Origin of the sequence: Pantoea leporis (assembly GCF_028048155.1) — a bacterium.
In the GTDB taxonomy this organism is placed as follows: domain Bacteria; phylum Pseudomonadota; class Gammaproteobacteria; order Enterobacterales; family Enterobacteriaceae; genus Pantoea; species Pantoea leporis.
The window spans coordinates 57,517-288,202 of record NZ_JALMEU010000001.1 but is presented as its reverse complement, the minus strand read 5'-3'; the positions used below and the strand labels follow the sequence as shown (position 1 = coordinate 288,202).

General features: G+C 54.7%; 214 protein-coding genes, 2 tRNA genes, 1 pseudogene and 1 other annotated feature (2 of these 218 running past the window's edge). Of the genes and pseudogenes, 104 read left to right on the top strand and 113 right to left on the bottom strand.

What is annotated here, in order from left to right:
• Positions 1-1,077, top strand: the final stretch of a protein-coding gene (gene nifJ / locus MWH02_RS01380) for a pyruvate:ferredoxin (flavodoxin) oxidoreductase (protein WP_271459724.1). The gene continues 2,451 nt to the left of window position 1, outside the view; 1,077 of the gene's 3,528 nt are visible here — the last part of the coding sequence; its start codon lies beyond the left edge, outside the window; it ends in the stop codon at positions 1,075-1,077.
• 56 nt (positions 1,078-1,133) lie between these two features.
• Here nifJ and MWH02_RS01375 read toward each other — a convergent pair whose 3' ends face one another.
• Positions 1,134-1,334, bottom strand: a complete 201-nt coding sequence (locus MWH02_RS01375) for a DUF2767 family protein (protein ID WP_008106442.1) — start codon at positions 1,332-1,334, stop codon at positions 1,134-1,136.
• A gap of 282 nt (positions 1,335-1,616) precedes the next feature.
• Here MWH02_RS01375 and ttcA point away from each other — a divergent pair, with 282 nt between their 5' ends.
• The gene (gene ttcA, locus MWH02_RS01370; RefSeq protein WP_101764303.1) at positions 1,617-2,552 is read left to right on the top strand and encodes a tRNA 2-thiocytidine(32) synthetase TtcA; all 936 of its coding nucleotides are present in this window, start codon (positions 1,617-1,619) and stop codon (positions 2,550-2,552) included.
• 50 nt (positions 2,553-2,602) lie between these two features.
• Here ttcA and MWH02_RS01365 read toward each other — a convergent pair whose 3' ends face one another.
• From MWH02_RS01365 to MWH02_RS01355, 3 genes are all read right to left on the bottom strand, one after another.
• Positions 2,603-2,749: a hypothetical protein gene (locus MWH02_RS01365; protein ID WP_167391210.1), complete on the bottom strand. Its 147-nt coding sequence runs from the start codon at positions 2,747-2,749 to the stop codon at positions 2,603-2,605.
• Between the two features lie 255 nt (positions 2,750-3,004).
• On the bottom strand, positions 3,005-3,988 hold the full coding sequence (gene zntB / locus MWH02_RS01360) for a zinc transporter ZntB (protein WP_137385861.1): 984 nt from the start codon (positions 3,986-3,988) through the stop codon (positions 3,005-3,007).
• A gap of 121 nt (positions 3,989-4,109) precedes the next feature.
• Positions 4,110-5,729 (bottom strand): peptide ABC transporter substrate-binding protein, encoded by a 1,620-nt coding sequence (locus MWH02_RS01355; protein ID WP_271459723.1) that lies wholly within the window; start codon positions 5,727-5,729, stop codon positions 4,110-4,112.
• Between the two features lie 209 nt (positions 5,730-5,938).
• On the opposite strand from MWH02_RS01355, the gene mpaA reads away from it, so the two are divergent.
• On the top strand, positions 5,939-6,652 hold the full coding sequence (mpaA, locus tag MWH02_RS01350; RefSeq protein ID WP_101764300.1) for a murein tripeptide amidase MpaA: 714 nt from the start codon (positions 5,939-5,941) through the stop codon (positions 6,650-6,652).
• On the opposite strand, the gene ycjG is transcribed toward mpaA, so the two are convergent.
• Positions 6,621-7,607, bottom strand: a complete 987-nt coding sequence (gene ycjG / locus MWH02_RS01345; RefSeq protein WP_271459722.1) for an L-Ala-D/L-Glu epimerase — start codon at positions 7,605-7,607, stop codon at positions 6,621-6,623. The two genes, mpaA and ycjG, sit on opposite strands and share 32 nt — an antisense overlap.
• A 154-nt stretch (positions 7,608-7,761) precedes the next feature.
• Here ycjG and tpx point away from each other — a divergent pair, with 154 nt between their 5' ends.
• The 3 genes from tpx (at position 7,762) to MWH02_RS01330 (ending at position 11,964) form a co-directional block, all read left to right on the top strand.
• On the top strand, positions 7,762-8,265 hold the full coding sequence (gene tpx, locus MWH02_RS01340; protein ID WP_101764298.1) for a thiol peroxidase: 504 nt from the start codon (positions 7,762-7,764) through the stop codon (positions 8,263-8,265).
• Positions 8,266-8,551: 286 nt separating this feature from the next.
• Positions 8,552-9,931: a glycoside-pentoside-hexuronide (GPH):cation symporter gene (locus MWH02_RS01335; RefSeq protein ID WP_271459721.1), complete on the top strand. Its 1,380-nt coding sequence runs from the start codon at positions 8,552-8,554 to the stop codon at positions 9,929-9,931.
• Positions 9,928-11,964 (top strand): glycoside hydrolase family 31 protein, encoded by a 2,037-nt coding sequence (locus MWH02_RS01330; protein WP_271459720.1) that lies wholly within the window; start codon positions 9,928-9,930, stop codon positions 11,962-11,964. Before MWH02_RS01335 ends, MWH02_RS01330 begins: the two co-directional genes overlap by 4 nt.
• 406 nt (positions 11,965-12,370) lie before the next feature.
• Here MWH02_RS01330 and tyrR read toward each other — a convergent pair whose 3' ends face one another.
• From tyrR to pspA, 7 genes are all read right to left on the bottom strand, one after another.
• Positions 12,371-13,936, bottom strand: a complete 1,566-nt coding sequence (gene tyrR, locus MWH02_RS01325) for a transcriptional regulator TyrR (protein WP_101764295.1) — start codon at positions 13,934-13,936, stop codon at positions 12,371-12,373.
• Between the two features lie 213 nt (positions 13,937-14,149).
• Positions 14,150-15,223, bottom strand: coding sequence for a YcjF family protein (locus MWH02_RS01320; protein WP_110866230.1), 1,074 nt, complete (start codon positions 15,221-15,223; stop codon positions 14,150-14,152).
• Positions 15,220-16,617 (bottom strand): YcjX family GTP-binding protein, encoded by a 1,398-nt coding sequence (locus MWH02_RS01315; protein WP_271459719.1) that lies wholly within the window; start codon positions 16,615-16,617, stop codon positions 15,220-15,222. Before MWH02_RS01315 ends, MWH02_RS01320 begins: the two co-directional genes overlap by 4 nt.
• Entirely contained in the window at positions 16,598-16,846 is a 249-nt protein-coding gene (pspD, locus tag MWH02_RS01310) for a phage shock protein PspD (protein WP_007888070.1), read from the bottom strand. Before pspD ends, MWH02_RS01315 begins: the two co-directional genes overlap by 20 nt.
• 47 nt (positions 16,847-16,893) lie before the next feature.
• A complete protein-coding gene (pspC, locus tag MWH02_RS01305; protein ID WP_271459718.1) occupies positions 16,894-17,241 on the bottom strand; it encodes an envelope stress response membrane protein PspC in 348 nt (115 codons plus the stop codon).
• The gene (gene pspB, locus MWH02_RS01300) at positions 17,238-17,465 is read right to left on the bottom strand and encodes an envelope stress response membrane protein PspB (protein WP_007888081.1); all 228 of its coding nucleotides are present in this window, start codon (positions 17,463-17,465) and stop codon (positions 17,238-17,240) included. The genes pspC and pspB overlap by 4 nt, the downstream gene beginning before the upstream one ends.
• A 60-nt stretch (positions 17,466-17,525) precedes the next feature.
• Positions 17,526-18,191, bottom strand: a complete 666-nt coding sequence (gene pspA, locus MWH02_RS01295; protein WP_008106471.1) for a phage shock protein PspA — start codon at positions 18,189-18,191, stop codon at positions 17,526-17,528.
• Between the two features lie 164 nt (positions 18,192-18,355).
• Between pspA and pspF the strand changes: the two genes are divergently transcribed.
• From pspF to MWH02_RS01255, 8 genes are all read left to right on the top strand, one after another.
• Positions 18,356-19,354: a phage shock protein operon transcriptional activator gene (gene pspF, locus MWH02_RS01290; RefSeq protein ID WP_137385865.1), complete on the top strand. Its 999-nt coding sequence runs from the start codon at positions 18,356-18,358 to the stop codon at positions 19,352-19,354.
• 464 nt (positions 19,355-19,818) lie between these two features.
• Positions 19,819-21,441 (top strand): ABC transporter substrate-binding protein SapA, encoded by a 1,623-nt coding sequence (gene sapA / locus MWH02_RS01285; protein ID WP_110866234.1) that lies wholly within the window; start codon positions 19,819-19,821, stop codon positions 21,439-21,441.
• A gap of 2 nt (positions 21,442-21,443) precedes the next feature.
• Positions 21,444-22,409, top strand: coding sequence for a putrescine export ABC transporter permease SapB (gene sapB, locus MWH02_RS01280; RefSeq protein WP_101764290.1), 966 nt, complete (start codon positions 21,444-21,446; stop codon positions 22,407-22,409).
• Positions 22,396-23,286 (top strand): putrescine export ABC transporter permease SapC, encoded by an 891-nt coding sequence (sapC, locus tag MWH02_RS01275; RefSeq protein ID WP_101764289.1) that lies wholly within the window; start codon positions 22,396-22,398, stop codon positions 23,284-23,286. Before sapB ends, sapC begins: the two co-directional genes overlap by 14 nt.
• On the top strand, positions 23,286-24,281 hold the full coding sequence (sapD, locus tag MWH02_RS01270; RefSeq protein WP_101764288.1) for a putrescine export ABC transporter ATP-binding protein SapD: 996 nt from the start codon (positions 23,286-23,288) through the stop codon (positions 24,279-24,281). The genes sapC and sapD overlap by 1 nt, the downstream gene beginning before the upstream one ends.
• A gap of 2 nt (positions 24,282-24,283) precedes the next feature.
• Entirely contained in the window at positions 24,284-25,087 is an 804-nt protein-coding gene (gene sapF, locus MWH02_RS01265) for a putrescine export ABC transporter ATP-binding protein SapF (RefSeq protein ID WP_110866235.1), read from the top strand.
• A gap of 128 nt (positions 25,088-25,215) precedes the next feature.
• Positions 25,216-26,004: an enoyl-ACP reductase FabI gene (gene fabI, locus MWH02_RS01260; RefSeq protein ID WP_007892455.1), complete on the top strand. Its 789-nt coding sequence runs from the start codon at positions 25,216-25,218 to the stop codon at positions 26,002-26,004.
• Positions 26,005-26,201: 197 nt separating this feature from the next.
• Complete coding sequence (locus MWH02_RS01255) at positions 26,202-27,323, top strand: CMD domain-containing protein (RefSeq protein ID WP_271459717.1); 1,122 nt, start codon at positions 26,202-26,204, stop codon at positions 27,321-27,323.
• Here MWH02_RS01255 and MWH02_RS01250 read toward each other — a convergent pair.
• Together MWH02_RS01250 and MWH02_RS01245 are read right to left on the bottom strand one after the other, a co-directional pair.
• Positions 27,320-28,216, bottom strand: coding sequence for a LysR family transcriptional regulator (locus MWH02_RS01250; RefSeq protein ID WP_110866237.1), 897 nt, complete (start codon positions 28,214-28,216; stop codon positions 27,320-27,322). The genes MWH02_RS01255 and MWH02_RS01250 overlap by 4 nt on opposite strands.
• Positions 28,217-28,296: 80 nt before the next feature.
• Positions 28,297-29,886 (bottom strand): PTS transporter subunit EIIC, encoded by a 1,590-nt coding sequence (locus MWH02_RS01245; protein ID WP_271459716.1) that lies wholly within the window; start codon positions 29,884-29,886, stop codon positions 28,297-28,299.
• A 244-nt stretch (positions 29,887-30,130) separates the two neighbouring features.
• On the opposite strand from MWH02_RS01245, the gene MWH02_RS01240 reads away from it, so the two are divergent.
• From MWH02_RS01240 to pdeR, 5 genes are all read left to right on the top strand, one after another.
• Positions 30,131-32,437, top strand: a complete 2,307-nt coding sequence (locus MWH02_RS01240; RefSeq protein WP_271459715.1) for an FdhF/YdeP family oxidoreductase — start codon at positions 30,131-30,133, stop codon at positions 32,435-32,437.
• A gap of 124 nt (positions 32,438-32,561) precedes the next feature.
• Entirely contained in the window at positions 32,562-34,496 is a 1,935-nt protein-coding gene (locus MWH02_RS01235) for an exoribonuclease II (RefSeq protein WP_271459714.1), read from the top strand.
• 184 nt (positions 34,497-34,680) lie between these two features.
• Positions 34,681-36,747: a carbon starvation CstA family protein gene (locus tag MWH02_RS01230; protein WP_110866240.1), complete on the top strand. Its 2,067-nt coding sequence runs from the start codon at positions 34,681-34,683 to the stop codon at positions 36,745-36,747.
• A complete protein-coding gene (locus MWH02_RS01225; protein ID WP_271459713.1) occupies positions 36,740-37,036 on the top strand; it encodes a YbdD/YjiX family protein in 297 nt (98 codons plus the stop codon). The genes MWH02_RS01230 and MWH02_RS01225 overlap by 8 nt, the downstream gene beginning before the upstream one ends.
• Before the next feature lie 156 nt (positions 37,037-37,192).
• Complete coding sequence (pdeR, locus tag MWH02_RS01220; RefSeq protein ID WP_101764279.1) at positions 37,193-39,178, top strand: cyclic di-GMP phosphodiesterase; 1,986 nt, start codon at positions 37,193-37,195, stop codon at positions 39,176-39,178.
• Between the two features lie 15 nt (positions 39,179-39,193).
• Here the strand turns inward: pdeR and MWH02_RS01215 are convergent, their stop codons facing one another.
• The 3 genes from MWH02_RS01215 to araD all read right to left on the bottom strand — a co-directional run bounded on the left by MWH02_RS01215 (position 39,194) and on the right by araD (position 42,441).
• Positions 39,194-40,060, bottom strand: a complete 867-nt coding sequence (locus MWH02_RS01215) for a crotonase/enoyl-CoA hydratase family protein (protein WP_271459712.1) — start codon at positions 40,058-40,060, stop codon at positions 39,194-39,196.
• A 145-nt stretch (positions 40,061-40,205) separates the two neighbouring features.
• Positions 40,206-41,189, bottom strand: a complete 984-nt coding sequence (gene kdgT / locus MWH02_RS01210; RefSeq protein ID WP_007892437.1) for a 2-keto-3-deoxygluconate transporter — start codon at positions 41,187-41,189, stop codon at positions 40,206-40,208.
• Positions 41,190-41,742: 553 nt separating this feature from the next.
• On the bottom strand, positions 41,743-42,441 hold the full coding sequence (gene araD, locus MWH02_RS01205) for an L-ribulose-5-phosphate 4-epimerase (RefSeq protein WP_271459711.1): 699 nt from the start codon (positions 42,439-42,441) through the stop codon (positions 41,743-41,745).
• Between the two features lie 246 nt (positions 42,442-42,687).
• Between araD and osmB the strand changes: the two genes are divergently transcribed.
• Positions 42,688-42,906: an osmotically-inducible lipoprotein OsmB gene (osmB, locus tag MWH02_RS01200; protein WP_008106509.1), complete on the top strand. Its 219-nt coding sequence runs from the start codon at positions 42,688-42,690 to the stop codon at positions 42,904-42,906.
• 68 nt (positions 42,907-42,974) lie between these two features.
• Here osmB and yciH read toward each other — a convergent pair whose 3' ends face one another.
• The 5 genes from yciH to pgpB form a co-directional block, all read right to left on the bottom strand.
• A complete protein-coding gene (gene yciH / locus MWH02_RS01195) occupies positions 42,975-43,298 on the bottom strand; it encodes a stress response translation initiation inhibitor YciH (protein WP_110866244.1) in 324 nt (107 codons plus the stop codon).
• A complete protein-coding gene (gene pyrF / locus MWH02_RS01190; RefSeq protein WP_101764275.1) occupies positions 43,298-44,005 on the bottom strand; it encodes an orotidine-5'-phosphate decarboxylase in 708 nt (235 codons plus the stop codon). Before pyrF ends, yciH begins: the two co-directional genes overlap by 1 nt.
• A 202-nt stretch (positions 44,006-44,207) precedes the next feature.
• The gene (lapB, locus tag MWH02_RS01185) at positions 44,208-45,377 is read right to left on the bottom strand and encodes a lipopolysaccharide assembly protein LapB (protein WP_271459710.1); all 1,170 of its coding nucleotides are present in this window, start codon (positions 45,375-45,377) and stop codon (positions 44,208-44,210) included.
• Between the two features lie 6 nt (positions 45,378-45,383).
• On the bottom strand, positions 45,384-45,689 hold the full coding sequence (locus tag MWH02_RS01180) for a LapA family protein (protein ID WP_137385878.1): 306 nt from the start codon (positions 45,687-45,689) through the stop codon (positions 45,384-45,386).
• A gap of 128 nt (positions 45,690-45,817) precedes the next feature.
• Entirely contained in the window at positions 45,818-46,582 is a 765-nt protein-coding gene (gene pgpB, locus MWH02_RS01175) for a phosphatidylglycerophosphatase B (protein WP_101764272.1), read from the bottom strand.
• Positions 46,583-46,810: 228 nt separating this feature from the next.
• Between pgpB and ribA the strand changes: the two genes are divergently transcribed.
• The gene (gene ribA, locus MWH02_RS01170; RefSeq protein ID WP_097097212.1) at positions 46,811-47,404 is read left to right on the top strand and encodes a GTP cyclohydrolase II; all 594 of its coding nucleotides are present in this window, start codon (positions 46,811-46,813) and stop codon (positions 47,402-47,404) included.
• A 49-nt stretch (positions 47,405-47,453) separates the two neighbouring features.
• On the opposite strand, the gene acnA is transcribed toward ribA, so the two are convergent.
• The 5 genes from acnA to topA all read right to left on the bottom strand — a co-directional run bounded on the left by acnA (position 47,454) and on the right by topA (position 55,178).
• Complete coding sequence (acnA, locus tag MWH02_RS01165) at positions 47,454-50,135, bottom strand: aconitate hydratase AcnA (RefSeq protein ID WP_222233358.1); 2,682 nt, start codon at positions 50,133-50,135, stop codon at positions 47,454-47,456.
• Between the two features lie 442 nt (positions 50,136-50,577).
• Positions 50,578-50,757: a YciX family protein gene (locus MWH02_RS01160; RefSeq protein ID WP_064738813.1), complete on the bottom strand. Its 180-nt coding sequence runs from the start codon at positions 50,755-50,757 to the stop codon at positions 50,578-50,580.
• A gap of 3 nt (positions 50,758-50,760) precedes the next feature.
• Positions 50,761-50,919, bottom strand: a complete 159-nt coding sequence (locus MWH02_RS01155) for a YmiA family putative membrane protein (protein WP_071531660.1) — start codon at positions 50,917-50,919, stop codon at positions 50,761-50,763.
• Positions 50,920-51,412: 493 nt separating this feature from the next.
• A complete protein-coding gene (gene cysB, locus MWH02_RS01150; RefSeq protein WP_064738814.1) occupies positions 51,413-52,387 on the bottom strand; it encodes an HTH-type transcriptional regulator CysB in 975 nt (324 codons plus the stop codon).
• Positions 52,388-52,580: 193 nt separating this feature from the next.
• A complete protein-coding gene (gene topA, locus MWH02_RS01145) occupies positions 52,581-55,178 on the bottom strand; it encodes a type I DNA topoisomerase (RefSeq protein ID WP_271459709.1) in 2,598 nt (865 codons plus the stop codon).
• A 370-nt stretch (positions 55,179-55,548) separates the two neighbouring features.
• Between topA and MWH02_RS01140 the strand changes: the two genes are divergently transcribed.
• On the top strand, positions 55,549-55,797 hold the full coding sequence (locus MWH02_RS01140) for a DUF2498 family protein (protein ID WP_101764269.1): 249 nt from the start codon (positions 55,549-55,551) through the stop codon (positions 55,795-55,797).
• Between the two features lie 26 nt (positions 55,798-55,823).
• Here MWH02_RS01140 and sohB read toward each other — a convergent pair whose 3' ends face one another.
• On the bottom strand, positions 55,824-56,870 hold the full coding sequence (gene sohB / locus MWH02_RS01135) for a protease SohB (protein WP_110866249.1): 1,047 nt from the start codon (positions 56,868-56,870) through the stop codon (positions 55,824-55,826).
• A gap of 173 nt (positions 56,871-57,043) precedes the next feature.
• Between sohB and MWH02_RS01130 the strand changes: the two genes are divergently transcribed.
• Both MWH02_RS01130 and cobO read left to right on the top strand, forming a co-directional pair.
• Complete coding sequence (locus MWH02_RS01130) at positions 57,044-57,808, top strand: YciK family oxidoreductase (protein WP_192234009.1); 765 nt, start codon at positions 57,044-57,046, stop codon at positions 57,806-57,808.
• Positions 57,805-58,392 (top strand): cob(I)yrinic acid a,c-diamide adenosyltransferase, encoded by a 588-nt coding sequence (gene cobO, locus MWH02_RS01125; protein ID WP_110866250.1) that lies wholly within the window; start codon positions 57,805-57,807, stop codon positions 58,390-58,392. Before MWH02_RS01130 ends, cobO begins: the two co-directional genes overlap by 4 nt.
• A gap of 37 nt (positions 58,393-58,429) precedes the next feature.
• On the opposite strand, the gene rluB is transcribed toward cobO, so the two are convergent.
• On the bottom strand, positions 58,430-59,305 hold the full coding sequence (rluB, locus tag MWH02_RS01120) for a 23S rRNA pseudouridine(2605) synthase RluB (protein ID WP_101764266.1): 876 nt from the start codon (positions 59,303-59,305) through the stop codon (positions 58,430-58,432).
• An 818-nt stretch (positions 59,306-60,123) separates the two neighbouring features.
• Here rluB and MWH02_RS01115 point away from each other — a divergent pair.
• Positions 60,124-60,780, top strand: a complete 657-nt coding sequence (locus MWH02_RS01115; RefSeq protein ID WP_137385887.1) for a serine protease — start codon at positions 60,124-60,126, stop codon at positions 60,778-60,780.
• Here MWH02_RS01115 and MWH02_RS01110 read toward each other — a convergent pair whose 3' ends face one another.
• Positions 60,781-61,401 (bottom strand): L-threonylcarbamoyladenylate synthase, encoded by a 621-nt coding sequence (locus MWH02_RS01110; protein ID WP_110866253.1) that lies wholly within the window; start codon positions 61,399-61,401, stop codon positions 60,781-60,783.
• 12 nt (positions 61,402-61,413) lie between these two features.
• Positions 61,414-62,298, bottom strand: a complete 885-nt coding sequence (gene rnm, locus MWH02_RS01105; protein WP_271459708.1) for an RNase RNM — start codon at positions 62,296-62,298, stop codon at positions 61,414-61,416.
• Between the two features lie 154 nt (positions 62,299-62,452).
• Positions 62,453-62,561: a sequence feature (Trp leader region), on the top strand.
• Positions 62,562-62,584: 23 nt separating this feature from the next.
• Here rnm and MWH02_RS01100 point away from each other — a divergent pair.
• From MWH02_RS01100 to MWH02_RS01075, 6 genes and pseudogenes are all read left to right on the top strand, one after another.
• Positions 62,585-64,147 (top strand): anthranilate synthase component 1, encoded by a 1,563-nt coding sequence (locus MWH02_RS01100; protein ID WP_271459707.1) that lies wholly within the window; start codon positions 62,585-62,587, stop codon positions 64,145-64,147.
• Positions 64,147-65,740: pseudogene (gene trpD, locus MWH02_RS01095) on the top strand (bifunctional anthranilate synthase glutamate amidotransferase component TrpG/anthranilate phosphoribosyltransferase TrpD). The gene MWH02_RS01100 and the pseudogene trpD overlap by 1 nt, the downstream one beginning before the upstream one ends.
• A 7-nt stretch (positions 65,741-65,747) precedes the next feature.
• The gene (trpCF, locus tag MWH02_RS01090) at positions 65,748-67,109 is read left to right on the top strand and encodes a bifunctional indole-3-glycerol-phosphate synthase TrpC/phosphoribosylanthranilate isomerase TrpF (protein ID WP_439652356.1); all 1,362 of its coding nucleotides are present in this window, start codon (positions 65,748-65,750) and stop codon (positions 67,107-67,109) included.
• 45 nt (positions 67,110-67,154) lie between these two features.
• A complete protein-coding gene (gene trpB, locus MWH02_RS01085; RefSeq protein WP_101764259.1) occupies positions 67,155-68,348 on the top strand; it encodes a tryptophan synthase subunit beta in 1,194 nt (397 codons plus the stop codon).
• Positions 68,348-69,151, top strand: coding sequence for a tryptophan synthase subunit alpha (trpA, locus tag MWH02_RS01080; protein ID WP_101764258.1), 804 nt, complete (start codon positions 68,348-68,350; stop codon positions 69,149-69,151). The genes trpB and trpA overlap by 1 nt, the downstream gene beginning before the upstream one ends.
• 250 nt (positions 69,152-69,401) lie before the next feature.
• Entirely contained in the window at positions 69,402-69,716 is a 315-nt protein-coding gene (locus MWH02_RS01075) for a BON domain-containing protein (protein ID WP_101764257.1), read from the top strand.
• Between the two features lie 46 nt (positions 69,717-69,762).
• Here MWH02_RS01075 and ompW read toward each other — a convergent pair whose 3' ends face one another.
• Positions 69,763-70,395 (bottom strand): outer membrane protein OmpW, encoded by a 633-nt coding sequence (gene ompW, locus MWH02_RS01070; RefSeq protein ID WP_271459705.1) that lies wholly within the window; start codon positions 70,393-70,395, stop codon positions 69,763-69,765.
• A gap of 246 nt (positions 70,396-70,641) precedes the next feature.
• Here ompW and MWH02_RS01065 point away from each other — a divergent pair, with 246 nt between their 5' ends.
• From MWH02_RS01065 to yciA, 4 genes are read left to right on the top strand one after another with little or no spacing between them, the layout of a single operon-like run.
• Positions 70,642-71,058, top strand: coding sequence for a YkgJ family cysteine cluster protein (locus MWH02_RS01065; protein WP_101764256.1), 417 nt, complete (start codon positions 70,642-70,644; stop codon positions 71,056-71,058).
• Positions 71,059-71,085: 27 nt separating this feature from the next.
• Positions 71,086-71,820 (top strand): YciC family protein, encoded by a 735-nt coding sequence (locus tag MWH02_RS01060; RefSeq protein ID WP_271459704.1) that lies wholly within the window; start codon positions 71,086-71,088, stop codon positions 71,818-71,820.
• A 58-nt stretch (positions 71,821-71,878) separates the two neighbouring features.
• The gene (locus MWH02_RS01055; RefSeq protein WP_008106564.1) at positions 71,879-72,418 is read left to right on the top strand and encodes a septation protein A; all 540 of its coding nucleotides are present in this window, start codon (positions 71,879-71,881) and stop codon (positions 72,416-72,418) included.
• A 54-nt stretch (positions 72,419-72,472) separates the two neighbouring features.
• Positions 72,473-72,892: an acyl-CoA thioester hydrolase YciA gene (gene yciA / locus MWH02_RS01050; RefSeq protein WP_007892397.1), complete on the top strand. Its 420-nt coding sequence runs from the start codon at positions 72,473-72,475 to the stop codon at positions 72,890-72,892.
• Positions 72,893-72,946: 54 nt separating this feature from the next.
• Here the strand turns inward: yciA and tonB are convergent, their stop codons facing one another.
• Positions 72,947-73,675, bottom strand: a complete 729-nt coding sequence (gene tonB / locus MWH02_RS01045) for a TonB system transport protein TonB (RefSeq protein WP_192411714.1) — start codon at positions 73,673-73,675, stop codon at positions 72,947-72,949.
• A gap of 205 nt (positions 73,676-73,880) precedes the next feature.
• Between tonB and MWH02_RS01040 the strand changes: the two genes are divergently transcribed.
• Positions 73,881-74,177 carry a YciI family protein gene (locus MWH02_RS01040; protein WP_101764253.1) on the top strand — a complete coding sequence of 99 codons (297 nt, stop codon included), beginning with the start codon at positions 73,881-73,883 and terminating at the stop codon, positions 74,175-74,177.
• 190 nt (positions 74,178-74,367) lie between these two features.
• On the opposite strand, the gene MWH02_RS01035 is transcribed toward MWH02_RS01040, so the two are convergent.
• On the bottom strand, positions 74,368-74,541 hold the full coding sequence (locus tag MWH02_RS01035; protein ID WP_137385893.1) for a YciY family protein: 174 nt from the start codon (positions 74,539-74,541) through the stop codon (positions 74,368-74,370).
• Between the two features lie 162 nt (positions 74,542-74,703).
• On the opposite strand from MWH02_RS01035, the gene cls reads away from it, so the two are divergent.
• The gene (gene cls / locus MWH02_RS01030; RefSeq protein WP_101764252.1) at positions 74,704-76,164 is read left to right on the top strand and encodes a cardiolipin synthase; all 1,461 of its coding nucleotides are present in this window, start codon (positions 74,704-74,706) and stop codon (positions 76,162-76,164) included.
• A gap of 37 nt (positions 76,165-76,201) precedes the next feature.
• Positions 76,202-76,531, top strand: coding sequence for an HI1450 family dsDNA-mimic protein (locus MWH02_RS01025; protein WP_271459703.1), 330 nt, complete (start codon positions 76,202-76,204; stop codon positions 76,529-76,531).
• Positions 76,532-76,574: 43 nt separating this feature from the next.
• Here MWH02_RS01025 and oppF read toward each other — a convergent pair whose 3' ends face one another.
• The 7 genes from oppF to MWH02_RS00990 form a co-directional block, all read right to left on the bottom strand.
• Positions 76,575-77,579 carry a murein tripeptide/oligopeptide ABC transporter ATP binding protein OppF gene (oppF, locus tag MWH02_RS01020; protein ID WP_101764250.1) on the bottom strand — a complete coding sequence of 335 codons (1,005 nt, stop codon included), beginning with the start codon at positions 77,577-77,579 and terminating at the stop codon, positions 76,575-76,577.
• Positions 77,576-78,595 (bottom strand): ABC transporter ATP-binding protein, encoded by a 1,020-nt coding sequence (locus MWH02_RS01015; protein WP_271459702.1) that lies wholly within the window; start codon positions 78,593-78,595, stop codon positions 77,576-77,578. Before MWH02_RS01015 ends, oppF begins: the two co-directional genes overlap by 4 nt.
• A gap of 11 nt (positions 78,596-78,606) precedes the next feature.
• Entirely contained in the window at positions 78,607-79,515 is a 909-nt protein-coding gene (gene oppC, locus MWH02_RS01010) for an oligopeptide ABC transporter permease OppC (RefSeq protein WP_008106577.1), read from the bottom strand.
• Between the two features lie 15 nt (positions 79,516-79,530).
• The gene (gene oppB, locus MWH02_RS01005; RefSeq protein ID WP_222233351.1) at positions 79,531-80,451 is read right to left on the bottom strand and encodes an oligopeptide ABC transporter permease OppB; all 921 of its coding nucleotides are present in this window, start codon (positions 80,449-80,451) and stop codon (positions 79,531-79,533) included.
• A gap of 80 nt (positions 80,452-80,531) precedes the next feature.
• Complete coding sequence (gene oppA / locus MWH02_RS01000) at positions 80,532-82,172, bottom strand: oligopeptide ABC transporter substrate-binding protein OppA (protein ID WP_110866261.1); 1,641 nt, start codon at positions 82,170-82,172, stop codon at positions 80,532-80,534.
• A 159-nt stretch (positions 82,173-82,331) separates the two neighbouring features.
• Positions 82,332-83,966, bottom strand: a complete 1,635-nt coding sequence (locus MWH02_RS00995; RefSeq protein WP_271459701.1) for an ABC transporter substrate-binding protein — start codon at positions 83,964-83,966, stop codon at positions 82,332-82,334.
• A 573-nt stretch (positions 83,967-84,539) separates the two neighbouring features.
• A complete protein-coding gene (locus MWH02_RS00990) occupies positions 84,540-85,187 on the bottom strand; it encodes a YchE family NAAT transporter (protein WP_008106584.1) in 648 nt (215 codons plus the stop codon).
• Positions 85,188-85,633: 446 nt separating this feature from the next.
• Here MWH02_RS00990 and adhE point away from each other — a divergent pair, with 446 nt between their 5' ends.
• Positions 85,634-88,309, top strand: coding sequence for a bifunctional acetaldehyde-CoA/alcohol dehydrogenase (gene adhE, locus MWH02_RS00985; protein ID WP_271459700.1), 2,676 nt, complete (start codon positions 85,634-85,636; stop codon positions 88,307-88,309).
• A 55-nt stretch (positions 88,310-88,364) separates the two neighbouring features.
• On the opposite strand, the gene tdk is transcribed toward adhE, so the two are convergent.
• On the bottom strand, positions 88,365-88,985 hold the full coding sequence (gene tdk, locus MWH02_RS00980) for a thymidine kinase (RefSeq protein WP_101764244.1): 621 nt from the start codon (positions 88,983-88,985) through the stop codon (positions 88,365-88,367).
• A 402-nt stretch (positions 88,986-89,387) separates the two neighbouring features.
• On the opposite strand from tdk, the gene hns reads away from it, so the two are divergent.
• A complete protein-coding gene (hns, locus tag MWH02_RS00975) occupies positions 89,388-89,795 on the top strand; it encodes a histone-like nucleoid-structuring protein H-NS (protein WP_101764243.1) in 408 nt (135 codons plus the stop codon).
• Positions 89,796-89,890: 95 nt separating this feature from the next.
• Here the strand turns inward: hns and MWH02_RS00970 are convergent, their stop codons facing one another.
• The 5 genes from MWH02_RS00970 to rssA form a co-directional block, all read right to left on the bottom strand.
• Complete coding sequence (locus MWH02_RS00970) at positions 89,891-90,898, bottom strand: NAD-dependent epimerase (RefSeq protein ID WP_101764242.1); 1,008 nt, start codon at positions 90,896-90,898, stop codon at positions 89,891-89,893.
• 10 nt (positions 90,899-90,908) lie between these two features.
• Positions 90,909-92,252, bottom strand: coding sequence for a UDP-glucose dehydrogenase family protein (locus tag MWH02_RS00965; protein ID WP_137385896.1), 1,344 nt, complete (start codon positions 92,250-92,252; stop codon positions 90,909-90,911).
• A 23-nt stretch (positions 92,253-92,275) separates the two neighbouring features.
• On the bottom strand, positions 92,276-93,184 hold the full coding sequence (gene galU / locus MWH02_RS00960; protein WP_101764240.1) for a UTP--glucose-1-phosphate uridylyltransferase GalU: 909 nt from the start codon (positions 93,182-93,184) through the stop codon (positions 92,276-92,278).
• 194 nt (positions 93,185-93,378) lie between these two features.
• Positions 93,379-94,395 carry a two-component system response regulator RssB gene (gene rssB / locus MWH02_RS00955; protein WP_101764239.1) on the bottom strand — a complete coding sequence of 339 codons (1,017 nt, stop codon included), beginning with the start codon at positions 94,393-94,395 and terminating at the stop codon, positions 93,379-93,381.
• 102 nt (positions 94,396-94,497) lie between these two features.
• A complete protein-coding gene (gene rssA, locus MWH02_RS00950) occupies positions 94,498-95,403 on the bottom strand; it encodes a patatin-like phospholipase RssA (protein WP_101764238.1) in 906 nt (301 codons plus the stop codon).
• 96 nt (positions 95,404-95,499) lie between these two features.
• Between rssA and MWH02_RS00945 the strand changes: the two genes are divergently transcribed.
• The 5 genes from MWH02_RS00945 to xthA all read left to right on the top strand — a co-directional run bounded on the left by MWH02_RS00945 (position 95,500) and on the right by xthA (position 98,149).
• Positions 95,500-95,955: a YchJ family metal-binding protein gene (locus tag MWH02_RS00945; protein WP_101764237.1), complete on the top strand. Its 456-nt coding sequence runs from the start codon at positions 95,500-95,502 to the stop codon at positions 95,953-95,955.
• Positions 95,956-96,012: 57 nt separating this feature from the next.
• On the top strand, positions 96,013-96,861 hold the full coding sequence (purU, locus tag MWH02_RS00940) for a formyltetrahydrofolate deformylase (RefSeq protein ID WP_101764236.1): 849 nt from the start codon (positions 96,013-96,015) through the stop codon (positions 96,859-96,861).
• Between the two features lie 144 nt (positions 96,862-97,005).
• Positions 97,006-97,090, top strand: a tRNA-Tyr gene (locus tag MWH02_RS00935).
• A gap of 42 nt (positions 97,091-97,132) precedes the next feature.
• Positions 97,133-97,217: transfer RNA gene (locus MWH02_RS00930), tRNA-Tyr, on the top strand.
• A 125-nt stretch (positions 97,218-97,342) separates the two neighbouring features.
• Entirely contained in the window at positions 97,343-98,149 is an 807-nt protein-coding gene (gene xthA / locus MWH02_RS00925) for an exodeoxyribonuclease III (protein WP_271459699.1), read from the top strand.
• A 32-nt stretch (positions 98,150-98,181) separates the two neighbouring features.
• Here the strand turns inward: xthA and MWH02_RS00920 are convergent, their stop codons facing one another.
• From MWH02_RS00920 to MWH02_RS00905, 4 genes are all read right to left on the bottom strand, one after another.
• On the bottom strand, positions 98,182-98,478 hold the full coding sequence (locus MWH02_RS00920; protein WP_271460165.1) for a YnjH family protein: 297 nt from the start codon (positions 98,476-98,478) through the stop codon (positions 98,182-98,184).
• Positions 98,478-100,400, bottom strand: coding sequence for a DNA topoisomerase III (locus MWH02_RS00915; protein WP_271459698.1), 1,923 nt, complete (start codon positions 100,398-100,400; stop codon positions 98,478-98,480). The genes MWH02_RS00920 and MWH02_RS00915 overlap by 1 nt, the downstream gene beginning before the upstream one ends.
• A gap of 21 nt (positions 100,401-100,421) precedes the next feature.
• Positions 100,422-101,465, bottom strand: coding sequence for a selenide, water dikinase SelD (gene selD / locus MWH02_RS00910; protein WP_271459697.1), 1,044 nt, complete (start codon positions 101,463-101,465; stop codon positions 100,422-100,424).
• 153 nt (positions 101,466-101,618) lie between these two features.
• Positions 101,619-102,170: an NAD(P)H nitroreductase gene (locus MWH02_RS00905; RefSeq protein WP_110866269.1), complete on the bottom strand. Its 552-nt coding sequence runs from the start codon at positions 102,168-102,170 to the stop codon at positions 101,619-101,621.
• A gap of 169 nt (positions 102,171-102,339) precedes the next feature.
• On the opposite strand from MWH02_RS00905, the gene sppA reads away from it, so the two are divergent.
• The 3 genes from sppA to pncA all read left to right on the top strand — a co-directional run bounded on the left by sppA (position 102,340) and on the right by pncA (position 105,922).
• On the top strand, positions 102,340-104,199 hold the full coding sequence (gene sppA / locus MWH02_RS00900) for a signal peptide peptidase SppA (RefSeq protein WP_222233348.1): 1,860 nt from the start codon (positions 102,340-102,342) through the stop codon (positions 104,197-104,199).
• 85 nt (positions 104,200-104,284) lie between these two features.
• Positions 104,285-105,298: an asparaginase gene (ansA, locus tag MWH02_RS00895; protein WP_101764219.1), complete on the top strand. Its 1,014-nt coding sequence runs from the start codon at positions 104,285-104,287 to the stop codon at positions 105,296-105,298.
• 15 nt (positions 105,299-105,313) lie between these two features.
• Positions 105,314-105,922 (top strand): bifunctional nicotinamidase/pyrazinamidase, encoded by a 609-nt coding sequence (gene pncA, locus MWH02_RS00890; RefSeq protein ID WP_271459696.1) that lies wholly within the window; start codon positions 105,314-105,316, stop codon positions 105,920-105,922.
• 36 nt (positions 105,923-105,958) lie between these two features.
• Here the strand turns inward: pncA and MWH02_RS00885 are convergent, their stop codons facing one another.
• On the bottom strand, positions 105,959-106,240 hold the full coding sequence (locus tag MWH02_RS00885) for a YeaC family protein (protein WP_101764217.1): 282 nt from the start codon (positions 106,238-106,240) through the stop codon (positions 105,959-105,961).
• 2 nt (positions 106,241-106,242) lie between these two features.
• A complete protein-coding gene (msrB, locus tag MWH02_RS00880) occupies positions 106,243-106,653 on the bottom strand; it encodes a peptide-methionine (R)-S-oxide reductase MsrB (protein WP_101764216.1) in 411 nt (136 codons plus the stop codon).
• Positions 106,654-106,991: 338 nt separating this feature from the next.
• On the opposite strand from msrB, the gene gapA reads away from it, so the two are divergent.
• Entirely contained in the window at positions 106,992-107,990 is a 999-nt protein-coding gene (gapA, locus tag MWH02_RS00875; protein ID WP_007889697.1) for a glyceraldehyde-3-phosphate dehydrogenase, read from the top strand.
• Between the two features lie 75 nt (positions 107,991-108,065).
• Complete coding sequence (locus MWH02_RS00870; protein WP_271459695.1) at positions 108,066-108,938, top strand: D-hexose-6-phosphate mutarotase; 873 nt, start codon at positions 108,066-108,068, stop codon at positions 108,936-108,938.
• A gap of 23 nt (positions 108,939-108,961) precedes the next feature.
• Here MWH02_RS00870 and MWH02_RS00865 read toward each other — a convergent pair whose 3' ends face one another.
• Positions 108,962-109,813 (bottom strand): aldo/keto reductase, encoded by an 852-nt coding sequence (locus MWH02_RS00865; protein WP_271459694.1) that lies wholly within the window; start codon positions 109,811-109,813, stop codon positions 108,962-108,964.
• An 80-nt stretch (positions 109,814-109,893) separates the two neighbouring features.
• Positions 109,894-110,643: a MipA/OmpV family protein gene (locus MWH02_RS00860; protein ID WP_110866275.1), complete on the bottom strand. Its 750-nt coding sequence runs from the start codon at positions 110,641-110,643 to the stop codon at positions 109,894-109,896.
• A 408-nt stretch (positions 110,644-111,051) separates the two neighbouring features.
• On the opposite strand from MWH02_RS00860, the gene yeaG reads away from it, so the two are divergent.
• The 6 genes from yeaG (at position 111,052) to MWH02_RS00830 (ending at position 119,775) form a co-directional block, all read left to right on the top strand.
• Entirely contained in the window at positions 111,052-112,986 is a 1,935-nt protein-coding gene (yeaG, locus tag MWH02_RS00855; protein WP_008110364.1) for a protein kinase YeaG, read from the top strand.
• A gap of 91 nt (positions 112,987-113,077) precedes the next feature.
• Complete coding sequence (locus tag MWH02_RS00850; protein ID WP_101764212.1) at positions 113,078-114,355, top strand: YeaH/YhbH family protein; 1,278 nt, start codon at positions 113,078-113,080, stop codon at positions 114,353-114,355.
• Between the two features lie 230 nt (positions 114,356-114,585).
• Positions 114,586-116,313 (top strand): potassium/proton antiporter, encoded by a 1,728-nt coding sequence (locus tag MWH02_RS00845; RefSeq protein ID WP_101764211.1) that lies wholly within the window; start codon positions 114,586-114,588, stop codon positions 116,311-116,313.
• Positions 116,314-116,390: 77 nt separating this feature from the next.
• Positions 116,391-116,624 (top strand): DUF1480 family protein, encoded by a 234-nt coding sequence (locus MWH02_RS00840; RefSeq protein ID WP_110866277.1) that lies wholly within the window; start codon positions 116,391-116,393, stop codon positions 116,622-116,624.
• A gap of 377 nt (positions 116,625-117,001) precedes the next feature.
• Positions 117,002-118,468 (top strand): undecaprenyl-phosphate galactose phosphotransferase WbaP, encoded by a 1,467-nt coding sequence (gene wbaP / locus MWH02_RS00835; RefSeq protein WP_008110368.1) that lies wholly within the window; start codon positions 117,002-117,004, stop codon positions 118,466-118,468.
• Positions 118,469-118,581: 113 nt separating this feature from the next.
• On the top strand, positions 118,582-119,775 hold the full coding sequence (locus tag MWH02_RS00830; protein ID WP_101764208.1) for a multidrug effflux MFS transporter: 1,194 nt from the start codon (positions 118,582-118,584) through the stop codon (positions 119,773-119,775).
• Here the strand turns inward: MWH02_RS00830 and dadX are convergent.
• Positions 119,768-120,838: a catabolic alanine racemase DadX gene (gene dadX / locus MWH02_RS00825; protein ID WP_271459693.1), complete on the bottom strand. Its 1,071-nt coding sequence runs from the start codon at positions 120,836-120,838 to the stop codon at positions 119,768-119,770. The two genes, MWH02_RS00830 and dadX, sit on opposite strands and share 8 nt — an antisense overlap.
• A gap of 21 nt (positions 120,839-120,859) precedes the next feature.
• Positions 120,860-122,161, bottom strand: coding sequence for a D-amino acid dehydrogenase (locus tag MWH02_RS00820; RefSeq protein ID WP_271459692.1), 1,302 nt, complete (start codon positions 122,159-122,161; stop codon positions 120,860-120,862).
• A 493-nt stretch (positions 122,162-122,654) separates the two neighbouring features.
• Between MWH02_RS00820 and MWH02_RS00815 the strand changes: the two genes are divergently transcribed.
• Complete coding sequence (locus MWH02_RS00815) at positions 122,655-124,190, top strand: SpoVR family protein (protein ID WP_101764205.1); 1,536 nt, start codon at positions 122,655-122,657, stop codon at positions 124,188-124,190.
• 38 nt (positions 124,191-124,228) lie between these two features.
• Here the strand turns inward: MWH02_RS00815 and fadR are convergent, their stop codons facing one another.
• Entirely contained in the window at positions 124,229-124,948 is a 720-nt protein-coding gene (gene fadR / locus MWH02_RS00810; RefSeq protein WP_101764204.1) for a fatty acid metabolism transcriptional regulator FadR, read from the bottom strand.
• A gap of 320 nt (positions 124,949-125,268) precedes the next feature.
• Between fadR and dsbB the strand changes: the two genes are divergently transcribed.
• Positions 125,269-125,799, top strand: coding sequence for a disulfide bond formation protein DsbB (dsbB, locus tag MWH02_RS00805; protein ID WP_101764203.1), 531 nt, complete (start codon positions 125,269-125,271; stop codon positions 125,797-125,799).
• Between the two features lie 39 nt (positions 125,800-125,838).
• On the opposite strand, the gene ycgN is transcribed toward dsbB, so the two are convergent.
• From ycgN to MWH02_RS00790, 3 genes are all read right to left on the bottom strand, one after another.
• Entirely contained in the window at positions 125,839-126,285 is a 447-nt protein-coding gene (gene ycgN / locus MWH02_RS00800) for a cysteine cluster protein YcgN (RefSeq protein WP_008110381.1), read from the bottom strand.
• A 64-nt stretch (positions 126,286-126,349) separates the two neighbouring features.
• Complete coding sequence (locus tag MWH02_RS00795; RefSeq protein ID WP_101764202.1) at positions 126,350-127,009, bottom strand: fumarylacetoacetate hydrolase family protein; 660 nt, start codon at positions 127,007-127,009, stop codon at positions 126,350-126,352.
• Between the two features lie 267 nt (positions 127,010-127,276).
• Positions 127,277-127,552, bottom strand: coding sequence for a YcgL domain-containing protein (locus tag MWH02_RS00790; protein ID WP_110866280.1), 276 nt, complete (start codon positions 127,550-127,552; stop codon positions 127,277-127,279).
• 153 nt (positions 127,553-127,705) lie between these two features.
• Between MWH02_RS00790 and minC the strand changes: the two genes are divergently transcribed.
• The 3 genes from minC to minE are packed head-to-tail and all read left to right on the top strand — an operon-like array spanning position 127,706 to position 129,535.
• Complete coding sequence (gene minC, locus MWH02_RS00785; protein WP_271459691.1) at positions 127,706-128,416, top strand: septum site-determining protein MinC; 711 nt, start codon at positions 127,706-127,708, stop codon at positions 128,414-128,416.
• Between the two features lie 33 nt (positions 128,417-128,449).
• Positions 128,450-129,262: a septum site-determining protein MinD gene (gene minD, locus MWH02_RS00780; RefSeq protein ID WP_007889662.1), complete on the top strand. Its 813-nt coding sequence runs from the start codon at positions 128,450-128,452 to the stop codon at positions 129,260-129,262.
• A 3-nt stretch (positions 129,263-129,265) separates the two neighbouring features.
• Positions 129,266-129,535 (top strand): cell division topological specificity factor MinE, encoded by a 270-nt coding sequence (gene minE, locus MWH02_RS00775; protein WP_007889661.1) that lies wholly within the window; start codon positions 129,266-129,268, stop codon positions 129,533-129,535.
• A 55-nt stretch (positions 129,536-129,590) separates the two neighbouring features.
• On the opposite strand, the gene rnd is transcribed toward minE, so the two are convergent.
• From rnd to yoaA, 5 genes are all read right to left on the bottom strand, one after another.
• Positions 129,591-130,712, bottom strand: a complete 1,122-nt coding sequence (gene rnd, locus MWH02_RS00770; protein ID WP_101764199.1) for a ribonuclease D — start codon at positions 130,710-130,712, stop codon at positions 129,591-129,593.
• A 98-nt stretch (positions 130,713-130,810) separates the two neighbouring features.
• Positions 130,811-132,487 carry a long-chain-fatty-acid--CoA ligase FadD gene (gene fadD / locus MWH02_RS00765; protein WP_146001316.1) on the bottom strand — a complete coding sequence of 559 codons (1,677 nt, stop codon included), beginning with the start codon at positions 132,485-132,487 and terminating at the stop codon, positions 130,811-130,813.
• Positions 132,488-132,696: 209 nt separating this feature from the next.
• On the bottom strand, positions 132,697-133,290 hold the full coding sequence (locus MWH02_RS00760; RefSeq protein WP_101764197.1) for a Slp family lipoprotein: 594 nt from the start codon (positions 133,288-133,290) through the stop codon (positions 132,697-132,699).
• Between the two features lie 60 nt (positions 133,291-133,350).
• Positions 133,351-134,049: a tRNA (adenosine(37)-N6)-threonylcarbamoyltransferase complex dimerization subunit type 1 TsaB gene (gene tsaB, locus MWH02_RS00755; protein ID WP_101764196.1), complete on the bottom strand. Its 699-nt coding sequence runs from the start codon at positions 134,047-134,049 to the stop codon at positions 133,351-133,353.
• A 51-nt stretch (positions 134,050-134,100) separates the two neighbouring features.
• Positions 134,101-136,011, bottom strand: coding sequence for a DNA repair helicase YoaA (gene yoaA, locus MWH02_RS00750; RefSeq protein ID WP_271459690.1), 1,911 nt, complete (start codon positions 136,009-136,011; stop codon positions 134,101-134,103).
• Positions 136,012-136,135: 124 nt separating this feature from the next.
• On the opposite strand from yoaA, the gene MWH02_RS00745 reads away from it, so the two are divergent.
• The gene (locus MWH02_RS00745) at positions 136,136-136,480 is read left to right on the top strand and encodes a RidA family protein (protein ID WP_271459689.1); all 345 of its coding nucleotides are present in this window, start codon (positions 136,136-136,138) and stop codon (positions 136,478-136,480) included.
• A 14-nt stretch (positions 136,481-136,494) separates the two neighbouring features.
• On the opposite strand, the gene MWH02_RS00740 is transcribed toward MWH02_RS00745, so the two are convergent.
• Positions 136,495-136,692 (bottom strand): YoaH family protein, encoded by a 198-nt coding sequence (locus MWH02_RS00740; protein ID WP_271459688.1) that lies wholly within the window; start codon positions 136,690-136,692, stop codon positions 136,495-136,497.
• 110 nt (positions 136,693-136,802) lie between these two features.
• Between MWH02_RS00740 and pabB the strand changes: the two genes are divergently transcribed.
• The 4 genes from pabB to pdeD all read left to right on the top strand — a co-directional run bounded on the left by pabB (position 136,803) and on the right by pdeD (position 142,616).
• Complete coding sequence (gene pabB, locus MWH02_RS00735; protein ID WP_271459687.1) at positions 136,803-138,161, top strand: aminodeoxychorismate synthase component 1; 1,359 nt, start codon at positions 136,803-136,805, stop codon at positions 138,159-138,161.
• Between the two features lies 1 nt (position 138,162).
• Positions 138,163-138,732, top strand: a complete 570-nt coding sequence (locus MWH02_RS00730) for a CoA pyrophosphatase (RefSeq protein ID WP_101764192.1) — start codon at positions 138,163-138,165, stop codon at positions 138,730-138,732.
• 737 nt (positions 138,733-139,469) lie between these two features.
• Entirely contained in the window at positions 139,470-140,834 is a 1,365-nt protein-coding gene (locus MWH02_RS00725) for an L-serine ammonia-lyase (RefSeq protein ID WP_101764191.1), read from the top strand.
• Between the two features lie 219 nt (positions 140,835-141,053).
• Positions 141,054-142,616: a cyclic di-3',5'-guanosine monophosphate phosphodiesterase PdeD gene (gene pdeD, locus MWH02_RS00720; protein WP_192234061.1), complete on the top strand. Its 1,563-nt coding sequence runs from the start codon at positions 141,054-141,056 to the stop codon at positions 142,614-142,616.
• A gap of 54 nt (positions 142,617-142,670) precedes the next feature.
• Here the strand turns inward: pdeD and MWH02_RS00715 are convergent, their stop codons facing one another.
• Positions 142,671-144,236 (bottom strand): TerC family protein, encoded by a 1,566-nt coding sequence (locus MWH02_RS00715; RefSeq protein ID WP_101764189.1) that lies wholly within the window; start codon positions 144,234-144,236, stop codon positions 142,671-142,673.
• 511 nt (positions 144,237-144,747) lie between these two features.
• Between MWH02_RS00715 and manX the strand changes: the two genes are divergently transcribed.
• The 4 genes from manX to MWH02_RS00695 all read left to right on the top strand — a co-directional run bounded on the left by manX (position 144,748) and on the right by MWH02_RS00695 (position 147,989).
• Positions 144,748-145,719 carry a PTS mannose transporter subunit IIAB gene (gene manX / locus MWH02_RS00710; RefSeq protein ID WP_101764188.1) on the top strand — a complete coding sequence of 324 codons (972 nt, stop codon included), beginning with the start codon at positions 144,748-144,750 and terminating at the stop codon, positions 145,717-145,719.
• A gap of 58 nt (positions 145,720-145,777) precedes the next feature.
• Entirely contained in the window at positions 145,778-146,578 is an 801-nt protein-coding gene (locus tag MWH02_RS00705) for a PTS mannose/fructose/sorbose transporter subunit IIC (RefSeq protein ID WP_064738889.1), read from the top strand.
• 14 nt (positions 146,579-146,592) lie between these two features.
• Positions 146,593-147,438, top strand: coding sequence for a PTS mannose transporter subunit IID (locus tag MWH02_RS00700; RefSeq protein ID WP_008110411.1), 846 nt, complete (start codon positions 146,593-146,595; stop codon positions 147,436-147,438).
• A 92-nt stretch (positions 147,439-147,530) separates the two neighbouring features.
• Entirely contained in the window at positions 147,531-147,989 is a 459-nt protein-coding gene (locus MWH02_RS00695) for a DUF986 family protein (protein WP_110866290.1), read from the top strand.
• On the opposite strand, the gene rlmA is transcribed toward MWH02_RS00695, so the two are convergent.
• The 4 genes from rlmA to MWH02_RS00675 form a co-directional block, all read right to left on the bottom strand.
• Entirely contained in the window at positions 147,986-148,792 is an 807-nt protein-coding gene (gene rlmA / locus MWH02_RS00690; protein WP_271459686.1) for a 23S rRNA (guanine(745)-N(1))-methyltransferase, read from the bottom strand. The two genes, MWH02_RS00695 and rlmA, sit on opposite strands and share 4 nt — an antisense overlap.
• A gap of 141 nt (positions 148,793-148,933) precedes the next feature.
• Positions 148,934-149,143, bottom strand: a complete 210-nt coding sequence (gene cspE / locus MWH02_RS00685) for a transcription antiterminator/RNA stability regulator CspE (RefSeq protein ID WP_008110414.1) — start codon at positions 149,141-149,143, stop codon at positions 148,934-148,936.
• An 83-nt stretch (positions 149,144-149,226) separates the two neighbouring features.
• Positions 149,227-149,301: a DUF2627 domain-containing protein gene (locus MWH02_RS00680; protein WP_110866451.1), complete on the bottom strand. Its 75-nt coding sequence runs from the start codon at positions 149,299-149,301 to the stop codon at positions 149,227-149,229.
• 683 nt (positions 149,302-149,984) lie between these two features.
• Positions 149,985-150,260: a YebO family protein gene (locus tag MWH02_RS00675; protein ID WP_137385919.1), complete on the bottom strand. Its 276-nt coding sequence runs from the start codon at positions 150,258-150,260 to the stop codon at positions 149,985-149,987.
• 216 nt (positions 150,261-150,476) lie between these two features.
• Between MWH02_RS00675 and MWH02_RS00670 the strand changes: the two genes are divergently transcribed.
• Positions 150,477-150,713 (top strand): YobH family protein, encoded by a 237-nt coding sequence (locus MWH02_RS00670; protein WP_008110416.1) that lies wholly within the window; start codon positions 150,477-150,479, stop codon positions 150,711-150,713.
• Between the two features lie 36 nt (positions 150,714-150,749).
• On the opposite strand, the gene kdgR is transcribed toward MWH02_RS00670, so the two are convergent.
• A complete protein-coding gene (kdgR, locus tag MWH02_RS00665; protein ID WP_137385921.1) occupies positions 150,750-151,541 on the bottom strand; it encodes a DNA-binding transcriptional regulator KdgR in 792 nt (263 codons plus the stop codon).
• Positions 151,542-151,733: 192 nt separating this feature from the next.
• Here kdgR and MWH02_RS00660 point away from each other — a divergent pair, with 192 nt between their 5' ends.
• On the top strand, positions 151,734-153,116 hold the full coding sequence (locus MWH02_RS00660) for an MFS transporter (RefSeq protein ID WP_271459685.1): 1,383 nt from the start codon (positions 151,734-151,736) through the stop codon (positions 153,114-153,116).
• Positions 153,117-153,163: 47 nt separating this feature from the next.
• Here MWH02_RS00660 and htpX read toward each other — a convergent pair whose 3' ends face one another.
• The 4 genes from htpX to MWH02_RS00640 all read right to left on the bottom strand — a co-directional run bounded on the left by htpX (position 153,164) and on the right by MWH02_RS00640 (position 157,602).
• Positions 153,164-154,045 (bottom strand): protease HtpX, encoded by an 882-nt coding sequence (gene htpX, locus MWH02_RS00655; RefSeq protein WP_271459684.1) that lies wholly within the window; start codon positions 154,043-154,045, stop codon positions 153,164-153,166.
• 220 nt (positions 154,046-154,265) lie between these two features.
• On the bottom strand, positions 154,266-156,305 hold the full coding sequence (prc, locus tag MWH02_RS00650) for a carboxy terminal-processing peptidase (protein ID WP_110866293.1): 2,040 nt from the start codon (positions 156,303-156,305) through the stop codon (positions 154,266-154,268).
• Between the two features lie 19 nt (positions 156,306-156,324).
• Positions 156,325-157,005: an RNA chaperone ProQ gene (proQ, locus tag MWH02_RS00645; RefSeq protein WP_137385924.1), complete on the bottom strand. Its 681-nt coding sequence runs from the start codon at positions 157,003-157,005 to the stop codon at positions 156,325-156,327.
• A 96-nt stretch (positions 157,006-157,101) separates the two neighbouring features.
• Positions 157,102-157,602, bottom strand: a complete 501-nt coding sequence (locus MWH02_RS00640) for a free L-methionine (R)-S-oxide reductase MsrC (RefSeq protein ID WP_271459683.1) — start codon at positions 157,600-157,602, stop codon at positions 157,102-157,104.
• A gap of 217 nt (positions 157,603-157,819) precedes the next feature.
• Here MWH02_RS00640 and yebS point away from each other — a divergent pair, with 217 nt between their 5' ends.
• The 3 genes from yebS (at position 157,820) to rsmF (ending at position 163,169) form a co-directional block, all read left to right on the top strand.
• Entirely contained in the window at positions 157,820-159,064 is a 1,245-nt protein-coding gene (gene yebS, locus MWH02_RS00635) for a membrane integrity lipid transport subunit YebS (protein WP_137385925.1), read from the top strand.
• Positions 159,033-161,666: a PqiB family protein gene (locus tag MWH02_RS00630; protein WP_192234080.1), complete on the top strand. Its 2,634-nt coding sequence runs from the start codon at positions 159,033-159,035 to the stop codon at positions 161,664-161,666. The genes yebS and MWH02_RS00630 overlap by 32 nt, the downstream gene beginning before the upstream one ends.
• Positions 161,667-161,744: 78 nt before the next feature.
• Positions 161,745-163,169 (top strand): 16S rRNA (cytosine(1407)-C(5))-methyltransferase RsmF, encoded by a 1,425-nt coding sequence (gene rsmF / locus MWH02_RS00625; protein ID WP_271459682.1) that lies wholly within the window; start codon positions 161,745-161,747, stop codon positions 163,167-163,169.
• Between the two features lie 3 nt (positions 163,170-163,172).
• Here rsmF and MWH02_RS00620 read toward each other — a convergent pair whose 3' ends face one another.
• Positions 163,173-163,820: a metallophosphoesterase gene (locus MWH02_RS00620; protein WP_271459681.1), complete on the bottom strand. Its 648-nt coding sequence runs from the start codon at positions 163,818-163,820 to the stop codon at positions 163,173-163,175.
• Between the two features lie 255 nt (positions 163,821-164,075).
• Here MWH02_RS00620 and MWH02_RS00615 point away from each other — a divergent pair, with 255 nt between their 5' ends.
• Both MWH02_RS00615 and MWH02_RS00610 read left to right on the top strand, forming a co-directional pair.
• Complete coding sequence (locus MWH02_RS00615; protein ID WP_101764176.1) at positions 164,076-164,807, top strand: class I SAM-dependent methyltransferase; 732 nt, start codon at positions 164,076-164,078, stop codon at positions 164,805-164,807.
• 114 nt (positions 164,808-164,921) lie between these two features.
• Positions 164,922-165,695: a hypothetical protein gene (locus MWH02_RS00610; protein WP_271459680.1), complete on the top strand. Its 774-nt coding sequence runs from the start codon at positions 164,922-164,924 to the stop codon at positions 165,693-165,695.
• A 36-nt stretch (positions 165,696-165,731) separates the two neighbouring features.
• Here the strand turns inward: MWH02_RS00610 and MWH02_RS00605 are convergent, their stop codons facing one another.
• The 7 genes from MWH02_RS00605 to copC all read right to left on the bottom strand — a co-directional run bounded on the left by MWH02_RS00605 (position 165,732) and on the right by copC (position 169,264).
• Positions 165,732-165,899: a hypothetical protein gene (locus MWH02_RS00605; RefSeq protein ID WP_167391209.1), complete on the bottom strand. Its 168-nt coding sequence runs from the start codon at positions 165,897-165,899 to the stop codon at positions 165,732-165,734.
• Between the two features lie 120 nt (positions 165,900-166,019).
• The gene (locus MWH02_RS00600) at positions 166,020-166,340 is read right to left on the bottom strand and encodes a hypothetical protein (protein ID WP_271459679.1); all 321 of its coding nucleotides are present in this window, start codon (positions 166,338-166,340) and stop codon (positions 166,020-166,022) included.
• Positions 166,341-166,542: 202 nt separating this feature from the next.
• A complete protein-coding gene (gene ymcF, locus MWH02_RS00595) occupies positions 166,543-166,686 on the bottom strand; it encodes a cold shock small protein YmcF (RefSeq protein WP_101764610.1) in 144 nt (47 codons plus the stop codon).
• A 2-nt stretch (positions 166,687-166,688) separates the two neighbouring features.
• Positions 166,689-166,901 (bottom strand): transcription antiterminator/RNA stability regulator CspE, encoded by a 213-nt coding sequence (gene cspE / locus MWH02_RS00590; protein ID WP_007889586.1) that lies wholly within the window; start codon positions 166,899-166,901, stop codon positions 166,689-166,691.
• A 719-nt stretch (positions 166,902-167,620) separates the two neighbouring features.
• Complete coding sequence (locus MWH02_RS00585; RefSeq protein WP_061718597.1) at positions 167,621-167,968, bottom strand: YebY family protein; 348 nt, start codon at positions 167,966-167,968, stop codon at positions 167,621-167,623.
• 33 nt (positions 167,969-168,001) lie between these two features.
• On the bottom strand, positions 168,002-168,883 hold the full coding sequence (gene copD / locus MWH02_RS00580; protein WP_271459678.1) for a copper homeostasis membrane protein CopD: 882 nt from the start codon (positions 168,881-168,883) through the stop codon (positions 168,002-168,004).
• A 3-nt stretch (positions 168,884-168,886) separates the two neighbouring features.
• Positions 168,887-169,264 carry a copper homeostasis periplasmic binding protein CopC gene (gene copC, locus MWH02_RS00575; RefSeq protein WP_271459677.1) on the bottom strand — a complete coding sequence of 126 codons (378 nt, stop codon included), beginning with the start codon at positions 169,262-169,264 and terminating at the stop codon, positions 168,887-168,889.
• 153 nt (positions 169,265-169,417) lie between these two features.
• On the opposite strand from copC, the gene MWH02_RS00570 reads away from it, so the two are divergent.
• Positions 169,418-169,648 (top strand): DNA polymerase III subunit theta, encoded by a 231-nt coding sequence (locus MWH02_RS00570; RefSeq protein ID WP_008110458.1) that lies wholly within the window; start codon positions 169,418-169,420, stop codon positions 169,646-169,648.
• Positions 169,649-169,651: 3 nt separating this feature from the next.
• Positions 169,652-170,320 carry an exodeoxyribonuclease X gene (gene exoX / locus MWH02_RS00565; protein ID WP_271459676.1) on the top strand — a complete coding sequence of 223 codons (669 nt, stop codon included), beginning with the start codon at positions 169,652-169,654 and terminating at the stop codon, positions 170,318-170,320.
• Here exoX and MWH02_RS00560 read toward each other — a convergent pair.
• Both MWH02_RS00560 and MWH02_RS00555 read right to left on the bottom strand, forming a co-directional pair.
• Entirely contained in the window at positions 170,314-172,377 is a 2,064-nt protein-coding gene (locus MWH02_RS00560) for a S9 family peptidase (RefSeq protein ID WP_271459675.1), read from the bottom strand. The genes exoX and MWH02_RS00560 overlap by 7 nt on opposite strands.
• Positions 172,378-172,516: 139 nt before the next feature.
• On the bottom strand, positions 172,517-173,158 hold the full coding sequence (locus MWH02_RS00555) for a tellurite resistance TerB family protein (RefSeq protein ID WP_137385935.1): 642 nt from the start codon (positions 173,156-173,158) through the stop codon (positions 172,517-172,519).
• A gap of 161 nt (positions 173,159-173,319) precedes the next feature.
• On the opposite strand from MWH02_RS00555, the gene purT reads away from it, so the two are divergent.
• Entirely contained in the window at positions 173,320-174,498 is a 1,179-nt protein-coding gene (gene purT / locus MWH02_RS00550; protein WP_271459674.1) for a formate-dependent phosphoribosylglycinamide formyltransferase, read from the top strand.
• 43 nt (positions 174,499-174,541) lie between these two features.
• Here the strand turns inward: purT and MWH02_RS00545 are convergent, their stop codons facing one another.
• Together MWH02_RS00545 and zwf are read right to left on the bottom strand one after the other, a co-directional pair.
• Positions 174,542-175,183: a bifunctional 4-hydroxy-2-oxoglutarate aldolase/2-dehydro-3-deoxy-phosphogluconate aldolase gene (locus MWH02_RS00545; RefSeq protein ID WP_008110463.1), complete on the bottom strand. Its 642-nt coding sequence runs from the start codon at positions 175,181-175,183 to the stop codon at positions 174,542-174,544.
• A gap of 187 nt (positions 175,184-175,370) precedes the next feature.
• Positions 175,371-176,846: a glucose-6-phosphate dehydrogenase gene (gene zwf, locus MWH02_RS00540; RefSeq protein ID WP_064738913.1), complete on the bottom strand. Its 1,476-nt coding sequence runs from the start codon at positions 176,844-176,846 to the stop codon at positions 175,371-175,373.
• Between the two features lie 372 nt (positions 176,847-177,218).
• On the opposite strand from zwf, the gene MWH02_RS00535 reads away from it, so the two are divergent.
• The 3 genes from MWH02_RS00535 (at position 177,219) to MWH02_RS00525 (ending at position 180,945) form a co-directional block, all read left to right on the top strand.
• Complete coding sequence (locus tag MWH02_RS00535) at positions 177,219-178,073, top strand: MurR/RpiR family transcriptional regulator (RefSeq protein ID WP_271459673.1); 855 nt, start codon at positions 177,219-177,221, stop codon at positions 178,071-178,073.
• A gap of 107 nt (positions 178,074-178,180) precedes the next feature.
• Positions 178,181-179,623, top strand: a complete 1,443-nt coding sequence (gene pyk, locus MWH02_RS00530; protein ID WP_101764163.1) for a pyruvate kinase — start codon at positions 178,181-178,183, stop codon at positions 179,621-179,623.
• A gap of 86 nt (positions 179,624-179,709) precedes the next feature.
• Positions 179,710-180,945 (top strand): MFS transporter, encoded by a 1,236-nt coding sequence (locus MWH02_RS00525; protein ID WP_271459672.1) that lies wholly within the window; start codon positions 179,710-179,712, stop codon positions 180,943-180,945.
• 24 nt (positions 180,946-180,969) lie between these two features.
• On the opposite strand, the gene lpxM is transcribed toward MWH02_RS00525, so the two are convergent.
• The 3 genes from lpxM to znuA all read right to left on the bottom strand — a co-directional run bounded on the left by lpxM (position 180,970) and on the right by znuA (position 184,387).
• Positions 180,970-181,947, bottom strand: a complete 978-nt coding sequence (gene lpxM, locus MWH02_RS00520) for a lauroyl-Kdo(2)-lipid IV(A) myristoyltransferase (protein ID WP_271459671.1) — start codon at positions 181,945-181,947, stop codon at positions 180,970-180,972.
• A 126-nt stretch (positions 181,948-182,073) separates the two neighbouring features.
• On the bottom strand, positions 182,074-183,402 hold the full coding sequence (gene mepM / locus MWH02_RS00515; RefSeq protein WP_271459670.1) for a murein DD-endopeptidase MepM: 1,329 nt from the start codon (positions 183,400-183,402) through the stop codon (positions 182,074-182,076).
• Between the two features lie 13 nt (positions 183,403-183,415).
• Positions 183,416-184,387 (bottom strand): zinc ABC transporter substrate-binding protein ZnuA, encoded by a 972-nt coding sequence (znuA, locus tag MWH02_RS00510; RefSeq protein ID WP_137385939.1) that lies wholly within the window; start codon positions 184,385-184,387, stop codon positions 183,416-183,418.
• Positions 184,388-184,464: 77 nt separating this feature from the next.
• Here znuA and znuC point away from each other — a divergent pair, with 77 nt between their 5' ends.
• Together znuC and znuB are read left to right on the top strand one after the other, a co-directional pair.
• Positions 184,465-185,220, top strand: a complete 756-nt coding sequence (znuC, locus tag MWH02_RS00505) for a zinc ABC transporter ATP-binding protein ZnuC (RefSeq protein WP_271459669.1) — start codon at positions 184,465-184,467, stop codon at positions 185,218-185,220.
• Positions 185,217-186,002: a zinc ABC transporter permease subunit ZnuB gene (znuB, locus tag MWH02_RS00500; protein WP_101764158.1), complete on the top strand. Its 786-nt coding sequence runs from the start codon at positions 185,217-185,219 to the stop codon at positions 186,000-186,002. The genes znuC and znuB overlap by 4 nt, the downstream gene beginning before the upstream one ends.
• Positions 186,003-186,009: 7 nt before the next feature.
• Here znuB and ruvB read toward each other — a convergent pair whose 3' ends face one another.
• The 6 genes from ruvB to aspS all read right to left on the bottom strand — a co-directional run bounded on the left by ruvB (position 186,010) and on the right by aspS (position 191,522).
• On the bottom strand, positions 186,010-187,014 hold the full coding sequence (gene ruvB / locus MWH02_RS00495; RefSeq protein WP_007889560.1) for a Holliday junction branch migration DNA helicase RuvB: 1,005 nt from the start codon (positions 187,012-187,014) through the stop codon (positions 186,010-186,012).
• 8 nt (positions 187,015-187,022) lie between these two features.
• On the bottom strand, positions 187,023-187,637 hold the full coding sequence (gene ruvA, locus MWH02_RS00490; protein ID WP_007889559.1) for a Holliday junction branch migration protein RuvA: 615 nt from the start codon (positions 187,635-187,637) through the stop codon (positions 187,023-187,025).
• A 92-nt stretch (positions 187,638-187,729) separates the two neighbouring features.
• Positions 187,730-188,257, bottom strand: coding sequence for a crossover junction endodeoxyribonuclease RuvC (gene ruvC, locus MWH02_RS00485; protein WP_008110486.1), 528 nt, complete (start codon positions 188,255-188,257; stop codon positions 187,730-187,732).
• A gap of 37 nt (positions 188,258-188,294) precedes the next feature.
• Positions 188,295-189,038 carry a YebC/PmpR family DNA-binding transcriptional regulator gene (locus tag MWH02_RS00480; protein WP_271459668.1) on the bottom strand — a complete coding sequence of 248 codons (744 nt, stop codon included), beginning with the start codon at positions 189,036-189,038 and terminating at the stop codon, positions 188,295-188,297.
• A gap of 271 nt (positions 189,039-189,309) precedes the next feature.
• A complete protein-coding gene (nudB, locus tag MWH02_RS00475) occupies positions 189,310-189,741 on the bottom strand; it encodes a dihydroneopterin triphosphate diphosphatase (RefSeq protein ID WP_008110490.1) in 432 nt (143 codons plus the stop codon).
• Positions 189,741-191,522 carry an aspartate--tRNA ligase gene (gene aspS / locus MWH02_RS00470; protein WP_271459667.1) on the bottom strand — a complete coding sequence of 594 codons (1,782 nt, stop codon included), beginning with the start codon at positions 191,520-191,522 and terminating at the stop codon, positions 189,741-189,743. Before aspS ends, nudB begins: the two co-directional genes overlap by 1 nt.
• A gap of 231 nt (positions 191,523-191,753) precedes the next feature.
• Between aspS and MWH02_RS00465 the strand changes: the two genes are divergently transcribed.
• The 3 genes from MWH02_RS00465 (at position 191,754) to cmoB (ending at position 194,348) form a co-directional block, all read left to right on the top strand.
• Positions 191,754-192,575 carry a DUF72 domain-containing protein gene (locus MWH02_RS00465; RefSeq protein ID WP_271459666.1) on the top strand — a complete coding sequence of 274 codons (822 nt, stop codon included), beginning with the start codon at positions 191,754-191,756 and terminating at the stop codon, positions 192,573-192,575.
• 79 nt (positions 192,576-192,654) lie between these two features.
• Entirely contained in the window at positions 192,655-193,383 is a 729-nt protein-coding gene (cmoA, locus tag MWH02_RS00460; protein WP_271459665.1) for a carboxy-S-adenosyl-L-methionine synthase CmoA, read from the top strand.
• On the top strand, positions 193,380-194,348 hold the full coding sequence (gene cmoB / locus MWH02_RS00455; RefSeq protein ID WP_192411683.1) for a tRNA 5-methoxyuridine(34)/uridine 5-oxyacetic acid(34) synthase CmoB: 969 nt from the start codon (positions 193,380-193,382) through the stop codon (positions 194,346-194,348). Before cmoA ends, cmoB begins: the two co-directional genes overlap by 4 nt.
• A gap of 3 nt (positions 194,349-194,351) precedes the next feature.
• Here cmoB and MWH02_RS00450 read toward each other — a convergent pair whose 3' ends face one another.
• From MWH02_RS00450 to cutC, 3 genes are all read right to left on the bottom strand, one after another.
• Positions 194,352-194,972 (bottom strand): LysE family translocator, encoded by a 621-nt coding sequence (locus MWH02_RS00450; protein WP_271459664.1) that lies wholly within the window; start codon positions 194,970-194,972, stop codon positions 194,352-194,354.
• Between the two features lie 174 nt (positions 194,973-195,146).
• Positions 195,147-195,977 (bottom strand): hypothetical protein, encoded by an 831-nt coding sequence (locus tag MWH02_RS00445; RefSeq protein WP_271460164.1) that lies wholly within the window; start codon positions 195,975-195,977, stop codon positions 195,147-195,149.
• Between the two features lie 196 nt (positions 195,978-196,173).
• Positions 196,174-196,926, bottom strand: coding sequence for a copper homeostasis protein CutC (gene cutC / locus MWH02_RS00440; RefSeq protein WP_101764150.1), 753 nt, complete (start codon positions 196,924-196,926; stop codon positions 196,174-196,176).
• Positions 196,927-197,011: 85 nt separating this feature from the next.
• Between cutC and MWH02_RS00435 the strand changes: the two genes are divergently transcribed.
• Positions 197,012-198,151 (top strand): MalY/PatB family protein, encoded by a 1,140-nt coding sequence (locus MWH02_RS00435; RefSeq protein WP_271459663.1) that lies wholly within the window; start codon positions 197,012-197,014, stop codon positions 198,149-198,151.
• Here MWH02_RS00435 and MWH02_RS00430 read toward each other — a convergent pair.
• Positions 198,148-198,708, bottom strand: a complete 561-nt coding sequence (locus MWH02_RS00430) for a VOC family protein (RefSeq protein WP_137386881.1) — start codon at positions 198,706-198,708, stop codon at positions 198,148-198,150. The two genes, MWH02_RS00435 and MWH02_RS00430, sit on opposite strands and share 4 nt — an antisense overlap.
• 311 nt (positions 198,709-199,019) lie before the next feature.
• Here MWH02_RS00430 and MWH02_RS00425 point away from each other — a divergent pair, with 311 nt between their 5' ends.
• The 6 genes from MWH02_RS00425 (at position 199,020) to aroQ (ending at position 205,370) form a co-directional block, all read left to right on the top strand.
• Entirely contained in the window at positions 199,020-199,142 is a 123-nt protein-coding gene (locus MWH02_RS00425) for a hypothetical protein (protein WP_007889544.1), read from the top strand.
• A 170-nt stretch (positions 199,143-199,312) separates the two neighbouring features.
• Positions 199,313-201,043, top strand: a complete 1,731-nt coding sequence (gene argS, locus MWH02_RS00420; RefSeq protein WP_271459662.1) for an arginine--tRNA ligase — start codon at positions 199,313-199,315, stop codon at positions 201,041-201,043.
• 402 nt (positions 201,044-201,445) lie between these two features.
• Positions 201,446-202,825, top strand: a complete 1,380-nt coding sequence (locus tag MWH02_RS00415; RefSeq protein ID WP_271459661.1) for an MFS transporter — start codon at positions 201,446-201,448, stop codon at positions 202,823-202,825.
• 18 nt (positions 202,826-202,843) lie between these two features.
• Complete coding sequence (locus MWH02_RS00410; RefSeq protein ID WP_271459660.1) at positions 202,844-204,103, top strand: gallate dioxygenase; 1,260 nt, start codon at positions 202,844-202,846, stop codon at positions 204,101-204,103.
• Complete coding sequence (locus MWH02_RS00405; protein ID WP_271459659.1) at positions 204,103-204,942, top strand: amidohydrolase family protein; 840 nt, start codon at positions 204,103-204,105, stop codon at positions 204,940-204,942. Before MWH02_RS00410 ends, MWH02_RS00405 begins: the two co-directional genes overlap by 1 nt.
• Positions 204,939-205,370 carry a type II 3-dehydroquinate dehydratase gene (aroQ, locus tag MWH02_RS00400; protein ID WP_101764144.1) on the top strand — a complete coding sequence of 144 codons (432 nt, stop codon included), beginning with the start codon at positions 204,939-204,941 and terminating at the stop codon, positions 205,368-205,370. The genes MWH02_RS00405 and aroQ overlap by 4 nt, the downstream gene beginning before the upstream one ends.
• Here aroQ and MWH02_RS00395 read toward each other — a convergent pair whose 3' ends face one another.
• A complete protein-coding gene (locus tag MWH02_RS00395) occupies positions 205,371-206,597 on the bottom strand; it encodes a LysR family transcriptional regulator (RefSeq protein WP_137385954.1) in 1,227 nt (408 codons plus the stop codon).
• A gap of 130 nt (positions 206,598-206,727) precedes the next feature.
• Between MWH02_RS00395 and galB the strand changes: the two genes are divergently transcribed.
• The 8 genes from galB to MWH02_RS00355 all read left to right on the top strand — a co-directional run bounded on the left by galB (position 206,728) and on the right by MWH02_RS00355 (position 214,190).
• Positions 206,728-207,468 (top strand): 4-oxalmesaconate hydratase, encoded by a 741-nt coding sequence (galB, locus tag MWH02_RS00390; RefSeq protein ID WP_271459658.1) that lies wholly within the window; start codon positions 206,728-206,730, stop codon positions 207,466-207,468.
• On the top strand, positions 207,465-208,178 hold the full coding sequence (locus tag MWH02_RS00385; RefSeq protein WP_271459657.1) for a 4-carboxy-4-hydroxy-2-oxoadipate aldolase/oxaloacetate decarboxylase: 714 nt from the start codon (positions 207,465-207,467) through the stop codon (positions 208,176-208,178). Before galB ends, MWH02_RS00385 begins: the two co-directional genes overlap by 4 nt.
• Before the next feature lie 3 nt (positions 208,179-208,181).
• Positions 208,182-209,273: a 4-oxalomesaconate tautomerase gene (locus tag MWH02_RS00380; protein ID WP_110866326.1), complete on the top strand. Its 1,092-nt coding sequence runs from the start codon at positions 208,182-208,184 to the stop codon at positions 209,271-209,273.
• Positions 209,273-210,157: an NAD(P)-dependent oxidoreductase gene (locus MWH02_RS00375; RefSeq protein WP_271459656.1), complete on the top strand. Its 885-nt coding sequence runs from the start codon at positions 209,273-209,275 to the stop codon at positions 210,155-210,157. The genes MWH02_RS00380 and MWH02_RS00375 overlap by 1 nt, the downstream gene beginning before the upstream one ends.
• Before the next feature lie 116 nt (positions 210,158-210,273).
• Positions 210,274-210,729, top strand: coding sequence for a GlcG/HbpS family heme-binding protein (locus MWH02_RS00370; protein ID WP_271459655.1), 456 nt, complete (start codon positions 210,274-210,276; stop codon positions 210,727-210,729).
• A gap of 15 nt (positions 210,730-210,744) precedes the next feature.
• Positions 210,745-211,272 (top strand): sugar dehydrogenase complex small subunit, encoded by a 528-nt coding sequence (locus MWH02_RS00365; RefSeq protein WP_271459654.1) that lies wholly within the window; start codon positions 210,745-210,747, stop codon positions 211,270-211,272.
• Positions 211,265-212,866, top strand: coding sequence for a GMC family oxidoreductase (locus tag MWH02_RS00360; RefSeq protein WP_192234142.1), 1,602 nt, complete (start codon positions 211,265-211,267; stop codon positions 212,864-212,866). Before MWH02_RS00365 ends, MWH02_RS00360 begins: the two co-directional genes overlap by 8 nt.
• A 10-nt stretch (positions 212,867-212,876) precedes the next feature.
• Positions 212,877-214,190: a cytochrome c gene (locus MWH02_RS00355; RefSeq protein WP_271459653.1), complete on the top strand. Its 1,314-nt coding sequence runs from the start codon at positions 212,877-212,879 to the stop codon at positions 214,188-214,190.
• Positions 214,191-214,235: 45 nt separating this feature from the next.
• On the opposite strand, the gene flhE is transcribed toward MWH02_RS00355, so the two are convergent.
• From flhE to MWH02_RS00305, 10 genes are all read right to left on the bottom strand, one after another.
• Positions 214,236-214,643 carry a flagellar protein FlhE gene (flhE, locus tag MWH02_RS00350; RefSeq protein ID WP_271459652.1) on the bottom strand — a complete coding sequence of 136 codons (408 nt, stop codon included), beginning with the start codon at positions 214,641-214,643 and terminating at the stop codon, positions 214,236-214,238.
• The gene (flhA, locus tag MWH02_RS00345) at positions 214,643-216,730 is read right to left on the bottom strand and encodes a flagellar biosynthesis protein FlhA (protein ID WP_101764133.1); all 2,088 of its coding nucleotides are present in this window, start codon (positions 216,728-216,730) and stop codon (positions 214,643-214,645) included. Before flhA ends, flhE begins: the two co-directional genes overlap by 1 nt.
• Positions 216,723-217,874 (bottom strand): flagellar biosynthesis protein FlhB, encoded by a 1,152-nt coding sequence (gene flhB / locus MWH02_RS00340; protein ID WP_101764132.1) that lies wholly within the window; start codon positions 217,872-217,874, stop codon positions 216,723-216,725. The genes flhA and flhB overlap by 8 nt, the downstream gene beginning before the upstream one ends.
• Positions 217,875-217,961: 87 nt before the next feature.
• Complete coding sequence (gene cobA, locus MWH02_RS00335; protein ID WP_137385963.1) at positions 217,962-218,825, bottom strand: uroporphyrinogen-III C-methyltransferase; 864 nt, start codon at positions 218,823-218,825, stop codon at positions 217,962-217,964.
• Positions 218,826-218,836: 11 nt separating this feature from the next.
• The gene (locus tag MWH02_RS00330; RefSeq protein ID WP_101764130.1) at positions 218,837-221,440 is read right to left on the bottom strand and encodes a nitrate reductase; all 2,604 of its coding nucleotides are present in this window, start codon (positions 221,438-221,440) and stop codon (positions 218,837-218,839) included.
• A complete protein-coding gene (gene nirB, locus MWH02_RS00325; RefSeq protein WP_271459651.1) occupies positions 221,437-225,504 on the bottom strand; it encodes a nitrite reductase large subunit NirB in 4,068 nt (1,355 codons plus the stop codon). Before nirB ends, MWH02_RS00330 begins: the two co-directional genes overlap by 4 nt.
• 10 nt (positions 225,505-225,514) lie before the next feature.
• Positions 225,515-226,303, bottom strand: coding sequence for an ABC transporter ATP-binding protein (locus MWH02_RS00320; RefSeq protein WP_101764128.1), 789 nt, complete (start codon positions 226,301-226,303; stop codon positions 225,515-225,517).
• A gap of 10 nt (positions 226,304-226,313) precedes the next feature.
• Positions 226,314-227,186, bottom strand: a complete 873-nt coding sequence (gene ntrB / locus MWH02_RS00315; protein WP_101764127.1) for a nitrate ABC transporter permease — start codon at positions 227,184-227,186, stop codon at positions 226,314-226,316.
• Positions 227,187-227,197: 11 nt separating this feature from the next.
• On the bottom strand, positions 227,198-228,451 hold the full coding sequence (locus tag MWH02_RS00310) for a CmpA/NrtA family ABC transporter substrate-binding protein (protein ID WP_271460163.1): 1,254 nt from the start codon (positions 228,449-228,451) through the stop codon (positions 227,198-227,200).
• Between the two features lie 264 nt (positions 228,452-228,715).
• Positions 228,716-229,936, bottom strand: a complete 1,221-nt coding sequence (locus MWH02_RS00305) for a nitrate regulatory protein (protein WP_101764125.1) — start codon at positions 229,934-229,936, stop codon at positions 228,716-228,718.
• Between the two features lie 484 nt (positions 229,937-230,420).
• Here MWH02_RS00305 and MWH02_RS00300 point away from each other — a divergent pair, with 484 nt between their 5' ends.
• Positions 230,421-230,686, top strand: the 5' portion of a protein-coding gene (locus MWH02_RS00300; protein WP_192234148.1) for an SH3 domain-containing protein. It continues 229 nt past the right edge of the window; 266 of the gene's 495 nt are visible here — the first part of the coding sequence; it begins with the start codon at positions 230,421-230,423; its stop codon lies beyond the right edge, outside the window.

Sequence of the window (230,686 nt, the reverse complement as noted above, 5' to 3'; positions counted from 1 at the left end):
GCCTGCTCGGGCTGCGGGGAAACGCCCTATATCAAACTACTGACGCAGCTGTATGGCGATCGCCTGCTGATTGCCAATGCCACCGGCTGCTCCTCCATTTATGGCGGTAATCTGCCTTCCACGCCTTACACCACCAATGCTGAAGGTCGCGGTCCGGCGTGGGCGAATTCGCTGTTTGAAGATAATGCCGAATTTGGTCTGGGCTTCCGCTTGAGCGTCGACCAGCAGAAACAGCGCGCGCTCAGACTACTTGATCAATGCGCTGCGCAGCTACCGGCGGCATTGGTTGACGCATTAAAAGGTGACAGCGTCACCATTTCCCAACGACGGGAGCAGATTATACAGCTGCGCGCCCTGCTCGCGGCTTCACCGCAGCCTGAAGCCAAAGCCCTAAACGACACAGCGGATGCGCTAGTGGCGAAATCGGTCTGGCTGATTGGTGGCGATGGTTGGGCGTACGACATTGGCTACGGCGGCCTCGATCACGTGATGAGCCTGAGCGAAAACGTCAACGTGCTGGTGCTGGATACGCAGTGTTACTCCAATACCGGTGGCCAGGCATCAAAAGCGACGCCGCTCGGCGCGGTGACCAAGTTTGGCGAACAGGGGAAACGCAAGGCGCGCAAGGATCTCGGCATGTCGACGCTGCTGTATGGGCATGTGTATGTGGCGCAGATTTCGCTGGGCGCGCAGCTCAATCAAACCGTGAAAGCGATTCAGGAAGCGGAAGCCTGGCCGGGACCCTCGCTGATCATCGCTTACAGCCCGTGTGAAGAGCATGGCTACGATCTGGCTTATAGCCACGAACAGATGCGCCTGCTGACCACCAGCGGTTTCTGGCCGCTTTATCGTTTTGATCCTCGACGCGCCGAGCAAGGTAAAGCCGCGCTGGCGCTGGATTCGCGTCCGCCGACCTCGGAACTCGAACAAGCATTAATGAACGAGCAGCGTTTCCGCCAATTGCAAACTCAGCGGCCAGAAGAAGCGTCGCAGCTGTGGCGTGATGCAACGGAAGCCGCCAGTCAGCGTTATCAGCGGCTGGCCGAGTTAGCCGGGAAAACCGAGAAAAGCGAGTAGATGAAAAAGCCCGGCGCGATGGCCGGGCGTTTCTTTGCTGGGTTAATGTTGATGGATTAACAAGGCTTGAGCTGAACGATGGCCATCTCTACCGCCCGATTCGGTGAGCCGGTGAGTTCACGATAGCGCAACTGTAGATTGCGCAACTCGCTGGCTAGCACCTCTTTTTCGGTTGCTGCGCCTCGCTGTGCCAGCTCCAGATAACATTGCCCCACCAGCCGACACGCCTCTTCAAAAACCATATCGTACGTTTGCATTTGCCGCTCCTCACCTAAAGAAAGTAAAAAAAGCACTTCGGCCATCCTGTCAGGCCCAGATGAGGTAAATATTTGCCCAGATCAATAAATAGCCAGATTGTTCTGACAAAGTGTGCGCCTTTGTCTCAAGCGCATTGAGTTATCATCAGAAAAGAGATCACTTCAGGCTAGCATTCGCGCCCGCAATCCGTACCATACGCAGTCATGTTTACAGGGTTTATTGCCGTTGAAGATTGCTTCAGCCGCTAACGGCCCTCGCCTTCACTCTCAAGCGTGAAAATAATGTCAGAAAATCAAGAAGTAACAAAAAAAGAGCAGTACAACCTCAACAAACTGCAGAAGCGTTTGCGTCGCAACGTTGGCGAAGCCATTGCTGACTTCAACATGATTGAAGAAGGCGATCGCATCATGGTTTGTCTGTCTGGTGGTAAAGACAGCTACACCATGCTGGAGATCCTGCGTAATTTGCAGCAGAGCGCGCCGGTGAATTTCTCGCTGGTAGCAGTGAATCTCGACCAGAAACAGCCCGGTTTCCCGGAGCATATTCTGCCAGCCTATCTGGAACAACAGGGCGTTGAGTATCACATCGTTAACGAAGACACTTATTCCATCGTTAAAGATAAGATTCCTGAAGGCAAAACTACCTGCTCGCTCTGTTCGCGTTTGCGCCGCGGTATTCTGTATCGCACCGCCACCGAGTTGGGTTGTAGCAAAATCGCCTTAGGTCATCATCGCGACGATATTCTGCAGACCATGTTCCTCAACATGTTCTACGGCGGCAAGATGAAAGGCATGCCACCAAAACTGATGAGCGATGACGGTAAACATATTGTGATTCGTCCGCTGGCATACTGCCGCGAGAAAGACATCATTCGTTTTGCGGAAGCGCGCCAGTTCCCGATCATTCCGTGCAACTTGTGCGGTTCGCAGCCGAATCTGCAACGTCAGGTGGTTGCCGACATGCTGCGTGACTGGGATAAACGTTATCCGGGCCGTATCGAAACCATGTTTACCGCGATGCAGAATGTGGTGCCATCACACATGGCCGACATTAATCTGTTCGATTTTAAAGGCATCAAACACGGTGATGCCGTGGTGGATGGCGGTGATTTGGCGTTTGATCGCGAAAGCTTGCCGGTGCAGCCCGCGGGCTGGCAGCCAGAAGAGGATGATGCGCCGAATCTCAGCGTACGTCTTGATGTGCTGGAAATTAAGTAATAGGTTTTGCTGGAAAAAAGGCGCGTCGCTTCGGCTACGCGCCTTTTTTATTAACGGTGCGGCGGTGGATCCTGAATCGGTGGGAATTCGGGATCGTGCGGTGGCTGTGCGGGTGGTATCGGCTGCGGTTGTGGAATCGGTTCGGGAATCGGTGGTGGATCGGTAGGAATCGGTTCGCTGGCAATGATCTCTTGCATGCCCTTCTCCTTGTCGCTGAATGTCCTTTAAGCATAGGAAAGGTTGGCCGAGCAAGCCAGGCGGGCAAAAAAAAGCCGGCGGATAAGCCGGCGTCGTACGAATCAAATGTGCTATGCAGTAATTCAAAAAAGGAAGTAAGACAATATGGAGCGCAACGCCCATCGCTTGACGTTGCATTCACCTGCGGGAAAGAGTTTGCCCCGATTGCGCTGGCGGGATATTGATATCGATCAGGTTTAATCCGCTTTTCTGCCTTACAACCATTTCCGCCGTTTCAGCCATATTGCCACGCCGCCAACCATTACCAATAGCAGCACGCAGAACGCGGTAAAGCCCAGCGCCCAATTGCCGCCCGGAATACCGCCGAGGTTGACGCCGAATAAGCCGGTAAGGAACGTGGCCGGTAAAAAAATCATCGCCATCAACGACATGGTATAAGTGCGGCGGTTCATCGATTCCGCAAGGATTGACGCCACTTCATCCGCCAGAATCGAAGTACGCGCCACGCCCGCATTAAGATCGTCCAATCCGCGACCTAAGCGATCGGCAACTTCTTGCATCCGGCGACGATCGTCGTCGTTCATCCACGCCATCTTCTCGATAGCCAGCCGCGCATACACATCGCGCTGTGGTGCCATATAACGACGCATCACAATCAGCTGCTTACGCAGCAGCGCCAAATCGCCGCGCGCTGGTACTTCCTGATTCATCAGCGCATCTTCCAGCTCGATAATTTTATCGTGCATCTCTTCGATAAATTCGCTGGCGTGATCGGTTAACGCATCGCACACATCCACCAGCCAGCTGCCGCCGTCAACCGGACCGTTACCTTGTTGTAGATCTGTCAGCACGGCATCAATGGCGTACACTTTGCGACGGCGCGTCGAGACAATCAGCTTGTCGTTGATAAATACGCGCATCGCCACCAGCTGATCGGGACGTGAATCGGCGTTATGGTTCACGCTGCGCAGCACAATCATGAAGCCGTCACCGAGCCGCGTCACGCGCGGACGCATGCTGTCACCCGCCAGCGCATCACGCACCGAATCGGGGATCAGCGGCGTGTTTTGCAGCCATTCCGCACTTTGCCGTTGGGTGTAATTGAGGTGCAACCAGCAGGGACGTTCGCAGTTGATGACGTCTTTATCTTCGATGGGAATCATGCCGCCTGCGCCATCCAACTGACAGGACACAATGGCATCGGATACTTGTAACGCTTTTCCTTCAATGACGTTCACGAACTCGCCTCACTATCAAAATCAATACGATACAGTCTAGCGTGGCGCAGACCAGTTGCAATCATCAGGCTGTGAGCAAAGATGACAGGCGGTGACAATCACCGCCTGCGGATGTGCGGGGTTAATGCTTCTCAATCCAAAGCTCGCGGCTGTACGCCACGTCTTCAGGATTGGTGATCGGATAACCTTTCACCCACGGCTTGATTAAGCGGCCGTTGGTGTATTGGTAGATCGGCGCGATCGGCGCCTGATCGGCGATGATCTGCTCGGCTTTGTTGTAATCGGTGTTACGCGCCGCCACGCTGGTTTCAGTGCTGGCTTTATTAATCACCGCATCGTAATCGGCACTGCGGAAGCGCGCGATATTGCCGGTGTGGGTCGAGGTCAGCAGACTGAGGAAGGTTGAAGGCTCATTATAATCGCCTATCCATGAAGCGCGGATCACATCGAAATTGCCGCTGTTACGGCTGTCGATATAGGTTTTCCACTCCTGATTTTGCAAGGTGGCATCCACGCCAAGATTCTTCTTCCACATTGAAGCCACCGCGATAGCAATTTTCTGATGGCTTTCCGAGGTGTTGTAGAGCAGCGTCAAATGCAACGGTTTGCCCGGTCCATAACCTGCCGCTGTCAGCAATGCTTTGGCCTGCGCGTTCAGCTCCTGCTGGCTATGTTGCTGCAGATAGCTCTTCATCGGGGTGAAACCGGCGGTAACGTCCGGCGTGAAGTGCCAGGCCGGTTTCTCGCCGGTGCCCAATACTTTCTCCGCAATGATGCGACGATCGATGCTCCACGACAGCGCCTTGCGCACGCGTACATCAGCGGTTGGCCCTTTCTCGGTATTGAACGCGTAGTAATAGGTGCCAAGCTGATCCGGCGTATACACCTGACCAGGCAACTCTTTTTTCAGCAGCGCGTACATGTTTTTCGGGAAGGATTCGGTGATATCGATATCGTTGGCACGATAGCGTTTGGTAGCACTGGATTCTTCATTAATCGGAATAAACGTGACTTTCGTCAGCACCGATTTTTGGTCATCCCAATAGTTAGCGTTGCGCACCAATACAATTTTTTCGTTCACCACGCGATCCTGCAGCTGATAAGCGCCATTGCCCACCAGCTTGCCCGGTGACGTCCAGCTATCGCCGTCTTTTTCAATTACTTGCTTCGATACCGGATACATCGCGGCGTTGGCGACCATGCTCGGGAACCACGGCACAGGACGTGACAATGTCACCTTAAGGTGAGTCGCATCGGTTGCCGTCACGCCCAGCTTATCGGCGCTCATCTGTCCTTTGGTGATTGCTTCGGCGTTTTCAATGCCGCTCAAGGCGGCGAACCAGGCAAACGGCGAACTGTTCTTCGGCTCAACTAAACGTTGCCAGCTGTAGACAAAATCCTGCGCGGTAACCGGCTCACCATTTGACCAGCGCGCATCTTTGCGCAGGGTAAACATCCAGGTTTTGTTGTCGTTGCTGCTCCAGCTTAGCGCCACGCCCGGCACGATTTTTCCGTGGGCGTCCTGATTGGTCAGCCCTTCAAACAGATCGCGCATCACCTGAATTTCTGGCAAGCCAACCGCCTTCATCGGATCGAGTGAAGCGGGTTCATCTTTAATATGGCGAACAATTTCCTGGGTGCTGGCCAGCTGTGCGCCCGACGGCACGTTGGCGGCGAATGCGGGTGAGACAGCACTGGCTACAATTAAGGCAGTCAGCGTTTTGCGGAACGTTAGTTTCATCACCACTCCTTTACGCGAAAAAAATGGCGACCGCGAAGAGATTGTGTCGCCAGCAACTTTTGGCACTTTATCGCAAATTGCTGATTGATATATAGCTATTTCCCCGCAGGCTATTTACCGTTATGTTGAGGCTGGATTCCCGGTCACATTTTTACCTTGAGCGCCAGAAGGCTTTTGGCGGTGTTGGAAGCATTTCATAGAGGAACGTCATGTCGTCATACCATCCACGTCCGCTGCGCGGCAAGCTGGACGCTGTCTGGCAACAATACGGGCAATCGGTGCTGGGTGCACCGCTGCTGTGGTTTCCGGCACCCGCCGCCGATGCCGAAAGCGGGCTGATTATTGCAGGCACGCACGGCGACGAGAATGCCGCGATTGCCACCTTATCGGGCGCGATGCGCACCTTGCCGGACGCGCTGCGGCGTCATCACGTTGTTCTGGCGGTCAATCCCGATGGTTGTCAGTTGGGGCTGCGCGCCAACGCCAACGGCGTCGATCTTAACCGTAATTTCCCCGCCGCTAACTGGCAGCATGGCGACACGGTGTATCGCTGGAACAGCGAAGCGGATGAGCGTGATGTGGTGCTTTCAACCGGATCAGCGCCCTCTTCCGAACCAGAAACCCGCGCGCTGTGCCAGCTGATTCATCAGATCAAACCGCGTTGGGTGGTTTCGTGGCATGAACCGCTGGCCTGCATTGACGATCCGCACCACAGCGAATTAGCGCAGTGGCTGGCGCAGCAGACCGCGCTGCCGGTGGTGAGCAGCGTGGGTTATGCTACGCCGGGTTCGTTTGGCAGCTGGTGCGACGACCTCGGCCTGTTATGCATTACCGCCGAGATGCCGCCGATTTCGGTGGACGAAGCCACCGAAGTCTATCTGGAAGCGATGATCAATCTGCTGCGCTGGCAGCCAGCGGCTTGAGTACGCCGTGAGAAAAATGCAGCGACGGTTCAACATCGGCCGCAAGCCAGGTTGGACCGTCGAGATCCGCGAAGGTCGCGCGCGCCGTAAGCGGTAATGCCGCACGAATCGCCCGCGACGTGCAGAGCATGCAGCCGAGCATAATCGCGAATCCCTGCTGCTGCGCCGCCTCTGCCAGCGCCAGCGCTTCCGTTAATCCGCCGGTTTTATCCAGCTTGATATTCACCATCTCATAGCGCCCTTTCAGCTGCGGCAGGCTTTCACGCGTATGGCAGCTTTCATCGGCGCAGATTGGCAGCGGATGGATAAAGTTGCCCAGCGCGCTGTCTTCTGCGGCCGGTAGCGGCTGTTCCAGCATCGCGACATTGAGGTCGGCCAGCAGCTGACAGCGTGCCGCCAGGCCTTCGGCATGCCAGGATTCGTTGGCATCGACAATCAAAGTCGCGTCAGGTACCGCGCTGCGTATCGCCACCAAACGTTCGCTGATCAGGTGATCGTCCATTTTAATCTTCAATAAACGCGCGCCATGTTGCCACAGCGCCTGCGCGCTGCTGGCCATCGCATCTGGCGTATCGATGCTGATGGTATGTGCGGTGACAATCTCTTCAGCCAGTGGCACCGCGCACAATTGCACCAGACTTTCGCCCTGCTGCTGTCGTGCCAGATCCCACATTGCGCAGTCAATCGCGTTGCGTGCCGCGCCCGCCGGTAACGCCTGTTGCAGCGCTTCTCGCGTCATGCCGCTTTGCAACGCGCTTAGCTGCGAGGCGATCTGCTTGAGCACCGACTCCTCACTTTCACCGTAGCGCGCGTAAGGCGTCGCTTCGCCAACACCTTTAACGCCATCCTGCTCGATTTCCACTACCACAACATGCGCCTTGGTGCGGCTGCCGCGCGAAATAACAAACGGCGAATGTAACGGCCAGGCTTCCGGATAACTCTTCACTGTTCTCATTATTTCTCCTTAAATCCGTCGCTTAAATGCGAGCCGGCTCGATTATCGCCAGGAAATGCGCTCGTAAACCCTTAAAAATTATGTCATAAACAAGCGCTATACCTGTTCTGACGTTCCAAAAGTCAGATATTTCATCGTTAAAAAAGGAAATCGCATGTCTCAGACTGTTCACTTTCAGGGCAATCCGGTGCCGGTTGCAGGCCAGTTCCCACAAGTTGGCGAGCAAGCTAAACCTTTCAACCTGGTCGCAAAAGATCTTACTGACGTATCCCTGGCTAATTATGCAGGCAAACGCAAAGTTCTGAACATTTTCCCAAGCATTGATACTGGCGTGTGTGCGGCATCGGTGCGTAAGTTTAACGAGCGTTCAGGTGAAGCGAACAACACGGTTGTGCTGTGCATCTCTTCCGACCTGCCTTTCGCTCAGTCACGCTTCTGTGGCGCAGAGAACGTCAGCAACGTGATCACGCTCTCTTCCCTGCGTGGCGCTGAGTTTAAAGAAAACTATGGCGTGGCGATTGCTGATGGCCCGCTGAAAGGCCTGACCGCACGTGCGGTTGTGGTGCTGGATGAAAACGATAAAGTGATTTACAGCGAGCTGGTGAATGAAATCACCGAAGAGCCAAACTACGATGCCGCGCTGGCTGCGCTGAAGTAAATCTCTCGCCTGCCAGGCGAAACAAAAAGCACCGAATGATTAACGCGTCGGTGCTTTTTTTTATGCTCACCTTCAGGATGGCTCAATTTTCAACCTGTTGATTTATCGCGATACGTAGCACTTCTTCCCGCCAAGTTGCATTTTTACTGTGATTCTTGTTACCCGTATCACATTAATTAAAAAACATAAAACCCGTAACAAATCCCGCAATTGTTCCCATCAGCATCGCTACCTATAACTAACCGTCAATTGCACTTAAGCGATTCAAAGACAGGCGGGAATCTTTATGCAAGCAAGCTTATCCATTAAAGAAAAGTTCAGTTACGGCCTCGGTGATATGGCCAGCCATATCGCCATCGATAACGTCATTATTTTTCTCACCTTTTACTACACCGATGTGGTGGGTTTGCCCGCAATCTTTGTTGGCACGCTGTTTTTACTGGCGCGCGTCGCCGATGCGGTGATCGACCCGGCGATGGGAATGGTGGCTGACCGAACCCGTTCACGCTGGGGCAAATTCCGTCCCTGGCTATTGATGCTCGCGGTACCGTTCGGCGTCAGCTGTATGTTGATTTATGCGGTGCCGGAAAGCCTGTCGCTGACTGGCAAGATGATTTACGCCGCCGTGACCTACAGCCTGATGATGCTGATGTACACCGCCATCAATATTCCTTACTGCTCGATGGGGGCGATTATCACCGCCGATGATAATCAGCGCATCTCCCTGCAATCATGGCGCTTCTTCCTCGCCACGCTGGGCGGCGCGATGTCCACTTTCCTGATGATCCCGCTCGCCACCTGGCTGGGCGGCGGTAACAAACTGGACGGTTACTTCGCAGCAATGTCGATAATGGCGACGCTGGCAACCCTGCTGTTTTTTATCTGTTTTCTCAATACACGCGAACGCATCAATGCTCCCGCTAACCACGGCAACTTTCTTGCCGATCTGCGCGATTTGCTGCGTAACGATCAGTGGCGCGTGGTCGCGTTGCTGGTGTTCTGCAATATCTCATTCGGCGTGGTGCGGCTCGGCGCGATGATGTACTACGTCACCTATTTTCTGGGTGATGCCAGCCTCTTCATGTGGCTGCTGGCCGCGCATATTGTCGGCAAAAGCGTCGGTAGCGTGCTGGCGAAACTGCTGACGCGCCGCCTGAACAAAATCACCGCCTTTACGCTCAGCGCCATTACTGCTGGCGTGCTAAGCATCAGCATCGTGTTCCTGCCCGGCTCGCTGGCGCTGTTGGTTGGCATGACATTCATCGTCTCCAGCTTCTATCAGGTCACTACCACGCTGATGTGGGTGATGATGGCCGATGTGGTGGATTACGGTGAATATCGTCAGGGAAAACGCCTCGATGGCACCGTCTTCTCGACTCTGCTCGCCGTACTAAAAATGGGCATGGCCATCAGCGGTGCGATTGTCGGCTGGACGCTTGGCCTGAGCGGTTACGTCGCTCAGGCACCGCATCAGCAACCCGCCGCCATGATGGCCATCGTGGCGCTGTTTTCGGTGGTTCCCGGCCTGCTGTCGCTGTTAAGCGCGCTGGCGATGCGCGGCTACAAACTTAACGATGCCACCATGCGCACCATCAATCAGCACAAAGTGTCAGCCCAACCGGCTGCCACTGCTTCCCCCCTTTTACAACCACAGGAGTTGTCATGAGTGAATTACGCGCCGAATCCCAGCGTATTATCTGGACATTTGACCGTCAGACGCTGGTTATCGAACCCTGGGGCGCGCATAGCCTGCGAGTACGAGCCACCTGTCAGCCCGAACTGATCGACCATGACTGGGCGTTGTTATCGCCTGCGGCTTGTGAGGTGGAGATCCAGCGCGAGCATGAATCTCTCAGCCTGCGTAACGGCAATATCACCGCCACACTGAATATTCGCGGCCAGCTGGCTTTCTATAATCAGCACGGCGAATTGCTGCTCGAGGAGTTCTGGCGTCAGCGCAGCACCGTGGGCATCGGTGCCAGCGAAATGAGCCAGGACAAATACATCAGCGCCCTGAAGCTGGATGCGCGCGCCTTTCGACCGATTCCGGGAGGGAAATATCAGCTGAGCGTGCGCTTTGAAGCGCGTGCCGAAGAGAAAATCTATGGCATGGGCCAGTATCAGCAGGATTGTCTCGATCTGAAAGGCTGCACGCTTGAGCTGGCGCAGCGCAACTCGCAGGCCAGCGTGCCGTTTATGGTATCCAATCTGGGCTACGGCTTGCTGTGGCATAATCCGGCCATCGGCGAAGTGACCTTTGGTAAAAACGGCACGCGCTGGCAAGCCGAAGTAACCGATCAGATGGATTACTGGATCACCGCAGGCGACACACCCGCTGAGATCGTGCGTCAGTATAGCCGCGCCACTGGCACAGCACCGATGATGCCCAGCTTCGCGACCGGTTTCTGGCAATGCAAACTGCGCTATCGCACTCAGCAGGAAGTGCTGGAGGTCGCGCGCGAATATCGCCGCCTGCAGCTACCGCTCTCGGTGATCGTCATCGACTTTTTCCACTGGCCAAATCAGGGAACCTGGTGTTTCGATGCGCGCGACTGGCCGGATCCGCGTGCCATGGTGCAGGAGCTGAAAGAGATGGGCATCGAAACCATGGTGTCGGTGTGGCCCACGGTGGATAGCCGCAGTGATAACTATCGTCTGATGAAATCCAAAGGCTTGCTGGTTAACAGCGAGCGCGGCGTATCGGTGAACCTTGATTTTATGGGCAATACCACCTTTTTTGACGCCACGCATCCCGCCGCACGCGAGTTCGTCTGGCAGGAAGTTAAGCGCAACTATTATGACCACGGCATCCGCACTTTTTGGCTCGACGAAGCAGAGCCGGAATACCGCGCCTACGATTTTGATAATTACCGCTATCATCTCGGCCCGGTACAGGAAGTGGGCAATATCTATCCGCAGCTGTTTGCCCGCGGATTTTATGAAGGTCTGCAACAACAGGGCGAGAGCGAGATCGTCAATCTGGTGCGCTGCGCCTGGGCGGGCAGCCAGCGTTACGGCGTGCTTGCCTGGTCGGGCGACGTTCACTCCTCGTTCCATGCCTTACGTAATCAGTTCACTGCCGGGCTGAATATGGCGATGGCAGGTATTCCATGGTGGACCACCGACATCGGCGGTTTTCAGGGCGGGAATATTCATGATCCGGCGTTTCATGAACTGTTGATCCGTTGGTTCCAATGGGCGGTATTCTGTCCGGTGATGCGTTTGCATGGTTACCGCGAGCCACAAATTGCACCTGAAGAAGCCTGGCGCGACGGCATTGCGCAGTGCAACAGCGGCTCACCCAATGAGGTATGGAGTTACGGTGAGGAGAATTACGCGCTGATGAAAAGTTGCCTGCTGCAACGTGAGCAGATTCGCCCCTATATTGATGGCCTGATGCGCGAAGCCCATGAGCTTGGTGATCCGGTGATGCGCCCGCTGTTCTATCACTACCCGCAGCAGCCAGAGAGCTGGCAAGTGGAAGATCAGTATCTGCTGGGCCGCGACCTTCTGGTCGCGCCGGTACTGCACGCCGGGCAGTTTGAACGTGAAGTGTGGTTACCTGCTGGTGAACAATGGATTACCCGCAATGGTGAGTGCTATCAAGGCGGCCAACGCATCAGCGTCGCCGCGCCACTGAGTGAAATTCCGGTGTTTACGAGAGCAGGAAGTCAGGTAGACATCCGCGTGCCAGAGTAGATGCAGATTTACGAAAGGTCGCCATGAATGGCGTAATGCTTGTCAGTTAAGCCCACGATGAATCTTCAGTGCGTGCTGCTGAAAAGGGCTCATTTGCCAGAGGCGCTGGCGCGTCTGCTGCGGCAAAAGGGCCATTCGCAGCGCTGAGGCTTTTACGTTGGGCCAGGAGCCTCGCGCATGGATGCGCGAGGCAGTTCGGGGCCGGCCAGGACGGCCGATCCGCGAACGGTCCGTTGGCACAACGTAGAAGCCGAAGGCACCGCGCTAGCGGCGCGAGGACGGCCCGTGACGCAGCAGATGTGTCAGAGCCCGCACCGAATTTAAAGCAAAATGCTTTCTTAACTGACAGGCTACGCCATAAATGGCGACCGCAGGCAGAATGGCGTTGCGGGATGCACGCGCTCTATTACTCGCTCTCGTTGCGCTTCTGCCCTAACCCATATTCACGCAGCTTATTGGCAATCGCGGTATGCGACACGCCGAGGCGTTTCGCCAGTTTGCGCGTGCTGGGATAAGAGAGATAGAGACGCGTCAGCACCGAACGTTCGAAACGGCTGGTGATATCGTCCAGCGAACCTTCCATCGCCTCTTCGCCCAATGACACATCCAGCGCCTGCTCTGGCAACACAATATCTTGTGGTCCCAGCTCGTAACCTTCCAGCTGCGTCAGCGCGCGGTACAGCGCATTCTTTAACTGGCGTACGTTACCGGGCCAGTTATAACGCGTCAGGAATGGCGTTAGCTGCGATGAGAGGCGCGGACGCGGCAAGCCTTGTTCATCGGCGAAACGCGCGACAAACATTTCGGTGAGCGGCAGAATATCCAGCGGACGTTCACGCAGCGGCGGCAGATTGAGCGTCAGCACATTCAAGCGATAAAACAGATCTTCGCGGAACTCACCACGCTGCACCAGCTCAATCAGATTCTTCTGCGTGGCGCAAATCACGCGCACATCAACGTGCACTTCATGCTCTTCGCCCACGCGGCGGAACGTGCCGTCGTTAAGGAAACGCAGCAGTTTGGTCTGCATGCGTGGCGACATTTCGCCAATCTCATCCAGCAATACCGAACCGCCGTTAGCCTGCTCGAAGAAGCCTTTCTTGCCTTCCAGCGCATTGGGATAAGCACCGGCAGCGTGACCAAATAGCTCACTCTCCGCCACATCATCCGGCAATGAGGCGCAGTTCAGCGCCAGGAACGGTTTTTTGCCACGCGCGCTACGCAAATGACAGGCGCGTGCCAGCATATCTTTGCCGGTGCCGGTATCACCGACGATCAACAGCGGCGCATCGTGCATCGCCAGTTTGCGCGCCTGATCAATCACCTGACGCATTTTTGGCGTAACCGCCACGATATGATCGAACTCCGATTCATCGGTAACGGTAAGATTCTGCAGCTGTCGGCCCATACGCGCCGTCGATTTCAGGGTGATCATCGCGCCGACCGGCAGATCGCTCTGGCCCTCTTCTTCTGCCAGATAAATCGGTCGCGCTTCCATCAGGAAATCGCGCCCCTGAATCACCACATGCTGCGCCTGTGCGTCAACGCGATCATTCTCCAGCCAGCGCTGAAAATTGAAGCCGGTGATTAAAGTGCCAACGTTTTGATTGCGCAGCTTCTGCTCATCAAGGGTGAACAGATTCTGTGCTGCCGGATTGGCCAGCTCGACTTTGCATTTCAGATCGATGGATAACACCGGTTCTGGCATCGCCACCAGCAGCGCGCTCAATGCGCGATGCTCGCGTTCAGAGGGCATAAACGAAACGGTACGCACATCTGTCACGCCAGGTGTACGGCGGATTTCCGCCATCAGATTGCTGAAGGGTTCAAACTCCAGTGCGGTAAAATTGAGATAAATGCGACCGAGTGGCGCAATTTCGATGCCACGCAGGTCGATATTGCGGGCAACCAGCAGGTCGAGCAACTCGCGCGCCAGACCGATTCGGTCCTGGCAGAAAACTTCCAAACGCATTGCGATGAGCCTTAGTCAGGTTTTGATTTTAGTGATAATACGCTAACTTGCAGCGCCTCAGAAGAGGCCTGTCAGGAAAAGTTGACAGCCAGAGGCAGGTGATAAAGGGAAGTGTAACGGAGCGACCAACAAAAATCCCGCCGAATATGAGTGGTAACACAGATAATTTTACCTTTCACGCCAGTTGCAGCGTGAAAGGTACGCAAGTGCTGATTATTTAGCAGCCTGCCCTGCTTTATCCCCACTTTTTACCAGGGATTCTTTCAGCTGACCGATTAACTCGCGACGGAAATCGCCCAGACGCGGCTTATCATCTTCCAGCCACGGTAATGGGCGACACAGCTCCATGGCTTTAATGCCGAGACGTGCGGTGAGCAAACCAGCACCGATCCCTTGCGCAGCGCGGGTTGACAGGCGCGCGGCAAGATCCTGTGACATCCAATCCATCCCGACTTCGCGCACCAGTTCGGAAGCCCCGGCAAACGCCATATTGAGCAGCACTAAGCGGAACAGGCGGATGCGGCTAAAGTAACCCAGCTCAATGCCATAGATCGCCGCGATGCGATTGACCAGCCGCAGATTGCGCCAGGCGATAAACGCCATGTCTACCAAAGCCAGCGGGCTAACGGCGATCATTAACGTCGATTCGGCGGCGTGACGGCTTATTTCCCGGCGCGCCTGCCGATCCAGCACTGGCTGCACCAGTTGGGCATATAAGGTGACGATTTCACGATCGTTGTGGGTTTCATGCAGCGCCGCATGCCAGCGCTGCAGTGCAGGATGCGCCTGATCAAGCTGCGCCTGTTGCGCCAGCTTTTCACAGAACGCACGACCTTTGCCGACGCCGTGACTGTGCAGCAATTCGCGGCCAATATCGCGCTCTTCGGCCCGCTGACGTAGACGATACAAACGCCGCCATTCGCCAATCAGCGCACCCGCCCCCGCAGCGACAATCAATGTACCCGCCACGCCGGTGCCGAGGGTAAACCAGTCGCGCACCAGCCACGCATCGTGGAGCGTTTGCGCGCCCTGCGCCACCACGCTGACGCCGAAAATTGCCAGGCCAACGCCCACCATTTTACGCCACAGGCTGCGCTTCGGCCGCAGCGCGGCTTCCACCACTTTTTCGCCTTCGCCCTCTTCCAACGGCTCGGCTTCCGCCGTGGCGAGAAAGGCTTTCTCGCTGTCCGCGCTAAAGGTTTGTGCGGCGCGCAGCGGTTTTTCCGCTTCCACCGTCAGCGGACGGGCAAAATCAATGCGTCCTTTCAAAGGTGTTTCGTCGCTCATCGCAATTTATCTCCCAGTAAAAATTCCAGCGCGGCATCCATGCGAATGTGCGGCAGCGGGCGATCGACATCCAGCTGCTGCGGCCGGAACTGTTCAAACTGAAATCCCTGCTGCTGCCAGAAATTGTGGCCCGGCAAGCATGGCGGCACTTCGCCGGGATAAAACGTCAGCGCTTCATTATCGGCTAAACGATGACCGCGCAACGCCGGTAATTTCTCGCCACGATGATCAACCAGCCCACTTTCTGTGGCCTGCACCGAGGCTAAACCGAGGCAATCCATATTGATGCCTTCGAACGCCGCATTCTGCCACGCGTCCTGCACCAGTTGCTGCAGCAGCGACACCATATTGGCGTGCTGATCCGAAGTCACATGATCGGCTTTGGTGGCGGCAAACAGCAGCTTATCGATCACCGGAGAGAACAGACGGCGGAACAGCGTGCGCTGACCGTAGTGGAAACTTTGCATCAGTTGCGTCAAGGCGAGGCGCATATCGTTGAACGCTTGCGGCCCGCTGTTAAGCGGTTGCAGGCAATCGACCAGCACGATTTGGCGATCGAAGCGCAGGAAATGATTTTTATAGAATCCTTTCACCACGTGCTGGCAGTAATAGTTGAAACGCTGCTGCAGCATGGCGAAGTTGCTGCCTGCTGGCGCTTGCGCCAGCTTGCTAACCTGCATCTCGTCGACCTGCGGCCACGGGAAGAACTGCAGCGCGGGCGCGCCGGCCATATCGCCCGGCAATACAAAGCGGCCCGGCTGGATAAAGTGCAAGCCTTCGCTTTTGCATTGGTGCAGATAGTCGGTCCAGGCAGCGGAAATCGCTGCCAGACGATTTTCATCGGCGGGCGCAAAAGGATCGAGATCGGCGCACAAGCTGCGCCAGTGCGCTGACCAGCCCGCGCGATCGCCCTGCAGCAAGCCCACCATCTGACGTGACCAGCTGAGATAATCCTGCGCCAGCATCGGCAGATCCAGCAGCCATTCGCCGGGATAATCGACAATTTCAAGGTAGAGCGTGGCGGTATCTTTGAAATGGCGCAGCAGCGATTCATCCGGACGATAGCGCAGCGCCAGACGCATTTCGCTCACGCCGCGAGTCGGCGTCGGCCACATCGGCGGCGTGCCGTACAGCTGCGCCAGACCTTCGTCGTAGGTGAAACGCGGCGTGCCGAGTTCACGCTGCGGCACGCGCTTGGCGCCCAGCAGGCGATCTTCGCGCACCACGGAAAACAGCGGCAAACGTGCGCCGCTGTGGACATTGAGAAGCTGGTTAACCAGCGAAGTGATAAACGCGGTTTTACCGCTACGGCTTAAACCGGTTACAGCCAGGCGCAGATGGCGGTCAACACCGCGGTTCATCAACGCCACAAATTCATTTTGCAGTCTTTTCATCGTTCTCCCTGATGAATCGTGCCGATAAGCGTTTAAACGCTTTGCTCAGCAACGGTTCCAGGGCGGCCGCCAGCAACAGGCGCAGCGGACGGCGCGCCACCGATTTCACCGCCCAGCCAGCGATACCGCCGGGCCCGTAAGTTACTGCACTAATGATGATAAATTTCCCCGCCGACATCAACGCAGGTGTCGCGCGACGGCGCAGAGCAGTAAAACGTTGAGTTTGCATAGAGCCTCTTATCACAATAGAAGAAGTGGGCCCGAAAGCCCGGGAATTTAGATCTGGCGGAAGCGGCTGCGCACGCTAAACGTCTCTGAAGTGACGTAGCGTTCTACTTCACGCACTTTTCGCTCATCGCTTTGCAGCGTTGTTTCCAGCTCGTCGAGCAGTTCACGTGCGCTGGGTGCCCGTTCAGATGCAGCATCAACGGGTTTCTCGTCCAGCACAAAGCCCAAAATAAAATAGGCGACGATGGTGAACATAAACAGCCCAAGGAACAGCGACAGCACCACAATCACACGCAGCAAGCGCACCGGAATGTCGAGGTACTCGGCGATACCCGCGCAAACACCGCGTACTTTGCCCTGCTGCGGAATGCGCCACAGTTTACGGCCATTCATCATGGTTGCCTCCAGTTTGGATGTTCGGCATCCAAAATGGCTTCCAGTGCTTCAACACGCTCACGCATGCGGCGCGCATCCTGGGTAATTTGTTGCAAACGCTGCAGGTCACTCGACGATAGATCGGCGCCGCCGTTGCGTTTGTTGCTGTAATGCAGCCATAACCAAATTGGTGCGACAAACAGCACGAAAATCGTTAAAGGTATGGCTAAAAAAAGTGCGCTCATTGACTCTCCTTAATCACTAACACCATTTTTAACTCGGGCCCGCAATCAGGCCCGTGGCGATCACTCAGGGCGGTTCATTTTAGCTTTCAGCGCGGCCAGCTGCTGGCTGATTTCATCATCGGCTTTCAGCTCGGCGAACTCCTGATCCAAACCTTTTGGTTTACCAAAACGCTGGCTTTCTGCTTCTGCTTCCATGTGATCGATGCGACGTTCAAAGGATTCGAAACGTGCCATCGCATCATCAATCTTGCCGCTGTCGAGTTGACGACGCACATCACGTGATGACGATGCTGCCTGATGGCGCAGCGTTAACGCCTGCTGACGCGCACGGGTTTCAGTGAGTTTTTTCTCCAGCTCACCGATCTCGCCTTTCATGCGGTCCAGCGTCTCTTCAACCTGAGTCGATTCCTGCTGCAGCGCAGCAATCAAATCGGTCAGCTTCTGCTTCTCAATTAAAGCAGCACGCGCCAGATCTTCTTTACCTTTATTAATCGCCAGCTCCGCTTTTTCCTGCCATTCGGCCTGCTGAATTTCAGCCTGCTCGCTGCGGCGCAGCAGCTGTTTCTTTTCGGCCAGCGCACGGGCTGAGGTTGAACGGACTTCTACCAGCGTGTCTTCCATTTCCTGAATCATCAGGCGTACCAGTTTCTGCGGATCTTCGGCGCGCTCCAGCAGAGAGTTGATGTTAGCGTTCACGATGTCGGCGAAACGAGAAAAAATACCCATAATGATGTTCCTCAAATTTTGTGTGTAGGTGCGCGAGGCGCTCTTCACTAATACAATTCGCGTGCCAACTTTTAATTTATTGATTTTACGCTATTTGTTTATTTTACATCCGCCAGAACATCGCTTAAGGTAGTGAAATTGATTAATCAGTGGCGAATTTCATCATGGCGAACAGTTCAGACAACCTGTTAGGCGAATCGAATAACTTTCTGGAGGTACTGGAACAGGTTTCGCGCTTAGCGCCGCTGGAAAAACCGGTGCTGGTGATTGGCGAGCGCGGCACCGGCAAAGAGCTGATTGCCAGCCGCCTGCATTATTTGTCAAACCGCTGGGAAGGTCCGTTTGTTTCGCTGAACTGCGCCGCGCTAAATGAAAACCTGCTCGACTCCGAACTCTTCGGTCATGAAGCTGGCGCGTTTACCGGGGCGCAAAAACGTCATCTGGGACGCTTCGAACGCGCTGATGGCGGCACGCTGTTTCTGGATGAACTCGCCACCGCGCCGATGCTGGTGCAGGAGAAATTGCTGCGCGTGATTGAATACGGACAGCTGGAACGCGTTGGCGGTAATCAATCTTTGCAGGTGAATGTGCGTTTGGTGTGCGCCACCAATGAAGATCTGCCGGCGCTTGCCGCCGCCGGTAAATTCCGCGCCGACCTGCTCGATCGCCTCGCCTTTGATGTGGTGCAACTGCCGCCGCTGCGTGAACGCCGCAGCGACATACTGGTGATGGCCAACCATTTCGCCATTCAGATGTGCCGTGAGCTGGGCTTGCCGCTGTTCCCTGGCTTCAGCGATCGCGCTCAGCTGACGTTGCTGAATCACAGCTGGCCCGGCAACGTGCGTGAACTGAAGAACGTGGTCGAGCGTTCGGTTTATCGCCATCACAGCGCCGACGATGAGCTGGATAACATTATCATTAACCCGTTCGCCCCCCGCACGCCGCCCGCCGACGTCATTGCCCAGGCGGACGTATCTGCCTTGCCTTCCCTGCCGCTGGATTTGCGTCAGTGGCAAAATCAACAGGAACGCGAGTTGGTTGAAGCGAGTTTACAGCAAGCCAAATACAACCAGCGCCGCGCCGCCGAGTTATTGCGTGTGACATATCACCAATTACGCGCCATGATGAAAAAGCACGGTATTCAGGCACGCGACGAGGATTAACTAGGTCGCCATAAATGGCGTGTATTAATTTGATTTTATTTTTTTTAAGCAAATCGCACGGAGTTTTTTTCTAACTGTTTCGAGTGGATGCAAGGCGGCAAGCGAGGACATCCCTGGGAGCATACATAAGTATGTGACCAGGGTGGACGAGCGCAGCCAACGCAGCAGCCGCTCGAAACAGGACGAAAAAAGGCCCGCGGGTTAACGCGGGCAACTAATACTGGAAGCAATGTGAGCAATGTCGTGCTCTTCTTCGGTAGAGCCACCGTCGAAGCGCAGAAGAATAATAATCATTCTTATTATCATCTGTAAACCCCTAATTGAGAATTTTTCTCATCTCCACACAGAGATTGTGATTACCCCATCGCCAGTTTGGCGAAAAACACAGCAGAAGCGTCGCGAATTTGGGGAGTACGTGGCGTTTAAGATACACTCACGCTATTGCCTCAGAATCGTTGAGTTCTATGCCAAAATTATTCCCCTCTCTGCTGCTGGGTCTCAGCATGATGAGCGCGTCAGCGTGGGCCGCGCCAACGGACAACATCCGCAACAGCGGTTTTGTCTATTGCGTTAACGGCACGGTTAATACCTTCAATCCACAAATGGTTAGCAGCGGCTTAGTCGTTGATACGCTGGCGGCGCAGCTGTATGACCGGCTGCTGGACGTGGATCCTTATACTTATCGGCTGATTCCCGACCTCGCCCAGAGCTGGGAAGTGCGTGATAACGGCGCAACCTACCGTTTTCACCTGCGTAAAGATGTCGCCTTCCAGCACACCAACTGGTTTAAACCGACGCGGAAAATGAACGCCGATGATGTGGTGTTCAGCTTTGCACGCATGTTTGATCGCAAGCATCCGTGGCACAACGTCAACGGCGGCAGCTATCCCTATTTTGATAGCCTGCAGTTTGCCGATTCAGTGCAGAGTGTGAAAAAGCTGGATAGCGATACCGTTGAAATCCGCCTGAACAGCCCGGACGCCTCATTCTTGTGGCATATCGCGACGCATTACGCGCCGATTTTGTCGCAGGAGTACGCCAATAAACTCAGCGCTAAAGGCCAGCAGGAACAGCTGGACCGCGAACCGGTCGGCACCGGCCCGTTCCAGTTGAGCGAATACCGTACCGGGCAATATCTCCGCCTGGCGCGTAATCCGCAGTACTGGAAAGGCGTGCCGCGTCTGCAGCAGGTGGTGATCGATTTGGGCGTCGGCGGCACCGGAAGGTTATCCAAACTGCTGACCGGCGAATGCGATGTGCTGGCCTATCCCGCCGCCAGCCAGCTGAGCATTTTGCGTGACGATCCGCGCCTGCGCATGACGCTGCGTCCCGGCATGAACATCGCCTATCTGGCGTTCAACACGCGCAAACCGCCACTGGATCGCCCGGAAGTGCGTCACGCGCTGGCGCTGGCGATCAATAACGAACGCCTGATGGAGTCGATCTATTACGGCACCGCCGAAACTGCCGCCTCCATTTTGCCGCGTGCATCCTGGGCGTATGACAACGATGCGCGCGTCACCGAATACAATCCGGCTAAAGCGCGTGAAGAGTTGAAAGCGCTGGGGCTGGAAGATTTGCATTTACGTTTAGTGGTGCCCTCTTCCTCGCAGTCGTGGAATCCCAGCCCGCTAAAAACCGCTGAATTGTTGCAAGCGGATTTGGCTCAGGTTGGCGTGCGCGTCACTATCGCGCCGGTGGAAGGCCGCTTCCAGGAAGCGCAGTTGATGGAGATGAACCATGACCTCACGCTCACCGGCTGGGCAACCGACAGTAACGATCCCGACAGTTTCTTCCGTCCGCTGTTAAGCTGCGCGGCGATCCGTTCGCAAACCAACTACGCACACTGGTGCTCGCCCGCCTTTGATGAAGCGTTGCAGCACGCGCTGCTGTCCCAGCAGCTATCGGCGCGCATTGACAGCTATGACAAGGCGCAGCAGATTTTGGCGCAGGAGTTGCCGGTGCTGCCGCTGGCGTCATCGCTGCGTTTGCAAGCCTATCGGCATGATATCAAAGGCCTGGTGTTGAGCCCGTTTGGTAACGCTTCGTTCGCTGGCGTTTACCGCGATGAGAGCAGCGAGGAGTAAGCATGATTATCTATATTCTGCGTCGCGTGGTGCTGCTGCTCATCACCCTGTTTTTGCTGTCGCTGGTGAGCTTCAGTCTGAGCTACTTCACACCAAATGCCCCGCTCGAAGGCGCATCGCTGTTTGATGCGTGGTGGTTCTGGTTCAAGGGCTTGCTGCAGTTCGATTTTGGCGTCTCCAGCACCAACGGCCAGCCGATTGATCTTCAGCTGCGCGAAGTGTTTCCCGCCACGCTGGAGCTGTGCGTAATGGCATTTATTCTGGCGCTACTGGTGGGGATTCCGCTGGGAATTTGCGCCGGCGTGATGCGCAAAAAATGGCAGGATAAAGCCATTAGCGCGCTGGCGCTGCTTGGCTTCTCGATGCCGGTATTCTGGCTAGCGCTGCTGTTTACGCTGTTCTTCTCGTTAACGCTCGGCTGGTTGCCGGTGTCCGGACGTTTCGACCTGCTCTATCCGGTGCAAAACGTTACCGGCTTTGCGCTGATTGATGCATGGCTGAGCCCGTCGCCGTGGCGTCATGAAATGCTGGTCAGCGCCTTAACGCACATGATTCTGCCGGTGGTCGTTCTCGCCGTTGCGCCTGCTACCGAGATGATCCGCTTACTGCGCAGCAGCACCAGCGATGTGATGGACAAAAACTACGTCAAAGCCGCCGCCACGCGCGGCCTGTCGCGCTTCACGGTGATCCGCCGCCACGTGCTGCACAATGCGCTGCCGCCGGTGATTCCGCGCCTTGGGCTGCAATTTTCCACCATGCTGACGTTGGCGATGATCACCGAGGTGGTGTTCAACTGGCCGGGCCTCGGCCGCTGGCTGATTAACGCCATTCGCCAGCAGGATTACGCGGCGATTTCCGCTGGCGTGATGGTGGTGGGCGGTCTGGTGATTCTGGTCAGCGTGTTATCCGATATTCTGGGTGCGGCGCTTAACCCGCTGAAACATAAGGAATGGTATGCCCTTAGATAATGTCTACGACGAGAAGCGGCTGCCCAGCACGCTGCGTCGCAGCTGGCAGCGCTTGTATCGCGATACCAGCGGCATGGTCGGCTTGTACGGCTTTGGCCTGCTGCTGTTCCTGTGCCTGTTTGGCGGTCTGCTGGCGCCGTATGGTATCGATCAGCAATTTCTCGGTTATCAGCTGCTGCCGCCATCGTGGTCGCGCTACGGCGATGTCTCCTTCTTCCTCGGCACCGACGATTTAGGCCGCGATGTGCTGAGCCGCCTGCTAAGCGGCGTAGCGCCGACCGTCGGCTCGGCGATTCTGGTGACGGTGCTGGCGGCAATTTGTGCGCTGGTGCTTGGCGTGTTTGCCGGTATCACGCACGGCATGCGCTCGGCGGTGATGAATCACGTGCTGGATACCTTATTGTCGATTCCCTCGCTGCTGCTGGCGATTATCGTGGTGGCATTTCTCGGCCCGCGCCTGGAACACGCGATGCTGGCGGTGTTTCTCGCGCTGATCCCACGTCTGGTGCGCGAGATCTATACTGCTGTGCATGATGAGATGGAAAAAGAGTATGTGGTGGCGCTGCGTCTCGATGGCGCGCGCAACCTGAATATCTTGTGGAATGCGGTGCTGCCTAACGTGCTGCCGCTGCTGGTGAGCGAATTTACCCGCTCGCTGTCGATGGCGATTCTGGACATCGCAGCACTCGGTTTCCTCGATCTTGGCGCGCAGCTGCCCTCACCCGAATGGGGGGCGATGCTGGGTGACGCGCTGGAGCTGATCTACGTTGCGCCGTGGACGGTCATGCTGCCGGGCGTGGCGCTGATGGTCAGCGTGTTGATCGTTAACCTGCTGGGCGATGGCATTCGTCGCGCTGTAGAAGCGGGAGTTGAATAATGCCGCTACTGGATATCCGTAACCTGACCATCGAATTTATGACCGCTGACGGTCCGGTCAAAGCGGTTGATCGCATCAACCTGACGCTAAGCGAAGGCGAAATTCGCGGTTTGGTGGGTGAATCGGGTTCAGGCAAAAGTCTGATCGCCAAAGCAATTTGCGGCGTCACCAAAGATAACTGGCGCGTCACCGCCGATCGCATGGTGTTTGATGATATTGATCTGCTGCGCCTGTCACCGCGCGAACGCCGTCGGATCGTCGGCCATAACGTGTCGATGATTTTTCAGGAGCCGCAATCCTGTCTTGATCCGTCAGAAAGTATTGGTCGCCAGCTGATGCAGGCGATTCCGCGTTGGACGCACAAAGGCCGCTGGTATAAACGGCTGTGGTTCTGGCGCAAAGTGCGCGCCATTGAGCTGCTGCATCGTGTCGGCATCAAAGATCATAAAGACATCATGCGCAGTTTCCCGTATGAACTCACCGACGGCGAATGCCAAAAGGTGATGATCGCCATCGCGCTGGCCAATCAGCCGCGTTTGCTGATCGCCGATGAACCAACCAATGCGATGGAGCCGACCACGCAGGCGCAAATTTTCCGCCTGCTGAGCCGCCTCAATCAGAATAACAACACCACCATTTTGCTGATCAGCCACGATCTGCGCACCATGAGCCATTGGGCCGACCGCATTAATGTGATGTATTGCGGCCAGACGGTGGAGATCGCGCAAAGCGAAGAGTTAATGGAGTCACCGCATCATCCTTACACGCAGGCGCTGATCCGGGCGATGCCCGATTTCGGTAGCGCGCTGCCGCACAAAAGCCGCCTCAACACGCTTTCTGGCGCTATTCCTTCACTGGAACATCTGCCAATTGGCTGTCGTCTGGGGCCGCGCTGCCCGTATGCGCAGCGTAAGTGCATCGAAACACCGCGCCTGACCGGCAATAAAGCGCATCTGTTTGCTTGTCACTTCCCGCTGAATATGGAGAGCCAGTAAACATGGAAACGCTGCTGGAAGTGCGCAACCTGAGTAAAACCTACCGCTATCGCACCGGTTTGTTTCGTCGTCAGCACGTTGAGGCGGTGAAAGGCGTCAGTTTTACCCTGCGTGAAAAACAGACGCTGGCGGTGATTGGTGAAAACGGTTCGGGAAAATCGACGCTGGCAAAAATGCTCAGCGGCATGGTCGAGCCGAGCGAGGGCGAGATGCTGATTGACGATCATCCGCTGGAGTACGGTGATTATGGTTATCGCAGCCAGCGCATTCGCATGATTTTTCAGGATCCCTCAACCTCGCTGAATCCGCGCCAGCGCATCAGCCAGATACTCGATTTCCCGCTGCGCCTGAATACCGAGCTGGATGATGACGCGCGTGAAAAACGCATTATCGCCACGCTGCGTCAGGTCGGTTTGCTGCGCGACCACGCCGGATACTATCCGCACATGCTGGCGCCGGGCCAGAAGCAGCGCCTGGCGCTGGCGCGAGCGCTGATTCTGCAGCCAAAAGTGATCGTCGCCGATGAAGCCCTCGCCTCGCTGGATATGACCATGCGTTCACAGCTGGTGAACCTGATGCTGGAACTGCAGGAGAAGCACGGCATCGCCTATATTTATGTCACGCAGCATCTCGGCATGATGAAGCACATCAGCGATCAGGTACTGGTGATGCATCAGGGCGAAGTGGTCGAGCGCGGCGGCACCGCCGATGTATTGGCCTCGCCGCTGCACGATCTCACCAAGCGCCTGATCACCAGCCACTTTGGTGAAGCCTTAACCGCTGAAGCCTGGCGCCGCGAGCGTTAAGGCGCCGAAAACGCGGTGCGATTTACCGCATTTATAGAGACGTGCTAGACTTCGCACGAGATTAACGTCGGTCGCCTGTTTTTCAACCATCGCGACCGCCAACAACAATGACCAAAAGGATTACAGCTATGGGTTTTCTTTCCGGTAAGCGCATTCTGATTACTGGCGTTGCCAGTAAACTCTCAATCGCCTACGGTATTGCGCAGGCGATGCACAAACAGGGCGCAGAACTGGCTTTCACCTACCAGAACGACAAACTGAAAAGTCGTGTGGAAGAGTTTGCTAAAGATCTGGGTTCAGACATTGTTCTGCCATGCGATGTGGCTGAAGACGAGAGCATCACTGCGCTGTTCACCGAACTGGCAAAAACCTGGCCGAAATTTGACGGTTTCGTTCACTCCATCGGTTTCGCACCTGGCGATCAGCTGGATGGCGACTACGTGAATGCTGTTACCCGTGAAGGCTTCAAGATCGCTCACGACATCAGCGCGTACAGCTTTGTTGCGATGGCGAAAGAGTGCCGTGCGATGCTGAACCCGAATTCCGCCCTGCTGACCCTGTCTTACCTGGGTGCAGAGCGCGCCATCCCGAACTACAACGTGATGGGTCTGGCGAAAGCGTCTCTGGAAGCTAACGTACGCTACATGGCGAACGCAATGGGTCCAGAAGGCACACGTGTTAACGCCGTTTCTGCCGGTCCAATCCGTACGCTGGCTGCATCAGGCATCAAAGATTTCCGTAAAATGCTGGCGCACTGCGAAGCGGTTACCCCGATTCGTCGTACCGTTACCATCGAAGACGTGGGTAACTCAGCTGCATTCCTGTGCTCTGATTTGGCGGGTGGTATCACCGGTGAAGTGGTACACGTTGATGGCGGCTTCAGCATTGCCGCAATGAACGAGCTGGAACTGAAATAAGATTTCCCCAGGGTCGCCATTCATGGCGACCTCTCTTTCAAAAAATCCCCCCTTATACTCGTAAGCTATTAATTATTCCCCATCATTCTTTTGCCGTGGACAGCCGTTCAGCGACGATAAGCTAGCCCTTTGTTGCATGCCTGCTTTTCAGATTCGCACGCTGTGCAGCAAGTCCGTTTTTAGCGCAAGGAATGACCATGGAACAACGCCGTTCTCCCGGCCATGACCACTGGTTTTATGAAAGCCAGACTCGCCCGAATAGCACCGCCACTGCGCCACTGGTGCCCGAAGCCGCCTATATCGACGATCGTTTCTTACTTGGTTTGCAACAGGAAGCGACCGCGTTACAGCCGCTGCTGTCGCGTTTTCAGCCTGCGTTATTGGCCGCGCGCGATCTCAGCCAGATTCTGTTTCCCGATACGCTTGCCACCAGTTTGACCCACACCTTAACGCTGTACGATCGCCTCAGCACCGCGCTAACGGTGGCGCAGGTCGCCGGCGTGCAGCGCCTGTGCAATCACTACTCAGCCCGGCTCAATCCGTTGCCGGGTCCGGACTCATCACGTGAAAGCAATAATCGCCTGACGCAAATTACCCAATATGCGCGTCAGCTGGCGATGCAGCCGGAACTGATCACCACCAGCAGCATCAGCGCGCTGGACGCGGTGGGCTTAACCGAGCCCGATATCGTCACGCTGAATCAACTGGTGGGATATGTCAGCTATCAGTCACGCGTGGTGGCATCGCTGCAGGCGATGATGGGCTTGCCGGTGCGCTGGATTCCGGGCGTAACACCGCCGCCGGACGCCAGCGCAGCGCTGTTTACCGGCAACGACGGCTGGCAGCACGCGTTGAAACCGGTTGAACTGCGCTATGCCAGCGCCGATCAACTGGCGGCGGTTACTTTCTGTCAGGGTATGGAGGGATTAGATGATGCCATTTGGCTGCTGGTGCACGATGCGCAAGTGCTGTATGGCTTCGCCACGCTAAAACAGCGGCTGAGTGAACATTTTGCCGGGGATGAAGCGCTGGCGCAGGCGGTTAGCGCACGCGTGCTGGGTTGTCGACGTCAGTTTGATTTTGTTACCGATGAATGGCGTGACGCACTGCTGCAGGATGTCGAAAGCGCTGGCGCAGCATCGCCAGTGATTTCACTCAGCGCCCAGCTCACTCGCCTGCCCGACCGCTTCAGCGCTGCACATTTGCAGCCGCTGCTGAACGCGGGCTGGGGCAGCGAACGCATCTTCACGCTGTTGCAAGCGGTGGCTTTTGCCAGCTGGCAGGATCGCCTGCTGATGGCGCTCGGCGAAACCCGTTAATCGGGCAGATGCCGCCGCGCTTCATCAAAGAAATGCTGAGCCAGCGGCGATGCTCTGCCCGGCTCGGCAATCACTAATGCCGCCTGCCGGCCCATCGGCGCCATCTCAATCGGCCGCCGCGCCAGATTCTGCATCAGCTCCGGCAACAGATGTCCGCATGGCGACACCATCACGCCTAAACCAACCTGCGCACTTTGCAGCAGTTGCATGATCGACGCGCTCTCAACAATCACACGTGGAATCAAGCCGGTTTCCCTCAGTTGCCCATCAAGATAGCGTCGAAAATAGCGCGTGGGCTCTGCCAGACACAGCGGCTGGCAGGCAAGCGTGGCGAGCGAGATGTTCTCTTGCTCGAGCAGCGCCGGAAAGTGCGCCGGATTGAACAGCGCCTCGACACCCGGATCTTTCAACAGCGCAGTTTGAAAATGCAGCTCGCGCAGTGACGTCAGTTCAAAAAAGCCGATACCGCCATCCACGGTGTGGCTGTTAAGCGCTTCCAGCAGCTGATCGGCGCTCATCGCGGCCACGCGATAATCCAGCTGTGGATAACGCGCTTCAACCGCTTTCAACAACGCAGGCAGCGCCACGCTGCACTGCGGCATAACACCCAGCCGCAAGGTGCCGTTGACGCCATGCTTGAGCGACTCCACTTCCAGCTTCAATCCCTGATACACCGAAACAATTTCCCGCGCCCAGGTCAGTACGCGCTCGCCTTCTGGCGTAAAGCCATCGAAATTATTACTGCGGTTGATCAGCGACAGCCCTAATTCGCGTTCGAGGTTTTTCAGGCGCATCGATAGCGTCGGCTGGCTGACAAAGCTGACCTCTGCCGCGCGGCCAAAGTGGCGTTCGCGTTCAAGATTTGTCAGATAGATTAATTGTTTGATGTCCATGGAAAGCAGAATTGGCTGGAAAACAGCAGTGTATCATGGCGGTTGCCGCTGCGCTGCGTCCACGCGCAGCGGCCATTGTGTTACGCCACACCCAAGGCACTTTTTACGTCGTTGGCGATCTTCTCGACATGCGGGCCGTAAATCACCTGGATATCGTGTTCGCTGACGCGATTGATGCCATTCGCGCCGGTGGTCAGTAACGTTTGATCGACCACCTCATTCATCTGTTTGACCCGCACGCGCAGCCGGGTGAAGCAGCAATCGACGTCCTCTATATTGGCTTCGCCGCCCAGCCCGCTGATGATCACTTTGGTGCGCTCATCCGCCGCCACCTGTTCGGGTTTGTGTTCTTCATCGGATTCCCGTCCCGGCGTTTCAACCCGCATCCGCGTGATGACAAAACGGAAGCCGTAGTAGTAAATCGGCACGTAAATCACGCCGAGCACAATCGTCCACCACCAATGCGTTTTGCTGCCACCGAGAATGCCAAACACCACCAGATCGATGGCGCCGCCCTGCACGTTGCCAATCATCAAATGCAGCATCGACATCAACATAAATGACAGGCCGGTTAATAGCGCATGCAGGATATAGAGCACCGGCGACACGAAGATGAAACAGAACTCCAGCGGCTCGGTGATGCCGGTGGTAAAGGAAGTCAGTGCACCGGCCAGCACCAGCGCTTTAACGCGCTGCTTATGCTCAGGGCGCGCAGTGTGGTAGATCGCCAGCGCGGCGGCTGGTAAGCCAAACATCATTACCGGAATTTTGCCCTGCGCGAGGAACTGCGTCGCGCCGCGCACCGTATCGTCCGGGATGGCGCCGGGATGCGTTAGCGAGGTGTTGAAGATGTTCAGCGCGCCAACGATGCTTTGTCCATCAACCGTTGCCATGCCGCCAATCGGTGTGAAGCGCACGGTTTCGTTGAGGATATGGTGCAAACCGGTGGGAATCAGTAAGCGTTCGCTGGTGCCAAGCAGGAAGGCGCCGTATTGCCCGCTTTTACCAATCATCAAACCCACCCACGCGATGCCTTCGCCGATGGTCGGCCAAATCAACGCCAGCAGCACGCCCACCAGCGGCAGCACCACCACGGTCACGATCGGCACAAAGCGGCGTCCACCAAAGAAGCTGATCGCCGTCGGCAGTTGCTGAGTGTAAAAACGGTTATGCAGCAGCACGGTAATCAATCCAGCAATCACGCCGCCCAGCACGCTCATGTTGTAAGTAAAGATGCCGAGCATGTCGAGGTATTCGGCCGACGTCATCATCGCCGCAGTTTGATCCATACCCGCTTTCTGCAGCGCTTCTGGCGTGGTGGTAGCGGCCGTCAAACCTTTGGACGCCAGCGTGGAGCTGATTCCGACATTCATGGCGATATAGCCAATTACGGCGGCAAAGGCGGCGGTCGGTTTCTCCGCTTTCGCCAGCCCGATGGCGCTAGCCACCGCAAAGAACAGCGGCAAATTGGCGAACAGCGCGCCCGCCACCTTGCGGATAAACCCGATAATCAGCTGTGGCACCTGCAGACTGGCGAAGGCATCGCCGGTGATGGCCGGATTTTGCATTGCGGCGGCCAGGCCAAGAAAGATCCCTGCGGCAGCAATCACCGAGATGGGCATCATTAAGGCTTTACCGAAGGCGTGAATTTGGCTTGCCAGATTCTTCATGCTGCGTGCCCTTTTCAAAATGGAAAGAGCAATTATTAGTCAGTTATCTCAGCAGCACGTAACTGCCGCCCCTTAACAGCCGGGGAAGTTTGACTTAGGTCACGCTTTGCGTGCGTTTCACGATAAACGGCGCCTATCGCACCATTAAACCAATCAATTAGACAACTTTTAAGGAGAGTCGCACACTTCCCGCTAACAGAAGACATATTCTGATAACAACTCATAAACAAATAAGCCTGCAACTATGAAATTTAAACGTAAGATTCAACCCTATCGCGCTGCTGCGGGCGGCTGGGGTTCATTGGAAGCCACCACCCGTTTCGTCCTTGATAGTAAAGCTGCCCTGAAGAACATGCGAAACCTGATGCGCATGAATAAAGCGCGCGGTTTCGACTGCCCAGGTTGCGCATGGGGCGATGACAACAAAAGCACCTTCAGCTTCTGTGAAAACGGAGCAAAAGCGGTAACGTGGGAAGCCACGCGTCGTGTGGTTGCGCCGGAATTTTTTGCCCAGCACAGCGTCAGCACTCTTTATCAGCAGAGCGATTACTTCCTTGAGTACCAGGGACGCTTAACCCATCCGATGCGCTACAACAGCGCGACCGACCACTACGAACCCATCAGCTGGGACGATGCGTTAGCCCTGATTGCTCGCCATTTGAAGGCGATGGATCATCCAAATCAAATGGAGCTTTACACCTCCGGCCGCGCCAGCAATGAAGCATCCTGGCTTTATCAGCTGTTTGGCCGTGTGATGGGCACCAACAACTTCCCCGACTGCTCGAACATGTGCCACGAAGCCAGCGGCACCGGCCTGAAACGCAGCATCGGCGTGGGTAAAGGCACCATTCGTCTGGACGATTTTGATCACGCCGACGCGATTTTCGTGTTGGGTCAGAATCCGGGCACCAACCATCCGCGCATGCTGCACAGCCTGCGGCACGCGGCCGATCACGGCGCGAAAATCGTCACCTTTAATACGCTGCGCGAGCGCGGCCTCGAGCGTTTTGCCGATCCGCAAAAGCCGCTGGAGATTGTCACGTCGATGGCGGGCACCATCAGTTCCGCCTATTACCAACCTAATCTGGGCGGCGATATGGCAGCGGTGCGCGGCATGGTGAAAGCCCTGCTTGAGCTACAGCGTGCACGTTTGGCTGCCGGTGAAGAAGGCCTTTTCGATCAGGCGTTTATCGATGCCAACACTCATGGCATTGATGCGTATCTTGCCGCCGTTGATAACACCCGCTGGGACGATATCGTGCGCCAATCCGGTCTCAGCGAAGTGCAGATTCGTGAGGCGGCGGCGATCTATCAAAGTGCTGAACGCGTGATTGTCACTTGGGCGATGGGCATTACTCAGCATAAACACTCGGTGGATACCGTTCGCGAGATCACCAACCTGCAGCTGCTGTTTGGTCAGTTGGGCAAGAAAGGCGCAGGCCTGTGTCCGGTACGCGGCCACAGTAATGTGCAGGGCAACCGCACCATGGGCATCGATGAGAAACCGGGCAAGCCGTTCCTCGATGCACTCGGCGCGCACTTTGATTTCGAACCACCGCGTGAGCATGGTCACAACACCGTTGAGGCGCTGAACGCGATGCTGCGTGACGAAGTGAAAGTGCTGATTGCGCTGGGCGGCAACCTCGCGGCGGCCGCACCGGATTCACCGGTCACCGAAGAAGCGTTGCAGCATTGCGGTTTGACCGTGCACATCAGCACCAAACTCAATCGCAGCCATTTGGTGCCGGGCCGCGAAGGGCTGATTCTGCCAACGCTGGGCCGTACCGAACGCGATCGTCAGGCAAGCGGTAATCAGTACATCACCGTGGAAGACTCGTTCAGCATGGTGCACGCCTCAGAAGGCGTCGGCATTCCCCTGGCAGAGACGCAGCGTTCTGAAACCGCGATTGTGGCTGGCATAGCCCATGCGACATTAGGCAGCGATAAAATCGACTGGCTGGCGATGGCAGGCAATTACGATCTGATTCGCGATCACATCGCCGCCACGATTCCCGGCTTTGCTGATTTCAATAACAAGTGCGACATTCCGGGCGGTTTCTACCTGGGTAGCGCTGCCGCCGAGCTGCGCTTCAATACGCCAAGCAAACGTGCTGAGTTCAGCGCCGCCGCCCTGCCAACGTCGCTGTTCCCGCAGTTAGGCGATGTCGCGGCGCCGTTCACGCTGCAAACCCTGCGTTCACACGATCAGTACAACACCACGATTTACGGCCTCGATGACCGTTATCGTGGCGTGTACGGTCAGCGCGAAGTGGTGTTTATCCATCCGGATGATATGACGTCGCTGGGCTTCACTGAAGGCCAGTTGGTGGATATCGAGACGCTGTGGAATGACGGTTTAACCCGTCGCGTCAGCGGTTTCAAGCTGGTGCCGTATAACATTCCGCGCGGTAACCTCGCGGCGTATTATCCGGAAACCAACCCGCTGGTGCCGCTCTCGAGTTTTGGCGACGGCAGCGGCACACCGACCTCAAAATCGGTGCCGGTGAAGCTGGCATTAAGCGCCGCCACACCGTCACAACGTATCGCCTGACCAAAGCGTTATCAGAAGGTAAAAAGCCGCGTAAAGCGGCTTTTTAGCCTGTTTTGGCCTTGCCGCGCGGACCCGATTCGCGTAAAACTGTCAGCCGCTCTTAGGCCACGAAACTATATAAATTATGTTCCAGGATAATCCGCTGCTCGCGCAGCTTAAAGAGAAGCTTCACGCGCAGACTCCGCGCGTCGAAGGTGTTGTTAAAGGTACGGAAAAAGGCTTTGGCTTCCTCGAAGTTGATGCCCAGAAAAGCTACTTCATTCCGCCACCGCAGATGAAGAAAGTGATGCACGGCGACCGTATTTCGGCCGTGATCCACACCGATAAAGACCGCGAGAGTGCCGAGCCGGAAACCCTGGTTGAGCCGTTCCTGACCCGCTTTGTCGGCCGCGTGCAGAAGAAAGACGATCGCCTGTCAATTGTGCCGGATCATCCGCTGCTGAAAGAGGCGATTCAGTGCCGCGCCGAACGTGGCGTGACCCACGATTTCCAGAACGGCGATTGGGCGGTAGCAGAGATGCGTCGTCACCCGCTGAAAGGCGATCGCGGTTTCTATGCTGAACTGACCGAATTCATTGTCACTGCGGACGATCACCTCGCGCCGTGGTGGGTAACGTTGTCGCGCCATAACCTCGAACGTCAGGCTCCGGACGTCGGTTTTGGTGAGATGCTCGACGAAAATCTGCAGCGTGAAGATTTGACCGCACTGAACTTCGTCACCATCGACAGCGCCAGCACCCAGGATATGGATGATGCGCTGTACGTGGAAGAGGCTGCCGACGGCAATCTGATCCTGACCATCGCTATCGCTGATCCAACCGCTTACGTGGCAGAAGGCAGCGAGCTGGATGAGCTGGCGTCGAAACGCGCGTTCACCAACTATCTGCCGGGCTTCAACATACCGATGCTGCCGCGCGAACTCTCTGACGACGTCTGTTCCCTGCGTCCGGACGAGCGTCGTCCCGCGCTGGCATGCCGCGTTACCGTGCTGAAAGATGGCAGCCTGGCTGATGACGTGCATTTCTTTGCTGCGTGGATTGAGTCGAAAGCCAAGCTGGTTTATGACGAAGTTTCCGATTGGCTGGAAAACAGCGGCAGCTGGCAGCCTGAAAACGACGCCATTGCTCAGCAGATTCGCCTACTGCATCAGGTTTGCCTGGCGCGCAGCGAATGGCGTCAAACCCACGCGCTGGTGTTTAAAGATCGTCCGGACTACCGCTTTGTGTTGGGCGAAAAAGGCGAAGTACTGGATATCATCTCTGAGCCACGTCGCATCGCGAACCGCATCGTGGAAGAGTCAATGATTCTGGCTAACGTCTGTGCCGCGAAAGTGCTGCAGGAGAAGCTGGGCTTCGGTATCTATAACCTGCACACCGGTTTCGATCTGGCCAATGCTGAGCAGGCCGCTGGCGTGCTGGCGGGTCATGGCATCACCGTAGATCCGCAGGCGATTACCACGCTGGAAGGCTTCCGCCAGCTGCGTCGTCAACTCGATGCGCAGCCAACCCAGTATCTGGATAGCCGCATTCGTCGCTTCCAGTCGTTTGCAGAAGTCGGCACCGAGCCGGGCCCGCACTTTGGTCTTGGCCTCGAAGCCTACGCGACCTGGACTTCGCCGATTCGTAAGTTCGGCGACATGATCAACCATCGCTTGCTGAAGGCGATCGTGCGCGGTGAAAGCACTGGCCGTCCGCAGGATGAGCTGACCACCATCATGAGCGAACGTCGTCGCCTGAACCGCATGGCCGAGCGCGATGTTGGGGACTGGTTGTATGCACGTTTCCTCGCACCGTTTGCCGCTACCGATCGCAAGTTCAGCGCCGAGATCATCGACGTGTCTCGCGGCGGCATGCGCGTTCGTCTGCTGGAGAATGGCGCGGTAGCCTTCATTCCTGCGCCGTTCATCCACGCGGTGCGTGATGAGCTGGTGTGCTCGCAGGAAAGCGGCACCGTGCAGATAAAAGGTGAAGTCGCTTACCGTGTCACTGACATCATCGACGTGACCATCGCCGAAGTGCGTATGGAAACCCGCAGCGTGGTCGCGCGTCCTGCCGCCTGAGCATGAAAACTCGCGGGATAACAGCCGTTATCCCGCATTTCTCTCCGCCCGCTTTAGCAAATTTTAAATTTGCTTTCCGCTTCACATTTCTAATGCCTTTGTCTGTCGTTAACAATTCATTACATTACTTTTAACTTGTTGTATTCGATCGTCTCTTTTCCCGGTCCCTACAAGGAGTTAACTCATGAACAACGTCAAAACCAGTCTCATCTGGTTAGCGGTGGCGTTAATTGGCGCGGGCGCATTTGCCATGCTGGCCCTCAGCCGTGGCGAACACGTCAACGCGGTGTGGCTGGTGATTGCCTCCGTCGCCTGCTACAGCATTGCCTATCGCTTTTACAGCCTGTTTATCGCCAAGCGTATTTTCGAACTGGACGATCGCCGTCGCACGCCGGCGGAGCGCTTAAGTGATGGCCTCGATTATGTGCCGACCAATAAATGGGTGCTGTTCGGCCACCATTTTGCGGCGATTGCCGGTGCGGGCCCGCTGGTTGGTCCGATCCTCGCGGCGCAGATGGGCTTCCTGCCGGGCACCATCTGGATTCTGGTTGGCGTAATGTTTGCCGGTGCGGTGCAGGATTTCCTGATCCTGTTTATCTCAACGCGTCGTGATGGCCGCTCATTGGGTGAGATGGCGCGTCAGGAGCTCGGCTCATTCGCTGGCGTGGTCACCATGCTCGGCGCGCTGGGTGTGATGATCATCATCCTCTCCGCGCTGGCGCTGGTGGTGGTGAAGGCGCTGGCCAACAGTCCATGGGGTTTGTTCACCATTGCCGCAACCATTCCGATTGCGCTGTTTATGGGCGTGTATATGCGCTTCCTGCGTCCGGGAAAAATCGCGGAAGTGTCGATCATTGGCTTCGTGCTGATGATGGCGGCGATTATTTACGGCGGCAATGTAGCAGCCGATCCCTATTGGGGCCCGCTGTTCACGCTGAAAGGCACGGAGCTGACGTGGGTGCTGGTGATCTACGGTTTTGTCGCCTCTTCGCTGCCGGTGTGGCTGCTGCTGGCACCACGCGATTATCTCTCCACCTTCCTGAAAATTGGCGTGATCATCGGTCTGGCCATCGGCATCGTGTTTGCCATGCCCGAGATGAAGATGCCCGCAGTGACCAAATTTATTGATGGCACCGGGCCGGTCTTCTCCGGTGCGCTGTTCCCGTTCCTGTTTATCACCATCGCCTGTGGCGCCATTTCAGGTTTCCATGCGCTGGTTTCGAGCGGCACCACGCCGAAATTGGTGGAGCGCGAAAGTCATATCCGCTTTATCGGCTACGGCGCGATGCTGATGGAATCCTTTGTGGCGATCATGGCGCTGATTTGCGCATCGGTGCTTGATCCGGGCGTCTACTTTGCCATGAACTCCCCTGCCGCGCTGATTGGCACCACGGTGGAAAATGCGTCGCAGGTGATAAACGGCTGGGGCTTCGTGGTGACGCCAGAGATGCTGAGCGGCATTGCGCGCGACGTCGGCGAAAGCACCATTCTTTCGCGTGCCGGTGGTGCACCAACCTTTGCGGTCGGCATGGCGCATATCATTACCGAAGTGTTTAACAGCCGGGCCATGATGGCGTTCTGGTATCACTTCGCCATCTTGTTTGAAGCGCTGTTTATCCTGACCGCTGTGGATGCCGGCACCCGCGCCTGCCGCTTTATGGTGCAGGATCTGGTGGGCACCGTGGTTCCGTCGATGGCGAATAACCGTTCATGGTTGGGCAACATGGCGGGAACCACCGTCGCGGTGGCGGGCTGGGGCTTCTTCGTGTATCAGGGCGTGGTCGATCCGCTCGGCGGTATCAATACGCTGTGGCCGCTGTTTGGTATCGGCAACCAGATGCTGGCGTCAATGGCGCTGATTCTCGGCACCGTGGTGCTGTTCAAAATGAAGAAGCAGCGTTATGCGTGGGTGACGATTGTTCCAACCGCCTGGCTGTTCATTACCTCGATGACCGCAGGCTGGCAGAAGATTTTCCACGAAAAACCTTCGATTGGTTTCCTGGCGCAGGCCAACAAGTTCCGCAAAGGCATTGATGACGGCATCGTCATCGCCCCGGCGAAGAGTGTGGCTGACATGCAAACCATCGTCTTCAGCAATCAAATTAACGCGGCCCTGTGCGCCTTCTTCATGCTGGTGGCGGTGACCATGCTGGTGGCGGCCTTCTTCGTGATTCGTCGGGCGCTCAACAGCACGGTGCCAACCACCCATGAATCTGAGATCTCACTGCGCAAAGAGGTGCGAAATGTCTGAGTCCATTTATCACTGGAGAAAACCCAACGGGCCGTGGCACATTCAGCAGTTCTTACCAATCGCCCCCGCCACGGCTGGGCAAAATCTTACGCGCTGGCAGCGCATCTGGCGGGGATTGCAGCAAAGTTTTCGTTTAATGGTCGGCGTTCATGACTATCAAACTTATCTGAAGCATATGCGCGAACATCATCCAACGATCGCCCCCATGGATGAGCGCGCTTTTCACCGTCACTGCCTCGATGCCCGCTTTCCCAGCCAGGCCGGAAAACTCGGTAAGTGCCCTTGCTAACAGAGATTAGCCCCGCTTGTCGGGGCTTTTTCGTGCCATTCTTTAATAAAAACAAAAATATATTTGGATTGCATCTTGTGCTGACGCAGGAGGTTGAATACTGTTGCTAAAATAATGAGATACCGCCCGCTGAGCATTCCCCCGGAGGAAGTTTCCATGACCGATGAACAAGGGCAAACATTGCTATATACCTTGTTTGGCACCACCAGCCCTCATTGGCGTTTAACTTCAGATAGTGATGCTCTGCATTTTGCCGAAGATGAGAACGCAAACACCAATATGGCGGTGCCGCTGACTCCCGCACAAGCCAGTTTATTACGTGCGATGACGGTCATTACCTCAAGTATTAACCTCACGCTGTCGCTGCATGGCGAACCTGTTCCGATGCATTTTGTCGGCCGTAAAGTCAATCAATCTACCTGGGCAGGCACCTCGTCAGCCTGGGGCGATACGTCGTCTGTCGCGCGTGATTTGACGCTGGGTTTATCCTTCGCCGAGCAAGTGGTTTCTGAGGCGAATTCCGTCATCGTGATCCTCGATCAACGCGGCAATATCCAGCGTTTCAACCGTTTGAGTGAAGAGTACACCGGGCTGAAAGAGCAGGAAGTGATTGGCCGCAACGTATTCCAGCTGTTTATGACCAAGCAGGAAGCGCAGGCATCACGCCGTAATATCGCCGGTTTCTTCCGTGAAGGCAGTTCTTACGAAGTTGAACGCTGGATAAAAACCCGTAAAGGTCAGCGACTGTTTCTGTTTCGTAATAAGTTCGTTCACAGCGGTAGCGGAAAAAATGAAATTTTCCTCATCTGTTCCGGAACCGACATAACCGAAGAGCGCCGCGCTCAGGAACGTCTGCGCGTGCTGGCCAATACCGATACCGTCACCGGCTTACCCAATCGCAACGCGATCCATCAGCAGATTAGTCTGGCACTGGAGCTGGCGAATGGCAGTCAAACCGGCGTGGTGTACCTCGATTTAGACAATTTTAAGAAGGTGAACGACGCTTACGGCCATATGTTTGGCGATCAGCTGTTGCAAGCGGTGTCGCTGGCCATCCTCAGCTGTCTTGGCAAAGACCAGACGCTGGCGCGCCTTGGCGGCGATGAGTTCGTGGTGCTGGCGGAACACACCAGCCAGGCAGCGCTGGAAGCGATGGCGTCGCGTATTCTTGAGCGGCTGCGTCAGCCATTCCGCATTGGCCTGATTGAGGTTTACAGCGGCTGCTCGCTGGGTATCGCCCTCGCCCCGCTGCATGGCGAAGATCGTGAAAGCCTGATTCGTAACGCCGATACCGCGATGTATCACGCCAAAGAAAACGGCCGCGGCAAGTTTTGCGTGTTCGCTAATGAGATGAATCAGCGCGTGTTTGAGTATTTGTGGCTCGATACCAACCTGCGCAAAGCGCTCGAGCTGGATCATCTGGTGGTGCACTACCAGCCAAAACTCAATGCCGAAGGCGAAGTGCTGAGCGCCGAAGCGCTGGTGCGCTGGAATTCTCCAGAGCGTGGTCTGGTGCCGCCGGGCGATTTTATCTCCTACGCCGAAGAGTCCGGTTTGATTGTGCCCCTGGGCCGCTGGGTGATGCTCAACGTGCTGCAGCAGATCATTAAGTGGCGCAGCGAAGGCATCTTTCTGCGCGTCGCGGTTAACGTCTCGGCTAAGCAGCTGATCGACCAGAGCATTTACACCGATCTGAAACAGGCATTGAATGAAGCCGGTTTGACCGATTGTCCGATTGATATCGAACTGACGGAAAGCTGTCTGATTGAGAATGAAGCCGGTGCGCTGATGCTGATGAAACAGTTCCAGGAGCTGGGTGCGCAAGTGCATCTCGATGACTTTGGTACCGGTTACTCCTCACTTTCTCAGTTGGCACGCGTTCCGATTGATGCCATTAAGCTGGATCAGAGCTTTGTACGTAATATCAACAAACAACCCGTGGCGCAGTCGCTGGTGCGTGCGATTGTCGCGGTGGCCAAAGCCCTGAAGCTGCAGGTGATTGCCGAGGGCATTGAAACCAAAGCCGAAGAGAAGTTTGTTATGGCCAACGGTGTTGATGGGCGTCAAGGTTATTATTATGCAAAACCAATGCCCGCAGAACAGCTCGGGCATTGGCTGGCTAAGCATCCTGCCCGCGTTTAACGCTGGTCTGCGAGATTAGCCGGCTTTGCGCAAGGATGCGCTATGACGGTTCTGCAGTTGTACCAGTCGTTCCATGTAAGCAATGTCTTTAGGTTCCAGTGTGAAGGCATAATCGACCCAGTCCTCCGTGATATCCATCAGCTCAGCGCGTGATAACTGCAATACGCGTTGACGCGCTTTCAGCATTGCCCGCACGCCGTTCAGTTTTGGACGTAACGTATCGATGAAGGTGCGTGTGGTGCGATAACCATCGCCCGGCTGGAACACCTTGTCGACCAGACCACGCGTTTCATACCATTCCGCGCTGTGTGACTCACCTTCCATAATCAGCTCTTCGGCCAGCTTCATGCCAGACCGACGCGACACTAACGAGTAGCCGCCCATACCGGGGAACAGGTTGAATGCGATCTCCGGGAAACCCATGCGCGCGCTGTTCTGCGCCAGAATGAAGTGATGTGCCAGCGCCGCTTCAAAGCCGCCGCCGAGCGCACTGCCCTCAATCATTGCCAGCGTAACCGCACCGGTATCGAAACCCCGCGCTGCGGAGTGGATGCAGTCGACACAGGCACGCGCATAAGCGCGCAGTGCTTCACGACGGTTGTTGCGAATGCATTCCACAAAGAAACGCAAATCGCCTCCGGCGTTAAACATCTGTGGCACTAACGAACCCGTCACCCAGAAATCAATCGGCAAACCGGAACGTTGAGCGGAATAGCTCAGGTTCATGATCTCCTCAATTAATTCGTGGCTAAAACTCGGACGGGGTTGCGCACGCAGCATCATCCACATGGTGCGGCGACCCTCTTCATAGTAGGCCGCAAGCTGTGTGGTTTGTCCAACTTCGGTGAACAGTCTGCATGTTGGTTGGTTAATTACTGTCATTGTCTCATCCTCTGTTTATGTTTATGTAGTGCGTTAAACGCCACATCAGCGTAATCCAGAGTGAGGCCAGACCAAATGAGAGATTGATTTATAAAGCAAAATCCAGAGATATCCCCGACCAGCGGCCGGGGAAGCATTAGCGGGCTTACTTGATGGCAGCGCGTTGCCCCACAGCAACATGAGAACGCTTAACGCGTCGTGAATAAACCGCGGTGATGATGGGGACAATGACGGAGGTGACAATGACCGAAGTAGCAACTAATGCCGTTGCGGCGGGTGCGACCGGTTTAAACTGTGGCAGCATCTCGGCGATCAACACTGGCGTGGCTACGGCAGCGCCTGCGGTGCTGGATGCCGCAATCCCCGCTGTCCCATCGCCACCGCCAATAAGGCGATCGGCAATAATCAGCGGAATGCCGGTGACAATGATCACTGCGACACCCAGCATAATGCCCAGCAGGCCAGTTTGCGCGATGACGGTCAAATCAATGGTATTACCCAACGCGAAAGCAAAGAACGGAATCAGCGTGTGAACCGCTTTGCCAAAGAACTCGCGCAGTTCGGGATCGAGATTACCCAACGCGAACCCGACGATAAACGGCAGTACCGCGCCAACGAAGACATGTGGCTCAAACGACGCAATGCCTGCGGTGCCGAGAATCACCATCGTCATCAGCGGCCCGGACTCCAGCGACATCAAGACAAACGCACCGGCCTCTTCTTTCGAACCGTATTGCTGCATGATGGATGCGTATAAACCGCCATTGGTCATATCCATCGCCGCCACTAACGCCAGCGTCGAGAGACCGGCAAACATACCCACTTCCACGCCATTTTCCGGCATCACACGTGAAGCAATCGCCGCGACCACCCACGCCACCGCAATCTTGGTGAGCACGAGCGTGCCCGATTTACGCAGTACTGTGCCGGTGGCGCTGAGTTTGATGGATGCGCCCATGCAGAAGAACCACACTGCAAGAATCGGGACGGTGCCGGTCATCAACCCATTGGTGAACGAACCAAAGTATTTACCTGCGCCCGGAGAGAACGTATGGCACAGCGCGCCCAAAAACAGCGGAATCAGCATCATGCCGCCAGGAATTTTATCGATTGCACGTTTGATATGCATAAAGGTGTCACCTTAACTGAGCCAGAGGGAGGTGTTTTTATGAATTGCCAGATGGCATGGCGAGCAAGATAACGATTGGCAGAAAGGAAAAAAGTGATCGCAAATGCATTTATGAAACGCTGTTTTATTTTTATTGATTGGTCATTTTGTATTTATGACGTGAATCGCCATACCAGATGATTGGAAGTTAAAAGAGAGGAGCCGGGAGGCGTTTTTGCTCAAAGGATGGATTATCTTTGCGGGCGCTGACACATCTGCCCTTTTCAACAACTCGCACTGAAGCTTATGAGCAGGCCGGGGGCGCTTTTGTGCCGGCAATCCGCAGCGCTGAACGAAGCGAGGAGGCCAGGAGAGCCCGCAGGACGCGGGCGAAAGGCGGAGCCGGGACAAGGACGTCCCGTCTCCGCCGGTCCGTCAGGCAGACGAACGAAGTGAAGGTACCGCGTAAGCGGCGCGAGGACCGCCGGACCAAAAGTGCCCCCGGCCTGCGCGCTCACCATTAGCTTAATTAACTGGCATTACGCCAGCAGGCGTATATGTTTCAGAATTGACTTTAATTCTGCCCATACCACGCATTTTTACCGTGCTTACGCAGATAGTGCAGATCAAGCAGTGTTTGCGATATCGGCGGTAACTCAGTGCGCAGCTGCTCGGTATGCAGTGCCATATAAGCCACCTCTTCAAGTACCACCGCGCTGTGTACTGCAGCATGCGCGTCTTTACCCCAGGCAAACGGGCCGTGGGAGTTCACCAGCACGGCGGGGATTGCCGTTGGTTCAATTCCGCGCTGCGCAAAAGTTTCAATGATCACCTGGCCGGTATTCCACTCGTATTTCTGCTCAATCTCTTCGCGCTTCATCTGCCGCGTGCAGGGAATGGTGCCGTAAAAATCATCGGCGTGCGTGGTGCCTAACGCGATGATTTCACGTCCAGCCTGAGCCCAAATGGTGGCATGGCGCGAGTGCGTATGCACGATGCCGCCGATCTCTGGCCAGGCGAGATAGAGCGCGCGGTGGGTGGCGGTATCCGAGGATGGGCGCATTTTCCCTTCTATTACCTCGCCGCTGGCGAGATCGACGACAACCATATCGTCGCGCTGCATCTGCTCGTACTTCACGCCCGACGGCTTGATCACCAGTAAACCCTGATCGCGATCCACCGCACTGACATTGCCCCAGGTAAAGGTGACCAGGTTGTAACGGGGTAAATCGAGATTGGCTTCCAGCACCTGCTGCTTTAACGCTTCCAGCATCTTTTTTCTCCTGCGAACTGTGATAGCTGAATTGTGCGGAGCAGGGAGAAAAAGCGTTATGGATGGAACGGCTGTAAAAGCTGCGGAAAGTGGCTAATGGGTTAAATGTGTGGCGCGGGTTGGTTTTGATGATTAAACAAGAAGTGGCTTGCAAACTCGCATTTTAGGACCGTTTTACCCTGCCGAGTGCGGTGTAACATCTATACTTATATGGTTACCACGGTGTTAACAATCAAGGAGAAGTTAATGACTACTACAATGAAACGTCTTACTGCTGCCGTATTGGCAACAACACTAGTTGTCGCGCTGAGCGGCTGTTCGAATTGGTCTAAACGCGACCGTAATACCGCAATCGGTGCGGGTGCGGGTGCCATTGGTGGTTCAGTACTGACCAACGGTAGCGGACTTGGTACCGTTGGTGGCGCAGCTGTCGGCGGCATCATCGGTCACCAGATCAGCAAATAAATTATAATTATCAGGCTACGCAGCGCATCTACTTAACAACGGGCCACCTCAAAAGTGGCCCGAACTCCTTAACCACCCGCCAGCTTGACTTTCATGCCTTTGGCTTCCAGCAGCGTTTTTATCAAATCGCGTTTATCACCCTGAATCTCAATAACGCCCTCTTTCACTGCTCCACCGCAACCACACTTTTTCTTCAGTTCAGCAGCCAGTTTTTCGAGAGCGCTATCATCCAGATCGACACCGGTAATCAGACACACGCCCTTACCTTTACGTCCGCTGGTTTGGCGTTGAATACGCACGATGCCATCGCCTTTAGGTCGTGGCGCTTTCTCTTCTTCATGGGTGATACGACCGCTATCGGTCGAATACACCAATCGATTGTCCTGAGCCATTAAGCCTCCTGTAAACTTTGCAGGATTTGCTGCAGCGTGGCGGCCGGATCGGCGGATTGGGTGATCGGACGCCCGATGACCATATAATCCACGCCCGCGAGTTTTGCCTGCTGCGGCGTCATAATACGGCGCTGATCGCCCGCATCGCTGCCGGCCGGACGAATGCCTGGCGTAACCAGCGCGAAATCCTGACCTATCACCTGCTTAAAATGCGCGGCTTCCTGCGCCGAACAAACCACGCCGTGCAGGCCGCAATCGCGGGTCAAACGTGCCAGCCGCTCAGCCTGCGCGGCTGGAGATAAGGTAATGCCCAAACCTTTGAGGTCGTCTTCATCCATGCTGGTCAATACGGTGACGGCAATCAGCAGCGGCGCATCGTTGCCGAATGGCACCAGCGCTTCACGAGCCGCGTTCATCATGCGAGCGCCTCCGCTGGCATGCACGTTGACCATCCACACGCCAAGATCGGCTGCGGCCGCGACTGCATGTGCGGTGGTGTTTGGGATGTCATGAAACTTGAGATCGAGGAACACTTCAAAACCCCGTTCCTGCAGCGTTTTCACCAGCGATGGACCAAACAGTGTGAACATCTCTTTGCCCACTTTCAGGCGACACTGGCCTGGATCGATGCGGTCTACAAACTGCAGCGCGCTGTTGAGATCATGATAGTCGAGTGCCACCAGAATAGGTGAAGTGGTTACAGGCATAACGTTTCCTCAGTAACTGGCACCCGCAGGCGCGATGGACAAACGGCAAGCATTCTACCTGCGCAGGCCGGTGCCGACAATCACGCTACCGCCAGAACTTGCCTGTTTGACTGCTAGCTGCACGATGCCAAGGCAGTTTCTTAATCAAACTCACAAGTATGTTGTAACTAAATAGATGTAACCAGACGCGTGATGCGGCCATTTATTGGCCGTCGAGTCCACGGATGGGTTTAACTGAAGACCAGGCGCGACAAGATGGGCAATGCCAGTACAGAGCATGGGCAGTGAAGCCACATTTCTGGCAGCGATATCGCGGCTTAGTGCGGATCTGCTCGCCGACCATATCGCGCAGCACCATCAAGCTCTCTTTCGCACGTCCGTCTTCCGCTTCGTGTAAGTGGAAATCCATCAAACGATGAAACACACGCATCGTCGGATGACGCTGAAGCTGACGATTGATATACAGCTGTGCCGCTTCCGGTCCCTGCTGTTGCTCAAGAATATCAGAGAGATAAAGCTCTGCTGCGGCGCCAGTATTCTCGTCGACACAACGCTGTAAAAATTGCGCCCAGTTTTCGGGTTGGTTCAGGCGCTGGTAGCAGGTTTCCAGCATGGGTAACGTTTCACTCACCAGCTCTTTGTCCTGCTCCAGCACGCGCTGCATTCGGCTGGCGGCTTTGGCGTACTCGCCCTGCTCCATCAAAATGCGGCCCATCATGATTGAGACGCGCGCACTTTGATGATCGGCTGACTCGCCCTTCTTCAGCAAGCTCATCGCCCGATCAAGGTCATCACTGCTTAATGCCTGCAACGCCAGCTCACAGTAAAAATGGGCAATTTCCCCTTTCTGCTTGTCTTTGCCGAGCTTAACCAGCTTTTCCGCCACGTCGATGGCTTTTTGCCAGTCGCTGGTTGCCTGATGAATCAACAATAACTGCTGCAACGCGCCAATACGGAAATCGGTCTCTTCAACCAGTTGCCCAAACATATCTTCGGCACGATCGTACAATCCGGCTGCCATGTAATCGCGGCCGAGTTGCTGGATCGCCAGCAAGCGCTGCTCGTAGCTGAGCGACGCACTTTCCATTAGGGATTGGTGAATGCGAATGGCGCGATCAACTTCACCACGCGAACGGAACAGATTGCCAAGCGTCAGATGCGCCTCAACCGTGCCGCTGTCCTCTTTCAACATGTCGAGAAAGAGATCAACCGCTTTGTCCTGTTGATTGGAGAGCAGGAAGTTTACGCCGGTCACATAATCGCGCGACAGGCGGTTCGCTTCCTGTTGCTTATCCTGATGTGCACTGCGGCGGCCCATATACCAGCCATACGCCGCAGCAACAGGAAGAAGCAGAAACAGCAATTCAAGCATCGAAAATTAATCCCGACGACTGGCAGTTGGTGATGGGGTCACTGCAGTAGATTGTTCATTCTGTGCCTGCATACGTTTAAGCTTACGCTGTGCATTTGCCAGAGAAACACGTAAGCGTAACCAGAACAGACCGCAAATCGCCCATCCCAGCAGGAATCCAGCGCCAAACAAGCTGGCGAGCAGTGTTGAAATGCGGAATTCGCCCTGCGCTAGCAGATAGTTAAAGGTGATGATTTGGTCGTTATGCGCTCCGAGCGTGACGGAGATGATGAAAATGACCAATACCACGAGAAAAATAAGCAAATATTTCACAATGCGTCCTGTCGAGAGGTTATCCAATAGAAGTATGCCAAAAAACCGCCGTCGATGCTGCTTATCCCCACATCAGTTAGCGCTTTTTTCTACAAGCACAATCAATCATATGGGGATGAATAGGCTGATTACAATCCATCATCACGTTGCGCGATCTCACGATGTTCCTCTGGTGGAATGGTGAGCGGGCCGCAGAAACGCTGGGCCAGCAGCGTAGCTACGGTCACCAATAACCAGGATATCAGCGTTGCCATCACTAAATCACGCGGCCAGTGCATACCCAGCACTAAACGGCTGCCCATCACCGCGGTCGCCCAAACGAATAATACGGCAACGGTGGCAAAATGACGGCGCGGCCATAACAGGCCGATGGCTAAAAGCGCCCAGCTGGCGGCAAACATGGTATGCCCGGAAGGAAACGCATAACCGGTTTCAAATGCCCAATGATTCTTCAGCCATTGCGGCAGCTGAGTGTCATTGGCCAGCAAAGTTGAGACCATTTCGCCGCGCTGCTGGCGATGAAGCTGATAAAACTCATCACCGTTAATGCCATGACTTTTTTCCAGCCAGATGACGTAGGGGCGCGGTTCCTGCACATGCTCTTTGATTGAGGATTTGGTGTACTGACCAGCAAGAATCGCACCATTCATGATAAGAATGAGCAGAATCGCGGGTTTGAGCCGAAAGCGTAAACACCACAACACCCAGGCGCTGAGGATGATACTGGTGAGGATACCCCACGGACTGGTAACGGTTTCCGTCATCCAAAACAGCACGCGAAGTAGATTGCCGCTTTCCCCGGGTTGCCATTGCCAGTTTGATATCCACACGCCCAACGGCATCAACAACAATAAAAACGCCCCTAAGGTGGTGCGCTGAATGATTTTTAACATTCGCTTCCTTTTAGATCCGGATTAACAGGTGCGTTAAGCATAACTTTAGCTGAAAAAAGAATAACATACCTGTTGCGGCTTGGATAATTGTGCTTTATCACTACAATCACTCTGACCGATTAACGGCAGCCGTTCGGGTTGTGGCACAATAGCGTAAGTTTCATCGGGCCACATGGCCCGTGCGTTATCATGATGATAGCGCATCCTCTGAAGGTTCTGGAGAGTCACATGCAGCTTAAACGGGTAGCAGAAGCCAAACTGCCCACGCCATGGGGAGATTTCCTGATGGTTGGTTTTGAAGAACTGGCAACCGGCCACGACCATGTCGCGCTGGTTTATGGTGATATTAGCGATCACAATCCGGTGCTGGCGCGCGTCCATTCCGAATGTCTCACCGGCGATGCCCTGTTCAGCTTACGCTGTGACTGCGGTTTCCAGTTGGAAGCGGCGTTAACGGCGATTGCGGAAGAAGGTCGTGGCATTCTGATGTATCACCGTCAGGAAGGTCGTAACATCGGTTTGCTGAATAAAATTCGTGCTTATGCATTGCAGGATAAAGGCTACGACACGGTCGAAGCCAACCATCAGCTCGGTTTCGCCGCTGATGAGCGTGACTTCACGCTATGTGCAGATATGTTCAAACTGTTGGGCGTCAATGAAGTGCGCTTGCTGACAAACAATCCGCGCAAAGTTGAGATCCTGAGTGAAGCCGGTATCAATATCGTCGAACGCGTGCCGTTGGTTGTCGGGCGTAACCCGAAAAACGCGCACTATCTCGATACGAAAGCCGAAAAAATGGGTCATCTGTTGCCAAAGTCGTAAGCGGTCTTTATAGCAGATAAAAAAAGCCGGGAAATCCCGGCTTTTTCTTTTAGTTCAGCATATTGCGTATCACATAATGCAAAATGCCGTCGTTCTGGTAATAGGTTAGCTCGTTACCCGTATCGATACGGCAGCGCGTTTCCAGCGTCTCCTGGCTGCCATCCGCACGCGTCAGAATTACGGTTACCGTGCCACCCGGCTTAAGCTGCGACAGATTTGCCACATCTATAAACTCTTCACCCGTAAGCTGCAGCGTTTTACGCGTCACGCCAGCCGGAAACTCGAGCGGCAGAATCCCCATACCGATCAGGTTAGAGCGGTGAATACGCTCGAAGGATTCGGAGATAACCACGCGCACGCCCTGTAAGCGCGGCCCTTTTGCTGCCCAGTCACGACTTGAGCCTGAACCGTACTCTTTACCAGCAATCACCGCTAACGGCACACCTTCCTGCTGATACTTCATCGCCGCATCGTAAATCGCCAACTGCTCGTTAGTCGGGAAGTGTTTGGTATAACCGCCCTCTACACCCGGCACCATTTCGTTACGAATACGGATATTAGCGAAGGTGCCGCGCATCATCACTTCGTGGTTACCACGACGCGAACCGTAAGAGTTGAAATCGGTGCGCTCAACGCCATGCGACAGCAAATAGCGTCCGGCTGGACTTTCGGCTTTGATGCTTCCCGCAGGAGAAATGTGGTCGGTGGTGACGGAGTCACCCAGCATCGCCAGAATGCGCGCGCCTTTGATATCCTGCACCGGCTTCGGCGTTTTCTCCATGTCGTCAAAGAATGGCGATAAACGAATGTAGGTGGAATCGCCATCCCAATCGTAGGTTGCCGCTTCGCTGACTTTGATCTGCTGCCACTCAGGCGTGCCGTTAAACACCTCGGCATACTCTTTGTGGAACATATCGCTGGTGACTTTCTGCACCGCTTCAGCAATCTCTTCCGGCGAAGGCCAGATGTCCTTGAGGAAAACATCGTTGCCTAGGCGATCCTGACCGAGCGGATCGGATTGCAGATTGAGCTTCATATTACCCGCTAAGGCATATGCAACCACCAGCGGCGGCGAAGCCAGCCAGTTGGTTTTAATTAACGGATGAATTCGGCCTTCGAAGTTGCGGTTACCCGAAAGCACCGCGGCAACCGTGAGGTCACCCTCTTTAATCGCGCTTTCTATCGCGTCCGGTAACGGGCCGGAATTACCGATACAAGTAGTACAACCGTAACCGACCAGATTGAATCCTAACTCGTCCAGATATGGCGTAAGCTGGGCCACAGCAAGGTAGTCAGAAACCACTTTGGAACCGGGTGCCAGTGAGGCCTTAACCCAGGGCTTGCGCATCAGACCGCGTTCAACGGCTTTCTTCGCCAGTAAACCGGCAGCCATCAGCACGCTAGGGTTTGAGGTATTAGTACAAGAGGTAATCGCCGAGATCACGACCGCACCGTCATCCAGTTGATAGCTTTCTCCAGTTTCGCTATCGCGGTAGCTCACGGTTTTATGCGGTTTTTGCGCCTGATTCACTTCCAGTTCGTTGCTGGCATCAAAGGCAGTAGGAACATCACCGAGTGATACACGATCCTGCGGACGTTTTGGACCGGCCAGGCTGGACTCGACGTCGCCCATATCCAGCGCTAGAGAGCTGGTGAACACCGGCTCATCACCCGCGTTACGCCACATACCTTGTTGCTTAGCATAAGCCTCAACCAGTTCAACCTGCTCCGCATCGCGGCCGGTGAGCGTCATATAACTCAGGGTGACATCATCGACAGGGAAAAAGCCGCAGGTCGCACCATACTCAGGCGCCATGTTGGCGATGGTGGCGCGATCGGCAAGCGGCAGGTCGGCTAAGCCGTCGCCGTAAAATTCTACGAATTTACCCACAACACCATGTTTGCGCAGCATTTGCGTTACGGTTAACACCAGATCCGTTGCGGTGATGCCCGGACGCAATTTACCAGTGAGTTTGAAACCGACTACGTCAGGAATCAGCATTGAGACCGGCTGACCAAGCATCGCCGCTTCAGCCTCAATCCCGCCAACGCCCCAACCCAATACGCCGAGCGCATTGATCATGGTGGTGTGCGAATCGGTGCCCACCAGCGTATCGGGATAGGCGATCTCTTGCCCATTCAGCGTCTCATGCCAGACAGATTTACCGAGGTATTCCAGATTGACCTGATGACAAATCCCGGTGCCTGGGGGAACTACGCGGAATCGATTGAAAGCTTTTTGCCCCCAGCGCAGGAAAACGTAGCGCTCATGGTTGCGCTCCATTTCCAGGTGCACATTTTCATCAAAGGCTTTGTCATCACCGAAATGGTCCACGGTGACAGAGTGGTCGATAACCAAATCTACCGGGGATAAGGGATTGACTTTGGCGACGTCGCCGCCAAGGCGTTTCACCGCTTCGCGCATGGCAGCCAAATCTACCACCGCCGGTACGCCGGTAAAATCTTGCATTAATACACGCGCGGGACGATAGGCAATCTCACGATCGGCGTGAGCATCTTTTTGCCAGGCGACCAGCGCTTCAATATCTTCAAGCGTGACAGAATCACCATCCTGCCAGCGTAAAAGGTTTTCCAGCAGGACTTTCATCGACTTGGGCAAGCGATCGATATTGCCCAGTTGCTGAGCTGCTTTGGGCAAGCTGTAGTAATGATATTTTTTTGCCCGAACATCCAGCGTGTCCTGACTCTGCTCGCGTAACGTTAACGACATAGCGCCTCCATGTAAGTGAATCTTTTTTAAACCTCAGTGACTGCAAGGTTTAACTTAAAGATAGACTACATTGCCGTTAACGTTTTGATAACAACACGAATAGACACATTAAAACACAATGAAAAATGCCCCGACGTTTGTCAGGGCATTTATAAATTCCGTGTAATTTGAGTTAGGGCTTAAATCATCGCCCAGAAGGCAGCGGCCCAAAAAGCCAGGGAAAAGGTATATACGCTCACCCAGGATAATGTTGTTGTATTGATGCTCATAATTCACTCCCTCCCGGATTCCGGGCAAAAAAAGTCCACCGTCTTCAGCGTTGTACTGATGACACCGTTTTTTTAATGCTGAGTGTTAAAGGACGGGCTTTTAACTTGCCCACCGGATAATCCGGCAAAAAGAGGGACTAAACGACTAAATATAGTACGGAACGCATGCTGCGTTATTTCGACTTCATATCCATGAAGGATTCAATAAAGTTGCGCTGATTCTCGCTGAGTTCCCACGAAGTCGGAATGGTGACCTGAGGTTCAGTGGATACAACGTCTTTAACTTTGCACGCAGGCGTTTGCGGCTGACGTGCAGAAACCGGATGCTTACGACTGAGTGTATTTGCCCACATGGCTTAACCCCACATACGCCAAATCATTAACGCCACCACTACCCAGAACAGTGCTGAAGCAGCGAAGACAGTCATCCAAGCTTTGCGACGGGTGTTACCAGTACGCTCAACTTTGGTGCTTTTAGTCCGGAAGCCCGGCTGTACAGTTATTCTCGTATTCATAGTTTTTGATAATCACTCTCAATAAAACGATTGATGACAACGATTAAGATTTAGGACGAATCCTAAACTTGTTAAGACCGAAAATCCAGTTATTTTTATTGAGCACAACGATTAACGCTATTTATCAAAACGCCAAAAATTGATGAGATAAATTTAATTACCAACACAACTATTAATTAAATCGTTACATTGTAAATTTGGGTTAACAGCAAATTAGATCCAATCTAAATTTGAGTTTAATTTACCATGCCAGTTAAAAAGCCCTTCTTCATCAACTCTTAACTAGAGTATGGGAATATTCCTGGCGAGCTGCAAAGCAGCATCGTAAAAATTGTGTACTGATTCGCATTTAATAGATAACAATGAAAAAACATGTGACCCATGTTTCATTTACAAAAAAATAATGATTTTTTTTGAAGTACTCGTGGCGCTAAGCGCTAAGGGATTCCGAAGGTGCCCACTGGACACCTTGGCAAAAGAATGAGTTAGGAATTTACTTGAAGGGTAACTTGATGTCGCGGAACATGGCTTCGATGTCTTCATTGGAGCGCAATGCGACCGCCGCATCCACCACATCACGCGTCAGGTGTGGTGCGAAACGTTGAATGAAATCATACATATAGCTGCGGAGGAAAGTGCTACGTCTAAAGCCAATTTTGGTCGTACTATTCGTAAAGATTTCTGAAGCTTCTATACGCACCAAATCGGGGTCTGCAACCGGATCAACCGCCATACTGGCAATTACGCCAACGCCAAGGCCTAAACGCACATACGTCTTAATGACGTCAGCATCCGTCGCGGTGAAGACGATGCGTGGCGTTAATCCGGCGCGATTAAACGCGGTGTCCAATTCTGAACGGCCTGTAAAGCCAAATGTGTAAGTCACTAACGGGAAATCCGCCAGCTCTTCTATCGTCACATTTGATTTACCCGCCAACGGATGATCTGGCGTTACCACAATGGCGCGGTTCCAGTGATAGCACGGCAGCATAATCAAATCGTCATACAGATGCAGCGCTTCTGTGGCAATGGCAAAGTCTGCATTGCCCTTTGAAACCGCCTCAGCTATTTGCGTCGGCGATCCCTGATGCATATGCAAAGAGACGCGAGGATAGCGCTCAATAAAGCCTTTTATCACGCCTGGCAGCGCATAACGTGCCTGCGTATGGGTAGTTGCTACATACAGCGAGCCTTTATCTGGCCAGGTGTGTTCACCAGCAACAGATTTAATCGCGTCAACTTTGGACAGCACTTCGCGCGCAATCCGGATAATCTCTTCACCTGCAGGCGTTACTTGCGTCAGATGCTTACCACTGCGCGCAAATATCTGCACGCCCAGCTCATCTTCTAACATACGGACTTGCTTACTGATGCCTGGCTGCGAGGTATATAAGCCTTCGGCGGTCGATGAGACATTAAGATTGTGATTAACCACTTCGACGATGTAACGCAACTGCTGCAATTTCATAGTTATATCTTCCTGGTAGCGACAGAGGTGCATTCCCGGCAGGCGTGTTTCCGCTTTTATTGCGGTGAGGGAGGGAAAGCGAATCAGCGAAACGAAAAGAGTTCTATAACTACTATATCAGTTAAAGGAAGAATGTAGAACGATTAGCTATAAGGATAAGAGAAAGGCCAGCGAATGCTGGCCTTGCGGGGAATTACTTTTTCGCTTCCTGCCATTTGCCGTCAACATAGAACATTGACCAGCCAGTGGCTTTGCCATCCTTTTCGGAAGAGACGTATTGCTGTTTGGTCTTGCGACTGAAACGCACCATCGTCTTATTCCCTTCTGGATCGGCGGCTGGCGCTTCTGACAGATATTTCAGCTTTTCTGGCAGGCGGTCGGCAAAGCGTTGCAGCTCTTCCACCAGCGGCGCGCGCGTTTCACGTGATTTCGGGAAGGTATTAGCGGCAAGGAACACGCCCGCTGCACCATCACGCAACACAAAGTAAGCATCCGACTTTTCACACTGCAATTCTGGCAGCGGCACCGGATCTTCTTTTGGCGGCGCGACGTCACCGTTACGCAGAATCTTACGGGTGTTTTTGCACTCGTCGTTGGTACACGCCATGTACTTACCGAAACGCCCCATTTTCAGATGCATTTCAGAACCACACTTCTCGCACTCAACAATCGGACCGTCGTAGCCCTTGATGCGGAATTCGCCCTGCTCAATCTCGTAGCCGTCGCACTCTGGGTTATTACCGCAGACGTGTAACTTGCGCTGGTTATCGATCAGATAGCTGTCCATCGCGGTGCCACACTTCTGGCAACGACGACGAGCGCGCAACGCATTGGTTTCAGCATCATCGCCTTCCAGCACGTTGAGCACTTCATTTTCCGGGATCAGGTTGATGGTCTGCTTGCAGCGCTCTTTCGGCGGCAAAGCATAACCCGAGCAACCCAGGAACACGCCGGTACTGGCGGTGCGAATCCCCATAGGGCGGCTACAGGTTGGACAATCAATTGACGTCAACACCATCTGGTTCGGCTGCATGCCGCCCTCTTCCGGATCTTTCTCAGCATCATCTAGCTGCTGACTGAAATCACTGAAGAAGGAGTCGAGTACCGCTTTCCATTCGGCTTCATTATTCGCCACCTGATCGAGGCTATTTTCCATGCGCGCGGTGAAGTCATAGTTCATCAGCTCGCGGAAATTAGACTCCAGACGGTCGGTAACAATTTCACCCATTTTTTCAGCGTAGAAACGGCGGTTCTCAACACGCACGTAACCACGATCCTGAATGGTGGAGATAATCGAGGCGTACGTTGATGGACGACCAATGCCACGTTTTTCCAGCTCACGCACCAGGGATGCTTCACTGAAGCGCGCCGGCGGTTTGGTGAAGTGCTGGCTTGGCATCAGCTCTTTAAGATCCAGCATGTCGCCAACGTCTACCGGCGGCAGCGTCAGATCTTCATCATTTTTACGCAGCGCAGGCATCACGCGCGTCCAGCCATCGAAACGCAGCGTGCGGCCTTTGGCTTTCAATTTAAATTCAGCCGCGCCCACGGTCAGCGTGGTGGAGTCGTACTGAGCCGGAACCATCTGACAGGCAACAAACTGGCGCCAAATCAGCTGATAGAGTTTCTGCGCATCAGCTTCCATATCTTTCAGCTGCTCAGCCACGATATTCACGTCAGAAGGACGAATCGCTTCGTGCGCTTCCTGTGAGTTCTCTTTGCTGGCATAGGTATTCGGCGCTTCTGGCAGATACTTTTTACCAAAGCTGCTCTCAACATAACCGCGCGCCATCGCCACGGCATCCTGGCTCAGGTTGGTGGAGTCGGTACGCATATAGGTGATGTGGCCCGCTTCATACAGACGCTGCGCCATCATCATGGTCTTCTTCACGCCGAAGCCCAAACGCGTACTCGCCGCCTGTTGCAGCGTTGAGGTAATAAAAGGTGCAGAAGGCTTGCTGCTGGTTGGCTTGTCTTCACGATCCAGCACTTCATAACGCGCTTTCTGCAAAATCGCTACCGCCGCGTGAGTTTGCTCACGATTAACCGGACGGAACGCTTTGTCATTCTGATGCGTCACCTGCATGGCCAGATCGGCGCCTTTCGGCGTGGCGAAATCAGCATCGATTTCCCAATACTCTTCTGGCACGAAAGCTTTGATTTCGTGCTCGCGCTCAACAACCAGACGCACCGCAACCGACTGAACGCGACCGGCAGACAGACCGCGGGCAATTTTCTTCCACAGCAGGGGCGACACCATGTAACCCACCACGCGATCCATAAAGCGGCGCGCTTGCTGTGCGTTGACACGTTCAATATTAAGCTCGCCAGGCTTGTCAAACGCCTGACGAATCGCATTCTTGGTAATTTCGTTAAATACTACGCGGCTAAAGCGCTTATCGTCCCCACCGATCACTTCCCGCAGGTGCCAGGCAATGGCTTCCCCTTCGCGGTCAAGGTCGGTTGCGAGATAGATGTGGTCTGCATCGGCAGCCAGGTTTTTCAGCTCAGCGACAACTTTTTCTTTGCCCGGCAGAATTTGATAATCCGCTTTCCAACCATGCCAGGGATCCACACCCATGCGGTTTACGAGTGCGGCTTTCTCATCCTTTTTAACCTTTTTTCCAGGTTTCGCTTTTTCCCCGTCGGCACTTTTACGGGCAGTTGAACCGCTGGTCGGCAAATCACGGATATGACCGACACTGGATTTCACCACGTAGTCATTACCGAGGTATTTATTGATTGTTTTGGCCTTTGCCGGGGACTCAACGATTACGAGTGATTTACCCATATGTACCTTTACCTAAATGAAACGTCCTGATAAACGGGAGAGAATTGGAGGTCCCAAAACCCAATGGGTTCAATATTGCTGCCGGCATTTCGCATTTCAAGGCAGCAGGGATAATCTCAGGTCAGATTGCGTCGACTTCTGCAACTTTATGATTAGGAGCGAGTTTTCCATCTGACAGAACCACACATCCGGGTGTGATCTCCCTGAAAGCTGAATCGCCCACACTCTACCTGATAAAATCCGTTACGCAACTTAATTAGCATTCTGCCTAATTTTGCGTCAGTTTTACGACGCCATGCTGATTTGCTGAACGCGATAGCTCGCAAGTAATATAGAAGGAGAAAAATGGCTGTCAAAAAAGAGGTGAAAAATGTCAGTGCCAACGGAAGCTATTTCACGCCACGCGTTACTGGAAATAGCCAATCAGATAATCACGCAGCACGACGATTATTTTGTCGGATTAGAAGCCAATGATGTGATTCAGCAAGGTGATGTTTTGGTGTTTCGCGGTCCCTATTTTCTCGATGATGAAGGCTTGCCCACCGCCAAAACCACCACGGTATTTAACGTGTTTAAACACCTCGCGGTCGAACTCTCCTCTCAATATCATCTGGCATAAAAAAGCCCGGCAGTTGCCGGGCTCGGTTACAACAGCGGCTTCTCGCCGCGCTGCCATATTTTCAGAATCAACCGCTCTGCCGCCAGACTGGCGCTGTTGGTGAAGCGATCCATCATTTTACGCTTACGTGCGTAATGGACGCCCAGCACGGTGAAGCGATCCATATGCTTGATAATCAACGCATCGCTGGTGCCGATTTCATCAATCAAACCCAAATCCAGCGCCTGACGGCCATACCAATGCTCGCCGGTCGCCACTTTGTTCAGATCAAGCGACGGACGCATCTGCTGTACAAAATCTTTAAACAGCTGATGCGTTTCATTGAGATCTTCCTGGAATTTCTCGCGCCCTTCTTCCGTATTTTCACCAAATAGCGTCAAAGTCCGTTTGTACTGACCGGCGGTATGCAGCTCGACGTCAATATCGTTGCGCTTTAACAGGCGGTTGAAGTTGGGAATCTGCGCGACCACGCCAATTGAACCAATAATAGAAAACGGTGCGGCCACAATGCGATCCGCCACGCAAGCCATCATGTAACCGCCGCTGGCAGCGACTTTATCCACCACCGCCGTCAATTGCAGACCGGCATCGCGCAGGCGTTGCAGCTGCGAAGCCGCCAAACCGTAGCCGTGTACTACGCCGCCGGGGCTTTCCAGGCGAAGTAGCACTTCATCGCCCGGCACCGCAACTGCCAGCACCGCGGAGATCTCTTCACGCAATGAGGTGACCTCACTCGCGTCCATGCTGCCTTTGAACTCCAGCACATACAGCGTGGGCTTCAGCGTCTCGCTCACGCCCGCTTTAGCATTGCGTTTATCGGCTTTCGCCTTTTGCTTCTCTTCTTTCTTATGCTGCTTGAGCCACACTTTTTGCGCCTGTGGCTTCATTTTGGCGAGCTGCAGATCTTCCTTCATCTCACGATAATCATCATCGAGATGCGTCAAACGCAGCTGACCGCTGCTGTGACGTTTACGCAGCGCGGCATTTAGCACAATCAGAACAATAGCTGCGATCGCCACCACCACGGTAACGGCCTTAGCCAGAAATAATCCATAACTGGAGAAAAAATCCATTCTGCCGCCTTATTAAACAGTAAATTACAACAGCTGTAAGTTTACCCGCTTTACGCGCTGTCGTCGCCTGAAATGCCCGCAGGCGGCACAGAATGCGAGGCTCAAGCGTTGCACCGCGCGGCAAATTCAGGCATAAAGCCAAAAACCTTCTGACCCGAGCAAAGGACATCGCTGTGCATTATCAACCGAAAAGCGATCTGCTGGAAAATCGCATCATCCTCGTCACCGGCGCTTCCGATGGCATCGGCCGTGAAGCGGCGCTGACCTATGCGCGCTACGGCGCGCGCGTCATCCTGTTGGGCCGCAACGCCGACACCCTGCAGAAAACGGAGCAGGCCATTAACCAGTTAAACAAGCAGCCAGCCGCTTCTTTATTACTGGATTTGGCCGAAGCTACGCCAGAAAGCTGCCAGCAGTTAGCCGACCAGGTTACTGCGCTGGTGCCGCGTCTGGATGGCGTGCTGCACAACGCTGGCATTCTGGGCGAAATCGTACCGTTGGAGGAGCTCGATCCACAGATCTGGCGTGACGTGATGCAGATTAACCTTGATGCCACCTTCTATTTAACCCGGGCATTACTGCCGCTGCTGCTGAAATCAGATGCCGGATCGCTGGTGTTTACCACGTCCAGCGTGGGCCGTACCGGCCGTGCAGGCTGGGGCGCGTATGCGGTTTCGAAGTTTGCCACCGAAGGTATGATGCAGGTGCTGGCCGACGAGTATAAAAACCGTCACTTGCGGGTGAACTGCATCAATCCTGGCGGTACGCGCACCAAAATGCGCGCCAGCGCTTTCCCGGATGAGGATGCCAATTTACTCAAAACCCCCGCGGATTTGATGCCGCTCTACCTCTATTTGATGGGCGATGACAGCCGACGTAAAACCGGTACCAGCTTTGATGCGCAGCCGGGACGCAAAGCGGGTCCGGCAACCGCATGAACGATCGCCATCAGCAACGCCAGCAGCGACTAAAAGAGCAAGTTGATGCCCGAATCGCCGCCGCCACCGAGACGCGCGGCATCTTGATGGTGTTCACCGGTAACGGCAAAGGGAAAACCACCGCGGCTTTTGGCACTGCGTTGCGCGCATGCGGACACGGTAAAAAAGTGGCGGCGGTACAGTTCATTAAAGGCGAATGGCCCAACGGTGAACGTAACTTGCTGGAACAGCACGGCGTCGAATTTCAGGTGATGTCCACCGGTTTTACCTGGGATACGCAGAACCGCGAGACCGACACTGCCGCCTGCCAGTTAGTGTGGCAGCAGGCGCGTCGTATGTTGGCCGATAGCCGCGTCGATCTGGTGATCCTGGATGAAATCACGTACATGGTGAGCATGGATTATCTGGATTTAGCGGAGCTGGTCGATGCGCTGCAACAGCGCCCTGCTCAGCAAAGCGTGATCATTACCGGTCGCGGCTGTCATCGTACGTTACTGGATTTGGCAGATACCGTAACGGAAATGCGTCCGGTGAAACATGCGTTTGATGCGGGAATTCAGGCACAGCAAGGAATAGATTGGTAACACGCTGACGCCGCAGAGCACGGCGTCAGGCTTAGGATCAGGAACCGCGTTTAGTGTTATTCCGACGCGGATTGTTGCTCACCACACCGTGACGTTTTACCGCACGACGAATTTGGTTAGCCTTGGTGCGACGACGATCCTTTTCAACGGCCACTTTCGTTACCGTCTCTTCCGGCATACTGACTAACGTACGCAGATAGTTGACTGCCGGTAATTCCATCTCGATCCAGCCGCCGCGTGGCAACCCTTTTGGCAACTGGATATCACCGTAACGCACACGCATCAGTCGGCTAACCTGCACGCCAACCGCTTCCCACAGACGGCGCACTTCGCGGTTACGACCTTCGGTCAGCGTCACGTTGTACCATTGGTTAATGCCTTCGCCGCCGGCAAACTTAATGGTTTTGAACGATGCCGGGCCATCTTCCAGCTGCACGCCTTTGCTCAGCTGACGGATTTTATCGTCATCCACTTCGCCAAACACGCGAACCGCATATTCACGCTCCACTTCACGGCTTGGGTGCATCAAACGGTTAGCCAGTTCACCATCGGTGGTGAACAGCATCAAACCGCAGGTATTCACATCCAGACGACCGACGGCAATCCAGCGTGAACCACGCAGACGCGGCAGACGATCAAATACGGTTGGACGCCCTTCCGGATCGTTACGCGTGCAGAGTTCACCTTCTGGTTTGTAGTACGCCAATACGCGACACACTTCGGTCGCCGACTCAGCGATGGAAACCAGATGGCCATCGATACGAATTTTCAGGGATTTATCACTTTCGATGCGATCGCCAAGCGTCGCCAGTTTGCCGTCAACGCTGACGCGTCCGGCTGAAATCATGGTTTCGATTTCGCGACGCGAACCGTGACCGGCGCGCGCTAATACTTTCTGTAATTTTTCGCTCATGGAGCCTCGTTGTCGCCTTCCCAGGCGTCGTGGTAAGAAGAGGTGCGATACAGGGATTACCAATTCCCATATCAGAATCTGTTACCGCTCTGCATCGCTGCTGCAATCTCAGACGGCCCGCGATTTTACACTAACGCAAGTTTTGTTAACACCTTTTCCTTTGCTGCCGATAACAGAGGGTCTGGTAAAAACGTAGCCATTAAGACCATGACGATAAACATTCAGCTGGCTGATAGATCGATCTTATTTGCATCCGCAGCAACCACGCCAAGTGACTGAATTATTATCACTTGCCCCTAACCTTTCCCGCCTGAGCCTGTTATCAACTTAAGACAACTGATACATTAGCGCTTTGCAAGACTGCTTAACCGCTATTGCTCGCCACGCTTAAGGATAATCACAAACTTTAAATCTAAGTAAAAACAATAAAACAGCATAAAAAACTATTTAACAGCATTAAATAAGGCCCATTACCGTAATAAATGCAAACTGATAGTTTATTGGCACTACAGGTTGGATTAAGTCTGTATTTTTGTATTATTTGATTAATATTAAATTTGATGAATTGTTCTGCAGAAAAAACTGTGTAAAATTTAAGCCTGAAATCCAGTGCGTCGTCATAATAACATAGCTTTCATTTACTATTTATATTCGTTCAACTTACAAATCATTAACGAACCACTGTGTAATTTCACTGATATTACAAACCGGCGCGCGCGGGATTAGACGCGTTTATTCATTTACGGAATGAATTTAATTTGCATGTCGAAAGTCTTCACCAGGGATTTTACGGACATGCTTTAAAGAAGATCACAGCCATGAAAACCTCTCTGCTTTGGCCTGCGCTCGCTGCGCTGGCACTGAGCGGTTGTTCCGTGGGCCACACTGAGTACAGTCGTACTGCGATGCAACACGTTGATATGAGCGTGACAGGCATCCCGACCGTGCTGGGTTTGGGCATTCTCGGTACAACCATTCCTTTGACGCCAGAATACAGCCTGACGGCGGCGCACGTGGCAAAAACGGCCGTGCAGCGTGTCAAGGCCTATCATCCTTATTGCGACGTCGCGATTATTTATCATAAAAACAGTCCAGAAACGCTGGCGAAATTCCGCAACGGTGCTATTGGCGAACCGATTAAAATGTACGGTTACAGCTTTATTTCCGCTATGCCGGTGGAATCGAGCGGCGTTAATTTAGCGCGTACCGCCATTACCAATAAATGGAATAAAAAGCCCTGCATGGCAATGGCATCAAATGCTGGCGTGGTGCAAGGGATGTCGGGCGGCGCGGTATATAATGCGGACCAAACTATTGGCGGGGTGATTGTCGGTTACAGCCATGAAATATCTAACGTTCGCAGCAAGAAAGTCATCTTAAAAGATGTCTCGCTATATATTCCGTACGGGGATTTCAAAACCTGGCTGGAATCCAATATTGGTCAGACGCAGAAAGCCACGCCTGACCATGCATGATTACTGGAACGGGCGCGTGTCACCGACACCTTCGCGCACCACCACCGGCGCATCGCTGGTGAGATCGATCACCGTGGTCGGCTGCTGTCCCAGCGTGCCGCCATCGATGATCAGATCCACCAGCTTGCCAATGCTGTACTGAATCTCTTCCGGATCGGACTCGGTGAAATCATTGCCGGGCAACATCAGCGAAGTCGACATCATCGGCTCGTTGAGGCGCTCCAATAGCGCCAGCGCCACCGGATTGGACGGCACGCGTAGCCCGATGGTTTTACGTTTGTCATTCATCAGACGGCGCGGCACTTCTTTCGTCGCCTTCAAAATGAAGGTGTAGTTGCCCGGCGTGTTGTTTTTCAGGAGGCGAAACGCGGAGTTATCCACCTGCGCGTAAGTCGACAGCTCCGACAGATCGCGGCACATCAGCGTAAAGTTGTGATTGCCATCCAACTGGCGAATGCGACAAATGCGTTCCATGGCATTTTTCTCTTCCAGACGACACCCCAGCGCATAGCCAGAGTCGGTTGGATAAACAATCACGCTGCCTTTATTGAGATAATCAACGGCCTGATTTACCAGGCGCGGCTGCGGATTGTCGGGATGAATGTGAAAATATTGACTCATAAAAACCTCATATCACCTGTCTGTAACAGCACTGCTGGGCGCCAATGCGGGGAAGCGTTCCCAAACCGGCTCCACGCCGCCCGGTAGCCATAACTTGCGTCCCAGTTCTATCCACGGACAAGGTTGGTGGAAATCTGATCCCTGCGACCCGACTAACTGATGGTCACGCGCATAGGTTGCCAGCTGCGTGCGCTCGTTGGGCGCTTGCTGGCACTGCGCGACCTCCATGGCATCGCCACCCACGTCGGCAAAATGCGCAATCAGCCGCTTTAACCATTTAGCCGACAAACCATAACGACCGGGATGCGCCAAAACGGCATAGCCGCCAGAATGATGAATAGCATCAATGGCTTGTTTAATTGTACACCATTGCGGCGGCACGTAGCCGGTTTTCCCGCGCGCCAGATAATTCTTGAATACCTGCGCCATATTGTCGGCTTTGCCAATCTCCACCAGATAACGCGCAAAGTGGCCACGCGTGATCAAGCCGCCCTGCGCCAGTCGCTGCGCACCGGCTAGCGCATCAGGAATGCGAGCGCGCTCGAGGCGTTCGGCAATCTGCTGCGCACGATCAAGGCGTGTCTGATACTGCTGCGCAAGGAATTCAGTCAGCGCGGGATGCTGGCAATCGACATTCAGCCCCACAATGTGGATTTCGTGATTTTCCCATAAGGTTGATGCTTCTAAACCGGCTAGCACGCGGATCGGTAGATCCTGTTGCATCACTGCCGCCTGCGCTTCTGCCACGCCCGCCACCGTGTCGTGATCGGTAATCGCCAGCACACCGACTTTCATCTCAACCGCGCGCTGCACCAGCGCGGTCGGCGTCAATAAGCCGTCAGAAGCCAGCGTATGGCTGTGTAAATCGTAAAGGGGAAAACGAGCGATGTCCGACAAAATAACTCCAGCAACTACATAAACCGGCAGGCATGATAACGATTTTGCCCCTGGCTGAAAAAGAGTATTGACATTTTTCGCCCGAACCAGTTAACTAGTACACAAGTTCACACGTAACGGGTATTTAATCATGACTATTTTTGGTACGCATCTAAATGGTTGGTGGCGCGAAGATCCCTTTATCGGGCGACGTCGTCGTGCACAATTTGCGTAACCGCAGTGCAGATTGATACCTAAGCCCGCCGCCGAGCGGGCTTTTTTTTGAGCGAAATTCAGAGAATCCATTATGGCTATTGCGAAACCTACATTGAAGTTGATAACCGGTACCGCGCCCTACCGCGAAGATCCGGCCGCAGTGTTTCATCAGTTATGCGGCGCACGTCCAGCAACTCTGCTGCTTGAATCCGCAGATATCGACAGCAAACAAAACCTGAAAAGCCTGTTAATCGTCGATAGCGCGCTGCGCGTCAGTGCGCTGGGCAACATCGTCACCATCAAAGCGCTGTCGGAAAATGGTCGCGCCATCTTGCCGCTGTTGGACGAGGCGCTGCCCTCTGAGGTGCGTATCGAGGTGCGCCCTGATGGCCGCGAGCTGCATTTCACCCAGCCGCAAGGCATGCAGGACGAAGATTCCCGCCTGAAGGCCCTTTCCGTATTTGATGCGCTGCGCCTGATCCCGCAGCTGGTGAACAGCCCGGAAGAGGAGCGTGAAGCGATGCTACTTGGCGGCTTATTCGCTTATGACTTAGTGGCCGGTTTCGAAGATCTGCCGCAACTGCGCAACGAACAGCGTTGCCCGGATTACTGCTTCTATCTGGCCGAAACCTTACTGGTGATCGACCACCAGCAGCGCACTGCTCGCCTGCAGGCCAGCTTGTTCTGTCCATCGACCAGCGAGTTCCAGCGTCTGCAAGGCCGCATCGAACAACTGCGCGGCCAGATGACGCAAGCAGCGCCCGCATTGCCGGTCCAGCGCGTCGAGCACATGACGCTGAGCACCAGTCAGAGCGATGAAGAGTACTGCAGCGTCGTTCGTGAGATGCAGGAAGCGATTCGCATTGGCGAAATCTTCCAGGTTGTCCCTTCACGTCGCTTCTCGCTGCCGTGCCCTTCTCCACTGGCCGCTTACGACACGTTGAAAAACAGCAATCCAAGTCCTTACATGTTCTTTATGCAGGATCAGGATTTCGCGCTGTTTGGTGCCTCGCCAGAAAGCTCACTGAAATATGACGCGACGTCGCGTCAGATTGAGATCTACCCGATTGCCGGTACGCGTCCACGTGGCCGCCATGCCGATGGCTCGCTGGATCGCGATCTCGACAGCCGCATCGAACTGGAAATGCGCACCGACCATAAAGAGATGGCTGAGCACCTGATGCTGGTGGATTTAGCACGTAACGATTTGGCGCGTATCTGCGTGCCGGGCAGCCGTTACGTGGCAGACCTGACTAAAGTTGACCGCTACTCATTCGTGATGCATCTGGTGTCACGCGTGGTCGGCACGCTACGCGCAGATCTCGACGTGCTGCACGCCTACCGCGCCTGCATGAACATGGGCACGCTGAGCGGCGCACCGAAAGTGCGTGCGATGCAACTGATTGCCGGGAAAGAAGGCACACGTCGCGGCAGCTACGGCGGCGCAGTCGGCTATTTCACCGCTAACGGCGATCTTGATACCTGCATCGTTATCCGTTCCGCGTGGGTTGAAGACGGCGTAGCCACCGTGCAAGCCGGTGCCGGCGTGGTGCTGGATTCCCAGCCTCAGGCAGAAGCGGACGAGAGCCGCAATAAAGCGCGCGCGGTATTGCGTGCCATCGCAACAGCCCATCACTGCAAGGAGATTTTCTGATGGCCGATATCCTGCTGCTCGATAACATCGACTCTTTTACTTACAACCTCGTTGATCAGCTGCGTACCTTTGGCCATAACGTGGTGATTTACCGCAACAACGTGCCCGCTGAGGTGCTGATTGAACGCCTGCAGCAGATGGAAAATCCGATTCTGATGCTGTCGCCGGGTCCGGGCGCGCCGAAAGATGCCGGATGCATGCCAGATTTGCTGCAAGCGCTGCGCGGTCGTCTGCCGATTATCGGCATCTGTCTCGGTCATCAGGCGATTGTTGAAGCCTACGGCGGCCATGTCGGCCAGGCCGGCGAGATCCTGCACGGCAAAGCCTCTTCTATTACCCATGATGGCGAAGGCATGTTCGCTGGCCTGAGCAATCCGCTGCCGGTGGCGCGCTATCACTCGCTGGTCGGTAGCAATACGCCAGCCGAATTGACCGTTAACGCCAGCTACAACGGCATGGTGATGGCCGTGCGCCACGATGCCGACCGGGTGTGTGGCTTCCAGTTCCACCCCGAATCCATTCTCACCACTCAGGGCGCGCGCTTATTAGAACAGACGTTGGCCTGGGCGCTGGCGAAGTAATAGGGAGATTATGATGCAAACTATTTTGGAAAAACTTTATCAGTCTGAGACGCTGAGCCAGGGCGAAAGCCACCAGCTATTTAGCGCTATTATTACCGGTCAGCTGGAGCCGACGCAGTTAGCCGCCGCGCTGATTGCCATGAAAGTCCGTGGCGAGCGTCCGGAAGAGATCGCCGGTGCCGCTTCCGCGCTGCTGGCCGATGCAAAACCGTTCCCGCGCCCGGATTACACCTTTGCCGATATCGTCGGTACCGGCGGTGACGGCAGCAACAGCATCAACATCTCGACCGCCAGCGCCTTTGTTGCGGCAACCTGCGGCCTGAAAGTGGCAAAGCACGGTAATCGCAGCGTCTCCAGCAAATCGGGTTCTTCCGATCTGCTGGCGGCATTTGGCATCAATCTGGATATGCCTGCGGAACAAGCACGTGAGGCGCTGGACGACCTCAACGTCTGCTTCCTGTTTGCTCCGCAGTATCACAGCGGTTTTCGTCACGCAATGCCGGTACGTCAGCAGTTGAAAACCCGTACCATCTTTAACGTGTTGGGTCCGCTGATTAACCCTGCGCGTCCACCGCTGGCGGTGATTGGCGTGTATAGCCCGGAGCTGGTACTGCCAATCGCCCAAACGCTAAAAGTGCTCGGCTATCAACGTGCGGCTGTGGTTCACGGCGGTGGCATGGATGAAGTGGCGCTGCATAGCCCAACGCAGGTCGCCGAGCTGCGTGATGGCGAAATCACTGGCTATCAGCTGACGCCAGAAGACTTCGGTTTTGGCTTCCATGATAAAGACGCGTTGGCAGGCGGCACGCCGGAAGAAAACCGTGACATTCTGACCCGTTTACTCCAGGGTAAAGGCCAGCCCGCCCATGAGCAGGCGGTGGCGGTGAACGTCGCAATGTTACTGAAAGTGTTCGGAAATGAAGATTTGCGCGACAACGCACAGCGCGCCATCGCTGCCATTCGCAGCGGACAGGCCTACGAGCGCGTTGTCGCTCTGGCAGCGAGAGGATGAGATGAGTATTAAGGGCACTGTTTTAGAGAAAATCGTACAAGATAAAGCCGTCTGGGTTGAAGCACGCAAAGCACAGCAGCCGCTGGCCACCTTCCAGAACGATTTGCAGCCTGCGGAACGTCATTTTTACGATGCACTGCGTGGCTCACGCACCGTATTCATCCTGGAATGCAAAAAAGCATCGCCCTCCAAAGGGCTGATTCGCGAGGATTTCGATCCCGCCACCATCGCTGGCGTATATCGTCATTACGCTTCTGCGGTGTCGGTGTTAACCGATGAGAAATACTTCCAGGGCGATTTTGCGTTCCTGCCGATTGTTAGCGCCGCCATCACGCAACCGGTGTTGTGCAAAGACTTCATCATCGATCCGTATCAGATCTATCTGGCACGACATTATCAGGCCGACGCCATTTTGCTGATGTTGTCGGTGCTGGATGATGAGCAATATCGTCAGCTCGCCGCCGTGGCGCACAGCCTGAAAATGGGCGTGCTGACCGAAGTCAGTAATGAAGAAGAGATGGAACGCGCGATTGCGCTGGAAGCCAAAGTCGTCGGCATTAATAACCGCGACCTGCGCGACCTGTCCATCGACCTGAATCGCACGCGTCAGTTAGCCCCGCGCCTCGGACATGGCGTCACCGTCATCAGCGAATCTGGCATTCACAATTATGCGCAGGTTCGTGAGCTGAGCCACTTCGCTAACGGCTTCCTGATTGGCTCCGCGCTGATGGAAGAAGCCGATCTCACCGCTGGCGTGCGACGCGTATTGCTCGGTGATAATAAAGTCTGCGGCCTGACCCGCGCCGAAGATGCACGCGCAGCGCAGGAAGCCGGCGCCATTTACGGTGGCTTGATCTTCGCTGAAGGCTCACCGCGTAAAATCAGCCGCGAGCAGGCGCAGATTGTGCAGGCGGCTGCCCCGCTGAAGTATGTTGGCGTGTTCCGCAACAATGCGGCAAGTGACATTGTCACGCTAGCGGAAAGTTTAAAACTTTATGCAGTGCAGCTGCACGGCGATGAAGATCAAGCGTTTGTCGCACAATTGCGTCATGCGCTGCCAGCAGACACCAAAATCTGGAAAGCGCTGAGCATTAAAGAGCAGTTACCTGCGCGCGACTGGCCGCACGTCGATCGTTACGTGTTTGATAATGGCCAGGGCGGCACCGGCCAGCGTTTCGATTGGTCACTGCTGCAAGGCCAGGATCTCAGCAATGTGCTGCTGGCCGGTGGCCTAAGCGCGGACAACTGCGTAGAGGCCGCGCAGCTGGGCTGTGCCGGCCTCGATTTCAACTCCGGCGTAGAATCTGCGCCAGGCATTAAAGATGCCAGCAAAGTCGCGGCGGTATTCCGCACGCTGCGCGCCTATTAATTTCGCTTGCCCGCCATGGTGCGGGCCGAATAAGGAAGATGAAAAATGACCACGTTATTGAATCCCTATTTTGGCGAGTTTGGCGGCCAGTACGTACCACAAATCCTGATGCCAGCCTTGCGCCAGTTGGAAAATGCGTTTGTTGAAGCGCAGCGCGATCCCGAGTTTCAGGCCGAGTTTACTGACCTGCTGAAAAACTACGCTGGACGCCCAACGGCTTTGACGCTGTGCAGCAACCTGACTAAAGGCAGCAAAACCCGCCTTTATCTAAAGCGTGAAGATTTGCTGCACGGTGGTGCGCATAAAACCAACCAGGTGCTGGGTCAGGCGCTGTTGGCTAAGCGCATGGGCAAAAACGAGATCATCGCGGAAACCGGCGCCGGTCAGCACGGTGTCGCGTCAGCGTTAGCCTGTGCCCTGCTGGGTATGAAGTGCCGCATCTACATGGGCGCCAAGGACGTTGAGCGTCAGTCGCCAAACGTATTCCGTATGCGTCTGATGGGCGCGGAAGTGATTCCGGTGCATAGCGGCTCAGCCACGCTGAAAGATGCCTGTAACGAGGCGCTGCGCGACTGGTCTGGCAGCTATGAAACCGCGCACTACATGCTCGGCACCGCCGCTGGCCCGCATCCGTTCCCGACTATCGTGCGTGAATTCCAGCGCATGATTGGTGAAGAGACCAAAGCCCAGATTCTGGAGCGCGAAGGTCGCCTGCCGGATGCGGTGTTAGCCTGCGTGGGCGGTGGTTCGAACGCTATCGGCATGTTCGCTGATTTTATCGAAGAAGAAAGTGTTGGCCTGATCGGCGTAGAGCCGGCCGGTCACGGGATCGAAACCGGAGAACACGGTGCGCCGCTCAAGCACGGTCGCGTGGGTATCTATTTCGGTATGAAAGCGCCGATGATGCAGACCGAAGAGGGGCAGATTGAAGAATCCTACTCAATCTCTGCAGGTCTGGACTTCCCGTCAGTGGGTCCTCAGCATGCGCATCTGAACAGTATCGGCCGCGCGGAATATGTTTCGATCACCGATGACGAAGCGCTCAGCGCCTTTAAAGAGCTGTGCCGTGCTGAAGGGATTATTCCTGCGCTCGAATCCTCACACGCGCTGGCACATGCACTGAAAATGATCCGCGAAAATCCGGAAAAAGAGCAGCTGCTGGTGGTTAACCTTTCTGGTCGCGGCGATAAAGACATCTTCACCGTTCACGATATTTTGAAAGCCAAGGGAGAGATCTGATGGAACGTTACAATCAGCTGTTTCAACGTCTGTCGGCGCAGCAAGAAGGCGCGTTTGTCCCCTTCGTTACTCTCGGCGATCCGTCACCTGAACTGTCGCTAAAAATTATCGATACCCTGGTGGAAGGCGGTGCGGATGCGCTAGAGCTCGGTATTCCGTTCTCGGATCCGCTGGCCGACGGCCCAACCATACAGGGCGCGACGCTGCGTGCCTTTGCTTCCGGCACCACCGTGGCGCAGTGCTTTGAAATTCTGGCGACCGTGCGTCAGAAATATCCCGAGCTGCCGATTGGCTTGCTGATGTACGCCAATCTGGTGTTCAGCAAAGGTATTGACAACTTTTATGCGCAGTGTGAAGCGGTGGGCGTCGATTCCGTGCTGGTTGCGGATGTGCCGCTGGAAGAGTCTGCGCCCTTCCGTCAGGCTGCGCTGCGCCACAATGTGGCGCCGATCTTTATCTGTCCACCAAATGCTGACGATGAACTGCTGCGTGAGATCGCTGCGCACGGTCGCGGTTATACCTATTTGCTGTCACGCGCAGGCGTCACCGGTTCGGAAAATCGTGCCAGCCTGCCGCTGCATCACCTGATCGAAAAGCTGCGTGAGTTTAACGCTGCGCCGCCGCTGCAGGGCTTTGGTATCTCTGAACCCGGCCAGGTGAAAGAAGCCATCGCCGCCGGTGCGGCGGGTGCCATTTCCGGGTCGGCAATTGTGAAAATTATTGAGCGTAACCAGAACGATCCGGCAACGCTGCTCAGCGAGCTGAAAGCCTTTGTGAGCAGTCTGAAAGCAGCCACCCGCTAAAATCTTCAGGGCCTTATTCGCAGGTGCGGATAAGGCCTTTTTATTGCCACAAACATCCCCAAACTCAAATTCCCGTCTACTCTCAGATTTTCATGCCCAGCGAAAACTACGATTGGATCATTAAGTGGTAAAAAACTCCCTATTTCTGACTTTTTCACGCGCGCCGATTTGCTGATTTCGCATCTCCAGACCACAATTAATTGCGCCGCCCCATTGCGGCGAAACATCATCTAAGACAGGGAGATAACCAATGAAATTTTTCAAAGTCGTTGCAGGATTTATGATGGCTGCGGTAATGGCGCTGGCACTTAGCGCGTGTGCACCCACAGCAACCAAAGAAGGCACTGGCGGTTACATCGACGATACCGTGGTAACCACCAAAGTTAAGGCTCAGCTGTTGAATGACGAGTCGCTGAAATCGACCGAAATTAACGTTGAAACCTTCAAGGGTAAAGTTCAGCTGAGCGGTTTTGTCAGCTCACCGCAGATGGCAAATCGCGCGGTGGCCGTAACCCGTAGCGTGGCGGGCGTGAAATCTGTGGTTAACAATATGCAGATCAAATAACACAACGGGCGACCTTCTGGTCGCCCGCTTCATTTCTGGTTGCCGATTAGAATCGATATCCCGCACCAAAGAAGAACACCCACGGATCGATACGCGTGTTGATGTTTTGCTGCTCACCGCCAGCTTTAAATTTCACTTCGGTATCAATATCCATGTACCACAGCGATGCGTTCAGCATCCAGTCGCGGTTGATTTGATAATCCAGACCAACCTGGCCCGCCATGCCCCACGAGTCTTTGACGCTCAGGTCGCTTAAACCGGCATCCTCACCCGTTTGGTTGAATTTGGCATCGTAAAAGGTGGTGTAGTTGATACCGACGCCAACGTACGGGCGGACTTTACTTTTGCTATCAAAGAAATAGTACTGCGCCATTAAGGTTGGCGGCAGCTGACGAACGGTGGCCAGATTACCGGTGGCGCCCAGTCCAACCTTATGACGGAACGGGGTTGCAGCCAGCAGCTCAACGCCGATGTTATCCGTAACCATATAGGTGAAGGTCAAGCCCAGCTGCGTATCGTTGCTAACGTTAAAGCCGCCCATACCCAGCACATTGTCAGAGCCTTCGGTCGGACGAACGGTGGCGCTACCTGCACGCATAAAGAAATCACCGGCTTCATGAGCCAGAGCCAGTTGCGGAATTGCAAGCGCCATCAGCAGTGCGCATTTTGCCAGTTTCATAATCACTCCTTTGCCAAATAAAGATGGGTCACAATGTTGAATGCGGCACAACATTTACCCCTTTTTTGGTAAAAGATCATCTGCATCAATCTAAATTAATCACTTAAAAAACAATGAATTGATTCAGATCAATTTTGGCTTTACAGCGCGTAATAAAAGTCCGCTTGCGAAAATTTTTCGCCGTGACTATTTTAACTTTCCCCTGTGTGATTTTGGTTCGATACCTTAAAGGTGGCGGGCGATCAGATGAGCGATTCACTAAATCCTTGCGTGACCTGTGGCGCATGCTGCGCGCACTTCCGTGTCTCATTTTACTGGGCCGAAGCCGATGATGGCGCCGGTGCTGTTCCCGTTGAATTAACCGAACCGTTAACCCCGTTTATGCGCAATATGCGCGGCACCAACCAACGCCAGCCGCGCTGTATTGCGCTGCAGGGCGACGTCGGCGGCTGCGTCTCCTGCGGTATTTATCAGCAGCGCCCTTCGCCATGTCGGGAGTTTTCGATGTCCGGCGAGAACGGTGAACAGAACGAAGCTTGCGATCGCGCCCGTGCTCGCTACGGTCTTCCTGCGCTTTTTCACCCTTCTTTACCTGTTATGACAGAAAGTTATCCCAATGCGGGTGCCAGCACGCCAGTAGAACATGTACAATCGCCGGGTTAATTAATCCGGTTCTTTCAAGGAGTTTACATGTCTATCACGGCAAGCTCGTTATACCGTGACACAGGAAATTTTTTGCGCCATCAGCTGGTTACTATTTTACTGCTGGCGCTGCTGACCTCGTTCATTACTGTGATCGTCGGCCACGCGTTAACGCCAGGTGAAGACCAGCTCTCGTTGTTGAGCCAGTCCAATGACAGCGCATCGTCGCTGTTTGAGCTGGTACAAAATATGTCTCCGGATCAGCAGCGTATTTTGCTGCGCGCTTCCGCTGCAGGCACGTTCGCTGCGTTGATTGGCAACACGCTGCTGCTGGGTGGCATGCTGCTTCTAATCCCAATGGTATCGGGCGGACAACGCGTCAGCGCGCTGCGCGCTATTGGTGCATCTGCGCCCATCCTGCCAAAGCTGCTGCTGCAGACCTTCCTGATTACCCTGCTGGTTCAATTGGGCTTTATGGTGCTGATGGTACCGGGCGTGATTCTGGCGATCCTGTTTTCACTGGCACCGGTGATTCTCGCCAATGAGAAGCTCGGCGTGATTGGCGCGATGCGTGCCAGCATGCGTCTCGCCTGGAAGAATATTAAGGTTATCGCACCGGCTATTGTGCTGTGGCTGCTGGCCAAAATTGTGCTGATGTTCTTCTTCTCATCGCTGACCGTGCTGCCCGCCAATATCGCCTCCGTGGTGTTGAACGCGCTGGGTAACCTGGTCTCCGCAGTGCTGATTATCTACCTGTACCGGCTGTATATGCTGTTACGTTAATCGTTATGGCGCTCACCCGGGCGCCATAACTGTACGCTCCTGCCTACTTGGAAACGCTATGAAGCAGTTACTCGATTTTCTTCCCCTGGTGGTTTTCTTCATCTTCTACAAGCTGTACGACATCTTTGTTGCTTCTGGCGCACTGATCGTTGCCACCGGTCTGGCACTGGTCGTCAGTTGGGTGCTCTACCGCAAGCTGGAAAAGATGACCATTTTTACCTTTGTGCTGGTCGCGGTATTCGGCACGCTGACGCTGGTATTCCATAACGATGAATTCATCAAATGGAAAGTCACGGTGATCTATTCGCTGTTTGCCGTCGCGCTGCTCTACAGCCAGTGGTTTATGAAGCAACCGCTGATCCAAACCATGCTGGGTAAAGAGTTACAACTGCCTTCAGGCGTGTGGCGCAATCTCAACATTGCCTGGGCAATCTTCTTCCTCGCCTGCGGCTTAGCGAATATTTATGTTGCGTTTTGGTTATCGCAGGAATTTTGGGTTAACTTTAAGGTGTTCGGTCTGACCGGCCTGACCCTACTCTTTACTCTGTTAAGCGGCGTGTATATCTGGCGACAGATGCCGCAACAAGAACAAAAATAATGCCACTCCGCCCGACAGCGTCGGGCTTCTCTTCACCTGCAGAAGAACTGAGCAATGGACGAAAAACATAAGTCGCCGCAAGGCGAGATGGTGTTGCGTACCCTGGCCATGCCAGCGGATACCAATGCTAACGGAGATATATTTGGTGGCTGGTTGATGTCGCAGATGGACATGGGCGGCGCAATTAAGGCGAAAGAGATTGCCGAAGGACGTGTCGTCACCGTGCGCGTGGACGGAATGACGTTCCTTAAACCGGTGGCGGTTGGCGATGTGGTGAGCTGCTACGCACGCTGCATCCGCACCGGCAACAGTTCCATGACCATAAACGTCGAAGTGTGGATAAAGAAAGTGTCGTCCGAACCGATTGGACAGACCTACTGCGCAACCGAAGCGGTGTTTGTCTACGTCGCTGTCGACAATACCGGTCAATCTCGCCCGTTGCCGCCCGGCAGAAGCAATTTAAGCGATCTGTAACATTAAAAAAGCGGTCATCTGACCGCTTTCTTATTGCCTCTCAGCCACGAGTGCTTATTCGATATTGGCGCCACCATTGATGCGGAATACGATGTTCATGGTGAGATTCTTGCCCGGACGACCTGGCTGATAACGCCACTTCTTCATCGCCTGCTTCACTTCGCGCTCGAACATGTTGCGCGGTTCTGCCGACAAAATCTGGACGTTATCCACACGACCGTCGCTATCAACGTCAAACTGCACCCGCACACGTCCCTCAACACGCAGCGCGAACGCACGTGCCGGATAGGCAGGCTTGCTGACGCTCATCGCTTTCGGACCATCTGAAATGCTCGGCGTTGCGGTCGGATTGGCTTTGGGCGCGGTTGTTGGACGCGTCTGCGTGGTTGCCGCTTCCTGCTTAAACGGATTTTCCTGCGGCTTCACTTGCTGACGCGGTTTCGGCTCAACCTTCTTTTCAACCTTTGGCTTCGGTTTAGGTTTTGGCTTCGGCTTAGGCTCCGGCTTAGGAATCGGTACAGGCTCAACCTTCGGCGGCTCTGGCGCCACTTCAGGCTCCGGCTCAGGTTCAGGTGGCGGCGGCGTGACCTGAGCAGGCGCAGGTTCGGGTTGCACTTCCGGAGCCACCAGCGAAACGCTGATAGGCTGGGACGCTTTTGGAACTTCAATCACCTGATGAAAAGATGCATAGAGAATGCCAGCGATCAACGAACCGTGAAGTACCACGGATAAAATTACAGCAATGGGGGTACGTGAAGGTAAAGGCGTAGTCAACGTGGTCATATCATTCATGTTCATTGAGTGAAGCGCAGATTTTAAATGCAAATAGCAATCAGTTTCAATAAGCGATGTGCAAGCGCCCCGCAGAAAGGTCTTTTTTAACCCTGATTGCGCTGAATGACAGCGTATTTATCTTTCGTTTGCACTCTGATTAACGATCACTTAACGTGTCACGCAATTTCGGCAAGTCTAACGGGAGTATCCCATCGTGCTTTACGTCATTTATGCGGAAGATACCGCTGATTCACTGGAAAAACGCAACTCGGTACGTCCCGCGCATCTTGCTCGTTTGAAGCTGTTGCAAGATGAAGGTCGACTGATTGCTGCGGGTCCGCTGCCAGCAGTTGACAGCAACGATCCAGGCCCGGCCGGTTTCAGCGGTTCCGTGATCATCGCCGAATTCTCTTCGCTGGAAGTCGCGGAATCATGGGCCAAGGATGATCCCTACATTGCCGCAGGCGTGTATGAGAAAGTCGCGGTCAAACCGTTCAAACGCGTTTTCTAATCTATGTGGTTGTCAGTTTTACTGCTGGTGATAGCATTCGGTCTCATCGGCAGAGCACTTTGGCTATGGCGTCAGCAAGGTTGGCGCAACGCTCGTCAGCACATTGTGATGTTAATTGTGCTGGCAGCGGCAGTAGAGATGGTCAATGTCATCCGGGTGCTACGCGGCGCATGATGGCCGCGTAAACCCATCAGTCCATTTGCGAGATAAACAGGATGGAGCGGCGATGTTGCTGCGCCACCTGATGACGAATGGTATGGATGCGCTTATAACGACGCGACTGCCCTTCCAGCCAGCGAGAACGACGACGGTGTACCTGACGTAACATTCTCCAGCGCGCCACTTCATTTTTGCTGCGTCTCATCACATCCTCTCAGACAGGCTAAACTCGGCAGGCATTATAAAGATCTGCCAGGAAATGCCAAATCGAAAGCTTCATCGAAACGTCATTCACGATTAAAGGTTTCACTCCCTGTGATCAGCACGTAAACTTTGCACAACAAAGCGCGAACAGGACGTCCACTTAATGACCACATTTTATACCCTAATCAGTTGGTTGCTGCTGTTTGGTTACTGGCTGCTGATTGCGGGTGTCACGCTACGTATTCTGATGAAACGCCGCGCAGTCACTTCAGCAATGGCCTGGCTGCTGATCATCTACATTCTACCGCTGGTGGGTATAATCGCTTATCTCTCTTTTGGTGAGTTGCATTTAGGTAAAAGGCGTGCCGAACGCGCGCGCACCATGTGGCCCTCCACCGCCAAATGGCTTAACGATCTCAAACAGTGCCGTCATATCTTCGCCACCGAACACAGCGACGTGGCGCGGTCCCTGTTTGATTTGTGCCGCCATCGTCAGGGCATCGCCGGCGTGAAAGGTAATCAGCTGCAGTTGCTGACCAACTCTGATGACGTGATGCACGCACTGATCCGTGATATCCAGCTGGCACGGCATAATATCGAGATGGTGTTCTATATCTGGCATCCCGGCGGGCTGGCCGATGAAGTGGCGGAATCGCTGATGGCTGCATCGCGTCGCGGTGTACATTGCCGTTTGATGCTGGATTCAGCGGGCAGCGTCACCTTCTTCCGCAGTCCTTGGGTCAATATGATGCGCAATGCCGGCATCGATGTGGTTGAAGCGTTGCAGGTAAGCCTGCTGCGTGTTTTCCTGCGCCGCATGGACTTGCGACAGCATCGTAAAGTGGTGCTGATCGATAACTACATCGCTTATACCGGCAGCATGAATCTGGTCGATCCACGCTTCTTTAAGCAGGAAGCCGGCGTGGGACAATGGATTGACCTGATGGCGCGCATGGAAGGCCCGGTGGCAACCACCATGGGCATTGTGTATGCCTGCGACTGGGAGATTGAAACCGGTAAACGCATTCTGCCGCCCGCGCCGGATGGCAACGTGATGCCCTTCGAACAGGAGAGCGGACATACCATTCAGGTAATCGCTTCTGGGCCCGGCTTTCCGGAAGATATGATCCACCAGGCGTTACTCACAGCGGTCTACTCCGCGCGTCAGCAGCTGATTATGACCACGCCCTACTTTGTGCCGAGCGATGACCTGCTGCACGCCATCTGTACCGCAGCGTTACGCGGTGTGGAAGTGAGCATCATTGTGCCGCGCCATAATGATTCGCTGCTGGTAGGCTGGGCGAGTCGTGCCTTCTTCACCGAACTGCTGGAAGCCGGCGTGAAGATTTACCAGTTTGAAGATGGCCTGTTGCATACCAAAAGTGTGCTGGTTGACGGGCAGCTGAGTTTGGTCGGCACGGTTAATCTGGATATGCGCAGCCTGTGGCTCAACTTTGAGATCACCTTGGTGGTTGATGATGACGGCTTTGGCAGCGATCTCGCTACCGTGCAGGATGATTACATCGCCCGCTCACGCTTACTGGATGGTGCTCGCTGGGCTAAACGTGCCTGGTGGCAACGCATCGTTGAACGACTGTTTTACTTCTTTAGTCCTTTACTGTAAAACGAGCGAAAATATTACCGCCTCAGGGCAAGCAGGAATGACCATGGATTTAAATAATCGCCTTACTGAAGATGAAACGCTGGAGCAGGCTTACGATATTTTTCTTGAGCTGGCTGGCGACAATCTCGATCCCGCTGACATTATTCTGTTCAATCTGCAGTTTGAAGAGCGCGGTGGCGCGGAACTGTTCGATCCGGCGGAAGACTGGCAGGAACATGTTGATTTCGATCTCAACCCAGACTTCTTCGCAGAAGTGGTGATTGGATTAGGTGAAGCCGACGGCGAGCCGATCACTGATGTGTTTGCACGCGTCCTGCTTTGCCGCGAGAAAAATCACAAACTCTGCCACATCCTGTGGCGCGAGTAAGCGACAGACAAAAAAACGCCGGGCGATTGCCCGGCGTTTTCATTTACAGCGGATCGACTTTTAAACAAGAGACCGCATGACGGAAGCTGCCTTCCAGCAGCGGCCGGGTTTTCGCGCACTCTGGTCCGGCAATCGGGCAACGGGTACGGAACACGCAACCCGATGGCGGATTGATCGGGGATGGCAGCTCTCCTTCCAGCAGCTGGATTTGCTTGTTCTTCTCCAGGTCTGGATCGGGAATCGGCACCGCTGACATCAGCGCGCGGGTGTACGGATGCTGCGGATTGTTATACACCGCATCGTAAGTACCCAGCTCAACCGCATGCCCGAGATACATCACCAGCACGCGATCGGAGATGTGTTTTACCACCGCCAAATCGTGCGCGATAAAGATCAGTGACAGCCCCATTTCTCGCTGCAATTGCTGCAACAGGTTAACGACCTGCGCCTGAATCGACACGTCCAGCGCCGATACCGGCTCATCGCAGATGATCAGCTTCGGCTCGAGAATCAGCGCACGCGCGATGCCAATACGCTGACACTGGCCGCCCGAGAACTCGTGCGGATAGCGGTTGATGAGGTTAGGTAACAACCCAACCTTCATCATCATGGTTTTCACCTTATCCTTCACTTGCTGGCCCGGCATCTTCGGGTAATAGGTGCGCAGCGGTTCAGCAATGATATCGCCAATGGTCATACGCGGATTGAGCGATGCCAGCGGATCCTGGAAGATCATCTGGATATCGCTGCGCGCCTGACGCCACTGCTCCTGGCTTTGCCCGAGCAGATCGCGTCCTAACCAGGCGACGCGCCCTTCTGTGGCTTTTACCAGGCCAATGATGGCGCGGGCCAGCGTTGATTTACCGCAGCCTGATTCGCCTACCACGCCCAACGTTTCACCTTCGTACAAACGCAGGCTGACGCCGTCGACCGCTTTCAGGGTATGCGGTGGCTGCCAGAACCACTGTTTGCCATCCTTAATCTCGAAGTGCACCTTAAGGTCGGCGATCTCCAGCAGGACTTTTTTCTCTTCGACTACGGTGCTCATACTAACTCCTCCACCGGCTTGAAGCAGGCACGCAAGCGACCTTCAGCGAAAGGCTCCAGCGGCGGTGCCTTGGCACAAATGTCCATGGCGTAGGCGCAGCGAGGCTGGAACGGACAGCCTTGCGGCAGGCGCAGTAGGTTTGGCGGGTTGCCTGGAATGGTGGTCAGCGACTCGCCCTCCTCAGCATCCAGACGCGGCACCGCACTCAGCAAGCCAATCGAGTATGGATGGGCAGGATGATAGAACACATCACGTGCACGGCCATATTCCATGGTACGACCGGCGTACATCACCAGCACTTTGTCACAGATACCCGCTACCACGCCGAGATCGTGGGTAATCATCACAATCGCGGTATTGAATTCGCGCTTCAGCTCATTCAGCAGCGTCATGATCTGCGCCTGTACGGTCACGTCGAGCGCCGTAGTCGGCTCATCGGCAATCAGCAGCTTCGGCCGACACAGCAGCGCCATCGCAATCATCACACGCTGACGCATACCGCCCGAGAACTCATGCGGAAACATCTTCATACGCTTACGCGCTTCCGGCATTTTCACCGCATCCAGCATGCGCACCGACTCTTCGAACGCCTGGGCGCTGTTCATGCCTTTATGCAGCTTCAGCACTTCCATTAACTGCTCGCCGACGCGCATGTAAGGGTTAAGCGACGTCATTGGATCCTGGAAGATCATCGCAATCTGCTCTGCGCGCAGTTTGTTGAGCTTGTTTTCCGGCAGATTGAGGATCTCTGCGCCGTTAAATTTCGCTGAACCGCCAATGCGCCCATTTTTTGCCAGCAGGCTCATCAAGGCAAACGCGGTTTGCGATTTCCCCGAGCCGGATTCGCCAACAATGCCCAGCGTTTCACCCGCATGCAGTGAAAAGTTGAGGTCGTTCACAGCGGTGACATCGCCATCGTGGGTGCTAAAGGTGACGCGCAGGTCTTTTACATCAAGCAGCAGGTTATTGTTTCCCGCACGTGCAGCCATGGCTGGCTGAAATTCATGAATGGTCATCGGGAAACTCCTTAACGATCTTTCGGGTCGAGGGCATCACGCAAGCCATCGCCGATAAAGTTAAAACAGAACAGTGTGACCACGAGGAAACCTGCCGGGAACATCAGTAACCACGGCGACACTTCCATCGAGTTGGCGCCATCGCTTAGCAATGCGCCCCAACTGCTCAGCGGTTCCTGAGTGCCGAGGCCAAGGAAGCTGAGGAAAGATTCGAACAGGATCATGCTCGGCACCAGCAGCGAGGCATACACCACCACCACGCCTAATACGTTTGGCACAATGTGACGCAGCACGATTTTGAAGGTGCTCACACCGCCGACCTGCGCCGCTTCGATGAACTCTTTGCGCTTCAGGCCCAGCGTCTGCCCACGTACGATACGCGCCATATCCAGCCACGACACCATGCCGATCGCCACAAAGATCAGCAGAATATTGCGACCAAAGAAGGTTACCAGCAGGATAACGAAGAACATGAACGGGAAGGAGTTGAGGATCTCCAGAATACGCATCATCACCGAGTCGATTTTACCGCCCAGATAACCCGCCAGTGAGCCATACAGCGTGCCCACCAGCACCGCGATCAGCGCGGAGGCAATGCCCACCATCAGCGAGATACGGCCACCAATCGCAACACGCACCAGCAGGTCGCGACCCGATGAATCGGTGCCAAACCAGTGGCCGGAGACGGTATCCGGCGCGGCAGACATCATCGCCCAGTCGGTGTCGTCATATTTGAACTGCGACAACATCGGGGCGAACACCACGAACAAAGTGATCACCAGCAGCACCAGCAGGCTGATGAAGGCTGCACGGTTGTGAATAAAGCGGCGACGCGCATCCTGCCAGAGGCTGCGCCCTTCGACTTCCAGTTTTTCACTGAAGGCATCCAGAGCTTCGCTGTTTTTCTTACTTAACATCATGGGCGAGCTCCACAATCAGTAACGGATTTTCGGATCGATCACGGCGTACAGCACATCAACAATCGCGTTAAACAGAATGGTCAGCACGCCAACCAGAATGGTCAGACTCATCACCAGCGAGTAGTCACGGTTCAATGCCCCGTTAACGAACAGCTGGCCGATGCCCGGCAAACCATAGATGGATTCAATCACCATGGAACCGGTGATGATGCCGACAAACGCCGGTCCCATATAGGAAAGCACCGGCAACATGGCAGGCTTCAGCGCGTGACGCAGCACGATACGACGCAATGGCAGCCCTTTAGCGCGCGCGGTGCGGATGAAGTTTGAATGCATTACTTCAATCATCGAACCACGGGTAATACGCGCGATGCTGGCGATGTAGGCCAGCGACAGCGCCACCATCGGCAGCAACATGTAATTCCATTGGCCGCCGTTCCAGCCGCCGCCTGGTAGCCAGCGTAAGGTAATCGCAAACACCAGCACCAGTAACGGTGCCACGACAAAGCTGGGGATCACCACGCCGGTCATCGCGACCCCCATCACGGCATAATCCCACAAACTGTTTTGCTTCAGGGCGGCGATCACGCCAGCCGTTACGCCCAGCACCACGGCGAGGAAGAAGGCAGCCAGACCAAGTTTGGCTGACACCGGGAAGGCGTGGCCGACCAGATAATTGACCGAGTAATCTTTGTATTTAAACGAAGGGCCAAAGTCGCCATGTGCCAACTGCACCAGGTAGCTCAGGTACTGTTTGCCAATGGGATCGTTGAGATGGTACTTCGCTTCGATATTCGCCATCACTTCCGGCGAGAGGACACGTTCGCCGGAAAATGGACTGCCGGGTGCCAGTCGCATCATAAAGAAAGAGATGGTGATGAGGATAAACAGCGTCGGGATGGCTTCAAGGAGCCGACGCAGGATGAATTTTAACATTGCCGTACCTACCAGGCTGTTGCTTCACAAAGTAAAAAGGCGGTGCCGCAGCACCGCCACTGTCGATAGCCTGAGTGCTATTAATGTTTAATGATATACAGGTTTTTATCGACGGTTTTATCCAGCGGATCGTTGCCGGTGTAACCGCCCACGTAAGGTTTCACCAAACGCGCATTGACGTAGTAGTAAACCGGTACAATGGTGCTGTCTTTATCCAGAATCTGCTCAGCTTTCTGATAATCCGCTACGCGCGCTTTATCGTCTGTGGCTTTAACCGCATCGTGAATAACTTTATCGAAGTCAGCGCTTTTGTAATGCGAGGTGTTACTGCTGCTGTCAGACAGCATGATGTTCAGGAATGAAGTGGGTTCGTTGTAATCCGCACACCATGCCGCACGAGAGACATCAAAGTTGCCCTGATGACGCGTGTCGAGGAAGGTTTTCCACTCCTGGTTTTCCAGCTTGATGTTCACGCCGATGTTTTTCTTCCAGATAGAAGAGGCCGCGATCGCCAGTTTCTTGTGCAGATCGGAGGTGTTGTACAGCAGGTTGAAGGTCAGCGGTTTATCCGCGGTGTAACCCGCTTCAGCCAGCAGCTTTTTCGCTTCTTCGTTACGCTTGTTCTGATCCCACTTGAACCAATCCGGCGGCAGCAGTTCCATGCCATCGGTGGCTGGCGGGGTGAAGCTGTAAGCCGGTTGCTGACCTTGTGCCAGAACCTTGTTCACCATGATGTCGCGATCCAGACCGAGTTTCAGCGCGGTACGCACGCGTGGATCGGTGAATGGCGCTTTCTGGTTATTGATTTCGTAGTAATAGGTGCACAGGTATGGCTTGACCATCAACTCTTTGCCGTTGTCACGCTGCAGTTTTTTGAACAGCTCGATAGGCATGTTGTTGTAAGTGATATCGCTGCCGTTCTCAGAGAAGTAACGGTTAACGTCGCTGACTTCGGAGTTAATTGGCAGGAAGGTGACTTTGTTCAGCACGGTGTGCTCGTTATCCCAATACTGCGGGTTACGCACCAGCGTTACGCGTTCGTTGATCACGTGCGATTCAAGTTTAAAGGCGCCGTTACCGACCCAGTTTTGCGGTTGAGTCCACTGATCGCCAAATTTGTCGATCGCCGGCTTATACACCGGAGACATCACGGAGTTGATCAGCAGTTTATAGAAGTAAGGTACGGGCTCGCTCAGCGTCACTTCCAGCGTGTGATCGTCGATGGCTTTTACGCCCAGCTCGGAAGTTGGCTTTTTACCGGCGATGATGTCGTCAACATTGACGATGTGGCCGTATTGCGGATAGCTGGCATAAGGCGATGCGGTTTTCGGATCGACCAGGCGCTGCCAGCTATATACGAAATCTTGTGCAGTGACCGGCTCACCGTTGGACCATTTAGCGTTCTTGCGCAGGTGGAAAGTCCAGACTTTGAAATCTTTGTTTTCCCAGCTTTCTGCCACGCCCGGTACCGGTTTGCCATCGCTGTCGCTGGTGATTAAACCTTCATACAGGTCACGCGCGATGTTGTCTTCGGGTACACCTTCAATCTTGTGGGGATCCAGCGACTGTACTTCATCGCCGTTACCGCGAACCAGTTCCTGTTTTGCTGCCAATTCAACGCCTGCTGGCACTGTTGCTGCCAGCGCGGCATTCCCTGCCAGCGCGCCGATTGCGGCTAATACGCCCGCGGCAATCAGGCTTTTTTTTGTGATGTTGTTCATTATTACGCTCCAGTTTTATTATCTTTACCGGGTCGATTTTACGCCCGGCGTACCCCGTTTCCAGGTGATCTTCGCGTGTCTGAACGAAGACCCTAACCACCCTTCAGGGTTTACCACGGTAAAGTGCCGCCCGACTGTAGCGCCGGATCGGCCCATTACTCAATGTTTCTTTATGTAATAGTATTTCAACGCCAGCATGTCCTGCGGATCTTTGCCGGTAAAACCACCCACCCAGGGTTTTACCAACCGCACGCTGACGCGGTAATAGACCGGTACGATTGGCGAGTCTTTATCGAGTTGCGCTTCCGCCTGCTGATAAAGCGAGGCGCGCTTTGCTTCGTCTGCGCTGGTTAATGTTTGCTTCATCAACTGGTCAAACGCCGGGCTGTGGTAAAACGCGGTGTTATTGGATGAACCGCTCAACAGCATATTCAGGAAGGTAGAAGGTTCATTGTAATCCGCGCACCATGTGGCGCGTACCACGTCATACTGCGCCTGATGGCGCGTCTCCAGCAGCGTTTTCCACTCCTGGTTCTGCAATGACACCACCGCCCCCAAATTTTTCTGCCACATCGAGGCCGCAGCAATCGCCTGTCGCTTGTTTTGTTCGGAGGTGTTGTACAGCAGCGTAAAACGCAGCGGGTTTTGCTGATTAAAGCCGGCATCGGCTAATAACTGTTTGGCGCTGGCATTACGCTCGGACTGCGTTTGTTGCGCCCAGGCCGGAGGGGAAAGCGTAATACCGTGGGTAAACGGCGGCGTCAATCCGTAGGCAGGAATCTGGCCCTGGCCCATGATCTTCTGCGCAATGATGTCGCGATCAAGGGTTAACTTTAGCGCGGCGCGTACGCGCGCGTCATCGAATGGCGCTTTTTTGTTATTAATTTCGTAATAGAAGGTGCACAGCAGCGGGCTGATTTTGACCTCATCGCCGAGATCCTGCTGTAACTTTTTGAACATTTCCGGCGGCACTACGCTGTTGGTCATATCGGTGCCACCGCTGCGATAGCGGTTGATATCGCTGTTCTCTGAGGAGAGCGGTAAAAATACGCCCTCTTCCATCACCGTGTGGGCATTATCCCAATACTGTGGATTGCGTTTAACCACGATTTTTTCATTTACCACCCACTCCGCGAGTGTAAAAGCGCCATTGCCAACATAGTGTTGCGGCTGTGTCCACTGCTCGCCCCACTGCTCTATCGCCGGACGATAGACCGGTTTCATCGCGCTGTGAGCCAGCATGGCAACAAAGTAGGGAACGGGTTCAGAAAGGGTGACTTGCAGATGACGATCATCGAGGGCTTTAACGCCGAGTTCAGAGGGTGCGGCTTTGCCAGACAGAATGGCGTCAACGTTCGCCACATGCGCAGCCTGTAAGTAGCTGGCGTAAGGCGAAGCAGTTTTAGGATCGGCCAGGCGCTGCCAGCTGTAGACGAAATCCTGAGCAGTAACAGGCTGGCCGTTACTCCAGCGCGCATCGTCACGCAGCGTGAAAATCCAGATGCGCCCTTCTTCGCTTTGCCATTGCTTAGCGACACCGGGGACGAGTTGACCGTTATTATCGGTTTCAACCAGGCCTTCCAGCAAATTACGCATGACATTGGATTCCGGCACGCCTTCTGCTTTCTGCGGATCAAGCGTTGCCACCTCACTGCCATTATTGATCACGATACGCTGTAATTCTGATAATTGCGTGCCCGCGGGAATTTGGGCTGCCTGGCTTGCTGCCAGTGCGCCTGTAAGGCAGAAGGCAAGCACTGAACGTACGGCCGTTTTCGCTACCATGCATTTCATCAACAAATATCAACCTTAATCATAAGCCTGATAGCCTGTAAGCAAGAAGCGTACACATTTGTCACTATCAGATAAAAAATTTGTGATGTGCCGAAAATTATCAGAACCGATGCCCGCACGCCAAAGCTAAACTGCAAAAATGTTAGCAGATTCTCTTTTATCACGTTCGCGAGAGTAGGAGAAGTGTTAATTCTTTTATTGAATTATCGATTAACCAAATGATTTTAAAGTTATTTGTAGGATAACTGCATGTAATTTACTCGTTATTGTTCTTTCAATATGATTTTTACGAATTCGACTATAAAAATAGCCATTATCCGCATAAAGAGTCATCGATTAACTTATCAACTTTTCTCAAATGCTAATTTCAAAGATATGTGCAGAACAATTATCTGTGACAATTATCACAGTTTAGTGTGAGGTTTTACTCGGATGGGATGAGGATAGTAGTAAAAGTGATGCTGGACGTTTGCAGTTAAGGCTAACGAATAAATTAACCAAAATGGTGCAATAAAATGAAGATATGCACCATTTTGGATCGTGAAATCTCTTAAAAGAAAAAAATAACTTCGATTAATTCAGCAAACCAGGAAAAATAGATTTCATACCTGTAACAATAAACTCGATGCCCAACGCCATTAACAACAAGCCCATAATACGGGTGATCACGTTAATCCCGGTTTGTCCAAGCACTCGCACCATCAACGGTGCTGCGCGGAACAGCAGCCAACAGCAAAAGGCGAAAATGGCAATCGCGATACTAAAACCAATTAAGTTCTGCCAGCTGTGATAACGCGTACTCCAGACAATGGTTGAACTAATTGCACCGGGACCAGCCATTAACGGTAACGCTAGCGGTACCACGCCAATGCTTTCGCGAATAGCGCTCTCTGACTTCTCCTGCTTGTTCTGCTTATCCTCACCCAGTTTTCCGCTGATCATCGACATCGCGATAGTGACCACCAGAATACCGCCAGCAATACGGAATGAATCTATCGAAATGCCAAACAGATGCAGGATGCCATCGCCAAGAAACAGTGACGTCCAGAGGATGATGGCCACGGCCAGGTTGGCGGTAAGATTAGTTTTATTACGTTCAACCACCGCCTGATAGCTGGTCATGCTGATAAAGACCGGGATGATACCTACCGGATTTACCAGGGCAAACAAACCGACAAAAAACTTAATGTAGCCGGAAAGATCGAGTAGCACGGGATTCAAAGTGGGCTCCGGTAAAGTCTGAGTAGAAAAGCGCGCTTAATGTAGTGCATAAGCCGGGCGAAAAACCAGAGGTGGCGGCAGAAATTTATGCTATCCGTCTGGCTTTGAGCCAGTTTTTTCAACTGCTGTTAACCGTTGGTTATTGCGATGCAGCCGATGCGTGCAGAATATGTGGCACATCGCGCTAACTTTACTTGCGAAAGTTAGTGCTGAAAGGTGTCAGCTTAGATCCGGATTGATCTGCATCAAAATTTACCTACCTCATCAGGGGTAATCTTACCCCGTCGAAACAACTTCCTGACGCTTAAGTATCTTGACCAGGAAACCCTTTTAGTAAGCAACGGCAAAACAGACGCCAACCTGCCCAATATATAAGCATAGCGTGACTATACTTCTGGATTCAGGCTTGTTTACTAAAAGAGTTTAACTTCCTTCAGGAGAGCACTATGGCCGTTACTAATGTTGCCGAACTTAATGCACTGGTTGAACGTGTAAAAAAGGCACAGCGTGAGTACGCTAATTTTAGTCAGGAACAAGTTGATGCAATCTTCCGCGCTGCCGCCCTCGCCGCTGCAGACGCACGCATTCCACTGGCCAAGCTGGCCGTGGCCGAATCAGGTATGGGTATTGTTGAAGATAAAGTCATCAAGAACCACTTTGCTTCTGAATACATCTATAACGCCTATAAAGATGAAAAAACCTGCGGTATTCTCGCCACTGATGACACCTTCGGCACGATTACTATTGCTGAACCGATTGGCCTGATCTGCGGCATCGTTCCTACCACCAACCCAACTTCTACGGCGATTTTCAAAGCACTGATCAGCCTGAAAACCCGTAACGGCATTATCTTCTCTCCGCATCCACGTGCGAAAGATGCTACTAACAAAGCCGCTGACATTGTGCTGCAGGCAGCGATTGCGGCGGGTGCGCCAAAAGATATCATCGGCTGGATCGACACCCCATCTGTCGAGCTTTCTAATCAGTTAATGCATCACCCTGATATCAACCTGATCCTTGCAACCGGCGGTCCGGGCATGGTCAAAGCCGCTTACAGTTCCGGTAAGCCCGCGATTGGTGTTGGTGCCGGTAACACGCCAGTGGTAATTGATGAAACAGCGGATATCAAACGCGCTGTCGCATCCATCCTGATGTCGAAGACCTTCGATAACGGTGTGATTTGTGCGTCTGAGCAATCCGTAATTGTGGTTGATTCGGCTTATGATGCGGTACGTGAGCGTTTTGCCAGCCACGGCGGCTATCTGCTGCAAGGTAAAGAGCTTAAAGCGATTCAGGATATCATTCTGAAGAATGGCGCGTTGAATGCGGCGATTGTCGGCCAGCCAGCGACGAAGATTGCCGAATTGGCGGGAATTAGCGTGCCGGCAACCACCAAGATTCTGATTGGTGAAGTGAAACTGGTTGATGAATCAGAGCCTTTCGCGCATGAAAAACTCTCTCCAACCTTAGCGATGTACCGGGCGAAGGATTACCACGAAGCGGTCGATAAAGCTGAAAAACTGGTAACCATGGGCGGTATCGGCCACACCTCATGTCTGTATACCGATCAGGATAATCAGATCGAGCGTGTGCATTACTTCGGCGACAAAATGAAGACCGCGCGTATTCTGATTAACACGCCGGCGTCACAAGGCGGTATCGGTGACCTGTACAACTTCAAGTTGGCTCCATCACTGACGTTGGGCTGTGGTTCGTGGGGCGGTAACTCTATTTCTGAAAACGTAGGACCAAAACATCTCATCAACAAGAAAACCGTGGCCAAGCGAGCTGAGAATATGTTGTGGCATAAACTTCCGAAGTCTATTTACTTCCGTCGCGGCTCACTGCCGATTGCTCTGGAAGAAGTGGCAACTGATGGTGCCAAACGCGCCTTTATCGTTACCGACCGCTTCCTGTTCAATAATGGCTATGCCGATCAGGTGACTCGCGTACTGAAATCTCACGGTATTGAAACCGAAGTCTTCTTCGAAGTAGAAGCTGACCCAACGCTGAGCATCGTCCGTAAAGGTGCAGAGCAGATGAACAGCTTTAAACCTGATGTGATTATCGCACTGGGCGGTGGTTCACCGATGGATGCAGCAAAAATCATGTGGGTGATGTACGAACATCCTGAGACGCATTTCGAAGAACTGGCACTGCGCTTTATGGACATCCGTAAACGCATCTATAAGTTCCCGAAAATGGGTGTTAAAGCGCGTATGGTGGCCATCACTACCACTTCCGGTACGGGTTCTGAAGTAACGCCGTTTGCCGTGGTGACGGACGATGCGACCGGCCAGAAATATCCATTAGCGGATTATGCGCTGACGCCAGATATGGCCATAGTTGATGCCAACCTGGTGATGGATATGCCGCGTTCACTTTGCGCCTTCGGTGGCCTCGATGCGGTAACGCACTCACTCGAAGCCTATGTCTCCGTATTAGCGAATGAGTATTCTGATGGTCAGGCCTTGCAAGCACTGAAACTGTTGAAAGAGAATCTGCCAGCCAGTTATCGTGATGGCGCAAAAAATCCGGTAGCACGTGAACGCGTTCACAATGCGGCAACTATCGCGGGGATTGCGTTCGCAAACGCCTTCCTGGGTGTGTGTCACTCAATGGCGCATAAACTGGGCTCTGAGTTCCACATTCCACACGGTCTGGCAAACGCCCTGCTGATTTCAAACGTCATTCGCTATAACGCCAATGACAACCCGACTAAGCAAACGGCTTTCAGCCAGTACGACCGCCCACAAGCACGTCGTCGTTATGCTGAGATTGCTGACCATCTGGGACTCTCCGCCGCTGGCGACCGCACCGCGCAGAAAATTGAAAAACTGCTCGCCTGGCTTGAAGAGATGAAAACGCAGTTGGGCATCCCAACCTCAATCCGCGAAGCGGGCGTGCAGGAAGCTGATTTCCTCGCGAAAGTGGACAAACTGGCTGAGGATGCATTCGATGACCAATGTACCGGTGCGAACCCACGCTATCCGCTGATTGCTGAGTTAAAACAAATCATGCTGGATACCTTCTACGGTCGTGAATTCTCTGAGTCATTGAGTGAGAATGCTCAAGAAGTTAAAGCCGAAGTGAAAATTGACAAGAAAACGAAAAAAGCCTAAACCGCTTTAAACAAAAAACCCGCTACGGCGGGTTTTTTTATGGCTTGCTGATGAGTTAAACCTGCGGCGATTGTGAGCCATATATCGCCTGAAGTGAACCCTCATCGATTGCCTGCTTATAGTGTTTACGACAGACCGATATATAACGCTCATTGCCACCAATCACCACCTGCTCACCTTCGCTGAAAGGTTTACCCTTAGCATCAAGACGAAGCACCATGCTGGCTTTTCTGCCACAGTGGCAGATGGTTTTAAGCTCAACCAGCTTATCCGCCCATGCCAGTAAATATTGGCTGCCAACAAACAGCTCTCCACGGAAATCGGTGCGCAGGCCATAGCAAAGCACCGGAATATCCAGATTGTCGACAACATCAGATAATGCTTTGACCTGTTCGCGCGTAAGGAACTGGCTTTCATCGACTAACACGCAATGCACGGGTTGCTTCGCATGTTCTGCAGCTATTTCCTCATCGAGCTTTGTCTCATCGTTATATAAAAATGCAGGAGACGAAAGCCCGATACGTGAACTGACTTTGCCTGCACCAAAGCGGTTGTCGATCTCGGCGGTATAAACCAACGATCGCATACCACGTTCATGATAATTATAAGAAGACTGTAGCAAAGCCGTTGATTTACCCGCATTCATCGCAGAGTAATAAAAATAAAGTTGAGCCATTAGAAAATCTCATCGCAGCCTATATCTGTTGCGGCGCAGTTTACCATAAACCTGTATAGCTGTAGCGATGCATTATTTTTATCATCTGTTCAAAATAACATCACCATTAAGATGGATATCACAGTCACTATAGAAAGAAAGCACGTTTTGACAAAATAGCGATTACGTCGATATTTTATTCATTTAAATTAAAGCCGAAGCGTCAGGTTTAGCGTTCAGCCTGGTCAGCAAGTTAGAAAAGATTACCAAATAAGTAAATATATTCTGAAGAGCGTTATCAATCTGCCCTTCTTTTTTATTTTTACGTTTTGCTTTTAAATCTGGCTATTGCAGTTATTTTTTTGCACCATTATTATGAGTCGGCAGAACAACTCCCATTTATTATATTTTGAGATTAGGACAATGAGCGAAGCACTTAAAATTCTTAATAATATCCGTACATTGCGCGCACAAGCTCGGGAATGCTCTCTGGAAACATTGGAAGAGATGCTAGAAAAACTCGAAGTTGTGGTCAATGAGCGTCGTGAAGATGATACTCATGCACAAGCGGAAAATGCAGAACGCACACGCAAACTCGAACAATACCGCGAGATGCTAATTGCCGATGGTATTGACCCAAATGATCTGTTACAGGCATTATCTGAAACGAAAGTTCCGGGCAAAGCTAAGCGCGCTGCGCGTCCAGCTAAATATTCTTACGTTGATGAAAACGGTGAAAACCGCACCTGGACTGGCCAGGGCCGCACTCCTGCTGTGATTAAAAAAGCAATTGAAGAACAAGGTAAACAACTGGACGATTTCCTACTGTAATCGTTCCAGCGCTCAGCATTGTAATTAGTTCATCGCTAATTCACTTTGACCAGGTAAGAAAAAGGAAGCCAATGGCTTCCTTTTTTCATACTTAATTATTGTTGATAGAAGCGGCGATACCAATCAACAAAATGCTGCACACCTTGCTCTACGCTAGTTTGAGGACGGAAATTGATCGCGTCGTACAAAGGTTGCGTGTCAGCGCTGGTGCCCAGTACGTCGCCAGGTTGCATGGGCAGCATATTTTTTTTCGCTTCAATGCCCAATGCTTTTTCCAGCGACTCAATATACGTCATTAAGCTGGTCGGCTGGCTATTACCAATGTTGTAAACGCGGTAAGGAGCCGAGCTGCTGGCGGGAGAACCTGCTTCCACCGTCCACTTTTCATCCGGTTGAGGAATCACATCCTGCAAGCGCACGATTGCTTCAGCAATATCATCGATATACGTAAAGTCACGCGTCATTTGTCCGTTGTTATAGACGTCAATTTGCTCACCCGCTAACATCGCGCGTGTAAATTTGAACAATGCCATATCCGGACGGCCCCATGGGCCATACACGGTGAAGAAACGTAATCCCGTAGTGGGCAATTGATAAAGGTGTGAATAGGTATGCGACATCAATTCGTTGGCTTTTTTTGTGGCCGCGTAAAGTGAAACCGGATGGTCAACGGAATCGTCCGTTGAAAAAGGCATTTTGCGATTCAGGCCATAAACTGAACTGGATGAGGCATACAAAAGGTGGCCAATTTTATGATGACGGCAACCTTCAAGAATATTGAGGTGGCCGATCAAATTTGCTTCGGCATAAGCATGAGGATTTTCGATTGAATAACGCACGCCGGCTTGAGCGCCCAAATGAATAACGCGTTCAAACGCATGCTCAGCGAATAAAGAGGAAATGGCCTGGCGATCCGCCAGGTCCATTTTTACGAAAATAAAATCAGGATGTTGGGTGTTCTGGTCTAAACGAGCCTGTTTCAGGCTGACATCATAATAGTCATTCAGGTTATCGATGCCGACAACCTGGTGACCAGCGGCCAGCAAACGCTGACTGACGTGAAATCCAATAAAACCTGCCGCGCCGGTGACCAGAAACTTCATACATCCCTCATTATTCTACGATTTTAATTGACGCTCCGCGGCCGATTGCATAGTACGTGAAACCGCGCTTGCTGATACGCTCAGGATCATACAGGTTACGACCATCAAAAATCACGGGTTCTTTTAACGCACTTTTGATGACGTCAAAGTCTGGCGCACGGAAGTTTTGCCACTCAGTACAGATCACTAAGCCATCCGCACCCTGCAGCGCTGCTTCCTTGGTACCCATCAACTTCAGATCGTTACGATGGCCGTAAATGCGTTGCGCTTCGTCCATCGCTTCTGGGTCGAACGCCTGAACCGTTGCCCCTGCTTCCCACAGCGTCTCCATCAGAACGCGGCTGGAGGCTTCACGCATATCGTCAGTGTTCGGTTTGAACGCCAGTCCCCACAGAGCAAAGGTTTTGCCGCGCAAATCGTCGCCAAAATGGCGTTTGATAAATGTAGGCAGCTTGTTCTTCTGCGAGTCGTTAACGTCTTCAACCGCCTGCAGTAGACGCGGAGTGTAACCAATTGACTCAGCAGTACGAATCAGCGCCTGCACGTCTTTCGGGAAACAAGAACCGCCATAGCCGCAGCCAGGATAGATGAAGTGATAACCAATACGTGAATCTGAACCAATACCCTGGCGAACTTTCTCAACGTCGGCTCCCAGACGTTCTGCCAGGTTAGAGATCTCGTTCATGAAGCTAATTTTGGTTGCCAGCATGCAGTTAGCCGCATATTTGGTCAGCTCTGCACTGCGGATATCCATCAAAATCATACGATCATGATTACGGTTGAACGGCTCGTACAGCTCGCGTAACAGCTCAACCACTTCATCATTATCGGTACCGACAACGATACGTTCAGGACGCATGCAGTCATTGACTGCCGCACCTTCTTTGAGGAATTCCGGGTTTGAAACCACGTCAAAGGCGATGTTTGCATCACGCTTTTGCAGGGTTTCCGTCATTACCGCTCGCACACGATCTGCGGTACCCACTGGTACAGTAGATTTGTCGATAACAACTTTGTGATCGTTCATGTGCTGCGCAATCGTGCGCGCAACGGCAGTCACATACTTCAGATCGGCAGAACCGTCTTCATCCGGTGGCGTACCCACGGCGATAAATTGCATCACGCCATGATTAACGCCTTCTTCCGCATTCGTACTGAACTTCAGGCGACCCGACTCGTAATTAGACATAACAAGCGGCGTCAGGCCTGGTTCAAAGATCGGAATATTGCCTTTCTTTAAGTTCTCGACTTTCTTTTCGTCGACATCAATGCAGAGAACGTCATGTCCGACTTCGGCCAACACCGCAGCCTGAACCAGACCGACATAGCCGATACCAAATACAGTGACTTTCATTGAATTATCCTGTGTTTATTGAGTTACTTTTTGTTGCCTACCGCGCCTTCAAGCCACTGGGTGAAATCTTTACCCAGCACTGGATGGCGAACGCCGTACTCAACAAACGCTTGCATGTAACCCAGTTTGTTACCGCAGTCATGGCTGACACCGTTCAGGTGATAAGCTTCAACGGTCTCTTTTTCCATCAGCATCGCAATGGAGTCAGTCAGCTGAACTTCGCCACCTGCGCCTGGAGGCGTTTTCGCCAGCAGCGGCCAGATTTCAGCAGACAACACGTAACGTCCTACAACGGCCAGGTTTGATGGGGCTTCTGAAGCTTTAGGCTTCTCAACCACGCCAACCATTGGCGCGCTCTGACCTGCAGAGAGTTCAGCACCCTGGCAATCAACTACACCGTAAGCGGTTACATCAGCAACCGGCTCGACCATGATCTGGCTGCGGCCGCTCTCTTCGTAACGAGCCAGCATCTCTGCCAGGTTGTCTTTGGTTGGATCAGATTCGTATTCGTCGATGATTACGTCTGGCAGGATTACAGCGAACGGCTCATCACCAATCAGCGGATGTGCGCACATTACTGCGTGGCCCAGACCTTTCGCGATACCCTGACGAACCTGCATGATGGTGACGTGTGGAGGGCAGATTGACTGGATTTCGTCCAGCAGCTGACGCTTAACACGTTTTTCCAGCATAGATTCCAGCTCAAAACTGGTATCAAAGTGGTTTTCGATGGCGTTTTTAGAAGAGTGCGTAACCAGCACAATCTCGTTAATGCCTGCTGCAATGCACTCATTTACGACATACTGGATCAACGGCTTATCGACCAACGGTAACATCTCTTTTGGAATAGCTTTGGTCGCAGGCAGCATACGCGTGCCGAGGCCTGCAACTGGGATTACCGCTTTTTTAACTTTAGTCTTATAGGCAGACATCAAAAATACCTCTCTTAATAGGCCGTTCAAGTTAATACTTGATATGTCGGTTTAAAAACGAAATGAGTATATCAGTTACTATCAGGTGGAATTATCCTGGAAGAAGTTAATCCACGGAATTTAGGACTATTACCCAAGTGTAAAGCTTGCTCCTGGTCCTGTCTTTAACCCACGGAAAAATTAAATCTAACCGGTTATTCTTCGGCTGAAAGCATCAAACGTAACCTGCCTCCGGCGCCCCAAATATGACACTGCCAGGCGTCGGCACGTTGGCTGATTTGATTAAGATGAGTGCTGCCCATAGTACCAAGCGGCACACCATTACTGAGTTGGATTTGATGAGTATTGACATGCAACGTCGCGTTGAGCCCTGCTGAAACCAGGATTAGGTTTTTTAACTGGCGATGATAATAGCCCACCAGCAACGGGAACTGCCCGCTGAGATTCGCCTGCCTTAACAGCATGTTGACCTGACGCAGCAGCCCATTCAACTCAGGCAGTCGCTGCTTCTGGCCGGAGAGCTGCTCCTGCAGCAAACCATTAAACAGTGCGCGCAGTAACAGCGCGGCTAACACGCCATTATCGCCAGCGCGCGTCACATCAAGGCAATAGAATGCCAAATCGTTATCTGACAGCGCCGCGATATCCAGTACTAAGCCCGGCTGTTCCGCCATGGTGAGCTGACGGTAATTGATACGGCAATTGGCAATGGTTTGCTGCACCGGCGGCTGGAGCTGTTTAAGTAATTTAGAGGCCGCCAGCGGATCGCTGACCAGCGCATCCCAATCCTGAAACAGTTGTTCATCCTCCTCGACTTTGGAGGTAAACATGGATGGATAGAGACACTCAAACACCGCTTCACGGAAACGTTCCATATTTTTGAGCGGTTTTAGCAATACGTCCTGCACGCCCAAACGCAACACATGAGCAATGTCCGCCATATTTTGTGTGGCGGAGATAATCAGAATGGGCACATTGTTGCCGCGCGTGCGAAGACGCTCAACGAACGGGATACCGCCCATACGCGGCATTTCAAGATCGCAAATAACCAGATCCACTGATTGCGCCGACAACAAGGTTAAGCCATCAACACCATCACCTGCCTCAAGCGTTGTTGCACCTAAGCTGGTTAATAAATTGTCTATCAATGAACGGAAAACGACCTCATCTTCGACAATGAGTATCTTTTTGCCGATTAGCGGTTTTTCCATTCTCTCCCCCTGCGTACCAGATAATTCAATAGTGGTTCATAAAATGCCGTTGCGCCTTTCAGAATTGGCTGAAGTCGCAACACCTGTGAATGAACAACCTGACTATCTGCCACGGACCAGCGGTAATAGTTCATCCATTTTTTTCTCAACGGCGGCCTTGCCAGCCGCAATGGCTTCTTCTGCACGATGGAAGTCCAGTGTGGAAATTTGTGGACAAAACGGCTGAATCAGCACATCCGGCGGATCGCCCGCCATGCGGTTACGTTTCAGGCGATTTTCCAGAACCTGGATAGATGTCGACATAATCTCCATCGCACCCGGCGTTTGATTAGCACGGCGATGCGTCAGGCCAATCAGGCGTTGACGCAGTTTCTTTCCCCAGCTCAGCGCTTCTACTGCCGCCGCTTCTTCACCGCTCTGCGGCGTAACTGACAATAAATCCTGTTGCATCAGATGTGCGTCATGCTGTAAATCCACGGCGATAACGATGTCAGCACCCAATGCGCGGGTTAATGAGATCGGCACGGGATTCACCACCGCGCCATCCACCAACCAGTATCCATTGTAAGCAATGGGTGGCAATAAGCCTGGCATACTACAGGACGCACGCACAGCTTGATGCAAATCGCCTTCGGTCAACCACACTTCTCGTCCGGTACTGAGATTGGTCGCGACGACGCCAAATGGCTTATCGCACTCATCGATGAGGTCGTTGGGAATCAGCTGGCGGATGTGGCTAAACACCCGGTCGCCGCGCAATAAACCACCGCGCTGCCACGACAGGTCCATTAATCGAATGACATCCCAATAACGGAATGCACTCACCCACTTCTCCATCACGCCCAGCCGTCCATTCACGTAAGCCGAACCGACCAACGCGCCAACAGAACATCCGGCCACCACATCGATTTCAATCCCTGCGCGTTCCAGCGCATTGATCACGCCGATGTGGGACCAACCTTTGGCAGCACCTGAACCCAGTGCCAGCCCAATCCTGACCTTTCTCATCTCACCTCATGATTGGCATGGTACGTAGCATCACGCCTGACAGTCGGCTACCATAGCGCACGCTTAAATTTACTTTAATCACTTCCAGGAGATGACGTGTCTGAAAAGTGCCCTTGCTGCAGCGGAAAGGAGTATAGCGTATGTTGCCAACCCTTTCTGAATGGCCAAGCGAACCCGTCCAGCGCGGAACAATTAATGCGCTCACGCTACACCGCCTACGTCGTGAAAGATGCCGCGTGGCTGGCGAAAACCTGGCACTCCAGTAAACGCGTGGCCGACCTTGAGACGTTATTATCCGAAAGTTTTGCCGGTACTGAATGGCTGGGCTTGAATGTAACTCGTTGTAATCATGGAAGCCATGAGAATGAAGCCTTCGTGACGTTTTTTGCGCGTTACCTCGAAAAAGGCCGCACTTCAGCCATCTATGAATGTTCGCGCTTTCTTCGCGAGGATCAACGCTGGTACTATGTCGACGGAACAACGCCTGAGTTGGGACGTAACGATCGCTGTCCTTGTGGCGCCGATAAAAAATACAAAAAATGTTGTGGGTAATCTGGACAGATACACAACGGCTTTACCATTCATCGCTTTGACAGGACTCTGATCGAGATGCAAGCGCAAACCATCCAACGAAAAGTTTTACGAACCATTTGCCCTGATGCGAAAGGTTTGATCGCCAAGATCACCAACATTTGCTACAAGCACGAACTCAACATTGTGCAGAACAATGAGTTTGTCGATCACCGCACCGGACGCTTTTTTATGCGCACCGAGCTGGAAGGCATTTTCAACGACAACACCTTGCTGGCCGATCTCGATAGCGCGCTACCCGTCGGTTCAGTGCGTGAACTGCAAAGTGCCGGTCGTCGCCGTGTCGTGATTCTGGTGACCAAAGAGGCGCATTGCCTGGGCGATCTGCTAATGAAAAGCGCGTTTGGCGGTCTGGATATGGAGATTGCTGCAGTCATCGGTAACCACGAAACGCTGCGTTCACTGGTTGAACGTTTCGATATTCCGTTTGTGATGGTGAGCCACGAAGGCCACACGCGTGAAGAGCACGACAACCGCATGGCGGATGAAATTGACCGTTATCAGCCTGATTACGTGGTGCTGGCAAAATATATGCGCGTGTTGACGCCCGCCTTTGTGCAACGTTATCCAAACCAGATCATCAATATTCACCACTCCTTCTTGCCGGCGTTCATTGGCGCGCGTCCGTATCATCAGGCATATGAGCGCGGCGTGAAAATCATCGGCGCTACCGCGCACTACGTGAACGATAACCTCGATGAAGGTCCAATTATCATGCAGGACGTGATCAACGTCGATCATAGCTACACCGCAGAAGAGATGATGCGTGCAGGACGAGACGTTGAGAAGAATGTGTTGAGCCGCGCGCTGTATAAAGTGTTAGGCCAGCGCGTGTTCGTTTACGGCAACCGCACGATCATTCTTTAACCACTTCGGCGCTGAACTGCACAACTCTTCAGCGCCACGCATAAAAAGTGGGCAAACAGTTTTTATTTTCAGTGACGGCGCTTTACAGACTGAGCGCATTTGTTATGATGCGCCCCGCTTTAAGACGCAATGATTCAGGCCAGTGGTGGGATTCCCGAGCGGCCAAAGGGAGCAGACTGTAAATCTGCCGTCACAGACTTCGAAGGTTCGAATCCTTCTCCCACCACCATCTGAATCGTCTCTGCCTGAAGCCACAATATGTCATATCCCCGGTGGGATTCCCGAGCGGCCAAAGGGAGCAGACTGTAAATCTGCCGTCACAGACTTCGAAGGTTCGAATCCTTCTCCCACCACCATCAATACCATTCTCCTGTTTTTCCCACTTGTTTTAATCGTTGTAACCTCCTGATTCACACCATGACTTTTCCCCAAAAACTCGTTACCATCGCGCCATACTTTTGCGGATAAAAATGGCAGCGAAATGAAATTTGTCTCTTTCAACATCAACGGCTTGCGTGCGCGTCCTCATCAATTAGCCGCGCTGGTTGAACAGCATCAACCCGATGTCATCGGCTTGCAGGAAACCAAAGTGCATGACGATATGTTTCCGCTCGAAGACGTCAGCAAACTGGGTTATCACGTGTTTTATCATGGACAGAAAGGTCATTACGGCGTCGCGCTGCTGACCAAAGTTGAGCCTGTCAACGTCTACCGTGGTTTCCCTGGCGATGAGGAAGATGCACAGCGTCGTTTGATCATGGCGGAAATCCCGAGTCCGATTGGTGATATCACGGTGATCAACGGTTATTTTCCGCAGGGTGAAAGCCGCGACCATCCCACCAAGTTCCCAGCGAAAGAGAAGTTTTATCGCGATCTGCAAAGCTATCTTGAGCAACAGCTAGCCGTGGATAAACCGGTATTGATCATGGGCGACATGAACATCAGCAGCACCGATTTTGACATCGGCATTGGTGAAGACAATCGTAAACGCTGGCTGCGTACCGGAAAATGCTCGTTCCTGCCTGAGGAGCGCGAGTGGATGGATCGCTTGCTGAAGTGGGGTTTAGTTGATACCTGGCGCGCTAAGTTCCCGGAAACCAACGATCGTTTCTCATGGTTTGACTACCGTTCGAAAGGCTTTGACGACAACCGTGGTCTGCGCATTGATCTGCTGCTGGCAAGCCAACCGCTTGCCTCGCGCTGCATTGAGAGTGGCATCGATTACGATATCCGCAGCATGGAGAAACCGTCGGATCACGCCCCGGTTTGGTCGACATTTAAGCTGTGATGAAGCAGCGTGGCGTCTAGCGCCACGCGCTTTTATTTGATGATCTTCCAGATAAGCGGATTGGTTCCTAATACCTTCTCATCCCTGCCGCACTGCAATAACACGCCTTCTGCTTTGACCACCGCACCTTCAGAATAACTGCGGTTCTCATAGGTACAGCACTGCATGCAATTGCTCTGACGATTGTTTTGCCCTTGTGGCCAAGCTTCTGGCGGCAGATCCACCACCACATCGGTATTGCCCATACGATTGTTTTCCGGCTGGCGGTTGGCCAGCGCCGAGGTGCTGCATAACAACAATCCGCCCAGCAACATCATTGCATAACGCATCACTCTGTCTCCTTGGTTTTGCGACGAGCCGTTTTCGGTTTGGCTTTCTTTTTGGCCCCAGGCGCTGTCAATCCGCGAAAGGCCTTTAACGACGGTCGCTGGCGTGCTTCACCAATCAGCCCAATCAAGGTGCTGACCAGCGGCTGCATAAACTCATCATAGCGACAAGACTTCTCGCTAATCCGGGTAAGCGTCGATTCCCATTGCGCCGTCATATCGGGCCGGGCGGCCATTTCTGGCAGTGCATGGATCAACGCCCTGCCCGCATCCGTCGAATGAATATAGCGGCCTTTTTTCACCAGGAAAGTGCGGCGGAACAGCAATTCGATAATGCCCGCACGCGTCGCTTCCGTACCTAAACCATCGGTTGCACGCAGCACTTTCTTTAATTCTTTATCCTGCACAAAGCGGGCGATGCCGGTCATCGCAGACAATAGCGTCGCATCGGTAAACGGACGCGGCGGTTGCGTCTGCTTCGCCAGCACTTCGCCGCGCTCGCACAGCAGCTCATCACCTTTAGCGACGACCGGCAGCGGCGTGCCATCGTTCTCCTCGTCACGCTCTTTGCTGCCGAGCAGCGCACGCCAGCCGGCTTCGGCCAGAAAACGCGCTTTGGCGATAAATTTTCCGCCGCCGATATCAAGATCAATAACGCATTTGCGGAACACCGCATCCGGGCAAAACTGCATTAGATACTGGCGGGCGATCAATCCGTAAATATTGGCCTCATTTTCGGTCAGACTAACCTTACTGGCACGCGCAGTGGGAATGATGGCATGGTGCGCATCGACCTTTTTGTCGTCCCAGCAGCGGTTCTTCTGATCGGGATTGAAATCCGCTGGCGGTGTCAGATTGGGCTGATGCGCCTGAATGGCGTTCAGCACCGCATGGCGTCCGGCAAAGTGCTCATCGGGCAGATAGCGGCTATCGGAACGCGGGTAGGTGATCAGCTTATGGGTTTCATACAGCCGCTGACAGCAATCCAGTACGTTCTGCGCGCTGAGGCCAAAGCGCTTACCGGCTTCGATCTGCAGGCCAGAAAGCGAAAATGGCAGCGGTGCGGTATCGGATTCACGTTTGTCGTTATATCCGGTGACCAGCGCCGGCTTACCATTAATGCGCTCAAGCACGTGATCCGCCAGTGGACGATGCAGCAAACGCCCCTCTTCATCCTGCCACGGCTCGCAAGCATCGCTTGGCACCCATGTCGCGACAAAACGCTCGTCTTTTGGCGTGACGATGTGCGCTTTAACTTCGAAATAGTCCTTAGGGATAAAGTTTTCGATCTCTTCATCGCGGCGCACCACTAAACCCAGCACCGGCGTCTGCACGCGGCCAACCGACAGCACGCCGTCGTAACCGGCGTTACGGCCCAGCAAGGTAAAGGCGCGCGTCATGTTGATGCCGTACAGCCAGTCGGCGCGCGCACGCGCTAACGCAGACACACACAGCGGAATGAATTCGCGGTTCTCACGTAGGCGCCCAACCGCACGTTCAACCGCCGAGGGATTAAGATCGTTAATCAGGCAGCGCTGCACCGCTTTGCGTTTCTCTGGTGCGAGCTGCAGATAATCCAGCACTTCATCCACCAGCAGTTGGCCTTCACGATCGGGGTCACCCGCATGCACCACCATGCTGGCTTGTTGCAGCAGGCCTTCAATCACTTTTAACTGCTTAGCCACGGATGGACGTGGCTGCAAGCGCCATTTTTCCGGAATAATCGGTAAATCAGCCAGATTCCAGCGCGCATAGCGGCTGTCATAACTGTCGGGCTGCGCCTGCTCCAGCAGGTGCCCAACACACCAGGTCACAACCTGGTCATTCCCGCAGGCAATATAGCCGTCTCCGCGTCGATGCGGTTTTGGCAACACGTCGGCAATCGCACGCGCTAAGCTGGGTTTTTCGGCAATAAACAAACGCATGGATGGCGTCGTTCCTTAACGTCAGGTAACTACGGTAATCAGTGGACGATCGGCTCTAGCGGCAAACAGTTCGCCAATCGACGTTGCTTGCACGCCTGCTGCAGAGACGCAGCGCTGGAATGCCTCAATGGCGCTGGGTTGAACCGCCACCAGCAGACCACCGGAGGTTTGTGGATCGCACAGCAACGCGCGGGTGGCATCATCTAAGGGTGAAACCTGCTCGCCATAGCTGGCGAAGTTGCGGCTGGTGCCACCGGGCACCGCTCCCGCAGCGATATAGTCATCGACGCCCGCCAGGCGCGGTACCTGCGCTGCAATCACTTCGGCACGCAATCCTGAACCCTGGCAGATTTCACTTAAATGGCCGAGCAAGCCAAAACCGGTGACATCGGTCATCGCGCTGATGCCCGCCAGTTTGGCGAACTCCGCTCCGGCTTTATTCAGCTGGCACATCACATCGGCAGCCAGCGAACGGTGTTCAGGCCGCAGCAGGCCTTTTTTCTCCGCGGTAGTGAGAATGCCAATGCCTAATGGTTTGGTGAGGAAAAGCTGACAACCGGCCTGCGCCGCGCTGTTCTTTTTCACCCGCGCCACATCGACGATACCGGTTACGGCCAGGCCGAAGATCGGCTCTGGCGCATCAATCGAATGGCCGCCCGCCAGGGCGATTCCCGCCGCCTGACAAGCGGCACGCCCGCCCTCGACCACCTGCTGCGCCACTTCCGGACTCAGTAGATTCACCGGCCAGCCTAATATAGCGATCGCCATGATTGGTTTCCCGCCCATGGCGTAGATATCGCTGATGGCGTTAGTGGCGGCGATACGACCAAAGGTAAAAGGATCGTCGACGATCGGCATAAAGAAGTCGGTGGTGCTTACCACCGCAGTACCGTTGCCGAGATCGTAGACTGCAGCATCATCACGCGTTTCATTGCCAACCAGCAGTTGCGGATCGTGAAACGGGCTGAGCTCACTGCGCAGAATGGTTTCCAACACCTGCGGCGAAATCTTGCACCCACAACCCGCACCGTGGCTGTATTGCGTTAAACGAACAGGTTCACTCATGGCGACTTCCTTATGCGATGAACAGAAGGCGCTATGTTAGCCTGGCTGTCAGTTGGGAGTAAGTGTTGCACGACCTAACCTCGATCTTTCGCACAGGCTCTGTGCAATCTTTGCAACGGCGCCTAACCTGCCGCAAAAGTCCAGCATTGTCTGTCAGAAATAACTGACAAACTGCGCGGTGTCCGGCGCAACCACGGTGGTGTTGGCTTTCAACTGCGGCGTGCCGAGATAGAGGAAACCGACAATCGCATCTTGCTCGCGGCAGCCAAAGGCTTCGCGCACGGACGGATGATCGGTCCACGGACCGCTGCGCCAGATGCCATTAAAACCTTGCGCCACGGCGGCCATCTGCATCGCCATCACTGCACAGCTGGCAGACGCCAGTTGCTCCCACTGCGGCACTTTGGCGTTCTCTTCACAATGCGCCACCACGGTGATGATCATCGGCGCGCGATAAGGCGCGGAGGCTGCTTTGTCAATCGCCTTCTGCTCAAGATTGCTGTCACGCGCGGCCTGTTCCAGCAAGTTAGCAAAGCGCTCGCGCCCCTCATTTTCGACAATAATGAAACGCCATGGCTGCAGCGTACCGTGATCGGGGGCGCGCATCGCGGCGTGCAGAATATTTTGCAACGCTTCACCTGCCGGAGCCGGTTCTGCCAGACGAGACGCCGAGCGGCGATTAACTAATAAATCCAATGCATCCATTATTCTTCTCCCGTGAATAAAAAGCGTGGGCTAATCCTGGCACAGCACGATCTTTTGTAACAGTCTGGCGCGATTTCCTGCTGACTTTTCGCACGCCGCTCTTTAGGATGAACCCGACATCGGGGCAGACCGCGTGCTGGCTGCCCTGCTACGTGAATATGGAGAGTTTATGCGCACTTTGTGGCGAATTATTTCCGGTCTGTTCCGCTGGACCTGGCGGGTACTGAATTTTATTCGGGAATTTATTCTTAATTTATTTCTTATTGTTTTGATCCTGGCGGGCGTCGGGATTTGGCTGCAGGTTTCCAGTTCCAACAACAGTGAGCCTGTACAGCAAGGCGCATTGAAAATCGATCTGAGTGGAGTGCTGGTCGATAAACCTTCCGTCAGCAATCGTCTAAGTCGTATCAGCCGTCAACTGTTAGGCGCCAATAGCGATCGCCTGCAGGAGAATTCCCTGTTCGATGTCGTCGATGCGATCCGCCAGGCAAAAACCGATAAAAACATCACTGGCATCGTGCTGGAGCTGCGTGACTTTGCCGGTGGCGATCAACCTTCGCTGCAATATGTTGGTAAAGCACTGCGCGAATTCCGTGACGCCGGCAAACCTATTTATGCAGTCGGCGACAGTTACAGCCAGGCGCAATACTACATCGCCAGTTACGCCAACAAGGTGTATCTCTCACCTCAGGGCACGGTTGATCTACACGGTTTCGCCACCAACGGCCTGTACTACAAGACTTTGCTGGAAAAGCTGAAAGTTAATTCGCATGTATTCCGTGTAGGCACTTATAAGTCTGCGGTTGAGCCGTTCCTGCGTGACGATATGTCACCGGAAGCGCGCGACGCTGATGGGCGCTGGATTGGCCAGCTGTGGCAGAATTACCTGAATACTGTGGCAGCCAATCGTCAAATTACACCAGAACAGCTGTTCCCAGGTGCAGCCGGCATCATTAGCGGCTTGCAAGCGGTGCAAGGTGATACCGCGAAATATGCGCTGAATAATAAATTGGTGGATGTACTGGATACGCGTGCAGCCGCCGATCAGGAACTGGTGAAAACCTTCGGCTGGGATAAGGCGAATAACGATTACCGTAGCGTGAGTATCTACGATTACACCGTTAAACAGCCGCCGCAGAGCCAGGATGGCAATATCGCCGTGATCCTCGCCAGCGGTGCGATTATGGACGGTGAAGAGAGTGCCGGAAACGTCGGCGGTGATACCACGGCGTCGCAAATCCGCGATGCGCGCCTGGATGCTAAAATCAAAGCCATTGTGTTGCGTGTCAACAGCCCTGGCGGCAGCGTCACGGCATCGGAAGCCATTCGTGAAGAGCTGGCGGCAGCCCACGATGCGGGTAAACCGGTGGTGGTCTCAATGGGTGGCATGGCGGCTTCCGGCGGTTACTGGATTTCAACGCCTGCCGATTACATCGTGGCGGCACCCAGCACGCTGACCGGTTCCATCGGTATCTTTGGCGTGATTAACACCGTTGAAAACAGCCTGAGTTCGGTGGGTGTGCATACTGACGGCGTTGCCACATCACCGCTGGCGGACGTCGCCACCACCAAAGCACTGCCAACTGAAGTGCAGCAGTTGATGCAGCTGACCATTGAGAACGGCTATCGTAACTTCGTGGGCCTGGTGGCGACCTCACGTCACAAAACGCCTGAGGAGATCAATGCGATTGCGCAGGGTCACGTCTGGACCGGTAGCGATGCGAAAGCCAATGGTTTGGTCGATGCGTTGGGAGACTTTGACGATGCCGTGGCGAAAGCTGCTGAGCTGGCGAAAGTCGCTAAGCCGGAGTTGAGCTGGTATCAGGACGATCCGGGCATGATCGATCTGCTGCTGAATCAGATGAACGCGTCGGTTCAGGCGGTGTTGCCGGCTGCGCTGAAAGTCTGGCTGCCTGCGCCAATGCTGGACGTAATGAGCGCAATGAAACAGCAACCTGGCTTACTGAATAACCTCAACGATCCGCAAAATCGCTACGCTTTCTGCCTGAACTGCGGCAACGTACGCTAATCTTTACAGCCCGGCCGCTGGTCGGGCTGCTTTTCGTTCGCAATCCCCTTATACTGCGCGTTTTACGGCAAGTCTGAGTTCCTTCATGCAAAAGAAAAATATCTACGTAGCCTACACCGGCGGCACCATCGGGATGCAGCGCTCTGCGCAGGGCTATATTCCGGTATCGGGCCATCTGCAACAGCAGCTGGCAAACATGCCCGAATTCCATCGGCCTGAAATGCCGGATTTCACCATCCATGAATATCAGCCGCTGATGGACTCCTCGGACATGACGCCGCAGGATTGGCAATCGATTGCGAACGATATTAAGCAAAACTACGATCGTTACGATGGCTTTGTAATTTTGCATGGTACCGACACCATGGCCTTCACCGCTTCGGCGCTCTCCTTTATGCTGGAGAACCTTGCTAAGCCGGTGATTGTCACCGGCTCGCAAATTCCCCTGGCAGAATTGCGTTCTGATGGGCAGCAAAACCTGCTGAACTCGCTGTATGTGGCGGCCAATTATCCGATCAGTGAAGTTGCCCTGTTTTTCAATAACACGCTGTTCCGCGGCAACCGTACCACTAAGGCACATGCTGACGGCTTTAATGCCTTCGCATCGCCAAACCTGGCGCCCTTGCTGGAAGCGGGTATTCATATCCGCCGGTTAAACACCCCGCCCGCACCCCAAGGTCACGGCGAGCTGATTGTGCATCCGATAACACCACAGCCGATTGGCGTGGTGACGATTTATCCGGGTATCTCTGCCGACGTGGTGGGTAATTTCCTGCGTCAACCGGTGAAAGCCTTGATCCTGCGCTCTTACGGCGTTGGCAACGCGCCGCAAAATGCTGAGTTTCTTTCGGAACTGCAACAGGCCAGCGATCGCGGCATTGTGGTGGTGAATCTGACGCAGTGTATGTCCGGCAAAGTGAATATGGGCGGCTATGCCACCGGCAATGCGCTTGAGCATGCGGGCGTGATCAGCGGCTTTGATCTCACCGTTGAGGCCACATTAACCAAACTGCATTTTTTATTGAGTCAGAACCTTACCAGCGCGGAAATTCGTGCCAAAATGCAGCAGAATTTACGCGGCGAACTGACCGAAGATTGATACGGAGCGAAACCAATGAAGCGGGCATTGATAATCATCGATATTCAGAACGATTTTTGCCCCGGCGGCCCAATGGCGGTGCGTGAGGGTGACCAAACGGTTGCCGTCGCCAATCGATTTGCGCGTGAGTTTCACGAGCGGGGTGAATGTGTGGTGGCATTGCAAGACTGGCATCCAGCCAATCACGGCAGCTTCGCCTCGATCTCCGGCGAGCCGGTCTACACGCTCGGCGAATTAAACGGTTTAGCGCAGATCTGGTGGCCCGATCACGGTATTGAGAATTCTGTCGGGGCGGATTTTCATCCCGATCTCGATCGCTCTCTGATTGATGCCGTATTCCATAAAGGGGGCGATGTTGAGGTGGATAGCTACAGCGCCTTCTTTGATAACGGCCATCGACGCAAGACAGAACTCGACAGCTGGCTGCGCGAGCGCGGCATTAGCAATTTAGTGATGTTGGGTATTGCGACCGATTACTGCGTCAAATACAGCGTGCTGGATGCGCTAGAGTTAGGTTACAACGTGGAGGTGGTTAAAGAGGGCTGCCGCGGTGTGAACCTGAATCCGGATGACAGTGAAATTGCTTTCGCTCAGATGGAAGCACAAGGTGCGGTATTAATCTGAAAATAAGGGGCTGGTGAGAACCAGCCCTTTTGATTTTTAGTGCAGGTTGATGCGCGTGACGTCGGGCTCAATGCCAAACTCTTCTTTCAGCTGTTTCTTCGATTTCATCACCATATCCCCACCTTTGCTAATGGTCATATGTTGCGGATCGTCATTGTGGCGAGCCTGCCACAACATCACCAGCTGCAGACAATTCTCTTTCTGCTCTGGCGTCAGCGCGACGCCATCTGGCCATTTGCCGATTTCAACCGCCGTGGAGAGCCGCTCGTACACTTCCGGCGTCATCGCCTCCAGCATCGCTTCCAGTTCCTGTTTCATGCTTAGCCCTCTTGCTGATTGCCCTGCTCATCAGTGAAGTTTAGCGAGGCGGAGTTCACGCAGTAGCGCTCGCCGCTCGGTTGTGGGCCATCCGGGAACACATGTCCCAAATGCGCATCACAGTTGCCACAGCGAATCTCAACCCGTTGCATGCCGTGTGAATCATCTTCCAGATAGCGGATAGCGTCGTCACTGAAAGGCTGATAGAAACTTGGCCAGCCACAGCCTGAATCGTATTTGGTTTCGGAGAGAAACAGCGGCGAATTACAAACTAAGCAGTGGTAAATCCCTTCCTGCTTGTTGTGCAGCAAGGCGCCCGAGAAAGGGGGCTCCGTTCCACGATGCTGAGTGACATAGCGCTGCATTTCGGAAAGCTGCGCAATTTTTGCGTCGGGTGCGGTGTCTTTAGCCATTTTGAGTTCCGGAGTGTCATTCTGAAAAAATCGACTAGTATTCTAACAAACGTACAACATCCATCGGGTCTTTTTTCGTGCTAACGCCTCCGACATCTGTTCCACAGCACGATTTTGTGATGGCGATCACCCTTTGCAAAAGTCATCCCTTTTCAGCCCGCATTCGGCGTAACATAGGCGCGCAATAAGGGTGCTGCGTAAGCGATTGCGCAACGAATTATTCCTGGTGTTGGAATTGACCTGTCGCAACAATTGACACGATTCCGCTTGACGCCTGGTAAGGTTTTTGTAATTTTACAGCCAACCTTTTATTCACTAACAAATAGCTGGTGGAATATATGACTATCAAAGTAGGTATTAACGGTTTTGGCCGTATCGGTCGCATCGTTTTCCGTGCTGCGCAGCAGCGTTCTGACATCGAAATCGTCGCGATCAACGATCTGCTCGACGCCGATTACATGGCATACATGCTGAAGTATGACTCTACTCACGGTCGTTTTGACGGCACTGTAGAAGTGAAAGACGGTGCACTGATTGTTAACGGTAAGAAAATCCGTGTTACCGCTGAGAAAGACCCGGCTAACCTGAAGTGGGACGAAGTGGGTGTTGACGTTGTTGCTGAAGCGACCGGTATCTTCCTGACCGACGAAACCGCACGTAAACACATCACCGCTGGCGCGAAGAAAGTGGTTCTGACTGGTCCATCTAAAGACAGCACCCCGATGTTCGTACGTGGCGCTAACTTTGACAAATATGCTGGCCAGGACATCGTTTCTAACGCGTCTTGCACCACCAACTGCCTGGCTCCACTGGCTAAAGTTATCAACGACAACTTCGGTATCGTTGAAGGTCTGATGACCACCGTTCACGCAACCACCGCGACGCAGAAAACCGTTGATGGCCCGTCTCACAAAGACTGGCGCGGCGGCCGTGGCGCAGCGCAGAACATCATCCCATCTTCTACCGGTGCAGCTAAAGCAGTTGGCGTTGTTCTGCCAGAGCTGAACGGCAAACTGACCGGTATGGCGTTCCGCGTTCCTACTCCAAACGTGTCTGTTGTTGACCTGACTGTTCGCCTGGAAAAACCAGCGACCTACAAAGAAATTTGTGCAGTGATCAAAGCTGAGTCAGAAGGCAAAATGAAAGGCGTTCTGGGCTACATTGAAGACGACGTGGTTTCTACCGACTTCAACGGCGAAACCCTGACTTCAGTATTCGATGCTAAAGCAGGTATCGCTCTGAACGACAACTTCGTGAAACTGGTTTCTTGGTACGATAACGAAACTGGTTACTCACATAAAGTTCTCGATCTGATTGCACTGGTTGCTTCTAAGTAAGCTAACCGGCTAAACGGACAAGGGGTGACTTCGGTCGCCCCTTTTTTTCGACTGGATAAAAGAGAAGGTCTGACCATGCAAGATACGCTTTATACCCTTCCGGTAGTGAATCAAATCACCCCTTATCTGTCACAGCGCCAGCAGGATGATTTGCCGATTGTGGTAATCAGCCATCCTAAAGTGCGTGCGGCGATTGCCCTGCAAGGTGCGCATCTGCTTTCGTGGCAGCCTAGCGGCCAAAAACCGGTGATTTGGCTCAGTGAAAAAACCCCGTTTACCACAGGTAAAGCAATCCGCGGCGGCGTGCCGATTTGCTGGCCGTGGTTTGGTCCGGCAGGTGAACCGGCGCACGGTTTTGCACGCAATATGCCGTGGACGCTGACCGCCCATGACGAAAACGAAGATGCGGTAATGCTGACTTTTACGCTGGAAAGCAACGCACAAACCAAAAAGCTCTGGCCGCACGATTTCACCCTGCTTGCTCGCTTCCGGATTGCTGAGCATTGTGAAATTGAGCTGGAAGCTTACGGCGACTATGAAGCCACCGCAGCGCTGCACAGCTACTTCCAGATTGCGGATATCTCTCAGGTCGAAGTGAGCGGATTAGGTAACAGTTTTATCGATAAGGTTAACGATAATGCTGTTGGCGCATCCAACGGCAAGCAGACCTATCCCAACCGCGTGGATCGTATTCACACCGCAGCGGATGACTGCAGCGTGATTCACGATAAAGCGGGCAAACGCCAGATTGAAGTCTATCACCACTATCAGAGTGACGTTGTCACGTGGAATCCAGGTCCGGAGTTATCATGCAGCATGGGGGACATGCCAAATGAAGGCTATAAAACCATGGTGTGCGTGGAAACGGCGCGCATTAGCAAGCCGTTAAAAAGCGCGGGTGAATCCCCTGCGCGTTTGGGCACCACAATTCGTATCGTTAATAAGTAATAAGATGCGGCGCCGTTGCGCCGCTAAACCACATCTAATGCAGTTTTAGATTGAGGCGCAGGAAACGCCCGATCAATGATGCTCAGCTCTTCATCAGTCAAATTGATGCTAAGCGCGGCCGCGTTTTGCTGCACATGTGCAACGCTGCTGGCTTTAGGAATGGCCAAAACGCCTTGCTGACGGATCACCCAAGCCAATAGCACTTGCGCCACGCTGATGCCCTTCTGTTGTGCAATCTGTTTAAGATGCGCATCGTCAAACAGCGCCTGTCGCAGTCGTCCAGCCTGCGCTAACGGGCAATAGGCCATAATCGGCATCTCGCGCTGCTGACACTGCGGCAACAGATCGTACTCGATCCCGCGTGACGCTAAGTGGTACAGCACCTGATTGGTTAAACAGGATTTGCCGCCGGGCTCTTGCCACAGTTCCAGCATATCGTCATGGTCAAAGTTCGAGACGCCCCAATGGCGGATTTTGCCCTGCTGCTGCAAGGATTCCATCGCGCGAATGGTTTCTTCTAAGGGCACATTGCCGCGCCAGTGCAGCAAGTAGAGATCGAGGTAACCGGTTTGCAGACGGCGCAGACTGCGCTCGCAGGCCTCGATAGCATCGACTTCACCGGCATTCCAGGGATACACCTTCGATACCAGCCAGGCTTGATCGCGACGGCCGCGTAACGCTTCGCCGACCACCTCTTCGGCAGCGCCTTCCGCATACATTTCCGCCGTGTCGATAACCTTAAGTCCAAGATCTAAACCCGCCTGCAGTGCGCCCACTTCCTGGCTGCGCAGCGCTGCATTCTCACCCATATACCAGGTTCCCTGGCCAATAGCGGGTAAAGCTGATTCACCGTGAAATTGGATAGTCTTCATCACTCCTCCTGTTGCGCTGATATGGGGCTCTGAATTGGTGCAATGTAAGAAAAACGCCTCATTACGAGGCGTTTATTTAATCGTCAGAAGCTGTAACTGATGCCGGTCCAGAGTGTGAACTGGCCACTCTTATCGACCATCGGGCTGTCTTTGATTTCGCTGTCGAAGCGCGTGTAACGACCAGACAAGCTGGCGTTCCAGCTTTGGCTGATTTGGTAGCTGGCATTCATCTCGACATACGGCGACCAGCTGTCGTCTGGATGATACTCAGCGATGCCGGTTCGCGCACTTTCATGGGATGAAACACCGTAGTAATAACGGTTCTGATTGGCGCTGTTCCACATTGCACCAATGCCCGGCGTCAGGCTGAATGCGCCGAAATCAAAGCGATATAGATAGGTGAGATCCCAGATTAAACCATTGCTGTTATTGAGCACATCACCCAGCAGAGCGGTGCGCACGATACCCCAATCGGCAACATGGCGATAGTTGGCGCCGGCCATCAGCGTCATACGGCGCTTATCCAGCGCTTTCATGTCACCCAAATCGTTGTCTTTCGGATCGTACTGCTGCGGCGATCCCAGCACCGTCAGCGACAGCTGATTCTGCGGGTCTTTCCACAGGTAATAGCCGCCTTGCAGGCTACGGAACCAGAAGTTTTCGCCTTCATAATTAATCACCGGAATCGGCAGATAGCGGTCTTGTCCGCCCCGATAAGGTGACTGCGCATAAATCACCGAAGCGCCAAGAGATAAGGGTTCTGCATGAGTGCCGAACGCCGCAAAATAACAAGGAATAGCCAGAGTAAGCGCTTTAAGTTTGAATTGGTTCACAATTTATTCAGTCCATTAATATAACAATCACACGCAGAGTCTAACCAAATTTTTGCTATCGGTTAACGTTTAATGATGCTCTCTAACCAGCATAGCGAAATATTCTCAGTGGCTTCATCGCTCTCACGGCTTAGGTTGATTGCCTCAGTGCTTATGAGACTTTGTTATTGATATATCGCTGAATAAGGAGAAAAGTGGCTGCAGGTTTTCTGAATGCCTTCTACAGTTAAATGTAAGACGAGACTTTTTTGTACGAGCAGAGTAACCATAAGAATTGTGTATCCCGATAAAAAAACGTCAGGTTGGCATAAGGGTTGCTGTACTCAATAAAGAATATCTTCCGGGAGCTGCTACAAACTTTTATTACGCTCCTTTACCTGTGCTAAAAACGAAAGGACGGGCATCGCTATGAATATATTCGATCACTATCGTCAGCGTTATGAAGCTGCCAAGGACGAAGAGTTCTCATTGCAGGAATTCCTCGCCATCTGTAAACAGGATCGCAGTGCATACGCCAACGCTGCCGAGCGACTATTAATGGCCATCGGTGAGCCGGTGATGGTTGACACTGCGCAAGAGCCTCGCCTTTCCCGAATCTTTTCCAACCGAGTCATGGGACGCTACCCGGCCTTCGAAGAGTTTTACGGTATGGAGGAAGCGATTGAGCAAATCGTCTCCTACCTGAAACACGCCGCGCAGGGTTTGGAAGAGAAGAAACAGATCCTTTACTTACTGGGCCCGGTGGGTGGCGGTAAATCCTCATTGGCCGAGCGCCTGAAAGCGCTGATGCAGCGTGTGCCGATCTATGTGCTGAGCGCCGACGGCGAGCGCAGCCCGGTAAACGATCATCCACTCTGCCTGTTTAACCCGCAGGAAGACGCCAATATTCTGGAAAAAGAGTATGGCGTGCCGCGGCGTTATCTGGGCACCATCATGTCGCCCTGGGCGGCGAAACGCCTGCATGAGTTTGGCGGCGATATCACCCGCTTCAAAGTGGTGAAAGTGTGGCCGTCAATTCTGGAGCAGGTAGCAATTGCCAAAACAGAACCAGGCGATGAGAACAACCAGGATATTTCTGCGTTGGTCGGCAAAGTGGATATCCGTAAACTGGAAAATCACGCGCAAAACGATCCTGACGCATACGGCTATTCAGGTGCCCTTTGCCGCGCAAACCAAGGCGTGATGGAATTCGTTGAGATGTTTAAAGCACCGATTAAAGTGCTACATCCACTGCTGACCGCCACGCAGGAAGGTAACTACAACGGTACCGAAGGGATTTCTGCCCTGCCGTTCAACGGCATCATTCTGGCGCACTCCAACGAATCAGAATGGGTTACCTTCCGTAATAACAAAAACAATGAGGCCTTCCTCGACCGTGTTTACATCGTCAAAGTGCCTTATTGCCTACGCGTTTCCGAAGAGATCAAGATCTACAACAAACTGTTGGATCACAGTGAGTTGACCACTGCGCCATGCGCGCCGGGCACGCTGGAAACCCTGGCCCGCTTCTCGATTCTGTCGCGTTTGAAAGAGCCGGAAAACTCCAGCATCTACTCGAAAATGCGCGTTTATGATGGCGAGAGCCTGAAAGATACCGATCCAAAAGCCAAATCCTGGCAGGAGTATCACGATTACGCGGGCGTTGATGAGGGCATGAACGGTCTTTCGACCCGCTTCGCGTTTAAAATCCTGTCGCGCGTGTTTAACTTCGACCATGCTGAGGTGGCGGCCAACCCGGTGCATCTGTTCTACGTGCTGGAGCAGCAAATTGAGCGCGAGCAGTTCCCTCAGGATCAAGCCGAGAAGTATCTGGAGCACCTGAAAGGCTACCTGATTCCGAAATACGCCGAGTTTATCGGTAAAGAGATTCAGACCGCGTACCTGGAGTCCTACTCGGAATACGGTCAAAACATCTTTGATCGCTACGTTACCTACGCTGATTTCTGGATTCAGGATCAAGAGTACCGCGATCCTGACACCGGACAGCTGTTTGACCGCGAATCGCTGAACGCCGAGCTGGAAAAGATCGAGAAACCTGCCGGGATCAGTAACCCGAAAGATTTCCGTAACGAGATTGTCAACTTTGTGCTGCGTGCCCGTGCGCAGAATAGCGGACGCAATCCGAACTGGACCAGCTACGAAAAACTGCGCACGGTCATCGAGAAGAAAATGTTCTCGAACACCGAAGAGTTGCTGCCGGTGATTTCGTTCAATACCAAAACCTCAACGGACGAGCAGAAAAAACACGATGATTTTGTCGATCGCATGATGGAAAAAGGCTATACCCGCAAGCAAGTACGCCTGCTGTGCGAATGGTATCTGCGCGTGCGTAAATCTTCATAATCGTTATCTGTAAGCGTCGCGGCGCTTCGGTGCTGCAACAGGAGGCCGGGTTTTCCCGGCCTAAGCTTGCAATGCAGTTTGGGGGATTTTTATGGCCTATTTTATCGATCGGCGTCTCAACGGTAAGAACAAAAGCGCCGTCAATCGGCAGCGCTTTCTGCGCCGTTATAAGTCGCAAATCAAGCAATCGATCTCCGAGGCCATTAACAAGCGTTCGGTGACCGATGTCGAGAGCGGCGAATCGGTCTCGATTCCAATTGACGATATCAATGAACCGAGCTTCCATCAGGGCCGCGGCGGCAGTCGCCATCGCGTGCATCCTGGGAATGACCATTTCGTGCAAAACGATCGCATTGAACGTCCGCAAGGTGGCGGCGGCAGCGGCGGTAGCGGCCAGGGCAACGCCAGTCAGGATGGTGAAGGCCAGGACGAATTCAGCTTCCAGATATCTAAAGATGAATATCTCGATCTTCTGTTCGAAGATTTGGCGTTGCCGAACCTGCGCAAGAATCAGCATCGGCAGTTAAACGAGTACAAAACCCATCGCGCGGGCTACACCTCAAACGGTACGCCGGCTAATATCAGCGTGGTGCGCTCACTGCAGAACTCGCTGGCTCGTCGTACGGCGATGACGGCGGGTAAACGCCGCATGTTAAACGAACTGGAAGCTACGCTAGCCGAAGTGGAAACCAGCGAACCGGCGCAGTTACTGGAAGAGGAGCGTTTACGTAAAGAGATCGCTGAGTTGCGCGCGCGCATCGACCGCGTGCCGTTTATCGATACCTTTGACCTGCGCTACAAAAACTTCGAGAAGCGACCAGAACCTTCCAGCCAGGCCGTGATGTTCTGCCTGATGGACGTGTCTGGTTCGATGGATCAAGCCACCAAAGATATGGCGAAGCGTTTCTACATTCTGCTGTATCTGTTCCTGAGCCGTACTTACAAGAACGTCGACGTGGTGTACATCCGGCATCACACTCAAGCCAAAGAGGTCGACGAACAGGAGTTCTTCTACTCGCAGGAAACGGGCGGCACCATTGTTTCCAGTGCACTGAAGTTAATGGATGAGGTGGTTAAAGAGCGTTATGACCCGTCACAGTGGAACATCTATGCGGCGCAAGCGTCGGATGGGGATAACTGGGCCGATGATTCACCACTCTGCCACGAGATCTTAGCCAAACATATTCTGCCGGTTGTGCGTTATTACAGCTATATCGAGATCACGCGTCGCGCGCACCAGACCTTATGGCGCGAGTATGAACATCTGCAGGCAATGTTTGATAACTTCGCAATCCAACATATTCGCGAGCCAGAAGACATCTATCCGGTATTTAGAGAACTTTTCCACAAACAGGCTGCAGAAGCCTGATTTTATAAGCCGGTCACTGACCGGCTTTTTCTTTGCAGCAGCCCCGCTCACTTAGCGCCATTTCCTGTTGTTTTTTCATACAAATTTAGCTGTATATGGGATGCGGCCCCACAGAATGAAAAAATGTGCAATTAAGCGCTGACAAGCTATTGATAAGGCATTATCTTTCCACCTTGTCTGTGTGAATCGCCCGCAGTTTGTCTTTTTTGCCCCACCGCAGGAGAACGCCGTTGAATACCAGCATGATTTACAGTTTGTTCATTATTGGGTCCGTGCTGGTAGCAGCAAGTATTTTGCTCAGTTCCTTTTCATCACGCCTTGGCATTCCGATTCTGGTGATCTTCCTCGCTCTCGGCATGTTGGCCGGGATTGATGGTATCGGTGGCATCGCCTTTGATAACTATCCCGTCGCCTATCTGGTCTCCAACCTCGCTTTAGCCATCATCTTGCTTGATGGCGGGATGCGCACCAAAGCATCTTCGCTAAAGGTGGCGCTCGGCCCGGCATTATCTCTGGCGACCGTCGGCGTGATGATCACCGCAGGGTTAACCGGCGTTGCCGCTGCCTGGCTGTTTAAGCTCGATCTGATGCAGGGCTTTCTGATTGGCGCGATTATCGGTTCTACCGATGCCGCCGCCGTATTTTCGCTGCTGGGTGATAAAGGCCTCAATGAACGTGTCAGCTCCACGCTGGAGATTGAATCCGGCAGCAACGATCCGATGGCGGTGTTTCTCACCATCACGCTGATCGACATGATTCAGCAAGGCCAGTCCGGCCTGAGCTGGATGTTTGTGGTGCATCTGGTGCAGCAGTTTGGTCTTGGCATCGTATTAGGCCTGGGCGGCGGCTGGGCGCTGCAGCAGTTGATTAACCGGATCAATCTGGCGCAGGGTTTATATCCGCTGCTGGCGGTGAGTGGCGGCATCATCGTGTTTGCCCTCACCACCGTGATGGAAGGCAGCGGCATTCTGGCGGTTTATCTTTGCGGCTTCCTGCTGGGCAACAGCCCGATTCGCAACCGCCACGGTATTTTGCAAACCTTTGACGGCATGGCATGGCTGAGCCAAATCGGCATGTTCATTGTGCTGGGCTTGCTGGTGACACCCTCCGATTTGTGGCACATCGCGGTGCCGGCGATGATTCTGTCGCTGTGGTTGATTCTGGTAGCGCGCCCGCTGTCGATTCTGGTTGGTCTGTTACCGTTCAAAGGCTTCACCGGACGCGAACGTATCTTCATCAGTTGGGTGGGCTTACGTGGCGCAGTGCCAATCATCCTCGCCGTATTTCCGATGATGGCCGGGCTGGAGAACGCCAAGCTCTACTTCAACATCGCTTTCTTTGTAGTGTTGGTGTCGTTGATGCTGCAAGGTACCTCGCTGGGCTATGCCGCCAAACGCGCCAAAGTGGTGGTGCCACCAACCGCCTCGCCGATTAGCCGGGTTGGGCTGGATATCCATCCGGAGAATCCGTGGGAACAATTTATTTACCAGCTGAGCGCCGACAAATGGTGCGTCGGCGCAGCGCTGCGTGATTTGCAGATGCCGCGCGAAACCCGCATCGCCGCCCTGTTCCGTGATAACGCGTTAATGCATCCCAACGGCAATACGCGCCTGAAAGAAGGCGATGTGCTGTGTGTGATTGGCCGTGAGCGCGATCTTCCCGCACTGGGTAAAATGTTCAGCCAATCGCCGCCGGTATCGCTGGATCAACGCTTCTTCGGCGACTTTATTCTGGATGCCGAAGCGCGCCTGCGCGACGTGGCGCAAATTTACGGCCTGGAGTTAGATGAACAGACCAACGATCAGCAGTCGCTAGGACAGCTGGTAATGAGTTTGCTCGGCAGCACGCCAGTGGTTGGCGATCAGGTGGAATGGAAGCAGTTAACCTGGACGGTAGCAGAGAAAGAAGATAACCAGATTGTGAAGGTCGGCGTGCGCGTCAGCGAAGACAAGGATTAATCCGAGGCTTTATCGCTCGTAAACTGCGTGTGAACGACTATGCTCACTATTCAACCCAGCAAATACGGGAGAATGTAATGGGACGCGTGGTGAAGATTGGTCAATATGAAATCGTTGATGCAGAGTTCAATAGTGACAATGGCGACACTGTCAGTATTCCCTGCCATACCAATCCCGGCCTGAGTGACCAACTCGACGGCTGGGATGTGGATACCAGTGTACCGGCATGGATTGATGAAGAGGCTGTCGATCTGCAAATCGGACACTATGATAAGCAGCAGGACCTGTGGGTATTAAAAAAACCCGCCTGATTGGCTGGCGCCGCCATTGATGTGAATGGCGGTCATTCCGAAAAGCTGTCTTAAAATAAAGCGTAATATTCGCGATTAATTAACTTTTAACCATACATTTCAATTAAATAGCCAATTATTTCTTTAGTCATTTATTTCCTTTTCAGACTATTTCCATATTAACTCTGTCAAATAACTCCTGCATACTCTTAAACGTTGCTGCAGCTTTTCGTGACGTGCATCACGTCTCAAACGGTCCTTTCCTTGCAGCGCTTATGGCAGCACTGACTTATATCTCGCTGAAAGAATTATTCTTTCCATTTTTCAGCGGACCACTCCTGAGCGCGTACTTGATTCTGGTCAGGCCATCTTTTACTTAAGAAAAGAGAGCAGGTTTTATGGCAAGTACTTTGATAATGAATGATGCAACCCGCTCGTGGAGCGGACTGCGCAAAAACCTCATCGCAAAAGTCGCACTTAGTTTCTCGGATTTAATTGCATTAAATCTGGCATTGTTTTTATCTGCCGCCACCGTTCAAGGTATTTGGGGCGAACTGGATACCTTTATTCCGCCCCAGCAGATTGAATATCGGTTTATTGCCCAATTTAGCCTTTCTATTCTTTGCACCGCCTGGTTCTGGGTGCGTATGCGTCACTACACTTATCGCAAGCCGTTTTGGTTTGAACTGAAAGAAGTGATTAAAACCCTGTTCGTCTTCTCTCTGCTTGATCTGGCGTTGATTGCCTTTTCAAAATGGGACTTCTCGCGCATGGTTTGGGTATTTAGCTGGACTTACGCTCTGCTGCTGCTGCCGCTGATGCGTGCCGTGGTAAAACGCGCCATCAACCGCGCAGGTCAGTGGCAGAAGGAAACCATCATCATTGGTTCCGGTAAAAATGCCATGGAAGCTTATGCGGCGCTGCAGAGCGAGGAGATCCTCGGTTATAACGTGCAGGCGTTTATCTCGCTGGATGATGACCAACAGCATGAGAAGGTTAATGGCGTTCCGGTGATCACCTGGAAAGACATCAACTGGCAAACCATGGACCGTGACAACACGCAATTTATCGTCGCCACCGAATTTGAGCAGCAAGTGGTGCGCGATAAATGGCTGAAGTTCCTGTCCAAAATGAAGTGCCGTTCAATCTCCGTGATCCCAACGCTGCGCGGCGTGCCGCTGTATGGCACCGATATGTCATTCATCTTCAGCCATGAAGTGATGATTTTGCGCGTCAGCAACAACCTGGCGAAACGCTCTTCGCGCTTCCTGAAACGCACCTTCGATATCGTGGTGGCATCCATGCTGCTGCTGTTCCTCGGACCGGTATTTGGACTGCTGTGTGCGATGGTGAAACGTGACGGCGGCAATGCGATTTATGGTCATGAACGCGTTGGGCAAGATGGCGTGAAATTTAAGTGCCTGAAGTTCCGCTCAATGGTGACCAACTCGCAGGAAGTGCTGCAAAATTTGCTGGCGACCAGCGAGGAAGCGCGTGCCGAATGGGACCGTGATTTCAAACTGAAAAACGATCCGCGTGTGACCAAAATTGGTAACTTCCTGCGCAAAACCAGCCTTGATGAGCTGCCACAGTTGTGGAATGTCATTCGTGGCGAAATGAGTCTGGTCGGTCCGCGTCCGGTGATTGAAGCAGAACTGGAGCGTTATGCCGGTGATGTGGATTACTACCTGATGGCGAAACCAGGCATGACCGGCTTGTGGCAGGTCAGCGGACGTAACGACATTGACTACGATACGCGCGTCTATTTCGATTCCTGGTACGTGAAAAACTGGGCGTTATGGACTGACATTGCGATTCTGTTCAAAACCGCTGGCGTAGTGGTTCGTCGCGACGGCGCTTACTAATACCCTCGAGGCGATGCTTGTGCACTTCGGCAGGCATCGCTTTTATTATCCCTTTCTTTTTCCCCTAAGAGTCATTACCCTTCCGGATTGTTTAACAGGTCGTCCGGTTCGTAATGCAAAAATTCACCTTAATACTTCTTAGCCTGGTGCTGCTGGCGCCGCTTGGCATTGATCTTTACCTCCCGACATTGCCGCAAATCGCCGAAGGTCTTAACAGCCCGGTGAGCCTCATCCAAATCACGATTCCTCTGTTTTTATTGGTGATGGGCATTGGCCAATTGATTACCGGTCCGCTGGTGGATAATTTTGGTCGTAAGCCGCTCGCGTTAATTGGTCTTGCGCTTTACATCATTGGCAGCGCGATTGCCGCCACGAGCACGCTGTGGCCGGTGTTCTTTCTCGCCCGCATCATTCAGGGTTGCGCGGTGTGCTGCACGGCGGTGGTGGCCTTCAGCGGCGTGCGTGACCGTCTCAGTGGCGAGGATGCCGCACGCGCTTACGGCTTTCTCAATGGTGCGCTGAATATCGTTCCCGCGCTGGCGCCACTGCTGGGTGGGATCCTCGCCGAAGCCTACGGCTGGCGGATGCCATTCTGGTTCCTGTGCGGCTATGCGGTGGTGATCGGCTTGATCGTCCTGCTGTGGCTGCCCGAAACGCGCCCGGCGGACACCTTACGCGTTAAAGGTTTACCGCTGGCGCAGTATGCTGCCATCGCCCGTGAACCGCGCTTTCTCGCCTTTGCCTTTGCCAATGCCGGCGCGCTGGGCATGGTGCTGACCTATGTGTCGCTGGCGCCACACGTGCTGATGACCGAAGGCGGCCTGACGCCGTTGCAATTCTCTTTCGCCTTTGGCGCCAACGGGTTTTGGATCATGCTGGTTAGCGCGTTCGTAAACAAAACCATTCGCAAAGCGGGACGCCCGTTCTGCCTGGCGATGGGTTTCGCCACCATGTTGATCGGCGCAATTCTTCTGATGATGGGCACCACGCTGTTACCGGCGGCGTGGCAAAACCATTGGGCGCTGTACATGATTCCCGTGGCGGTTTCCGTTGCTGGCCTGGCGTTCACGGTCGGTCCCGCCACCAGCTACGCGCTGGAGCCGTATCAGCAGCAAGCGGGCGTGGCCTCAGCACTGCAGGGATTTATTCAGATGGCGTGTGGTGCGGGCGGCAGCATGGCAATCGTAGCATTGCCCGTTGCTGAGAAGTCGTCACTGGCATTGATGATGCTGCTGGGTGCAGCGCTGGCACTGACCGCCTGGCGCTGCAGTAAGAAAATGCACGGTCGCGTGACCGCGCTTAAATAACTTCAACCGGAACGCGTGGCGCGAGCGCACACATCAGCTCGTAGCCCACCGTTCCGGCGGCTTTTGCCACCTCATCGATCTTCACCTGATTGCCCCACAGCTCCACCTTTGAACCGATGCCGGCCTGCGGGCAAGGTTCTAAATCGATCATCATCATGTCCATGGAGATGGCGCCCAGCGTTTGCGTGCGTATGCCATCCACGCTGACTGGCGTGCCGGTGGGCGCATGACGCGGATAACCGTCGGCGTAGCCACAGGCGACGATGCCGATACGCTGGGTGCCGCTAGCGTGATAGCGATAACCGTAACCCACGCCCTCACCGGCATTCAGCTGCTGCACGCCAATGATTTCGCTGGTTAGCGTCATCACCGGCTGCAATCCGGTGCTGGCGATATCCTGCCAGTCGCCGCTCGGTGACGCGCCATAGAGAATAATGCCGGGACGCACCCAGTCAAAATGCGCTTCAGGATGCCACAGCGTAGCCGCAGAGTTAGACAGGGAACGCGGACAATCGAGCCCTTCCGCCGCCAGTTCGACGCGCTTCATCGGCTCAACAACTCCTTGCGGATTTTCTGCATCAGCGAAGTGCGCCATCAGCGTCATTGCACCGACGTTCGGCAGAGCGCGCAGTTTTTGCCACGCCGCATGAGCCTGCTCAGGACGGAAACCAAGCCGGTTCATGCCGCTGTTGATTTTGAGGTACACATCGACCGGTGCCGACAGCTGCGCTTTTGCCAGCGCCTGAATCTGCCAGTTGCTGTGCACGCTGGTGGTGAGGCGGTAACGATCGATTAGCGCTAAATCCTCGGCATGAAAGAAACCTTCCAGCAGCAGGATCGGTTTTTTCCAGCCCTGCTCACGCAGCAGGATCGCCTCTTCCATATTCAGCAGCGCGAAACCATCGGTTTCTGCCAGGCTTTGCCACACGCGAGCCACACCGTGACCATACGCATTGGCTTTTACCACCGACCAGACGCGTGATTGCGGGGCCGCCCGGCGAACAACGGCCAGATTATGACGCAGTGCCTGTTGATTGATGGTGGCACCGGTTGGACGTGACATGCTTTTACTCTCCCTGAGGTCTCAGCGCGCCGCGCTGGCGTTACGCAGTGGCGAAGAATGTGGCTCAAAACCTGGCAGGTAGCGCAGCACTGACAAATCATCTGCGGCAATCGCCGGTTTCTGACCGGAAATTAAATCAGCCAGAAGCTGACCGGAACCACAAGCCATCGTCCATCCCAGCGTACCGTGACCGGTATTGAGATAGAGATTGGAGAGCGGCGTGCGCCCGACAATCGGCGTACCGTCTGGCGTCATTGGACGCAGTCCGGTCCAGAACGTGGCCTGTTCGACAAAACCGCCTTCAGGATAGAGATCGCGGACCACCATCTCCAGCGTTTCGCGTCGTGCCGGCAACAGTTTGGTGTTAAAACCAACAATTTCTGCCATGCCGCCCACGCGAATGCGATCGTCAAAGCGCGTTACCGCCACTTTGTAGGTTTCATCGAGGATGGTGGAAACCGGTGCGGCGTCGGCATTCTTGATTGGAATCGTCAGCGAATAGCCTTTCAACGGGTAAACCGGGATGGCGAGAATGTCTTTCAGCAGCGCGGTTGAATAGGAACCGAATGCCACCACGTAAGCATCGGCTTTGATCACTTCATCGCCACACTTCACGCCATAAATGCGATTGCCCTCACGCAACAACTGATCAACCGAGGTGTTGTAGCGGAAGGTTACGCCCGCCGCTGCTGCCATCGCAGCCAGACGTTGGGTGAACAGTTGGCAGTCGCCGGTTTCGTCGTTAGGAAGACGCAAACCGCCGGTGAGTTTATGCGCCGTTGCCGCCAGCGCAGGTTCGACATTTTTGAGCTGATGCGTTTCCAGCAACTCATAGGGCACGCCCGCATCGCGCAGCACGGCGATATCTTTGCTGGCACTTTCGAACTGTTGCTGAGTGCGGAACAGCTGCAGCGTGCCGCCCTGCCGACCTTCATAGGCAATGCCGGTGCTGGCGCGCAGCGTTTTCAGGCAGTCGCGGCTGTACTCCGCGATGCGCACCATGCGGCTCTTATTCTCTTGATAGTGCTGCATGTCGCAGTTTCGCAGCATATTCCACATCCATTCCAGCTGGAATTTGCTGCCATCAAGACGTACCGCCAGCGGCGCGTGACGCTGGAACATCCATTTGACCGCTTTCAGCGGAACGCCCGGCGCCGCCCAGGGCGCAGCATAGCCCGGTGAAATCTGTCCCGCATTACCGGCGCTGGTCTCCAGCGCGGCGGCAGGTTGACGATCGATAACCGTGACCTCATGTCCGGCCTGCGCCAGATACCATGCGCTCGCTACCCCAACCACACCACTACCAAGAATCACTACGCGCATAAGCCCCTCGTCGCAGCAAAAGAATAATTAACTATTAACCCAGCCCAACACAGCATAACCCGACCGCTATTGAAATCTTACATTCGACCGACTTATTTCACATGTTTTTTACCTGACTGCACACTGAAATCATGCAACAGCGGCAAAATCAGGATTTTTTATGCCTTAAATCCCTTAATTAGCAATTTATTATGCGGAGGGCAGCGGTTTTGACTTTTTTCAGGAGAAAGCGCCGCAGTCATACAATCCACTTATAAACAGAGCATTATTCTGCAAAATGAAACCTAACCAACACTTGTCATCAGTATCGGCTTAACTAACGCTTTTTGAATGATTTTCTGCCAAAAGAATTCGATTGAGATTCAGTTTCGGATAGGCGACAGTGGACTATCATTGAAGTGTTCGCTCAGTTTTTTGGGCCATCTTTACTCAGGATGAGGCCTTAAACGATCGTGACAGGTAACTCCTGCCGCTTGCAAAACAGAGGTGCGCTATGACGACAATCTTTGACGAGCCAACCCGCAACAGTAAACGACTCAGTGATGGTCCCGACTGGACCTTCGAACTGCTGGATGATTATCTGGCGGAAATTGACCGCGTAGCCAAAAGTTACGGACTGGAAACCTATCCGCACCAAATTGAAGTGATCACCTCCGAGCAGATGATGGATGCCTACTCCAGCGTGGGTATGCCGATCAACTATGCGCACTGGTCGTTCGGCAAGAAATTCATCGAAACGGAACAGCGCTACAAGCATGGTCAGCAAGGCCTGGCGTATGAGATCGTCATCAACTCCAATCCGTGTATCGCCTATTTGATGGAAGAGAACACCATGACCATGCAGGCGCTGGTAATGGCGCACGCCTGTTACGGTCACAACTCTTTCTTTAAAAATAACTATCTGTTCCGCAGCTGGACCGATGCCAGTTCGATTGTGGATTACCTGCTGTTTGCGCGAAATTACATTACCGACTGCGAAGAGCGCTATGGCGTGGAGGAAGTTGAGCGGCTGCTCGATTCCTGCCATGCGTTGATGAACTACGGTGTGGATCGCTATAAGCGTCCGCAGAAAATTTCGCTGCAGGAAGAGAAGGCGCGCCAGCAGAGCCGCGAAGAGTATTTGCAGAGTCAGGTGAATACGCTGTGGCGCACCCTGCCGCGTAAAGAGAAAGAGTCGGTGCACGTTGAGGCATCGCGCTACCCTTCTGAACCGCAGGAAAACCTGCTCTATTTTATGGAAAAAAATGCGCCGCTGCTGGAATCCTGGCAACGTGAAGTGCTGCGCATTGTTCGCAAAGTTAGCCAGTATTTTTATCCGCAGAAACAGACGCAGGTGATGAACGAAGGCTGGGCCACTTTCTGGCACTACACCATCCTTAATCATCTGTATGACGAAGGCAAAGTGTCGGAACGCTTTATGATGGAGTTCCTGCACAGCCATACCAACGTGGTGTATCAGCCACCGTATAACAGCCAGTGGTATAACGGCATCAACCCGTATGCGCTGGGCTTCGCGATGTTCCAGGACATTAAACGCATCTGTCAGACACCGACCGAAGAAGATCGCTACTGGTTCCCGGACATTGCCGGTTCCGACTGGCTGAAAACCCTGCATTTCGCCATGCGTGAATTCAAGGATGAAAGCTTTATCAGCCAATTCTTGTCACCAAAAGTGATGCGTGATTTCCGCTTGTTCACGGTGATGGATGATGACCGCAACAATTTCCTCGAAATTGCGGCGATCCATGATGAAGCGGGTTACCGCGCCATTCGTCAGCAGCTGTCGGCGCAGTACAATCTGAGCAATCTGGAACCTAACATTCAGGTCTACAACGTGGATTTGCGTGGCGATCGCTCACTGACGCTGCGTTATGTGCCGCAACAGCGTGCGCCGCTCGATAAGAGCCGCAAAGAAGTGTTGAAGCATGTCCACCGTTTATGGGGCTTTGATGTGATTCTGGAACAGCAGAATGAAGACGGCAGCGTCGAGTTGCTGGATCGTTCGCCCACGCGCGGCCCAACGTTATAAGGCAAAAAAAACCGGACTGTCGAAGTCCGGTTTTTCTTTTATCGCTTGCTGGCTAAATCGTCCGGCATGCTTTTCTGCATCTTGTGCCAAATCTCACCGCTGCGGCGTCCGTATTCACGCACGCTATCGACAATCTGCTCCTGCGAAGGATTGGCCACGCACAGGTCAGCCAGCTGGCGATAGAAGTTACGCGCCAGTTCACGCGCTTCCAGACTGGAGAAGTAGTGACGACCCACGCGGGTATACAACCCTTTCAGGCCATTTAAAATCAGACCATAAATCGGGTTACCTGATGCAAACGCCAGGCCGCGGAACACGCGATAATCCAGCTCGGTATAGGCTTCGGCTTTGTCTTCCTCGATCAGCGCATTTTCCAGCACTTCGCGCGCTTTATCTGGATGATGACGCAGCGCACGGCTGATAAAAATCGAGGAGATGTTAGTCCGCACCGACAGCAGATTATCAATCAACTGTGGGACACTATCGTGATCGAGTCGGGCCAGGGTTTCGAGGATGTTTAAACCGGAGGTTTCCCAAAAATCGTTAACGCGCGTCGGTTTACCATGTTGAATGGTCAACCAGCCATCGCGCGCCAGACGCTGCAATACTTCACGCAACGTGGTGCGGGTCACGCCAATCAGTTCAGAAAGCTCACGTTCGGCAGGTAGAATGGATCCCGGCGGAAAACGACTGTTCCAGATGCTTTCAATAATATACTCTTCCGCAAATCCCGCGGGGCTCTGCGCCTTAATCACCATAGCATTTATTTCTCGTTGCTTTCTTTATCGTAATGCGACTCATCATACCAGAGCGGCTATAGCGGAAATAGCCTGCCAACCGATTAAAAGCGCGCGCTGGCGCAAAATTCAGCCGTGGATTCAGATGAAACAACGCAGGCAAGCACACGTTTGCGCTGCGCCCGTGGCTTGCACTTATCGGATGAAGCGCATGGCCGGATCTTTTTTGGCCTCAACGCGACTTAAGTCATTTTTGTACATGATTTTTTCCCTTTACCTGGCTGGCACGGCTGCGCTTTTGGTTTACACTGCGAAACAATAACGGTTACAGGAAAAGCAATATGTTGCGATATTTGAATCAATGCTCGCGTGGACGCGGTGCCTGGCTTCTGCTGGCCCTGACGGCGCTAGCGTTTGAATTGACGGCGTTGTATTTTCAGCACGTCATGGGGCTGCAACCCTGCGTAATGTGTATTTATGAGCGTTGCGCGCTGTTTGGCGTGATGGGCGCGGGCATCGTGGGTGCGATTGCACCGAAAACCCCGCTGCGCTGGGCGGCGATCCTCATCTGGATTTATAGCGCGATTGAAGGCACTCGTCTCTCTTACGATCACACCATGATTCAGCTGCATCCCAATCCGTTTGTCACCTGCGACTTTGCCGCACGTTTCCCAGCCTGGTTGCCACTGGATAAATGGTTGCCCTCGGTGTTTGTGGCCAGCGGTGACTGCGCCGAGCGCGGCTGGACTTTCCTGACCTGGAGCATGCCGCAGTGGATGATCGTGATATTCGGCGCTTATCTGCTGGTGGCGCTGCTGGTGTTGATTGCACAACCGTTCAAACCGAAACGCCGCGATCTGTTCGGACGTTAAACACAAAAAAACAGGCAGCCTTGGCTGCCTGTTTTATGTTTAACCGTTGCGATCCGGTCGATCGATTATATGCTCTTCCCAATCCCGCACTTCACTCTCACGCACCGCAATAAAACGCACTGAAATGCGCTGCGCATGCATCGCCTTTTTAGAACCGGCGATCAGCGGATGCCAGGCCGGCAAGGTTTTCCCTTCCCCTAACACGCGATAGGCGCAGGTACGCGGCAGCCATTCAAAACTGGTGAGGTTTTCACGCGTCAACTTGATGCAATTCTCTTCTAACTCAAAACGATGCTCGTAGTTACGGCATTGGCAGGTTTTGATATTCAGCTGATTGCAAGCCACATTAGTGAAGTAGATTTCGTCGGTATCCGCATCCTGCAACTTATTCAAGCAACATTGGCCGCAGCCGTCGCACAGGGATTCCCACTCTGCGTCGTTCATTTGGTCAAGGCGTTTAGTCTGCCAGAAAGGTTGTTCAGTCATGATGGCGGTCCGGGTTAGCTAAGAGACCGCACCTTATAAAGGTTCAGGTGCGGTGATGCAAGTTTTACAGAACGCGCGTCGAAATACCGTGACCCGCCAGCGATACTTCCAGCTTATCGCCAGAACGCATCGGGCCAACGCCTTCAGGCGTACCGGTCAGCACCACATCGCCCGCGCGCAGGGTGAAATACTGGCTCATATAGGCAATCAGCGGCAGAATTTTGTGGATCATATCGGCGGTCGTCCCGTGCTGACGCACTTCGCCGTTAACCATGAGCTTCAGTTCGGTGTTCTGGGGATCGCCGCTGAACTCGGCAACCGGAATAAAACCTGACAGCGGACACGAGTTATCGAAACCTTTGGATTTTTCCCACGGTTGGCCCGCTTTCTTCAACCCGGCCTGCACGTCACGTAAGGTCAAATCCAGCGCGACGCCATAACCGGCAATCGCCTTCGCCACATGCTCTTCGCTCGCCTGCTTCAGCGTCGAGCCAATCAACACCGCCAGCTCCACTTCATGATGCACTTCACCAAAATTTGCCGGGATTGACAGCGGCTGGCGCAGATCGCACACCGCGGTTTCCGGTTTGATAAACACTACCGGTTCGGTTGGCGTGGCACTTCCCATTTCCTTTATGTGCTTTGCATAGTTGCTGCCGACGCAAACCACTTTGCTGACCGGATAATCCAACAGAGCGCCCTGCCAGTTACGATGCTGATACATGCTATTCCCCTGCTTTGGTTGTGTTTGCCGCCAGTGCATCTGGCGATGAAGTCTGGCTCAGAGCCGGAACGCGGCACGCTGAGGTGGAATATATTAGCGGGTTTATGGCAGCAGGCGTGGCGGAAATTGTCAAAAGTCGTTAATCGTATACAACAAAATCAGCTAAACGCCGGGATAATTGCCCGCAATAAAGAGTTAAAGCGGGCAGTTAATTAACGCAAATAGCACTGATTATTTCTACAGGATATATTTACAGAGGAATCTGAATTAATCTTTTTTACCCTGATCGAGATGAATGTTGAGCAAACTTTCAACCGGCGGTGGAATTTGCAAATAAAAGCCGTGGTCGCTTAAACCTTGCTTAACTTTATTGATATCCGCGTTAGCCAGCTTGTCACGCTTATCCAGTGACAGCACCATGGCCAGCTGGGGTTTGCCGAAGCCACGCAGCAGTTCTTCCGGTACCCGTGAGAAATCGTCTTTTTTTTCAACATACAGATAAGTCTGTTCACGTTGCGGGCTTCTGTAGATCACACAAAACATATTTTTTACTCGAATTAACCGATGGCGTCACTTGCCTGAATATAGCAGTAACTATAACATGCTTGCAGAACTTCGAATATTGACCGTTTGATGTTATTGCCGATTTTATCGGCGTACATTTATGGGTCGTAAAACAGGACTGAGTCAGCACAGATGTCGCAAACGCCAATCGAATTCAAGGGAAGCAGTTTTACCCTGTCAGTCGTTCATCTGCATCATTCGCAACCCGAGGTGATTCGTCAGGCGCTACAGGACAAAATCGATCAGGCACCAGCCTTTTTGCTGAATGCGCCGGTGGTGCTGAATGTTTCAGCGTTAACCGGTGACATTAACTGGAAACAGATGCAACAAGCGGTGATGGCGACCGGTCTGCGTATCGTTGGTGTCAGCGGTTGCAAAGATGAAGCCCTGAAAAAAATGATTGCCCGCGCGGGCTTGCCGGTGCTCTCTGAAGGTAAAGAGAGCCGCAAACAAGCCGCGGCGCCGGTCGCTGAAGCCGCACCGGTTGTTGCGGCAGTTGTGCCGGATGCCGCCAGTAAAACCCGCATCATTAATACGCCGGTGCGTTCGGGCCAGCAAATTTATGCGCGCAATGCCGATCTCATCGTCACCAGTAGCGTCAGCGCCGGTGCCGAACTGGTCGCCGACGGTAACATCCATATTTACGGCATGATGCGCGGTCGCGCGTTAGCCGGCGTCGGCGGACAACGCGACAGCCAGATTTTTTGCACCAACCTCGCCGCAGAGTTGGTCTCTATTGCCGGGGAATATTGGATGATCGATCAAATCCCGGCGGAATTCTTTGGTAAAGCGGCGCGCCTCAGCCTGATAGAGGGCGCGCTTACCATTCAGACACTTAATTAAGCCCCTTTTCTTTCGTTAAGGAAATCAACATTTATGGCACGCATTATTGTAGTTACATCGGGTAAAGGGGGCGTTGGCAAGACCACGTCAAGCGCGGCCATCGCTACCGGGTTAGCGCAGAAAGGCAAAAAAACCGTCGTCATCGATTTCGATATCGGTCTGCGTAACCTGGATTTGATTATGGGCTGTGAACGCCGCGTGGTTTATGACTTTGTAAACGTCATTCAGGGCGATGCGACGCTGAATCAGGCGCTGATTCGCGACAAGCGTACAGAGCAACTCTACATTCTGCCGGCTTCACAGACGCGAGATAAAGATGCGCTGACGCGTGAAGGCGTTGAGAAAGTGCTGAACGATCTGGCGGCGATGGAGTTCGACTTTATCGTCTGCGACTCACCCGCAGGTATCGAAACCGGCGCGCTGATGGCGTTGTATTTCGCCGATGAAGCCATCATCACCACCAACCCGGAAGTCTCTTCAGTACGTGACTCCGACCGTATTCTCGGCATCATCTCGTCGAAATCCCGTCGTGCAGAGAACAGCCAGGATCCGGTGAAAGAGCATCTGCTGCTGACCCGTTACAATCCTGGCCGCGTAACCCGTGGCGATATGCTGAGCATGGAAGATGTGCTTGAAATTTTGCGCATTCCCTTGGTTGGCGTTATCCCGGAAGATCAATCTGTCCTGCGCGCCTCTAACCAGGGTGAGCCGGTGATCCTCGACGCAAACGCTGACGCCGGTAAAGCCTATGCTGATACCGTAGATCGCCTGCTTGGCGAAGAACGCCCCTTCCGCTTTATCGAAGAAGAGAAGAAGGGTTTCCTTAAACGCCTGTTCGGGGGATAACCAATGGCATTACTTGATTTCTTTTTATCCCGTAAGAAGAACACAGCCAATATAGCCAAGGAAAGGCTGCAGATTATCGTAGCCGAACGCAGAAGGGGCGACAGTGAGCCCCACTATCTGCCGCAGCTGAAGCGCGATATTTTGGAAGTGATCTGTAAATACGTAAAAATTGACCCGGATATGGTGACCGTTCAGCTGGATCAGAAAGGGGATGATATCTCGATCCTCGAGCTCAACGTGACACTGCCGGAGCCGGAAGACGTTCCTAAATGATTAAAGCGGTTTCCTGATTTTCCCCTGCGGTGTTGCGCAGGGGAAAATGCTCGCATTAAAGTGCCTGCAGAATCTCGTTGATACCCGCTTTCAGCAAGTCGCCCCGCCAGCCTGTCTGTAACTCAGGTGTGCGCGACGCGTTTTTCAATCCCCAATGCACACTCAGCACCTGATTAATCTGCCGACGTGATGCCAGCAGTTCCTGGCTGAAACCACTCTCTTCACTCACCTGTTGCACCAGCGCTTTAATGGCTTTGAACGCCTGTTTGTAGTGCGGATGATCGATCAGATTGGGCAGCGGCTGTGGCAAAGTCGCTTCATCCTGCGCCTGCGCTTCAGCCACCAGCGCCACCATCGCTTTACCGTGGAAGCGGATTTCGTGGCCGTTCAGCCCTAAATGATCCAGCTCGCCAAGGCTGCCCGGCATAAAGCGCGCCACTTTCCACAGATTCTCTTCGCGCACCACGAAGTTCACCGCCATATCTTTCTGACGCGCGAGGTTTAAACGCCACGCGGCCAGACGTTGCAACGCCGCAAGCTGACGCGGACGCAGTTGCCACGCATTGGTGATGTCGCGCCAGGCTTCTTCCGGTTGCAGCACATCCAGGCGGCGCTGGCACAGCATCTTGCATTCGCTTAGCGCCGCCGCCATGTTGCCAGCTTCTTCAGTTTGCGCCACCAGCTGATGGGCAATCGGCAGCAGATAGGCGACATCGGCGGCGGCATATTCACATTGACGTTCGGTCAACGGACGCGCCAGCCAATCGGTACGCGATTCGCTTTTATCCAGCTCGATTTGGTTGAAATGCATCACCATCGAGGCAAAGCCCCACGACAACGCCTGGCCGGTAAATGCCGCCAGAATTTGCGTATCAATCATGGGATCGGGCAGGCATTTAAAGCGATGCAGGAAAACTTCCAGATCTTCGCCGCCGGCGTGCAGGAATTTGGTGACCTGCTTGTCCTGCAACAGCGCCACAAACGGCGTCCAGTCACTGATATTAAGCGGATCGATCAGGATCAGCTGGTCGCCATCAAACAGCTGAATCAGGCCGAGCTGCGGATAGTAGGTGCGGGTGCGCACGAATTCAGTATCCAGCGCCACGGCGGCGTGCTGGCGTGCTTTCTCGCACACGGCGGCCAGTTGGTCATTTTGGTCGATCAGGGTGTAATTCACGTTGTCTTTCTCGCTGCGGCAAACTACGCGCAGCGCTCCATGTTAAAAGCAATAAAAACGCCGGACTGTGCCGGCGTTAACCTGAGGAGAATGGCGCGTTACTGCCCTTCTCGCTTCGCCTCATCACGCAATTCGCGACGCAATATTTTGCCGACGTTGGTCTTCGGCAACTCGTCACGAAACTCGATAATCTTCGGCACTTTGTAGCCGGTGAGCTGGCGACGGCAATGATCCAGCACTTCTTCTTTCGTCAGTGAAGGATCTTTCTTCACGATGCACACTTTTACCGCTTCGCCCGACAGATCGCTGGGAACGCCAATCGCCGCGGCTTCACGCACTTTCTCATGCTGCATCAGCACATCTTCGATCTCGTTAGGATACACGTTAAAGCCTGACACCAGAATCATGTCTTTCTTACGATCGACGATGCGAATAAAGCCTTCGCTATCAACGGTAACAATATCACCGGTATGCAGCCAGCCATTTTTCAGCACTTCATCGGTAGCGTCGGCGCGCTGCCAGTAGCCGGTCATCACCTGCGGTCCGCGAATACACAGCTCGCCCGGTTCACCTGGCGCCACATCCTTGTCTTCATCATCGACGATGCGCACATCGGTGGACGGCACCGGCAAACCGATGCTGCCGGTATGACAGGTAATGTCATACGGATTCACTGACACCAGCGGCGAACACTCGGTCAGGCCGTAACCTTCCAGCAGATAGTGTCCGGTGAGTTTTTCCCAGCGCTCGGCAACCGCTTTTTGCACCGCCATGCCGCCGCCGGCTGACAGGCGCAACGTAGAGAAATCGAGCTTATTGAAATTGGCATCATTCAGCAGCGCATTGAACAAGGTGTTCACGCCGGTAATGGCGGTAAATGGGAACTTGCTGAGCTCTTTAACAAAGCCGGGAATATCGCGCGGATTAGTGATCAGCAGGTTGGTGCCGCCAAGGTCAAGGAACAACAGCCCGTTCACCGTCAGGGCGAAGATGTGATAGAGCGGCAGCGCGGTCACCACTTGCTCTTTGCCCGGACGCAGCAGCTTGCCGTAAGTAGCTTTGGTCTGTTCCAGATTGGCCTGCATATTGCGGTGCGTCAGCATCGCGCCTTTGGCCACGCCGGTGGTACCGCCGGTATATTGCAGGAAAGCGAGATCGTCATTGGTCACGGTTGGGCGTTGATAGGTCATCTGTTCGCCCTGCGACAAGGCGCTGCGGAACGGGACCGCGCCCGGCAGATGGTATTTTGGCACCAGCTTTTTCACGTATTTAACGACGAAGTTCACCAGCGTGGCTTTCACCGGCGCCAGCTGATCGCCCATACGCGTTAACATCACATGTTTGATCGGCGTTTCGGCCACCACTTTTTCCAGCGTGTGGGCAAAGTTCGAGACGATCACTATGGCGCTGGCGCCGCTATCAACGAGCTGATGCTTGAGTTCACGCGGCGTATAGAGCGGATTGACGTTGACCACCACCATGCCAGCGCGCAGTACGCCAAACAGCGCGACGGGATATTGCAGCAGATTGGGCATCATTAGCGCCACGCGATCGCCCTGCTTCAACCCTAAACCTTGCTGCAGCCAGGCGGCAAAGGCGCGGCTTTGCTTTTCCAGCTGCCGATAGGTCATCGGCTGGCCCATATTGATGAAAGCCACCTGATCGGCGTATTGCTCTGTTGCGTGCTCGAAAAGATCGACCAGAGAAGCGTAACGATCCGCATTAATTTCCGCAGGGACATCTGCCGGATAGCGTTTGAGCCAAACCTTATTCAAAGAATCACCCCGATAATCCTGTTGCGTAGCCATCGCCGCCTCGACAATCAATGTTGTTAACAATATTTTAACTGATTGTACCAGTTTGCCTGTTTCGGCATTTTCAGGTTGCGAAGCGCATCACTAAATTTCGCGCATCGGTTGCGCGCCCAATAAAAAGGCCCGTTCGCACGCACCGCGACCGGGCCGTAAATAACACCATTAATAGCTTATTCGGTGAGGATAGTTTGTACCTGCGCCGGTTGGCCGAGGTTCATACCCCAATACGGATTGGGTCCCCAATATCCCGGACGATGGCGCGTTGGGCCATACCAGATGTAGGGATCAATCGGCTGCGGCGGCGTCATCACCTGTTGCGTCAGATGCCAGCGCTGATAGCCGCGCACATCGATCACCACAAAGTTGTAGCTGGCCTTACCGATATCGCCTTTCTCGGTGCCTTTGATGTTGCCCAGCACCGTGATGTATTGGTTATTCAAATCGACCGGATCGACAAAGCCGCGGATGTCAGCAAAGATGCGGCCAACCGAAGCTGCGCCTAAACGCGGACGCGCGCTCTCATCCAGCGGCTGGGTCGCAATTTCCACGCGCGTTAAGCCGTTGAGATTGGTGACCTTCACCACTTTCCCGCCGAAGCGTGATTCCTGACCGACAAACAGTTGCGGCGCGTTCATCACGCGCAGTAAATCTTGCTGTGGAAGCTCAGAACTTCCTTTAATTGAATCTGGCACCGAAACACAGCCGCTGAGCAGCATTGCGCAGGCTAACAGAGCGCCAGACATCCCTTTACGACTTATTGGCATAGCACTTCTCCTGTTATTTCTCTGATTAGACTGAGCACGCGAAGATAAGTTGCGCGCGGCCTAGCGTCCCGGCAACTTTTTCCATGCCACTTCATTGCGCAGATAAACCGGCTCGGCATTCTCCACCGCAACTGCTTCATCACGCTGCCAGGCGCTGAGCGCCAGCGGCAGCATATCTTCTGCTGCGGGTAACAATACCTCTGAGGCGATAAGCTGCGCGCCTGGCGAGGTGAGCAGATGCGGATAGGCTTGCCAGCCGGTGCCAACAGCCGTCCATTCGCCACCTAATGCGGCAATACGTTGCTGCGCCACGTCGGGTTTGATCACCGCTTCGGTTTCCGCACCCTGCCATTCACCGTTTTCGTCGCGCTGATATTCAGCCCAATAGAGTTCGCCCATGCGCGCATCGATTGCAGCCAGCACGCGCGTCGCGCCGGTCAAACGCCACGCGCCCTGCGCCATGGTCGCTAACGAGGAGACGCCAATCATCGGCAGATTCGCGCCAAGCGCCAGCCCTTGAGCAATGCCAATGCCGATACGCACACCGGTAAAACTGCCCGGTCCACGGCCAAACGCCAGCACGTCAAGCGCGGTCAGCTCCAGCTGCTGCGCCTGCAACAGCTCCTGCACCAGCGGCAGAATACGTTGGGTGTGATCGCGCGGGGCGATTTCAAAGCGGGCATCAATCTGCTGCAGATTTTGCAGCGCGGCAGAACAGGCTTCTGTCGCCGTGTCCAGGGCTAAAATTCGGGCGGACATAACAACCTCAGAGAGTCAAAATGGCGCGCATCTTATCACAGCCTGGCACAATTAGTGATCCACTGGCTGACGGACAAATTCGATGGCACGCGCAATATCGCGGGTGCGCGGCGTGGGTGGCAAACTGTTCAGGAACAGGCCGCCGTAGGGGCGAGAAACCAGGCGCTGATCGCAAATCACCAGTACGCCGCGATCTTCGGTATCACGAATTAAACGCCCCACGCCCTGTTTCAGGGTGATTACCGCATCAGGCAGTTGCACATCATTGAAGGGATCGCCGCCGCGCAGGCGACAATCTTCCATGCGGGCTTTGAGCAGCGGATCTTCCGGCGAGGTAAATGGCAGCTTGTCGATGATCACCAGCGACAGCGCATCGCCGCGTACGTCAACACCTTCCCAGAAGCTGCTGGTGGCGACCAACAGCGCGTTACCGGCTTCCAGGAACTGCTTTAGCAGCTGTCCTTTACTGGTTTCACCTTGCAGCAGTACCGGCAACGTCATGGAAGCACGGAATTCGATGGCTAACTCGCGCATCATCTTGTGCGAGGTGCAGAGGAAGAAGCAGCGGCCTTTGTTGGCATCAATCAGCGGCTTCATCATGCGCGCCAGCTGGCGCGCGCCGCCGGGATGATTGGGTTCCGGCATGTTGCGCGGCACGCACAACAGCGCTTGCTGGGTGTAATCGAACGGGCTATCGAGGATCATCGTAGTAGCGTTATCCACGCCAAGGCGGCTGGAGAAATGGCTCATCTGCTCATTCACCGCCAGCGTGGCTGACGTGAAAATCCACGCAGCTTTGCGGTTATCCATCACTTCCCGAAAGCGTTCCGCCACCGACAGCGGCGTCAGCGCCAGCGTGAAATGGCGGCTATTGCACTCATACCAATAGCTGAAGCCGGGCTCGTCAATGGCGCGCAGCCGTTTCAGGCGCGTGCGATACAACGCCGCGCGCTCAAAGGCGGCGTCCAGCAGCGCGGAGCGCCCCAGCGACAGTTTGATTACGTCGTAACAGAGTTCGAGCGCATCATCCAGCAAGGTAAACATGCGCATGATGTTGTTATCGCTCAGCAGATCGCGCAGGTTGCCGCGAAAACCCGGTTCGCCGAGTGTCAAACGAAAATCCTGTGCGCACTGCGCCAGACGATCGGCAGATTTCTGTAGCTGCTGCACATCCCGCACTTCGGTGCGATAGGCGATGATGATGTCTTTGGCGAGGTCCTGCAGTTGACGGCTCGACAACTGCTGACCGAAATACTGGCTGGCGATATCGGGGAGCTGATGCGCTTCATCGAAGATCATCACATCGGCCTCCGGAATCAGTTCGCCAAAGCCGCCCTCTTTCACCACCAGATCGGCAAGAAACAGATGATGGTTCACCACCACCACATCGGCGTCCATGGCTTTTTTGCGCGCTTTGACCACGAAGCAATCTTTATACAGCGGGCAATCGCTGCCGAGGCAGTTATCGTTGGTGCTGGTGACAAACGGCCAGATCGGGCTGTCTTCGGCCACGCCGTTGCAGCTGCTGACGTCGCCATCGGTGGTTTCTGACGACCAGCCGCGCACGCTGATCAAATCGCCTAGCGCCTGAACGCTGAGATCGCCGCCGGTTTGATTCTGCTGCTCAAGACGTTCGAGGCATAAATAGTTGGAGCGCCCTTTCAGCAGCGCAGTTTTGCCGCTGAACTTCAGGGCACGCGCGATGGTAGGCAGATCGCGATTATAGAGCTGATCCTGCAACGCTTTGGATCCGGTGGAAACAATGACTTTTTTCTTTGCCCGCAATGCCGGCGCCAGATAGGCATAGGTTTTACCGGTTCCGGTGCCCGCTTCTACTACCAGCTCGCCGCCTGTTTTCACCGCCTCGGTTACCGCTTTGGCCATTTGGCGCTGTGCTTCACGCGGTTTAAAGCCCGGAATTGCCTGCGCCAGTGCGCCATCAGCTGCAAAATCGTCTGCCACACTTCCTCACATCAAAAATTAAAACCACTGTAATTATGTCAGGATTCCCGGCGGGCAACCACAACAGATGACATGCGCCCCTGGGATATGGCAGGCTAGCGCAGCAAAATTAAAGGAGAACAGCATGACCATTACGCGTATTGATCCAGAGCACCGCATGTCGGAAGCCGTGGTGCATAACCAAACCGTCTATTACACCAGCGTACCGGAAAACCTGGATGAAGATGCGGAAGCGCAAACCGCCAATGCGTTGGCGGTGATTGACGCCATTCTGACGCGCGTGGGATCGGATAAGAGCAAGATCCTCGACGCCACCATTTTTATGGTGGAGAAAAGCGATTTTCCGGCGATGAATCGCGCCTGGGATGCGTGGGTTTCGCCAGGCAATGCGCCGGTGCGTTGCACCGTGCAGGCCGGTTTGATGAACCCGAAGTATAAAGTCGAAATTAAAATCATCGCCGCGCTGTAAAATACGTTCGGGCGTTATTCGTTGTCGTCTTCTTCATCCTCGTCGTCTTCGAACATCGCCCGAATGGCTTCACCTTTATAGGTTTGACGAATCTCCTGCGCCACTTGCGCAATCGCCTGTCCGCTCGACATACCGCCCGCCATTAATTCCTGGATGCGTTCAACCGCTTGCTGCTGTTGCTCATGGGATAACGTTGGAAGACCTGTAAACATAATTCACTCCTGGTGCATGGGGGACGCATTATTACCACGTGGAACAAACGGGTGCCAGCAACAAAAAAATATGTCAGGCTAGCGACCTGCTTGCTGAAGTGATTTGTCCCATGATGGTAAAAAGCCTCGTTCTGAAGTATACGCCCGAAACGCTGTTACACCTTTTTGCTCCGCTAGCCCACCAACGCTGGGCGATGTTGCTGACCTCCGGCCAAGCCGATCACGCGGATAACCGCTTTGATATCCTCACCGCCGATCCGCGCGCGACGCTGACTACACGCGGTGCCAGCACTGAAATTATCTGCGGTGATGACGTCATTCACTCCGCCGCCGATCCGCTGCTGCTGGTGCAACAGCAATGTGCCGCGCTGGGCTTCACGCCGGCTTTTGATGCCGGATTACCGTTTCAGGGCGGCGCCCTCGGCCTGTTCGGTTACGATTTAGGACGACGCTTTGAAAACCTGCCGCAGCGCGCGCTGCAGGATCTCACCACGCCGGATATGGCGGTAGGCATTTATGACTGGGCGCTGATCGCCGATCACCATCTGCAAAAACTGACGCTGGTTTCGCTCAGCGATGCCGAGCAGCGCTGGAACTGGCTGCAAGCACAAACCGCGCCGCCTGCCGAGCCTTTCGCCTTGACCAGCGAGTGGCAATCTAACCTCAGTTATGACCAGTATGCGCAGCGGTTCCACGCGGTGCGGGCCTATATTCAAGCCGGTGATTGCTATCAGGTAAATCTGGCGCAGCGTTTTCAGGCGAGCTATTGCGGTGATGAGTGGCAGGCATTTTTGCGTCTGACGCAGGCGAATCGCGCGCCGTTTAGCGCCTTCCTGCGTTTGCCGGACAGCGCGCTGCTAAGTTTATCGCCTGAGCGCTTCCTCGCTTTACAGCAGCAGGAAATTGAAACGCGTCCGATTAAAGGTACTTTGCCGCGTCTTGCTGATGCCGAGGCCGACCGTTTGCAGGCAGAGAAGCTCGCCAACTCGCAGAAAGATCGCGCTGAAAACCTGATGATTGTCGATCTGCTGCGCAATGATATTGGCCGCGTGGCCGTGCCCGGCAGCGTCAGCGTACCGGAACTGTTCGTGGTTGAACCTTTCCCGGCGGTGCATCATCTGGTCAGCACCGTGCGTGCACGTTTGCCTGAGACGCTGAGCGCAACCGATCTGCTGCGTGCTTGCTTCCCCGGTGGTTCCATCACCGGCGCACCGAAGATCCGCGCGATGGAGATCATCGAAGAGTTAGAGCCGCATCGCCGCAATGCGTGGTGTGGCAGCATCGGCTACATCAGCCTGTGTGGCCGTATGGATACCAGCATCACCATTCGCACGCTGATTGCGGAAAACCACCAGCTTTACTGCGCCGCCGGTGGCGGATTGGTGGCGGACAGCGACCTTGATGCCGAATATCAGGAAACCTTCCATAAGGTGAACCGTATTTTGCCCAGCCTGCGTGATGGGACCTGAAATGAATTTAACCCTTGAGCAGTTCCTCAGCCGCTTTGTCCTGCAACCGCCGCTGCATGCGCCGAAAAGTGCTATCAGCGGACGCCGTGCGGCGGTACTGGTGCCGGTGATCGACGGCGCAGAACCTGGCTTGCTGCTCACGCGGCGCTCATCGCACCTGCGTAAACACGCCGGGCAAGTCGCCTTTCCCGGCGGCATGCAGGATGCCACTGACACCTCGCTGATCCACACCGCACTGCGTGAAGCGCAGGAAGAAGTGGGAATCCAGCCGGAACAGGTGCAGATCATCGGCGTTCTGCCGCCAGTGACCAGCAGCACCGGTTTCGCTGTGACGCCGGTAGTGGGCATTATTCCGGCTGATTTTGCTTTGCAGCTCAATCCGGACGAAGTGGAAAGCGCCTTTGCCATGCCGCTGTCGGAAGCATTGCGTTTGAGCCGCTACAGCGATCTCACCTTGCGCCGTGGTCATCGCCAACATCAGGTTTGGTTATCCTGGTATGAGGATTATTTTATCTGGGGCATGACCGCCGGGATTATTCGTGCGCTCGGTCAACAAATCGCACTACCGTAAATCGCCTAATGCTTTTGAGTTAAGTAATTTTTCTGCTTTATATCTGGAGTGGGCTCTGACACATCTGCTGCGTCACGGGCCGTCCTCGCGCCGCTTTCGCGGTGCCTTCGGCTTTCACGTCGTGCCGACGGACCATTCGGGGATCGGCCGTCCTGGCCGGCCCCGAACTGCCTCACGCATCCATGCGTGAGGCTCCTGGCCCAACGTAAAAGCCTCAGCGCTGCGAATAGCCCTTTTGCCGCAGCAGACGCGCCAGCGCCTCTGGCAAATGTGCCTTCTTCAACAACACGCACGCAAGCTTAGAAGCAGGCCGGTGCCGCTTTTGGGCCGGCAATCCGCAGCGCTGAACAAAGCGAGGAAGCCAGGAAAGCCCGCAGGACGCGGGTGAAAGGCGGAGCCGGGACAGGGACGTCCCGTCTCCGCCGGTCCGTCAGGCAAACGAGCGAAGTGAAGGCACCGCGCTAGCGGCGCGAGGACAGCCGGCCCAAAAGCGGCACCGGTCTGCGCACTCATCGTTGGTTTAAATAACCAAAAATGTGCCCCAAAACCCCCGCTTTGTTAGCCTTTCGCCGGGAAAACCGATCCGCTTCACAACAGTACAAACGGATAACTATTTCTGGGGTTTATAATTAGTTTATTTCATGCGAAAAGCTGCTCGTTATACGGCATGGGCGATTACTATTAGCCGCATAAACGGCTTATGCCGTGCAGAATAAGATTTGTGAGGAGTGTCACCGGTGATTAGTGTTTTTGACATGTTTAAAGTGGGCATCGGCCCATCCAGTTCACATACCGTCGGCCCGATGAAAGCGGGCAAGCAGTTTGTTGATCTGCTGGCCGAACAAGGCAAATTGCAGGACGTGACGCGCGTGGCGGTTGACGTCTATGGTTCGCTGTCGCTCACGGGCAAAGGTCACCACACTGATATCGCGATTATCATGGGCCTGGCGGGCTTCGAACCGGCCACCGTGGATATCGATGGCATTCCTGCGTTCATTAAAGACGTGGAGCAGCGCGAGCGTCTGCTGTTAGCCAACGGCGCGCGCGAAGTGGATTTCCCACGTGAAGGTGGCATGGTGTTCCGCAGTGAAAACCTGTCGCTGCATGAAAACGGCATGACGGTGTTTGCCTTCGCGGGTGATCTGCTCATTCTAAGCAAAACCTACTACTCCATCGGCGGCGGTTTCATCGTCGATGAAGAGCATTTCGGCCAACCGGTGTTGAACGAAGTTTCCGTGCCGTGGCCTTTCCACTCTGCTAAAGAGCTGCTCAGCCACTGTCGCGAAAGTGGGCTGTCGCTGTCCGGTTTGGTGATGAAAAACGAACTGGCGCTGCATACTCGCGACGAGATTTATGCCTATTTTGGCAACGTGTGGCAAACCATGCAGGCCTGTATCGATCGTGGTCTGAATACCGAAGGCGTGCTGCCGGGTCCGTTGCGCGTACCTCGTCGTGCGGCTTCACTGCGCCGTCTGCTGGTGTCATCCTCAAAGCACTCGAAAGATCCGATGGATGTGATCGACTGGGTGAATATGTTTGCGCTGGCAGTGAATGAAGAGAACGCGGCCGGCGGTCGTGTGGTGACGGCACCTACTAACGGTGCCTGCGGCATCGTGCCAGCGGTGCTGGCCTATTACGATCACTTTATCGAACCCGTTACGCCCGATATCTTCATCCGCTACTTCCTCTCTTCTGGTGCGATTGGCGTGCTGTATAAAATGAACGCCTCTATTTCGGGTGCCGAAGTGGGCTGTCAGGGCGAGGTAGGCGTGGCGTGTTCCATGGCAGCCGCCGGTCTGGCGGAACTGCTGGGCGGCAGCCCGGAACAGGTGTGCGTGGCGGCGGAAATCGGCATGGAACACAATCTGGGATTAACCTGCGATCCAGTCGCCGGCCAGGTTCAGGTGCCGTGCATTGAGCGTAACGCCATCGCTTCCGTAAAAGCCATTAACTCCGCGCGCATGGCGCTGCGCCGTACCAGCGAACCACGCGTGTCGCTGGATAAAGTGATTGAGACCATGTACGAAACCGGTAAGGACATGAACGCTAAATACCGTGAAACCTCTCGCGGCGGATTAGCGATAAAGGTCCAGTGCGATTAACGCTTCGCTGGTGATTTAAACAACAGTTGGCTATTTTTATTCATCTGTAGCTACCTCCAACTGAGTAAAACAGATACATTGATTTCGAGCGCGGCCCTTTGTGGCCGCGCTTTTTTTAGTGCCGTATTTTTTATTCAGCCGCGCTAAACCTGGCCGCCTCAATGCCGATAACCTACACGTTAATTTGGCTTCAATCTTTGTTTTGCAAGGTGGTTACTGATGCTCATTCCCCAGCAATTTGTGGGTCAATTTCGCCGTAAGCGACTGCTTATTGCGTTAGTGATCGCCTCGCTGGTTCTGGTCCTGACGCTAACTTTTCGTTATATCGAAGAGAAATCGCGCATTGAGCAGCAGTCGCTGAATTTCGCAACCCGCGCGATTGAACGCTTTGATCGTATGTTCTCGCCGCTGGATGTTTCCGCCAACAACACACTCGGTCTGGTTGGCGTACCTTGTGCGCAAGTGCGTTATCCGCTGATTGAGAAAATTGCCGCGCTGCAAACCGTGCGCACCGTGCTGCTGGTTAAGGACGACGCGCTCTACTGCTCCAGCATTTTCGGCCCGCAAAACCTCTCCTTCAGCCAAACCTATCCTGAATTAGCTATCAATAATCAGCGCATGATGTTGGCCACGGACAGTGATCTGTTGAAAGGATCGCCGGTGCTGCTGCTGTGGACGCCAAAATCGCTGGATAATCGCGAAGGTCTGCTGCAAGTCATAAATATTGAATTGATGACCAATTATCTGCTGGAGCCGCAGTTGCCGTGGGTTGAGCGCGCCATTTTCAACGTGGGTGGTCAGAGCCTTGAATACGGTAATCCGCTGATTGAACAAACTGAACCGTCTGAAGATGAAGTGGCGTACGATCAGGCATCACTGCGTTATCCGTTTAGCATCACCTTGTACGGCCCTTCTCCGGCCCGGCTGGCGCTTAACACGCTGCCTTCACAGCTGCCGCTGGCGCTAATGCTCAGCCTGCTAATGGGGTACATCGTCTGGCTGGCGACCGCCAATCGCATGAGCCTCAGTTGGCAGATCAGTTATGGCATCACCGCTAACGAATTTATGGTTTATTGCCAGCCGCTGATTAACGCCAAAAGCGGCGAGTGTGACGGCATGGAGCTGCTGCTGCGCTGGCATAACCAGCGTCAGGGCTGGATTGCGCCGGACGTGTTTATTCCGCTGGCCGAGCGGCAAAACCTGATCGCGCCGTTGACCCGCTTCGTGCTGGCGAAAGTCGTGGCTGAGCTGCCCAATCTGCCGCAATGTCCGTCGTTCCACATTGCGATTAACGTTGCCGCCAGCCATTTTCGCGATCGCGCCATTGTGGAAGATCTGCAAAATATCTGGTGGCCGGCCAATCCCATGCCAAAACTGGTGGTTGAGCTGACGGAGCGTGATGCCCTGCCAATCATCGATCAATCGGTGGTGTCGCAACTGCATGAAATTGGTGTGCGTCTGGCGATTGATGATTTCGGTACCGGCCACAGTTCGCTGGCTTATCTGAAAGACCTCCAACCGGATGTGCTTAAAATCGACAAGATTTTCACCGCCGCCATTGGCACCGATGCGATTAACGCGACCGTTACCGATATGGTGATCTCGCTGGCGCAGCGCCTGAATATTTCACTGGTGGCGGAAGGTGTGGAAACTGCCGAGCAGGCACACTATCTGCGTGAGCGCGGCGTCGACCATCTGCAAGGCTATTTCTACGCGCGCCCGATGCCGATTGAGGATTTCCCGCAATGGCTGGAGCAGCATCAGGCGCAGCTAAGCGCATAAAAAAACGGCCACTCCTTTTGGCGTGGCCGTTATTGTTTACTTCAGTCCGATGACTTACCCGGCGTGTTCTTCGTGATCGAATGGCTTATCTTTGGTGACGCGCACCAGGTCGATACGGTAATCGGTCGCCTCAATCACCTGGAAGTGCAGCGGCGGCAAATCAATCACTTCGCCCGGCAGCGGCAACTGGCCTTTCTGTGCAATCAACAAACCGGCTAGCGAGGCGTGATCTTCATCGGCTTTCACCAACTCGTGATGATCCAGCAGCTGTTGCAGCGAGTGTAAATCGGTCCCGCCCTTCACTAACCAACCGTCACCATCGGCAATGATATCTGGCGTTTCGTCTTCATCCGGGAACTCACCGGCAATCGCTTCCAGCACGTCCAGCGGCGTGATTAAGCCCTGCACCACACCAAATTCGTTGGTGACAATTACAAAGCTACCTTTAGCACGGCGCAGCACGCCCAGCAGGTTGATTGGGTCCAGGGTTTCCGGAACCACTATCGCCGGCGTGTTAGCCGCAAAGGTCGCCACATCCATGCCGTGTTCCAGCGCCACCAGCAGCTCTTTGGCACGCACCACGCCGATGATTTCATCCAGCTCACCGCGACATACCGGGAACAAGCTGTGTGGCGTATCCAGCAGCTGAATACGAATTTCATCCAGCGGACGCGAAACATCCACCCACGAAATGTTACCGCGCGGCGTCATGATGCTACGGATTGAACGCTGCGATAACGTCAATACGCCGTTGATCATGTAGCGCTCTTCGTCCTTAAACGCTTCCTGCGGCATCGCTTCGGTCAATGAGGTTTCTTCAGTTGTCGTCGCTTGCTTACGCTGGCGTCCACCCATCAAACGCAGAATCGCTTCGGCGGTGCGTTCCCGCATCGGGCGATGTTCCTGATGCTTAATAAAGTTACGGCGCGCAATCTGGTTAAACAGCTCGATGATGATCGAGAAGCCGATCGCGGCGTACAGGTAACCTTTGGGAATGTGGAAACCAAAACCTTCGGCCACCAGCGACAAACCAATCATCAGCAGGAAGCTCAGACACAGCACCACCACCGTTGGGTGTTCATTCACAAAACGCGTCAGCGGTTTCGAGGCCAGCAGCATGACGCCCATGGCGATCACCACGGCGGTCATCATCACCGGCAGATGGTTCACCATACCGACCGCGGTAATCACCGCGTCGAGTGAGAACACCGCATCCAGCACCACAATCTGAATCACCACCGCCCAGAAACTGGCGTAGCTCTTATTGCCCTGATGTTCGAGCCCGCGGTTCTCGAGCCGCTCATGCAGTTCCATGGTTCCCTTGAATAACAGGAACAAACCACCAAACAACAGAATTAAATCTCGTCCGGAAAAGCTGAAATCGCCTACGCTGAATAGGGGCCGCGTCAGCGTCACGATCCAGGAGATCAGCGACAGCAAGCCAAGACGCATCACCAGGGCGAGCGACAAACCAATTAGACGGGCTTTATCGCGCTGCTTCGGCGGCAATTTGTCCGCGAGGATGGCGATAAACACCAGGTTATCAATGCCGAGAACAATTTCCAGCACGATCAGCGTGAGCAAACCCGCCCAAATTGAGGGGTCGAAGAGAAATTCCATCAATGACTCCTTACCGGACGTAAAGGCGCACGAAGTTGAGTCTGCACCAGAGGGCGAGACGAGAGATCGTTACAGGCGGTGATAACGCTGAAGAGCGTGGAAGCGGGCGCGGAAAAGCGCTGAGAACATGTTGAGCGACGTCGGTGACGGTCCATAAAGGTGAGCTGAAGCCCGGTACTCCTGAATAAAAAACAGAACGCTAATGTATCAGTTACATCAACGACGTCAAAAAAATTTATTACATTTACAAATATCTACGTTAACGCAGGAATCTCGAACAAAAGTGCACATTAGCGCCGTTACGCGCGAAATAGCTGACAAACATCACATAATTTATTTTTTCGATCACTAAAATAAATCGCGACCTTATCGCTGTGCAGCGGATTGTTGCGTTTTATTTATTGATGCTTTTTCTCTATCACATCATTAACGATCCACCTGAAACACTAACGGTAATTTTCAATGATTCCCGGCAATGCCAGAGAATCTCTCACGCGAACGGAGGTAGCAAGTGACCATTGCTATTGTAATTGGTACACATGGCTGGGCGGCAGAACAGTTGCTTAAAACAGCAGAGATGCTGTTGGGTGAGCAGGAAAATGTCGGATGGATTGATTTCGTTCCCGGCGAAAATGCAGAAACGCTAATCGAAAAGTATCAGGCACGGCTGGCCGATCTCGACACGTCAAAGGGCGTGTTGTTCCTGGTCGATACCTGGGGTGGCAGTCCATTTAATGCGGCCAGCCGCATTGTGGTGGATAAGGATGGCTATGATGTCATCGCTGGCGTCAACATCCCGATGCTGGTGGAAACCTTGATGGGACGTGATGACAACCCATCGCTGGAAGAACTGATTCACATCGCGGTAGAGGCCGGTCGTGAAGGCGTTAAAGCCCTCAAAACTGAAACGCCAGCGCAAGCCGCAGCTGCGCCTGCTCCGGTTGCAGCGAAAGCGCCTGCTCAGCCGCAAAAACCAATGGCTGCAGGCGATCACATGAAAATCGGCCTGGCGCGTATTGATGACCGCTTGATTCACGGCCAAGTGGCCACGCGCTGGACCAAAGAGACCAACGTTACCCGCATCATCGTGGTGTCTGATGAAGTGGCGAACGATCATGTGCGCAAAACGCTGCTGACGCAGGTGGCCCCGCCGGGCGTTACCGCGCACGTGGTGGATGTCGATAAGATGGTTCGCGTGTGGAACAACCCGAAATATGGCAATGACAAGGTGATGCTGCTGTTCACCAATCCCACCGATGTGGTGAGGATTGTCGAGCAAGGCGTGGACATTAAGTCGGTCAATATTGGCGGCATGGCGTTCCGTCAGGGCAAAACGCAGGTGAACAACGCGGTATCGGTGGATGAAAAAGATATCACGGCGTTCCGCAAACTTAATGAGCGCGGTATCGAACTGGAAGTACGTAAAGTGTCCAGCGATCAGCGACTGAAAATGATGGACCTGATCGCCAAGGTCAATCCGTAGTTCGCCCTTTGCCTGCATACGTGGGCGAATTTTAGAGACCTTGCAGAGGAGAAATGCAATGGAGATAACCACGCTACAAATCATTTTGATATTTATTGTGGCCTGTATTGCCGGGATGGGATCGATTCTTGATGAGTTCCAGTTCCACCGTCCGCTGGTGGCTTGTACCTTAATTGGTGCGGTCCTCGGTGATATGAAAACCGGTATCATCATCGGCGGTACGCTGGAGATGATTGCACTGGGCTGGATGAACATCGGTGCGGCCGTTGCACCGGATGCGGCGCTGGCTTCGATTATCTCAACCATTCTGGTTATTGCCGGTGGTCAAAGCGTGGGCGCCGGTATCGCGCTGGCGATTCCGCTGGCTGCGGCCGGTCAGGTTCTGACCATCATCGTGCGTACCATCACCGTGGCCTTCCAGCACGCCGCCGATAAGGCAGCCGAGAAGGGTAACCTGACGGCGATCAGCTGGATCCACGTATCCGCGCTGGTACTGCAGGCGATGCGTATTGCCATCCCAGCACTGATCGTGGCGATTTCTGTCGGTACTCACGTGGTTCAGGAACTGCTGAACTCAATTCCAGACGTGGTCACCAACGGCCTGAACATCGCCGGTGGCATGATTGTGGTGGTGGGTTACGCGATGGTCATCAACATGATGCGCGCGGGCTACCTGATGCCGTTCTTCTACCTTGGCTTCGTTACTGCAGCCTTCACCAACTTCAACCTGGTTGCGCTTGGCGTGATTGGCGTGGTGATGGCGGTGCTGTATATCCAGCTGGCACCGAAATATAACCGCGTTGCAGGTGCTGCAACCAGCGGTCCTGCAAACAATGACCTCGATAACGAACTCGACTAGGAACAGGTGAAATCATGGTTGATACAACTAACACTCCAAAGAAACTCACCCCCGGCGATGTCCGCGGTGTGTTCCTGCGTTCTAACCTGTTTCAGGGTTCGTGGAACTTTGAACGTATGCAGGCGCTGGGTTTTTGCTACTCAATGGTGCCGGTGATTCGTCGCCTCTATCCAGAAAACAACGACGAACGTAAACAGGCGATTAAACGTCATCTTGAGTTCTTCAACACCCATCCTTACGTAGCGGCGCCGGTGCTGGGCGTCACCATGGCGATGGAAGAGCAGCGTGCCAACGGTGCGCCGATTGATGATGCGGCGATTAACGGCATCAAAGTGGGTCTGATGGGTCCGCTGGCGGGTGTGGGTGACCCGATCTTCTGGGGTACCGTGCGTCCGGTGTTTGCTGCGCTGGGTGCCGGTATCGCGATGAGCGGTAGCCTGCTGGGTCCATTGCTGTTCTTCATCCTGTTTAACGCCGTGCGTCTGTTGACGCGTTATTACGGTGTGGCGTACGGCTACCGTAAAGGCGTGGATATCGTCAGCGATATGGGCGGCGGTTTCCTGCAGAAACTGACGGAGGGCGCGTCGATTCTCGGCCTCTTTGTCATGGGGGCCTTGGTTAACAAGTGGACGCATGTGAATGTGCCGCTGGTGGTGTCACGCATCACCGACCAGACCGGTAAAACCACGGTTACTACGGTGCAATCTATCCTCGATCAGCTGATGCCAGGCCTGATTCCACTGCTGCTAACCTTTGGCTGTATGTGGCTGCTGCGTCGTAAGGTGAATGCGTTGTGGATTATCGTCGGCTTCTTTGCCCTCGGTATCTTCGGTTACTGGATCGGCCTGCTCGGTCTGTAATCATCCCGCCGGGAGCCCTGCTCCCGGCTAATATTGAGCGGCATTATCTGAGCGCCCACGTTGAGATAATTTCGCTTGAGGAAGAACACCTAATGTCACTGACTGACGCCCTGATCGCCCTGCTGATTGCAGGCTTCATTCTGTTCGCCATCTATGATGAAGCGATCCTGCCGCGCCGCAATGGCCCGACAAAACTGCGCGTCGCACTGCGCCGTCGCCATAAAATCGATAGCGCCATTTTCGTGGTGCTGCTGCTGATTCTGCTGTGGAACAACATTGATAAACATGGCACACAACTCACCACCAATTTGCTGATGGTGCTGTGCTTTATGGCGATTTGGTTATTCTGGGTTCGCAGCCCGAAGCTGTTGATGAAAGAAAATGGACTGTTTTTTGGCAGCGTGTGGATCGACTACGGTCGCATTCAGAGTATGAATCTGTCAGAGGATGGCATTCTGGTGATGCAACTGGAGCAGCGCCGCCTGCTGATTGCTGTCAAACAGCTTGATGACCTGGAACGGATCTACAATACGCTGGTGGAAGCGCGTTAATCGCGCTGCCATAACGTCAGCATAAAGTCGGCATCACAGTTAAACTCGCTGGATGCCGCGAGGTTCTGCCACACTTCTTCGCGTGCACGCCAGGCAAATGGCGTCATCTGCAATAAGCTCACCGCCTCACTTCCGCTCAACGTCATGCTGTAATGCAGATTTTGTTGATCGACCTGCCTGAAGCCGGCATACACCTTCTCTTCCGCCGCGTGCAGCTGCACTTCGCGATAAATCAGCGCCTTGAATTGCTGCAAGTGATGCGGTCCCGGCGTCACCGTTAGCAGGTAGCCACCTGCTTTAATTACGCGGCTCAGCTCATCTTCATTGCAGGGCGCATAGATGCGCACCACGCCATCCAGAGAAGCATCGGCAAAAGGTAAACGCTGGCTGGACGCCACGCAGAATTTCACCGTACGATAACGTTTTGCTGCCATGCGAATCGCCGCTTTCGCTACATCCAGCCCAAAGAGTTGCGACTGCGGTAACGCATCGGCCATCGCCGCAGTGTAATAGCCTTCTCCACATCCGATATCTAACAGCTGCGCACCTTGCTCACTCAGATGCTGCGCGAGGATCCTGGCGACACCCGCGCGCAACGGCTGATAGTGTCCGGCATCGAGGAAGGCGCGTCGTGCCTGCAGCATCTCGGCGCTATCGCCCGGTTCGCGCGAACCTTTGTGCTGCACCGGCAGTAAATTAACGTACCCTTCTTTCGCCTGATCAAACTGATGACCTGCATCACAGCGGAAGCTATTCGCCTGCTGCAATAAAGGCTGATGACAAAGTGGGCAAATCAAAGACATAGACAACTCCGGGTTAGCAATTCGCGGCGCAGTTTACCCTGATCATCTGGCTACAGAAAGAATAAAAGAAAAAGCCCCGTTCAGTGAACGGGGCTTTAGGATTCGTTTCAGTGGTGCATGGCACCGAGCCTGAGGGCGAAATCAGATTGGGGTAACGTTGACCGCAGCAGGACCTTTCTGGCCATCCTGGATTTCGAACTCAACGCTTTGGCCTTCGGCCAGAGTTTTAAAACCATTGCCCTGGATTGCAGAGAAGTGTACGAACACATCTTTGCTACCATCAGCAGGAGTAATAAAACCAAAACCTTTAGACTCGTTGAACCACTTAACCTGACCTTTAATCTTTGCCATTTCGCAAATTTCCTTTCAATGATTATATTGCCCGCAGGCAGACTTACAGATAAACCAGAGACATTACTGAATGAGGCACTAATTTAAGGTTCGGCAAGGAAGCGGTATTCAACGTCAACGTCTTTACTCGTAACTTCTTTACTGAAGATGCCATACATAAACAGAACTGTACCTCGTTTGACCTACGATTTGTTATCACATATCCGTAAATTAATGGCAAGCCATTTTTAAACGGTGATCGACGTGACGCACATAATTAGTTAATAGGCGCGGCACTTCATCAATCAACATATTGACACCCAGCGCGGAAGGTGCGCAAAAAAAGGTTATCAGTCAGTATAGTTAGCGCTTGATTGCCGCTTAGTCAAGCGCAGCGGTAATGTCTATATTGGTACAATTTTAGGGATTAACAGTACGACAAAAATATTGCACTAATATGGCATCAATAAGATATTCCACTGAAAACTTCGCTCGCCACACAACAACTGCGCGCCGTTCAAATCTTGTACAAATAGTTTTCTCAGGTATAAGTTATTAATTGCTTTGCACCAAAATCAGGAGAAACCAATAATATGCGCCCCATATAAACGCATTAACATTAGGTGGCATTTATCTCAATTTTAACTATCTACCCAACAATTAAATGTTAAAAAGAACATTGAAAAGCTTGATTTAACAAAAACTCCTTAGGATAAATCTTAGTTGAAATTCTTTCTGGCAGGTATGGTTGCTATTCACACCGGGCTTAGAAGGGAAATTATTAGAAGCCATTATCCCGCCACGCACCATTTCAGTGCGCAGCGGTTGCCATAACGACGATTATTTTCCCCCTTTTAACGGCTTAACGTTCCGGGATCATCCGAATAAAATCGCGTTTTTCATCCGCGTCTTCATCCGCTGTTGGTTTTGCTGTGGATGGCTGTGCGTCAACCAGACGGCGAAGGAGCGCATTCTGTTTCTTTTGCTCTTCGATAACGGCTTCCAGCAAACGAATCTGCTCACTGGCACGCACGCTTGCCCGGTTGACAAAGAACCAGACAATAAAGGCCACAAGAATGATGATGGCCAGAACGCCATAGTTAAACAGCGGGCTGGTGTTTGCGGCTAATTCGTTCATAACTGCCTCTATAGTCAAAAATCAAACATCTACTCCGCCGCTGATTCTACTCGCTGCCGACGCAAAAGATAATGGGTAGCGACGGAAAGCAGATTATCCCGCCTGCCCTCTCTTTCAGTTATCTCTGATCGATTCGATGGCTAAAGCGCGGCATGCTGCTACAGTAGATTCGCAGCAACGTTGGATGCGCTGCGTTGTGTATCACAAGGAGATAAGATGAAACTACTTATTCGGACGATTATGCTGGTGGCATTAATTTGGTTAGCGATGCTGCTGACCGGCTATGGCGTACTCACCGGCAGCAATAAGAATGCGGCGGGATTGGGGCTGCAATGCAGCTATCTGACCGCACGCGGTATGATTACGGCACAGTATCTGCACACAGACAGCGGTATCGTCGGCGTAACGGATTGTCCACTGCTGAAGAAAAGTGGCGAAGTGGTCGACAATTAAGCGTTGAAACGGGCTGGCAACAGCCCGTTTTTCATTTCAGAAAGGATAGTTGTGGTAGCCCATTTGTTCAGACAGATTGCGCGCCGCACGATGCAGCATCGCCACGTACTCATTTTTGGCTTCTTCAGAAAAACGAATGGTGGGGAACGAGATGCTTAGCCCCGCAATCACCACGCCAAAACGGTCAAATACCGGCACCGCGATGCAACGTAAGCCCTCTTCCTGCTCTTCATTATCTTCGCCAAACCCCTGTACTTTTACCTGATCCAACACCGTCAGCAATGCTTCTGCAGTGACAATGGTTTTCGCGGTACTGCGGCGGAATTCCACTTCGCTGAGGATCTCCTGCACTTCAGCGCGATCGCGCCATGCCAGCAGCACTTTACCAATCGCGGTGGTGTGCAGTGGATTGCGGCGGCCGATGCGCGAATACATACGCAGGTTATAAAGAGAATCGATTTTATGGATGTAGACGATGCTGTCTTCTTCCAGCGCGCCGAGGTGAATGGTTTCTTTAGTCAGACGCGACAGCTCACGCATCTCAATATCGGCGCTACGAATCAGATCGACGTTCTGCAACGCTTTGGCGCCGAGTTCGAACAGCTTGAGCGTCAGCGAGTATTTCTCACTTTCTCCTTCCTGCGCCACATAGCCAAGCGATTTCATGGTCTGTAAAAAGCGATAAACGGTACTTTTTGACATCATCACGCGTTGGGACAATTCGGTGATGCCGTGATCGCGCTCTTCGCCCAGCGCCTGCAGAATGCCAAACACTTTCATCACTGATGAAACCGAGTCTGGCTGTTTATCATTATCACTGCTCGCCATGGCGCGTATCCTTTTTGACAGTGTTTCAAAAAAAACGGAACAGAAGCGCCAGTATATGCGTTTCAGCCTGATGGCGGCAACGACTGACGCTAAGTGACACATCCACACGTAATTTTATGTCAATGAATGCGGTGCTTTTCGGCAGCGAATTGATTAGCATGATGATATTCACTCTCTTTACTTACTTTACTTATGCCTTCTACTGTTGCCCAGGATGGATTACCCCTTCCACAGCGCTATAGCGCGATCATCACCATTGCACTCGGTATTATGATGGCGGTGCTGGATGGAGCTATCGCCAACGTGGCCTTACCAACCATTGCGCGTGAATTGAATGCCAGCCCAGCCGAATCGATCTGGATTGTTAACGCCTACCAAATCGCCATCGTTATTTCGCTGCTGTCGCTGTCGTTTCTCGGCGATATGCTCGGCTACCGCCGCGTCTATCAGGTTGGACTCGCGCTGTTTATCGCTACCTCACTGTTTTGCGCCCTCTCCTCATCGTTGAATACGCTGACCGTGGCGCGTGTGCTGCAAGGCTTTGGTGGTGCCGCATTGATGAGCGTTAACACGGCGCTGATCCGTATCATCTATCCACAGCGCTTCCTCGGGCGCGGTATGGCGATCAATTCGCTGATTGTTGCGGTCTCCAGCGCGGCCGGTCCAACCGTAGCGGCGGCGATCCTGTCTGTTGCCAGCTGGAAATGGCTGTTTCTGATCAACATTCCACTCGGCATTGTTGCGCTGTGGTTGGCGTTGCGTTTCCTGCCGGATAACACCCAGAAAGCCAAACAACAGAAATTCGACGTGCCAAGCGCCGTGATGAATGCGCTGTTCTTTGGCCTGCTCATATCTGCACTGAGCGGTTTCTCGCAGGGACAAAACGGCTGGCTGATTGTGGCCGAATTGGTAGCATTGGTGTTGGTGGGCATTGTTTTCGTTCGTCGCCAGTTAGCGATGCCGGTGCCATTGCTGCCGGTGGACTTGCTGCGCATTCCGATCTTTTCGCTGTCGATAGGCACCTCAATTTGCTCGTTCTGCGCGCAGATGCTGGCGATGGTGGCGTTGCCGTTCTTCCTGCAAAACGTGCTGGGCCGGGATGAAGTGGCAACCGGCTTGCTGCTCACGCCGTGGCCGCTGGCAACCATGGTGATGGCACCCATTGCAGGTCGCCTGATCGAGAAGTTCCATGCCGGATTATTAGGCGGATTGGGATTAGCGATGTTCGCTGCCGGTCTGTTCCTGCTGGCGCTTTTACCGACGCAGCCAACTGACGTGGATATCATCTGGCGCATGATGCTGTGCGGTGCCGGTTTCGGCCTGTTCCAGTCGCCTAACAATCACACCATCATCACCGCAGCACCGCGTAACCGCAGCGGTGGTGCCAGCGGAATGCTGGGTACCGCGCGTCTGGTGGGACAAAGCAGCGGCGCGGCGCTAGTGGCGCTAATGTTTAATCTGTTCAACGACAGCGGTACACACGCCTCACTGCTGCTAGCGGGTAGCTTTGCCAGCGTCGCTGCCGTAGTGAGCCTGGCGCGCATGACGCAGTCACGGCAGGCTGCCGAATCCTAGAAACAGCAAGGGCGCCATCTGGCGCCCTTTTTTCTGTCTATTACCGACTACTTCAGGTATTCACCGCTACGCAGCGCTTCGATACGTTTATCGAGCGGCGGATGCGACATGAACAGCTCGCTCAACGATTTGTTTTTACCATTGATGCAAAACGCCATCATGCTGCTTGGCTCCTGCGGCTCGTAGCTGGTTTTCAGACGCTGCAGTGCGGCAATCATCTTCTCGCGACCAACCAGTTTGGCAGAACCCGCATCGGCGTGGAATTCACGGTGACGTGAGAACCACATGGTAATGATGCTGGCGAGGAAGCCAAACAGCAGTTCCAGCACCATCGAGACCGCGAAATACACCATCGGGTTTCCGTTGCTGCTCTCTTCACCGTCGCGGTTACCCGACAGGAAGCCGGAAGCGATTTGCGCCAAAATGCGCGAGATGAAGATGACAAAGGTGTTCACAACACCCTGAATCAGCGTCATGGTGATCATGTCACCGTTGGCGATATGGGCGATTTCGTGCGCCAGCACCGCTTCCGCTTCATCACGGCTCATGTTTTGCAACAGGCCGGTGGAAACAGCGACCAGCGACGCGTCTCGGCGTGCGCCTGTCGCAAAGGCGTTAATGTCGGGCGCGTGATAAATCGCCACCTGCGGCATCGCAATGCCAGCCTGTTGTGCCTGGTGGCCGACGGTATCCATCAGCCAGCGTTCCGTCTCATTACGCGGTTGTTCAATGACTTCACCGCCAACGGATCGTAACGCCATCCATTTAGACATCAGCAGTGAAACAAACGCACCGCCAAAGCCAAACAGACCTGCCATAATCATCAGACCCATAACACTGCTTGACTGGATTCCTGTCAGACTCAAAATCAGTCCGAATACCAACATCACCGCCAGGTTGGTGAGCAGGAAAAGAGCAATACGCATCATAAACGTTAATCTTCCTCAGTTGTGCACGCGCATATGCGCGGATATCTATCCTATGGTCATCGCCGCGCATTTCAAGCAACCTTAATCTTTAAGTGCCTAAAAAGACATAACTTTACATTAGGCAGTGAAGTGCGAAGTTCGCTGCGTTAGTAAGGCTTAACAACGATTTTAGCGTAAAAAAAAGCACCGCCGAAGCGGTGCTATTTCACAAACCAGACGGTTACTTCGCGCTTGCGGCAGCAGGCTGAGATTTCTCCAGCTGCGCCATATCGTTAGCGATTTTCACCGTTTCATCCAGATACGGATCCGGCTCTTTATAGTCTTTCGGCAGATCTTCGATGCTCTTCAGCGGCGCTTTGCCTTCCGCCTGATAGCGCGCGTTGATGCGCTCCAGACGCAGTGCATCATCTTCGCGGTTCTCTTTCTCACGCTGGGCAAGATTGAGCGACACGATATTACGCTTGTCTTTCATCGCATCGAAACGCGCAATATCTTTCATGATGTACTGGAACTCGCGATCTTTAGCGATGCGATCGGCGTGCTCTTTGGTCAGCTGCGGTACCAGCGGCGCGATATCGCCGGTTTTGGTGTAGCTTGCCGCATTCACACTGTCCCAAGGCAGCGCGTTGTCCTCGAACTTCTCGCCGGTTTCTGCCGCTTCAACGCCGGTTGGCATCAGCAGATCTGGCGTTACGCCTTTACGCTGCGTGCTGCCACCGTTAATGCGGTAGAACTTCTGAATGGTGTATTGTACAGAACCCAGCGCTGGCCACTCTGGACGCAGCATCTGATCGTAAATACGGTTCAGCGAACGATACTGTTGCACGGTGCCTTTACCGAAGGTCGGCTCACCGACAATCAGCGCACGGCCGTAATCCTGCATCGCCGCAGCGAAGATCTCAGAAGCCGAAGCACTGAAGCGATCGACCAGCACCACCAGCGGACCTTTGTAATAGACGATGCCGTCGTTATCGCTGTCTTCACGCACGCGGCCATTGTTATCACGCACCTGCACCACCGGACCGCTTGGAATAAACAGGCCCGAAAGTGAAACGGCTTCGGTCAAAGCGCCACCGCCGTTGGTACGCAGATCGATCACTACGCTGTCGACGTTTTGCTTCTGCAGTTTCTGCAGCTGCACCTTCACATCGTCAGTCAGGCCAACGTAGAAGCCAGGAATGTCGAGCACGCCAACTTTCTGTTTGCCGACGTTATGCACGGTGCCTTTTACCGCGCGATCTTCCAGACGGATTTTTTCACGCGTCAGCGTCACGGTACGGGTTTTGGTGCCCTTGCCAGCAGGCAGGATTTCCAGGCGTACTTTGCTGCCTTTCGGTCCTTTGATTTTTGAAACCACATCATCCAGACGCCAGCCAATCACATCTTCCATCGGTTTGCCCGGCTGAGCGACACCGACAATGCGGTCGCCCACGCTGATCGCTTTGCTCTTCGCCGCCGGACCACCTGCGACCATCGAGTTGATCACCGTGTAATCGTCATCCATCTGCAGCACTGCGCCGATACCTTCCAGCGACAGGCTCATTTCGGTGTTGAATTGCTCGGTATTGCGCGGCGAAAGATAGTTGGTGTGCGGGTCGATTTCATGCGCGAATGCGGTCATCGCCAGCTGGAACACATCTTCACTGTTGCTTTGCGCCAGACGACGGATGGCAAAGTTGTAACGCTTGGTCAGCGTTTCGCGGATCTCTTTCTCATCTTTACCGGCCAGTTTCAGGCTCAGTTCGTCATATTTAACTTTGGCATCCCACAGCGCGTTGAGCTCATCGACGCTCTTTGGCCATGGCGATTTTGCCCGGTCAATGTCAATGGTGTCATTGCCGGTGAAATTCATTGGGCGATTCAGCACGCTCAGCGCATATTGATAGCGCTCAAAGCGGCGTTTCTGCGCCAGATTGTAGAGATCGTAAAACACATCCAGCTTACCGCTGCGGAACTCATCACCCACGGTAGTTTTCTTATCGGCGAACTGCGCGATATCCGATGCCAGCAATACGTTATGGCTGTAGTCGAGCAGATTCAGGTAGCGATCAAAAATTTTCGCGGAGAAGTCCTGATTCAAATCGAACTGACGATAGTGAGAGCGGGTGAAACGCGAGGTAACGCGTTCGCTGACGGTGGGATGCTGTGGCTCTTCGTGTAGCTGGGGAATCTGGTCGGCGCGGGTAATATTATCTGCACCAAAGGTGGGGCCTGCTAAAAGCAGGCCCGCGATCATACCGATCTTTAAAATGTTGTTCATGCCAGGGTCAGCCTCCGTTTCAGAACTGCAAATGTTCTGCGCGCACAATCATAGCCATGCCGGAAGCGAGCTGAACCCGAACGCCATCTTTAGTAATTTCAAGAATGGTAGCGTCCATTGCACCTTTGCCTGCAGTCACTTTGATGTTCTGGCCGGGCTGCAACGTTGAGGTATCAGTGACAGGTTTGGCCCGCGGTGGCTGCGGTGCGGCTGCACGCTCAGTCGCGGCCGCACGCGGCGCCTGAGGACGTGGCTTACGCGCGGCATCACCTTCGGCAGCTTTACGCGGAGCAGACTTGCGCGGACGACGTTCAGCGGTCTCTTCACCGGCTTCACGCTTCTTCGCTTTCTGCTGATCGCGCTGCGCCTGAACGCGGGCTTTCGCTTCTTCCAGTTGCTTGCGCGCATGTTCTACGTGTTGCTCATCCAGCACGCCACAGGCGTTGCCATCGAGATCGACACGAATGGCACCCGCTTTGATGCCATAAAGATAACGCCAGCTAGAGGTATAAAGACGTAAGGCAGAACGCAGTTGCGTCTTGCTCAGGCTCAGTTCGCCTTGAACACGCTCGACCAGATCTTGAAAAATGCCGATTTTGAGCGGACGCGCCTCGCCTTCGGCGCTAAAGCATTGCGGAAAACGTTCCGCCAAAAAGGCGATGACTTCTTTACTGCTATTCAACTTAGGTTGATTTTCCATGAAATTTCCTGATTACAACGGATTTGCCGACCAGAGCAGGCATGAACAGGCGACATTATAATGACAACATCGCCAAATGCTATGTGATCCAGTCGATTAGCTGTGCGTCAGCTGAATAAATTTTACGATGTCGCTGCCCGCCAGCACTTCACAAAGCCCGTCGGTAAGGGCCATCAGCCCCGCTTCGTCCTCGCTATCGAAGCGAGAATAAACCGTACTATCAATGTCTAAAACACCCACGAGGGTGCCATTTACTTTCAGAGGAATCACGATTTCAGCATTACTGGCGGCGTCACACGCGATATGGCCAGGGAACGCGTGCACGTCTTCCACCAATTGCACTTTGTCCTCGGCTACCGCGGTTCCACACACGCCTTTGCCAACCGGAATACGTACGCAGGCGATTTTGCCCTGGAACGGGCCCAGCACCAGCGTGTTCGGTTCCGTCAGTAAATAGAATCCAGCCCAGTTCACGCCTTCCAGGCGTTCAAAAAGCAGTGCACTGCAATTGCCGAGCGCGGCCAGGAACGAGGTTTCATCCGCCAACAGGGCGCGAACATCGCGATTCAAATCCTCGTAAAAAGCTTTTTTGTTCATTGTTCAACCATAACTCGTCACTGGGGTGACCTTGTTGTCACTCAGTTGTTAAAATAAGCACTAATAATCCAGGCGCAGAAGGTGAATCATTCTGTTAGTTACTATACCCTTAGCAGTCGGTGGATAAGCGTATTCTGGTACCACCGAATATTGCAGGCAACTTTGCGCTACTCAGCATGCCGGTAACCGTAACGAACGATGGGCACTTGCGTCACCTATGAAAATTCACGCTATCAGCCAGACGTTGCCCCACGCACGTTATCAGCGTTGTCCGCAATGCGATACCCTTTTTTCCTTACCGGATGTGAAATCGCATCAGACAGCCTATTGCCCGCGCTGCCATGCACAAATTCAGAGCGGTCGTGACTGGTCGATGACGCGACTCACCGCCATGGCGGTGGTCATGATCGTGTTGATGCCGTTCGCCTTTAGCTTGCCGTTGGTTGATATTCGCCTGCTGGGCATGCGTATTAACGCCAGCCTGCTGGAGGGCGTAATCCAAATGACGCAGCAAGGCAACATCCTCACCGCTTCAATGGTGGCGTTTTGCACCATTGGCGCGCCGGTTACGTTGGTCATCGGCATTCTCTATCTGTGGGTGGGCAACGCGCTCGGAATGAACCTGCGCCCGGTCCTGCTGATGATGGACAAGCTCAAAGAGTGGGTGATGCTGGATATCTATCTGGTCGGCGTGGCGGTGGCATCGATCAAAGTGCAGGATTACGCCTCACTGGAAGTGGGCTACGGTTTAGTGGCCTATATTGCGCTGACGGTGCTGAGCCTGCTGACGCTGATCCACCTGAACGTCGAGCAACTGTGGGAACACTATTATCCCCAAGCGATGCCCACTTCCCCGCCTGAAGAGTGGCAAGTGTGCCTGAATTGCCATCAAACCGGTGTAGCCGATGAGCGTGGGCGCTGCACGCGTTGCCACACGCCGCTTGACTACCGCCGACGCCACAGTTTGCAGAAATCCTGGGCGGCGCTCATCGCCTCGATTGTGCTGCTGATCCCCGCCAATTTGCTGCCGATTTCGGTGGTCTATGTTAATGGCGCACGCCGTGAAGACACCATCTTCTCCGGCATTCTGGGACTGGCATCGGGCAATATACCGGTAGCCGCGGTGGTGTTTATCGCCAGCATTCTGGTGCCCTTTACCAAAGTGTTAGTGATGTTGACTCTGTTACTCAGCATTCACTTTAAATGCGAACAGGGCTTAAAAACCCGCATTCGCCTGCTGCGCGCCGTCACCTGGGTGGGCCGCTGGTCGATGCTGGATCTGTTCGTCATTGCTGTAACCATGTCGCTGGTCAATCGTGATCAGCTGCTGGCTTTCACCATGGGACCGGCCGCCTTCTATTTTGGTGCCGCCGTTGTCCTGACCATTATGGCTGTAGAGTGGCTTGATAGCCGCCTGATCTGGGATGCACATGCAACAGGAAACGCCGACTACACCGACTAGCGCCAATCTGCGCAACAAGCGCAAGATTTCGCCATTCTGGTTATTGCCCATCATCGCCCTGCTGATTGCCGGCTGGCTGCTATGGACCAACTATCAGGAACGCGGTACGACGATCACCATTAACTTCCAGACTGCCGACGGGATTGTGCCAGGCCGTACGCCGATTCGTTATCAGGGCGTGGAAGTGGGTACGGTGCAAGGCATTGTGCTGAGTGATGACTATCGCAGCATCCAGATTAAAGCCAGCATCAAAAGCGACATGCGCGATGCACTGCGTGAAGACACTCAGTTCTGGCTGGTGACGCCGAAAGCCTCATTGGCGGGCGTCTCCGGGCTTGATGCGCTGGTCGGCGGTAACTACATCGGCATGATGCCGGGTAAAGGTAAAGAGAGCGATCACTTCACCGCACTCGATACCCAACCTAAGTATCGCGTTAATACCGGCGAACTGCTTATCCACCTGCGCGCGCCCGACCTCGGCTCGCTCAACACCGGTTCGCTGGTTTATTACCGCAAAATTCCGGTGGGTCGCGTTTACGATTACAGCCTCAACAACAGCACCGACGGCGTTACCATTGATGTGCTAATTGAGCGCCGCTTTATCAATCTGGTGAAAAAGCAGAGCCGCTTCTGGAATGTTTCCGGCGTTGATGCGGATGTCAGCCTGAGCGGTGCCAAAGTGAAGCTGGAAAGCCTCGCCGCGTTAGTGAATGGCGCGATTGCCTTCGATTCACCTAATGACGGCGAGCAAGCTCAGGTGGATGCCAACTACCAGCTCTATCCGGATTTGGCGCGCAGTCAGCGCGGCGTGCAAGTGAAACTGAACCTGCCGAGCGGCGATAACCTGAAAGCCGATAGCACACCGCTGATGTATCAGGGACTGGAAGTCGGCACCTTGACCAAACTCAACCTGCTGGATGGCGGCAAAGTCACCGGCGAGCTGACGGTTGATCCTTCAGTAACCGGTTTGATGCGCAGCGGGACGCGCATTGAAATGCGCACGCCGAAGATCAGCCTAACCGACACCAATCTCAGCAGCCTGTTAACCGGTAATACTTTTGAACTGGTGCCAGGCGAAGGCGAACCGCAGGATCACTTTACCGTGTTGCCAGCCAGCGAAACATTGCTGCAGAAACCTGACGTGCTGACGGTAAAACTCAGCGCGCCGGAAACCTACGGTATCGATGCCGGCCAGCCAGTGATGTTGTATGGCATGAAAATCGGTCAGGTGATTTCACGCACGCTGGATGAAAATGGCATCAGCTTTGTGGCGGCCATCAATCCGGAGCACCGTAATCTGGTACACGCTGACAGCAAGTTTGTGGTGAATAGCCGCCTTGATGTCAAGTTTGGACTTGACGGGATGAAAGTGCTGGGCGCCAGCGCGCGCGAGTGGGTAGATGGCGGCATTCGCCTGATTCCTGGCGCGAAAGGCAATCCTTCCAGTCGTTATCCTTTATATGCGGATGCGGAACGTGCCGAAGAAGGCATCGTGGGTGAACAGCCGCCAACCACGCTGAAACTTACCGCCAAAAGCTTGCCGGATGTACAGGCCGGTTCAGTGCTGCTGTACCGCAAATTCCAGGTCGGTGAAGTGGTGGATGTGGTGCCGCGTGCGGATGCGTTTGAAATCTCGATTCATATCCAGCCGCAGTATCGCAAGTTGCTGACCAGCGAGAGCGTTTTCTGGGCCGAAGGCGGCGCCAAAGTGCAGCTCAACGGCAGCGGTTTGACCGTGCAGGCATCCCCGCTCAACCGCGCGCTGAAAGGTGCCATCAGTTTTGATAATCTCACCGGCGCGCAGGCGGCGAAAGGCGTGAAACGCGTGCTCTACTCGTCAGAAACCGCGGCGCGTGCAGTTGGCAGCCAGATTACACTGCACACCTTCGATGCCAGCAAACTGGCGGCGGGCATGCCGATTCGCTATCTCGGCATCAACATTGGTCAGGTTGAATCGCTGGCACTAAGTTCTGATAACAATCAGGTTGTCGCCAAAGCGGTGCTTTATCCGGAATACGTGCAGGACTTCGCGCGCATCGGCAGCCGCTTCTCGGTGGTGTCGCCGGAGATTTCTGCGGCGGGCGTTAACCATATCGAAACGCTGCTGCAGCCTTATCTCAACGTCGATCCGGGCAAAGGTTCGCCGGCGCGCACCTTTGAACTGCAGGAAAGCACCATCACCGATTCACGCTACCTGAACGGCTTGACGATATATGTCGATGCCGCTGACGCGGGATCGCTGTCGGTGGGCACGCCAGTGCTGTTCCGGGGCGTTGAAGTGGGCACCGTCACCGGAACGTCGCTGGGCAATATGGCGGATCGCGTGCAGATCGCGCTGCGTATCAGCAAAAAGTACCAGCATCTGGTGCGCAACAATTCGGTGTTCTGGCTGGCTTCCGGCTATAACTTCGATTTCGGTCTGATAGGCGGCGTGTTGAAAACCGGCACCTTCCAGCAGTTCATTCGCGGCGGCGTACAGTTTGCCACACCGCCGACGGTGCCATTAGCACCGCAGGCCGGCGCCAACAAACACTTCCTGCTACAGGATGAAGCGCCGAAAGCGTGGCGCGACTGGGGCACGGCGATTCCGGACCCTCATTAACCTTAAGCAAATCGGGCAGCCTGGCTGCCCGATTCTTTTTCGCGTGTTACACTTCGCGCTCATTTCGTTTCCCGGTAGATGCCCGTGTCCGATCGCTTTCCCGAAGATTTCCTCGCGCTGATGCGCGCCAGCCTTGCTGACGACGCCGAACTGCAGCGCTTTCTCGCCATTAGCCAGCAACCGCTGCGTCGCAGCTTACGCGTCAACACCTTAAAAATTAGCGTGGATGATTTCCTCGCCCGCACCGCCGACTATGGCTGGCGCTTATCGCCCATTCCGTGGTGCGCCGAAGGGTTTTGGATCGAGCGTAACGACGAATCGCTGCCGCTGGGTAGCGTGGCGGAGCATCTGAGCGGACTGTTCTACATTCAGGAAGCCAGCTCGATGCTGCCGGTTACCGCGCTGTTTAACGCCGCACCCGATGCGCGTCAGGTGATGGATGTGGCTGCTGCGCCGGGCTCTAAAACCACCCAGATGGCCGCGCTGATGCGCAATGAAGGCGCCATTCTGGCGAACGAATACTCAGCCAGCCGTGTCAAAGTGCTGCACGCTAACATCAGCCGCTGTGGCGTCAGCAATGTTGCGCTGACCCATTTTGATGGCCGTGTATTTGGCGCCGCACTGCCGGAGCGTTTCGATGCCATTCTGCTCGATGCGCCCTGCTCTGGCGAAGGCGTGGTGCGCAAAGATGCTGATGCGTTGCGTAACTGGACGCTGGCCAGCACCGAAGCGATTGCGGAAACCCAACGTGATCTGCTCGACAGCGCTTTCCATGCCTTACAGCCAGGCGGCACGCTGATTTACTCTACCTGCACTCTGAATCAAATCGAGAATCAGCAGGTGATTCATTGGTTGCAGCAGCGTTATCCAGACGCGGTTGAAATCGTGCCGCTGAACGGTTTATTCGACGGAGCCGATCAGGCGTTAACCGCCGAAGGTTTCCTGCACGTATTCCCGCAGATTTTCGATAGTGAAGGTTTCTTCGTTGCGCGTCTGCGTAAAACCGCCAGCATTCCCGCGCTGCCAACGCCAACCTACAAAGTCGGCAAACTGCCCTTCTCTCCGGCCAGCCGCAAGCTGAGCGCCGAAGTGCAACAGGCCGCGGCCAAAGTCGGCTTGCGGTGGGATGAAAATCACACGCTGTGGCAGCGCGATAAAGAGCTGTGGCTGTTCCCCGCGGCGCTGGAGGGTTGGCTGGGTAAAGTGCGCTTCTCACGCATCGGCCTCAAGTTGGCCGAGACCTTCCCGAAAGGCTATCGCTGGCAGCATGAAGCGGTCGTGGCGTTGACGCAGCCGGGCAGCGCGCTGGATTTCGAACTCACCGATGCAGAAGCGGAAACCTGGTATCGCGGTCAGGATATTCATCCGGACACGTTGCCCAGCCGGGATGAGGTGATCGTCACTTACCAGCAGCAGCCGCTGGGATTGGCGAAGAAAGTGGGTAATCGGATTAAAAACAGTTATCCGCGTGAACTGGTGCGCGACGGACGTCTGTTCCGCTAAGCGTTACTGCAACTGCACCAGGGTGAGGCGATTGCCGAAGACCGCGCCGGTATCGATATAATGCTGATTCGCCACATTAAGCGGTTGTTCTAACGGCGTGTGGCCGAAGTAGAAATCACTGGCGCCATCGATGCGGGCTGAACTGCCGCGTTGATGGCGTCCCAGTCGATCGCGACTCCACACCACTTGCTGCCAGTCAACCTCTTTCCCTAACGCATAATGACTGGCGGGATAATCGGCGTGGGCAATCACCACCACGCGATCGCCGAAATCCAGATGCAGGATCAACGGTAACTCAGCACAGCGCTTCAACGCATGGCGCGCAGCAATCAACGCTGCGCCTTTGAGTTGCCAGAACCACTCGCCGCCGTTCATCATCCACAAGGTTTGGTCGCGCCCATCCAGCGCAGCGAGCGCCATCTGCTCATGATTGCCGCGCACGCAGAGAAACCAGGGCTCCTGCATCAGCGCTAAACAGCCGGGGCTGTCCGGGCCACGATCGATTAAATCGCCCACCGACAGCAGTAGATCCTGCTGCTTATCGAAATCCCGCTTGAGCAGTTGCGCATCGAGTTGGGCGCGGCAACCGTGCAGATCGCCAACCACCCAAATATTTCGCCACATTTGCGCGTTCACCTTTTGGTAAAGCATGTAATCTTCCCCGGTTGACTGGAAGTTTAGTGAGCCCGGCTTAAAGTATAGTCCGGCAACGTTAGCCAGCGGAGGGAACAGCATGAGCGGACGGAAGCAATTCATTGGTGTATTAATCGTTATTTTCATCGGTAGCTTGCTGCTGCTGGAATCACTCGCTCGTCTGGTACATCTGTTATTTGTGGGATAATTACGCGACTTTACATTCCGCGCTAAACGCCTAAACTCCTTTGCGCATCATATAAAGGAGCCTGTATGAGCCAGAATATTTACGACAACCCCACTTTTTTTGCCGGTTACGCCACTTTGCCACGTTCCGTTAAGGGATTAGACGGCGCGCCAGAATGGCCCGCACTGCGTGCGCTACTACCCGACCTGCATGATAAACGTATTCTCGATCTCGGCTGCGGCTACGGCTGGTTTTGCCGCTACGCGCAGCAGCAAGGCGCGCGCGAGGTGCTGGGTCTGGACGTTTCCGAGAAGATGTTAGCGCAAGCCGCGACCATGACGCAGGGAACCGGGATTCGCTATCAGCGCGCCGATTTAGAATCGCTGCAACTGAACGAATCCTATGATCTCGCCTACAGTTCGCTGGCGCTGCACTACCTCAGCAATATTGACGCACTCTTCGCAACCGTGTTTGAGGCGCTAACGCCGGGCGGCGCGCTGGTGTTTTCCTGTGAGCATCCGATTTACACTGCACCTACTCAACAGCAGTGGATTGTGGATGAACAGCAGCAGCGCAGCTGGCCAGTTAATCATTACCAGCAGGAAGGGGAACGCATCAGCAACTGGTTTGCCGATGGCGTGAAAAAGCAACATCGCAAGCTGGCAACCTGGATCAATGCGTTAATTGGCGCAGGATTTGAGATCGTGCATCTTGATGAATGGGGCCCGAGCGAAGAGATGGTTGCACTCAATCCCGCGCTGGCGGAAGAACGCGATCGTCCGATGATGTTCTTGCTGGCCGCGCGTAAACCGCTCTGAATATTCTCGTGGCGGCAGAATGCTGCCACGTCGTTATTCCATCTATCGCCATTCTTAATTATCAGCCAGATTGGTCGCCTGTCTTGGGCGAATTCCTTCTCTGAGCCGCTGACCGTGACTGATTGCATTTTTAATTTTCGTCCTCATCTCGATATACACTATCGCTATAAACCGGCTTCAGTAGACAATCAGCATTTATTGATTGTGATGTCAGGATTTAACCTTCCTGATCCCACCATCTACGATTTCACCCTTTTGCAGCATATTCAATCGGCGGTGTTGTGGATCAAGGATGATTTCAACGGCTTGCCCGCTTACTATCTGTGCAACAATATGAATTTTGAAATTGAGCATGGGGTAAGCCAGCTTATTCGCTCGGTAATTGAGCTGACAACACCCTCAAACGTTTCCATAGTTGGCGCCTCAAAAGGTGGCAGCGCGGCGCTCTATTTCGGTGTTAGGCATAATATTAAAAATATCATTACTGCCGTACCACAGTTTTATCTCGGGGATTATGCAGCCACAATGTGGCCGAATGTGGGTGACGCAATGATGGGATCGACAACCCCCGCAGCCATCTCGCTATTAAATAAGCTTTTGCCGAACGCTATTCGACGCGATCGCCAAACGGACAAGAATATTTACCTATTTACTGCTCTCGCTGATTATCAGCGTGAACAGGAGATTCTGCCTCACCTGGAGTTGCTTGAAAAATATCAAAACTTCAATTTGATCGAATCAGCATCGCCTTGCATCACTCACCATAATGAAGTCACGCGATATAATCTTAATCTCATCCTCGCTCTAATTTATCAGTTAGAACAGGAGATTATCCCACGCTGGGGGCACATCCGTAACGGTAGTCGCTGGGACACTGTACAGAAATGATCCCAGCAAATATTGCTCGTTACAGCGTTCAATGCTTTAGCGAGTAATTAAAAATATCGCCACTAAGAAGAAGGCTAATAAACCCGCGAAAGTCATTGTTCCAATACGCGGCGTTTTTGCCCGCCCAACGACCACACCAATAAAGATACAAAGCAGAGTTAACGTGCCAATCATTACCCAAAGAAGATATTGTGTGTTTGCCATGAAGGATCCTTATTAACCGGCAATAAAACAGATGCGCCAATTTTATACCATTTTTCATGCATGCTGGCTGCAGCTATTTGACCGCAAAATTGTCGGGGTAGATGCTCAGAAGGCTAATTATTAAGTTGCACCGTGCGCGCAACGCACTGATTGCAGTTTCTGCAACTGCTCCAGGCGCGCCTTCACTTTGCTGTTAGCGCTGGCCTTTGCAAGGCCGTTACCGATACCAAAATCCCCGACGAATCCCAATACCGTTAGCGCATCAAACTCGCCGGTTTTATCAATCTGCTGCTTAACGCTTTGGCTTTTAGCGATCTCCTGATTCAGTGCTGCACAGTTATAGGTTTGCGCTTCGGCATCGCTCACTTTGGCGGACTGCGGATACTGTTTCAATGCGCAACCACTCAGCAGCAAGGCGATCAGGATAACGGGCTTGTGCATCTCGCAATATTCTCTCTATGACGGTAATTTATTTCGGAATGAGAGAAAAAGTAGCATGTGGGTAAGATGGCAAACGTGGGAATAAGTGAAGTTATGCGGGGGAATTTAAAATAAAAAAGCACTGCCTGAGCAGTGCTAATGATTCTGATATCAGGCAATTGCCTGATAAGCCCTGATAATTATGTGGGCAGAATATCCGCTATTACGCCGTTTTCAACACAATCATTGATGATTTGCAGAAAATACATTTAGCGCCATGTGGGTTCATTTTCGTAATATCGAACGCGGAGGTACGATATTGTGAACTCTGGCAATGCGGACATCTTAAACGATTATAAATGCGAATAATTACAGACCTAATACATTTGTTGCAGACGGACCTTTTGGACCATCTTCAACTGAAAACTCAACACGCTGACCTTCATCAAGTGAGCGATAATCAGTGCCCTGAATGGCTGAGAAGTGGACGAAAACGTCCTTGCTGCCATTTTCAGGAGAAATAAAGCCGAAGCCTTTTTCTGAGTTGAACCATTTTACCGTTCCAAGAATTTTATTAGACATAATTTTTACCTTTTTAATGAGCCTATTGGCGTAAGGGCCGAGTTGCAGATACGAATCAGAACTTAGGATAAGACTCAAAGAGAAAGGGCTTGAAGCGGCACTAACCGGGATGAGAAATACAATGGGAACTAACCTTCTAACTGTCTGCTATTCAGACCGACGACGCATTAACGCATTTATCTTACCAGGTAGCAAGGTAAAACTTTTTTATTTCTTATCAAAAAAGGAAAACAGAAAATAAAAAACCCACCGAAGTGGGTTTAATCATCAATCAGGCTGCTTGTCGCCCGACTCCGGTGCCAGACTCTCATCGTCTTTTTCATGCTCATCCGGCTTCACCTTAGTCTCTTCTTCAAGCTCATCCGCTTCGATCGGTCTATCAGACATAAATCCTCCTGAGTTGCTTAGAGAATTAAGTGTAGATGCCAGCATAAAGGTAAGCCTAACGCGTGCAGACAATACATTATTATGCAGTTAAAAAAAGACCCAATACGATTCCTGTATCGGGTCCAGGGAAATGGCTCTTTGAGAGCCGTGCGCTAAAAGTTGGCATTTTTGCAGGCGAGGACGCCTTGCCATTTAAAGGTAGTCCAGGATTGCTGGTTTTCCAGCCAATCATGCGGTTTGGTCGCGAAAGGTGACAACTCTGTGATCGTGGTGACAGAACGAGGAAGCAAGCGTAGCGGCAGAACTGTGCGCTACGCCTGAGAATATAGGGGTTACTTACCGCACAGTTGCTGCGCGCGGTCGATGATCGGTTGCAGACTCATTTTCTGGCCTGGATGGGCTTTATCAACGGCGACAATGGTGTCGATCGATTGCAGCGTGCCCTGCCCGGCCGTTTTGCGCGCAAAGGCTTTATCGTTGAGCGGATACTGCAACAAAGTGCCCGGGTTAATCGCAAACAGCGCGCCGTCTTTCTCGCAGGTCAACATCACCTCTTCGCGGGTGAAGGGCCATTTGTCTTTTCCAATCTCAAAACGGCTAACGGTAATAATCTGTGCCGCCATCGCCTGGCTGCACAGCGCCATCAATACACAAGCTGGAATCAGTTTCTTCAGCAAAATATCGACCTCATTTCATCTTCTTGAATGTCACATTCAGGCCGGTGACAGCGTGGCAAACACGCTCACCAACCCAATTACAATAATGGCCAGCAGCAGCTCAAGCTGCGTCAGGCGAATAAACAGATGCGCTGCGTTACTGGCCGCCAGGCGAAAGCGCGGCACCAGCAGATAGCGATTGGTCAGCGCAATAGCGATCATCAGCATGACTAGCAGCACTTTCACCACCAGCAGTTCGCTCCACAGCGTGGCTTGCCAATGCAACGGCGAACCGGCAATCAGCACGCTATTAATGATGCCCGTCAGCAGCGCGAGCGCCACCGCCAGGTGACCGTAACGCGAGAAGCGCATCATGCAGCGAATCGCATCGGTGCGAAAAGCGATCTGCCGCGCTTCACGCATCAGTAATAACAACGGCAGTAATCCGCCCGCCCAGAATGCAGCCGCAATTAAATGCAGCGCGTGATTGCCTTGTTGCAGCAATCCGGGCCAGCCATCGCGCATCGCGGCATGCCCAACACCGGCTAACGCCACCAACTGTAACAGGCCGCTGCACAGCAGCAGATTTTGCCGCAGTGTGCCACGCAGCAGCAGCGCTAACGTGCTCAGCAGTGCAAAAGCGATTTCCCAACGCCAAACCCGGCCGAAGCGCGTGCTGAGCACCGCCTGCCAGGTTGCGCTGTCACTGACATTACGCCAGTCGCCGCTCATCAAGCCGGTTTGCGTTGCCAGCATCAACAGGGCGCTGAATAAACTCAGCAGCGCGCTGGTACGGAGAAGTAAAGCTAAACGCTGTGATAGCAGCGGACGATAGCGGCGCGGCGCCAGTAGCGCGGTATAAAAGGCGCTACCGGCGAGCAGCAGCACCGACAAAAAATGCAGCGCTCGCAGTCCAATCCACAGCGTGCTCAAACTCATCAATCACTTCACGCTGAAGGTGTAGCTGCCTTTAGTTTTATGTCCGTCAACGGACAGCACATGCCAGTTCACCTGGTAGTTGCCCGACGGCAGCGGCTGGCTGATCGGTACAATCAGCTGATCGTGTTTTTTGTCGTTGAGTTTGGCTTTTCCAACCGCCACCGGTTGATGTTGTGCATTGAGCACATCCACGCCACTGAATGCCGCTTCAACATCCTCGGTAAAGGTCAACGTTAAATTCTGCGGGGAGGTTTCCACCACCGCTTTGTCGGCTGGTACCGGGGTTTTCAGGTGAGCGTGTGCCATAGCAACCTGGCTGAAGGCCAGCGTTGATGACGCCAGAAGTAGCGCGACGACAGCGTTGAACGCAGTTTTCTTCATGACTTCTTCCCTATTAACTGCGGCAAACCACCGCAAACGTGGCAGCAGGATACGCCGCCGATCCGCAGGTGTCGAGACTTGCGGTGCGATCCAATCCGCTTGATCCCAGGGTCCGAAACCATTACTTTTGCCCCTGTTTATCAGGAGAAAAGCATGAGCCAAAACCTTGCCCTGCTCTCGCAGGAAGAGAAAGACAAAGTCAATGTCGATCTGGCCGCCGCGGGCGTTGCATTCAAAGAGCGCTACAATATGCCGGTGATTGCCGAAATGGTGGAGCGCGAGCAGCCTGAAGCGCTGCGTGACTGGTTTCGTCAGCGCTTAATGAACTATCGCCAGGCTTCGCTTAGCCTGTCGCGCCTGCCCTACGAACCGAAGCAGAAGTAATTTATGTTACGTGTAATTGATACCGAAACCTGCGGCCTGCAGGGTGGCGTGGTGGAAGTGGCGTCGGTGGATGTCATTGATGGTCAGATCGTCAATCCGATGAGCGACTTAATCTGCCCGGATCGCCCCATCAGTCGTCAGGCGATGGCGGTACATCGCATTACGGAAACGATGGTGATGGGCAAACCTACGATTGAAGAAGCGATTGGCCGCTATCACGGCAGTCCGCATTACGTGGCGCACAACGCCAGTTTTGATCGCCGCATGTTGCCCACTATGCCGGGCGAATGGATTTGCACCATGACGCTGGCGCGTCAGCTGTGGCCAGGCATCAAATATGGCAATCAGGCGCTGCGCCACAGCCTGAAGCTGGATGTCACGCCACCGGCCGAACTGCATGCGCACCGCGCATTGTATGACTGCTACGTCACCGCTGCGCTGCTGATCCGCATTATGGAAACCTCCGGCTGGAACGCCGAGCAGATGGCGAATTTGTGCCAGCCCGCGCCCGTAAGCGGCGATGTGTTCCCGTTCGGCAAATATCGCGGTCAGAGTATTGGCAGTATCGCGCGTAAAGATCCCGGCTATCTGCGTTGGGTGCTGGAAAATGTGCGTGATTTGCGCCCACCGTTACGGCAGGCGCTGCGCAAGTATGTGAAGAGCGATCAGTAATCGACGCGGTCTGGCAAGCTGCCCTGCGCCAGGCCAATCAGGAAAGTGAACTCCTGCGCCACCCCTTCATACGCTTTGAAGCGGCCCGATTTACCGCCGTGGCCAGAATCCATCTCGGTGCAGAGCAATAGCAGTGAATCGTTGGTTTTCAGCTCACGCAGTTTCGCCACCCACTTAGCCGGTTCCCAATACTGCACCTGCGAATCGTGCAGACCGGTGGTGACCAGCAAATGCGGATAGGCTTTGGCCTCGATGTTGTCATACGGACTGTATTGGCGAATGGTGTGATAGAACTCCGCCTGTTCGGGATTGCCCCACTCATCGTATTCGCCGGTGGTCAGCGGAATCGTCGGATCGAGCATCGTCGTTACCACATCGACAAATGGCACCTGCGCCACCACGCCGTGGAACAGCTCCGGCGCCATGTTCACCACGCCGCCCATCAGTAATCCGCCGGCGCTGCCGCCCATCGCGTAGAGCTGCTGGCGATGACCATAACCCTTCGCCACCAGCGCTTCGGTGACATCAATAAAGTCGGTGAAGCTGTTGATTTTATTCTTCAGGCGGCCACCGTCATACCATTGCTGGCCAAGCTCGCCGCCGCCGCGCACGTGAATTATCGCGTAGACGAAGCCGCGCTCCAGCAAGCTGATGCGGCTGGTGCCAAAGCTGGCATCCATGCTGCTGCCGTAAGCGCCATAACCGTACACCAGCAACGGATTGCTGCCGCGCTGGAAATGCTTGCGGTGATAGACCAGCGAAACAGGAACCTCTGTGCCATCACGCACCGTGATCCACAGATGCTCACTTTTGTAATCCTCCGATTTGAAGCCCGGCACCGGCGTGCGCTTCAGCACGCGACGATCGCCGGTTTCCATGTTCAGTTCAAACAAGGTGGTCGGCGTGGTCATGGAAGAGTAGCCGTAGCGCAAGGTGTCGCTTTCTGGCGAAGGATTGTAGGCAAGCCAGGTGACATAGGCGGGATCGTCGAAGGCGATACCAAAGCTTTCGCCGCTCTCCCAGTTTATCTGCCGCAAGGTGTTTACGCCGTGCTGACGCTCTTCGACTACCAGCCAATGACGAAACAGCTGAAAATCTTCCAGCACCACGTTGTCACGCGCCGGGATCAGCGATTGCCAGCGTGCTTCCGCCAGCCACGCGCTGCGATAGAGCCCGAAATTTTTGCCATCACGATTCGAGCGGATATAGAACTGATGATTGTAGTGATCGATGCTGTATTCGTGGTCGCGGCGACGTGGACAAAAGGTTTGCGGCTGCGCATCCGGATATTCGGCGTCGATCAGCAGAATCTCGCTAGTGTTGGTGCTGTACAACGCAATCAAAATGAAGTGCTCGGAGGTGGTTTTATGCACGCTGAGGTGGAAAGAGTCATCCTTCTCTTCATACACCCGCTGATCGTCAGATTGCGGATGGCCCAGCTCATGGCGCCACACCTGATACGCCAGCAGCGTTTTCGGATGCTTACGCACGTAATAGAGCGTGCGGGAATCGTTGGCCCAGGCAACGCTGGATGACGCGTTGGTCAGCACTTCCGGATACCAGCTACCGCCCTGCAAATTACGGAAGCGAATGCCGTATTGGCGGCGCGACAGGAAGTCTTCCGCTAAGGCCATCACCTGATTGTCCGGTGTAATCGCCAGCGCGCCCATGGTGTAAAAATCACTGTGCGCAGCCCGCTGGTTTCCATCCAGCAACAGCTGCCAGGGCTCATCAGCTGGCGCGTCAACGGGCTGCCGGAAATAAGCCGGATACTCGTTGCCCACTTCATAGCGGCTTTGATAGCGATAACCGTTTTTCACATAGGGCACCGAGTGATCCTGCGGTGGAATGCGGTCAACGATCTCTTTCAGCACCCGTTCCTGCAGCGGATTCTGCGACGCCATCATCGCACGGCCGTAATCATTTTCGGCGTGCAGATGGGCCAACACCTCTGGATTCTCGCGGTCGTCATCACGTAACCAGTGATAATTATCAATGCGCGTTTCACCGTGCAGCTTCATGACATGGGGAATTTTTTTCGCGTGTGGCTGATTCATTAGGCTCTTCTCCCTGAAGGACAACATTCAGCAAGCGTGGCACTAATCACGCACGATGCCAAGCTACACGCAGCATCACTTTACGCAGGGTAAGCAAAAGATGAAAAGCGAAGGCTGCGGATGCAACCTTCGCACGGAATTAAGCAGCTTTTTCCGCGTCGATATCGCGCTGGATACCGTCGCGCACATCCTGGGGGATTTTCAGCGCATCGCCGAGCGCGGAGAGATAGCTACGCTCCATAAAGTGGTCGACATCAATGGCTGCACAGCTGAGGAAATAGAGTTCCAGCGCCTCTTCTTCGTTTTTAACGTCAGCGGCCAGCCAGTTAGGATCGAGCGGGCGATTCATCGCCTGCTGAATCAGCGCTTCGGCTTGTGCGCCGTAGCCGGCCTGCTGGATATTTTGCTCAATGGCGGCACGCTCTTGATCGTCAATGTGACCATCACTTTTCGCCGCGAACACCAGCGCCGTGACTAAACGCTCTGCGCGTTGATCCATCGGCGTTTGCAGCTGGCCAAAGCCCGCATCGTCCTGATGGGTTTCACGTATGCGCTGTTTGTATTTGTTCCACAATAGCGCGCCCGCCGCCGCGCCGCCGCCCAATAGCAAGGCTTTGCCGCCATATTTGGTCAGCAGCTTACGCGTGGATTTACTGCCTACCAGCAATCCCGCCAGCCCGCCCAATGCGCCCGGGGCCAGCATGTCACTTAAACCGCCCGATTTTCCGTCTCCACCCTTTTTCGCCAGCACCGATTGAATTTGCTGCAGCCAATTGCTCATCGTTTAACTCCTGTTTACTTTTCCGTTCTCCATGCTGCCGCAGGCTGTGTCAGTTAACGTCAGAGCGGGAAAAGTATGGCAAACCTCATCGCGGCGAAAGCGTGAGTACGCAAACGTTTTCGTTTATACTGCGCGCGCATTTTGACTGCTAAGGTGAAATTATGACGACTCTCGGAACCGCGCTGCGCCCTGCCGCTACGCGTGTCATGCTGTTAGGTTCAGGCGAATTAGGCAAAGAAGTGGCACTTGAGTGCCAGCGTCTTGGTGTGGAAGTGATCGCGGTGGATCGTTACGCCGATGCTCCGGCGATGCACGTGGCGCATCGCAGCTATGTGATCAACATGCTGGACGGCGACGCGCTGGCCGCGCTGATTGCCGAGGAAAAGCCGCACTTCGTGGTACCAGAAATTGAAGCCATTGCCACCGAAAAACTGCTGGAGCTGGAAGCGCAAGGTCAGAAAGTGGTGCCGACCGCACGCGCCGCACGTCTGACCATGAACCGCGAAGGCATTCGCCGTCTGGCGGCGGAAGAGTTGTCCTTACCAACCTCGACTTACCAGTTTGCTGACAGCAAAGAGAATTTTGTGGCCGCGGCTGAGGCGATTGGATTCCCGTGCATCGTTAAGCCGGTGATGAGCTCATCCGGTAAAGGCCAGAGCTTTATTCGGGAAGCCAGCCAGCTGGATAAAGCCTGGGATTATGCGCAGCAAGGCGGACGTGCCGGTGCGGGCCGCGTAATCGTTGAAGGCGTGGTGAAGTTTGATTTCGAAATCACCCTGCTGACCATCAGCGCAGTAGACGGCATTCACTTCTGCGCGCCGATTGGTCATCGTCAGGAAGATGGCGATTATCGTGAATCATGGCAGCCGCAGCAGATGAGTGAACTGGCGCTGCAACGCGCGCAGGATATCGCCGCTAACGTGGTAAAAGCGCTCGGTGGATACGGCCTGTTTGGCGTGGAGCTGTTCGTGTGCGGTGATGAAGTGGTGTTCAGCGAAGTGTCACCGCGTCCGCATGATACCGGCATGGTCACGCTGATTTCGCAGGATCTGTCCGAGTTTGCGCTGCATGTGCGCGCTTTCCTCGGCCTGCCGATTGGCGGCATTCGTCAATACGGTCCCGCTGCGTCGGCAGTGATTTTGCCTGAGCTGAACAGCCAGAACGTCGTGTTCGGAAATATCGAAGCCGCGCTGGGTGCCGGATTGCAGCTGCGCCTGTTTGGTAAGCCGGAAATCGCCGGTCAGCGCCGATTAGGCGTGGCTTTGGCAACCGGTGAAAACACCGATGACGCTATCGCGCGCGCCGTGGCGAGTGCGGCAGCGGTAAAAGTGGTAGGTTAAGTAAGACTAAGTGGTCGCCATCAATGGCGACCGATTCATGAACTTATGCGCGAGCGCCTTCAACCGCTTCACGCGCCAGACGCGTAATACGATCCCAGTCACCGCTTTCCAACGCATCATTCGGTACCAGCCACGAACCGCCAATGCACAGCACGCTTTTCAGCGCCAGATAGTCTCGATAGTTGGCTGGCGAGATGCCGCCAGTTGGACAGAAACGCACCTGCGGGAACGGACCGCCAATCGCGGATAATGCTTTCACGCCACCATTGGCTTCCGCCGGGAAGAATTTGAACTCCCGCAAGCCGTAATCCATGCCGGTCATCAGTTCTGAAACCGTGCTGATACCTGGAATCAATGGCACCGGACCTTCAACCGCGGCTTTCAGCAGCGATTCCGTCAATCCTGGGCTGATGACAAACTGCGCACCGGCGTCAGTGACTTCTTTCAGTTGCTGGGTGTTGATCACCGTGCCCGCACCGACAATCGCTTCCGGTACTTCTTTAATCATTGCACGCAGCGCGTCCATCGCCACTGGGGTACGCAGCGTCACTTCCAGCACTCGCACACCGCCAGCCACCAGCGCTTTCGCCATCGGCACCGCGTGTTCCAGCTTGTTCACCACAATGACCGGCACGACCGGGCCAGTTTTCAGGATCTGTTCAGCACTTGTTTTCCAGTTCTTCATCACGTTTCCTTGGTTGCATCAGCCCGGCGTTTAGCCACGCTGTCAATAATTGGGCTCTACCATACAAGATCGTCTGGAGCGGCGTCCATCGGATATCAGAATTTTTTGAAACTCTGGTTCACTTTTCAGAAAAATGAATTCTGGACGTAAAAAAGCCCGCACATTTGGCGGGCTCAACATGAGGTTTCTATTCGAACTCGTTCCAGGAACGGCCATCGCGAGTAATCATCGCGACAGAGGCAACCGGTCCCCATGTTCCCGCCTGATACGGCTTAGGCGCTTCGGCATCGGCGCTCCAGGCATCAATGATCGAATCCACCCAGCCCCACGCTGCTTCAACTTCATCACGACGCACAAACAGCGCCTGAATACCGCGCATGGTTTCCAGCAGCAGACGCTCGTAAGCATCGGCCAGATGCGACTGGTTGAAGGTTTCGGAGTAGCTCAAATCCAGCTTGGTGGTCTGCAGTTTATGCTTGTGGTCAAGTCCCGGCACTTTGTTCAGTATTTCGATATCCACGCCTTCGTCCGGCTGCAGACGAATGGTCAGCTTGTTCTGCGGCAGTTCAGCGTACGAATCCTTAAACAGGTTCATCTCAGGATTCTTGAAATACACCACCACTTCAGAGCATTTGGTTGGCAAGCGCTTGCCGGTACGCAGATAGAACGGCACACCAGCCCAACGCCAGTTATCGATATCCACGCGAATAGCAACAAAGCTTTCCGTGGCGCTCTGCTTGTTAGCGCCCTCTTCTTCCAGATAACCTGGCACTTTCTTGCCCTGCACAAAGCCGGCGGTGTACTGACCGCGTACGGTTTTCTCGCGCACGTTGGTTTGATCAATACGACGCAGTGAGCGCAGCACTTTCACTTTTTCATCACGAATCGCATCCGCGCTCAGATCGGACGGCGGCGACATGGCAATCATGGTGAGGATCTGCAACAGGTGGTTCTGAATCATGTCACGCATCTGGCCGGCTTTGTCGAAGTAACCCCAACGGCCTTCGATGCCCACCTCTTCTGCCACGGTGATCTGCACGTGATCGATGGTGCGATTGTCCCAGTTGTTGACGAAGATGGAGTTGGCAAAACGCAGCGCCAGCAGGTTGAGCACCGTCTCTTTACCGAGATAGTGGTCAATACGGAAAACCTGGCCTTCTTCGAAGTATTTGCCGACGCTGTCATTGATCTCTTGTGAGGTTTCCAATGAGGTGCCGAGCGGCTTTTCCATTACTACGCGTGCCGGTTTGGCGTTCAGCTTGGCGGCGCCCAGACCGTCGCAAATCGCGCCAAAGGTGCTTGGCGGCATGGCGAAGTAGTTAATGGTGACGCGGTTTTTCTGGTCAAGCATTTTGCCCAGTTTGGTGAAATGCGAGGTGTCATTTACGTCGAGGTTACAGAAGTCGAGACGGCTGCTGAGGGTATCCCACAGCGCTTCATCGATCTTCTCTTTCATGAAGGTTTCCAGCGCTTCACGTACCACTTTGGTATACGCGGCTTTATCCCAATCCGCGCGACCCACGCCAATAATGCGAGTGGTTTCATGAATCTGACCGGCTTTTTCCAGCTGATACAGTGATGGCAACAGTTTACGGCGCGCGAGATCGCCTTTGGCACCGAAAATCACCAGATCGCATGCCTGGGCTGTTTGTGTAACCGCCATTTTCCTCTCCTCGTTGCAGGATATACCCGGCTTGAGCGTGCTCATCACGCCAGGTCCTTATTGTAATTTTCTTACAGCACAATGTACGTTTTTAGCGGGTTTAGGACAACCCGAACGCAGTGTTTTGCTGGCGTTAACTGTGAACGTAATAAAGGTGTTAAGTGTGTTGTAGCGTGCCATTTGAGCACATTTTCTGTTTCGATATTTGTCGTGGCAAAACACGTCAGCGATCAAAGTATCGCAAAAAAATCGCGTTTACATTTGTCCTCCGCTGCGTGCGAGGGGCTATTACACGGTATATTCTTGTGAATTGGCAGCGATTTCATTGATTGATGAACGCGAAAAAGTGATTGACGCTCATTAGGTTAAACCATGCTGGAACAGATTCAGGCGCAACTCGATGCATTAAGCAAATCAGAACGTAAAGTCGCAGAGCAGATTCTTGCCGCGCCGCAACAGGCGATGCACTCCAGCATCGCCACGCTGGCTCGCGCCGCTGACGTCAGCGAACCGACGGTGAATCGCTTCTGCCATCGTATGGGCACGCGCGGCTTCCCTGACTTCAAATTGCAGCTCGCGCAGAGCCTGGTCAAAAGCCCGAACTGGGTGAGTCGCGATGTGGAAGAAAATGACACTGTGGAAAGCTACAGCCACAAAATCTTTGATTCCGCGTTAGCGGGCCTCAGCCGCGTCCGCCAGCAACTCGATTCTCAGGTGATTCGTCAGGCGGTTCAGGCGCTGTCAAAGGCGCATAAAATTGCCTTTTTTGGCCTTGGTGCCTCCGCCGTGGTGGCACATGACGCCACCAATAAATTTTTGCGATTTAATCTGCCGGTCATCTGGTCAGAGGATATTGTGATCCAGCGCATGAGTTGCATAAATAGTGGTCCAAACGATGTGTTTGTTCTCATCTCACATACTGGTCGCACCAAAAATATGGTAGAACTGGCTCGCCTGGCGCGTGTAAACGCTTCCACTGTGCTGGCTATCACTTCTCCGGGTTCCCCGCTGGCGGCGGAAGCCACGCTGGCTTTGACGCTCGACGTACCCGAAGATACCGATATCTACCTGCCAATGGTTTCCCGCCTCGCACAATTAACCGTGATTGATGTTCTGGCGACAGGGTTTACCCTTGAGCGCGGCGCTGCTTTCCGTGAAAATTTGAAGCGGGTGAAAGAAGCGCTGAAAGATTCACGCCTGGAGAAACAGGCGCAGGAAAATAATTAACATCACATTCACAATGTGAGTCGAATCACAGCCCATCGATCATATAGAATAGATGAACACTACGTGTCACTTGAGAGCGACACGATACTTTGCTAACGGAGTCCTTCATGTCCAGACGTCTCAGAAGAACCAAGATCGTTACAACCCTCGGTCCAGCCACCGATCGCGACAACAACCTCGAAAAAATCATCGCGGCGGGTGCTAACGTTGTACGACTCAACTTCTCCCACGGCACACCGGAAGATCATCAGCAGCGCGCCAATAAAGTCCGTGAAATCGCGGCGAAACTGGGTCGTCACGTAGCGATCCTGGGCGACCTGCAAGGCCCAAAAATTCGCGTATCGACCTTCAAAGAAGGCAAAGTGTTCCTCAACGTCGGCGATCGTTTCCTGCTGGATGCTGATTTAACCAAAGGCGAAGGCGATAAAGAAAAAGTCGGTATCGACTATAAAGGCCTGCCAGAAGATGTGGTGCCCGGCGATATCCTGCTGCTGGACGACGGTCGCGTGCAGCTGAAAGTGTTGGAAGTTCAGGGCGTAAAAGTGTTCACCGAAGTCACCGTCGGCGGCCCGCTCTCTAACAATAAAGGCATCAACAAACTCGGCGGCGGTCTCTCTGCCGATGCGCTGACCGAAAAAGACAAAGTTGATATCGTTACCGCCGCGAAAATCGGCGTGGATTATCTGGCGGTCTCCTTCCCGCGTAACGGCGAAGATATGAATTATGCCCGCCGTCTGGCGCGCGACGCTGGCTGCGACGCCAAACTGGTGGCGAAAGTGGAACGTGCTGAAGCCGTTGCCTCACAGGAAGCGATGGATGACATCATCCTTGCCTCTGATGTAGTGATGGTTGCGCGTGGCGATTTGGGTGTGGAGATTGGCGATCCTGAGCTGGTGGGTATTCAGAAAGCGTTGATCCGTCGTGCGCGCCAGCTGAACCGCACCATCATCACCGCCACGCAGATGATGGAGTCGATGATTACCAATCCAATGCCAACGCGTGCCGAAGTCATGGACGTGGCGAACGCCGTGCTGGATGGTACCGATGCGGTGATGCTGTCGGCGGAAACCGCTGCTGGCCAGTATCCGGCTGAAACCGTCTCAGCGATGGCGAAAGTGTGCCTCGGCGCAGAGAAAATCCCGAGCGTTAACGTTTCTAAGCACCGCCTGGAAGTACAGTTCGATAACGTCGAAGAAGCGATTGCCATGTCGGCGATGTATGCTGCCAACCATCTGCAAGGGGTTTCAGCGATTATCACCATGACCGAATCGGGCCGTACCGCGCTGATGACCTCACGTATCACGTCCGGTTTGCCGATCTTCGCCATGTCACGTCACGAACGTACGCTGAACCTGACGGCGCTGTACCGTGGTGTTACGCCAGTGTTCTTCGACAGCAATAACGATGGTGTTGCTGCCGCGCACGATGCAGTGAATTTGCTGCGCGAAAAAGGTTTCCTGGTTTCAGGCGACCTGGTGATTGTCACCCAGGGCGACGTGATGTCGACCACCGGCACCACCAATACCAGCCGTGTTTTGCGCGTAGACTGATACGCACCACCCACAGCGGCTGTAACAACATGGACAAACGCGACTGCCTGGCAGTCGCGTTTTTATTTTTTTGACAAGGAGGCCAGATGGCCCGCTATCAACCTATTACTCAACTCACCGGGCGCGTGCTGCTGTTCCCGCTCGCGCTGGTACTGTTTGAGTTCGCCACCTATATCGCGCATGACATGATTCAGCCCGGCATGCTGCTGGTGACGTCTGAATTCAGCGTCGGCCCGGAATGGGTTTCGACCTCGCTGACCGCGTATCTGATGGGCGGCGTGGTGCTGCAATGGCTGCTCGGTCCGCTCTCTGACAAATATGGCCGCCGGCCGGTGCTGCTGTTTGGCATCCTGTTCTTTGCCGCCGCCTGTATTCTGACAACGTGGGTGAGCAGCATTGAGGAGTTTGTCGCGCTGCGCTTTGTGCAGGGTATTAGCCTGTGCTTTATTGGCGCCGTCAGCTACGCAGCGGTGCAGGAAGCCTTTGACGAGGCGCTGGCAGTACGCATGATGGCGCTGATGGCCAACGTCGCGCTGCTGGCACCGCTCGCTGGTCCGCTGGCCGGAGCCGCGTGGCTCACCGTTGGCGAGTGGCGCAGCATGTTCTGGCTGTTTGCCATCTGCAGCGTGATTGCGTTTGCCCTGCTGTGGCACGTCATGCCGGAAACCGCTGGCGATCGCAGTCACTCTATCGCCCTGCCAACGCTGGCGCGCGGCTATGCGCGTTTGGCGCGCGATCGTCAGGTGATGTACGGCTCCTTTGCCATTGGTTTGGTGTTTATTCCGATCCTGACGTGGGTAGCGCTCTCGCCAGTGATTCTGATGCACGATGAAGGATTGTCACGCATGCAGTATGCGCTGCTGCAGCTGCCGGTGTTTCTGGCGATGATTGCCGGCAACATCACGCTCGGCAAACTGGCTGGACGCGTGCCGATTGAGCAGCCGGTGAAGTTTGCCGCCTGGCCGATTCTGATTGGTTTGAGTATTTCGCTGCTGGCTAATTTGCTCGATAGTCACACCTATCTGCTGCTGACCGCCGGGTTAAGCTTGTACGCTTTCGGCGCAGGCATGGTGAATGCCGGTCTGTACCGTTTGACGCTTTACTCCAGCAACGAAGGCAAAGGCAGCGTGGCGGCGATGCTCGGTATGATCAGTATTCTGACCTTAGCGGTAGGCATTGAGCTGGCGAAAAGTGGCTACTTCAGCGGCGGCACACCGTGGTTTAGCGGGATTAACTTCGCCGCTGGCGTGCTGTGGTTTGGTCTGGTGACCCTGTTCCTGCGCGAACGTAAACGTCGCAGTCACGTGGCGGCAATAGAATGATAAAGGGGCCAGACGGCCCCATGTTTATTTCCTACGAGGATAAAGATCTTTGCGCGCATAAGGTTCGATATCCCCTTCCTTACGCGTTTTCAGCAGCTTCAGAATCCAGGTGTACTGTTCCGGATGCGGTCGCACGAACACTTCAACTTCTTCATTCATGCGACGCGCAAGCGTATTGTCATCGGCATCCAGCAAGTCATCCATTGGCGGACGCACATAGATTTCCAGACGATGGGTTTCACTGTTGTACACCGGGAACAGCGGCACAACGCGTGCGCGGCATACTTTCATCAGGCGGCCCACTGCAGGCAATGTGGCTTTGTAAGTAGCAAAGAAATCCACAAACTCGCTGTGTTCCGGGCCGTGATCCTGGTCCGGCAGATAATAGCCGTAATAACCCTGACGCACCGACGCGATAAACGGCTTAATGCCGTCATTTCGCGCATGCATACGGCCACCAAAACGGCGTCGCACGGTATTCCACAGATAATCCATTAACGGATCGCTTTGATTGTGGAACATCGCCGCCATCATCTGGCCTTCAGACGCCAGCAGCATCGCTGGAATATCCACGCCCCAGCCATGCGGCACCAGGAAAATGACGTTTTCTTTGTTGGCCTGCAGTTGCTCAATGATTTCCCGGCCGTACCAGTCAACACGCTTACGCACATGCTCAGGATTACGCATGCCCAATTCGGCCATCATCGCCATCGCCTGCGGTGCGGTGGCAAACATACGATCAGCAATCTCTTCGCGCTGCGCTTCACTCAATTCCGGCAGGCAATAATAGAGATTGATCAGCGCACGGCGGCGCGCACTTTTCGCCAGCTTACCGGCGAACTTGCCCAATCCGCCCAGAATCGGATCGCGCACTTTAGCGGGAAGCAATGCCATGCCGGCCAGCGCGCCAACCACCAACCAACTTCCCCAGTATTTCGGCTTTAAAAAAGAACGTTGAAAAACGGGAATAAACTCGCTGTTATTTTTCTTTCGGGTTTCCATGCACTCGCCTCTGACAATGACCGGTCAATAATAGTGACGGTGGTTAATTTTGCAATCTTCATGCGCCAGATAGCAAAAAACCGACGAAGAATCCGTCGGTTTTTAAGTGTTACGCGCAATAATGCGCTATTTCAGCGTCAACTGCGGCAACCAGGTTTTGACTTGCGCCATGTAAGTGCTGCGATCTTTACCCGTCAGACCCTCCATGCGCGGCAGTTTTGCCGTCAATGGATTCACCGCCTGATTGTTGATCCATACTTCATAATGCAAATGCGGACCGGTCGAACGTCCGGTGTTACCCGACAACGCAATACGATCGCCGCGTTTCACTTTTTGCCCCGGTTTCACCAACGCTTTACTCAGGTGCATATAACGCGTCATGTACTGACGACCGTGACGAATTGCCACGTAATTCCCGGCAGCACCGCCGTTTTTCGCCATCACCACTTCACCATCGCCCACGGCTAACACAGGCGTACCAATAGGCAGCGCGAAATCGACACCTTTATGCGGTGCAATGCGGCCGGTTACCGGATTAAGGCGACGCGGATTGAAGTTGGAAGAGACACGATACTGCTTAACCGTAGGGAAACGCATAAAGCCACGCGCTAAACCAGACGCGTTGCGATCGTAGAACTTGCCGTCTTCCGCACGGAACGCGTAGTAGTCTTTACCGCCGGTGCGTAAACGCACGCCAAGCAATTGGCTTTGGGCACTTTTGCCATCGAGCATTTCACGAGACATCAGCACGCTAAAGTCATCACCGGCGCGTAGTTTGCGGAAATCCATCTGCCACTGCATCGCTTTGATGACGTTGCTGGTTTCTGCGCTGGTTAAGCCCGCACGCTGGGCACTGGCAGCAAAACTGCCGCGCACTTCACCTTTCAGTACGTTGTTTTGCCACTCACCCTTTTGCAGCTCCTGCTGCATCTTAAAGCTGCCGTTGTCGGCGCGCTGATAAGTACGGGTTTCACGACGATCAATTTCCCAGCTGAAGGTTTGCAGTTGTCCATCAGTATCCAGCGTCCAGCTCAGTTGCTGACCAACGCGCATGTTGCGCAGATCTTTATCGCTACTGACTAATGCGTTGATATCGCCCATCTCAATACCGTACTGATTTAACGCGCTGCTCAGCGTATCACCTGAAGAGACGGTGTACTCATGTACGTTGGGATTGTCCGGAACGTCATTATCAATGTCGTCAGCAGGAATATCGTCGGACGGTTCTTCCGTTGTCTGGTCAATCGGCTCGCTGGCTTCGGGCAACAGCGTGCGCAGTTCGTCTTTATCCAACGTAATGGTTTTCACGATGGGGGCAACATCACGCGGATGGTAAACGTAAGGCCGCCATACTGCGACGGCCAACGTGACAACGGTTAATGAACCCAGCATAACGCGGTGGGGGCGCGGCAAATTGTTAAATGCGAGGGCGACAGAGCGGGCTATCTGCTGCACTTTTACCTATTCCTCATGCTCCATTCAGGCAGCTCGCATACTGGCTCGACAGCTGTGAAAGAAATTTCACGTAGCTGTCTTTGGATAAGCTGATGTCCATACCCAACGGATCTAACGTGCCTTTACGTACGGAAGTTCCACGGGACACGGCATCGATGACGGCCGGTCTGAATTGTGGTTCAGCGAAAACGCAAACGGCTTTCTGCTCAACCAACTGTGTTCGTATTTGATGTAAACGCTGGGCGCCCGGCTGGATTTCAGGATTGACGGTAAAATGACCTAAAGGTGACAAACCGTAATGTTTTTCAAAGTAGCTGTAAGCATCGTGAAAAACGAAATAACCCTTGTTCCGCACAGGCGCGAGTTGCGCGCCGATGTGTTTGTCTGCATCGGCTAATTCTGCCTTAAATTCCTGCAGATTAGCGTCAAGTTTGGCTTTGCTTTGCGGCATAAGTTCCAATAATTTTCCATGGATTGCAACCGCAGATTGTAAGGCCATGTCAGGGGACATCCACAGGTGCATATTAAACTGTCCGTGGTGGTGATGCGCATGAGACCCGTCCTGGTCTTCGGAATTTTCTGAGTCGTGATCGTGATCGTGACCATGCTCATGTTCCTCATCTTCATCATCGCCGCTAATCAATAGCGGTTTTATGCCCGGCAATGCGGCAATTTCGAGGTTTTTACTGGCAGGTAATTCGGCCGCTGACTTAGTAAGAAAGGCTTCCATCTCTGGGCCTGTCCATACTACTAAGTCTGCGTTTTTAATACGTTTTACATCAGAGGGACGCAAGGCATAATCATGCTCTGAGGCGCCATCAGGCAGCAATACTTCAACCGGCGTAATACCCTCTGCGATAGCCGCTGCGATAAATCCGATAGGTTTGATTGAAGCGACAACTGCGGAGTGCGCGGGTAATGCGCTTGCCGCGCCAATTGCCGCAGCAGTAAGGGTGAAAATCAGGCGCTTTTTATTGTGTAACATAATACGTCATTCCATCGTGAACCGTTGATGGAATGTGATATTATAACATTCGAAATTCTATGCAACCCGTAAATAACATGTCGCCACTTGTTACCCTTGAAAACATTTCTGTGAAGTTCTCCCAGCGTCCGGTGCTTGCAGGTATTAGCCTCGCACTTGAGCCGGGGAAAATTCTTACCCTGCTCGGCCCGAACGGCGCCGGTAAATCCACGCTGGTTCGCGCGGTGTTGGGGCTACTGAAACCCACCAGCGGCAGCGTCAAGCGCGTCGCTGATTTGCGTATCGGCTACGTGCCGCAAAAACTGCACATCGACCCAACGTTGCCGATCACCGTTGAACGCTTTATGCGCCTGTCGCGCGGCACCAAACGCGATGCCATTTTGCCGGCGCTCAAGCGCGTACAGGCCGGGCATCTGCTGCATGCAACGCTGCAAAAACTCTCTGGCGGTGAGACACAACGTGTTTTGCTGGCGCGTGCATTACTCAATGAACCGCAGCTTTTGGTACTGGATGAGCCGACACAAGGCGTTGATGTCAACGGCCAGGTCGCGCTGTACGATTTGATCGATCAGCTGCGCCGCGAACTGAACTGCGGTGTGCTGATGGTTTCACACGACCTGCATCTGGTGATGGCGAAAACCGACGAAGTGCTGTGTCTCAACCATCACATCTGCTGTTCCGGCACGCCGGAAGCGGTGTCACAACATCCCGAGTTTATTGCGATGTTTGGCCCACGCGGCGCGCAGCAGCTGGCGATTTATCGTCATCATCATAATCACCGTCACGATTTACAGGGACGCATTGTTCTGCGCAAGGGAAATGGCCCGTCATGATTGAACTGTTATTACCTGGCTGGCTGGGCGGCGTGTTGCTGGCGCTGGCGGCCGGTCCACTTGGCTCGTTTGTGGTTTGGCGCCGCATGTCTTACTTCGGCGATACACTCGCGCATGCGTCCTTACTGGGCGTGGCGTTTGGTTTGCTGCTCAACGTGAATCCTTACTATGCGGTGATTTTGGTGACCGTGTGTCTGGCGTTGGGATTGGTGTGGCTGGAGCGACGCCCGCATCTGGCTATTGATACGCTGCTCGGCATTATGGCGCACAGTGCGCTGTCGCTGGGTTTAGTGGTCGTCAGTCTGATGCAAGGCGTGCGTGTCGATCTGATGGCTTACCTGTTTGGCGATCTGCTGGCGGTGACGCCCGATGATTTGTGGATGATGGGCGGCGGCGTGGCGATTGTACTGGCGGTGATGGCGTGGCAGTGGAATTCGTTGTTGTCGATGACCATCAGCCCGGAGCTGGCGCAGGTGGATGGCGTTAACATTCAGCGCACGCGTTTGATGTTGATGCTGGTCACCGCATTAACCATCGGCGTAGCGATGAAGTTTGTCGGTGCTTTGATTATTACGTCGTTGCTGATTATCCCGGCGGCGACGGCACGTCGCTTCTCGCGCTCGCCGGAACAGATGGCCGGTTTTGCGGTAATTGCCGGTATTATCGCAGTGACCGGTGGACTGACCTTCTCCGCCAGCTACGATACGCCAGCCGGTCCTTCAGTGGTGTTATGCGCGGCAGTATTGTTCATCATTAGCATGGCAAAAAAACCGGCGGCATAACGCCGGTTTACTCTTCGCGACTGATACCAAAGTGTTTGTAAGCATGCTGCGTGGCCATCCGGCCACGCGGCGTGCGTTGAATGAATCCTTGCTGGATCAGGAAGGGTTCAATCACATCCTCAATAGTTTCCCGCTCTTCGCCAATCGCCGCTGCCAGGTTATCTAAGCCAACCGGACCACCCGAGAACTTATCGATAATCGCCAGCAGCAGTTTGCGGTCCATATAATCAAAACCCTGACTGTCGACGTTAAGCATATCTAGCGCGCTGGCTGATACTTCGCCGCTCAGATTGCCGTTGGCGCGCACTTCCGCAAAGTCACGCACGCGGCGCAGCAGACGGTTAGCGATACGCGGCGTTCCGCGTGCACGACGCGCTATCTCCAGCGCGCCCTCTTCGCTCAGCGCCAGGCCAAGACAGGCCGCGCTTCGACCCACGATATGCTGCAGATCGGGCACGTTATAGAACTCAAGGCGCTGCACGATGCCGAAACGGTCGCGCAGCGGCGAAGTTAAAGAACCGGCACGCGTCGTGGCACCAATCAGGGTAAACGGCGGCAGATCGAGCTTAATCGAACGCGCTGCCGGACCTTCACCAATCATGATATCCAGCTGATAATCTTCCATCGCTGGATACAGCACTTCTTCCACCACTGGCGACAGTCGATGGATCTCATCAATAAACAGCACATCATGCGGTTCGAGGTTAGTGAGCATCGCCGCCAGATCGCCGGCTTTTTCCAGCACCGGGCCGGACGTGGTGCGCAGATTGACGCCCATTTCGTTAGCGACGATGTTAGCCAGCGTGGTTTTACCCAATCCCGGCGGGCCGAAAATCAGCAGATGATCGAGTGCATCGCCACGTAGTTTCGCAGCCTGGATGAAAATCTCCATTTGCTCGCGCACCTGCGGCTGGCCAACATATTCCGTGAGCAGCTTGGGACGAATGGCACGGTCGAGCGTTTCTTCTTCATTAAAGGAACTGCCCGAGACCAGACGATCGGCTTCAATCATGCTTTACCTCAAATAGCTGCGCGCAGGGCTTCACGAATCAGGGTTTCGCAATCCGCATCCGGTTTACCGACTTTACTGATCATACGGCTGGCTTCCTGCGGTTTATAGCCCAGAGCCACCAGCGCTGAAACCGCTTCGGCTTCAGCATCGTTATTGTCTTGTGCAGCGGATGGCGTGGTCAACGTAAAGGTTGAATCACCACCAAACAGATCGCCGTGCATGCCGATAAAGCGGTCTTTCATCTCCACAATCAAACGCTCGGCGGTTTTTTTACCCACGCCCGGCAGTTTGATCAGCGAGGCAATCTCTTGTCGCTCAACGGCGGTCACGAACTGCTGGGCCGACATGCCAGACAGAATTGCCAGCGCCAGTTTTGGCCCAACGCCATTCACCTTCACCAGCTCGCGGAACAGCGTGCGTTCCTGCTTGTTATTGAAACCGAACAGCAGTTGCGCATCTTCGCGTACCACAAACTGCGTAAAGATAATCGCTTCCTGATTGATCTCCGGCAGCTCGTAAAAGCAGGTCATTGGCATGTGCACTTCATAACCGACACCGTGCGCCTCAATCAACACCAGCGGCGGCTGTTTCTCCAGAATGTTGCCTCGTAAACGACCAATCACCTGAGCAATTCCTTAATCTGATAAGTAAGCCTGTTTATATACCATAAAAAAGGCTGGATGAATATCCAGCCTCATACCGCGTTTCGTTTCCGCTAACCGGATCGCATACGCCCGCGCGTCATCACCAGTTTCGTATCGCTGATACGCGCCGCGTTTTGGCTCATATGGCAATGCGTAATGGCGATGGCCAGCGCATCGGCGGCATCCGCCTGCGGGTTGGCTGGCAGTTTCAGCAAGGTTCGTACCATATGCTGCACCTGACTTTTCTCAGCGCCGCCGGTACCAGTAACGGTTTGCTTCACCTGGCGCGCCGCATATTCAAACACCGGCAAATCATGATTCACCGCCGCGACAATCGCCGCACCGCGCGCCTGGCCCAGTTTCAGCGCTGAGTCCGCATTCTTGGCCATAAACACTTGCTCGATGGCGAAATAGTCGGGTGAGAACTGGGTGATAATTTCGCTGACGCCCGCGTAGATCAGTTTGAGGCGCGTCGGCAGATCGGTGACGCTGGTGCGGATACAGCCGCTGCCCAGATAGGTAAGCTGGCGGCCGGTTTGGCGAATAACACCGTAACCGGTGACGCGCGAGCCGGGATCGATCCCGAGAATTATCGCCACGGCGCGTCTCCGGTGAGTGGGGTTTTAAGCAACGCCATTACAGCGTTTCTGCGATCTCATCAGAGATTTCACCGTTATGGTAAACTTCCTGCACGTCGTCACAGTCTTCCAGCATGTCGATCAGGCGCAGCAGTTTCGGCGCGGTTTCGGCATCCATTTCGGCTTTAGTGGAAGGGATCATCGAGACTTCAGCCGAGTCGGCTTTCAGACCGCCCGCTTCCAGCGCATCACGCACCGCACCCATCTCTTCCCACGCGGTGAAGACATCAATCGCGCCGTCGTCATAGGCCACAACGTCTTCTGCACCTGCTTCCAGCGCCGCTTCCATCACCGCATCTTCGTCCTGACCTGGCGCGAAGGAGATTACGCCCTTCTTGCTGAACAGGTAAGAAACCGAACCATCGGTACCGAGGTTGCCGCCGGTTTTGGTGAAGGCATGACGCACTTCGCCCACGGTACGGTTGCGGTTGTCGCTCAGGCACTCAATCATCACTGCTGAGCCGCCCGGACCGTAACCTTCATAAATGATGGTTTCCATGTTGGAATCATCTTCACCGCCCACGCCGCGTGCGATGGCACGGTTCATGGTGTCGCGCGTCATGTTGTTAGACAGCGCTTTGTCCATCGCTGCGCGCAGACGTGGGTTGGAAGCCGCATCGCCACCGCCCAGTTTCGCGGCGGTGACCAGCTCACGAATGATTTTGGTGAAGATTTTACCGCGCTTAGCGTCCTGAGCAGCCTTGCGGTGCTTAGTATTCGCCCATTTACTGTGTCCAGCCATCTTACTTTATCTCCGATCTTATCAATCGCACGGGCTATCTTACTTGCGATCCCGGCTCCCGGCAGTGCTCGCAATCCTCACGTACCAAAGTACGCTCCGGTTGCTGTGCGCTGGCGGTAACCGACCTCGCTGCGACGATTACGCCCGACTGTTCAATTTTAGCGGTGCAGGCTTAACATCCTGCACCAGGTTTAAGTGACGAAGGAATAACTTCGTCGAATTCACGGAATTTAACTGAATTGCCACCGGAAAAACGCGCGGCGGCAAGCATTCAGATAAATTCTTCAATCGCCTGGCGGTTACTCCAGGACTTGGTGAGGGCTGCGGCAGCGGCGGGTTCGAGCCAGCGCGCGGCGAGATGCTCGGTGAGCAGCAGGTCGCGCTCTGCGGGTATAGCCAACCTGAACCAGTGTTCGCGATTGTGCGTGGTGCCCGGTGCGTAACGATGACGATAGTGCGGGAAGATCTCAAACTCGATTTGCTTGTGGCAATCGTCCAGCACTAGCTTTTCGTGCGCAATATCGATGGCGAGTTCTTCTAACACTTCGCGCTGAGCTGCCTGGCGCGGGGTTTCGCCCGCTTCCAGGCTGCCAGTGACCGATTGCCAGAAGCTGTCGTCATCACGTCGCTGCAGCATTAACACCCGGCCGGTATCGCGGGCAAAAATCACCACCAGCACCGAAACCGGATGTTTAAAGCCCATTACTTGTTCTCTGTTTTTTCTTTTTTCGGCGCTACCAGAATGCCGAGGTCCAGCAACGCAGCGGGATTCGCTTCGCTTGGGGCTTCGGTCATCATGCACGCGGCGGCAGTCGTTTTCGGGAACGCGATCACATCACGGATGTTATCGGTGCCGGTCAACAGCATGGTCAGACGATCCAGGCCGAACGCCAGGCCGGCGTGCGGCGGCGTACCGTATTTCAGTGCGTCGAGCAGGAAGCCAAACTTCTCACGCTGCTCTTCTTCAGTAATACCGAGGATGCTGAATACCGTCTGCTGCATTTTACCATTATGAATACGTACGGAACCGCCACCCACTTCGTAGCCGTTAATCACCATATCGTAAGCATTGGCCACCGCTTGTACCGGATCGGTTGCCAGCTGTTCCGCGCTCAAGTCTTTCGGCGACGTGAACGGATGGTGCATCGCTGCCAGGCCGCCCTCTTCATCTTCCTCAAACATTGGGAAGTCGATCACCCATAGCGGCGCCCAGGCTTTGTCATCAGTAATCTGCAGATCGCGGCCCACTTTCAGACGCAGCGCGCCCAGCGCATCCGCCACCACTTTGGCGCGGTCCGCACCGAAGAAGATCAGGTCGCCATCTTGGGCGCCAGTACGGTTGAGAATGTCTTCAACGATTTCTGCGCTGAGGAACTTGGCAACCGGGCTCTGTACGCCTTCGAAGCCTTTCGCGCGTTCGTTGATCTTCATCCACGCCAAACCTTTGGCGCCATAGATTTTGACAAATTCGCCATACTCATCAATTTGCTTACGCGTCAGCGCTGCACCGCCCGGTACGCGCAGGGCAGCCACGCGGCCTTTGGCATCATTGGCTGGGCCAGCAAACACCTGGAATTCTACGTTTTTCAGCAGATCGGCAACGTCGACCAGCTCCATTGGGTTACGCAGGTCTGGCTTATCTGAGCCGTAACGGTTCATCGCTTCCGCAAAAGTCATCTGCGGGAAGTCACCGAGATCCACGCCTTTGATATCGATCCACAATTCACGAATCAGACGTTCCATCTTTTCACGCACCTGCTCTGCGGTCATGAAAGAGGTCTCCACGTCGATCTGGGTGAATTCTGGCTGACGATCGGCACGCAGATCTTCGTCACGGAAACACTTAACGATCTGATAGTAGCGGTCAAAACCCGACATCATCAGTAGCTGTTTGAACAGCTGTGGCGACTGCGGCAGCGCGTAGAACTTGCCTTTATGCACGCGGCTTGGCACCAGATAGTCACGCGCGCCTTCAGGCGTGGCTTTGGTCAGCATCGGCGTTTCGATATCGAGGAAACCCTGGTCGTCCATAAAGCGACGCACGAAGCTGGTAATTTTAGCGCGGGTTTTCAAACGCTGCGCCATTTCCGGACGACGCAGGTCCAGGTAACGATAGGTCAGGCGCGCTTCTTCGCTGTTGACCTGGTTAGAGTCCAGCGGCAGCGGTTCAGCGCGGTTGATGATATTCAGCTCGTGGGCAAACACTTCCACTTCGCCGGTCGCCATATCGCTGTTTTTGTTCTTTTCGTCACGTGCACGCACGGTGCCGGTGATCTGGATACAGAATTCGTTACGCAGCTCAGATGCCAGCTGGAAAGCGTCCTGACGATCGGCATCAAAGAACACCTGTGCGATACCTTCACGGTCACGCATATCGATAAAAATCAGGCTACCCAGATCGCGACGGCGATTTACCCAGCCGCAGAGAGTGACTTGCTGACCCACGTGAGACAGATTGAGCTGTCCGCAATATTCTGTACGCATAACGTATCCTTTTAACTTCGCCGCTGCTGCCAGACAGCATCAGGCCGCGTAACCTTCTGAGATGCTGTCGCAAAAAAGGCGGCTATTATAATGGAAAAACCCAGGCAGGATAAGTGGAGCCCGATCAAAGCGGACAAAACATTATGCTTTATCGCGCTGTTTTTCCTGCCGACATCAAAACAGGTTACATTAAGCCGCCCTTTCCCGCCCTAAAGGATTCAGGAGTTCGCGTTGACACTTCGTATTGGATTACCGCAATGGCAGCACCCGCAATGGAAACAGTTCGGTATTGAGACCTTAGCCGACTACGCGCAGCTGTTTGGTTGTGTGGAAGGTAATACCACGTTGTATGCGCTGCCAAAGCCGGAAGTGGTGCTGCGCTGGCGCGACATGACGCACGACGATTTCCGTTTCTGCTTCAAGTTTCCCGAAAGCATCAGCCATAAAGCGGCGCTGCTCGACTGTGATGAGTTGCTGAATGAGTTTTTCCGTCTGCTCGATCCGCTCAGCACGCGCATCGGTCAATACTGGCTGCAGCTGCCGGCAGCGTTTTCACCGGCTCAGCTCGGCGATTTGTGGTCTTTTCTCGATAGTTTGCCGCGCAATTTCCGCTATGGCGTCGAGGTGCGGCATCAGGCATTTTTCGCCAAAGGTGATGCTGAACGCGCTCTGAATCGCGGTTTGCTGGAGCGTCAAATTAATCGGGTGATGCTGGATAGTCGTCCGGTGCATGCCTCCACCTCACAGTCGGCCGCAGCGGTGCACGCTCGATCGCAAAAGCCGCGCGTGCCGCTGCATGTGGTGCGTACCGGTGCGCAACCGATGGTGCGTTTCATTGGCAGTGATAGCGTGGCGGAGAGCGTGCCGCTGTTTCAGCCGTGGCACAGCAAGCTGCAAGCGTGGCAGCGGGATAGCGATCCGCTGCTGTTTATCCATACGCCGGATATGGGCGAGGTGTTTCCGCTGCTTCAGGCGTTGTGGCCACAGTTGCAGCAGCTGGAGCCAACCTTGCGCGATCTGCCCGACTGGCCGCAGCAATCGAGCCTGTTCTAGACGCAACGCAAAGGGTGCAGCCTGCCCGCGTTTCTGCCAAAATAGCGCCCTTTCCGTTTTCTCTCCGGACCTTTTCATTATGTCTGATCGCGATACGCTATTTTCCGCGCCCATCGATAAGCTGGGCGACTGGACCTTTGACGAGCGCGTAGCTGAAGTTTTTCCCGATATGATTCAGCGCTCGGTGCCGGGTTATTCCAACATCATTTCGATGATTGGCATGCTGGCAGAACGCTTCGTTCAGCCGAATAGCCAGGTTTACGATCTCGGCTGTTCACTGGGTGCCGCCACGCTGGCGGTGCGCCGCAATATTCATGTGCCGGGCTGCCAGATTATTGCCGTGGATAATTCACCGGCGATGGTGGAGCGCTGCCGTCGCCATATCGACGCCTTCCGCGCGGATACGCCGGTGCAGGTGATCGAAGCAGATATTCAGGACATCCACATTGAGAACGCCTCATTGGTGGTGCTGAATTTTACCCTGCAATTCCTTGAGCCACCGGCACGTCTCGAGCTGCTGAAGAAGATTGTTAACGGATTGAATCCGGGCGGCGCGCTGGTGTTGTCGGAGAAGTTCAGTTTTGAAGATGCCGATGTCGGCGAGTTGCTGTTTAACATGCATCACGATTTCAAACGCGCTAACGGTTACAGCGAGCTGGAGATCAGCCAGAAACGCAGCATGCTGGAGAACGTGATGCTGACCGATAGCGTTGAAGCGCACAAAGCGCGCCTGAAAACCGCCGGTTTCAAACATGCGGAGTTGTGGTTCCAGTGCTTTAACTTTGGTTCGTTGGTGGCGTTGAAATGATTGAGTTTGGCCGTTTTTATCAGCAGATTGCCACCGGCCCGCTCGCCAGTTGGCTGGAAGTGTTACCGGCGCAAGTCGCCGCATGGCAGCGTGAAAATTTGCACGGTAAGTTCCGCGACTGGGAGAAGTCAGTTGATTATCTGCCGCTGCTGACGCCGCAGAAGCTGGATTTGTTGCACAGCGTGAGCGCGGATGTTGAGGATCTGACCAATCGTCAGCGTCTGGGCATTGAGAATCTGCTGCGCAATTTGATGCCGTGGCGCAAAGGTCCTTATTCGCTGTACGGTACCGAGATCGATACCGAATGGCGTTCCGACTGGAAATGGGATCGCGTGTTGCCGCACATTTCGCCGTTGCAGCATCGTACGGTGCTGGATGTCGGCTGCGGTAGCGGCTATCACATGTGGCGCATGATTGGCGCGGGCGCGAAGCTGGTGGTCGGCATCGATCCAATGCAGCTGTTTTTGTGTCAGTTCGAAGCGGTGCGTAAGCTGTTGGGTGACGATCGTCGTGCGCATTTGCTGCCGCTGGGCATTGAGCAACTGCCGGCGTTACAAGCGTTTGATACCGTGTTTTCCATGGGCGTGCTTTATCACCGCCGTTCGCCGCTCGACCACTTGATGCAGCTGAAAAATCAGTTAGTCAGTGATGGCGAGCTGGTGCTGGAGACGCTGGTGATTGAAGGTGATGAAAACGCGGTGTTGGTGCCGGGTGAGCGTTATGCGCAGATGCGTAACGTCTACTTTATCCCTTCTGCGGCGGCGCTGAAGAGCTGGCTGGAGAAGTGCGGATTTGTCGATGTGCGCATCGCGGATTACGCGGTGACGTCCGTGGAAGAGCAGCGTCGCACCAGCTGGATGACCAGCGAGTCGCTGGCTGAGTTTCTTGATCCTAACGACAGCACCAAAACCGTGGAAGGTTATCCCGCCCCGCTGCGCGCCGTGCTAGTCGCGCGCAAGCCGTAATGTTTAACGCCGCGATAGCGCCAGCTTCGCGGCGAAGCCAATAAACACGCAGCCCGTCAGGCGATCCATCACTTTCAGCACCGCTGGGCGACGCAGATGCGCCGCAAAGTATTGGCTGCTGCCAATTAGCACCGCATTCCACACCAAACCAATCACCATGTGCGTGAGCGCCATCAGCGTACACCACAGCGGCACCGACGCGCCCGCCGGAATAAACTGCGGCAGAAAGGTAACGTAGAATACGCCGACTTTAGGATTTAACAGGTTACCAAAGAGTCCGCGCGTGAAGCAGGCAACATAACTTTGCTCTTTACTCTGCGCGTGCTGTCCTTCTTCCGCTTGGGGGCGTGGGTTGATGAGTAATTTGACACCGAGATAGAGCAGATAGGCCGCACCGATCCATTTCAGCAGGTTATACGCCATTTCCGAGGCCAGCAGCAGCGCGCCCAAGCCTAAACCCACCGCAACGCCCCACACCAGACAACCCAGCGTAACGCCAAATGCCGTAGCCCAGGCACGTTTCCAGCCTTGCGCGGCGGCGGAACGCAACACTAATGCAGTATCAAAACCGGGCGTGAGTGTGAGGATGGTGATGGCGAAGAGGAAAGATAAAATTAGTGTCATGCGATGTTCTCAATTGCTCCGGTGCGTTTCAGGCTGAAAACAAGGGCCGCTGCGTAAAGGCGTCGTGGACACTTCCCTGTGGACTCTGCCGCCGCATCCATGCGGCGGAAGCTTTACTTCGCGGCCCTTGTTTCCAGCCTTTATGTGGGTTTTGTGGGTTTTGTTCGTTTTGCTTTAATCTTGTGCGGCGGTTTCGTTGGGTGCGTTCCAGTATTGGTATTTATAAGCGGAGCTGAGATGGCGTTCAATGGTGCCTTTGGCGAACACTTCGGTTTCATGCAGATAACTGAGCGTGCAGTTGCCCACTTCATCCCACAGCTGACACTCATCCACCGAGCGCAGCGTGCTGACTGGCGTGGTCGCGGTGCTGTTCAAACGCAGTTCCCGCCACTGGTTATCATAGCTATAAGTATCTTTGCTGCGCGCGCTGGTGGATAAGGTTACCAATCCTTGTGGATTCCAGCGCCAGCTGCTTTCGCCGTTGGTCATATTATTGCTGCCGCGCGCCACGCTTTTTTCCACTCTGAACTGTTTGTCATAGCGATAAGTGGTATCGGTAAAGCCATCTTTGCCCATGCTGGTGAATTTATCGGATGAGCTGATGATGTTGCCATGCTGGCCGATTTGCCAGCTGATGGTGCCCTGGCGGTTGTCGACCACTTCCTCTTGCCCTGCTTTGATCACTTTAACCATGTAGGCATATTCCGCCACCCAGCCGCGTTGAACGCGGGCGATATGCTGTTCCATCGTCAATAGAACATTGCCTTCATTTTTGTCGTAGGAGATATCGGCCACCATCAAATCGCCGCACTGATCAAACTGGCCGAGTACGCGCTTTTGCGAGTTCACATCTTTGCCAAATTCGCCTGCCACCACCTGACGCACCGCGCCTTTGGCATCGCCACCCAGCATGATCCAGTTGTTGCTGCTGGTGATGTTTTTGCTCATCGGCGGACACGCGGTGCTGACCGCCAGCGCGACGCCGCAGTACGGGAGTAGCAGCATTAAAAAGGTATAAGGGATGGATTTCATGAAGGTTATCCGTACGAAGCCATAGAGTAATCAAAGCATCATTTACGCGATCACGCTATCTCCACGGGAATTGCAGATAAAAAGAACCCCAGTTAGAAGAACTGGGGTTGGTACTTGCAAACATCACGTCATTTGAGCTGGCGTGCTGCGCGGCAAAATCGGGGGGAATTCAGGCTACCCGGACGGCGCTCAACTGCGTCATGCTTTTCATGGCTTCAACCACATCACCATCAACGCAATAGCGACTGAATTCATCGGTTTCCGCTTCGGAGCACATGGAAACACCGGCTTTACGGTAGCGCATCGGCGAAGCGACTAAACGGCTGGCGGAGCTGTGGACTTCCTGCAATCCACTGTCGATGAATTTCTGGATGTTGCTCAAACGTACGCCCGCACCGGCCATAATAATTGGACCTGTGCTGTGTTCATTTAGTTCCCTTAATAATGCAATTCCTGCTTCGGCACTCTGTTGCTGACCAGACGTCAGGATCCGCGCGATGCCTAAATCAGCCAGCACCTCAAGTGAGCGTTTCGGGCTGTGGCATAAATCAAAGGCGCGATGGAAGGTGACGTCCATGCCGTCACACAGCTTCATAATCTGCTGCATACGAGCAATATCGACATGCGCATCTTCATCCAGCATGCCAATCACTAAGCCGGGAAAACCGAGTTCACGCATTAGCGCAACGTCCGATTTCATCGACTCAAACTCAAAGTGGGTGTAGCAAAAATCGCCGCCGCGCGGACGGACGATAGGATGTACCGGGATCGAAATTTCACGTCGTGCCGCTTCCAGCACGCCGGCTGAAGGCGTCAACCCACCTTCGCGCGGTGCACTGCACAGCTCCACGCGATCGGCACCGGACAGCTGCGCAGTCATTGCGCAGTCGATGCCGTAGCAACAAATTTCCAGTTTCGTCATACCATGCTCCTTCTCATGACTTCTGGCTCGGGATGAATGCTTCAGTTAGTCTACTTAATTGGACAGTTTACGTGGAACTCGCACTATGGCATTCGATTTTAATCAATGGATAGACCGTCGTCACAGCGATAGTTTGAAATGGCACAAATATGGTGATCGCGATGTGCTGCCGCTCTGGGTCGCAGACAGCGATTTTCGTTCGCCGCCGAGTGTGATTGAGGCCATTAAACAGCGCGCTGAGCACGGTGTATTTGGCTATGGCGCAACGCCAACCGGATTGATTGATATCACCCTTTCGCGTTTAGCGCAGCGCTACAACTGGCAGATTGAGCCGGACTGGATTGTGTTATTGCCCGGCGTGGTGTGCGGTTTGAATCTTTCGGTCCGCGCATTCACGGAGTCTGGCGAATCCACCGTTTCCCCCACGCCGATCTATCCGCCGTTTCGCGGTGCAGCAAAGCTGGCCGACCGCGCACAGGTAAATTTACCGCTGCGTTTACAAGACGATCGCTGGGTGATGAATCTGGATAATAGCGCGATGCAGGGCAATGAACGCCTGCTGATGCTGTGTAATCCGCAGAATCCGGGCGGCACGGTTTATCGTCGTGACGAGCTGGAAGCGCAGCTGGCGTTTGCGCAGCAGCATGATTTGATCGTCTGCTCCGATGAAATCCACTGCGATTTATTGCTGTCACCCGGCGCACAGCACATTCCCTTTGCGGCGTTAAGTGAAGATGCCGCACAGCGGAGCATCACGCTGCTGTCGCCGTCGAAAACCTTCAATATTGCCGGATTGGGCGCGTCGCTGGCGATCATTCCCAATCCGGAGTTGCGTGCGCGGTTCAAACGCGTACGTGAAGGCATCGTGCCTGGCGTGGATATTCTGGCGTTGGTAGCAGCCGAAGCGGCGTGGCGCGATGGCGATGCATGGCTGGCAGCGCAGCTGGATTATCTGCGCGCCAATCGCGACTGGCTGGTGGCGCAGGTGAATGCACTGCCAGAATTGCAGATGGCCGCGCCGGAAGCGACCTATTTGGGATGGATCGACGCCAGCAAAATGGATGTCGCCAATCCGATGGCGTATTTCGAGCAGCACGGCCTCGGTTTTTCGCCGGGCCACGATTTTGGCGATGATAATTTCGTGCGCTTCAACTTTGGCTGTACGCGCGCCACGCTGGAACAGGCGGTCACGCGTTTGCAAAAAGCGGTCGCAGCGCGGCGTTAAGCCTGCTCACTGGTGACAATCTCTTCCAGTCGCCATGGATGAAACTTAATGGTGGTTTGCCCGTCCGTCACCGCCAGCGTCGGATTGGGCAACCGCTCGTTCTCGCCTTTGGGCGCGCTGGTTTTAAACGAGATGCCCGGCTGTGTCAGCGCATCATCAGAAAGCAGCGCCATCGCCCGCATGCCCAGCGTTTCCGGTTCTCCACGCAGTACAATCTCTACATGTTCCCACCCTTCGTGGCGATACAGCTTTTCGCCTGGCCACGGCAATTCAATCACATCAATTTGCCAGCCCGCCAGGTTCAGTGGCTGATGCAGTTTGAACAGACAAATAGGGCGACCATTGATCATTGCCTCGGAAAACTGTGTGCCGATCTGCAATAAGCCAGATTTCCAGCGTTCTGCTGTTGCAAACTGGTGGCAGCGCACCGCGACGTGATCGGCTTCATGTTCAGCCAGGTTAATGCCTAAACGCTCAGAAAAATTCATCAGCGATTGTTCAAAACGCGCCATGTCTTGTTTTAAATCATCCAATTCCACAGGAAAGTGGGTCTGCATCATGCCTTACCTCTAATTCAGTTCAGGTTTACTAATCAATATGAAATTTGCTAACCGTTGATTCCGCTTGACAAAATTGTCGGATTCATCCGATTTAGGCGCCAAAAAGGCTAAAAACCGCATAAATAGACCATTCATTTCAGATTTATCACCTAATCAGGTCCAGCAGTTACTTTATGAAAGTAGGCTAAGTATATGTTTTTAATCATAATAGTTAATACAATGAGATAAATCTTATTTAAATTGCAAACAATTGCAGCTTGAAACCCTTTCTTATAAATTTGGGTTTCACAACTACAAGGAACGGCCTTATGTCTATGCTCATTGTTGTCGCAGTCCTGATTGCATTAATGGGATTTGCAATTTCCCGCCATTGGAAGGTGCGTGAAGACAAAAGCGTTAAAAATCCTCGTCGTCACCCGCGGCGCCGTTAATCGGCGCTGGGGGCCCGATGTTGCCTGTCATCAGATACCGAATAGCTGACTCACTTTAACATTTCACGTATACTTCCCCTCTTATTTTTCCGTCCCGCCGCGCAGTTGCGGGATGACGACATCGGCTCGCCGCCTACAGGCGGGCCTTTTCAGCATATGAAGGTAACGCGGTGAATATTCAGGCTCTTCTTTCCGACAAAGTCAGTCAGGCAATGATTGCGGCGGGTGCGCCTGCCGATTGCGAACCTCAGGTTCGCCAGTCTGCGAAGGTACAGTTCGGTGATTACCAGGCCAACGGTATGATGGCCGTAGCGAAAAAGCTCGGTCAGGCACCGCGACAACTGGCTGAGCAGGTGATTCAGCATCTGGATCTTAACGGCATCGCCAGCAAAGTCGAAATCGCCGGTCCCGGCTTTATCAATATCTTCCTCGATCGTGCATGGCTGGCGGCGCAAACCGCGCAGGCGCTGCAGCTGCCGCGTCTTGGCGTGAGTGCGGTTGCGCCACAAACTGTCGTGGTGGATTACTCCGCGCCTAACGTAGCGAAGCAGATGCACGTCGGTCACGTCCGCTCCACCATCATTGGTGATGCCGCAGTGCGTACGCTGGAGTTCCTTGGCCATAACGTGATCCGCGCCAACCACGTCGGCGACTGGGGCACGCAGTTCGGTATGCTGATTGCCTATCTGGAAAAGCAGCAGAACGAACATCACGAAGAGATCGCACTGGCTGACCTGGAAGCTTTCTACCGCGAAGCCAAAGTGACCTACGATGCCGACGAAGCCTTCGCCGAGCGCGCGCGTAATTACGTGGTGAAGCTGCAGGGTGGCGACGAATATTGCCGCAGCATGTGGAAGAAGCTGGTTGATATCACCATGAGCCAGAATCAGCAGGTGTATGACCGCCTTAACGTGACGCTGACGCGCAAAGATGTGATGGGTGAAAGCCTGTACAACGACATGCTGCCGGGCATCGTCGCCGATCTGCGCGAAAAAGGCCTGGCGGTGACCAGCGAAGGCGCCACGGTGGTTTTCCTTGATGAGTTCAAAAACAAGGAAGGCGAACCGATGGGCGTGATCATTCAGAAGAAAGATGGCGGCTATCTCTACACCACCACCGACATCGCCTGCGCCAAATACCGTTTCGAAACCCTGCATGCCGATCGCGTGCTCTATTACATCGATTCCCGTCAGCACCAGCATCTGCAGCAGGCGTGGACCATCGTGCGTAAAGCCGGTTACGTGCCGGAATCGGTACCGCTTGAGCATCACGCCTTCGGCATGATGCTGGGTAAAGATGGTCGTCCATTTAAAACCCGCAGCGGCGGCACTATTCGCCTCGCCGATTTGCTGGATGAAGCGGTTGAACGCGCGCATGCGTTGGTCAGCGAAAAGAATCCAGAGATGTCCGCGCAGGAGTTGAAGGATCTGTCGGAAGTGGTCGGCATCGGCGCAGTGAAATACGCTGACCTATCAAAAAGCCGCACCACCGATTACATCTTCGACTGGGACAACATGCTGGCCTTCGAAGGCAACACGGCGCCTTACATGCAATACGCCTACACGCGCGTGCTGTCGGTGTTCCGTAAAGCCGGCATTGATGCCGATAGCCTGAGCGGTGACATCGTGCTGACTGAAGAGCGTGAAGCGCAGTTGGCTACGCGTCTGCTGCAGTTCGAAGAAGTGATAACGCAGGTCGCGCGCGACGGTACGCCACATGTGATGTGTGCTTATCTGTACGATCTGGCCGGTCAGTTCTCTGGCTTCTACGAACACTGCCCTATTCTCTCCACCGAGGACGAGAACATTCGTCAGAGCCGCCTGCAGCTGGCCGCGTTAACCGCGAAAACGCTGAAGCAAGGTCTGGATACGCTGGGCATTAAAACCGTCGAACGCATGTAATACCTCTGGCGGAGAGCGCCGCAAACGGCTCTCCGCTTGCCTTCCCCCTTTTTCCCCCTCTGACAAAATTCTGCTCTTCAGCCCGCTCTGAATAGCGCTTCTGCCGTGCCCAATACCCGCCATTCCTCAGCCTCGATACGCCTTCTCATTTTTCCGACACAGCTCACCAAATAAACAAAACTCATACCTTCATAACCATTTTATGGCAGACAAACTCGCACGCCATCCCTAATTTGGTTATGGAAGGAAGAACACAAAAACATGCAACAAGCTGTTTTAACAGCTAAAACCCATAAAACTTATCCCCTGCAATCGGGTTAAAGTGATGCCCCCGGCCAATGTCAGGGCAGAAAAAAATCTCAACCCGATAACGTTATTAATAAAAAAATCAGAGCGTATCCTATGAGCAATCACGACATTATCGATGTAAAAGGCTGGATCGACGCCCGCCCGATCACCGGATACCAGTGGCTGACCCTCAGCCTGTGTTTCATCATCATCATGTTTGATGGCTACGACGCGGCAGCGATGGGTTTCATTGCGCCCGCGTTGATTGAAGACTGGGGCATCAGCCATGCGGAAATGGGGCCGATTCTCGGTGCCGCGATGTTTGGCGTGGCGATTGGCGCGTTAATTGCCGGTCCGTGGTCCGACAAATTTGGCCGCAAACGCGTGCTGCTGCTGTCGATTGCCGTCTTCGCCTGCTTCAGCCTGATGAGCGGCTTCGCGCGCACGCCGCTGGAAATGGGTGTGTTACGTTTTCTCACCGGTCTCGGTCTCGGTGCGGTGATGCCCAACTGCGTCACGCTGGTATCGGAATATATGCCGGAACGCCGTCGCAGCCTGATGATCACCGTGATGTACAGCGGATTTAATATCGGTTCCGGATTGGGCGGATTCATTGCCGCTGGCATGCTGCCACACTTTGGCTGGCAAGCGGTGCTGGGTTTAGGGGGCTTGCTGCCGCTGCTGATGTTGCCGCTGCTGCTGTGGCTGCTGCCGGAATCGGCGATGTATATGGTGGTGCGCAAAGTCAGTCGCGACAAGATTGCCGCCGTGCTCAAACGTCTGGGCGGCGAATTCTCTGCTGGCACCGCCTTTGTGCTCAATGCGCCAATCATCCCGAAAAAGGCGCAGGTGCTGCAGCTGTTCAGCCGCGGCTATGCAGGCGGCACGGTGGTGTTATGGCTCACCTACTTCATGGGGCTATTCGTCATCTACCTGCTTAACGGCTGGCTGCCAACCATCCTGCGTTCTGGCGGCGTAACGCTGGAGCGCGCGGCGATTGTGGCGGGCTTATTCCAGCTGGGCGGCACCTTTGGCGGCCTGATGGTTGGTGGGCTGATGGACCGTTTCAAAGCGAAATATGTTATCGCCCTGTTCTATCTGCTGGGCAGCTTCTGCCTGGTGTCGCAGGGCATCTGGAGCTTTGGCCCGAATGTGCTGGCGCTGCTGGTGTTCTTCGCTGGCGTCTGCATCAACGGTGCGCAAACCGGATTGCAGGCCTTCTCCCCGGCCTTTTATCCCACCGAAATGCGCGCCACCGGCGTGTGCTGGATGCACGGCATTGGTCGTAGCGGCGCCATTATCAGCTCGTCGCTGGGCGGCGTGCTGCTCGGCGTGTTCCCTGGGCAAACAGCCATTTTTATCGTTTTGTCGCTCCCGGCAGTTTTGGCGGCACTTTCCATCACCCGACATCACCCTGCACAGGTGGCCCGTCAGGTTAAAGGCATCGACCTTAACGACCTGCCGTCCCTGTCGCGTACCCTCAATAATCGATGAAGTAGAGGTCAAAAAATTATGGCTAAAATCATAGGCGGTTTAGCGGTTTCCCATACTCCCACCATTGGCTTTGCGGTTGATCACAACAAGCAGCAGGAAGGCGCATGGGCCCCGATTTTCGATGGCTTTGCGCCGATGCAGCGCTGGCTGGAGGAGAAAAAACCGGATGTGCTGCTGTATGTGTTTAACGATCACGTCACCTCCTTCTTTTTTGATCACTACTCGGCGTTTGTGCTGGGCATTGATGACGAATATGCCGTTGCGGATGAAGGCGGCGGCCCGCGCGATCTGCCGCCGGTAAAAGGCCATGCGGCGCTGTCACAACATATTGGTGCCAGCCTGATGGCGGATGAGTTCGATATGTCATTCTTCCAGGACAAAGCGCTGGATCACGGCCTGTTTTCGCCGCTGTCGGCGCTGGCACCGTGGCAAGGCGGCTGGCCGATGCAGGTGGTTCCGCTGGCGGTCGGCGTGTTGCAGTTCCCGATCCCGACGGCGCGTCGCTGCTATAAACTCGGTCAGGCGCTGAAGCGTGCGGTAGAGAGTTTCCCGGAGGATCTGAAGGTTGCGGTGGTCGCGACCGGCGGCGTGTCACATCAGGTACACGGCGAGCGCTGCGGCTTCAACAATCCCGAATGGGATGCGCAGTTTATCGATCTGTTGATCAACGATCCCGAGCGCCTGACCGAAATAACGCTGGCTGAATACGCCACGCTCGGCGGCCTGGAAGGTGCGGAAGTGATTATGTGGCTGATCATGCGCGGTGCGCTGTCGGCCAACGTCGAGAGACTGCATCAGGATTACTATCTGCCTTCGATGACCGGGATCGCCACGCTGATCCTCGAAAATCAGTCACGCGAAGCGCCGGTCGATGTGCACCAGCGTCAGCGCGATAAGATCAACCTGCAGCTCAGCGGCGTGGAAAAACTGCCCGGCACCTATCCGTTCACCCAGGCGCGCAGCCTGAAAGCGCTGCGCATCAACCGCTTCCTGCACCGCATGATTCAGCCAGAATGGCGCAAGCGATTCCGCGAAGCTCCACAGGCGTTGTATCAGGAAGCCGGACTGAGCGCTGAAGAGCAAACGCTGATTACCCAGCTCGACTGGCGCGGTATGATCCATTACGGCGTCAGCTTCTTCCTGCTGGAAAAACTGGGTGCGGTGGTGGGCGTCTCTAACCTGCATATCTACTCAGCGATGCGCGGTGAAACGCTGGAACAGTTCCAGCAGACGCGCAATCAGCAGGTACTTTACTCGGTGGCGGGGAAAGCAGACTGATGTTTACGCAACCGGTCATCGACTGCCATCACCACGTTTTTGATCCAGTACACTTTCCCTGGGCGCCCGAGAGCGCCTATAACCCGGACGGACATGAGCTGGCGACGCCGGATTACTATCGTGCTGTGATGCAGGCGTACAACATCCGCCACTCGCTGATTGTCGGCCCGACGTCGGGATATAACACCGATAACCGCTGCCTGCTGGATACCATCAAGCGCGGTGAGGGCCGTTTCAAGGGCATTGCCGTCACGCCGCGTGACGTGGAGAGCGACACGCTCGCCAGCCTGAAAGATCAAGGCATCGTCGGCATTGCGCTTAACGTGGCGATGCTGGGCACCGAGCCGTTTCTCCAGCTTGATGCCCTGATGGGCAGGCTGGCGGAGTTGGATCTCTTTGCCCAGATTCAGGTGCAAAACGATCAGCTACTGGCGCTGATGCCGCTGCTGTCACGCACCCGCACGCGTTTGCTGATCGATCACTCCGGTCGGCCTGACGTCAGCGCGGGCGTAGCACAACCAGCCTTTCAGGCGCTGCTGTCGCTGGCCGGCCAGCAGCGCACCAGCGTCAAGCTCTCCGGGCTGGCGAAATTCTCCCGGCAGCCCTATCCCTTCAGCGATGGACATCCCTATTTGCTGGCATTGCTGGACGCTTTCGGCGCGGAAAACTGCATGTGGGGATCGGACTGGCCTTTCCTGCGCGCCAGTGAACGCATGGATATGGGCACGCAACTGCTGCTGATCGAACAGCTGATCCCCGATGAAAAGAGCCGCCGTCAGGTGCTTTGGCACACGCCACAGCGGCTCTTTGGTTTTACTGAATTACAGGAGTCACGATGAGAACCATCTATGTACTGAACGGCCCGAACCTCAATCTACTGGGCACCCGCGAGCCAGAAACTTACGGTTCCGACACACTGCAAAGCGTCGAAGCGCTGTGCCGCGCAACGGCGGAAGAGCTGGGCGTGACGATTGAGTTTCGCCAGACCAACCACGAAGGGGAAATGATTGAGTGGATTCAGCAGGCGCGTCTCGAAGCGCAGGCGCTGGTGATCAACCCGGCGGCGTGGACGCACACCTCGGTGGCGATCCGCGATGCGGTCACCGGCGTGGGGTTGCCGCTGTGGGAAGTGCACATCACCAACGTGCACAAGCGTGAGCCGTTCCGTCATCACTCCTATCTTTCCGACGTCGCACAAGGCGTGATCTGCGGCTACGGCATTCGCGGTTACCGCTATGCGTTGATGGAAGCGGCGCGCGCAGGTTGATTATTGGTCCTGCCCGCACACTTCACGCAGGCAGCGGATCAGCGCATCCGCTGCCGGTGAGTGCAGACAGCCCGCACGCACCGTCAGCCCGATAGCGCGATCGGTATCCGGCAAAGGCACCGGCAACGCCACCAGCGCGCCGGACGCCAGTTCCACTTCCAGCTGGTGCGCGGAGACCGCCGCCAGCATATCCGACTGCATCAGCAAGCCGCGCACCAACGCCAGATCGCCGGTCTCCACCACCGGATCGGGTGCCGGAATGCCCATCGCCTGAAAACTGTTATTCAGCAGATAACGTGCCGGCGTGGCCGAACGCGGCAGCACCCAACGCGCCGCGCGCAGATCATCGGTAGAGAGCTCACGTCCCACCAGCGGATGATCGTGACGCGCCAGCAGCACCATGCGTTCGGAGAACAGCGTCTCGCGCGTGACGTCCAGCGCATCTTCATCGCGGCGCAACGCGCCAAAGATAAAATCGATATCCCCCGAGCGCATCTCTGAAGCCAGCACGCCAAAGGCGCTTTCACTGGTGACCACGCGTACGCCCGGATAACGCGCCGTCAGCATCACGATCGCCTGCGGCAGGATACGCGTGCGTCCCAGCGGCAATGCGCCCACGCGCACCGTTCCCTCAAGTATTCCGCTGCGAGCGGCAATATCGGCCGGAATGTGCCGCAATTCATTCAGCGCACGCCGCACGTTGGCTTCGATTTCACGTCCGGCCAGCGAAGGCATCATGCCGTGCGGCGTGCGCTCCAGCAGCGCGATGCCCGCGCCGTTTTCCAGCACGCGCAGCGCGGCGCTCACCGCCGGCTGGCTCAGTCCGAGACGCGCTGCCACCGTCTGCATATGCCGCGTCTGACACAGGGTGATAAAAATTTGCAGCCGACGCACGTTAAACAGCCACAGCGGTTCCGCATCGCTACGCTGCGCACCGCGTCCCTGCAATTTAGCCAGCCGCTGCGGCACCTGATGCAGTTCCTCAATCGCCCGCAGCGCACGCGGCAGCACACATTTACCGAAGTCAGTCAGCATCATGCCGCCGGCGTGACGTTCAAATAGCGTGACGCCTAACGTGAGTTCCAGGTCGCGAATAGCGCGGGTAATGGCCGACTGGGTGCGAAATAATTCATCCGCTGCCCGTGAGACACTGCCTTGTGCTACCACCTGACTAAATGCCCTGATTTGCATCAGATTTGTCAGCTCCTGCGTGCCCTTTTCCGCCATCTTTCCCTGCCTGTTTTTACCACCGTTCGATGTCGCAATATAAATAAAACGCATACCCGCTGCAATGAAATGAATTATCGCCGCCAGGTGGGCAGTGACAGCATGGAAAAAAACAGCGGAGGAGTATGCCATGACTAACAACACCCCAAAAAAAACCGCGCTGGTGGTCAGCGCTCACTCAGCAGATTTCGTCTGGCGCGCCGGCGGTGCCATCGCGCTGCACCATGCGCAGGGCTATGACGTTCACGTTGTCTGCCTCTCATTTGGTGAGCGCGGCGAATCGGCCAAGCTGTGGCGCAAGGGGGAAATGAGCGAGGCGAAAGTCAAAGCCGCCCGCCGCAGCGAGGCGCAGGCCGCCGCCGAGATCCTCGGTGCCAGCATTGAATTTTTTGATCTCGGCGATTATCCGCTGCGTGCCGATAAAGAAACCCTGTTCCGCCTCGCGGACGTCTATCGCCGGGTGCAACCGCACTTTGTTCTGACCCATTCCTTGCAGGATCCCTACAACTACGATCACCCGCTGGCCACGCATCTGGCGCAGGAGGCGCGCATTATCGCCCAGGCCGAAGGCTACCGTCCGGGCGAAAAAATCGTCGGTGCGCCGCCGGTGTACTGCTTCGAACCGCACCAGCCTGAACAGTGCAACTGGAAGCCGGATGTGCTGCTGGATATCACCTCAGTGTGGAACAAAAAATATCAGGCGATTCAGTGCATGGCCGGGCAGGAACATCTGTGGGAATACTACACGCGCGTAGCGCAGCAGCGCGGTGTGCAGGCCAAGCGTAACGTCGGCATTACCACCAGCCGCGAGATCATTTATGGCGAAGGTTATCAGAGCATCTTCCCGCGCGTAACGGAGGATCTGGCATGAGCATCATCGCGAAAAAAGGCGTCGCGGTGCGCCACATCCCGCGTGCGGCAGCCACCGATATCGACGCGCTGGCGCGCTTTGGCGTCGCCACCGTGCATGAAGCGCAGGGGCGCAAAGGCTTGCTCGATCCCGCCCTTCGCCCGATTCAGCAGGATTGTGCCATCGCGGGCAGCGCGGTCACCGTGCTGGTCGCACCCGGCGATAACTGGATGTTTCACGTCGCGGTGGAGCTCTGCCAGCCGGGCGATGTGCTGGTGGTCGCGCCGACCTCGCCGTGCAGCGACGGCTTCTTCGGCGATCTGCTGGCGACCTCGCTGCAGGCGCGCGGCGTGCGCGGGCTGGTGGCGGATGTCGGTGTGCGCGATAGCCGCACGTTGCGTGAGATGGGCTTTGCCGTCTGGTCGCGTACGGTATATGCGCAGGGCACGGTGAAAGAGACGCTCGGCTCGGTGAATGTGCCGTTGGTGTGTGCCGGGCAGCTGATCTGGCCGGGTGACGTTATCGTCGCCGATGACGACGGCGTGGTGGTGGTGGCACGCGATGAAGCTGCCAGCGTGGCGGCCAAAGCGCGTCAGCGTGAAGAGCTGGAAGAGAGCAAACGCCTGCGTTTAGCGGCCGGTGAGCTGGGCCTTGATATCTATCAGATGCGCCCGCGCCTGGCGGAAAAAGGACTGCGCTATCTCGACACGCTCGATCAACTGGAGGAGTAAACCATGCGCCAGCGTCGCATTCCCTGCTTACTGATGCGCGGCGGCACCTCCAAAGCCGCCTGCTTTCTGGCACAGGATCTGCCAGCCGAACCGGCGGCCCGCGATCGGGTACTGCTGGCGGTGATGGGTTCGCCCGATATCCGTCAAATTGACGGCCTCGGCGGGGCCGATCCGCTCACCAGCAAAGTGGCGATCGTCAGCGCTTCACACCGTGACGATGCCGATGTCGATTACCTGTTTGCCCAGGTCAACGTCGATCAAGCCCGCGTCGATTACGGACAAAACTGCGGCAATATCCTCGCCGCCGTCGGGCCTTTCGCCGTCGAACGCGGGCTGGTCAAGGCAGGCAGCGAACGCACCCGTGTGCGCATTTTCATGCAGAACACCGGGCAGATTGCCGAGGCGGCGTTCGCCACGCCCGACGGTGAAGTCGACTATGACGGCGACTTACGCATTGATGGCGTACCGGGCAGCGCAGGCGAAATCGCCCTCACCTTCAAAGACATTGCCGGTTCGAGCTGTGGCGCGCTACTGCCAACCGGTCAGCCGCGCGATCGTTTTGATGGCATCGATGTCACCTGCATCGACAACGGCATGCCGGTGATCCTGGTGCGTGCAGAGGATGTCAATCGCAGTGGCTATGAAAGCCGCGACGCGTTAGATAACGACAGCGAGCTCAAGCAGCGGCTGGAGTCGATCCGCCTGCAGGCCGGGCCGCGGATGAATTTAGGGGATGTCAGCCAGCGTACGGTGCCCAAAGTCACGCTGCTGGCCGAAGCACGTCACGGTGGCGCCATCAGCTCACGCACCTTTATTCCACAACGCTGCCACGCCTCGATTGGCGTGCTTGGCGCGGTCAGCGTTGCCAGCGCCTGCCTGATCCCCGGCAGCGTCGCAGACGGACTGGCACGCACCAGCCAGCAACCTCAACAGCGCCTGAGCGTGGAACATCCCAGCGGTGAATTTAGCGTGCTGCTGCAGCGCGAAGGCGATAACCCGCTGGCGGGCTGCGGTCTGTTGCGCACCGCGCGTGCCATTTTCGCCGGTGAAGTCATGATTCCGGCGGCGGTCTGGCCTTCAACAAGGAGTAATTGATGAACATCACCTTTATCGGTTTTGGCGAAGCGGGCGGCATTCTTGCCCATGATTTAAAAGCGCAGGGCAATGCGGTGACGGTATGGGATTGCAAAGCGCTCGCGGCAGAAACCCTGCCCGCGCTGCAGCAAAAAGCGCAGCAGAGCGGCGTGCGGCTGGCCGCTTCGCTGGCGGATGCATTACAGGACGCCGCGCTGGTGTTCTCCACCGTTACCGCGTCGCAGGCTCTCAACGTGGCGCAGCAGGCGGCAGCGCGGTTACAGGCCGGACAGCACTTTCTCGATCTCAACTCGGTGGCACCGCACACCAAACGCGCCGCGGCTGAAGTGATTCACGCTGCGGGTGCCAGCTATATCGACGTGGCGGTGATGGCGCCGGTGCCGCCAAAGCGGCTGGCCACGCCGCTGCTGATTGGCGGCGCTCAGGCTGCAAAGGTGCAGCCGCTGCTGCAACAGCTGGGTTTCCACAGCCGCCTGCTGGGTGGCGACGTGGGTGAAGCTTCAGCGATTAAGATGTGCCGCAGCGTGATGATCAAAGGCCTCGAGGCGCTGACCACCGAATGCCTGAGCGCGGCGCGCCAGTATGGCGTAGAGCAAGCGGTGCTCGACTCGCTGCACGCCAGTTTCCCGTCGCTGGGCTGGAACGATCAGCTGCCGCACTACCTGATTAGCCGCGTGGCGGAGCACGGCCAGCGACGCGCCGAAGAGATGCAGGAAGTGGTGAAAACGCTGCAGGACGTCAAGGTACCAGCTGCTATGAGCGCAGCGATTGTTGCCACGCAGCAAGGGCTGATTGATGCGTTAAACGCTCGTTCCCTGCGCTATCAACAACTGACGCCGTTCGTCTGGCAACAGACGCTGGATAAGATCTATCCACCTCAATGAGTTATACGCATAGAGGTATGCGTTTTGTTTATCGGCAATTGTTTACATTTTTGCTACAGCGTAGCGTAAGCGAGACGAGAAGCAGGTTTTAAAACAATAACTATCGGAAGCAAAACATGAAGATTAGAGCATCTGTCGCCCTTTCCCTGCTGCTGGCAGCGGGTATTGGCCAGGCCAGCGCCGCCGCACTGGACGCCAGCCACACCAACCAGGTGATGACCAGTGTCAAAAACAGCATCAGCGCGCAGCACAGCACCGGCTGTGTAGCGGTGGTTGATGCCAGCGGTACGCTGCTGGCCTTCCAGCGCCTTGACGGCGCATCGCCGGGCTGCGTCGATGCCGCCATTGGTAAAGCGCGTACCTCGGCGCTGTATCACGCCCCTTCCCTGAAATTTATGCAGCGTCTGCAGAGCGGCGAAACCACGGTTCTCGCCATCCCGCACGCGGTGGCGCTCGGCGGCGGTTTCCCGCTCACGCTGCAGAATAAAGTGGTCGGCGCGGTTGGCGTCAGCACCCCCAAACAGGATCTGGATAATCAGGCTTCAGAGGCTGCCGCTCAGGCGCTGAAATAACTTTCGGGGATTTCCATGATGACTCTTTCACGCCGCCGGTTGCTGACCGGCACGGCGGGCCTGTTGGTGGCTGGCGTCCTGACGCAGGCGCTCCCCGGCAGCCTGGCTTTCGCCTCGCCACCGCTGGCCGCCGCAGTGGCTCCGTCCGCCAGTTTTACTGCGATTTCCGTCCGATTAACCGGACTGGACCAGCCGGATGCCTTGCTGGCGCAGCGCCTCTACAGCTGGCTGCACGCGCATTTCCCGCAGCTGGACAGCCTGCTTGATACGCTCAGCGCTCTACTGCAGCAGCAACCTGCCGCCAACGGCAGCAGCCTGCTGACGCTGCTGAGTACCCAACCCAAAGCCCTCGACGATCTTTATCAGGCGCTGGTTTCCGGCTGGTATCTCGGCGTTGTCGGCCCGCTGCCGCGCCCGCAATGTATCGCTTTTGAGAATATCGTCAGCTATCAGCTGGTGCGTGATTCCCTGTTACCACCGAGCTACGCGCCGGGGCAACCTAACTTCTGGACGCAGCCGCCTGCAAGGAGAGCACATGTCTGATTCATTAAGCGCCGATGTGGTGGTGATTGGCGCCGGCATTGCCGGTTCACTGGCGGCGCTGAAGATGGCCAAAGCAGGCGCTTCGGTATTGATGCTGGAGTCCGGCCCGGAGATTAAGCGCGATCAGGCGGTGGAGTATTTCCGCAACTCGCCGTTTAAGGGCGACTTCACCGAACCGTATCCGCCGCAGCCGTGGGCACCGCAGCCTAAATTCATTCCCAGCGATAACAATTACCTGATTCAAAAAGGCCCGGATCCCTATCGCGCCCAATATCTGCGCGGCACCGGCGGCACCACATGGCACTGGGCTGGACAAGCGTTCCGCCTGTTGCCGAACGATATGCGCATTCAGTCGCTGTACGGCATTGGCCGCGACTGGCCGATCAGCTATGACGAGCTGGAACCCTATTACTGCGACGCCGAATACCAGATGGGCGTGTCCGGTGACAGCGATCTGGCTTCGCCGCGTTCGCGCCCTTATCCGCTGCCGGGCATTCCGCTGCCGTATGGCTTCGATCGTCTGAAGCAGCGACTCGGTCCGTTGGGTTATGAGGTGGGCATTGGTCCGCAGGCGCGTAACAGCATCGCCTATGACGGGCGTCCGGCCTGCTGCGGCAACAACAACTGCATGCCGGTTTGCCCGATCGATGCGCAGTACCACGGCGGCATCGCCGCGCGTAAGGCGCTGGATGCCGGTGTCAAAATCGTCACTAATGCGGTGGTGTTCCGCATTGAGGCTGACGACAAAGGCACCATTCAGGCGGTGCACTATCTCGATCAGAACAAAGCGCGCCATCGCGTCACTGGCAAACAGTTTGTCCTGACCGCCAACGGCATCGAAAGCCCGAAAATCCTGCTGCTCTCCACCAGCGATCGCTACCCGAACGGCATCGCCAACAGTTCCGGCATGGTGGGCCGCAACCTGATGGACCATCCCGGATCGTCAGTGGAGTTCTACGCCGATGAGCCGGTGTGGTTTGGCCGTGGGCCAATGCGACCCGGCAGCATCAACAACATGCGCGACGGCGATTTCCGTGGTGAGCGCTCGGCGCTGCGTATCGACCTCGCCAACACCTCGCCGGTGCGTTATCTCACCGAACGTCTGGTGCGTCAGGGCTATTACGGCAAGGCGCTCAACGACAAGCTGGCCTTCCAGGCCGAGCGTTTTGTTCAGTTGAAGTGTCTGCTGGAGATGCTGCCGGAGCCGCAGAACCGCGTCACGCTGAGCAAAACCGAGAAGGATGCCTGGGGCATTCCCCGCCTCGAGGTTTACTACCGCTTCCCGGACTACGTGCATCGCGGCTATGACCAGTCGATGATCGACTTCCAGCGCATGGTGAAAGAGATGGGCGGCACCGAGGCGGTCTACAGCAAACGCGGCGTCTACGACAACAACCAACATATCACCGGTACCATGATCATGGGCAGCAATCCGCAGGATTCGGTGGTGGATGGTCACTGCCGCACCCACGATCACCCGAACCTGTTTATCGCCGGTACCGGTATTATGCCGTCGGCCTCGACGGTCAACTCAACGCTGACCGGAACCGCGCTGGCGCTGCGTATGGCCGATAGCGTTCTGGCAAGCTTGTAAGGAGCACCCGATGAAACCTGTATTGATTCAGGCCGCTATCGCGGTGGTCCTGATGCAGTGCGCCGTGGCGCAGGCGGCAGACAATGCCGCTCAGATTAAGCGCGGCGAATATCTGGCGCGCGCCGGTGACTGTACCGCCTGTCATACCGCCACCAACGGCCCGCTGTTTGGCGGCGGCTTTGCGGTCAGTACGCCTTTCGGCCAGATCTGGGGCAGCAATATCTCCTCCGATAAGCAGTACGGTATCGGCAGCTGGAGTGACGATCAGTTCGTTGCTGCGGTGCGCGACGGCATTGGCAAAAACGGCGAGCAACTCTATCCGGCGATGCCATATGACTCCTTTACCAAAATGAAGCGTGACGATGTGCTGGCAATCAAAGCCTATCTCATGTCGATGCCGCCGGTGCATCAGGCTCCACCGCAAACCGACCTGCCGTTCCCATTCAACCAACGCTGGGGCATGCGCTTCTGGAAGTGGTTTAACTTCGATAAAGGCGAATTGCAGAACGATACGCAGCAGAGCGCGCAGTGGAATAACGGCCGCTATCTGGTTGAAGCGCTGGCGCACTGCGGCACCTGCCATACGCCGCGTAATCTGACCATGGGCATGGACAACGATAAAGCATTGGCCGGCGGCGATCTCGGCGGCTGGATGGCGTACAACATCACACCCGATAAGCAGGCAGGCATCGGTGACTGGAGCCAGCAGCAGCTGGTGACCTACCTGAAAACCGGCTTTGTCGCCAACAAAGCCAGCGCCTCCGGGCCGATGGCCGAAGCGATTGAGCACAGCCTGCAATATCTGCCCGAGAGTGATCTGCAGGACATCGCCACCTATCTGCGCAGCGTTAAGCCGCAGCCGGACGCGCAGCAAGCCCGCGCGCGCGACAGCTGGGGACAACCTTCCACCGCGCTAATTGCACTGCGCGGCGCCGATGACGCGACCCGCCATTCTCAGCCCGGTGCGGTGGTATTTGCCGGTAACTGTGCCAGCTGTCACGGCGCGGAAGGTGCGGGTTCGGGCAGCGGTTTCCATGCCTATCCGTCGCTGTTCCACCACACCAGCACCGGCGCGGCAGATGCGCTGAACGTGGTATCGGTGGTCCTCAACGGTGTGCATCGCCATATGCGCGAAGGCGAAGTCTTTATGCCGCCTTTTGCGCCTGAGCTGAGTGACCAGCAGGTGGCGGATGTCAGTAACTTTGTTACCCAGCAGTTTGGTAATCCGGCGGCGGCCAAAGTGGATGCGAAGCAGGTAAAAGGGTTAAGAGAGGATGCAAAACTGGCTTCACCCCCGATTTACGGTCAGGGAGATAAGCCTTAATTACTGCACTCGGCGGCGCAGGGCGCGTCGCCGAGGTAGCACGCGTTACTGATAATTCACCGTCACTTCACTGCTCACCACGCGTAAGCCGGGCGGCAAGGCGCCCTTCCCCTGAAAGCCAAATGCAAGATGCAGCGTCTCTTCCGCCGCCACGTTGGCTAAGCCGCGCGTACTGCCGCTGGCGCCTTCAATCTCGACACAACGATCGCCCGCACATAAGCGCACCACCAAACCCGAGGGCGCAGGACGGCTCAGCTGATAACGCCAGTACACCAGCGAAATGTTGCCCGGCGCGCTGGAAGGCGCACGCAGCGCAGGCGTCATCAGCCAGTTACCGCGCACGCCAAGGCTTGGGCCGCTGGCGTTGGCTGTCCAGGCACCGCTGGACGCATCAACAGCCAGCGGCAGCGCCATCAACGGCATCATCATTACTGCCCAGCACCAGCGACGCATTACTTGCCTCCAATGGTGGCGGTCATGCGGATTTGACGGTTATCGGTCAGCTCCATATTCGACAGCACAATCAGCTGCGGCAGATTGCGCCGCAGGAAGCGTGCCAGCAACGCACGCAGCGGATGATTGACCAGCAGCACCGGCGGCGCGCCTGCCATCTCTTGCTGCTGCAGTGCGCCTTGCGCCTGCACCAGTAAGCGATCTGCCAGACCTGGCTCGAGTCCACCGCCACCTTGCAGCGCCTGCAGCAGCAGGCGTTCCAGCGTGGCATCGAGGCCGATCACCTGCACTTCGCCGTTGCCCGGGAACCACTGTTGGGTAATCGCCCGTCCCAGCGCCACACGCACAACGCTGGTGAGCTCTTGCGGATCGTTCTGCACCGGCGCATGTTCCGCCAGCGTTTCAATAATGGTGCGCATATCGCGAATCGAGACGCGCTCGGTCAGCAGGTTTTGCAGCACTTTGTGCAGCGTAGTCAGCGTGATGACACCCGGCACCAGATCTTCGGTCAGCTTCGGCATCTCTTGCGTGACGCGATCCAACAGCTGCTGCGCTTCCTGACGGCCAAACAGCTCGCTGGCGTATTGGCCAATCAGGTGATTGAGGTGCGTCGCCACCACGGTGCTGGCTTCCACCACGGTAAAGCCCTGAATCTGCGCCTGCTCTTTCAGGGCGCTGTCGATCCAGATCGCCGCCAGACCAAAGGCCGGATCGACGGTTGGCTCGCCCGGCAGCGAACCAGCGGCGGTGCCGGGGTTGATCGCCATCCAGCGGCCCGGATAAGCATCGCCGCTGCCAATTTCTACGCCTTTCATCAGGATGCGGTAACGCGCGGGTGGCAGTTCCATGTTGTCACGGATATGCACCACCGGCGGCAGGAAGCCCACCTCTTGTGCCACCTTCTTACGAATACTGCGGATACGCCCCAAAAGTTCGCCGTTTTGCAGGTGATCGACCATCGGAATCAGGCGATAACCCACTTCCATACCGAGCGAATCTTCCAGCTGCACATCGGTCCACGATGCTTCCACCGTGGCCGGCGTTTCCTGGGTTTTCACCAGACTGGAAGCTTCCGCTGGTTTCTTCGGCTGCATTTCGCGACCGCGTAACCACCATGCAAGCCCTAATAGCGCAGCGGTAAACAGCAGGAACACCAGGTTTGGCATGCCCGGCACCAGGCCGAGCAAACCAATCACGCCGCCGCTCAGCATCAGCACGCGCGGGTTCTTGAATAGCTGCGTTACCATCTGCTCGCCGACGTCCTGATCGGTGCCCACGCGCGTTACGATGACACCTGCGGCGGTGGAGATCACCAGCGCCGGAATCTGTGCTACCAGGCCGTCACCGATGGTCAACAGCGTGTAAGTTTCACCGGCGTGACCGAGATCCATGCCGTGCTGCACCACGCCGACCAACAGGCCGCCGATGATGTTGATCACCATGATCAGGATGCCGGCGATGGCGTCACCACGAACGAACTTACTCGCACCGTCCATTGAGCCGTAGAAATCGGCTTCCTGCGTCACTTCGGTACGGCGTTGCTTGGCTTCCTGTTCGCCAATCAAGCCGGCGTTGAGGTCAGCATCAATCGCCATCTGCTTACCGGGCATCCCATCCAGCACAAAACGCGCGCCGACTTCGGCAATACGTCCCGCACCCTTGGTGATAACCATGAAGTTGATGATAACGAGGATGATAAACACCACGATACCGATGGCGAAGTTACCGCCAACGAGGAAGTGACCGAAGGCTTCCACCACGCGTCCGGCCGCATCGGCGCCGGTATGCCCCTCCAGCAGAATGATACGGGTTGACGCAACGTTCAGCGCCAGACGCAGCAGCGTCGAGAACAGCAGAATGGTCGGGAAGGCGGCGAACTCCAGCGTGCGCTGGGTGAACATCGCCACCAGCAGCACCATGATCGACAGCGCAATGTTAAAGGTGAACAGCAGGTCAAGAATGAATGCGGGTAACGGCAGCACCATCATCGACAAGATCAACATGATCAGTACCGGGCCCGCCAGCACCTGCCATTGCGTGTCTTTAAAGTTGCCCGGTAAACGCAGCTTCTCGGCTAAATTAGCCATCGTTAGTGTTCTCTCCTGCAAAGTCCATGTCTGCCGGAACCGGCAGGTTTTTTGGTTTGTTTGGAATCAGGCCACCTTCGCGCTTCCAGCGTCGCAGCTGCCAAACCCAGGCCAGCACTTCCGCTACCGCGCCATACAGCGCGCCGGGGATGAACTGACCAATTTCGGTGTGTCGATACAACGCACGCGCTAGCGGCGGTGCTTCGAGAATCGGGATGCGGTGCTCTTTGGCGAGCTCACGAATCTTCAGGGCGATATCGCCCGCGCCTTTGGCCACCACTTTGGGCGCGCTCATCTTGCCTTCCTGATACTTCAGCGCCACCGAGTAGTGCGTCGGGTTAGTGACGATAACGTCGGCTTTCGGTACATCAGCCATCATGCGACGGCGTGCCGCCGCGCGCATCGCCTGGCGAATACGCCCTTTAACGTGCGGGTCGCCTTCGTTCTGTTTGTGTTCGTCGCGGATCTCCTGGCGCGTCATCTTCAGCTTTTTGAAGTAGCTGTAGAGCTGCCAGAACACATCAAAACCCACCATCGGGAACAGGCCCAGCATGATCAGCCCACAGCAGGCGGCGATCATCGACAAACCATGATGTAGCGCGTTGATCGGCGATTCGCTCATCAAACGCAGCATCTCTTCCCAATGGCTCCAGATGTACCAACCGGCCACCAGCCCAACCAGCACCGCTTTCATGATCGATTTCACCAGCTCTGCAGCGGTTTGGCCGGAGAACATGCGGCCAATACCGGTAAGCGGGTTGAGCTTTTTGAGATCGAACTTAATGGATTTGCCGCTGAAGTTAAGGCCGCCCAGCGCCATCGGCCCGGCAATCGCCACCACCACTAAGCCGCCCATCAGCGGCAGCAGCGCGATCACCGCCTGCTTAATCAGGCTGCCGATATGACCAATGATCACTTTGTCATCGTTCACCATGCCGTGATCAAAACGAAATCCGGTGGCGACCATGCTGGCCAGACGCTCCGCCATGCTGTTGCCGCCGACCCACAGGATCAGCAATCCAATCAACAGCATCATCACTGAAGTCAGCTCGCGCGAACGCGGAATCTGCCCCTCCTCACGCGCTTTTTCAAGTCGGTGGGGCGTGGGCGATTCTGTTTTGTCCTCGTTACTCTCTTCAGCCACGACTTACCTCAGCTGGCAGGAATTCTGAGCATAGAATGCCAAAACCCTGACAGGCTAAAGCGCGGATTAAAGGGGGGAAATGTGAGCTTATTTAGCCATAAGTGAAATTGCGGGCTGATTGGTCGCCATAAATGGCGCCGCTACATTGCTCGAATGTGCATTAATCCTGACCGGTTGGCGATAAAAGTGCACCACGTCACCCACCAACAATAACGCCGGCGATTGGGCTTGTTGCACCTCAACAGTGTGTGCCAGCTCAGCCAGCGTAGTGATCATCACCCGCTGATCGGCACGCGTGCCATTCTCAATGATTGCCACCGGCGTCTGCGCGTTGCGGCCCTGCGCCTGCAGCTGTGCGCTGATGCTGGCGCTCCACTTCAGCCCCATATAAAACACCAGCGTCTGGTTATTGGCGGCGAGGCTGGCATCATCCAGCTGCGGTTCACCGCTTTTGCCGTGACCGGTAATTAACCGCAGCGACTGTGCGCAATCACGGTGCGTTAGCGGAATGCCGCTGGCTGCCGCGCATCCGGCGGCGGCGGTAATACCCGGCACGATCTGGCAGGCTATTCCAGCCTGTTGCAGATAGAGCATCTCTTCACCGCCGCGCCCGAAAATAAAGGGATCGCCGCCTTTGAGCCGCACCACTTGCCGCCCGCTGCGGGCTAAATCCACCAGCAGCTGATTAGTTTGCGCCTGCTTTAACCCGTGGCTGCCGGGCTTCTTGCCGACATCAATCGCCAGCGTCTCCGGCGGCACTTCCGCCATGATCGCCTCGCTCACCAACCGGTCATACACCACAACGTCGGCGCTGTTGATCAGCCTCCATGCTTTTAAGGTGAGCAGTTCTACGTCTCCCGGCCCAGCCCCAACCAGCCAGACGCCACCTTGCGCGTGTTCGCCGTCACGCGGATTAAACAGCTTGTCGAGGGATTCACTGGCTTGCGTCATGATGTTTTCCGTTACTGCGCCACGCGCAGAGATGAGAGCAGTTGTTTGAGCTCCGGGATACAGGAGCCACAGTTGGTGCCGCATTTCAACACCGCGCCGAGCGCTGCCGGGGAATCACAGCCCTCAGCGATGGCCCGGCGAATCGCCACTTCACCAACGCCAAAGCAGCTGCAAAGGGTACGTCCGTGGCTGCCGCCCTGCGCCGGTCGCCCGCCCAACAGCGCATGTCGCTGCTGCGGCAAATCGGGCGGCTGGCTGAAGGCCCGCGCGATAAATGGGTGATCGATGTCTGGTAGCCAGGGCGCGGCATAAAAGGCGCATGCCAACTTGCCCTCGCGCCAGCCAAGCCAGTGCAATTGCTGTCCCGCCTGCGCCTGCTGCCATTGCAATGCGGACATGCCCGGCAGTTGCATCAGCCATTCGCCAGCATGAGCGCTGCCCGCCAGCACATAGCGCTGCACGCCGGGCTGTGGGGCTCGCGACCAGTAGAGTAGTGCAGGCGGCGTGATGATGTCCGGCAGCCACAGCCAGCCTTGCCACGCTGGACGCAGTAGTTGCAAGCGCACCGCCGTTTGTTTTAACGCTGGCTGAGCGGAATCGGGACAACAGCTGGCCGCGACTAATCCATCGACGTTGGCCTGCCCGCTGAACTGTCTTGTCCAGTGCATCGGCACAAAGATTTGCCCACGCTGCAGGCCGCTGTCGAGGGTGACGCGTCCGCTGCACCAGCCCAGCGCCGACTGCACGCGCGTCACATCGCCGTGGCTCAAGCCGTACGCCGCCGCATCCAGCGGATTTAGCGCGACAAAGGGTTCATCGTAATGCTGCATCAGTCGCGGCACGTTGCCGGTGCGCGTCATGGTGTGCCACTGATCGCGGATGCGGCCGGTATTCATCAGCAGCGGATAATCAGTGGTCATGAGGGTTTTAACCGGTATCGCGGGCGGCAGCAGACGCGCTTTTCCATCGGCATGGTAAAAGCGGCGATCGGCAAACAGCCGCGCGGTGCCGTTGGGTGACGCGGCAGTGATCGGCCACTGCACCGGGGCTAACTGGTCATATTGCTCACGCGTGATGGTTGCCAGCGCGCTGATATCAAAGGCGCGCGTGCCGCGATTCTCAAAACCAGACAGCGCGGCATGCTCGGCGAAAATCTCGCCTGGATGCTGCCAGGCAAAGGCCGCGCCAAAACCGAGTCGCTGCGCCACCTGCGCCAGCAGCCACCAATCCGCTTTGGCCTCACCGGCTGGCGCAATAAAACTGCGCTGGCGTGAGATACGCCGCTCCGAATTGGTCACGGTGCCGTTTTTCTCGCCCCATGCCTGCGCCGGCAGTAGCACATCAGCAAATTGTGCCGTGTCGCTGTGGGCGCTGACTTCCGACACCACCACCAGCTCGCATTTCGCCAGCGCGTGCGCCACGCGGTTACCTTCCGGCATCGAAACGGCAGGATTGGTACCCATGATCCACACTGCCTTGACGTCGCCGCGTTCGATGGCATTGAACAGATAAACTGCCGTCAGTCCCGGCTGCTGCGCAACACGATCGCTCCCCCAAAAGCGCGCAACACGATCAACCTCTGCTGCGCTAAAGCCCATGTGCGCCGCCAGCTGATTGGCTAAGCCGCCCACTTCACGGCCGCCCATGGCGTTGGGCTGTCCGGTCAGCGAAAACGGTCCGCAGCCCGCACGGCCGATTTTGCCGCTGAGCAGATGCGCATTGAGGATGGCGTTGTTGTTATCGCTGCCGGTTTGTGACTGATTGATGCCCATGCACCACAGCGTCAGCACGCGCGGCTGCGCTGCGAACAGCTGCCAAAATGCCACAATGTCATGCTCACTCAGCTGGCAGGCAGCGGCGACCGTCGCCACATCCCACGCCTCACAGGCGGCTAAGGTCGCTTCCACATTGGCCAGATGCGGCAACATACTGGCATCGATACCCGCATGGTGCGCCAGCCAGTTCAGCAGCCCGGCAAACAGCGCGCTATCAGATCCCGGTTGCAGCGCCAGATGAACATCAGCAAGGTCACAGCTGGCAGTACGACGCGGATCGATCACCACCAGCTGCATCTCAGGGCGTTCGGCTTTGGCCTGCACCAGCCGCTGCCACGCCACTGGATGCGCCCATGCCGCGTTGGAGCCGACTAACACCACAACATCGGCTTGTTCAAGATCGTCATAGCAGCACGGCACCGCATCGGCACCGAAAGCGCGTTTGTAACCCACCACCGCCGAAGCCATACACAGCCGTGAATTGGTATCGATGTTGGCAGAGCCAATAAAGCCCTTCATCAGCTTATTGGCGGTGTAATAATCCTCCGTTAGCAGTTGACCGGAGCCGTAAAAGGCCACCGCCTGCGGGCCATGTTGATCGATGATGCGCCGGAAACCCGCCGCCACATGGTCCAGTGCGGCATCGATACTGACGCGCTGACCATCAATCTGCGGCCAGAGCAAACGACCGTCATGCATCAGGGTCTCGCCCAGCGCTGAACCTTTGACGCACAGCCGACCGAAATTAGCCGGATGCTGGCGGTCGCCGCTCACCGGCGCATCGAGGGCTTTCACCTCCACGCCACAGCCCACGCCGCAGTACGGACAGGTGGTTTTCATGAGGCCGCCGCCAGCGCAATAATCGGCTGATGCCCGAGCCACACTTTGCCGCCCTCCACGCGCACCGGCCAGCAGCGCAGCTGATGCTCGGCGTTATCGAGACTTTGTCCGTCGCGCAGCCGCACGCGCTGCTTGTAGAGCGGTGATATCACCACCGGCTCGCCCGCTACGTCGCCGAGAATGCCACGCGACAGCACGCTGGCTTGCGTGCCGGGCTCAATATCTTCCAGCGCATAAATCGCCTCGCCCAAGCGGAACAAGGCCACACGCTGACCGCCTAACCGCGCACCCATGCCCGCAGACGGCGGGATAGCGTCGACAAGGCAAATGGCACTCCAGGGTTCTGCCGGCAACGTGGTAACGGGAATGCTGTCCGCCGTCGCGGGCTGACGCTGACCGCGCACCTGCACATAGTTGAGCGTCTCGTCAGGCTGCTCGCTGTTGACGGTGGCGGTAAACAAGGCGCGACGCGAAGGATCCTGCAGCGTGCTGTGCCATTCGCACTGATAGCGCTCCACCACGCGCTGCATCTCCTGCTCCAGTTGCACGGCTATACCGAGTGAATCTTCGATCACCACCTGACGCAGGTAGTCGAGTCCGCCTTCCATGTTATCCATCCACACGCTGGTGCGCTGCAGACGATCGGCGGTGCGCACATAGAACATCAAGATGCGGTCAACGTAGCGCAGCAGCGTTTCATCATCGAGATCGCTGGCGAACAAATCGGCATGACGCGGTTTCATCCCGCCGTTGCCGCAGACATACAGGTTCCAGCCTTTTTCCGTGGCGATTACGCCAATGTCCTTGCTCTGCGCTTCAGCGCATTCACGCGTGCAGCCGGAAACCGCCATTTTAATTTTGTGCGGGGCGCGCAGCCCTTTGTAGCGATTCTCTAATGCGATGGCGAAGGCGGTAGAATCCTGCACGCCGTAACGGCACCAGGTTGACCCCACGCAGGATTTTACCGTGCGCAGCGATTTGCCATAAGCGTGACCGGTTTCAAAACCCGCCGCGATTAAGTGTTCCCAGATATCCGGTAACTGATCGAGCCGCGCACCGAACAGATCGATGCGCTGACCGCCGGTGATTTTAGTGTAGAGATCGTAACGAGCGGCTACTTCACCAATCGCAATTAGCCCTTGCGGCGTAATTTCACCGGCTGGCACACGCGGTACCACCGAATAGGTGCCATCTTTCTGGATGTTGGCGAAGTAGCGATCGTTGGTATCCTGCAGCGGCAGATGTTCGGGCTTCAGTAAGTAGTCATTCCAGCATGATGCCAGCAATGATCCCACCAGCGGCTTGCACACTTCACAGCCCTGTCCGCGCCCGTTGAGCTGTAATAGCTGCTCGAAGGTGCTGATGTTGCCGACGCTGATCAGGTGATAAAGCTCCTGACGCGAGTAGGCAAAGTGTTCGCAGATATCCTTCTTCACTTCCACGCCCTGACTGGCGAGCTGGAACTCCATCACCTGTTTGACTAATGCGCTACACCCACCGCAGCCGGTTGCCGCTTTGGTGCAGCTTTTGATCGCCGCCATGTCACCGCAGCCGCCCTGCACTGCCCCGCAAATGTCCGCCTTGCTGACGTTATGGCACGAGCAGATTTGCGCGCTGTCTGGCAACGCCGCGACACCCAGCGCTTTAGCCGGCGCACCCGCTAACTGGGGCAAAATCAGGCTTTCCGGCTCTTCTGGTAACGGTAACTGATTCAGCATCATCTGCAGCAGGCTGGCGTAATCTGCGCTGTCGCCCACCAGCACGCCGCCAAGCAGCGTTTTGCGATCTTTGCACACCACCAGTTTTTTGTAGATGCCCTTTGGATTATCGATCCACTGATAACTTTGGCTGTCAGCGGTGCGCCCGTGCGCATCGCCAAATGACGCCACTTCCACGCCGAGCAGTTTCAGTTTCGTGCTCATGTCGGCACCGCTGAACGCCAGTTCTTCCTGCGCCAGCTGCGCCGCCAGTACGCGCGCCATTTGATATCCCGGCGCAACCAAACCGAAAATTTGCCCTTGCCACAGCGCGCATTCACCAATCGCATAGACATCTGCGGCGCTGGTGGCGCAAGCGTCGTTGATCAGAATGCCGCCGCGTTCACCCAGTTGCAGACCGGCGGCGCGCGCCAGTGCATCACGCGGACGAATACCCGCTGAAAATACCAGCAGGTCCGTTGCCAGCAGGCTGCCATCGGCAAAACGCAGCTGCAGGCTGCCATCCGGCAGACTCTCAATCGCTTCAGTTTGCTTGCTGGTATGAACTTGAACGCCCAGCGCGCTGATTTTGCCGCGCAGCATCTGCGCGCCGCCGTCATCCAATTGCACCGCCATCAGACGCGGCGCGAACTCCACCACATGGGTTTCCAGACCGAGCTGTTTCAATGCGTTGGCGGCTTCCAGTCCGAGCAGCCCGCCTCCAATCACCACCCCGCGCGTCGCATTACGGGCACAGTCAGCAATCGCATCCAGATCGGCCAGTGTGCGGTATACAAAACAACGCGCGTGATCGTGGCCGGGAACCGGCGGTACAAACGGCACCGAGCCGGTCGCCAGCACCAGTTTATCCCAGGTCAATTCCGCGCCGCTGGCATCACGCAGGCTGCGTTTTGCACTGTCAATTGCCACCACTTCACAACCGCTGCGCAGTTCGATGCCGTGTTGCTGAAAGAAGTTATCGCAGACCAGTGACAAATCGTCCGCGCTTTTACCGTTGAAGTATTCGGTAAGATGCACGCGATCGTAGGCCATCTGCGGCTCATCGCCGTATACCACGATGTGATAGTGCTGATGCAGTTCACGACTCACCAGCTGTTCGAGAAAATGGTGGCTGACCATGCCATGTCCAACCACGGCGAGAAGAGGTTTGCTCATCATCTGGCTTCCTGCAGCGCTTGGCTGCGTTGTGTTGTCGTCAAGACCGAACAGTGCGTTAATGCCCACCTGCGCGGCCTGTTGAAGTTGTGGTAGCAGCGTGCCTGCCGCCTGGCTGTCGCCAAACAGCAGCACGCCGCGCAGTGCGCCATTGCGCAAAAACAGTCGGCGATAGTGCTGGTGCAGCGGGTCAAAGCTGCTGATGGCGTCGCCTTCGCTGATATCGCCCGCACTGAACATCTCAATGCCGCTGACTTTCAGCCGCGTACCGTTTTCCTGATAGTGAAAGTCGGCCACGGGTTCACCCGCCAGTTGTGCTGCCAGCACGGCGGCCTGCGTCAGACAAGGCGCAATCAAGCCAAAGGTTTCGCCGCTGATTTCGCAGCACTCACCCAGCGCATACACATGCGGAAGCGCGGTTTGCAGTTGACGGTTAACCAGAATGCCGCGCTGGCAAGGCACGCCCGCCGCCTGCGCCAGCGCGATCTCCGGCAGCACGCCGATGGCGATCACCACCTGTTCCGCTGCGATAACCGCCCCATCGCCGAGCGTGACGCTTTCGGCGTCAATGGCCTGCAAAGTGACGCCGAGCCGACAGCGAATACCGCGCTGTGCCAGATGCTGCTGCAACAGCGCACCCGCTTTGGCATCCAGCTGGCGATCAAGCAGCCACGGACGATGATGCAGCAGCGTGACGTCACGTCCACGTTGACGCAGCGCCGCTGCGGCTTCCACGCCAATTAATCCGCCGCCCAGCACCACCACCGGACCTTGCTGCGCGAGCATGGCCTCCACGTCTCGCACCGTGCGGAAACCCTGCACCTGTGGGCGATGGATGCCGGGCAGATCCGGCATGCGCGGCCTCGAACCGCAGGCGAACACCAGCTTGTCCCAGTGCAGGGTGCGCTGGTCGGTTAGTACTGTGCGCGTAGGGATATCCACCTGCAGCGCCTCTTCCCCCATCAGCAACTGCACCTGATGTGCCGCATACCATGCGGGTTCGTGGATCACCGTGTCAGCGAAGGCTTTTTCGCCCGCCAGCACCGGCGACAGCAGCACCCGGTTGTAATTGCCGTGCGGCTCACGGCCAATCACCGTGATGGCGTAGCGACCCGGCGTACGTTGCAGCAAGGTTTCCACCATGCGCATCGCCGCCATGCCGTTTCCGATCACTACCAGTCGCTGCACCATGGTTGTCCCCTTACGCCACAGCCGTTTGCTTTTCATACAGGAAATGCAGAATCCGCTGACGCAGCTGGTGATAGCGCGGCTCGTCGGCTAACGCTACCCGTGAACGTGGACGCGGCAGGTCGATGTTGAGAATGTCACCGACCTGCGCGGCGGGGCCGTTGGTCATCATCAACACGCGATCTGACAGCAACACCGCCTCATCGACATCGTGCGTAATCAGCACAATGGTGGTATTGAGCTCCTGCTGGATGCGCATCACGCTGTCTTGCAGATGAGCGCGCGTTAGCGCATCCAGCGCACCGAACGGTTCATCCAGCAGCAGCACACGCGGCTGCATGGCCAGCGCACGCGCAATCCCGACACGCTGCTTCATGCCGCCGGAGATCTCCGACGGACGCTTATGCAGCGCGTGACTCATCTGCACGCGATTGAGGTTGTGTTCGATCCACTCGCTCATCTCTCTTTTGCTCATTTTTCCTTTGAACACTTGCTGCACCGCCAGCTCCACGTTTTGGTAGGCGGTCAGCCACGGCAGCAACGAATGGTTCTGGAACACCACCGCACGCTCCGGACCGGGACCGCTGATTTCGCGGTTGTCACACAGCAACACGCCGCTACTCGGCTGCGTCAGCCCGGCTATCAAATTGAGAAGCGTGGACTTTCCGCAGCCGGAGTGACCAATCAGGCTGAGGGTTTCACCTTCGTGGATATCAAAACTGACGTTATCGAGGGCGAGGAACTCGCCGCCTGCGGTATTGAAGCGCTGGCTGACCTGCTGTACGCGAATAATTGGATTCATCATCGGCTCCTTATTTTTCCCAGCTAAAGCGGCGTGCCAGTAACATCAGCGCCTGTTCGAGCAGTAACCCGACCACGCCAATCACCACGATGGCAATCAGGATGTTTTCCACATTGAGGTTGTTCCACTCGTTCCAAATCCAGAAACCGATACCGAGCCCACCGGTTAGCATTTCCGCAGCGACAATCACCAGCCATGCGATGCCCATCGATAAACGCATACCGGTTAACACTGCAGGCAGCACCGCCGGGAACAGAATGCGGCGCATCACTGTCCACTCATTGAGCCGCAGCACGCGCGCCACATTGAGATAATCCTGCGGAATTCGCTGTACGCCTTCGGCGGTGTTGATCACCATCGGCCAGATGGAGCAGATGAAAATGGTCCAGCTTGATGCCGGTTCAGCGCGCTGGAACAGCAGCAGGCCAATCGGCAACCAGGCAAGTGGACTGACCGGACGCAGCAACGCGATGATCGGGTTGAGCATGTGCGCGATAAAGGTAAAACGGCCAATCAGGAATCCGGCGGGAACGCCCACCAGCGCCGCCAGACCAAAGCCGATTGCCACCCGCTGCAGCGAGGCGACCACGTTCCAGCCGATGCCCTGATCGTTGGGCCCGTTGTTGTAAAACGGATCGGCAAACAGCGTGACGGCGGCTTGCCAGGTGGCATATGGCGTGGGGAAGCCTTTACTGGACATTGAAGCCAGTTGCCAGACAAACAGCAGCAGAATCAGGCCGCAACTGGCGGGGATTAGCCGCTGCAGCAGGGGACGGAGCCAGCGTTGACCCCGACGCGGTGCGGGCGTTACCTTGAGTGCAATCACCTGCGCCGGTGGCGCGGCGATCGGCGCGGTATTGAGCGAGCGTGCTTCAGATTTCATCATGACCTCACTTAACGGCGTTTAAGGGCAAAACTGTCGGCATAAGCGGCGGGATTGCTGCCGTCCCATACTTTGCCGTCGAACAGTGTGCTGCTGCGCATCTCGCCGGCTGGGACGCTAATGCCGCCCACCGCGCTGGCGGCCTGTTTGTAGATATCAATACGGTTGATCTGACGCGCCACTGCTGCATAATCAGGCGCGGTTTGCACCATGCCCCAGCGCTTCATCTGCGTCAGGAACCACATGCCGTCGGAAATCCACGGGAAGCTCACTTCACCGTCGCGGAAGAAGCGCATACCGTGCGCGTCCTGCCAGCGCTGACCGAGGCCATTTTCGTACTGACCGAGCATGCGCCCTTCCAGCGTTTCCACTTTGGTGTTGATCCACGCGCGTCCGGCCAGCACCTGCGCGGTCTCTTTGCGGTTAGCGTCGGAGGCATCGATCCAGCGCGCGGCTTCCAGCACTGCGGCGGTCAGCGCACGGGCGGTATTGGGGTGCTCTTGCACCCAGGCGGCGCGCGTGGCGAGAATTTTTTCCGGATGATCCGGCCAAATTTGCTGTGTGGTGGTGGCGGTAAAACCGATGTTGTCGCTGATAGCACGCTGGTTCCACGGCTCGCCAACGCAGAAGCCACTCATGTTGCCCATCTTCATGTTCATCACCATTTGCGGTGGCGGGACCACCACGGTGCGCACATCCTCAAACGGGTCGATACCGGCGTTGGCCAGCCAGTAATAGAGCCACATGGCGTGTGTACTGGTTGGGAAGGTATGCGCGAAGGTAAAGCTGCCTTTGGCTTGGCTGGCGATTAATTTTTGCAGGCTGGCCGCATCAGTAACTTTCTGATCTTTAAGCTGATTCGCCAGGGTGATGGCCTGCCCGTTGTTGTTGAGCGTCATCAGGTTAGCCATCTCATGCTGAGGCCCGGCAATGCCCAACTGCAGACCATAAATCATGCCGTACAACGCGTGCGCGGCATCCAATTCGCCAGCGGTGAGCTTGTCGCGCACCGCCGCCCAGCTGGCTTCTTTACTCGGTTGCAGCGTCAGACAGTATTTTTTATCGAAGCCTTTTACTGACGCCATCACCACCGGCGCGCAGTCGGTGAGCGGAATAAAGCCGACGCGAATGTTGCTCTTTTCGGGCGCATCGGAACCGGCAGCCCATACCGCATTGCGTAATCCCGGCAGTAGATAGCTGCCACCGACCGCCGCGCTACCCAGGAGAAATTGACGTCGTGACAATGTGAACCGCGTTTTGCTCATCATGCGCATCCTGAAAAAAAGAATAAAAAAAGGCGTCCTCCCGCATGTCGCAAAAACATGGGGCCGGACGCCTTTATCCAAAGCACTCGCTTCACCGCCGTTGGCGAAACAAATGCGCAATGTCTGTAAGGTATTGCAAAGCCTGTGCCAAAAATATCAGGCCGTTTTATCAAGGCTGGCGCTATAAATGCGCTGATGATGCGTCGTTTTTGCACTGCGCTGACGCACTCTACGCACAGGGTTTGTGCAGCTACCTCCTTCGAGTTATGCCTTGAGCGTGGCGGCAACCGCCAGCACCGCCAGGGCTATTTCCAGCACCCGTTTGTTCTGGTTCATGGCGCTCTTACGCAGCGCCTGCCACGCATCCTGCTCGCTGAAACCGTGCTGCTGCATCAACCAGCTTTTCGCCTGATCGATAATTTTGCGTTCATCCAGTGACGCGCGCATCGAGGCGAGTTCATCGGCCTGCGTCTGCAGACGCTGCGACTGCTCACGGATCAACGCCAGCACCGAACGCCCGAGCTGGGGCGCGAGGCCATTGCTGTCCAGCGTGGTTTCAACGCCTGACAGCCAGCTGGCACCCGCGATATAAAGCGAGAAACTGGCCTCTTCTCCGATGGCTATCGGCGGAGATTCACTGTGCTGGGCAGCCGCAATCGCACACTGACAGCGATTCATCAGCGTGGCGCACAGCGTATCTTCAATCTGTTTCATCTGATCGAGACGCGAACTGAGCAGACTAAACCACTGCAACACGCCATTTTCACCGCACTGTGCGCCGGTGCAGGCGATGCGTCTTAGCCGCTCAATTTGGCTGCCGGCATCGGCTATCGCCTGCCAGCGTTGTAGATTTTCCGCATCAGAAAATTGGCTGAAAGTCGCAAAGCTTTGCTCCTGCGCAGCGATCAACACCTGAATGCGCTGCCGTTGCGTCTCGGTAAATTCACCGGCAGCGAATCCCGCCGAACCGGTGGCGCGCTCCTGTCCGGCCAGCTCTTTGCCTTGCATAAAGCTAAATAGCGCGATTAACGCACGCGAGATGTCCGGCTCACTGGCGGTATCCGCCGCTTCAAATACCAGATTGAGTAAGGTGCAGATGATGTGATTAAACGCATCCATCGCCTGCGCCTGCGTCACGGTGCGGCTGTGTACTTGCTGACGCAGCGCCGGCAGACTGTCCAGCGCCTGAAGCGCAGTCGCGATCAGCATGCAAAATCGGCTATAGCCGGGCTGCGCCTCTGCTTCCGGCAGCACCGCCATTGCACGCTGTTCGCGCAGTTCTACCTCCGCAGCGCGCTGTGCTAGCTCTTCACCAAACAGTCGACCAGCCGAGCACAGCCAGATATTGCTGGCTCCACGTTCACGCTGCAGCACATGGATCAATTCACTGATGGCGGTAATCTGTTCGCCGGTCCGCAGCAACCGTTGCAGGCTCGCAATCTCGCTGGCGCGGCTAGCACGTAGATAGTTCAAAGCCCGATTCATTGCTTTCTCCAGCGGTTTAGCGGTGTAAACAGAGGGTCAAGCAAAAGCCATGCCGTGCTGCGTTTAAACGTGGCAGAATTGGGCCCGGAAATTCCGAAATTGAGAAAATTGTTTCGCAAGGCAATCTTTTTTGCTTCATACAAATAGATTAATCTTATTTACCATTTTCGTTTGGTACTAACAGCGACCAAATGCCGTTGCGCTGCCTCGCATCGTTAACTGCAGCGAATAAATTAACTCAGCTTATCTATCACCGTGACTATGTGTTTTATATCATCGGCCTGCGCTGCTTTTTCGCCCGCTAGCACGGGATTTCTCATGGTGCAATGGTTTGAATTCTCAAAAGTCTTAGGTAGACTTAGTTCAGCACTATCTTTCTGTAATCTGTCTGTTTTTTTGATGGCTTTCTCGCTGCTTAATCTGCCTGCCTTAACGGCCCGTGCCGCAGATTACTCTGCAGCTAATCTGATGGAATTTGAGGATCATGGTGAATAAGAGTCTCGTGCTTGTGTTGCTGGCGGTATTAAGTCTGGCTGCTTGCAAAGCGCCACCGCCACCCGTTACAGATGACACGCTGGTAACCAGTGAAGTGAATGGCGTCCAACTGGTCCATCGTCATGCGGTGGCAGCACCTGGCGAATTCACGCCGGTCAATGAGAGTTATCGCGCGCTGTATGCTGCCTCGGTAATGACCACGCCTGATTATGGTGGCAAAGTAGTGCGCTATCTTGATAACGCCAAACCGTTTGA

Excerpts from the sequence above, each read along its gene's own strand:
- MWH02_RS01375 (WP_008106442.1), bottom strand. The coding sequence starts at position 1,334 with ATGCAAACGTACGATATGGTTTTTGAAGAGGCGTGTCGGCTGGTGGGG.
- ttcA (WP_101764303.1), top strand. The coding sequence starts at position 1,617 with ATGTCAGAAAATCAAGAAGTAACAAAAAAAGAGCAGTACAACCTCAAC.
- MWH02_RS01365 (WP_167391210.1), bottom strand. The coding sequence starts at position 2,749 with ATGCAAGAGATCATTGCCAGCGAACCGATTCCTACCGATCCACCACCG.
- MWH02_RS01355 (WP_271459723.1), bottom strand. The coding sequence starts at position 5,729 with ATGAAACTAACGTTCCGCAAAACGCTGACTGCCTTAATTGTAGCCAGT.
- mpaA (WP_101764300.1), top strand. The coding sequence starts at position 5,939 with ATGTCGTCATACCATCCACGTCCGCTGCGCGGCAAGCTGGACGCTGTC.
- ycjG (WP_271459722.1), bottom strand. The coding sequence starts at position 7,607 with ATGAGAACAGTGAAGAGTTATCCGGAAGCCTGGCCGTTACATTCGCCG.
- tpx (WP_101764298.1), top strand. The coding sequence starts at position 7,762 with ATGTCTCAGACTGTTCACTTTCAGGGCAATCCGGTGCCGGTTGCAGGC.
- MWH02_RS01335 (WP_271459721.1), top strand. The coding sequence starts at position 8,552 with ATGCAAGCAAGCTTATCCATTAAAGAAAAGTTCAGTTACGGCCTCGGT.
- MWH02_RS01330 (WP_271459720.1), top strand. The coding sequence starts at position 9,928 with ATGAGTGAATTACGCGCCGAATCCCAGCGTATTATCTGGACATTTGAC.
- tyrR (WP_101764295.1), bottom strand. The coding sequence starts at position 13,936 with ATGCGTTTGGAAGTTTTCTGCCAGGACCGAATCGGTCTGGCGCGCGAG.
- MWH02_RS01320 (WP_110866230.1), bottom strand. The coding sequence starts at position 15,223 with ATGAGCGACGAAACACCTTTGAAAGGACGCATTGATTTTGCCCGTCCG.
- MWH02_RS01315 (WP_271459719.1), bottom strand. The coding sequence starts at position 16,617 with ATGAAAAGACTGCAAAATGAATTTGTGGCGTTGATGAACCGCGGTGTT.
- pspD (WP_007888070.1), bottom strand. The coding sequence starts at position 16,846 with ATGCAAACTCAACGTTTTACTGCTCTGCGCCGTCGCGCGACACCTGCG.
- pspC (WP_271459718.1), bottom strand. The coding sequence starts at position 17,241 with ATGATGAATGGCCGTAAACTGTGGCGCATTCCGCAGCAGGGCAAAGTA.
- pspB (WP_007888081.1), bottom strand. The coding sequence starts at position 17,465 with ATGAGCGCACTTTTTTTAGCCATACCTTTAACGATTTTCGTGCTGTTT.
- pspA (WP_008106471.1), bottom strand. The coding sequence starts at position 18,191 with ATGGGTATTTTTTCTCGTTTCGCCGACATCGTGAACGCTAACATCAAC.
- pspF (WP_137385865.1), top strand. The coding sequence starts at position 18,356 with ATGGCGAACAGTTCAGACAACCTGTTAGGCGAATCGAATAACTTTCTG.
- sapA (WP_110866234.1), top strand. The coding sequence starts at position 19,819 with ATGCCAAAATTATTCCCCTCTCTGCTGCTGGGTCTCAGCATGATGAGC.
- sapB (WP_101764290.1), top strand. The coding sequence starts at position 21,444 with ATGATTATCTATATTCTGCGTCGCGTGGTGCTGCTGCTCATCACCCTG.
- sapC (WP_101764289.1), top strand. The coding sequence starts at position 22,396 with ATGCCCTTAGATAATGTCTACGACGAGAAGCGGCTGCCCAGCACGCTG.
- sapD (WP_101764288.1), top strand. The coding sequence starts at position 23,286 with ATGCCGCTACTGGATATCCGTAACCTGACCATCGAATTTATGACCGCT.
- sapF (WP_110866235.1), top strand. The coding sequence starts at position 24,284 with ATGGAAACGCTGCTGGAAGTGCGCAACCTGAGTAAAACCTACCGCTAT.
- fabI (WP_007892455.1), top strand. The coding sequence starts at position 25,216 with ATGGGTTTTCTTTCCGGTAAGCGCATTCTGATTACTGGCGTTGCCAGT.
- MWH02_RS01255 (WP_271459717.1), top strand. The coding sequence starts at position 26,202 with ATGGAACAACGCCGTTCTCCCGGCCATGACCACTGGTTTTATGAAAGC.
- MWH02_RS01250 (WP_110866237.1), bottom strand. The coding sequence starts at position 28,216 with ATGGACATCAAACAATTAATCTATCTGACAAATCTTGAACGCGAACGC.
- MWH02_RS01245 (WP_271459716.1), bottom strand. The coding sequence starts at position 29,886 with ATGAAGAATCTGGCAAGCCAAATTCACGCCTTCGGTAAAGCCTTAATG.
- MWH02_RS01240 (WP_271459715.1), top strand. The coding sequence starts at position 30,131 with ATGAAATTTAAACGTAAGATTCAACCCTATCGCGCTGCTGCGGGCGGC.
- MWH02_RS01235 (WP_271459714.1), top strand. The coding sequence starts at position 32,562 with ATGTTCCAGGATAATCCGCTGCTCGCGCAGCTTAAAGAGAAGCTTCAC.
- MWH02_RS01230 (WP_110866240.1), top strand. The coding sequence starts at position 34,681 with ATGAACAACGTCAAAACCAGTCTCATCTGGTTAGCGGTGGCGTTAATT.
- MWH02_RS01225 (WP_271459713.1), top strand. The coding sequence starts at position 36,740 with ATGTCTGAGTCCATTTATCACTGGAGAAAACCCAACGGGCCGTGGCAC.
- pdeR (WP_101764279.1), top strand. The coding sequence starts at position 37,193 with ATGACCGATGAACAAGGGCAAACATTGCTATATACCTTGTTTGGCACC.
- MWH02_RS01215 (WP_271459712.1), bottom strand. The coding sequence starts at position 40,060 with ATGACAGTAATTAACCAACCAACATGCAGACTGTTCACCGAAGTTGGA.
- kdgT (WP_007892437.1), bottom strand. The coding sequence starts at position 41,189 with ATGCATATCAAACGTGCAATCGATAAAATTCCTGGCGGCATGATGCTG.
- araD (WP_271459711.1), bottom strand. The coding sequence starts at position 42,441 with ATGCTGGAAGCGTTAAAGCAGCAGGTGCTGGAAGCCAATCTCGATTTA.
- osmB (WP_008106509.1), top strand. The coding sequence starts at position 42,688 with ATGACTACTACAATGAAACGTCTTACTGCTGCCGTATTGGCAACAACA.
- yciH (WP_110866244.1), bottom strand. The coding sequence starts at position 43,298 with ATGGCTCAGGACAATCGATTGGTGTATTCGACCGATAGCGGTCGTATC.
- pyrF (WP_101764275.1), bottom strand. The coding sequence starts at position 44,005 with ATGCCTGTAACCACTTCACCTATTCTGGTGGCACTCGACTATCATGAT.
- lapB (WP_271459710.1), bottom strand. The coding sequence starts at position 45,377 with ATGCTTGAATTGCTGTTTCTGCTTCTTCCTGTTGCTGCGGCGTATGGC.
- pgpB (WP_101764272.1), bottom strand. The coding sequence starts at position 46,582 with ATGTTAAAAATCATTCAGCGCACCACCTTAGGGGCGTTTTTATTGTTG.
- ribA (WP_097097212.1), top strand. The coding sequence starts at position 46,811 with ATGCAGCTTAAACGGGTAGCAGAAGCCAAACTGCCCACGCCATGGGGA.
- acnA (WP_222233358.1), bottom strand. The coding sequence starts at position 50,135 with ATGTCGTTAACGTTACGCGAGCAGAGTCAGGACACGCTGGATGTTCGG.
- MWH02_RS01160 (WP_064738813.1), bottom strand. The coding sequence starts at position 50,757 with ATGTGGGCAAATACACTCAGTCGTAAGCATCCGGTTTCTGCACGTCAG.
- MWH02_RS01155 (WP_071531660.1), bottom strand. The coding sequence starts at position 50,919 with ATGAATACGAGAATAACTGTACAGCCGGGCTTCCGGACTAAAAGCACC.
- cysB (WP_064738814.1), bottom strand. The coding sequence starts at position 52,387 with ATGAAATTGCAGCAGTTGCGTTACATCGTCGAAGTGGTTAATCACAAT.
- topA (WP_271459709.1), bottom strand. The coding sequence starts at position 55,178 with ATGGGTAAATCACTCGTAATCGTTGAGTCCCCGGCAAAGGCCAAAACA.
- MWH02_RS01140 (WP_101764269.1), top strand. The coding sequence starts at position 55,549 with ATGTCAGTGCCAACGGAAGCTATTTCACGCCACGCGTTACTGGAAATA.
- sohB (WP_110866249.1), bottom strand. The coding sequence starts at position 56,870 with ATGGATTTTTTCTCCAGTTATGGATTATTTCTGGCTAAGGCCGTTACC.
- cobO (WP_110866250.1), top strand. The coding sequence starts at position 57,805 with ATGAACGATCGCCATCAGCAACGCCAGCAGCGACTAAAAGAGCAAGTT.
- rluB (WP_101764266.1), bottom strand. The coding sequence starts at position 59,305 with ATGAGCGAAAAATTACAGAAAGTATTAGCGCGCGCCGGTCACGGTTCG.
- MWH02_RS01115 (WP_137385887.1), top strand. The coding sequence starts at position 60,124 with ATGAAAACCTCTCTGCTTTGGCCTGCGCTCGCTGCGCTGGCACTGAGC.
- MWH02_RS01110 (WP_110866253.1), bottom strand. The coding sequence starts at position 61,401 with ATGAGTCAATATTTTCACATTCATCCCGACAATCCGCAGCCGCGCCTG.
- MWH02_RS01100 (WP_271459707.1), top strand. The coding sequence starts at position 62,585 with ATGGCTATTGCGAAACCTACATTGAAGTTGATAACCGGTACCGCGCCC.
- trpB (WP_101764259.1), top strand. The coding sequence starts at position 67,155 with ATGACCACGTTATTGAATCCCTATTTTGGCGAGTTTGGCGGCCAGTAC.
- trpA (WP_101764258.1), top strand. The coding sequence starts at position 68,348 with ATGGAACGTTACAATCAGCTGTTTCAACGTCTGTCGGCGCAGCAAGAA.
- MWH02_RS01075 (WP_101764257.1), top strand. The coding sequence starts at position 69,402 with ATGAAATTTTTCAAAGTCGTTGCAGGATTTATGATGGCTGCGGTAATG.
- ompW (WP_271459705.1), bottom strand. The coding sequence starts at position 70,395 with ATGAAACTGGCAAAATGCGCACTGCTGATGGCGCTTGCAATTCCGCAA.
- MWH02_RS01065 (WP_101764256.1), top strand. The coding sequence starts at position 70,642 with ATGAGCGATTCACTAAATCCTTGCGTGACCTGTGGCGCATGCTGCGCG.
- MWH02_RS01060 (WP_271459704.1), top strand. The coding sequence starts at position 71,086 with ATGTCTATCACGGCAAGCTCGTTATACCGTGACACAGGAAATTTTTTG.
- MWH02_RS01055 (WP_008106564.1), top strand. The coding sequence starts at position 71,879 with ATGAAGCAGTTACTCGATTTTCTTCCCCTGGTGGTTTTCTTCATCTTC.
- yciA (WP_007892397.1), top strand. The coding sequence starts at position 72,473 with ATGGACGAAAAACATAAGTCGCCGCAAGGCGAGATGGTGTTGCGTACC.
- tonB (WP_192411714.1), bottom strand. The coding sequence starts at position 73,675 with ATGACCACGTTGACTACGCCTTTACCTTCACGTACCCCCATTGCTGTA.
- MWH02_RS01035 (WP_137385893.1), bottom strand. The coding sequence starts at position 74,541 with ATGAGACGCAGCAAAAATGAAGTGGCGCGCTGGAGAATGTTACGTCAG.
- cls (WP_101764252.1), top strand. The coding sequence starts at position 74,704 with ATGACCACATTTTATACCCTAATCAGTTGGTTGCTGCTGTTTGGTTAC.
- MWH02_RS01025 (WP_271459703.1), top strand. The coding sequence starts at position 76,202 with ATGACCATGGATTTAAATAATCGCCTTACTGAAGATGAAACGCTGGAG.
- oppF (WP_101764250.1), bottom strand. The coding sequence starts at position 77,579 with ATGAGCACCGTAGTCGAAGAGAAAAAAGTCCTGCTGGAGATCGCCGAC.
- MWH02_RS01015 (WP_271459702.1), bottom strand. The coding sequence starts at position 78,595 with ATGACCATTCATGAATTTCAGCCAGCCATGGCTGCACGTGCGGGAAAC.
- oppC (WP_008106577.1), bottom strand. The coding sequence starts at position 79,515 with ATGATGTTAAGTAAGAAAAACAGCGAAGCTCTGGATGCCTTCAGTGAA.
- oppB (WP_222233351.1), bottom strand. The coding sequence starts at position 80,451 with ATGTTAAAATTCATCCTGCGTCGGCTCCTTGAAGCCATCCCGACGCTG.
- oppA (WP_110866261.1), bottom strand. The coding sequence starts at position 82,172 with ATGAACAACATCACAAAAAAAAGCCTGATTGCCGCGGGCGTATTAGCC.
- MWH02_RS00995 (WP_271459701.1), bottom strand. The coding sequence starts at position 83,966 with ATGAAATGCATGGTAGCGAAAACGGCCGTACGTTCAGTGCTTGCCTTC.
- adhE (WP_271459700.1), top strand. The coding sequence starts at position 85,634 with ATGGCCGTTACTAATGTTGCCGAACTTAATGCACTGGTTGAACGTGTA.
- tdk (WP_101764244.1), bottom strand. The coding sequence starts at position 88,985 with ATGGCTCAACTTTATTTTTATTACTCTGCGATGAATGCGGGTAAATCA.
- hns (WP_101764243.1), top strand. The coding sequence starts at position 89,388 with ATGAGCGAAGCACTTAAAATTCTTAATAATATCCGTACATTGCGCGCA.
- MWH02_RS00970 (WP_101764242.1), bottom strand. The coding sequence starts at position 90,898 with ATGAAGTTTCTGGTCACCGGCGCGGCAGGTTTTATTGGATTTCACGTC.
- MWH02_RS00965 (WP_137385896.1), bottom strand. The coding sequence starts at position 92,252 with ATGAAAGTCACTGTATTTGGTATCGGCTATGTCGGTCTGGTTCAGGCT.
- galU (WP_101764240.1), bottom strand. The coding sequence starts at position 93,184 with ATGTCTGCCTATAAGACTAAAGTTAAAAAAGCGGTAATCCCAGTTGCA.
- rssB (WP_101764239.1), bottom strand. The coding sequence starts at position 94,395 with ATGGAAAAACCGCTAATCGGCAAAAAGATACTCATTGTCGAAGATGAG.
- rssA (WP_101764238.1), bottom strand. The coding sequence starts at position 95,403 with ATGAGAAAGGTCAGGATTGGGCTGGCACTGGGTTCAGGTGCTGCCAAA.
- purU (WP_101764236.1), top strand. The coding sequence starts at position 96,013 with ATGCAAGCGCAAACCATCCAACGAAAAGTTTTACGAACCATTTGCCCT.
- xthA (WP_271459699.1), top strand. The coding sequence starts at position 97,343 with ATGAAATTTGTCTCTTTCAACATCAACGGCTTGCGTGCGCGTCCTCAT.
- MWH02_RS00920 (WP_271460165.1), bottom strand. The coding sequence starts at position 98,478 with ATGCGTTATGCAATGATGTTGCTGGGCGGATTGTTGTTATGCAGCACC.
- MWH02_RS00915 (WP_271459698.1), bottom strand. The coding sequence starts at position 100,400 with ATGCGTTTGTTTATTGCCGAAAAACCCAGCTTAGCGCGTGCGATTGCC.
- selD (WP_271459697.1), bottom strand. The coding sequence starts at position 101,465 with ATGAGTGAACCTGTTCGTTTAACGCAATACAGCCACGGTGCGGGTTGT.
- MWH02_RS00905 (WP_110866269.1), bottom strand. The coding sequence starts at position 102,170 with ATGGATGCATTGGATTTATTAGTTAATCGCCGCTCGGCGTCTCGTCTG.
- sppA (WP_222233348.1), top strand. The coding sequence starts at position 102,340 with ATGCGCACTTTGTGGCGAATTATTTCCGGTCTGTTCCGCTGGACCTGG.
- ansA (WP_101764219.1), top strand. The coding sequence starts at position 104,285 with ATGCAAAAGAAAAATATCTACGTAGCCTACACCGGCGGCACCATCGGG.
- pncA (WP_271459696.1), top strand. The coding sequence starts at position 105,314 with ATGAAGCGGGCATTGATAATCATCGATATTCAGAACGATTTTTGCCCC.
- MWH02_RS00885 (WP_101764217.1), bottom strand. The coding sequence starts at position 106,240 with ATGAAACAGGAACTGGAAGCGATGCTGGAGGCGATGACGCCGGAAGTG.
- msrB (WP_101764216.1), bottom strand. The coding sequence starts at position 106,653 with ATGGCTAAAGACACCGCACCCGACGCAAAAATTGCGCAGCTTTCCGAA.
- gapA (WP_007889697.1), top strand. The coding sequence starts at position 106,992 with ATGACTATCAAAGTAGGTATTAACGGTTTTGGCCGTATCGGTCGCATC.
- MWH02_RS00870 (WP_271459695.1), top strand. The coding sequence starts at position 108,066 with ATGCAAGATACGCTTTATACCCTTCCGGTAGTGAATCAAATCACCCCT.
- yeaG (WP_008110364.1), top strand. The coding sequence starts at position 111,052 with ATGAATATATTCGATCACTATCGTCAGCGTTATGAAGCTGCCAAGGAC.
- MWH02_RS00850 (WP_101764212.1), top strand. The coding sequence starts at position 113,078 with ATGGCCTATTTTATCGATCGGCGTCTCAACGGTAAGAACAAAAGCGCC.
- MWH02_RS00840 (WP_110866277.1), top strand. The coding sequence starts at position 116,391 with ATGGGACGCGTGGTGAAGATTGGTCAATATGAAATCGTTGATGCAGAG.
- wbaP (WP_008110368.1), top strand. The coding sequence starts at position 117,002 with ATGGCAAGTACTTTGATAATGAATGATGCAACCCGCTCGTGGAGCGGA.
- MWH02_RS00830 (WP_101764208.1), top strand. The coding sequence starts at position 118,582 with ATGCAAAAATTCACCTTAATACTTCTTAGCCTGGTGCTGCTGGCGCCG.
- dadX (WP_271459693.1), bottom strand. The coding sequence starts at position 120,838 with ATGTCACGTCCAACCGGTGCCACCATCAATCAACAGGCACTGCGTCAT.
- MWH02_RS00820 (WP_271459692.1), bottom strand. The coding sequence starts at position 122,161 with ATGCGCGTAGTGATTCTTGGTAGTGGTGTGGTTGGGGTAGCGAGCGCA.
- MWH02_RS00815 (WP_101764205.1), top strand. The coding sequence starts at position 122,655 with ATGACGACAATCTTTGACGAGCCAACCCGCAACAGTAAACGACTCAGT.
- fadR (WP_101764204.1), bottom strand. The coding sequence starts at position 124,948 with ATGGTGATTAAGGCGCAGAGCCCCGCGGGATTTGCGGAAGAGTATATT.
- dsbB (WP_101764203.1), top strand. The coding sequence starts at position 125,269 with ATGTTGCGATATTTGAATCAATGCTCGCGTGGACGCGGTGCCTGGCTT.
- ycgN (WP_008110381.1), bottom strand. The coding sequence starts at position 126,285 with ATGACTGAACAACCTTTCTGGCAGACTAAACGCCTTGACCAAATGAAC.
- MWH02_RS00795 (WP_101764202.1), bottom strand. The coding sequence starts at position 127,009 with ATGTATCAGCATCGTAACTGGCAGGGCGCTCTGTTGGATTATCCGGTC.
- MWH02_RS00790 (WP_110866280.1), bottom strand. The coding sequence starts at position 127,552 with ATGTTTTGTGTGATCTACAGAAGCCCGCAACGTGAACAGACTTATCTG.
- minC (WP_271459691.1), top strand. The coding sequence starts at position 127,706 with ATGTCGCAAACGCCAATCGAATTCAAGGGAAGCAGTTTTACCCTGTCA.
- minD (WP_007889662.1), top strand. The coding sequence starts at position 128,450 with ATGGCACGCATTATTGTAGTTACATCGGGTAAAGGGGGCGTTGGCAAG.
- minE (WP_007889661.1), top strand. The coding sequence starts at position 129,266 with ATGGCATTACTTGATTTCTTTTTATCCCGTAAGAAGAACACAGCCAAT.
- MWH02_RS00760 (WP_101764197.1), bottom strand. The coding sequence starts at position 133,290 with ATGCCAATAAGTCGTAAAGGGATGTCTGGCGCTCTGTTAGCCTGCGCA.
- tsaB (WP_101764196.1), bottom strand. The coding sequence starts at position 134,049 with ATGTCCGCCCGAATTTTAGCCCTGGACACGGCGACAGAAGCCTGTTCT.
- MWH02_RS00745 (WP_271459689.1), top strand. The coding sequence starts at position 136,136 with ATGACCATTACGCGTATTGATCCAGAGCACCGCATGTCGGAAGCCGTG.
- MWH02_RS00740 (WP_271459688.1), bottom strand. The coding sequence starts at position 136,692 with ATGTTTACAGGTCTTCCAACGTTATCCCATGAGCAACAGCAGCAAGCG.
- pabB (WP_271459687.1), top strand. The coding sequence starts at position 136,803 with ATGATGGTAAAAAGCCTCGTTCTGAAGTATACGCCCGAAACGCTGTTA.
- MWH02_RS00730 (WP_101764192.1), top strand. The coding sequence starts at position 138,163 with ATGAATTTAACCCTTGAGCAGTTCCTCAGCCGCTTTGTCCTGCAACCG.
- pdeD (WP_192234061.1), top strand. The coding sequence starts at position 141,054 with ATGCTCATTCCCCAGCAATTTGTGGGTCAATTTCGCCGTAAGCGACTG.
- MWH02_RS00715 (WP_101764189.1), bottom strand. The coding sequence starts at position 144,236 with ATGGAATTTCTCTTCGACCCCTCAATTTGGGCGGGTTTGCTCACGCTG.
- MWH02_RS00705 (WP_064738889.1), top strand. The coding sequence starts at position 145,778 with ATGGAGATAACCACGCTACAAATCATTTTGATATTTATTGTGGCCTGT.
- MWH02_RS00700 (WP_008110411.1), top strand. The coding sequence starts at position 146,593 with ATGGTTGATACAACTAACACTCCAAAGAAACTCACCCCCGGCGATGTC.
- MWH02_RS00695 (WP_110866290.1), top strand. The coding sequence starts at position 147,531 with ATGTCACTGACTGACGCCCTGATCGCCCTGCTGATTGCAGGCTTCATT.
- rlmA (WP_271459686.1), bottom strand. The coding sequence starts at position 148,792 with ATGTCTTTGATTTGCCCACTTTGTCATCAGCCTTTATTGCAGCAGGCG.
- cspE (WP_008110414.1), bottom strand. The coding sequence starts at position 149,143 with ATGGCAAAGATTAAAGGTCAGGTTAAGTGGTTCAACGAGTCTAAAGGT.
- MWH02_RS00675 (WP_137385919.1), bottom strand. The coding sequence starts at position 150,260 with ATGAACGAATTAGCCGCAAACACCAGCCCGCTGTTTAACTATGGCGTT.
- MWH02_RS00670 (WP_008110416.1), top strand. The coding sequence starts at position 150,477 with ATGAAACTACTTATTCGGACGATTATGCTGGTGGCATTAATTTGGTTA.
- kdgR (WP_137385921.1), bottom strand. The coding sequence starts at position 151,541 with ATGGCGAGCAGTGATAATGATAAACAGCCAGACTCGGTTTCATCAGTG.
- MWH02_RS00660 (WP_271459685.1), top strand. The coding sequence starts at position 151,734 with ATGCCTTCTACTGTTGCCCAGGATGGATTACCCCTTCCACAGCGCTAT.
- htpX (WP_271459684.1), bottom strand. The coding sequence starts at position 154,045 with ATGATGCGTATTGCTCTTTTCCTGCTCACCAACCTGGCGGTGATGTTG.
- prc (WP_110866293.1), bottom strand. The coding sequence starts at position 156,305 with ATGAACAACATTTTAAAGATCGGTATGATCGCGGGCCTGCTTTTAGCA.
- proQ (WP_137385924.1), bottom strand. The coding sequence starts at position 157,005 with ATGGAAAATCAACCTAAGTTGAATAGCAGTAAAGAAGTCATCGCCTTT.
- MWH02_RS00640 (WP_271459683.1), bottom strand. The coding sequence starts at position 157,602 with ATGAACAAAAAAGCTTTTTACGAGGATTTGAATCGCGATGTTCGCGCC.
- yebS (WP_137385925.1), top strand. The coding sequence starts at position 157,820 with ATGAAAATTCACGCTATCAGCCAGACGTTGCCCCACGCACGTTATCAG.
- MWH02_RS00630 (WP_192234080.1), top strand. The coding sequence starts at position 159,033 with ATGCAACAGGAAACGCCGACTACACCGACTAGCGCCAATCTGCGCAAC.
- rsmF (WP_271459682.1), top strand. The coding sequence starts at position 161,745 with ATGCCCGTGTCCGATCGCTTTCCCGAAGATTTCCTCGCGCTGATGCGC.
- MWH02_RS00620 (WP_271459681.1), bottom strand. The coding sequence starts at position 163,820 with ATGCTTTACCAAAAGGTGAACGCGCAAATGTGGCGAAATATTTGGGTG.
- MWH02_RS00615 (WP_101764176.1), top strand. The coding sequence starts at position 164,076 with ATGAGCCAGAATATTTACGACAACCCCACTTTTTTTGCCGGTTACGCC.
- MWH02_RS00605 (WP_167391209.1), bottom strand. The coding sequence starts at position 165,899 with ATGGCAAACACACAATATCTTCTTTGGGTAATGATTGGCACGTTAACT.
- MWH02_RS00600 (WP_271459679.1), bottom strand. The coding sequence starts at position 166,340 with ATGCACAAGCCCGTTATCCTGATCGCCTTGCTGCTGAGTGGTTGCGCA.
- cspE (WP_007889586.1), bottom strand. The coding sequence starts at position 166,901 with ATGTCTAATAAAATTCTTGGAACGGTAAAATGGTTCAACTCAGAAAAA.
- copD (WP_271459678.1), bottom strand. The coding sequence starts at position 168,883 with ATGAGTTTGAGCACGCTGTGGATTGGACTGCGAGCGCTGCATTTTTTG.
- copC (WP_271459677.1), bottom strand. The coding sequence starts at position 169,264 with ATGAAGAAAACTGCGTTCAACGCTGTCGTCGCGCTACTTCTGGCGTCA.
- MWH02_RS00570 (WP_008110458.1), top strand. The coding sequence starts at position 169,418 with ATGAGCCAAAACCTTGCCCTGCTCTCGCAGGAAGAGAAAGACAAAGTC.
- exoX (WP_271459676.1), top strand. The coding sequence starts at position 169,652 with ATGTTACGTGTAATTGATACCGAAACCTGCGGCCTGCAGGGTGGCGTG.
- MWH02_RS00560 (WP_271459675.1), bottom strand. The coding sequence starts at position 172,377 with ATGAATCAGCCACACGCGAAAAAAATTCCCCATGTCATGAAGCTGCAC.
- MWH02_RS00555 (WP_137385935.1), bottom strand. The coding sequence starts at position 173,158 with ATGAGCAATTGGCTGCAGCAAATTCAATCGGTGCTGGCGAAAAAGGGT.
- purT (WP_271459674.1), top strand. The coding sequence starts at position 173,320 with ATGACGACTCTCGGAACCGCGCTGCGCCCTGCCGCTACGCGTGTCATG.
- MWH02_RS00545 (WP_008110463.1), bottom strand. The coding sequence starts at position 175,183 with ATGAAGAACTGGAAAACAAGTGCTGAACAGATCCTGAAAACTGGCCCG.
- zwf (WP_064738913.1), bottom strand. The coding sequence starts at position 176,846 with ATGGCGGTTACACAAACAGCCCAGGCATGCGATCTGGTGATTTTCGGT.
- MWH02_RS00535 (WP_271459673.1), top strand. The coding sequence starts at position 177,219 with ATGCTGGAACAGATTCAGGCGCAACTCGATGCATTAAGCAAATCAGAA.
- pyk (WP_101764163.1), top strand. The coding sequence starts at position 178,181 with ATGTCCAGACGTCTCAGAAGAACCAAGATCGTTACAACCCTCGGTCCA.
- MWH02_RS00525 (WP_271459672.1), top strand. The coding sequence starts at position 179,710 with ATGGCCCGCTATCAACCTATTACTCAACTCACCGGGCGCGTGCTGCTG.
- lpxM (WP_271459671.1), bottom strand. The coding sequence starts at position 181,947 with ATGGAAACCCGAAAGAAAAATAACAGCGAGTTTATTCCCGTTTTTCAA.
- znuA (WP_137385939.1), bottom strand. The coding sequence starts at position 184,387 with ATGTTACACAATAAAAAGCGCCTGATTTTCACCCTTACTGCTGCGGCA.
- znuC (WP_271459669.1), top strand. The coding sequence starts at position 184,465 with ATGTCGCCACTTGTTACCCTTGAAAACATTTCTGTGAAGTTCTCCCAG.
- znuB (WP_101764158.1), top strand. The coding sequence starts at position 185,217 with ATGATTGAACTGTTATTACCTGGCTGGCTGGGCGGCGTGTTGCTGGCG.
- ruvB (WP_007889560.1), bottom strand. The coding sequence starts at position 187,014 with ATGATTGAAGCCGATCGTCTGGTCTCGGGCAGTTCCTTTAATGAAGAA.
- MWH02_RS00480 (WP_271459668.1), bottom strand. The coding sequence starts at position 189,038 with ATGGCTGGACACAGTAAATGGGCGAATACTAAGCACCGCAAGGCTGCT.
- nudB (WP_008110490.1), bottom strand. The coding sequence starts at position 189,741 with ATGGGCTTTAAACATCCGGTTTCGGTGCTGGTGGTGATTTTTGCCCGC.
- aspS (WP_271459667.1), bottom strand. The coding sequence starts at position 191,522 with ATGCGTACAGAATATTGCGGACAGCTCAATCTGTCTCACGTGGGTCAG.
- cmoA (WP_271459665.1), top strand. The coding sequence starts at position 192,655 with ATGTCTGATCGCGATACGCTATTTTCCGCGCCCATCGATAAGCTGGGC.
- cmoB (WP_192411683.1), top strand. The coding sequence starts at position 193,380 with ATGATTGAGTTTGGCCGTTTTTATCAGCAGATTGCCACCGGCCCGCTC.
- MWH02_RS00450 (WP_271459664.1), bottom strand. The coding sequence starts at position 194,972 with ATGACACTAATTTTATCTTTCCTCTTCGCCATCACCATCCTCACACTC.
- MWH02_RS00445 (WP_271460164.1), bottom strand. The coding sequence starts at position 195,977 with ATGCTGCTACTCCCGTACTGCGGCGTCGCGCTGGCGGTCAGCACCGCG.
- cutC (WP_101764150.1), bottom strand. The coding sequence starts at position 196,926 with ATGACGAAACTGGAAATTTGTTGCTACGGCATCGACTGCGCAATGACT.
- MWH02_RS00435 (WP_271459663.1), top strand. The coding sequence starts at position 197,012 with ATGGCATTCGATTTTAATCAATGGATAGACCGTCGTCACAGCGATAGT.
- MWH02_RS00430 (WP_137386881.1), bottom strand. The coding sequence starts at position 198,708 with ATGCAGACCCACTTTCCTGTGGAATTGGATGATTTAAAACAAGACATG.
- MWH02_RS00425 (WP_007889544.1), top strand. The coding sequence starts at position 199,020 with ATGTCTATGCTCATTGTTGTCGCAGTCCTGATTGCATTAATGGGATTT.
- MWH02_RS00415 (WP_271459661.1), top strand. The coding sequence starts at position 201,446 with ATGAGCAATCACGACATTATCGATGTAAAAGGCTGGATCGACGCCCGC.
- MWH02_RS00410 (WP_271459660.1), top strand. The coding sequence starts at position 202,844 with ATGGCTAAAATCATAGGCGGTTTAGCGGTTTCCCATACTCCCACCATT.
- MWH02_RS00405 (WP_271459659.1), top strand. The coding sequence starts at position 204,103 with ATGTTTACGCAACCGGTCATCGACTGCCATCACCACGTTTTTGATCCA.
- aroQ (WP_101764144.1), top strand. The coding sequence starts at position 204,939 with ATGAGAACCATCTATGTACTGAACGGCCCGAACCTCAATCTACTGGGC.
- MWH02_RS00395 (WP_137385954.1), bottom strand. The coding sequence starts at position 206,597 with ATGGCGGAAAAGGGCACGCAGGAGCTGACAAATCTGATGCAAATCAGG.
- galB (WP_271459658.1), top strand. The coding sequence starts at position 206,728 with ATGACTAACAACACCCCAAAAAAAACCGCGCTGGTGGTCAGCGCTCAC.
- MWH02_RS00385 (WP_271459657.1), top strand. The coding sequence starts at position 207,465 with ATGAGCATCATCGCGAAAAAAGGCGTCGCGGTGCGCCACATCCCGCGT.
- MWH02_RS00380 (WP_110866326.1), top strand. The coding sequence starts at position 208,182 with ATGCGCCAGCGTCGCATTCCCTGCTTACTGATGCGCGGCGGCACCTCC.
- MWH02_RS00375 (WP_271459656.1), top strand. The coding sequence starts at position 209,273 with ATGAACATCACCTTTATCGGTTTTGGCGAAGCGGGCGGCATTCTTGCC.
- MWH02_RS00370 (WP_271459655.1), top strand. The coding sequence starts at position 210,274 with ATGAAGATTAGAGCATCTGTCGCCCTTTCCCTGCTGCTGGCAGCGGGT.
- MWH02_RS00365 (WP_271459654.1), top strand. The coding sequence starts at position 210,745 with ATGATGACTCTTTCACGCCGCCGGTTGCTGACCGGCACGGCGGGCCTG.
- MWH02_RS00360 (WP_192234142.1), top strand. The coding sequence starts at position 211,265 with ATGTCTGATTCATTAAGCGCCGATGTGGTGGTGATTGGCGCCGGCATT.
- MWH02_RS00355 (WP_271459653.1), top strand. The coding sequence starts at position 212,877 with ATGAAACCTGTATTGATTCAGGCCGCTATCGCGGTGGTCCTGATGCAG.
- flhE (WP_271459652.1), bottom strand. The coding sequence starts at position 214,643 with ATGCGTCGCTGGTGCTGGGCAGTAATGATGATGCCGTTGATGGCGCTG.
- flhA (WP_101764133.1), bottom strand. The coding sequence starts at position 216,730 with ATGGCTAATTTAGCCGAGAAGCTGCGTTTACCGGGCAACTTTAAAGAC.
- cobA (WP_137385963.1), bottom strand. The coding sequence starts at position 218,825 with ATGACGCAAGCCAGTGAATCCCTCGACAAGCTGTTTAATCCGCGTGAC.
- MWH02_RS00330 (WP_101764130.1), bottom strand. The coding sequence starts at position 221,440 with ATGAAAACCACCTGTCCGTACTGCGGCGTGGGCTGTGGCGTGGAGGTG.
- nirB (WP_271459651.1), bottom strand. The coding sequence starts at position 225,504 with ATGGTGCAGCGACTGGTAGTGATCGGAAACGGCATGGCGGCGATGCGC.
- MWH02_RS00320 (WP_101764128.1), bottom strand. The coding sequence starts at position 226,303 with ATGAATCCAATTATTCGCGTACAGCAGGTCAGCCAGCGCTTCAATACC.
- ntrB (WP_101764127.1), bottom strand. The coding sequence starts at position 227,186 with ATGAAATCTGAAGCACGCTCGCTCAATACCGCGCCGATCGCCGCGCCA.
- MWH02_RS00310 (WP_271460163.1), bottom strand. The coding sequence starts at position 228,451 with ATGAGCAAAACGCGGTTCACATTGTCACGACGTCAATTTCTCCTGGGT.
- MWH02_RS00305 (WP_101764125.1), bottom strand. The coding sequence starts at position 229,936 with ATGAATCGGGCTTTGAACTATCTACGTGCTAGCCGCGCCAGCGAGATT.